Annotated in this window: 195 protein-coding genes, 8 tRNA genes, 3 rRNA genes and 1 riboswitch (1 of these 207 cut by a window edge); of the genes, 83 read left to right on the forward strand and 123 right to left on the reverse strand. The window is 58.3% G+C overall.

Features of this window, described 5'->3' with window-relative positions:
* Window positions 1-145 precede the first annotated feature (145 nt).
* From flgM to PspS49_RS22070, 3 genes are all read left to right on the forward strand, one after another.
* On the forward strand, window positions 146-472 hold the full coding sequence (gene flgM / locus PspS49_RS22060) for a flagellar biosynthesis anti-sigma factor FlgM (protein ID WP_123376398.1): 327 nt from the start codon (window positions 146-148) through the stop codon (window positions 470-472).
* 48 nt (window positions 473-520) lie between these two features.
* Window positions 521-988 carry a flagellar protein FlgN gene (locus PspS49_RS22065; protein ID WP_127929418.1) on the forward strand — a complete coding sequence of 156 codons (468 nt, stop codon included), beginning with the start codon at window positions 521-523 and terminating at the stop codon, window positions 986-988.
* 88 nt (window positions 989-1,076) lie between these two features.
* Window positions 1,077-1,823, forward strand: a complete 747-nt coding sequence (locus tag PspS49_RS22070) for a flagellar brake protein (protein ID WP_150776192.1) — start codon at window positions 1,077-1,079, stop codon at window positions 1,821-1,823.
* Window positions 1,824-1,895: 72 nt separating this feature from the next.
* On the opposite strand, the gene PspS49_RS22075 is transcribed toward PspS49_RS22070, so the two are convergent.
* From PspS49_RS22075 to PspS49_RS22090, 4 genes are all read right to left on the reverse strand, one after another.
* The gene (locus tag PspS49_RS22075; RefSeq protein WP_160041472.1) at window positions 1,896-3,287 is read right to left on the reverse strand and encodes an MFS transporter; all 1,392 of its coding nucleotides are present in this window, start codon (window positions 3,285-3,287) and stop codon (window positions 1,896-1,898) included.
* A gap of 68 nt (window positions 3,288-3,355) precedes the next feature.
* Window positions 3,356-4,597 carry a glutamine synthetase family protein gene (locus PspS49_RS22080; protein WP_174245133.1) on the reverse strand — a complete coding sequence of 414 codons (1,242 nt, stop codon included), beginning with the start codon at window positions 4,595-4,597 and terminating at the stop codon, window positions 3,356-3,358.
* Window positions 4,598-4,797: 200 nt separating this feature from the next.
* Window positions 4,798-5,490, reverse strand: coding sequence for a HAMP domain-containing sensor histidine kinase (locus PspS49_RS22085; protein WP_127929422.1), 693 nt, complete (start codon window positions 5,488-5,490; stop codon window positions 4,798-4,800).
* Window positions 5,487-7,091, reverse strand: a complete 1,605-nt coding sequence (locus tag PspS49_RS22090) for a tetratricopeptide repeat-containing response regulator (protein WP_160041476.1) — start codon at window positions 7,089-7,091, stop codon at window positions 5,487-5,489. Before PspS49_RS22090 ends, PspS49_RS22085 begins: the two co-directional genes overlap by 4 nt.
* A 210-nt stretch (window positions 7,092-7,301) precedes the next feature.
* On the opposite strand from PspS49_RS22090, the gene PspS49_RS22095 reads away from it, so the two are divergent.
* Entirely contained in the window at window positions 7,302-8,681 is a 1,380-nt protein-coding gene (locus tag PspS49_RS22095) for a lysozyme inhibitor LprI family protein (protein WP_160041478.1), read from the forward strand.
* A 140-nt stretch (window positions 8,682-8,821) separates the two neighbouring features.
* On the opposite strand, the gene rrf is transcribed toward PspS49_RS22095, so the two are convergent.
* The 6 genes from rrf to PspS49_RS22125 form a co-directional block, all read right to left on the reverse strand.
* Window positions 8,822-8,937 (reverse strand): 5S ribosomal RNA (gene rrf / locus PspS49_RS22100).
* A gap of 153 nt (window positions 8,938-9,090) precedes the next feature.
* Window positions 9,091-11,984: ribosomal RNA gene (locus PspS49_RS22105) — 23S ribosomal RNA — on the reverse strand.
* Window positions 11,985-12,218: 234 nt separating this feature from the next.
* Window positions 12,219-12,294 (reverse strand) — tRNA-Ala (locus tag PspS49_RS22110).
* A 10-nt stretch (window positions 12,295-12,304) separates the two neighbouring features.
* A tRNA-Ile gene (locus PspS49_RS22115) sits at window positions 12,305-12,381 on the reverse strand.
* A gap of 123 nt (window positions 12,382-12,504) precedes the next feature.
* Window positions 12,505-14,041, reverse strand: a 16S ribosomal RNA gene (locus tag PspS49_RS22120).
* The 16S, 23S and 5S rRNA genes sit together here with 2 tRNA genes alongside, the layout of an rRNA operon.
* A 700-nt stretch (window positions 14,042-14,741) precedes the next feature.
* A tRNA-Arg gene (locus PspS49_RS22125) sits at window positions 14,742-14,818 on the reverse strand.
* Between the two features lie 293 nt (window positions 14,819-15,111).
* Between PspS49_RS22125 and PspS49_RS22130 the strand changes: the two genes are divergently transcribed.
* The gene (locus tag PspS49_RS22130) at window positions 15,112-15,348 is read left to right on the forward strand and encodes a hypothetical protein (protein ID WP_150776406.1); all 237 of its coding nucleotides are present in this window, start codon (window positions 15,112-15,114) and stop codon (window positions 15,346-15,348) included.
* A gap of 20 nt (window positions 15,349-15,368) precedes the next feature.
* Window positions 15,369-15,548 carry a PA3371 family protein gene (locus PspS49_RS22135; protein ID WP_150776407.1) on the forward strand — a complete coding sequence of 60 codons (180 nt, stop codon included), beginning with the start codon at window positions 15,369-15,371 and terminating at the stop codon, window positions 15,546-15,548.
* Here PspS49_RS22135 and phnN read toward each other — a convergent pair.
* On the reverse strand, window positions 15,523-16,092 hold the full coding sequence (gene phnN / locus PspS49_RS22140) for a phosphonate metabolism protein/1,5-bisphosphokinase (PRPP-forming) PhnN (RefSeq protein WP_150776408.1): 570 nt from the start codon (window positions 16,090-16,092) through the stop codon (window positions 15,523-15,525). The genes PspS49_RS22135 and phnN overlap by 26 nt on opposite strands.
* Window positions 16,093-16,482: 390 nt before the next feature.
* Between phnN and PspS49_RS22145 the strand changes: the two genes are divergently transcribed.
* Entirely contained in the window at window positions 16,483-16,809 is a 327-nt protein-coding gene (locus tag PspS49_RS22145; protein WP_003178899.1) for an Arc family DNA-binding protein, read from the forward strand.
* 113 nt (window positions 16,810-16,922) lie between these two features.
* Here PspS49_RS22145 and mgtE read toward each other — a convergent pair whose 3' ends face one another.
* Window positions 16,923-18,365: a magnesium transporter gene (mgtE, locus tag PspS49_RS22150; RefSeq protein ID WP_150776409.1), complete on the reverse strand. Its 1,443-nt coding sequence runs from the start codon at window positions 18,363-18,365 to the stop codon at window positions 16,923-16,925.
* Window positions 18,366-18,686: 321 nt separating this feature from the next.
* Here mgtE and PspS49_RS22155 point away from each other — a divergent pair, with 321 nt between their 5' ends.
* Entirely contained in the window at window positions 18,687-19,205 is a 519-nt protein-coding gene (locus tag PspS49_RS22155; RefSeq protein WP_150776410.1) for a cell envelope protein SmpA, read from the forward strand.
* A gap of 19 nt (window positions 19,206-19,224) precedes the next feature.
* On the opposite strand, the gene PspS49_RS22160 is transcribed toward PspS49_RS22155, so the two are convergent.
* From PspS49_RS22160 to ltaE, 8 genes are all read right to left on the reverse strand, one after another.
* Window positions 19,225-19,301 (reverse strand) — tRNA-Arg (locus PspS49_RS22160).
* Between the two features lie 72 nt (window positions 19,302-19,373).
* A tRNA-Arg gene (locus PspS49_RS22165) sits at window positions 19,374-19,450 on the reverse strand.
* Between the two features lie 72 nt (window positions 19,451-19,522).
* Window positions 19,523-19,599: transfer RNA gene (locus PspS49_RS22170), tRNA-Arg, on the reverse strand.
* A 107-nt stretch (window positions 19,600-19,706) separates the two neighbouring features.
* Window positions 19,707-19,797: transfer RNA gene (locus PspS49_RS22175), tRNA-Ser, on the reverse strand.
* Between the two features lie 62 nt (window positions 19,798-19,859).
* Window positions 19,860-20,048 (reverse strand): carbon storage regulator CsrA, encoded by a 189-nt coding sequence (gene csrA, locus PspS49_RS22180; RefSeq protein WP_002554426.1) that lies wholly within the window; start codon window positions 20,046-20,048, stop codon window positions 19,860-19,862.
* A 187-nt stretch (window positions 20,049-20,235) separates the two neighbouring features.
* On the reverse strand, window positions 20,236-21,477 hold the full coding sequence (locus tag PspS49_RS22185) for an aspartate kinase (RefSeq protein WP_008086083.1): 1,242 nt from the start codon (window positions 21,475-21,477) through the stop codon (window positions 20,236-20,238).
* 90 nt (window positions 21,478-21,567) lie between these two features.
* Entirely contained in the window at window positions 21,568-24,186 is a 2,619-nt protein-coding gene (gene alaS / locus PspS49_RS22190; protein WP_150750296.1) for an alanine--tRNA ligase, read from the reverse strand.
* Window positions 24,187-24,332: 146 nt separating this feature from the next.
* A complete protein-coding gene (gene ltaE, locus PspS49_RS22195) occupies window positions 24,333-25,337 on the reverse strand; it encodes a low-specificity L-threonine aldolase (protein WP_150750297.1) in 1,005 nt (334 codons plus the stop codon).
* Window positions 25,338-25,535: 198 nt separating this feature from the next.
* Window positions 25,536-25,707, forward strand: a riboswitch (FMN riboswitch).
* A 103-nt stretch (window positions 25,708-25,810) separates the two neighbouring features.
* Between ltaE and PspS49_RS22200 the strand changes: the two genes are divergently transcribed.
* Entirely contained in the window at window positions 25,811-26,320 is a 510-nt protein-coding gene (locus PspS49_RS22200; protein ID WP_016983960.1) for a 6,7-dimethyl-8-ribityllumazine synthase, read from the forward strand.
* Window positions 26,321-26,441: 121 nt separating this feature from the next.
* Here PspS49_RS22200 and astE read toward each other — a convergent pair whose 3' ends face one another.
* The 7 genes from astE to PspS49_RS22235 form a co-directional block, all read right to left on the reverse strand.
* A complete protein-coding gene (gene astE, locus PspS49_RS22205) occupies window positions 26,442-27,452 on the reverse strand; it encodes a succinylglutamate desuccinylase (RefSeq protein ID WP_127929429.1) in 1,011 nt (336 codons plus the stop codon).
* A gap of 12 nt (window positions 27,453-27,464) precedes the next feature.
* Complete coding sequence (locus PspS49_RS22210; protein ID WP_007919345.1) at window positions 27,465-27,755, reverse strand: hypothetical protein; 291 nt, start codon at window positions 27,753-27,755, stop codon at window positions 27,465-27,467.
* Window positions 27,756-27,812: 57 nt separating this feature from the next.
* Window positions 27,813-29,159: an N-succinylarginine dihydrolase gene (astB, locus tag PspS49_RS22215; protein ID WP_160041479.1), complete on the reverse strand. Its 1,347-nt coding sequence runs from the start codon at window positions 29,157-29,159 to the stop codon at window positions 27,813-27,815.
* Window positions 29,160-29,321: 162 nt separating this feature from the next.
* Window positions 29,322-30,791 (reverse strand): succinylglutamate-semialdehyde dehydrogenase, encoded by a 1,470-nt coding sequence (gene astD, locus PspS49_RS22220; protein WP_174245134.1) that lies wholly within the window; start codon window positions 30,789-30,791, stop codon window positions 29,322-29,324.
* Entirely contained in the window at window positions 30,788-31,813 is a 1,026-nt protein-coding gene (gene astA / locus PspS49_RS22225) for an arginine N-succinyltransferase (protein WP_160041483.1), read from the reverse strand. The genes astD and astA overlap by 4 nt, the downstream gene beginning before the upstream one ends.
* 51 nt (window positions 31,814-31,864) lie before the next feature.
* Entirely contained in the window at window positions 31,865-32,884 is a 1,020-nt protein-coding gene (gene aruF / locus PspS49_RS22230; RefSeq protein ID WP_007919353.1) for an arginine/ornithine succinyltransferase subunit alpha, read from the reverse strand.
* A 214-nt stretch (window positions 32,885-33,098) separates the two neighbouring features.
* Window positions 33,099-34,319, reverse strand: a complete 1,221-nt coding sequence (locus PspS49_RS22235) for an aspartate aminotransferase family protein (RefSeq protein ID WP_008077923.1) — start codon at window positions 34,317-34,319, stop codon at window positions 33,099-33,101.
* Between the two features lie 305 nt (window positions 34,320-34,624).
* Here PspS49_RS22235 and PspS49_RS22240 point away from each other — a divergent pair, with 305 nt between their 5' ends.
* Window positions 34,625-42,439: a DUF6543 domain-containing protein gene (locus PspS49_RS22240; protein ID WP_160041485.1), complete on the forward strand. Its 7,815-nt coding sequence runs from the start codon at window positions 34,625-34,627 to the stop codon at window positions 42,437-42,439.
* Window positions 42,440-42,476: 37 nt separating this feature from the next.
* On the opposite strand, the gene PspS49_RS22245 is transcribed toward PspS49_RS22240, so the two are convergent.
* From PspS49_RS22245 to acs, 7 genes are all read right to left on the reverse strand, one after another.
* Entirely contained in the window at window positions 42,477-43,469 is a 993-nt protein-coding gene (locus PspS49_RS22245; protein WP_174245078.1) for a GlxA family transcriptional regulator, read from the reverse strand.
* 262 nt (window positions 43,470-43,731) lie between these two features.
* The gene (locus PspS49_RS22250) at window positions 43,732-44,496 is read right to left on the reverse strand and encodes an ATP-binding cassette domain-containing protein (RefSeq protein WP_007912705.1); all 765 of its coding nucleotides are present in this window, start codon (window positions 44,494-44,496) and stop codon (window positions 43,732-43,734) included.
* A gap of 27 nt (window positions 44,497-44,523) precedes the next feature.
* Window positions 44,524-45,636 carry a M14 family metallopeptidase gene (locus PspS49_RS22255; RefSeq protein ID WP_160041489.1) on the reverse strand — a complete coding sequence of 371 codons (1,113 nt, stop codon included), beginning with the start codon at window positions 45,634-45,636 and terminating at the stop codon, window positions 44,524-44,526.
* Window position 45,637: 1 nt separating this feature from the next.
* Window positions 45,638-46,336, reverse strand: a complete 699-nt coding sequence (locus PspS49_RS22260) for an ABC transporter permease (protein WP_007912703.1) — start codon at window positions 46,334-46,336, stop codon at window positions 45,638-45,640.
* Window positions 46,333-47,022 (reverse strand): ABC transporter permease, encoded by a 690-nt coding sequence (locus PspS49_RS22265; protein ID WP_007912702.1) that lies wholly within the window; start codon window positions 47,020-47,022, stop codon window positions 46,333-46,335. The genes PspS49_RS22260 and PspS49_RS22265 overlap by 4 nt, the downstream gene beginning before the upstream one ends.
* A gap of 91 nt (window positions 47,023-47,113) precedes the next feature.
* Window positions 47,114-47,887: an ABC transporter substrate-binding protein gene (locus PspS49_RS22270; RefSeq protein ID WP_038366516.1), complete on the reverse strand. Its 774-nt coding sequence runs from the start codon at window positions 47,885-47,887 to the stop codon at window positions 47,114-47,116.
* A gap of 719 nt (window positions 47,888-48,606) precedes the next feature.
* Window positions 48,607-50,562: an acetate--CoA ligase gene (gene acs, locus PspS49_RS22275; protein WP_007912698.1), complete on the reverse strand. Its 1,956-nt coding sequence runs from the start codon at window positions 50,560-50,562 to the stop codon at window positions 48,607-48,609.
* Between the two features lie 475 nt (window positions 50,563-51,037).
* Between acs and PspS49_RS22280 the strand changes: the two genes are divergently transcribed.
* The 3 genes from PspS49_RS22280 (at window position 51,038) to PspS49_RS22290 (ending at window position 53,999) form a co-directional block, all read left to right on the forward strand.
* Window positions 51,038-51,298: a DUF2790 domain-containing protein gene (locus tag PspS49_RS22280; RefSeq protein ID WP_008084846.1), complete on the forward strand. Its 261-nt coding sequence runs from the start codon at window positions 51,038-51,040 to the stop codon at window positions 51,296-51,298.
* A gap of 542 nt (window positions 51,299-51,840) precedes the next feature.
* Entirely contained in the window at window positions 51,841-53,091 is a 1,251-nt protein-coding gene (locus PspS49_RS22285; RefSeq protein ID WP_150652081.1) for a ribonucleotide-diphosphate reductase subunit beta, read from the forward strand.
* Window positions 53,092-53,438: 347 nt separating this feature from the next.
* Complete coding sequence (locus tag PspS49_RS22290; RefSeq protein WP_160041491.1) at window positions 53,439-53,999, forward strand: Bro-N domain-containing protein; 561 nt, start codon at window positions 53,439-53,441, stop codon at window positions 53,997-53,999.
* On the opposite strand, the gene PspS49_RS22295 is transcribed toward PspS49_RS22290, so the two are convergent.
* A complete protein-coding gene (locus PspS49_RS22295; RefSeq protein WP_160041493.1) occupies window positions 53,965-54,777 on the reverse strand; it encodes an HNH endonuclease in 813 nt (270 codons plus the stop codon). The two genes, PspS49_RS22290 and PspS49_RS22295, sit on opposite strands and share 35 nt — an antisense overlap.
* A 261-nt stretch (window positions 54,778-55,038) precedes the next feature.
* On the opposite strand from PspS49_RS22295, the gene PspS49_RS22300 reads away from it, so the two are divergent.
* Window positions 55,039-56,025 carry a hypothetical protein gene (locus PspS49_RS22300; protein ID WP_160041495.1) on the forward strand — a complete coding sequence of 329 codons (987 nt, stop codon included), beginning with the start codon at window positions 55,039-55,041 and terminating at the stop codon, window positions 56,023-56,025.
* 3 nt (window positions 56,026-56,028) lie between these two features.
* On the opposite strand, the gene PspS49_RS22305 is transcribed toward PspS49_RS22300, so the two are convergent.
* The 3 genes from PspS49_RS22305 to PspS49_RS22315 form a co-directional block, all read right to left on the reverse strand.
* Window positions 56,029-57,219: a hypothetical protein gene (locus PspS49_RS22305; protein ID WP_160041497.1), complete on the reverse strand. Its 1,191-nt coding sequence runs from the start codon at window positions 57,217-57,219 to the stop codon at window positions 56,029-56,031.
* An 86-nt stretch (window positions 57,220-57,305) separates the two neighbouring features.
* On the reverse strand, window positions 57,306-58,025 hold the full coding sequence (locus tag PspS49_RS22310) for a hypothetical protein (protein ID WP_137218980.1): 720 nt from the start codon (window positions 58,023-58,025) through the stop codon (window positions 57,306-57,308).
* A gap of 77 nt (window positions 58,026-58,102) precedes the next feature.
* Window positions 58,103-58,918 carry a sulfite exporter TauE/SafE family protein gene (locus PspS49_RS22315; protein ID WP_150750313.1) on the reverse strand — a complete coding sequence of 272 codons (816 nt, stop codon included), beginning with the start codon at window positions 58,916-58,918 and terminating at the stop codon, window positions 58,103-58,105.
* Window positions 58,919-59,030: 112 nt separating this feature from the next.
* Between PspS49_RS22315 and PspS49_RS22320 the strand changes: the two genes are divergently transcribed.
* The 4 genes from PspS49_RS22320 (at window position 59,031) to PspS49_RS22335 (ending at window position 60,927) form a co-directional block, all read left to right on the forward strand.
* Entirely contained in the window at window positions 59,031-59,798 is a 768-nt protein-coding gene (locus tag PspS49_RS22320; protein WP_160041499.1) for a helix-turn-helix transcriptional regulator, read from the forward strand.
* 93 nt (window positions 59,799-59,891) lie between these two features.
* Complete coding sequence (locus tag PspS49_RS22325) at window positions 59,892-60,209, forward strand: XRE family transcriptional regulator (protein WP_160041501.1); 318 nt, start codon at window positions 59,892-59,894, stop codon at window positions 60,207-60,209.
* 42 nt (window positions 60,210-60,251) lie between these two features.
* Entirely contained in the window at window positions 60,252-60,620 is a 369-nt protein-coding gene (locus PspS49_RS22330; RefSeq protein WP_083368143.1) for a type II toxin-antitoxin system RelE/ParE family toxin, read from the forward strand.
* Window positions 60,607-60,927: a helix-turn-helix transcriptional regulator gene (locus tag PspS49_RS22335; RefSeq protein ID WP_150775215.1), complete on the forward strand. Its 321-nt coding sequence runs from the start codon at window positions 60,607-60,609 to the stop codon at window positions 60,925-60,927. Before PspS49_RS22330 ends, PspS49_RS22335 begins: the two co-directional genes overlap by 14 nt.
* 11 nt (window positions 60,928-60,938) lie before the next feature.
* Here PspS49_RS22335 and PspS49_RS22340 read toward each other — a convergent pair whose 3' ends face one another.
* Window positions 60,939-61,994 (reverse strand): MBL fold metallo-hydrolase, encoded by a 1,056-nt coding sequence (locus tag PspS49_RS22340; RefSeq protein ID WP_160041503.1) that lies wholly within the window; start codon window positions 61,992-61,994, stop codon window positions 60,939-60,941.
* A 215-nt stretch (window positions 61,995-62,209) separates the two neighbouring features.
* Between PspS49_RS22340 and PspS49_RS22345 the strand changes: the two genes are divergently transcribed.
* The 4 genes from PspS49_RS22345 to PspS49_RS22360 all read left to right on the forward strand — a co-directional run bounded on the left by PspS49_RS22345 (window position 62,210) and on the right by PspS49_RS22360 (window position 66,246).
* Entirely contained in the window at window positions 62,210-62,818 is a 609-nt protein-coding gene (locus PspS49_RS22345) for a TetR/AcrR family transcriptional regulator (RefSeq protein ID WP_160041505.1), read from the forward strand.
* A gap of 156 nt (window positions 62,819-62,974) precedes the next feature.
* Window positions 62,975-64,042, forward strand: a complete 1,068-nt coding sequence (locus PspS49_RS22350; RefSeq protein WP_160042572.1) for a diguanylate cyclase — start codon at window positions 62,975-62,977, stop codon at window positions 64,040-64,042.
* A 191-nt stretch (window positions 64,043-64,233) separates the two neighbouring features.
* Window positions 64,234-65,553, forward strand: coding sequence for a PAS domain-containing methyl-accepting chemotaxis protein (locus PspS49_RS22355; RefSeq protein WP_160041507.1), 1,320 nt, complete (start codon window positions 64,234-64,236; stop codon window positions 65,551-65,553).
* Window positions 65,554-65,712: 159 nt separating this feature from the next.
* Complete coding sequence (locus PspS49_RS22360) at window positions 65,713-66,246, forward strand: DUF1003 domain-containing protein (protein WP_150750318.1); 534 nt, start codon at window positions 65,713-65,715, stop codon at window positions 66,244-66,246.
* Here the strand turns inward: PspS49_RS22360 and PspS49_RS22365 are convergent, their stop codons facing one another.
* Entirely contained in the window at window positions 66,247-67,188 is a 942-nt protein-coding gene (locus PspS49_RS22365) for a LysR family transcriptional regulator (protein WP_160041509.1), read from the reverse strand.
* Between the two features lie 15 nt (window positions 67,189-67,203).
* Here PspS49_RS22365 and PspS49_RS22370 point away from each other — a divergent pair, with 15 nt between their 5' ends.
* Together PspS49_RS22370 and PspS49_RS22375 are read left to right on the forward strand one after the other, a co-directional pair.
* Window positions 67,204-67,908, forward strand: coding sequence for a CTP synthase (locus PspS49_RS22370; protein WP_160041511.1), 705 nt, complete (start codon window positions 67,204-67,206; stop codon window positions 67,906-67,908).
* Complete coding sequence (locus PspS49_RS22375; protein ID WP_160041513.1) at window positions 67,908-68,213, forward strand: antibiotic biosynthesis monooxygenase; 306 nt, start codon at window positions 67,908-67,910, stop codon at window positions 68,211-68,213. The genes PspS49_RS22370 and PspS49_RS22375 overlap by 1 nt, the downstream gene beginning before the upstream one ends.
* Window positions 68,214-68,338: 125 nt before the next feature.
* Here PspS49_RS22375 and PspS49_RS22380 read toward each other — a convergent pair whose 3' ends face one another.
* Window positions 68,339-68,665 (reverse strand): DUF2025 family protein, encoded by a 327-nt coding sequence (locus tag PspS49_RS22380; RefSeq protein WP_160041515.1) that lies wholly within the window; start codon window positions 68,663-68,665, stop codon window positions 68,339-68,341.
* Between the two features lie 221 nt (window positions 68,666-68,886).
* Here PspS49_RS22380 and PspS49_RS22385 point away from each other — a divergent pair, with 221 nt between their 5' ends.
* Both PspS49_RS22385 and PspS49_RS22390 read left to right on the forward strand, forming a co-directional pair.
* Window positions 68,887-70,014, forward strand: coding sequence for a glycerophosphodiester phosphodiesterase (locus tag PspS49_RS22385; protein WP_160041517.1), 1,128 nt, complete (start codon window positions 68,887-68,889; stop codon window positions 70,012-70,014).
* A gap of 162 nt (window positions 70,015-70,176) precedes the next feature.
* The gene (locus tag PspS49_RS22390) at window positions 70,177-70,482 is read left to right on the forward strand and encodes a PepSY domain-containing protein (protein WP_007963131.1); all 306 of its coding nucleotides are present in this window, start codon (window positions 70,177-70,179) and stop codon (window positions 70,480-70,482) included.
* A gap of 500 nt (window positions 70,483-70,982) precedes the next feature.
* On the opposite strand, the gene PspS49_RS22395 is transcribed toward PspS49_RS22390, so the two are convergent.
* Together PspS49_RS22395 and PspS49_RS22400 are read right to left on the reverse strand one after the other, a co-directional pair.
* Complete coding sequence (locus PspS49_RS22395; RefSeq protein ID WP_150750322.1) at window positions 70,983-71,429, reverse strand: hypothetical protein; 447 nt, start codon at window positions 71,427-71,429, stop codon at window positions 70,983-70,985.
* Window positions 71,430-71,539: 110 nt separating this feature from the next.
* The gene (locus PspS49_RS22400; RefSeq protein WP_160041519.1) at window positions 71,540-73,162 is read right to left on the reverse strand and encodes a methyl-accepting chemotaxis protein; all 1,623 of its coding nucleotides are present in this window, start codon (window positions 73,160-73,162) and stop codon (window positions 71,540-71,542) included.
* A 277-nt stretch (window positions 73,163-73,439) separates the two neighbouring features.
* On the opposite strand from PspS49_RS22400, the gene PspS49_RS22405 reads away from it, so the two are divergent.
* Together PspS49_RS22405 and PspS49_RS22410 are read left to right on the forward strand one after the other, a co-directional pair.
* The gene (locus PspS49_RS22405) at window positions 73,440-74,462 is read left to right on the forward strand and encodes a transporter (RefSeq protein WP_099756971.1); all 1,023 of its coding nucleotides are present in this window, start codon (window positions 73,440-73,442) and stop codon (window positions 74,460-74,462) included.
* 224 nt (window positions 74,463-74,686) lie between these two features.
* On the forward strand, window positions 74,687-76,300 hold the full coding sequence (locus tag PspS49_RS22410) for an inorganic phosphate transporter (RefSeq protein ID WP_127929460.1): 1,614 nt from the start codon (window positions 74,687-74,689) through the stop codon (window positions 76,298-76,300).
* A 124-nt stretch (window positions 76,301-76,424) separates the two neighbouring features.
* On the opposite strand, the gene PspS49_RS22415 is transcribed toward PspS49_RS22410, so the two are convergent.
* Complete coding sequence (locus PspS49_RS22415) at window positions 76,425-77,321, reverse strand: LysR family transcriptional regulator (RefSeq protein ID WP_127929461.1); 897 nt, start codon at window positions 77,319-77,321, stop codon at window positions 76,425-76,427.
* A 121-nt stretch (window positions 77,322-77,442) separates the two neighbouring features.
* Here PspS49_RS22415 and PspS49_RS22420 point away from each other — a divergent pair, with 121 nt between their 5' ends.
* Window positions 77,443-78,201: an SDR family oxidoreductase gene (locus PspS49_RS22420; RefSeq protein WP_150775225.1), complete on the forward strand. Its 759-nt coding sequence runs from the start codon at window positions 77,443-77,445 to the stop codon at window positions 78,199-78,201.
* Between the two features lie 117 nt (window positions 78,202-78,318).
* Here PspS49_RS22420 and PspS49_RS22425 read toward each other — a convergent pair whose 3' ends face one another.
* A complete protein-coding gene (locus PspS49_RS22425) occupies window positions 78,319-78,756 on the reverse strand; it encodes a multidrug/biocide efflux PACE transporter (RefSeq protein ID WP_160041521.1) in 438 nt (145 codons plus the stop codon).
* A gap of 89 nt (window positions 78,757-78,845) precedes the next feature.
* Between PspS49_RS22425 and PspS49_RS22430 the strand changes: the two genes are divergently transcribed.
* On the forward strand, window positions 78,846-79,700 hold the full coding sequence (locus PspS49_RS22430; protein ID WP_160041523.1) for a LysR family transcriptional regulator: 855 nt from the start codon (window positions 78,846-78,848) through the stop codon (window positions 79,698-79,700).
* A gap of 328 nt (window positions 79,701-80,028) precedes the next feature.
* Here the strand turns inward: PspS49_RS22430 and PspS49_RS22435 are convergent, their stop codons facing one another.
* The 3 genes from PspS49_RS22435 to PspS49_RS22445 are packed head-to-tail and all read right to left on the reverse strand — an operon-like array spanning window position 80,029 to window position 82,073.
* A complete protein-coding gene (locus PspS49_RS22435) occupies window positions 80,029-81,270 on the reverse strand; it encodes an RNA polymerase sigma factor (protein ID WP_160041525.1) in 1,242 nt (413 codons plus the stop codon).
* Entirely contained in the window at window positions 81,263-81,607 is a 345-nt protein-coding gene (locus PspS49_RS22440) for a YciI family protein (RefSeq protein ID WP_077574226.1), read from the reverse strand. The genes PspS49_RS22435 and PspS49_RS22440 overlap by 8 nt, the downstream gene beginning before the upstream one ends.
* Before the next feature lie 40 nt (window positions 81,608-81,647).
* Window positions 81,648-82,073, reverse strand: coding sequence for a nuclear transport factor 2 family protein (locus PspS49_RS22445; RefSeq protein WP_150775230.1), 426 nt, complete (start codon window positions 82,071-82,073; stop codon window positions 81,648-81,650).
* Between the two features lie 140 nt (window positions 82,074-82,213).
* Between PspS49_RS22445 and PspS49_RS22450 the strand changes: the two genes are divergently transcribed.
* Window positions 82,214-82,699, forward strand: a complete 486-nt coding sequence (locus tag PspS49_RS22450) for a GNAT family N-acetyltransferase (protein WP_127929467.1) — start codon at window positions 82,214-82,216, stop codon at window positions 82,697-82,699.
* A gap of 18 nt (window positions 82,700-82,717) precedes the next feature.
* Window positions 82,718-83,323 (forward strand): pyridoxamine 5'-phosphate oxidase family protein, encoded by a 606-nt coding sequence (locus tag PspS49_RS22455; protein WP_160041527.1) that lies wholly within the window; start codon window positions 82,718-82,720, stop codon window positions 83,321-83,323.
* A gap of 59 nt (window positions 83,324-83,382) precedes the next feature.
* Here PspS49_RS22455 and PspS49_RS22460 read toward each other — a convergent pair whose 3' ends face one another.
* The 3 genes from PspS49_RS22460 to PspS49_RS22470 form a co-directional block, all read right to left on the reverse strand.
* Entirely contained in the window at window positions 83,383-83,871 is a 489-nt protein-coding gene (locus tag PspS49_RS22460; RefSeq protein ID WP_150750329.1) for an N-acetyltransferase, read from the reverse strand.
* Between the two features lie 312 nt (window positions 83,872-84,183).
* Window positions 84,184-84,678: a GyrI-like domain-containing protein gene (locus tag PspS49_RS22465; RefSeq protein ID WP_122598741.1), complete on the reverse strand. Its 495-nt coding sequence runs from the start codon at window positions 84,676-84,678 to the stop codon at window positions 84,184-84,186.
* Window positions 84,679-84,745: 67 nt separating this feature from the next.
* Window positions 84,746-85,408: a LysE family transporter gene (locus PspS49_RS22470; protein ID WP_160041529.1), complete on the reverse strand. Its 663-nt coding sequence runs from the start codon at window positions 85,406-85,408 to the stop codon at window positions 84,746-84,748.
* A 139-nt stretch (window positions 85,409-85,547) separates the two neighbouring features.
* On the opposite strand from PspS49_RS22470, the gene alaC reads away from it, so the two are divergent.
* On the forward strand, window positions 85,548-86,765 hold the full coding sequence (gene alaC, locus PspS49_RS22475; RefSeq protein ID WP_160041531.1) for an alanine transaminase: 1,218 nt from the start codon (window positions 85,548-85,550) through the stop codon (window positions 86,763-86,765).
* A 163-nt stretch (window positions 86,766-86,928) separates the two neighbouring features.
* Here alaC and PspS49_RS22480 read toward each other — a convergent pair whose 3' ends face one another.
* Together PspS49_RS22480 and PspS49_RS22485 are read right to left on the reverse strand one after the other, a co-directional pair.
* A complete protein-coding gene (locus PspS49_RS22480) occupies window positions 86,929-88,284 on the reverse strand; it encodes a GntP family permease (RefSeq protein ID WP_038362591.1) in 1,356 nt (451 codons plus the stop codon).
* An 82-nt stretch (window positions 88,285-88,366) separates the two neighbouring features.
* The gene (locus tag PspS49_RS22485; RefSeq protein WP_007917804.1) at window positions 88,367-88,900 is read right to left on the reverse strand and encodes a gluconokinase; all 534 of its coding nucleotides are present in this window, start codon (window positions 88,898-88,900) and stop codon (window positions 88,367-88,369) included.
* 215 nt (window positions 88,901-89,115) lie between these two features.
* On the opposite strand from PspS49_RS22485, the gene PspS49_RS22490 reads away from it, so the two are divergent.
* Window positions 89,116-90,147, forward strand: a complete 1,032-nt coding sequence (locus PspS49_RS22490; protein WP_127929472.1) for a LacI family DNA-binding transcriptional regulator — start codon at window positions 89,116-89,118, stop codon at window positions 90,145-90,147.
* Window positions 90,148-90,208: 61 nt separating this feature from the next.
* Here the strand turns inward: PspS49_RS22490 and PspS49_RS22495 are convergent, their stop codons facing one another.
* Complete coding sequence (locus PspS49_RS22495; protein ID WP_160041532.1) at window positions 90,209-91,081, reverse strand: LysR family transcriptional regulator; 873 nt, start codon at window positions 91,079-91,081, stop codon at window positions 90,209-90,211.
* Window positions 91,082-91,203: 122 nt separating this feature from the next.
* Here PspS49_RS22495 and PspS49_RS22500 point away from each other — a divergent pair, with 122 nt between their 5' ends.
* The 3 genes from PspS49_RS22500 to PspS49_RS22510 all read left to right on the forward strand — a co-directional run bounded on the left by PspS49_RS22500 (window position 91,204) and on the right by PspS49_RS22510 (window position 93,895).
* Window positions 91,204-91,644, forward strand: a complete 441-nt coding sequence (locus PspS49_RS22500; RefSeq protein ID WP_150775237.1) for a PACE efflux transporter — start codon at window positions 91,204-91,206, stop codon at window positions 91,642-91,644.
* A gap of 125 nt (window positions 91,645-91,769) precedes the next feature.
* On the forward strand, window positions 91,770-93,194 hold the full coding sequence (locus tag PspS49_RS22505; protein WP_160041533.1) for an MFS transporter: 1,425 nt from the start codon (window positions 91,770-91,772) through the stop codon (window positions 93,192-93,194).
* A 155-nt stretch (window positions 93,195-93,349) separates the two neighbouring features.
* A complete protein-coding gene (locus tag PspS49_RS22510) occupies window positions 93,350-93,895 on the forward strand; it encodes a hypothetical protein (protein WP_127929476.1) in 546 nt (181 codons plus the stop codon).
* A gap of 136 nt (window positions 93,896-94,031) precedes the next feature.
* Here the strand turns inward: PspS49_RS22510 and PspS49_RS30010 are convergent, their stop codons facing one another.
* The 5 genes from PspS49_RS30010 to PspS49_RS22535 form a co-directional block, all read right to left on the reverse strand.
* Window positions 94,032-95,351, reverse strand: a complete 1,320-nt coding sequence (locus PspS49_RS30010) for a PAS domain-containing methyl-accepting chemotaxis protein (RefSeq protein ID WP_127929477.1) — start codon at window positions 95,349-95,351, stop codon at window positions 94,032-94,034.
* 568 nt (window positions 95,352-95,919) lie between these two features.
* Window positions 95,920-96,933, reverse strand: coding sequence for an ABC transporter substrate-binding protein (locus tag PspS49_RS22520; RefSeq protein ID WP_160041534.1), 1,014 nt, complete (start codon window positions 96,931-96,933; stop codon window positions 95,920-95,922).
* Window positions 96,930-97,457: a sigma-70 family RNA polymerase sigma factor gene (locus tag PspS49_RS22525; protein ID WP_160041535.1), complete on the reverse strand. Its 528-nt coding sequence runs from the start codon at window positions 97,455-97,457 to the stop codon at window positions 96,930-96,932. Before PspS49_RS22525 ends, PspS49_RS22520 begins: the two co-directional genes overlap by 4 nt.
* Before the next feature lie 189 nt (window positions 97,458-97,646).
* The gene (locus PspS49_RS22530; protein ID WP_150750335.1) at window positions 97,647-98,438 is read right to left on the reverse strand and encodes a PhnD/SsuA/transferrin family substrate-binding protein; all 792 of its coding nucleotides are present in this window, start codon (window positions 98,436-98,438) and stop codon (window positions 97,647-97,649) included.
* Between the two features lie 141 nt (window positions 98,439-98,579).
* Window positions 98,580-99,521: a fatty acid desaturase gene (locus tag PspS49_RS22535; protein ID WP_160041536.1), complete on the reverse strand. Its 942-nt coding sequence runs from the start codon at window positions 99,519-99,521 to the stop codon at window positions 98,580-98,582.
* 324 nt (window positions 99,522-99,845) lie between these two features.
* Here PspS49_RS22535 and PspS49_RS22540 point away from each other — a divergent pair, with 324 nt between their 5' ends.
* A complete protein-coding gene (locus tag PspS49_RS22540; RefSeq protein ID WP_127929482.1) occupies window positions 99,846-100,265 on the forward strand; it encodes a GNAT family N-acetyltransferase in 420 nt (139 codons plus the stop codon).
* 128 nt (window positions 100,266-100,393) lie between these two features.
* Here the strand turns inward: PspS49_RS22540 and def are convergent, their stop codons facing one another.
* The 3 genes from def to PspS49_RS22555 all read right to left on the reverse strand — a co-directional run bounded on the left by def (window position 100,394) and on the right by PspS49_RS22555 (window position 102,242).
* A complete protein-coding gene (gene def, locus PspS49_RS22545) occupies window positions 100,394-100,933 on the reverse strand; it encodes a peptide deformylase (RefSeq protein WP_095121269.1) in 540 nt (179 codons plus the stop codon).
* A gap of 2 nt (window positions 100,934-100,935) precedes the next feature.
* Complete coding sequence (locus PspS49_RS22550; protein WP_150750338.1) at window positions 100,936-101,886, reverse strand: YihY/virulence factor BrkB family protein; 951 nt, start codon at window positions 101,884-101,886, stop codon at window positions 100,936-100,938.
* Window positions 101,887-102,050: 164 nt separating this feature from the next.
* A complete protein-coding gene (locus PspS49_RS22555) occupies window positions 102,051-102,242 on the reverse strand; it encodes a CsbD family protein (protein WP_008082339.1) in 192 nt (63 codons plus the stop codon).
* A 198-nt stretch (window positions 102,243-102,440) separates the two neighbouring features.
* Here PspS49_RS22555 and PspS49_RS22560 point away from each other — a divergent pair, with 198 nt between their 5' ends.
* Window positions 102,441-102,818, forward strand: coding sequence for a hypothetical protein (locus PspS49_RS22560; protein WP_007917843.1), 378 nt, complete (start codon window positions 102,441-102,443; stop codon window positions 102,816-102,818).
* A gap of 232 nt (window positions 102,819-103,050) precedes the next feature.
* Here PspS49_RS22560 and fadD1 read toward each other — a convergent pair whose 3' ends face one another.
* Together fadD1 and fadD2 are read right to left on the reverse strand one after the other, a co-directional pair.
* On the reverse strand, window positions 103,051-104,748 hold the full coding sequence (gene fadD1, locus PspS49_RS22565) for a long-chain-fatty-acid--CoA ligase FadD1 (protein WP_160041537.1): 1,698 nt from the start codon (window positions 104,746-104,748) through the stop codon (window positions 103,051-103,053).
* 347 nt (window positions 104,749-105,095) lie between these two features.
* The gene (gene fadD2 / locus PspS49_RS22570; RefSeq protein WP_127929486.1) at window positions 105,096-106,784 is read right to left on the reverse strand and encodes a long-chain-fatty-acid--CoA ligase FadD2; all 1,689 of its coding nucleotides are present in this window, start codon (window positions 106,782-106,784) and stop codon (window positions 105,096-105,098) included.
* Between the two features lie 200 nt (window positions 106,785-106,984).
* Between fadD2 and PspS49_RS22575 the strand changes: the two genes are divergently transcribed.
* Window positions 106,985-107,929 (forward strand): alpha/beta hydrolase, encoded by a 945-nt coding sequence (locus PspS49_RS22575; RefSeq protein ID WP_127929487.1) that lies wholly within the window; start codon window positions 106,985-106,987, stop codon window positions 107,927-107,929.
* Window positions 107,930-107,971: 42 nt separating this feature from the next.
* The gene (locus tag PspS49_RS22580; RefSeq protein ID WP_003227420.1) at window positions 107,972-108,442 is read left to right on the forward strand and encodes a MaoC family dehydratase; all 471 of its coding nucleotides are present in this window, start codon (window positions 107,972-107,974) and stop codon (window positions 108,440-108,442) included.
* 264 nt (window positions 108,443-108,706) lie between these two features.
* Here PspS49_RS22580 and PspS49_RS22585 read toward each other — a convergent pair whose 3' ends face one another.
* Window positions 108,707-109,174 carry a PA2169 family four-helix-bundle protein gene (locus tag PspS49_RS22585; protein WP_016983691.1) on the reverse strand — a complete coding sequence of 156 codons (468 nt, stop codon included), beginning with the start codon at window positions 109,172-109,174 and terminating at the stop codon, window positions 108,707-108,709.
* A gap of 205 nt (window positions 109,175-109,379) precedes the next feature.
* On the opposite strand from PspS49_RS22585, the gene PspS49_RS22590 reads away from it, so the two are divergent.
* Window positions 109,380-109,616, forward strand: a complete 237-nt coding sequence (locus PspS49_RS22590) for a DUF3820 family protein (RefSeq protein WP_003227425.1) — start codon at window positions 109,380-109,382, stop codon at window positions 109,614-109,616.
* 30 nt (window positions 109,617-109,646) lie between these two features.
* Window positions 109,647-110,828, forward strand: a complete 1,182-nt coding sequence (locus tag PspS49_RS22595) for an aminotransferase class V-fold PLP-dependent enzyme (protein ID WP_127929488.1) — start codon at window positions 109,647-109,649, stop codon at window positions 110,826-110,828.
* On the opposite strand, the gene PspS49_RS22600 is transcribed toward PspS49_RS22595, so the two are convergent.
* The 4 genes from PspS49_RS22600 to zwf form a co-directional block, all read right to left on the reverse strand.
* Window positions 110,825-111,403, reverse strand: coding sequence for a hypothetical protein (locus tag PspS49_RS22600; protein ID WP_160041538.1), 579 nt, complete (start codon window positions 111,401-111,403; stop codon window positions 110,825-110,827). The two genes, PspS49_RS22595 and PspS49_RS22600, sit on opposite strands and share 4 nt — an antisense overlap.
* A 172-nt stretch (window positions 111,404-111,575) precedes the next feature.
* Window positions 111,576-112,241, reverse strand: coding sequence for a bifunctional 4-hydroxy-2-oxoglutarate aldolase/2-dehydro-3-deoxy-phosphogluconate aldolase (locus tag PspS49_RS22605; RefSeq protein WP_008082815.1), 666 nt, complete (start codon window positions 112,239-112,241; stop codon window positions 111,576-111,578).
* Between the two features lie 17 nt (window positions 112,242-112,258).
* The gene (gene pgl, locus PspS49_RS22610) at window positions 112,259-112,972 is read right to left on the reverse strand and encodes a 6-phosphogluconolactonase (protein ID WP_127929490.1); all 714 of its coding nucleotides are present in this window, start codon (window positions 112,970-112,972) and stop codon (window positions 112,259-112,261) included.
* Complete coding sequence (gene zwf, locus PspS49_RS22615; protein WP_160041539.1) at window positions 112,959-114,425, reverse strand: glucose-6-phosphate dehydrogenase; 1,467 nt, start codon at window positions 114,423-114,425, stop codon at window positions 112,959-112,961. The genes pgl and zwf overlap by 14 nt, the downstream gene beginning before the upstream one ends.
* Window positions 114,426-114,651: 226 nt before the next feature.
* Between zwf and PspS49_RS22620 the strand changes: the two genes are divergently transcribed.
* The gene (locus PspS49_RS22620; protein WP_171057240.1) at window positions 114,652-115,512 is read left to right on the forward strand and encodes a MurR/RpiR family transcriptional regulator; all 861 of its coding nucleotides are present in this window, start codon (window positions 114,652-114,654) and stop codon (window positions 115,510-115,512) included.
* Window positions 115,513-115,720: 208 nt separating this feature from the next.
* On the opposite strand, the gene PspS49_RS22625 is transcribed toward PspS49_RS22620, so the two are convergent.
* The 11 genes from PspS49_RS22625 to edd all read right to left on the reverse strand — a co-directional run bounded on the left by PspS49_RS22625 (window position 115,721) and on the right by edd (window position 129,422).
* Entirely contained in the window at window positions 115,721-116,575 is an 855-nt protein-coding gene (locus tag PspS49_RS22625; RefSeq protein ID WP_150730543.1) for a D-hexose-6-phosphate mutarotase, read from the reverse strand.
* A 113-nt stretch (window positions 116,576-116,688) separates the two neighbouring features.
* On the reverse strand, window positions 116,689-118,038 hold the full coding sequence (locus PspS49_RS22630) for a carbohydrate porin (RefSeq protein ID WP_122606625.1): 1,350 nt from the start codon (window positions 118,036-118,038) through the stop codon (window positions 116,689-116,691).
* Between the two features lie 191 nt (window positions 118,039-118,229).
* Window positions 118,230-119,390: a sn-glycerol-3-phosphate ABC transporter ATP-binding protein UgpC gene (gene ugpC / locus PspS49_RS22635; RefSeq protein WP_150750344.1), complete on the reverse strand. Its 1,161-nt coding sequence runs from the start codon at window positions 119,388-119,390 to the stop codon at window positions 118,230-118,232.
* 2 nt (window positions 119,391-119,392) lie between these two features.
* Entirely contained in the window at window positions 119,393-120,238 is an 846-nt protein-coding gene (locus tag PspS49_RS22640) for a carbohydrate ABC transporter permease (RefSeq protein ID WP_007917872.1), read from the reverse strand.
* Window positions 120,231-121,139, reverse strand: coding sequence for a sugar ABC transporter permease (locus PspS49_RS22645; RefSeq protein ID WP_007917874.1), 909 nt, complete (start codon window positions 121,137-121,139; stop codon window positions 120,231-120,233). The genes PspS49_RS22640 and PspS49_RS22645 overlap by 8 nt, the downstream gene beginning before the upstream one ends.
* 156 nt (window positions 121,140-121,295) lie before the next feature.
* Entirely contained in the window at window positions 121,296-122,597 is a 1,302-nt protein-coding gene (locus PspS49_RS22650; protein WP_077574253.1) for an ABC transporter substrate-binding protein, read from the reverse strand.
* Window positions 122,598-122,715: 118 nt separating this feature from the next.
* On the reverse strand, window positions 122,716-123,975 hold the full coding sequence (locus PspS49_RS22655; protein ID WP_160041540.1) for an AGE family epimerase/isomerase: 1,260 nt from the start codon (window positions 123,973-123,975) through the stop codon (window positions 122,716-122,718).
* Between the two features lie 294 nt (window positions 123,976-124,269).
* Window positions 124,270-125,739 (reverse strand): ATP-binding protein, encoded by a 1,470-nt coding sequence (locus PspS49_RS22660; RefSeq protein ID WP_095121285.1) that lies wholly within the window; start codon window positions 125,737-125,739, stop codon window positions 124,270-124,272.
* Window positions 125,729-126,460, reverse strand: coding sequence for a response regulator transcription factor (locus PspS49_RS22665; protein WP_102900192.1), 732 nt, complete (start codon window positions 126,458-126,460; stop codon window positions 125,729-125,731). The genes PspS49_RS22660 and PspS49_RS22665 overlap by 11 nt, the downstream gene beginning before the upstream one ends.
* Before the next feature lie 179 nt (window positions 126,461-126,639).
* On the reverse strand, window positions 126,640-127,599 hold the full coding sequence (locus PspS49_RS22670) for a glucokinase (RefSeq protein ID WP_160041541.1): 960 nt from the start codon (window positions 127,597-127,599) through the stop codon (window positions 126,640-126,642).
* Window positions 127,596-129,422 carry a phosphogluconate dehydratase gene (gene edd, locus PspS49_RS22675; protein ID WP_160041542.1) on the reverse strand — a complete coding sequence of 609 codons (1,827 nt, stop codon included), beginning with the start codon at window positions 129,420-129,422 and terminating at the stop codon, window positions 127,596-127,598. Before edd ends, PspS49_RS22670 begins: the two co-directional genes overlap by 4 nt.
* A 220-nt stretch (window positions 129,423-129,642) precedes the next feature.
* Here edd and gap point away from each other — a divergent pair, with 220 nt between their 5' ends.
* The 8 genes from gap to PspS49_RS22715 all read left to right on the forward strand — a co-directional run bounded on the left by gap (window position 129,643) and on the right by PspS49_RS22715 (window position 140,309).
* Complete coding sequence (gene gap / locus PspS49_RS22680) at window positions 129,643-130,644, forward strand: type I glyceraldehyde-3-phosphate dehydrogenase (protein WP_007917884.1); 1,002 nt, start codon at window positions 129,643-129,645, stop codon at window positions 130,642-130,644.
* 199 nt (window positions 130,645-130,843) lie between these two features.
* Complete coding sequence (locus PspS49_RS22685) at window positions 130,844-131,362, forward strand: sigma-70 family RNA polymerase sigma factor (RefSeq protein WP_007917886.1); 519 nt, start codon at window positions 130,844-130,846, stop codon at window positions 131,360-131,362.
* Window positions 131,363-131,487: 125 nt separating this feature from the next.
* Window positions 131,488-132,453, forward strand: coding sequence for a FecR domain-containing protein (locus PspS49_RS22690; protein ID WP_077574259.1), 966 nt, complete (start codon window positions 131,488-131,490; stop codon window positions 132,451-132,453).
* A 122-nt stretch (window positions 132,454-132,575) separates the two neighbouring features.
* Window positions 132,576-135,161 (forward strand): TonB-dependent receptor, encoded by a 2,586-nt coding sequence (locus PspS49_RS22695; RefSeq protein WP_160041543.1) that lies wholly within the window; start codon window positions 132,576-132,578, stop codon window positions 135,159-135,161.
* Window positions 135,162-135,272: 111 nt separating this feature from the next.
* Window positions 135,273-135,869, forward strand: a complete 597-nt coding sequence (locus tag PspS49_RS22700; RefSeq protein WP_127929503.1) for a biliverdin-producing heme oxygenase — start codon at window positions 135,273-135,275, stop codon at window positions 135,867-135,869.
* Between the two features lie 163 nt (window positions 135,870-136,032).
* Entirely contained in the window at window positions 136,033-136,443 is a 411-nt protein-coding gene (locus tag PspS49_RS22705; protein WP_127929504.1) for a YbaN family protein, read from the forward strand.
* 190 nt (window positions 136,444-136,633) lie between these two features.
* Window positions 136,634-138,772, forward strand: coding sequence for a methyl-accepting chemotaxis protein (locus PspS49_RS22710; RefSeq protein ID WP_160041544.1), 2,139 nt, complete (start codon window positions 136,634-136,636; stop codon window positions 138,770-138,772).
* A gap of 190 nt (window positions 138,773-138,962) precedes the next feature.
* Window positions 138,963-140,309, forward strand: coding sequence for a CoA transferase (locus PspS49_RS22715; RefSeq protein WP_160041545.1), 1,347 nt, complete (start codon window positions 138,963-138,965; stop codon window positions 140,307-140,309).
* A 126-nt stretch (window positions 140,310-140,435) separates the two neighbouring features.
* Here PspS49_RS22715 and PspS49_RS22720 read toward each other — a convergent pair whose 3' ends face one another.
* The gene (locus tag PspS49_RS22720; protein WP_160041546.1) at window positions 140,436-141,299 is read right to left on the reverse strand and encodes a DNA-3-methyladenine glycosylase; all 864 of its coding nucleotides are present in this window, start codon (window positions 141,297-141,299) and stop codon (window positions 140,436-140,438) included.
* Window positions 141,296-142,723 carry an arginine-ornithine antiporter gene (gene arcD / locus PspS49_RS22725; RefSeq protein ID WP_160041547.1) on the reverse strand — a complete coding sequence of 476 codons (1,428 nt, stop codon included), beginning with the start codon at window positions 142,721-142,723 and terminating at the stop codon, window positions 141,296-141,298. Before arcD (PspS49_RS22725) ends, PspS49_RS22720 begins: the two co-directional genes overlap by 4 nt.
* A gap of 438 nt (window positions 142,724-143,161) precedes the next feature.
* On the opposite strand from arcD (PspS49_RS22725), the gene arcD (PspS49_RS22730) reads away from it, so the two are divergent.
* From arcD (PspS49_RS22730) to PspS49_RS22790, 12 genes are all read left to right on the forward strand, one after another.
* Window positions 143,162-144,589: an arginine-ornithine antiporter gene (gene arcD / locus PspS49_RS22730; protein WP_007908042.1), complete on the forward strand. Its 1,428-nt coding sequence runs from the start codon at window positions 143,162-143,164 to the stop codon at window positions 144,587-144,589.
* 33 nt (window positions 144,590-144,622) lie between these two features.
* Complete coding sequence (arcA, locus tag PspS49_RS22735; RefSeq protein WP_150774425.1) at window positions 144,623-145,879, forward strand: arginine deiminase; 1,257 nt, start codon at window positions 144,623-144,625, stop codon at window positions 145,877-145,879.
* A gap of 69 nt (window positions 145,880-145,948) precedes the next feature.
* Window positions 145,949-146,959, forward strand: coding sequence for an ornithine carbamoyltransferase (locus tag PspS49_RS22740; protein WP_008086805.1), 1,011 nt, complete (start codon window positions 145,949-145,951; stop codon window positions 146,957-146,959).
* Window positions 146,960-147,100: 141 nt separating this feature from the next.
* A complete protein-coding gene (arcC, locus tag PspS49_RS22750) occupies window positions 147,101-148,030 on the forward strand; it encodes a carbamate kinase (protein ID WP_034153407.1) in 930 nt (309 codons plus the stop codon).
* A 62-nt stretch (window positions 148,031-148,092) separates the two neighbouring features.
* Complete coding sequence (locus PspS49_RS22755; protein ID WP_008086543.1) at window positions 148,093-148,455, forward strand: DUF5064 family protein; 363 nt, start codon at window positions 148,093-148,095, stop codon at window positions 148,453-148,455.
* Window positions 148,456-148,860: 405 nt separating this feature from the next.
* Window positions 148,861-150,369, forward strand: coding sequence for a sigma-54-dependent transcriptional regulator (locus PspS49_RS22760; protein WP_150774428.1), 1,509 nt, complete (start codon window positions 148,861-148,863; stop codon window positions 150,367-150,369).
* Between the two features lie 453 nt (window positions 150,370-150,822).
* On the forward strand, window positions 150,823-151,206 hold the full coding sequence (gcvH, locus tag PspS49_RS22765) for a glycine cleavage system protein GcvH (protein WP_095121307.1): 384 nt from the start codon (window positions 150,823-150,825) through the stop codon (window positions 151,204-151,206).
* Window positions 151,207-151,217: 11 nt separating this feature from the next.
* Window positions 151,218-154,070, forward strand: a complete 2,853-nt coding sequence (gene gcvP / locus PspS49_RS22770; RefSeq protein WP_160041549.1) for an aminomethyl-transferring glycine dehydrogenase — start codon at window positions 151,218-151,220, stop codon at window positions 154,068-154,070.
* A 205-nt stretch (window positions 154,071-154,275) separates the two neighbouring features.
* Window positions 154,276-155,652: an L-serine ammonia-lyase gene (locus PspS49_RS22775; RefSeq protein WP_150774430.1), complete on the forward strand. Its 1,377-nt coding sequence runs from the start codon at window positions 154,276-154,278 to the stop codon at window positions 155,650-155,652.
* 149 nt (window positions 155,653-155,801) lie between these two features.
* Window positions 155,802-156,926, forward strand: a complete 1,125-nt coding sequence (gene gcvT / locus PspS49_RS22780) for a glycine cleavage system aminomethyltransferase GcvT (RefSeq protein WP_160041551.1) — start codon at window positions 155,802-155,804, stop codon at window positions 156,924-156,926.
* Between the two features lie 403 nt (window positions 156,927-157,329).
* Complete coding sequence (locus PspS49_RS22785) at window positions 157,330-157,542, forward strand: cold-shock protein (protein ID WP_003227496.1); 213 nt, start codon at window positions 157,330-157,332, stop codon at window positions 157,540-157,542.
* A 96-nt stretch (window positions 157,543-157,638) separates the two neighbouring features.
* On the forward strand, window positions 157,639-158,127 hold the full coding sequence (locus tag PspS49_RS22790; RefSeq protein ID WP_160041553.1) for an RDD family protein: 489 nt from the start codon (window positions 157,639-157,641) through the stop codon (window positions 158,125-158,127).
* 134 nt (window positions 158,128-158,261) lie between these two features.
* Here PspS49_RS22790 and nadA read toward each other — a convergent pair whose 3' ends face one another.
* The 19 genes from nadA to PspS49_RS22885 all read right to left on the reverse strand — a co-directional run bounded on the left by nadA (window position 158,262) and on the right by PspS49_RS22885 (window position 173,344).
* The gene (gene nadA, locus PspS49_RS22795) at window positions 158,262-159,320 is read right to left on the reverse strand and encodes a quinolinate synthase NadA (RefSeq protein WP_016773509.1); all 1,059 of its coding nucleotides are present in this window, start codon (window positions 159,318-159,320) and stop codon (window positions 158,262-158,264) included.
* Window positions 159,321-159,592: 272 nt separating this feature from the next.
* Window positions 159,593-159,668 (reverse strand) — tRNA-Lys (locus PspS49_RS22800).
* A 62-nt stretch (window positions 159,669-159,730) separates the two neighbouring features.
* Window positions 159,731-160,423 carry a 7-cyano-7-deazaguanine synthase QueC gene (queC, locus tag PspS49_RS22805; protein ID WP_095121314.1) on the reverse strand — a complete coding sequence of 231 codons (693 nt, stop codon included), beginning with the start codon at window positions 160,421-160,423 and terminating at the stop codon, window positions 159,731-159,733.
* Between the two features lies 1 nt (window position 160,424).
* The gene (queE, locus tag PspS49_RS22810; RefSeq protein WP_007912722.1) at window positions 160,425-161,072 is read right to left on the reverse strand and encodes a 7-carboxy-7-deazaguanine synthase QueE; all 648 of its coding nucleotides are present in this window, start codon (window positions 161,070-161,072) and stop codon (window positions 160,425-160,427) included.
* A 166-nt stretch (window positions 161,073-161,238) separates the two neighbouring features.
* Window positions 161,239-162,072 carry a tol-pal system protein YbgF gene (gene ybgF / locus PspS49_RS22815; RefSeq protein ID WP_007912724.1) on the reverse strand — a complete coding sequence of 278 codons (834 nt, stop codon included), beginning with the start codon at window positions 162,070-162,072 and terminating at the stop codon, window positions 161,239-161,241.
* A gap of 6 nt (window positions 162,073-162,078) precedes the next feature.
* Window positions 162,079-162,576 carry a peptidoglycan-associated lipoprotein Pal gene (gene pal / locus PspS49_RS22820; RefSeq protein WP_003178634.1) on the reverse strand — a complete coding sequence of 166 codons (498 nt, stop codon included), beginning with the start codon at window positions 162,574-162,576 and terminating at the stop codon, window positions 162,079-162,081.
* A gap of 52 nt (window positions 162,577-162,628) precedes the next feature.
* Window positions 162,629-163,909 carry a Tol-Pal system beta propeller repeat protein TolB gene (gene tolB, locus PspS49_RS22825; protein ID WP_016983828.1) on the reverse strand — a complete coding sequence of 427 codons (1,281 nt, stop codon included), beginning with the start codon at window positions 163,907-163,909 and terminating at the stop codon, window positions 162,629-162,631.
* Window positions 163,910-163,926: 17 nt separating this feature from the next.
* The gene (gene tolA / locus PspS49_RS22830) at window positions 163,927-165,009 is read right to left on the reverse strand and encodes a cell envelope integrity protein TolA (RefSeq protein ID WP_016983827.1); all 1,083 of its coding nucleotides are present in this window, start codon (window positions 165,007-165,009) and stop codon (window positions 163,927-163,929) included.
* Window positions 165,009-165,461 carry a protein TolR gene (tolR, locus tag PspS49_RS22835; protein ID WP_161806672.1) on the reverse strand — a complete coding sequence of 151 codons (453 nt, stop codon included), beginning with the start codon at window positions 165,459-165,461 and terminating at the stop codon, window positions 165,009-165,011. The genes tolA and tolR overlap by 1 nt, the downstream gene beginning before the upstream one ends.
* 23 nt (window positions 165,462-165,484) lie before the next feature.
* On the reverse strand, window positions 165,485-166,180 hold the full coding sequence (gene tolQ, locus PspS49_RS22840; RefSeq protein WP_008080223.1) for a protein TolQ: 696 nt from the start codon (window positions 166,178-166,180) through the stop codon (window positions 165,485-165,487).
* A complete protein-coding gene (gene ybgC / locus PspS49_RS22845; protein WP_064119107.1) occupies window positions 166,170-166,637 on the reverse strand; it encodes a tol-pal system-associated acyl-CoA thioesterase in 468 nt (155 codons plus the stop codon). The genes tolQ and ybgC overlap by 11 nt, the downstream gene beginning before the upstream one ends.
* Window positions 166,638-166,764: 127 nt before the next feature.
* The gene (gene ruvB / locus PspS49_RS22850) at window positions 166,765-167,826 is read right to left on the reverse strand and encodes a Holliday junction branch migration DNA helicase RuvB (RefSeq protein WP_160041555.1); all 1,062 of its coding nucleotides are present in this window, start codon (window positions 167,824-167,826) and stop codon (window positions 166,765-166,767) included.
* The gene (ruvA, locus tag PspS49_RS22855) at window positions 167,827-168,435 is read right to left on the reverse strand and encodes a Holliday junction branch migration protein RuvA (protein ID WP_034153418.1); all 609 of its coding nucleotides are present in this window, start codon (window positions 168,433-168,435) and stop codon (window positions 167,827-167,829) included.
* A 115-nt stretch (window positions 168,436-168,550) separates the two neighbouring features.
* Window positions 168,551-169,078, reverse strand: a complete 528-nt coding sequence (gene ruvC / locus PspS49_RS22860) for a crossover junction endodeoxyribonuclease RuvC (RefSeq protein WP_007962095.1) — start codon at window positions 169,076-169,078, stop codon at window positions 168,551-168,553.
* A gap of 158 nt (window positions 169,079-169,236) precedes the next feature.
* Window positions 169,237-169,983: a YebC/PmpR family DNA-binding transcriptional regulator gene (locus PspS49_RS22865; RefSeq protein WP_007912738.1), complete on the reverse strand. Its 747-nt coding sequence runs from the start codon at window positions 169,981-169,983 to the stop codon at window positions 169,237-169,239.
* A 128-nt stretch (window positions 169,984-170,111) separates the two neighbouring features.
* Complete coding sequence (gene aspS, locus PspS49_RS22870; RefSeq protein WP_160041557.1) at window positions 170,112-171,887, reverse strand: aspartate--tRNA ligase; 1,776 nt, start codon at window positions 171,885-171,887, stop codon at window positions 170,112-170,114.
* 108 nt (window positions 171,888-171,995) lie between these two features.
* Window positions 171,996-172,217, reverse strand: coding sequence for a zinc ribbon domain-containing protein (locus PspS49_RS22875; RefSeq protein ID WP_085730262.1), 222 nt, complete (start codon window positions 172,215-172,217; stop codon window positions 171,996-171,998).
* Between the two features lie 132 nt (window positions 172,218-172,349).
* A complete protein-coding gene (locus PspS49_RS22880) occupies window positions 172,350-172,688 on the reverse strand; it encodes a ribbon-helix-helix domain-containing protein (protein WP_160041559.1) in 339 nt (112 codons plus the stop codon).
* A gap of 185 nt (window positions 172,689-172,873) precedes the next feature.
* Entirely contained in the window at window positions 172,874-173,344 is a 471-nt protein-coding gene (locus PspS49_RS22885) for a Dps family protein (protein ID WP_034153422.1), read from the reverse strand.
* Window positions 173,345-173,656: 312 nt separating this feature from the next.
* Here PspS49_RS22885 and PspS49_RS30015 point away from each other — a divergent pair, with 312 nt between their 5' ends.
* Window positions 173,657-174,259: a cold-shock protein gene (locus PspS49_RS30015; RefSeq protein WP_007912746.1), complete on the forward strand. Its 603-nt coding sequence runs from the start codon at window positions 173,657-173,659 to the stop codon at window positions 174,257-174,259.
* A 70-nt stretch (window positions 174,260-174,329) separates the two neighbouring features.
* On the opposite strand, the gene PspS49_RS22895 is transcribed toward PspS49_RS30015, so the two are convergent.
* Together PspS49_RS22895 and PspS49_RS22900 are read right to left on the reverse strand one after the other, a co-directional pair.
* On the reverse strand, window positions 174,330-174,536 hold the full coding sequence (locus tag PspS49_RS22895; RefSeq protein ID WP_038366649.1) for a SlyX family protein: 207 nt from the start codon (window positions 174,534-174,536) through the stop codon (window positions 174,330-174,332).
* Window positions 174,537-174,539: 3 nt separating this feature from the next.
* Window positions 174,540-174,965 carry an HIT domain-containing protein gene (locus PspS49_RS22900; RefSeq protein WP_127930443.1) on the reverse strand — a complete coding sequence of 142 codons (426 nt, stop codon included), beginning with the start codon at window positions 174,963-174,965 and terminating at the stop codon, window positions 174,540-174,542.
* 894 nt (window positions 174,966-175,859) lie between these two features.
* Between PspS49_RS22900 and PspS49_RS22905 the strand changes: the two genes are divergently transcribed.
* On the forward strand, window positions 175,860-177,206 hold the full coding sequence (locus PspS49_RS22905; protein ID WP_150774433.1) for an OprD family porin: 1,347 nt from the start codon (window positions 175,860-175,862) through the stop codon (window positions 177,204-177,206).
* A 119-nt stretch (window positions 177,207-177,325) separates the two neighbouring features.
* On the opposite strand, the gene PspS49_RS22910 is transcribed toward PspS49_RS22905, so the two are convergent.
* Both PspS49_RS22910 and PspS49_RS22915 read right to left on the reverse strand, forming a co-directional pair.
* Window positions 177,326-178,168, reverse strand: coding sequence for a mechanosensitive ion channel family protein (locus tag PspS49_RS22910; RefSeq protein WP_127929520.1), 843 nt, complete (start codon window positions 178,166-178,168; stop codon window positions 177,326-177,328).
* A 181-nt stretch (window positions 178,169-178,349) separates the two neighbouring features.
* Window positions 178,350-178,835, reverse strand: a complete 486-nt coding sequence (locus tag PspS49_RS22915) for a YajQ family cyclic di-GMP-binding protein (RefSeq protein WP_007912755.1) — start codon at window positions 178,833-178,835, stop codon at window positions 178,350-178,352.
* 140 nt (window positions 178,836-178,975) lie between these two features.
* Between PspS49_RS22915 and PspS49_RS22920 the strand changes: the two genes are divergently transcribed.
* Genes PspS49_RS22920 through PspS49_RS22930 form a run of 3 tightly spaced genes read left to right on the forward strand, consistent with a single transcriptional unit; the run spans window position 178,976 to window position 182,563 of the window.
* Entirely contained in the window at window positions 178,976-179,893 is a 918-nt protein-coding gene (locus tag PspS49_RS22920; protein ID WP_150750361.1) for a putative 2-dehydropantoate 2-reductase, read from the forward strand.
* Window positions 179,894-179,938: 45 nt separating this feature from the next.
* Complete coding sequence (locus tag PspS49_RS22925; protein WP_160041561.1) at window positions 179,939-181,975, forward strand: HAMP domain-containing sensor histidine kinase; 2,037 nt, start codon at window positions 179,939-179,941, stop codon at window positions 181,973-181,975.
* A 3-nt stretch (window positions 181,976-181,978) separates the two neighbouring features.
* Window positions 181,979-182,563, forward strand: coding sequence for a cob(I)yrinic acid a,c-diamide adenosyltransferase (locus PspS49_RS22930; RefSeq protein WP_160041563.1), 585 nt, complete (start codon window positions 181,979-181,981; stop codon window positions 182,561-182,563).
* Window positions 182,564-182,676: 113 nt separating this feature from the next.
* Here PspS49_RS22930 and PspS49_RS22935 read toward each other — a convergent pair whose 3' ends face one another.
* From PspS49_RS22935 to secA, 4 genes are all read right to left on the reverse strand, one after another.
* Window positions 182,677-183,624 (reverse strand): Nudix family hydrolase, encoded by a 948-nt coding sequence (locus PspS49_RS22935; protein ID WP_127929524.1) that lies wholly within the window; start codon window positions 183,622-183,624, stop codon window positions 182,677-182,679.
* Window positions 183,621-184,253, reverse strand: coding sequence for a glutathione S-transferase family protein (locus tag PspS49_RS22940; RefSeq protein ID WP_160041565.1), 633 nt, complete (start codon window positions 184,251-184,253; stop codon window positions 183,621-183,623). The genes PspS49_RS22935 and PspS49_RS22940 overlap by 4 nt, the downstream gene beginning before the upstream one ends.
* Window positions 184,254-184,406: 153 nt before the next feature.
* Window positions 184,407-185,624 carry a bifunctional glutamate N-acetyltransferase/amino-acid acetyltransferase ArgJ gene (gene argJ, locus PspS49_RS22945; protein WP_160041567.1) on the reverse strand — a complete coding sequence of 406 codons (1,218 nt, stop codon included), beginning with the start codon at window positions 185,622-185,624 and terminating at the stop codon, window positions 184,407-184,409.
* Window positions 185,625-185,746: 122 nt separating this feature from the next.
* Entirely contained in the window at window positions 185,747-188,482 is a 2,736-nt protein-coding gene (gene secA, locus PspS49_RS22950) for a preprotein translocase subunit SecA (RefSeq protein ID WP_160041569.1), read from the reverse strand.
* A gap of 308 nt (window positions 188,483-188,790) precedes the next feature.
* On the opposite strand from secA, the gene PspS49_RS22955 reads away from it, so the two are divergent.
* On the forward strand, window positions 188,791-189,246 hold the full coding sequence (locus PspS49_RS22955) for a DciA family protein (RefSeq protein WP_127929528.1): 456 nt from the start codon (window positions 188,791-188,793) through the stop codon (window positions 189,244-189,246).
* A 108-nt stretch (window positions 189,247-189,354) separates the two neighbouring features.
* Here the strand turns inward: PspS49_RS22955 and PspS49_RS22960 are convergent, their stop codons facing one another.
* Window positions 189,355-190,842 (reverse strand): helicase HerA-like domain-containing protein, encoded by a 1,488-nt coding sequence (locus PspS49_RS22960; RefSeq protein ID WP_127929529.1) that lies wholly within the window; start codon window positions 190,840-190,842, stop codon window positions 189,355-189,357.
* A gap of 189 nt (window positions 190,843-191,031) precedes the next feature.
* On the opposite strand from PspS49_RS22960, the gene PspS49_RS22965 reads away from it, so the two are divergent.
* The 4 genes from PspS49_RS22965 to PspS49_RS22980 all read left to right on the forward strand — a co-directional run bounded on the left by PspS49_RS22965 (window position 191,032) and on the right by PspS49_RS22980 (window position 196,067).
* Window positions 191,032-192,921, forward strand: coding sequence for a methyl-accepting chemotaxis protein (locus PspS49_RS22965; RefSeq protein ID WP_127929530.1), 1,890 nt, complete (start codon window positions 191,032-191,034; stop codon window positions 192,919-192,921).
* A 269-nt stretch (window positions 192,922-193,190) separates the two neighbouring features.
* The gene (locus PspS49_RS22970; protein ID WP_150774453.1) at window positions 193,191-194,303 is read left to right on the forward strand and encodes a glycosyltransferase family 1 protein; all 1,113 of its coding nucleotides are present in this window, start codon (window positions 193,191-193,193) and stop codon (window positions 194,301-194,303) included.
* Window positions 194,296-195,072, forward strand: coding sequence for a polysaccharide deacetylase family protein (locus tag PspS49_RS22975; protein WP_160041571.1), 777 nt, complete (start codon window positions 194,296-194,298; stop codon window positions 195,070-195,072). The genes PspS49_RS22970 and PspS49_RS22975 overlap by 8 nt, the downstream gene beginning before the upstream one ends.
* Window positions 195,069-196,067, forward strand: a complete 999-nt coding sequence (locus PspS49_RS22980; protein WP_160041573.1) for a lysylphosphatidylglycerol synthase transmembrane domain-containing protein — start codon at window positions 195,069-195,071, stop codon at window positions 196,065-196,067. Before PspS49_RS22975 ends, PspS49_RS22980 begins: the two co-directional genes overlap by 4 nt.
* Here PspS49_RS22980 and PspS49_RS29720 read toward each other — a convergent pair.
* Together PspS49_RS29720 and purU are read right to left on the reverse strand one after the other, a co-directional pair.
* The gene (locus PspS49_RS29720) at window positions 196,051-196,227 is read right to left on the reverse strand and encodes a hypothetical protein (protein ID WP_174245079.1); all 177 of its coding nucleotides are present in this window, start codon (window positions 196,225-196,227) and stop codon (window positions 196,051-196,053) included. The two genes, PspS49_RS22980 and PspS49_RS29720, sit on opposite strands and share 17 nt — an antisense overlap.
* 86 nt (window positions 196,228-196,313) lie before the next feature.
* Window positions 196,314-197,162, reverse strand: coding sequence for a formyltetrahydrofolate deformylase (gene purU / locus PspS49_RS22985; RefSeq protein ID WP_007912774.1), 849 nt, complete (start codon window positions 197,160-197,162; stop codon window positions 196,314-196,316).
* A 336-nt stretch (window positions 197,163-197,498) separates the two neighbouring features.
* Between purU and mvaT the strand changes: the two genes are divergently transcribed.
* The gene (mvaT, locus tag PspS49_RS22990; protein ID WP_007912775.1) at window positions 197,499-197,876 is read left to right on the forward strand and encodes a histone-like nucleoid-structuring protein MvaT; all 378 of its coding nucleotides are present in this window, start codon (window positions 197,499-197,501) and stop codon (window positions 197,874-197,876) included.
* 97 nt (window positions 197,877-197,973) lie between these two features.
* Here mvaT and sbcB read toward each other — a convergent pair whose 3' ends face one another.
* Window positions 197,974-199,404: an exodeoxyribonuclease I gene (gene sbcB / locus PspS49_RS22995; protein WP_160041575.1), complete on the reverse strand. Its 1,431-nt coding sequence runs from the start codon at window positions 199,402-199,404 to the stop codon at window positions 197,974-197,976.
* Window positions 199,405-199,585: 181 nt separating this feature from the next.
* Between sbcB and PspS49_RS23000 the strand changes: the two genes are divergently transcribed.
* Genes PspS49_RS23000 through PspS49_RS23025 form a run of 6 tightly spaced genes read left to right on the forward strand, consistent with a single transcriptional unit; the run spans window position 199,586 to window position 206,305 of the window.
* Window positions 199,586-200,311, forward strand: a complete 726-nt coding sequence (locus PspS49_RS23000) for an RDD family protein (RefSeq protein ID WP_160041577.1) — start codon at window positions 199,586-199,588, stop codon at window positions 200,309-200,311.
* The gene (locus tag PspS49_RS23005; RefSeq protein WP_160041579.1) at window positions 200,308-201,285 is read left to right on the forward strand and encodes a stage II sporulation protein M; all 978 of its coding nucleotides are present in this window, start codon (window positions 200,308-200,310) and stop codon (window positions 201,283-201,285) included. The genes PspS49_RS23000 and PspS49_RS23005 overlap by 4 nt, the downstream gene beginning before the upstream one ends.
* Window positions 201,272-202,819 carry a DUF4129 domain-containing protein gene (locus tag PspS49_RS23010; RefSeq protein ID WP_160041581.1) on the forward strand — a complete coding sequence of 516 codons (1,548 nt, stop codon included), beginning with the start codon at window positions 201,272-201,274 and terminating at the stop codon, window positions 202,817-202,819. Before PspS49_RS23005 ends, PspS49_RS23010 begins: the two co-directional genes overlap by 14 nt.
* A complete protein-coding gene (locus PspS49_RS23015; RefSeq protein ID WP_160041583.1) occupies window positions 202,816-203,979 on the forward strand; it encodes a DUF4350 domain-containing protein in 1,164 nt (387 codons plus the stop codon). Before PspS49_RS23010 ends, PspS49_RS23015 begins: the two co-directional genes overlap by 4 nt.
* Window positions 203,976-204,977, forward strand: a complete 1,002-nt coding sequence (locus tag PspS49_RS23020; RefSeq protein ID WP_141126337.1) for a MoxR family ATPase — start codon at window positions 203,976-203,978, stop codon at window positions 204,975-204,977. Before PspS49_RS23015 ends, PspS49_RS23020 begins: the two co-directional genes overlap by 4 nt.
* Complete coding sequence (locus PspS49_RS23025; RefSeq protein WP_160041585.1) at window positions 204,974-206,305, forward strand: DUF58 domain-containing protein; 1,332 nt, start codon at window positions 204,974-204,976, stop codon at window positions 206,303-206,305. The genes PspS49_RS23020 and PspS49_RS23025 overlap by 4 nt, the downstream gene beginning before the upstream one ends.
* A gap of 60 nt (window positions 206,306-206,365) precedes the next feature.
* Here the strand turns inward: PspS49_RS23025 and PspS49_RS23030 are convergent, their stop codons facing one another.
* The 8 genes from PspS49_RS23030 to PspS49_RS23065 form a co-directional block, all read right to left on the reverse strand.
* On the reverse strand, window positions 206,366-208,390 hold the full coding sequence (locus tag PspS49_RS23030; protein ID WP_160041587.1) for a hypothetical protein: 2,025 nt from the start codon (window positions 208,388-208,390) through the stop codon (window positions 206,366-206,368).
* 119 nt (window positions 208,391-208,509) lie between these two features.
* Window positions 208,510-209,850 (reverse strand): hypothetical protein, encoded by a 1,341-nt coding sequence (locus PspS49_RS23035; protein WP_160041589.1) that lies wholly within the window; start codon window positions 209,848-209,850, stop codon window positions 208,510-208,512.
* Window positions 209,843-213,604 (reverse strand): hypothetical protein, encoded by a 3,762-nt coding sequence (locus PspS49_RS23040; RefSeq protein ID WP_160041591.1) that lies wholly within the window; start codon window positions 213,602-213,604, stop codon window positions 209,843-209,845. Before PspS49_RS23040 ends, PspS49_RS23035 begins: the two co-directional genes overlap by 8 nt.
* Window positions 213,597-217,685 (reverse strand): neuraminidase-like domain-containing protein, encoded by a 4,089-nt coding sequence (locus PspS49_RS23045; RefSeq protein WP_160041593.1) that lies wholly within the window; start codon window positions 217,683-217,685, stop codon window positions 213,597-213,599. Before PspS49_RS23045 ends, PspS49_RS23040 begins: the two co-directional genes overlap by 8 nt.
* Window positions 217,686-217,729: 44 nt before the next feature.
* Window positions 217,730-221,395, reverse strand: coding sequence for a Tc toxin subunit A (locus tag PspS49_RS23050; protein WP_160041595.1), 3,666 nt, complete (start codon window positions 221,393-221,395; stop codon window positions 217,730-217,732).
* A 124-nt stretch (window positions 221,396-221,519) separates the two neighbouring features.
* Window positions 221,520-224,783: a hypothetical protein gene (locus PspS49_RS23055; protein ID WP_160041597.1), complete on the reverse strand. Its 3,264-nt coding sequence runs from the start codon at window positions 224,781-224,783 to the stop codon at window positions 221,520-221,522.
* A gap of 190 nt (window positions 224,784-224,973) precedes the next feature.
* Complete coding sequence (locus tag PspS49_RS23060; protein WP_127929544.1) at window positions 224,974-225,330, reverse strand: PilZ domain-containing protein; 357 nt, start codon at window positions 225,328-225,330, stop codon at window positions 224,974-224,976.
* 230 nt (window positions 225,331-225,560) lie between these two features.
* Window positions 225,561-225,947, reverse strand: coding sequence for a hypothetical protein (locus PspS49_RS23065; protein ID WP_007951249.1), 387 nt, complete (start codon window positions 225,945-225,947; stop codon window positions 225,561-225,563).
* Window positions 225,948-226,119: 172 nt separating this feature from the next.
* On the opposite strand from PspS49_RS23065, the gene pyk reads away from it, so the two are divergent.
* Together pyk and PspS49_RS23075 are read left to right on the forward strand one after the other, a co-directional pair.
* On the forward strand, window positions 226,120-227,571 hold the full coding sequence (gene pyk / locus PspS49_RS23070) for a pyruvate kinase (protein ID WP_077574310.1): 1,452 nt from the start codon (window positions 226,120-226,122) through the stop codon (window positions 227,569-227,571).
* Between the two features lie 177 nt (window positions 227,572-227,748).
* Window positions 227,749-229,074: a delta-60 repeat domain-containing protein gene (locus tag PspS49_RS23075; protein ID WP_160041599.1), complete on the forward strand. Its 1,326-nt coding sequence runs from the start codon at window positions 227,749-227,751 to the stop codon at window positions 229,072-229,074.
* Window positions 229,075-229,267: 193 nt separating this feature from the next.
* Here the strand turns inward: PspS49_RS23075 and PspS49_RS23080 are convergent, their stop codons facing one another.
* Together PspS49_RS23080 and PspS49_RS23085 are read right to left on the reverse strand one after the other, a co-directional pair.
* Window positions 229,268-230,017: an enoyl-CoA hydratase-related protein gene (locus tag PspS49_RS23080; RefSeq protein WP_127929548.1), complete on the reverse strand. Its 750-nt coding sequence runs from the start codon at window positions 230,015-230,017 to the stop codon at window positions 229,268-229,270.
* A 28-nt stretch (window positions 230,018-230,045) separates the two neighbouring features.
* Window positions 230,046-230,686, reverse strand: partial view of an iron-sulfur-binding ferredoxin reductase gene (locus PspS49_RS23085; protein WP_127929549.1) — the 3' portion only. Its footprint extends 295 nt past the window's final position; the window shows 641 of its 936 coding nt (coding positions 296-936); its start codon lies beyond the right edge, outside the window; it ends in the stop codon at window positions 230,046-230,048.

The raw sequence follows: 230,686 nt of genomic DNA on the forward strand, positions 1-230,686 counted from the left end.
ACTGGCGCTGACCCCGGCTGTTCCCTAAACTGTGCCGCAGCAGGACACGCGCCGGCGCATGCAAGGCTCATTGTAAATGTGCCTAAAGTTTTCCAGGGGGTGGCCGAAAACATGGCAAGCGTCCAAATTCCCAGAGGTTTTTATCATGGTCATCGATTTCAGCCGTTTGAACAGCTCCTCGTCACTTACGGGCAGTACACGTACCAGCAACGCCAAGGAAACCGCCGAAACCGGTACCTCTGCGCCGCTGAATACCCAGGCCGAAACGGCCAGTACCGCAAAAAGCGGGGAATCGGTACACCTCAGCAATGAGGCTCAACAGTTGCAGAAGGTCACTGACAAGCTGCGCGATCAGCCTGCTGTCGACAAAGCCCGTGTGGCCGAGTTGAAAGCCGCGATTGCCGATGGCAGCTATAAAGTCGACAGCAACCGTGTAGCCAGCAAACTGCTCAACTTCGAAGCCCAGCGCTAGGCCTTTGCCTGCGCCAGGCTTTTGGACGCTTAAAACCCAAGGCCAGCCATGCACGACACTAATTTATTGCAACTGATCAACGACGACTTTGCTCCAGCTCAACAATTGCTGGAGTTGCTGCAAACCGAATCCCTCGCGTTGCACGGTCGCGACATGCCACTGCTCGAAGAAATTCTGGCGCACAAACAGGCATTGATCATTCTGCTTGAACAGCATGGCCGCAAGCGCAGCGAAATCCTTGCCAGCCTCAACCTGCCAACCGATCGTTCAGGTCTTGAGCAACTGGCTGGCCAGTCAAGCATTGGCGATCAGTTGCTGAGCCAGGGCGATGCCCTGACCGATCTGATCGCTCAATGCCAGGCGGCCAACGTCAAAAATGGCCAGTCGATCCAGATCCAGCAGGCCGCCACGGCCAATCAGCTGAAGATCCTTACCGGTGGTGAAGCGCCAGCGCTTTATAACGCCAGCGGTACATTTGCCAAACCCGCCGTACCGCGTCCGCTCAGCCAGGCATGAGCCGTTGATGCGCCAGCTCTATCAACCCGCGGAACATGCTGGCAAAATGCTGGCTAGTCGTCATATTTTGTCTGGAGATTGATAAACCGTGTCCAACGCCCTCAGCGCGGATGATGCTCCGCAGCCCCCTAAGGTGCTTACCACGCCACTGGAAATCTCCAGCAACCTGCGCCAGCTGCAAGAAAGCCACGATCCGCTGATCATCACCTTCCATGAGCGCAGCCAGCGTTTTCAGAGCTACCTGATCAAGGTCGACCGCGACAGCGCTTCGATCGCTCTGGACGAAATGATCCCGCGCGATGGCGAACGCTTTCTGCTGGCCGGTGAGCCGTTCAAGGTCGAAGGTTTTCATGACGGTGTACGCATTGCCTGGGAGTGCACCGGCACGCTGAATATCGAGGAATCCGAGGGTGATCGCTTCTACACCGGCGAGCTACCGACCGAAGTGGTTTACCACCAGCGCCGCAATGCTTTCCGCGCCGCGCTGAAACTGACTGATCTGGTCAGCGTTGAACTGGGCGGCGAAAAGCTCAAGACACCCATCAACGGCAAACTGCTGGATATCTCCGCGACCGGCTGCAAGCTGCGATTCGAAGGCGATATCACTGATCGTCTGCAACTGGGCCAGGTCTATGACCGCCTGATCGCCCCGCCGCTGTTCGGCAACCAGCCGACCTCCGTCGAATTGCGCTATCTGCACTTCGAAGAAAAACTCAACATCACCTTCGCCGGCCTGCGCTTCCACAACATCAGTGGTCAGGCTGCACGCAACGTTGAGCGTTTCGTTTATCAGCTGCAACGTGAAGCACGCCGTTTCGACAAAGACGATATGTGATTTGCAGCGACAATAAAAAGGGCAGTCCCTGGCGGGGCTGCCCTTTTTTATGCGTGGTGTTTTTTGTTCAGCTCAAAGTCTGCCGCCACTGAGATCTGGCGCGGGCTTGTCGTTGCCACTATCCGTTTCAGTTTCTGCCGCAGGCTCTGGTTGTGTATCGGGTTCAGGCGCAGGTTCGGGAGTCGGCGGCGCTTGCACAGGGTCCTGCACCATCTGCTCCTGCACCACCTGCTCGTCTACCCGAGGGTCAAGCGCGGCCACCAGCGGCGAGCTGGACATACTGTCAGGCATGGCCACGTGATGCAGCGGCGCGTCGTCGACCTGATGCAGATTGGTCACCGCTTTCGGCCGGATCCGCCACACCAGCACCAGTGCGAAGAAACTGAAAAACGCATACAGGCTCTGACTGCCAAACAGCTTCATCAGCACACCCGCCAGCAATGGCCCGATGCTCGCGCCGACACCGTAAGTCACCAACAGCATCGCCGTCAGCGATACCCGCCGATCACCTTCGACATGGTCGTTGGAAAACGCCACCGCCAGCGGATACAGACAGAACTGCACCAGCGAACACAAGAAGCCAACGCCGAACAACACCTCCAGCGGCACCTGCGGCAGGATCGCCAGCGGCAACGCAGCCAGTGCGAGAAACCCGGCGAAGCAGCGAATCAACAGCGCCCGATCATAACGGTCGGACAACCAGCCCAGCGGCCACTGCACCAACAGCCCGGCAAAGATGCAGCTACCCATGAACAGACCGACCTGCTCGGTCGACAGCCCCTGCTGCGAGGCATACAACGGCGCCAGACCGTAGAACGAACCGATGATCAAGCCGGCGCCGAGCACTGTACTCAGCGACTGCGGCACCCGCTTGATAAAGAAACGCGGCTCCATCGGTGCCGGATGCAGGGGCGCCGGGTGAATCCTTCGAGTCAATGTCACAGGCACCAGGCACAGCGCGAAGCACAGCGCGACCAGCATCAGCAGCTCCAGACCCAGCCCGGGGTGCATGACCAGAATCAATTGACCCAGCACCAGGCCAAGGTAAGACGCAATCATGTAACCGCTGAATACCAGACCTCGCTGATTGGCATCAGCCTGCTCGTTGAGCCAGCTTTCAATCACCATGTATTGGCACATCATGCCCAGACCGACAATGGTCCGCAGCACCAGCCACGCCGGCAGCCAATCGACCAGACCATGGCCAAGCACCGCCGCCCCGACGATCCCGGCACAGGCAGAATAAGCGCGGATATGCCCGACCCGGGCAATCAGTCGGTGACCGATCTTGCCGCCCAGCACCAGGCCGAAATAGTTGGCCGCCATCAACGCACCGACCCACAACCCGTCGACGTTGTCAGCGGCCAGGCGCAGGGCCAGATAGGTCGATAGCAGGCCCGAGCCGATCAACATCATCAGCGAGGCGAAATACAGCGCTCGAAAGGATTTCCAGATTTGGCGCATCGGCGTTCCGAGCGGCTCCTTGCAGTAAAGACCGGGCTACCAAAACGATAGCCCGATGCGACGGTTCGTCAGGCCTGGGCTGCTAGAACACGCCGTTCCCAGGGAGTGATTTCATCAAAGAAGCTGGTCAACTCCATGGTCTTCGAAGCGATGTAGCCTTCGATGAACTCCTGTCCGAACAGTTCCCTGGCCAATTGACTACGTTTCAGACGTTCGAGGGCGGCGTGCAAAGTACATGGCAACGAAAGATTGTCCGGCACCTCGAACTCGCCCTGAATGGCTTCGCTCGGTTCCAGCTCATGCTCGATCCCATGCAAGCCGGCGGCCAGACTCGCGGCGATCGCCAGATACGGATTGGCATCGGCGCCCGGCAAACGGTTCTCGACCCGACGCGCGACCGGCGAACTCGCCGGAATGCGCAGCCCGGCCGCACGGTTGTCGTGGGACCAGCACGCGTTATTCGGTGATGCGTACGGATGGCACAGACGCTGATAGGAGTTCACATTGGGTGCAAACAGTGCGGTGAAATCAGCCATGCCTGCCTGCTGACCACCGATGAAGTGGCGGAACATCGCTGTCGGTTCACCCTGCTCGTCACTGAAGACATTCTTGCCGCTGTTGCTGTCAACGATGCTCTGGTGAATGTGCATCGAACTGCCCGGCGTGTGCGCCAGTGGCTTGGCCATGCACACCACGGTCAGGCCGTGCTTGAGCGCAACTTCCTTGAGCAGGTGTTTGAACAGAAAGGTCTGGTCGGCCAGCAGCAGCGGATCACCGTGCAGCAGATTGATCTCGAACTGGCTGACGCCCATCTCGTGCATGAAGGTATCGCGCGGCAAACCGAGGGCCGCCATGCATTTATAGACTTCGTTGAAGAACGGCCGCAGACCATTATTGGAACTGACACTGAACGCCGACTGGCCATCCTCGCGACGACCATCAAGGCCCACCGGCGGACGGAACGCTTGGGTCGGATCAGTGTTCGGGGCGAAGACAAAGAATTCCAGTTCGGTCGCCACCACCGGCGCCAGGCCGCGCGCAGCGTAACGGGCAATGACTTTTTTCAACTGGCCACGGGTCGACAGATTGGAGCTTTCGCCAGTCAGTTCATCGGCATCGCAAATGGCCAGGGCTCGGGGGTCGTCGCTCCACGGCAGGCGATGGATCTGGGTCGGCTCGGCAATCAGTGCGAGATCGCCGTCATCGCTGCCATAAAACCGCGCTGCCGGGTAACCGCCCATAATGCATTGCAACAGCACGCCCCGCGCCAGTTGCAAACGCCGCCCTTCGAGGAAACCCTCGGCGGTCATCACTTTGCCCCGGGGTACGCCGTTCAAATCCGGCGTGACACATTCAATCTCATCAATGCCCGTCAATCGCTGCGCGAGTGAACGCTGGCCATCGGTTGTCATGACGCAATCCTTGTTATTGTGCGAGCCGCGAACGGCGACCCGTACAAAATAGGCTTCGGCTGTTCGGAATATCAAGCAGCGTCAAACAAAAAGGCGCGTCACGGCAGATAAAGGCTGAACACCCCGCCACCGAGTGGACCGCCGTTGCGGATTTCGGTGCGACCTTCAACACCGTTGCGCTGATGCAGCGCTGCGATGCGGTTGGCGAAATACAAACCGAGTCCGGTGCTGCCACTGCTGTGATTGATGCCTTGCACGTAATCAGCCTGACGCTCGAGCATCTCGGCCGGGTAACCGTCGCCGTCATCGTTGATGCTCAGCACCAGTTGTCCGGCCTCGTCACTGACGGTGATCAGCAGCGACTCGCGAGCATAACGAATGGCGTTGTTGATGCAGTTACCAAGCACCGAGGCAATCAACTCACGGTCGAAGAACCCCAGCGGACTCAACGGATCGACTTCATACGTGGCGATGATCCCGCGACTGGCAAACACCTCTTGATGCGCCGCCAGTTGCGCCTCGATAAAGTCATCGAGTTCGTGATACGCCGGTTGCAGCGGCAGCTGATTGACGCCGAGCTTGTACAGCCCGAGCAACTGCACCAGCATGCCGTTGAGGTGGGCGAACTCGAAGTCGATCACGCCCTGCTCCGTGCCTTCGCGCAGTTCTTGCGGCAAGCGCCCCAGCCATTGGCTGTGAGCCTGCATCAGCATGGCCAGCGAGTTCTTCATGTCGTGGACAGTGGAGGCGATCACCGTAGAAAAATCCAGAGCCTGCTTGTCGTGGTTCATTCGCCAAACGCCTTGCTTTTCAGCTTCTGATAACGCGCAAAACGCGCGTCGGTGTCGGGCATCAGGCCAACCATTTTCAGGCAGGCCCGACATTCTTCCAGCTCCGCCGACGGCACACTGGTGTCGGTGCCGTGCAGCAGCGACTGGGCCATGTTGAGCGCGATACTGATGTTCTTCGGTTGCATCTTCAGCGCCTTGCGGAACACCTCGCGGGCCTCGACCAGGTTGCCGGTCTTGTACACCCGCACGCCCTGACGGTTGAGGTCGGCAGCGGCATTGCTGGAGCTGAGAATAGTCGGATCATCGGTCAGCTTGGCGATGTCTTTCATTACCGCCGGATCATCACCGTAGATCTCCGCGCAGCTCTTGAGCATCGACGTGCCCGCCTCGGCCTGACCGAGCATCTGCAACTGCTTGGCGACCAACAGCGCCGCTTCCGGACTCATGAACTGCTCCATGCCGTCGAGGCGCATCAGCGCTTGTTCGGTGAGCTTGTCAGCGGTTTCCGCATCGTTGAGCAACAGGCTGGTAGCTTTCATCAGACGCGCGCGAATCTGCAGGCCGGGGTCGGTCGGGTTCTCTTTGGCCACCGCACTGAGTGTGGTGTTGATCTCCAGCCGTGTACGCGTGTCGAGACCGCGTTCACTGCCCTTGCTGATCAGCGCGTGAGCCAGGCCGAGGTTGCTTTCCGGGTCCTTGAAGCGCGACTGCGCGCCCTGCGCCACCGCCTGCCGATAAGCACGCGAGGCGGTGTCAAAATCTTCGTTGGTCATGGCCAGTTTGCCCAGCAGCGCCTGTCGACGCACCGCCAGTGGCGAGAGACGAATAGCCTCTTCCAACACCTGCTGCGCGCCTTTGGTGTCGCCCTCGGAAACCAGCACGTCGGCCATGCCGTCATACAGCGCCGGCATCATCGGGAACACCTTCAGCGCCTTTTCATAGACACCTTTGGCTTGGGCAACTTGCCCACGCTTGAACAGCAACTTGCCCAGTCCGGCAAATGCCCACGGCAACGGCCGATCAGCAATGATGCTGTCGTAAAGACGCTCCAGCGCTTCGTTCTGGTTCATGTCGCGCAGCGCATCAGCGCGGTAGCGCAGGCACAGCGGCGCATAGCGGATGTCCTGCTTGCACAGGGCGATGCAAGCGTTGAGCACCTCGACCGGTTTGCCACGGTCGAGGGCTTGCAGAATCGGTTTGAGCAACGTCTTGCGCTGCTCCAGACGCTCCAGGCGCTGGGCCAGACCGGAACGGTTGAACGGCTTGGTCAGGTACGCATCCGGCTCGTGCTCCAGAGCGCTAAGCACCATCGCCTGACTGGTCTCGGCGGTGACCATGACAAACACCGCTTCATGGCTGATGAGCTTTTCCAGCATCAGGTCTTCGAGTACCTGCTGGCCGTTCTTCTTGCCGTCGCCGAGATGGAAATCCTGCAGGATGAAATCGTAGGATTTCTGTGCGCACATCTTCAGCGCCTGCTCACCGGTGTCGGCCGTGTCGACGTCCTTGACCCCAAGCTCACGCAGCATCGAACGCACGGAACTGCGGAAATCCGAGAAATCATCGACGATCAGAAAACTCTTTTGGTGATACGACAGCATCGAAGATTTCCAGGCAATTGAAGTAAGGGCAATTTCAGGCGCGCAGATGATAGCTGGCGGCCAAATGCCATCAAGCGATTTCGCGCGACTTTTAAGTCACCGAATGGGTTATCGGCCAGAAGTGCTGTTCCCTGAAGCCGGCGCTTCAAGATTCCTCGCCTAGCGATTACCCTGCGCGCTGGTTCAACTTTCCACTACAAGGTTTACATCGTGTACATCAAAGGACGCTGCATCACGTCTGTCTGTGCGCTGCTGTTTATACAGCAGGCAATGGCGGCTGGAATGGATTGCACAAAAGCGGCGAATGCCGTCGAAAACACTGTTTGCGCGAACAAGTCTCTGTATGAACTGGATGCGCAGATGGGCGTGGTTTATCGGGATTTATTCAAAGCCTCTGCTCCTGCACAAGCTGAACTCAAGCGCACTCAACGGTTGTGGCTGAAAATCCGCAATGAGTGCGCGGAAGATGTTTCTTGCCTCGAACAACGTTATCGCGAGCGCCTGCAAGTATTGCAAACGCAGTGGAAGGACGCACTTGTCTACAAGCCGAATGACATCGACAAACAAGTGCTGGACGATCTGCAAAAACTCATTCAGGCAGAGAGTCAAAGTGATCCGGAATTTGCCTTGGAGCGGACACTCGCCGCTCTATCGACCAAAAGTACGCTGACTACGTTTTACGCAGAGTCGGATGAGGATCAATACTCCGAAACAAACCACTTTCCGAAGACCGTCCCCAAGGGCGTTACCCAGGGTGAGTGGAAAGCTTTACAAGCCACGAACCTGGACGCTGATACCGAACTTGGGCAAACCACATTCAACCTGCTTGATCTGGACGAAGATGGGCAGCGTGATCTGATCGTACAGACGTACACCGGCGGCACGGGACTGTTCAGCTTCTTCGAAACCTATCGGCGTAATGGTGACCGCTTCATTCGAAGAACCGCTGCGCTTGACCAGGATTCCGGTGTCGGCAGTTCGCTGTATTCCACCAATGATCGCGGTGCCAATCAGTCAGTGAGCTGGATCAGCATTCGTGGCAAAGTCTACGCCGCCTATAGGGATAGCGCGTACGGCGTGGATATGGTGTATTTGCTCAGTCCGCTGCAAGTCAACGTTGAGGTACCCACGCTTACAGTCAACTACCGTTATCGCCTGAGTATTCCTCGCACTCAGCTTAAAGATGACAGCAAGACCACTTACACGTTGAAACCTGAACTTCAACGCGCGCTAGCAAAAGGTCTGACTACTGTGGGCAAGGATTCAGCGGATACCGGACAAGAAAGAAAACCCATTTGCCCCATTCCTGCGTCAGTAGTGGACGCCGAGGAGTACTACGGTTATGGCGCGGGAAACTACATGATCGAATCTGTCGCCGACTTCCCGGTAGTCATTGGCAGCGAATGCTTTATTGCGAGATTGAACAACCATTTCGGTGCCTACAGCAAGAGAGCGGGTTTATACGCGCATATGACGATGCGTAAACCGGGCTCGATCGAACAGGAGCGCGAGTACGAGGTTGATGGTCGCCGCCGCTTCGCTCAGGTCACTGCTTCGATTGGCAAAACTGGAGGCGGCGCCGCAGATTAGTCTGCGACATACCCACATCGATATGCCCCCGACAGGAAGATCTGTCAGGGGGCTTAAAGGTTGGCACTGCCGCACCTGAAATTTTCCTGCGGGCAAAACAAAACCCCAACTGCTTTCGCAATTGGGGTTTCGGAATTTAATCTTGACGATGACCTACTCTCACATGGGGAAACCCCACACTACCATCGGCGATGCATCGTTTCACTGCTGAGTTCGGGATGGGATCAGGTGGTTCCAACGCTCTATGGTCGTCAAGAAATTCGGGTACTGAGTCGTGGCCTTGTGGCCTCGCTTCAGCAAATTGGGTATGTGACAGCTTTCGGTGTTTTTTGTGAGATTCGAACTTTCGGTTCGTTTCGTCTTCACACACCGCAATCTGGCCTTTCGACGCAAATTGCTTGGGTGTTATATGGTCAAGCCTCACGGGCAATTAGTATTGGTTAGCTCAACGCCTCACAGCGCTTACACACCCAACCTATCAACGTCGTAGTCTTCGACGGCCCTTCAGGGAACTCAAGGTTCCAGTGAGATCTCATCTTGAGGCAAGTTTCCCGCTTAGATGCTTTCAGCGGTTATCTTTCCCGAACATAGCTACCCGGCAATGCCACTGGCGTGACAACCGGAACACCAGAGGTTCGTCCACTCCGGTCCTCTCGTACTAGGAGCAGCCCCTCTCAAATCTCAAACGTCCACGGCAGATAGGGACCGAACTGTCTCACGACGTTCTAAACCCAGCTCGCGTACCACTTTAAATGGCGAACAGCCATACCCTTGGGACCGGCTTCAGCCCCAGGATGTGATGAGCCGACATCGAGGTGCCAAACACCGCCGTCGATATGAACTCTTGGGCGGTATCAGCCTGTTATCCCCGGAGTACCTTTTATCCGTTGAGCGATGGCCCTTCCATACAGAACCACCGGATCACTAAGACCTACTTTCGTACCTGCTCGACGTGTCTGTCTCGCAGTCAAGCGCGCTTTTGCCTTTATACTCTACGACCGATTTCCGACCGGTCTGAGCGCACCTTCGTACTCCTCCGTTACTCTTTAGGAGGAGACCGCCCCAGTCAAACTACCCACCATACACTGTCCTCGATCCGGATAACGGACCTGAGTTAGAACCTCAAAGTTGCCAGGGTGGTATTTCAAGGATGGCTCCACGCGAACTGGCGTCCACGCTTCAAAGCCTCCCACCTATCCTACACAAGCAAATTCAAAGTCCAGTGCAAAGCTATAGTAAAGGTTCACGGGGTCTTTCCGTCTAGCCGCGGATACACTGCATCTTCACAGCGATTTCAATTTCACTGAGTCTCGGGTGGAGACAGCGCCGCCATCGTTACGCCATTCGTGCAGGTCGGAACTTACCCGACAAGGAATTTCGCTACCTTAGGACCGTTATAGTTACGGCCGCCGTTTACCGGGGCTTCGATCAAGAGCTTCGCGTTAGCTAACCCCATCAATTAACCTTCCGGCACCGGGCAGGCGTCACACCCTATACGTCCACTTTCGTGTTTGCAGAGTGCTGTGTTTTTAATAAACAGTCGCAGCGGCCTGGTATCTTCGACCGGCATGAGCTTACGGAGCAAGTCCTTCACCCTCACCGGCGCACCTTCTCCCGAAGTTACGGTGCCATTTTGCCTAGTTCCTTCACCCGAGTTCTCTCAAGCGCCTTGGTATTCTCTACCCAACCACCTGTGTCGGTTTGGGGTACGGTTCCTGGTTACCTGAAGCTTAGAAGCTTTTCTTGGAAGCATGGCATCAACCACTTCGTGTTCTAAAAGAACACTCGTCATCAGCTCTCGGCCTTAAGATCCCGGATTTACCTAAGATCTCAGCCTACCACCTTAAACTTGGACAACCAACGCCAAGCTGGCCTAGCCTTCTCCGTCCCTCCATCGCAATAACCAGAAGTACAGGAATATTAACCTGTTTTCCATCGACTACGCTTTTCAGCCTCGCCTTAGGGACCGACTAACCCTGCGTCGATTAACGTTGCGCAGGAAACCTTGGTCTTTCGGCGTGGGTGTTTTTCACACCCATTGTCGTTACTCATGTCAGCATTCGCACTTCTGATACCTCCAGCAAGCTTCTCAACTCACCTTCACAGGCTTACAGAACGCTCCTCTACCGCATCACCCGAAGGTGATACCCGTAGCTTCGGTGTATGGTTTGAGCCCCGTTACATCTTCCGCGCAGGCCGACTCGACTAGTGAGCTATTACGCTTTCTTTAAAGGGTGGCTGCTTCTAAGCCAACCTCCTAGCTGTCTAAGCCTTCCCACATCGTTTCCCACTTAACCATAACTTTGGGACCTTAGCTGACGGTCTGGGTTGTTTCCCTTTTCACGACGGACGTTAGCACCCGCCGTGTGTCTCCCATGCTCGGCACTTGTAGGTATTCGGAGTTTGCATCGGTTTGGTAAGTCGGGATGACCCCCTAGCCGAAACAGTGCTCTACCCCCTACAGTGATACATGAGGCGCTACCTAAATAGCTTTCGAGGAGAACCAGCTATCTCCGAGCTTGATTAGCCTTTCACTCCGATCCACAGGTCATCCGCTAACTTTTCAACGGTAGTCGGTTCGGTCCTCCAGTTAGTGTTACCCAACCTTCAACCTGCCCATGGATAGATCGCCCGGTTTCGGGTCTATTCCCAGCGACTAGACGCCCTATTAAGACTCGCTTTCGCTACGCCTCCCCTATTCGGTTAAGCTCGCCACTGAAAATAAGTCGCTGACCCATTATACAAAAGGTACGCAGTCACAGAACAAAGTCTGCTCCCACTGCTTGTACGCATACGGTTTCAGGATCTATTTCACTCCCCTCTCCGGGGTTCTTTTCGCCTTTCCCTCACGGTACTAGTTCACTATCGGTCAGTCAGTAGTATTTAGCCTTGGAGGATGGTCCCCCCATATTCAGACAAAGTTTCTCGTGCTCCGTCCTACTCGATTTCATGACTAAGAGATTTTCGCGTACAGGGCTATCACCCACTATGGCCGCACTTTCCAGAGCGTTCCGCTAATCTCAAAGCCACTTAAGGGCTAGTCCCCGTTCGCTCGCCACTACTAAGGGAATCTCGGTTGATTTCTTTTCCTCAGGGTACTTAGATGTTTCAGTTCCCCTGGTTCGCCTCTTGCACCTATGTATTCAGTACAAGATAACCATCTTATGATGGCTGGGTTCCCCCATTCAGACATCTCCGGATCAAAGTCTGTTTGCCGACTCCCCGAAGCTTTTCGCAGGCTACCACGTCTTTCATCGCCTCTGACTGCCAAGGCATCCACCGTATGCGCTTCTTCACTTGACCATATAACCCCAAGCAATCTGGTTATACTGTGAAGACGACATTCGCCGAAAATTCGAATTTCTCAACTAAGAGAACTCACAAATTTTACCTTAGCCTGATCCGTTACCAGTGAAAGTAACGTTCAGTCTATCTTTCTATCACATACCCAAATTTTTAAAGAACGATCTAATCAAAAGACTAGAAATCAATATTCTCAATGGAATACTCATTTCTAAGCTTTCAGAAGCAGTTATATGGTGGAGCCAAACGGGATCGAACCGTTGACCTCCTGCGTGCAAGGCAGGCGCTCTCCCAGCTGAGCTATGGCCCCATAACAAAATTGGTGGGTCTGGGCAGATTCGAACTGCCGACCTCACCCTTATCAGGGGTGCGCTCTAACCAACTGAGCTACAGACCCAATTTCGAGCGCGTAACTGTTAGCTTGGAGCTATCAGCTTGGAGCTTAAAGCTGCTTCTATCGTCTTCTTCAATGAATCAAGCAATTCGTGTGGGAACTTATGGAGCAGCTGATGTCGTCGATTAAGGAGGTGATCCAGCCGCAGGTTCCCCTACGGCTACCTTGTTACGACTTCACCCCAGTCATGAATCACACCGTGGTAACCGTCCTCCCGAAGGTTAGACTAGCTACTTCTGGTGCAACCCACTCCCATGGTGTGACGGGCGGTGTGTACAAGGCCCGGGAACGTATTCACCGTGACATTCTGATTCACGATTACTAGCGATTCCGACTTCACGCAGTCGAGTTGCAGACTGCGATCCGGACTACGATCGGTTTTATGGGATTAGCTCCACCTCGCGGCTTGGCAACCCTTTGTACCGACCATTGTAGCACGTGTGTAGCCCAGGCCGTAAGGGCCATGATGACTTGACGTCATCCCCACCTTCCTCCGGTTTGTCACCGGCAGTCTCCTTAGAGTGCCCACCATAACGTGCTGGTAACTAAGGACAAGGGTTGCGCTCGTTACGGGACTTAACCCAACATCTCACGACACGAGCTGACGACAGCCATGCAGCACCTGTCTCAATGTTCCCGAAGGCACCAATCCATCTCTGGAAAGTTCATTGGATGTCAAGGCCTGGTAAGGTTCTTCGCGTTGCTTCGAATTAAACCACATGCTCCACCGCTTGTGCGGGCCCCCGTCAATTCATTTGAGTTTTAACCTTGCGGCCGTACTCCCCAGGCGGTCAACTTAATGCGTTAGCTGCGCCACTAAGAGCTCAAGGCTCCCAACGGCTAGTTGACATCGTTTACGGCGTGGACTACCAGGGTATCTAATCCTGTTTGCTCCCCACGCTTTCGCACCTCAGTGTCAGTATCAGTCCAGGTGGTCGCCTTCGCCACTGGTGTTCCTTCCTATATCTACGCATTTCACCGCTACACAGGAAATTCCACCACCCTCTACCATACTCTAGCTCGACAGTTTTGAATGCAGTTCCCAGGTTGAGCCCGGGGATTTCACATCCAACTTAACGAACCACCTACGCGCGCTTTACGCCCAGTAATTCCGATTAACGCTTGCACCCTCTGTATTACCGCGGCTGCTGGCACAGAGTTAGCCGGTGCTTATTCTGTCGGTAACGTCAAAATTGCAGAGTATTAATCTACAACCCTTCCTCCCAACTTAAAGTGCTTTACAATCCGAAGACCTTCTTCACACACGCGGCATGGCTGGATCAGGCTTTCGCCCATTGTCCAATATTCCCCACTGCTGCCTCCCGTAGGAGTCTGGACCGTGTCTCAGTTCCAGTGTGACTGATCATCCTCTCAGACCAGTTACGGATCGTCGCCTTGGTGAGCCATTACCTCACCAACTAGCTAATCCGACCTAGGCTCATCTGATAGCGCAAGGCCCGAAGGTCCCCTGCTTTCTCCCGTAGGACGTATGCGGTATTAGCGTTCCTTTCGAAACGTTGTCCCCCACTACCAGGCAGATTCCTAGGCATTACTCACCCGTCCGCCGCTGAATCCAGGAGCAAGCTCCTCTCATCCGCTCGACTTGCATGTGTTAGGCCTGCCGCCAGCGTTCAATCTGAGCCATGATCAAACTCTTCAGTTCAAACATCTTTGGGTTTTTAAGAAACCCTAAACTTGGCTCAGCAATCGTTGGTTACATCTTTGATTTCTCGCGGAGTAACTTGTGATGCTGATAATCTTGTTGACTATCAGTCTGACTCCACAAGCACCCACACGAATTGCTTGATTCAGTTGTTAAAGAGCGGTTGGTTAAGATCTTTCGTCTCAACCGAGGCGCGCATTCTACAGCAGCCTCATTTGCTGTCAAGTGATTATTTTCAGAAGCTTTCGAAGAATTCTTCAACAACTTCAACCACTTGCGCCTCCGATCTCTCGTCAGCGGGAGGCGAATTCTACAGCGTTACACGCTGCTGTCAACACCTCTTTTTCAACTTCCTTCTGGCTTCGATGAACTGAAGCAACCTGCTGCCGAAACCTACATAACTCATTGAATCTCAAGGAATTTTCCGTTTCGACTGCGCCGGAAGTGGGGCGAATTATAGACATCTCAAATCTGCCGTCAACCGTTAATTTCACTTTTCTATCGAAAACACCCGAAAGCCCTTCTATCTATATAGAAGGCGCTACCGCATTGAGAGAAAACAGCTATCAGGTAGCCGAAAACCCTATAGATGAGATCGACCCGTCCACACAACGGAATATCAGGCGGCACAAAATGATCGCGTTATAGAGCGGCTGGAGGCCGGTGAAATCTGGTAACAGAGGGAAGTTCAAACAATAGATGGTGTCCCAGGGCAGGTTCGAACTGCCAACCTTCCCCTTAGGAGGGGGATGCTCTATCCAATTGAGCTACTGAGACACGGGGTTGTCACAAGCAGACGCTGCGTGACGGACGGCCTGCATGTTAACGGCCAAGTCCTGATTTGTCATGTCATCCGTAGCCATATTAAGTGTAGGCATGCACACCGCAATGCTGCGGGAAGTTTTACCGTGCATTTTGCACGCCCTTAAGACGCCACCAATGCAGATTGCAAGCCCTGCAAGCCCAAAAAACCTCTCAAATCCTTGTTTTTAAAGGACTAAACAGCGGTTAGACTGTTGGCACGACGACTGCTTTGCCTGTTCCATAGAAGAACAATCGGAGCGCCGCTCATGAATACCACCCTCTTACTTGCAAACGCCGCTGCATTGGCGATTTTGGCCAGCTTTCACTTTATGCCTGAAAGCGCCACCCAGAAATCGGTAGCCCAACGTATGCCGCATTACCTGCAAGTGCAGAGGCAACCCCAATTGGCAGTTCTAACCGGTAAAGACAGCTTTGCTCCAAGAGCTGTCAGCGCCCGAGAGCAAGCCCTGCCACCCCAAATGATCAACCGTCTGGTTTTTTGAAATATCTTCAGGAGTACAGCATGTCAAAGTCAGCCGCAGGATTTCTGATTCTCGCCGTTATGAGTGGTGTCATGCATTTTTCGCTGTTCGAGGACACCGTTGTCACCCTGCCACTGATTGTTTGCGGCGTGTTTTCGGTATTGTTTGTCCTGGCACTGATCGCCGGTCGAAAAATCAAGTTCGATCCGGTACTGCGTTAAACCGGATCACATCCAGCAATTGACTCACCGCGCCCGCCAAGTCGCCCGAATTGTCGATTACATGTACCGACTCATCGCTTGATCTTCTGTCCTTGAACAGGGTATTGCGGCCAAGTCGAGCCTCTATCTGTTCAAGTGTCTCCCGACCGCGTCGAAGAAGACGCTCTCGCAAAACCTCGTCATCTACCGTCAATAGAACAGGTACCAACGTCGGGTAGCGCTCCAACGCTTGGCGCAGGTTTGCGCGAGAGCCGTTGACCAGCACATGCCGCCCCGCTGCCAACAAATGATTCATTTCAATCGGTATTCCATACGCAAGACCGTTAGCATGCCAAGCCAGCGAAAAATCGCCAGCGAGCTGACGATTCTCGAATTCCTCGGGCGTCACACCCACCGCATCCTCGCCCACCGACTCGGCTGATCGAGTAATAACCCGCCGGATGATCTCGCAGTTCATTGCCTGCAGTGGTTCACGTGCAGCCTCAATCAAACTGTCCTTGCCCGAACCGGACGGCCCCATCAAATAAATAAGCTTGCCATCCATCCTGAAAACGCCCTCCGGCAGGTGTCTGCCACTAGTAAATCGGCAATTTGCCACTATCCTGTACAGATAAGGAGCAAGGATGCAGAACCCGCATAGCATGCACGTTCTGATGCTTGCGGACATCAATTGATGTACCGCCGGAAGCGGCAAAGGATGTGGACAGAGGCGAAGATTTCCAACCAGTCCGCATTTCTGATAATTGGTGCTGGCATTACGCCTTTACCCAGCTCAATATTTGTCACAGAATTGACGCCAATGATCTGGCAATTTTGAGGCATGATGCGGGCCTCTTAACAATTCAGGTTGAACCATTTGGCGCGGATGCTTGTCCTACCACACATCCTGCGGCCAATCCCGAGAACCGCTCCCCTGAACTAACCGGTTAAATATATGCGCCCATTGAAACAGGCAATTTATTCCAGCCGTACGGCTGACAAGTTCGTCGTACGTCTGCCAGACGGAATGCGTGAACGCATTGCCGAGGTGGCTCGCAATCATCATCGCAGCATGAACTCCGAGATCATTGCGCGCCTTGAGCAGAGTCTTATTCAGGAAGGTGCACTGGGCGAAGAGCTGAGCATGCGCCTGGACAGCCCGGAGCTGTCGTTGCACGAGCGCGAGCTGTTGCAACGTTTCCGCCAGCTATCTCATCGTCAGCAAAACGCTTTGGTGTCCTTGATTGCCCATGACGCCGAAATGGCAGCAGACGCGTCCTGAGCCATACCGAACATCTCAAGCCAGCTTAACTGCTGGCTTTTTTTTGCGCGGAATTCGAGATTTCGCAGACAAGAAAAAGCCCGCCAATAGGCGGGCTGTTTCGATGCAACTGATCAGAGCAGGAAGATTGTCGCCAGCCCGAGGAAGATGAAAAAGCCACCACTGTCGGTCATCGCGGTAATCATCACACTTGCACCCATGGCCGGGTCGCGCCCCATTTTTGCCAGGGTCATCGGGATCAATACTCCCATCAACGCCGCCAACAGCAAGTTGAGCGTCATAGCCGCTGTCATTACCACGCCCAACGACCAACTGCCGTAGAGAAGATAAGCAACCACACCAATCACACCGCCCCAGACCAGGCCATTGATCAGGCCTACCGCCAGCTCTTTGCGCATCAGGCGCGAAGTATTGCCGGTGCTTACCTGGTCGAGCGCCATGGCGCGAACGATCATGGTGATCGTCTGGTTACCGGAGTTGCCACCAATACCGGCCACAATCGGCATCAGCGCTGCGAGCGCTACCAGCTTCTCGATCGAGCCTTCGAACAGACCGATCACTCGAGAGGCGACAAACGCAGTGATCAAGTTGATCGCCAGCCATGCCCAACGGTTGCGTAAAGACTTCCAGACCGAAGCGAAAATGTCTTCCTCTTCACGCAGACCGGCCATGTTGAGAACTTCGCTCTCACTTTCTTCACGAATCAGGTCAACCATTTCGTCAATGGTCAGACGACCAATCAGCTTGCCGTTCTTGTCGACCACCGGAGCCGAGATCAAGTCGTAACGTTCGAACGCCTGAGCAGCGTCGTAGGCATCTTCGTCCGGATGGAAACTCACCGGATCGCTGGCCATCACCTCGGCAACCTGCTTGTCCGGATCATTGACCAGCAGGCGCTTGATCGGCAGCACACCTTTGAGCACGCCGTCGTAGTCAACGACGAACAGCTTGTCGGTATGACCCGGCAGCTCTTTGAGGCGACGCAGATAACGCAGAACAACTTCGAGGCTGACATCCTCACGGATGGTTACCATCTCGAAGTCCATCAACGCGCCGACCTGCTCCTCGTCGTAAGACAGGGCCGAACGGACGCGTTCACGTTGCTGGTTATCCAGGCTCTCCATCAACTCATGAACGACGTCTCGCGGCAGCTCGGAAGCCAGGTCAGCAAGTTCGTCGGCGTCCATGTCCTTGGCAGCAGCCAGGAGTTCGTGATCGTCCATGTCGGCGATCAGCGTTTCACGAACGGAGTCGGATACTTCGAGAAGAATGTCGCCGTCGCGATCAGCCTTGACCAATTGCCAGAGCGTCAGACGGTCGTCCAGCGGCAAGGCTTCAAGAATGTAGGCGACGTCGGCGGAGTGCAGATCATCGAGTTTGCGCTGCAGCTCGACGAGATTTTGCCGGTGAACCAGATTTTCGACGCGGTCGTGATGCGCGCCTTCCTGGCGATGAGTCAGGTCTTCGACGACCCGCTGACGCTGCAGCAGCTCGACGACCTGAGCCAGGCGATCCTGCAGGCTTTCTTGTGTTTTCTTTACTTCGATTTCAGACATAGGCGAACTCCACTCCCAGCAGCGGGGCACGCCGGAAGGATCAATCAGTCAATTCATGATTGGTGAAACGGGGTACTGAGTAACTACTGGGTAAGTCCATGGAGGTTTTCCATAAGCCCCGGCGGGGCTGACGGGCGCAATGATACACCGCCTGACGGTTTAAAACGTTAAAAAATCACGGTCGAAACAAGCGCTTGCGAAACAAACCTGAGCACTGTCCTGATCCCTGCACATGCGACGACTCATCCTGAAAAGAAAACACACCAACACTCGAAAATGTAGCGTCTACCCTTGAGCGTAGATCGTCATGGAGGACGCCGAATGCCATTGAAACCATCCCACCTCGTACTCACCAGCCTGCTCTGCCTGCCGCCCACCGGGGCCGCCCTCACCCTCCATCGCTGCGAAGCCGCCGATGGCAGCATCACGTTCACCTCGATGAGCTGTGCACAAGGTGAGCAGCGCTCAGCACAGGAAGTCCACCCCTACTCACCCGGATCAGTTGTGGCAGTGATGCCGGAACACAACCATGAAGAAACATCCGGCATGACAACCAAAGGCCGCGAACCGGGCATCATTGGCCACACCGAAGACAAATGCGGAAATCTGATCGACGCCAGGCAACGGCGCGCAGCGATCATCAATCGACGCGTCATTGCCGGCATGAACCAACAAGACGTCGAAAGCGCGCTAGGCAAACCGGACAAGGTAAATACCCGAACATCGACGACCAGCTATCGATACGACCTCAAGCGAGGCCGTAGTGCTCAAATTGATTTTGATGAGAGGGGGTGCGTGAAGGCAAAAGCCAAATCCCGGACAGCAAAAAGCCCGCGATAAACGCGGGCTTTTCGGTATATGGTGCACTCGACAGGATTCGAACCTGTGACCGCTCGGTTCGTAGCCGAGTACTCTATCCAGCTGAGCTACGAGTGCAATTTGTGTTTTTAGACCAGACCACAACTGGCTGAAACCAAGTTATTCACATTGCTGCAACTAACTCTTAAATGGTGCACTCGACAGGATTCGAACCTGTGACCGCTCGGTTCGTAGCCGAGTACTCTATCCAGCTGAGCTACGAGTGCATTTGTGTTTGTTAGACCAGATCACACCTGGTTGAAGCCAAGTCATTTACATTGCTGTAACTAACTCTTAAATGGTGCACTCGACAGGATTCGAACCTGTGACCGCTCGGTTCGTAGCCGAGTACTCTATCCAGCTGAGCTACGAGTGCATTTGTTGCGCCGCATTATAGCCCGTCTAATCTCTATTCCAACCACTTTTTCTATTAATTTCAACAACTTACAGAAAAAGCCAGATTACGACGTACTAAGCAAATAATGGCGGAGAACGGGGGATTCGAACCCCCGACACCCTTTTGAGGTGTACTCCCTTAGCAGGGGAGCGCCTTCGGCCACTCGGCCAGCTCTCCGCAACACGGGGCGTATCTTAACCAACCTTTTCCCCGTTTGCAAACATAAAAATCGATAAAAATTAATGGCTTGGTTCTTCGTCCTTCTCTTTCTTTATACGCAGGTAAATTTCCTCACGGTGCACAGCAACCTCTTTCGGGGCGTTGACGCCGATACGCACTTGGTTTCCTTTAACGCCGAGCACGGTCACGGTGATTTCGCCATCACCGATAATCAGGCTTTCTGCGCACCGACGAGTCAGAATCAGCATACCTTTCTCCTCACGCAATTCAGTTCAGGGACAACAGTCTGCAAAAAAAAGGCACCCGACCTACAACCGGAGCGATCGTAGCCCTACATGCCTGAGTATTGACCAGCGCGAGCAAAAGAACAGTTCAGGGCTCGCGCCATTCAAAAAATAAAGGGCGCGGTCAGACCGCGCCCTTCAAGAAACGGAATTACTCGCCTTGACGGGCCGGAGCATCCAGTTCGAAAGCCGTGTGCAGGGCGCGCACAGCCAGTTCCAGGTACTTCTCTTCAATCACCACGGAAACCTTGATTTCCGAAGTCGAGATCATCTGGATGTTGATGCTTTCCTTTGCCAGGGATTCGAACATGCGGCTGGCCACGCCTGCGTGAGAACGCATGCCGACGCCGACGATCGAGACCTTGGCAATCTTGGTGTCGCCTACGACTTCACGGGCACCGATCTCGCGAGCGGTGTTTTCCAGCACGGTCTGTGCGGCCTGGTAGTCGTTGCGGTGCACGGTGAAGGTGAAGTCGGTGGTGTTATCGTGCGCGACGTTCTGCACGATCATGTCGACTTCGATGTTCGCGGCACTGATCGGGCCGAGAATCTTGAACGCCACACCCGGGGTGTCTGGCACGCCACGGATGGTCAGCTTGGCTTCATCGCGGTTGAAAGCGATGCCGGAAATGATCGGCTGTTCCATGGTTTCCTCTTCATCAATAGTAATGAGGGTGCCCGGACCCTCCTTGAAGCTGTGCAGTACGCGCAGCGGAACGTTGTACTTGCCGGCGAATTCCACCGCACGGATCTGCAACACCTTGGAACCGAGGCTGGCCATTTCCAGCATCTCTTCGAAGGTGATCTTGTCCAGACGCTGAGCGACCGGCACAACGCGCGGATCGGTGGTGTAAACACCATCAACGTCGGTGTAGATCTGGCACTCGTCAGCCTTCAACGCAGCAGCCAGTGCCACGCCGGTGGTGTCAGAACCGCCACGACCGAGAGTGGTAATGTTGCCGTGCTCGTCGACGCCCTGGAAACCGGCGACAACTACCACGCGACCCGCTTTCAGATCACCACGAATCTTCTGGTCATCAATCTGCAAGATACGCGCTTTATTGTGCGCACTGTCGGTCAGGATCCGCACCTGATTACCGGTGTACGACACCGCCGGCACACCGCGCTTGATCAGCGCCATGGCCAACAGGGCAATCGTCACCTGCTCACCGGTGGAAACGATCACGTCCAGTTCACGCGGAACCGGTTGGCCGTCGCCACTGATTTGCTTGGCCAGATCGATCAGACGGTTGGTTTCGCCGCTCATTGCAGACAGCACAACCACCAGGTCATCGCCGGCATCGCGGAATTTCTTAACCTTGTCGGCGACCTGCTCGATTCTCTCGACAGTACCGACCGAGGTGCCTCCAAATTTCTGTACGATCAAAGCCATTTCAAAGCCGCCTCTGCCCATGAAGGGCGCCCAATAATCACTCGAACAGCCGCCGGGCCCGCCACTAGACTGCGGGCCCGACGGGCCGTCTTATAAACCCTGCTCGACGAATGGAACGGTCAGCGCCAGTGCGCCATCCAGCGCGCCGGCATCAACACCGCCGCCCTGCGCCATGTCCGGACGACCACCGCCCTTCCCGCCCACTGCCGCAGCAGCCTGTTTCATCAAATCACCGGCTTTGAGTTGGCCAGTCAGGTCTTTGGTTACGCCTGCAACCAGAACGACCTTTTCCTCATGGACACTGCCGAGCAGGATCACTGCGCGGCCGAGTTTGTTCTTCAACTGATCAACCAGCGCCAACAGCGCCTTGGCGTCCTGACCATCCAGACGTGCGGCCAGAACCTTCACGCCTTTGACGTCCAGAGCCGAGGACGACAGATCGTCGCCCGCAGCACTGGCCGCCTTGGCTTGCAACTGCTCGAGCTGCTTCTCCAGTTGGCGATTGCGCTCCAGCACAGCCGACAGCTTGTCGATCAGGTTGTCGCGGCTGCCCTTGACCAGGCTGGCCGCTTCCTTGAGTTGTTCTTCTGCAGCATTCAAGTAGGCCAGTGCCGCAGCACCGGTCACTGCTTCGATACGACGCACGCCCGAGGCCACACCGCCTTCGCTGATGATTTTCAGCAGGCCGATGTCGCCGGTACGGTTGGCGTGGATACCGCCGCACAGCTCGACGGAGAAATCGCCGCCCATGCTCAGCACGCGCACGTTGTCGCCGTACTTCTCGCCGAACAGCGCCATCGCGCCTTTGTTCTTGGCGGTTTCGATGTCGGTTTCTTCGGTTTCAACCGCCGAGTTCTTGCGGATCTCGGCGTTGACGATGTCTTCCAGCGCTTTGATCTGCTCAGGCTTGATCGCTTCAAAGTGGCTGAAGTCGAAACGCAGACGCTGGCTATCCACCAACGAACCTTTCTGCTGAACGTGCTCGCCCAGTACCTGACGCAGTGCCGCGTGGAGCAAGTGGGTGGCCGAGTGGTTCAACGAAGTCGCGTGACGCACTTCGGCATCGACGTGGGTTTCCACTGGCGCGCCGATGGTCAGGCTGCCCGAATCCAGCACGCCGTGGTGCAGGAATGCGCCGCCAGTCTTGGTGGTGTCACGTACGTCGAAACGTGCGCTGCCCGCCTGAAGGAAACCGCAGTCGCCGATCTGGCCGCCGGATTCAGCGTAGAACGGCGTCTGGTTCAGAACGATCACCGCCTCTTCGCCTTCATTCAAGACGTCGACCGACTGGCCATCTTTATAGATAGCGACAATTTTTGCCGAACCGCTGGTGTCTTTGTAGCCGGTGAATTCGGTGGCCACATCAACCTTGACCAAGGTGTTGTAGTCCAGACCGAACGAGCTGGCCGAACGCGCGCGAACACGCTGGGCTTCCATCTCACGTTCGAAACCGGCTTCGTCGACCGTCAGGCTGCGCTCGCGGGCGATGTCGGCGGTCAGGTCCATCGGGAAACCGTAGGTGTCGTAGAGTTTGAACACCACGTCGCCCGGCACCACGGTGCCTTTGAGTTCCAGCAGGTCCTGCTCGAGAATTTTCAGGCCGTGCTCCAGGGTTTTGGAGAACTGCTCTTCTTCGGCCTTGAGCACGCGCTCGATGTTGCTTTGCTGCTTTTTCAGTTCCGGGAAGGCTTCGCCCATCTCGGCAACCAGCGCCGCGACGATCTTGTAGAAGAAGCTGCCAGTAGCGCCCAGCTTATTGCCGTGACGGCAGGCGCGACGGATGATCCGGCGCAGCACATAACCGCGACCTTCGTTGGACGGCAACACGCCGTCGGCGATCAGGAAGCCGCACGAACGGATGTGGTCGGACACTACTTTCAGCGAAGACTGATCACCGTTTTCGCAACCGATCGCTTCGGCCGAGGCCTTCAGCAGGTTCTTGAACAGATCGATGTCGTAGTTGGAATTGACATGCTGCATCACCGCACTGATCCGCTCCAGGCCCATACCGGTATCGACCGACGGCGCTGGCAACGGATGCAACACGCCGTCGGCGGTGCGGTTGAACTGCATGAACACGTTGTTCCAGATCTCGATGTAACGATCGCCGTCTTCTTCCGGCGAGCCCGGTGGGCCGCCCCAGATGTGGTCGCCGTGATCGTAGAAAATCTCGGTGCATGGACCGCACGGGCCGGTATCGCCCATGGTCCAGAAATTATCGGAGGCGTACGGCGCGCCTTTGTTGTCGCCGATGCGGATCATGCGCTCGACCGGCACACCGATTTCTTTGGTCCAGATGTCATACGCTTCGTCGTCGGAGGCGTAGACGGTGACCCAGAGTTTTTCCTTCGGCAGTTGCAGAACGCCGGTCAGGAAGGTCCACGCGTAGGTAATCGCGTCCTTCTTGAAATAGTCACCGAAGCTGAAGTTACCGAGCATTTCGAAGAACGTGTGGTGACGAGCGGTATAACCGACGTTTTCCAGGTCGCTGTTCTTGCCACCGGCACGCACGCATTTCTGGCTGCTGGTCGCACGGGTGTACGCACGTTTTTCCTGGCCCAGGAAGCAGTCCTTGAACTGGTTCATCCCCGCGTTAGTGAACAGCAGGGTTGGGTCGTTGCCCGGAATCAAAGAGCTGGAGGCTACACGGGTGTGGCCTTGCTCTTCGAAGAAGCGAAGGAAGGCTTCACGGATTTCTGCGCTTTTCATTAGGTTCTTCCACGGAGGCTGCGGCCAAAGGCCTGTTCGAAACGTCAACAGACGAAGCGACGGCAAAGGGCCGCATTATATCGGCCCTGCGCGCGGGGTACAGCGTGTTTATACGATAGAAACGGTCAATTGGACGGCTAACGCTGTCACTTGCGCGAAAACTCGACGAATGTCGCGATCACTTGCTCGATTTGCGAACGATTGACGTCCATGTGCGTGACCATACGCAGACGCGCAGCAGCGCTCAATTTGATCCCGCGTTCGCCGGCAAACGCCTTGAGTGCTTCGGCTTTGTCGCCCATTTGCACATAAACCATGTTGGTTTGCACGGGTTCGACGATGAAACCTGCTTCACGCAAGCCATCGGCGAGCAATTGCGCGTTGGCGTGGTCGTCGGCCAGACGCTCGACGTTGTGATCCAGCGCATACAGGCCTGCCGCTGCCAGCAGTCCGGCCTGGCGCATGCCGCCGCCGACCATTTTGCGCAAGCGACGAGCTTTGCCGATCAACTGCTCAGAGCCGCACAGCACCGACCCCACCGGGGCACCGAGGCCTTTGGACAGGCACACCGACACCGAATCAAAGTACTGAGTGATTTCCCGTGCATCCACACCAAGTTTCACCGCTGCGTTGTACAGGCGCGCGCCGTCGAGGTGCAGTTGCAAGCCTTTGTCCTGAGTAAAGCGGCGGGCGCGGGCCAGATACTCCAGCGGCAGCACTTTGCCCTGCATGGTGTTTTCCAGCGCCAGTAAACGAGTTCGGGCGAAATGGAAGTCGTCCGGCTTGATCGCTGCCGCGACCTGATCGAGATCCAGCGAACCGTCCGCCTGTACTTCCAGCGGCTGCGGCTGGATCGAGCCGAGCACCGCAGCGCCACCACCTTCGTACTTGTAGGTGTGCGCCTGCTGACCAACGATGTACTCGTCGCCGCGCTCACAGTGCGCCATCAACCCCAGCAGATTACTCATGGTGCCGGTCGGCACGAACAAAGCGGCGGCAAAGCCGAGGCGCTTGGCCAGCTCGGCCTCCAGGCGATTGACCGTTGGATCTTCGCCGTAAACGTCATCACCGGTGTCCGCCGCAGTCATCGCGTCGAGCATGGCCGGAGTCGGTTGGGTGACGGTGTCGCTGCGAAGATCGATAACACTCATGAACCTGGCCTCTAATCAGCAGGGGAAATCCCTTTACGAAGTGGAATTACTGCGGTCATCGCGGGGATTAATCAACCCTTGCGCAAGGAAAAGTCATTTCGAGTCGTCAAAAAATTCGATGGCAATCATCAGAAAGGCGCAATGCACAGACACACAATCTGTGTTAAAAACGCTGCGCCGCCCGAGAAAGGGCGGCAAAAACGTTCTCAGGGCGGGGTGCAATTCCCCACCGGCGGTAATTGCGCGCAATGCGCATAGCCCGCGAGCGCTTGGCGACGAACACGGCAAAGGCTGTGATCGGCGGCAAGGTCAGCAGACCCGGTGTGATTCCGGGGCCGACGGTCATAGTCCGGATGAAGAGAGAACGGGATTAACGCCAAAGGGCCGTCCGCGTGCATTCGTGCGTGCGCTCGTACCCTTGAATCCCTTTCGATTCATAACGCCCTGTTTTTCACACAAACAGGAGTCAGAACATGCAACCCACCGCTATCGACAGCAAAAGCAAACACCCTCATGGCGAGCGCGTCGCGTTCATCCAAGCCTGCTGGCACAAGGAAATCGTCGACCAGAGCCGTAAAGGCTTCGTTGCCGAAATGATTGCCCTGGGTTATCAGGAATCCGACATCGATATCTTCGAAGTCGGCGGCGCTTTTGAAATGCCGCTGCACGCCAAGTTGCTGGCCAAGACCGGTCGTTATGCCGGCATCGTCGCGGCAGCCCTGGTGGTGGACGGCGGCATCTACCGCCACGAATTCGTCGCCCAATCGGTGGTCAGCGGCCTGATGCAGGTGCAACTGGAAACCGAAGTGCCGGTGTTCTCGGTGTCGCTGACGCCGCATCACTTCCATGCCGGTGACGAGCATCAGAAGTTCTTCTTTGAGCACTTTGTACACAAGGGTCAGGAAGCGGCAAGGACTTGCGCGGATACGCTGCAGAAGGTTCGGGCATTGCGTCGTACAGAGCCGCGTGCTGTAGCCGTCTAAGCCTCGAACGATCGTTCCCACGCTCTGCGTGGGAATGCCTCAATGGACGCTCTGCGTCCGCTTTGGGACGCGGAGCGTCCCGGGCTGCATTCCCACGCGGAGCGTGGGAACGATCATCGGGTCAGGCGAGATTTTCGTCGGTGGTCGGGACGATCAGAATGCCCGCGCGCAAGCCGTTCTTGACCTTCGGATTGGGGAAGATGATCCGCGCGCCCTGCTCTTCGATGATCCAGCGGGTATTGGCCAGATCTTCGGCCAGCACATAACCCACGTCCAACTCTGAAAAGTTTTCGATGTCCTGCGGCAGGTTCAAGCGGAACGCATCACTGTGCTTGATGATTTCCCGGGCGACACTGAACAGCTGCAAACCGTCCAGCCCCTGCTCCGCCATCTCCGGCTCGGTACCTTCGATGATCTGCTTCAGACGAGTTTCCAGCAGCGAGACGTTAACCCCGTCGTTCTGCCCGAACGGCCGCGCCTTGCCCAGTTCCAGCGTGAAAGCCTCGGCACCGAGCTTGTCGTAGGTGTACGAGCTGAACACGATCGACGGTTTGTTCTGCAACAGCACCGCTTCCATGCCCGCAGCGCGCAGACGTGCCAGCTCAAGACGCGAATGCTGGCGACCTTCCTTCCACGGATACAAGGCAAACTGCTCGATCTTCGAACCGCGAATAGCGGTGTGCAGGTCGTAATGCAGACGCTGGCGATCCGGCTTGCTGAAAAAGCTTGCCGCCAAACGCTCCAGCTCACAGGCACGCAGTGCTTCGCTGCCACTGCTTTGTTCATGACGGCCGTTGAACAGCCGATTGACGTCCTGCTCGACGAAACGCTCGCCTTTGCGAATCGCTTCCGGGTTGCCAAACAGGAACAGAATGCGTGCGCGCGGCTTCAGATCGCCGCGTGCGATGTCGTGCAGCAGCCGATCAAGCAACTCGATCGGCGCTGTTTCGTTGCCGTGGATGCCTGCCGACAGCAGCAGGTCCAGGCCATTGTCGCGCGCTTCCGGTGGCCGGACTTCCAGCGCACCTTCGCTCAACCAGCGCATACGCACGCCTTCGACAGTCAGTTGAGTCTTCTCCGCCGGTTCGCGGCCGGCGAGGGTCAGTTCAAGCAGTTTGCCGAGGGCGAGCATAGAGCGGTTTCCTTAGTGATCGTGGTTGCAATCCGGGCCGTGCACGTGGTCTTCGTCGTCGCCGACGTCAGCCGGTTCCATTTCCAGTTGCAGACTTACCAGATTAGTCGCCAATGGGCGCAGCAGCAGGTTGGCGTACTCGGCGTCACCTTCTTCAACGTCCACGCCGATCAGCAGTTGGCCACGGCCGTCCTGCTGGATCCACAGCTCTTTGCCTTGCCACATGACCGCGACGCGGGTGCAGGAAGTCTCCAGTTGCGTGCCGTCGGTGTCTTCAAGGATCAGCTGCAGGGAATCGCTCATGTTTTTACTCTCTTGGGGAGACAAGCCGCGCGCCGCGTTCAGGCGACGCGCCGGCCATCAATTGATCTGGAATGGATAAACCGCGCCCAGTTTAAGGATTTGCGTCAGTTCATCCAGTGCCGTCCGGCATTCAAGCAGCAATTGCGGATCCGCCAGATCGGTTTCGCTCAGGCGGTCGCGGTAGTGCTTTTCAACCCATGCGGTCAACGAACCGTACAACGGTGGCGTCATGATAACCCCTGGGTTGACGGCTGCCAGTTCGGTTTCGTTAAGCGCGACGCGCAGTCGCAGGCACGCCGGGCCACCGCCGTTCTGCATGCTTTGCTTGAGATCGAAGACTTTTACTTCGCGGATCAGACCGCCGGAGCTGGTCAGGCTTTGCAGGTAAGCCCAGACGCGCTCGTTGGCCTGGCACTCTTGCGGCACGATCAGCAACATCGAGCCATCAGGGCGCGACAGCAACTGGCTGTTGAACAAGTAGGAGCGCACCGCATCATCCACGGTGACCGCCGAACGCGGCACACACACCGACTGGAAGTTACCGCCGACTTTGGCCAGTTTGCTTTGCAGCTCGGCCAGCATCGAGTCGGTGTCGAGGAAGGCGTCCTCGTGATAGAACAACACCTCGCCATTACCCACAGCGATCACGTCGTTGTGGAACACGCCCTGATCAATCACGTTCGGGTTCTGCTGGGCGTAAACCACGCCTTCATCACGCAGACCGTGCAGACGCGCTACCGCTTGCGACGCTTCGAGGGTCTGCCGCGCCGGGTACTTTTGCGGCGCCGGGAAACGATTGTCGAAAGCACTGCGACCGAACACGAAGAATTCGACGCCCGCCTCGCCATATTCACGGCAGAAACGCGTGTGGTTGGCCGCGCCTTCGTCGCCGAATTGCGCTACCGCTGGCAAAGCCGCGTGATGGGCGAAGTGTTGCTGATTGGCGAACATCGCGCCGAGCACGCGGCTGGTGGTCGGGTGCTCGATGCTGCGGTGGTATTTGCAGTTGAGGTTGGCGGCGGTGAAATGCACGCGACCGTCAGCGGTGTCGGCACTCGGGCTGACCGTGGCGGCGTTGGCCACCCACATGCTCGACGCCGAACAACTGGCGACCAGCAGCGGCATGGCTTCTTTGGCGGCGCGCTCGATGACTTGCGCGTCGGTACCGCTGAAACCCAGGCGGCGCAGAGCGGCCACGTCCGGACGTTCCTGTGGCGCCAGCACACCTTGCTGAAAGCCCATCTCCATCAGCGCTTTCATCTTCGCCAGACCTTGCAGCGCCGCTTCCTTCGGGTTCGAAGATTGCTGGCTGTTGCTCTGGGACGCAACGTTGCCGTAGGACAGACCACCGTAGTTATGGGTCGGCCCCACTAGACCGTCAAAATTGACTTCATAGGATTTCATCAGCGAGGCTCCACGAGAATCTGTTGTTATAGGCATCAGTAACTATTCTTTTAGACCGAGGCGCGGCCTTCGCGAGCAGGCTCGCTCCCACAGGATTTATGTTGGACACAACATGTGTGAACACCACTGAACCTGTAGGAGTGAGCCTGCTCGCGATGGCCGTTACGCCATTTTCACGCCTGGCGTGAGGGCCGATGGCAACACCAGGCTCGGCGTTTCCAGCGACGCCACCGGGTACGCGCAGTAATCCGCTGCGTAATAGGCACTGGCGCGATGGTTGCCCGAAGCACCGACACCGCCGAACGGCGCGCTGCTCGCAGCACCGGTCAGTTGTTTGTTCCAGTTGACGATCCCGGCACGACTTTCCAGCCAGAACTGCTGATAGCGCGCTTCGGAATCCGACAACAAACCAGCGGCCAGACCATAAGCCGTGTCATTCGCCTCAGCGATCGCTGCTTCGAAATCGGTGTAGCGGATTACTTGCAGCAACGGGCCGAACAGTTCTTCGTCCGGACGATCGGCCACCGCCGTCACGTCAACAATGCCCGGCGTCAGCAACGCAGCTTGTGCCTGTGGCTGAGTCATCTCCAGCAATGACACTGCGCCATTGGCCAGCAGATGCTCTTGAGCGTCCATCAGCGCTTTCGCTGCGCCGAGGGAAATCACCGAGCCCATGAACGGCGCCGGTTGCTGATCGAACGCTCCGACTTCAATGGTCGCGCTGACCTCAACCAGGCGCTTGAGCAGGCCGTCGCCCCACGCGCCTTGCGGCACCAGCAGACGGCGTGCACAGGTGCAACGCTGGCCGGCAGAGATGAACGCCGACTGAATGATCGTGTAGACCGCCGCATCCAGATCCGCGACCTCATCAACCACCAGCGGGTTGTTGCCGCCCATTTCCAACGCGAGAATCTTGTCCGGACGCCCGGCGAATTGCTGGTGCAGATGATTGCCGGTGCGGCTGGAACCGGTGAAGAACAGGCCATCGATGCCCGGGTTCGCCGCCAGTGCGATGCCGGTTTCGCGAGCGCCTTGCAGCAGGTTCAAAACGCCTGCCGGCAGACCCGCTTCGATCCAGCACTTGACCGTCAGCTCGGCGACTTTCGGCGTCAGCTCGCTTGGCTTGAACAGCACGCTGTTACCGGCCAGCAATGCCGGAACAATGTGACCGTTCGGCAAGTGGCCGGGGAAGTTGTAAGGACCGAACACCGCAACCACACCGTGCGGCTTGTGACGCAGTACGGCGGTGGCGTCGCCCAACGGGCCGCTCTTCTCGCCGGTACGCTCGCGGTAGCTCTGCACCGAGATGGCAATCTTGTTGACCATGCTGGTCACTTCGGTCGCGGATTCCCACAGCGGCTTGCCGGTCTCTTCACCAATGGTGCGAGCCAGTTCGTCAGCGTGGTTTTTCAGCGACGCGGCGAAGGCCTCAAGCACAGTGATGCGCTCTTCCAGCGTACGACGCGCCCAGCCCGGAAAGGCCTGACGTGCAGCCTGCACGGCCGATTCAACCTGAGCAGCCGTGGCGCCCTCCCCCGACCACAGCACTTGCTGGGTCACCGGGTTCAGCGATTGAAAGGCCTCGCCCTGACCGGCCAGCCACTCACCTGCGATGTATAGCGAATTCATTATTTCGACTCCCGTGCAGCGGACAACGCCACGGCGCGCACTTGATCACCAGCGTTGAGTTGAAGACGTTTGGCGGTCTGCGGATCGACCACCAGCGTGCCGGCAGCGAGACGCGCCGGCGCAGCGGTGATGCGGCAGTCTTCGCGCTTGCGGTTATGGATGATGAACGGCGTGGCGTCGTCGCCCGGAGTACCGACGGCGAGCACCAGCGCTTCGCTGTCACGCACTGCGCGGATCTTGCCGGTTTCGCATTCGATGGCCGGGCCGGCGTCGAAGATGTCGACGTAACCCTGATAGCTGAACCCTTCGCCCTTGAGCATCGCCAGGGCCGGCTCGGTGTCCGGATGCACCTGACCGATGACGTTACGTGCGCCTTCGGAGAGGAAGCAGGTGTACAGCGGGAATTTCGGCATCAGTTCAGCGATGAACGCCTTGTTGCCGACACCGGTGAGGTAATCGGCCTGGCTGAATTCCATTTTGAAGAAGTGCCGACCCAGACTTTCCCAGAACGGCGAACGGCCGGCGTCATCGGAGACACCGCGCATCTCGGCGATGATCTTGTTGCCGAACAATTCCGGGAACTCAGCGATGAACAGCATCCGCGCCTTCGACAGCATGCGACCGTTCAACCCGCTGCGGTAATCGGCGTGCAGGAACAGCGAGCACAGCTCGGAATTACCGGTCAGGTCGTTGGCCAGAAACAGCGTCGGAATCTCGCGATAGATGTTCAGCTCTTGCGAAGCGCTGACAGTGAGGCCGACACGGAAGTTGTACCAAGGCTCACGCATGCCGACAGCGCCAGCAATGGCGGAAATCCCCACCACGCGACCGTCGTCGTCTTCGAGCACGAACAGGTAGTCCGCATCGCCACGGCCAGCTTCACCGCGAAAGGTCTTCTCGGCCCAGCCGACCCGGTGGGCCAGACGTTCTTCGTTGGCCGGCAAAGTGGTCAGACCGGTGCCGGTGCTGCGGGCCAGGTCGATCAGAGCGGCTAAATCGCTGCTGCGTACGGGACGAACAATCATGCTATCTCCTCAAACGGGCCGCTTTCGCCACCCGTGAAACTCGCTAAGGCGTTAAACCGCCACCAGGCGCACGCTGGCACCTTCACCGACGCCCAGGGCTTCGGCCGCTTCCAGATCCAGAGTCACTGGTTTGCCCGGCGCGTAATCCAGTTCCAGCAACACCGCGCGGTAATCCTGCAACTGCGCGTTGGCCACCAGATACTGGCGCCCGGCACCTTTCACCGGCTCGCCGATCTTCACCGGCACCACGCGGCTCTGGGCGATCGAACGGATCCCCGAAACGCGCGCATGCAGGGTCGGGCCACCGTCGAAAATGTCGATGTAGTGATCAGTCTCGAAGCCTTCGCGCATCAGGATGTCGAAGGTGATCTGCGCACGTGGATGCACCTGGCCCATCGCCTCTTGGGCGGAATCCGGCAGCAGCGGCACGTAGATCGGATAATGCGGCATCAGCTCGGCGAGGAATGTACGGCTTTTCAGCCCGCACAGACGCTCGGCTTCGGCGTAGTTGAGGTCAAAGAAGTTGCGCCCGATTGCATCCCAGAATGGCGAGTCGCCGTTCTCGTCGCTGTAACCGACGATCTCGGTGACCACCGAATCAGCGAAACGCTCCGGGTGGCTGGCAACGAACAGCAGACGGCCACGGGAGTTGAGCTCGGACCACGGCGAACCGACCAGCTCGCGCTGCACGTAGAAACTGGTCAGCAAGCTGTTGCCGGTCAGGTCATGGCACTGCGAAAGCACGTGGATCTTGTTGTGGATCTTCAGCTCGCGCGAAGCGTGGACGAAGGTCTCGTTGCGGAAGCTGTAGAACGGCTCCGAATAACCGGCCGAGGCGACAATCGCCGAGCAACCGACCAGCTTGCCGGTGGTGGAATCTTCGAGGACGAAGAAGTAGCTCTCTTCACCGTTGAAGCTCACTTCGGCGGCGAACGAGGCTTCGCTCGCAGCGATCTTGTCGCTCAGACGTTCCACGTCATCCGGCAAGGAAGTGACACCAATCGGGCTGTCCGCAGCCAGACGCTGTACCTCGCCCAGATCAGCCATTTGCGCAGGGCGCATCACCAGCATGGTGTCACTCCTTTCTCTTATCAATTCACAGAAAAAATAACCGGGCCTACATGGAGATCAATGTAGGAGTGAGCCTGCTCGCGATTGCGGTCTGTCAGAAACCAATGAGTCGACTGACATACCGCAATCGCGAGCAGGCTCACTCCTACAGTTGATCTGGTCCGGCATAAAATTTTGATCGACGCCTGAAAAACTCCAGGCGCCGAAAGGTCTATCAGGCTTGCGTCAGTGCTGCAGCCGCGCGTTCAAAGCGATCCAGACCGGCATCGATATCAGCGTCTTCCACCACCAGGCTCGGGGCGAAACGGATCACGTCCGGGCCGGCCTGCAGAATCATCAGGCCTTCTTTTTCAGCGGCGTTGAAGATGTCTTTGGCTTTGCCTTTCCAGGCATCGCTGAGCACGCAACCGATCAGCAGACCGAGGCCACGTACCTGTGTGAACAGGCCGTATTTCTCGCCGATCTGCTCAAGGCGTGCCTTGAACTTGTCGTGCTTGGCGTTCACACCGTTCAGCACTTCCGGGGTATTGATCACGTCGATCACCGCTTCAGCGACCGCGCACGCCAGCGGGTTGCCGCCGTAGGTGGTGCCGTGAGTGCCGACAACCAGATGTTTGGCCAGCGCTTCGGTGGTCAGCATCGCCGCGATCGGGAAACCGCCGCCCAGGCTCTTGGCGCTGGTGAGGATGTCCGGGGTCACGCCGTAATGCTGGTAGGCGAACAACTTGCCGCTGCGGCCCATGCCGGTCTGCACTTCGTCGAACACCAGCAGCGCGTTGTTCGCGTCGCACAGTTCGCGGGCACCTTGCAGGTAAGCCAGTTCGGCCGGCAGTACGCCGCCTTCGCCCTGGATCGGTTCCAGCACGACCGCACAGGTCTTGTCGGAAACCGCTGCCTTCAATGCTGCAAGGTCGTTGTAAGGGACGTGGGTGATGCCGGTGATTTTCGGGCCGAAACCGTCGGAGTACTTCGACTGGCCACCGACGTTGACGGTGAACAAAGTACGGCCGTGGAAGCTGTTCAGCGCGGCGATGATTTCGTACTTCTCAGTGCCGAAACGGTCGAACGCCACACGACGGGCCAGCTTGAACGCGGCCTCGTTGGCTTCGGCGCCGGAGTTGCAGAAGAACACGCGCTCGGCGAACGTGGCGTCGATCAGCTTGTGCGCCAGGCGCAGGGCCGGTTCGTTGGTGAACACGTTGGACACGTGCCACAGCTTGTTCGCTTGCTCGGTCAGTGCACCGACCAGCGCCGGGTGCGCGTGGCCCAATACGTTAACGGCAATCCCGCCGGCGAAGTCGATCAGCTCGCGGCCGGCCTGATCCCAGACACGGGAACCGGCGCCACGCACCGGAATAAAAGCGGCAGGCGCGTAGTTGGGAACCATTACCTGGTCGAAATCGGCGCGTTGTACCGCAGCGTGCTCAACGGACATCGGAGTCTCCTGATGAGGGCCACCCGCCTGAAACTGGCGAGCGATGGGGGGATTGTAAGGACAGTTTTCTGCCCGGCCTTGTCGCCAAGCGACAACTTCTTATAGCGCAAACCCCGGATTTTCACGGGTTTACGGCAATGCGACAAATAGCGTCGCAAAGGCGCAGTTTAACTGGCCCTGCCGATTTGCGGCAGGCTGCAGAGAATAGCAACTCAACCTCGCAGCAAAGCTATAAATATGTACCGCACCTCGATCGCCATTTGCTGATTTGCTGAGCATTCCTTTCAACGCCCAAGGAATGGCCAATGAACTTGCCCGAAGGACAACAACCGGCATCCCCGCCCGACACCAACGATGCCCAACACCCTGACGATCATTACCTGCCGCTGAAGAACGCTATCCCCGATTGGCTGGGCAGGGCCTCAGTCGCTCGCCGCGAGGCACTCAAGCGTATTTCGCCGCAACGCTCGTCCCCCGTGCAATCTGCGCCCGCCACGCAACACACACAGATGAAAAGCCTCAATGCCGCCCACATGGCCGCTCAAAGTGAGGTCGATAAAAGCCTTGAACACCTGCAAGACGCCAGCGCCTTTGCCGAACCGTTGCTCCAGGCAGAGCTGAAAAAGTGTTTCGATCTGGATCTGGATGTCAGAACCACATTTGTACGCCTGTACATTCCCGCCACCACGCCGTGGTTTCCGATAAGCACAGGCGCGCGCGTCTGGTCCGTCTCGCTGCTGGATGCCGCGCTGCATAACTTCGAGGAAAAGGAAAGCTACGCGGCAGCCTTCGAAGCCGCGTCGACCTACACCACCCGCCCCTCCCCCACAGGCCAGTTCGAAGCCCTGCCGTCGATCAAAGCCAAACTGAGCATTTCGGCGTTCGTCCAGTTGTGCCGACGGCTGGATATCGGCGCGCAGTACAAGAAAAAACTCGAAGACACGCTGGGTTTTACCGATTCGACGGTGAAGTCAGCACTGCGAAAGAAAATAGACGCCAGTGCCAAAGCCTCCATGAAAGCCGCTCTGCAATGGGCGCTAATGAACCGGGACATATCGCAAAGTTACTCTCGTCTGGTTGAAGCGATGCTTGACGGGTTGGGCGGCCTCTATGTCAAAGACGCGCCGGTACGCAGCCATGACATAACCCTGCTGGGCGCGTCGCTCACCGGTATTGTCGTGTTTGCCCCGGATCTGTACGTGTCTCGCAGCGCCGCACGGGTGGTGGCCTACGTTCCGGATGATCCCGAGCATCCCTTCAAGGAATATGCCTCAGCGGCCGAAATGGTGGTTGAACTGACACGACAACTGCGTTCGAAGGATTACCAGCAATTCTTCAGCCGATTCGTCAACCACGATCAACGGGGGGCTTTCTTCAGCACGCTGAACAGTCGACTCACGCAGATCAAGTGGCACCCCCACGAGCCAGGCAACGCGCTGCCTACATGGCGTGAAGCGCCGGTCGAGCGCCCCGATCTGCAGTCGGGGCTCGAGCCGTTCGCCGACGATCTGTGGCAGCACCTCTACCAGACCCGACTGAACAAGATCCTCAATGACGCTCAGGTCATTGCCGTTCCCACCGCAGCGGTGGACCAGAAGGCACGCTGGGCCTTCTGGGATTCGGTGGTCAACATCATCACCACGATTGCGCAGACCGCCGCACTGGTCGTCGCGCCATTCGTGCCGGTTCTGGGCGAAGCGATGATGGCGTACATGGCCTATCAGTTTCTCGACGAAGCGTTCGAAGGCATCATCGAATGGGCGCAAGGGCGTAAAACCGAAGCGTTCGAACACCTGATGGGCACAGTCGAGTCGCTAGTCCAGCTCGGCACTTTCGCCGTTGGTGGTGCGATTGGCGCTGCCGAGTTTCGCAAGATATTGCCCAAGGAGATTGTCGCGTTCATCGACCGCTTCAAACCTGTGCGACTGGCCAACGAACAAACCCGCTATTGGGACCCGAACCTCGTCCGCTATCAACACGCAAGCCTTCCTGATACAGGCTCAAAGGCCAGTGAGCTTGGCCTGCATCAACATCAGGGCAAGCAACTGCTGCCTCTCGACGACGCACACTTCGCCGTCAACGAAAGCCCGATCCCTGGCCAATACCGTATCGAACACCCGACCCGCGCCGACGCCTATCAACCCATTGTGCGACACAACGGTGCCGGCGCCTGGCACACCGAACTCGAGCAACCACTGGAGTGGGGCGGCGCCACTGCGCTGCAACGCATCGGGCCTTGCGCAGAGTCGTTTTCCCCCGCCGAGCGCGAGACGATTCTGCAAGTCAGCGGCGTCAACGAAGATGCCTTGCGCAAAATGCATGCTGATCAGCAAACCTTGCCGCCACTTCTGGCCGACAGCATCCAGCGCTTCAAGATCGATCAGGAACTGCAACGGCTGAGCGACCAACTCGATAGCAGCGATGCGCAAGAATACCTGCGCGTCGCCCCCGTGACGCAGCTGCAATTATTGACGGACCATGGTCGCTGGCCACGCAGCCAGCGCCTGCGTTTCATCGATCAACAGGGCGAGCTGATCTGGCAGTCCTCCGCTGACGAAACCCTGCCACTGACCGAGTTTCACCAAGAGCCCGACGGCGATGTGCTGAAGACACTGCTTGGCGCCCTGGACGAGCAGCAAACCAAAAACCTGCTCGCAGAACCCTTCAGCGGGCCAACGCATTCCGTGCAAGTGCGCAGCCAAACGCTGCGCAAGCAATTGGCCCAGCTCAGCAGACGCCACCGCACCACGCTGTTCGAATCGCGTTATCAGGCACTGCAGCGCATTGACGATCCACTGGCACAACAACTGGATCGACATCAGCCCGGCTTGCCGGCCAGCGTCACCCGCGAACTTCTCGACACGGCCACCGGCGGTGAACTGCGTCAGATCAATGATGGGCAACTGCCGGCGCGCCAGCAGGAGCTCATGCAACTGGCCAGCCAGGAAGTGCGCGTCACCCGGGCGTACGAAGGCCTGCAATTGAAAGCCACCAACAACCCCGATTCCGACTCCCTGGCGTTGCACAGCCTCAAGCTATTGCCTGGCTGGAGCGGCGATGTGCGTATCGAGATCCGCGACGCACATTACGAAGGGACGGTGCTCGACAGCATCGGACGCGACGCTGCCCCCGCACACAAAGTGCTGGTTCGTCAGCGCGACGGCCGCTATCAACCTTACGACGATCGCGGTCAGGAACTGCATTCGGCCACTGACTTCTACTCCAGCCTGTTGTACGCCTTACCGGACGGTGAACGCCAAAACCTGAACCTGCAGATCGGCCAGGCTGATGCGCTGAAAGCGGCGATCCGCGAGCGCACACTGGAGCGCAATGAGTTGCGCAGCGTGCTGTTCGATGCACCGATTCGCCAGCCTGGCGTGGACACACTGCGACTGGCCGGCTTCGCGGATCAACGGCCGACACTGCCACGGAGCCGTGACGATGCCGGCTTTTTTGAAGCCGGCGAACTCGGTGTGATCGGCATAGAAAATCAGGACAATCTGGTCACGGCAGGCCAACGAATCATCCGTCCCGAGGAGCGTGTACAGGCACTCTATCGAGGCTTCTCCAACGAAGAAGCGCGAAATTTCGTCGCTGCCTTTCAGAATGATACTGCGGCACTGAACGCGGATCTGGCCCGGCGCCACATCGAGTACAGCAAGCTCAGTGATGACCTGCGCCGATGGGAAATCGACGTACCCGCCAACCATCCGCAAAACGGTCAGCCGCTGACCTACATCGAGCGTCGGGAAGCCCTGCAGAATCGCGCCTTGCTCAGGGATGCACTGCTACGTTGCTGGCGCCGGCAAACCCGCGGCCCCGCCGGAAACATGCTGCAGATTGCGCAACCGATACTGGGCGAGTTGCCCGCACTGGAAGCGGATTTCAGTCACGTCGCCATGCTGTCGATCAATGGCAGCGTGCAAACCGGAGCAGTGGACGCGTTCCTGCAAAGTTTCCCGTCGCTGCTGTACCTGGATGCGCAAAACCTCAACCTGCCGAGCCTGCCCCAGGCTTTCACGGCCATGCCGCAATTGCGCCAGTTGATCTTGCGCAACTGCGGCATCAGCCACTCGACGGCCAACCAGGCAGTGCTTGCATCATTGTCCAACCTTTCATTGCTGGATCTGCGTGGCAATGCACTGGGGACACCTCCCGACGTCAGCGCAATACCGACGCTGCGCTACCTCAATCTATCAAACACGGGTATCGAAACCGTGCCCGCCAATCTGCTTGATCACCCGCAATTGATCACCGGCAGTTTCGATGGCAACCGGATCACGGAAATACCGGATGCCTTTTTCGACCTGGCCAGCTCCCTCAGTGACGGTTACGGTTTTGCCGACAACCCGCTGTCGGCCGCCACGCGGGAGAAAGTAAAAACATTCTATAACCACACGGGCAAGCAGTTCGGGGTACGCCAGGAGCCTGCGGATGTCTTGCGCACCACCACGTTGTTTCCTGAACTGAATGCCGACCAGGCCAGTGAGGTCCTGTACCGGCTCCCCGGCACCTGGGTTGAAGGCCGGGCCCAGCTCGCTCGCTGGGAAACCGAGCTCACCACACTGCAGACCGAACTCAGCGAATGGGTCACTCAAATACCTGCGCTCGACCCTGTGTTCAAACGGCCATTGACGCTGGAAGAACAGCTACTGGAACGCAATGCCAGAGACGCGTTCCGGCAGAGACTTGAACGGTTCTGGCGTTCCAGATCGACGACCGCCAGAGACAGCGAGCTGAGCGCAACACTGGAGTTCATTGGCGATCTGCCGGTGCTCAGCACCAACTTCGACCACGCCACCCGACTGACACTGGTGGGTAATAAAAACATCACTGCCACCCTGCCATTCATCCAGCGCTTTGATCATCTGACCACGCTGGAACTGCACGCCTTCGACCTCGAACCGATCGCGCTTGCACAGATCAGGATGCCTCACCTCAGCACACTGGAGCTCAACGATTGCGGCGTGGTGTTGACCCCGGAAAACCAGGCAACCCTGCTTTCACTCAACCACCTGCGTACGCTGGATTTGAGCAACAACCCCTTGGGCACCTTCCCCGACCTCAACCTCCTCCCGGAGCTGACTTATCTCGATCTGTCCAACTGCGGCATCAATGCAGTGCCCGACGGGGTGGCCAGCCATCTGAATCTGCGTACCGCGATTTTCAGCGATAACCGCATTAGCGAAATCCCCGATGCAGTGTTTGAGCATTCCGCCGATCAGAGTGACGGCTTCGATTTTTCCGGCAATCCCCTGTCGCTCGCCACACGCAACAAGGTCAAAAGCTATTACCGACGCATGGGCCACGACTTCAACGTACGAGCCGACGATGCTGATATTGCCCTGATGCGCCAACTGTTCCCGTCCCTGGACGAGCAAGCGGCCAGCGACGTGATCTACGATTTGCCCGGCACCCTGGCCGACAGCCGCAATCAACTGGTCGCGTGGCGGGCCGAACTCAATCAGTTGAAATCCGACCTGACCTTGTGGGCGCCACAGGTTCCGAGTGTTCACCCCGTCACAGGGCAGATCCTTACGGCGATCGAGCTGTTCGACCAGTACGCAGCCCGATCCGAGTTCGGCCAACAGCTGGAACGGTTCTGGCGCCACAGGTCAGTCGAGTCAGGCATGCGCGCGGACTATTTCGAATCCGACCTGCGATTCTTCGGTGACTTTCCCCGACTGACAGTCGATTTCACTCACGTCTCAGGCTTGAAGCTCAAAGGCAACGCCGCCATTGGTGCGCCGGAAGGGTTCTTCAATTTGTTCCTCAACACCCGTGAACTGGACCTGCAACAGTTTCCCCTGGGCGAAATCCCCCAGGCAGTGGCTCAACTGCCAGCGCTGACAGAACTGTCGCTGAGGGACTGCGGCGTGACGCTCACCCCGGCTGACGAGCATCTGCTCGCTACGTTGAGTGACCTTGAGCTTCTCGACCTGAGCAATAACCCGCTGGCGGTGATACCCGACCTTGAGCCCCTGCCGGCCCTGCGTGACATTCTGTTGTCCAATAGCGGTATCACGGCAGTGCCCAATGGCGTTGCCAATCACCCGAGCCTGAAAAACGCCTTGTTCAACGATAACCGCATCACCGATCTGCCCGAAGCGTTTTTCAACCTCGACCTGGATCTGGCCGACGGCCTCAACCTGACCAATAACCCACTGTCTCTGGCAGCCCGCGAGCGTATCAAAACCTACTACGTCGAACATGGGCGCAACTTTGACGTTATGCCGGACACCAGCGATCTGGACTGCGCGCAAAGACTGTACCCGTGGATGGACAAGGACGATGCCAGCCACATGATCTACCACCTGCCGGGCACACTGCAGGCTGGCACTGCACAACTGCTGCGCTGGGAAGTGGAGATCAGTCAGATGATCAGCGATTTGAGTGCGTGGTCCGAACGCGCACTGACCCGTAACCCCGCGACCGGCGAGTATTGGGGCGCATCTGAACGAGCCACAGAACTGTTCAAGAAGAGACAGTTCAGTCAGCAACTGGAAGGATTCTGGCGCAGCAGGAACGTCGACAAGACAGAGCTGAGGCTGAACGCGCTTGATATCGAGGCACCTTTTGCCGATGACTTGCCAGCGCTGACGGCCGACTTCAGCCATGTTGCCCGCCTGTCCATCCAGGGCAGTAACGCCTTGAATGCTCCGGACGCGTTCCTCACCTGCTTCAGCGGATTGCAAGCGCTGGAACTGCGCAATTTCGCGCTGGGTCGCCTTCCTCGTGCGCTGACACTTATGCCGAGCCTCGAAACGCTGACACTGAGCAGTTGCGGGGTTGTATTCGACGCGGCGGGGCAAGCCACGCTGACCGCAATCAGCCGACTGAAGCGCCTGGACCTCTACAACAACCCTTTGGCTACAACGCCGGACGTCAGCTCTTTGCTGGCGTTGACGGAGCTGGAACTCAGCCGGACCGGCATCACCGAGGTGCCTGCCGGTGTCGGCCAATTGCCTCAGCTGCGCGGCGTCTTTCTCAACGAAAACGCCATTGTTGAGCTGCCACAAGACATGAGCGGGTTTGCCGCAAACGGCGTCGTCCTCAGGGCCAATCCGCTATCCGCTGGCGCTCGAGAACGGATAAAAACCTATTACCAGTCCAGCTATCAGAACCTTGGGGTGGCGCCGGACCAGGCGGACATCGAGCTGACTCAGAGCCTGTATCCCGGCATCAGCGAAACGGATGCCGGTCATCTGATCTATGGTCTGCCGGGGACACTGGTCGAAGGACGGACTGAATTGCTGCGTCGCCAGAGCGACCTCGCCACGCTACATGACCAACTCGATGTGTGGGCGAAGGAGGTTCCACGCGATCCGGTGACCGGTGTGAGGCTTGCGGACGAAGTGTTACGCCAGGAAATTACCCGGCGCACGGATTTCATGAAGCAACTGGAACAACGCTTGCGCCTGGCGCCGACGCGCATGGCCCCCATAGACGTCACACTCGAAATATCGTTTACCGGCGAGCTGCCAGCCTTAAGCGGTCGCTTCGAACAGGTCAGCAAACTGAAACTGACCAGCACAGCCCAGGTACACCCACGGGTTGAGCGTCTGCTTGAGTTGTTTCCAAACCTGAGCGAACTGGCCGTCAGCGACTATCAGCTCAACGAAATTCCCCTGCCGGTGTTGCGCATGAACAACCTTACAAGCCTGACACTGCGTCGTTGCCGTATCGCTCTGACGGAGCAAGGCGCGAATGCGCTGGCCGCCATGACCAACCTTCGCGTCCTGGATTTGAAGCACAACCCGCTGGGGCGTGCGCCGGATCTGAGAAACCTGCAGGCGTGTCATTCACTGCATCTAAGCGACACCGGACTGACTGAACTGCCCACCGGCCTTTTTGATCTGCCGCAGTTGACGTACGCAGACCTTTCCGCAAACGCCATTACCGAACTGCCCGTCCCACTGCCCTTTTCCGCAGAGGGCAGAGCAGTCACCTATGACTTCAGTAACAATCCATTAAGCCCGCAAAGCCAGCAGAGTCTGACAACCTACAACGCGGCCAATGAATTGCGACTGCTCAAGGAGCGAGAAGCGCGGACCCGATTCCACCAGGAACTCGACGACTTTGAGGGTTCAAGCTTTTCCGATGGCGAAGAACAACCCTAAGCACAGTGAGCACTGGCGAGCGTTGGCTAACCAGTACTCAGCCGCGCTCGGGCGGCACTGACGACAATTCGAACGGGCTGCTGCTGCGCCGCTGGTTGCGATCTTCCCGCGGCGTGGCACCGAAGAAATTGCGGTAGGCGCTGGAGAAATGCGGCCCCGAAGAGAAGCCACACGACAGGCCGATCTGGATGATCGACTTGCTGGTCTGCATCAACATCTGCCGGGCCTTGTTCAGGCGCAGTTCCAGGTAGTACTGGCTCGGCACACGGTTGAGGTATTGCTTGAAGATGCGCTCCAGCTGACGACGGGACACGCACACGTGCTGGGCGATTTCGTCGGTGGTCAGTGGCTCTTCGATATTGGCTTCCATCAGCAACACCGCCTGGGTAAGCTTCGGATGACTGGAGCCGAGACGGTTCTGCAAGGGGATGCGCTGACGCTCACCACCCTCGCGGATGCGTTCAACCACCAGTTCTTCCGAGACGGCGCCGGCCAGTTCTGCACCGTGATCACGAGCCAGCACCGCCAGCAACAGATCGAGCACGGACATGCCGCCACACGCGGTCAGGCGATCGCGATCCCAGTCGAACAGATGACTGGTGGCGATGACTTTCGGGAAACGCTCGGCGAAATCATCCTGCCAGCGCCAGTGCACGGCAGCGCGATAACCATCGAGCAAACCGAGTTGCGCCAACGGATAAACGCCAGCGGACAAACCGCCGATGACGGTACCCGCACGCACCAGTTGCTTGAGCGCACTGCTGAGTGCCGGGGCCAACGTGGTCGGCGGCTCGTCGGCGAGGAGGAACAGTTTCTGGAAGTTTTCGAGCTTGCCGGTCCAGGGCTCACCGGGCAATTGCCAGGCGCCTTCGGCCCCGGCTCCTGTAACGGCTTCGGCCTGCAAGAATGACAGTTCGTAAACCACGTCCGGGTGCACACGCTGAGCAACACGCAAGGCTTCCTCCGCCAGCGCCAGCGTCAACGCTTTAGTGCTGGGCCAAATCAGGAAACCAATTCGATGGGCAGTCATGGGCGGGCAATCCGAAGCGAAGAACAGTGATGAAGGCATGGGCCAATGCTAGCCCGTAAATGAACACAAATCTTGAAACCAACCGAGATCCAGGCAGAGATCCAACTGTGGGAGCGAGCCTGCTCGCGAAAGCGGTGGATCAGTCGATATCTATGTCGGATGTCACACCGCATTCGCGAGCAGGCTCGCTCCCACAGAGATCGCAGGCCAGCCTTCTGGCTGCGAAGCATGCACTATCACGGTGCACAACGGCAGCCCTGATTTATTTCAAACTGCCCGAGAGGAATTGTTGCAAACGTTCCGATTGCGGATTAACCAGCACTTCACGCGGGTTGCCGCTTTCTTCAACAACACCTTTGTGCAGGAACACCAACTGGTTCGACACTTCACGGGCAAAGCCCATTTCGTGTGTCACCACAACCATGGTGCGACCTTCCTGTGCCAGCGCTTGCATCACCTTCAGCACATCGCCGACCAGTTCCGGGTCGAGCGCCGAAGTCGGTTCGTCGAACAGCATCACTTCCGGTTCCATCGCCAGCGCACGGGCAATCGCCACACGTTGCTGCTCGCCACCGGACATGTGCCCCGGGAACGCGTCTTTACGATGGGCCACACCGACCTTGTTCAGGTAGTACTCGGCTTTTTCGCGGGCTTCGTACTTGGGTACGCCCAGTACGTGAACCGGCGCTTCCATGATGTTTTCAATAGCAGTCATGTGCGACCACAGGTTGAAATGCTGGAACACCATCGACAGGCGCGAACGCATGCGCTGCAGCTGTTTCGGATCAGCGGCTTTCAGCGCGCCGTCCTTGTTCGCCACCAGTTTCAGCTCTTCGTTGTTGAGCAGAATCTTGCCCGCGTGCGGCTGCTCGAGCAGGTTGATGCAGCGCAGGAAAGTACTTTTGCCGGAGCCACTGGAGCCGATGATGCTGATCACATCGCCGGCTGCCGCTTTCAGGGACACGCCCTTGAGCACTTCGTGACTGCCATAGCGTTTATGCAGGTCTTGGACTTCAAGTTTGTACATGCGGTCGGTTCTCACAAAAACAGTCAGTCAGTCGTTGAGCAAGCGCCCGTGACGCAGCGCTTCGCGCCCCGCCACCTTGGCCAGCCAGAAACCGGGTTGGGCATAACGCAGCCGTTCAATGGCAAACAGCACCCCGGAGGTACCAGCACACACCGTGCTGACCCGATCGGACAGAGGATCAATCACTTCAAAAATCTCGTCGCCGGCCTCGACCCATTCGCCGGGCTTGCGCAGAAAACTTACGACGCCCGGATGCGGCGCGAACAGCAACTCGGTGCCTTCGAACGGCATGCCTTCACACGCTTCGTGCGCCGGGCTCGGCCACTCAACGGTAATCAAACCTTGCTCGGCGAGGAACGCCAGAATGCCTTCAGCATACGCGCAGGCTTCGGTGCGACCGGTATCGGCCTGACCGCCCAGCTCAATGGTCGTCGCCAGACACGCCAGCGGAATCTGCGCATCAGGGAACTGCCGCGACAGTCGCAGCCACGGCAACGAGCACGCCTCGTCAAACGAGCTGCCGCCGGAATCTTCCGCGAGCAATCCGACCTTCACATTCAGGTGCGCCGCCAACGAACGCCACTGCGGCCAGTGCTGCGGCAATGCGTACATGTGCAACGCGGCTTCGGCATCGCAATGCAGATCGAGCACTACATCGGCGGTGCAGGCATGGCTGAGCAACACGCGCTGCATGCCTTGCAACTGACTGCTCGCTTCCGGCAATGCCGCCAAGTGATCAGCCATCGCCTGACGGATCAGGCGCACATTGGCGTGCGGATCATCACCGAGGCTCTCAGCCAATGCCGCCGCAACCGGCGCACTCAGCTCGACGAAATCACGGTTGAAATTCTTGCCGCTGCCCGCTTCGAAACGGCCCTGGTGATTGCCTTGCAGCAACTGCCCGAGACCCAACGGGTTGGCGACTGGCACCAGTTCGACGACACCGTTGAGCAAGCCTTTGCCTTCGAGTTCGCCGAGGCGCTTTTTCAGCTCCCAGGCGGTGCGCATGCCCGGCAATTCGTCAGCATGGAGGCTGGCCTGAATGTAGGCCTTGCGCTCGCCATGGCCGAAGCGAAAGACCGAAATCTTGCGCTCGCTGCCCAGGTGGCTCCACGGCAATACGTGGTCGATGCGTTCCATATCAATGCTTCCGCGGGGCCAGATAGCTCAACCAGCGACGCTCGGCCAGTTTGAACAGCTTGACCAGAATGAACGTCAGGCACAGGTAGAACACGCCAGCGGTGATGTACGCCTCGAACGGCAGATAGAACTGCGCGTTGACCGTGCGCGCCGCGCCAGTGATGTCGATCAAGGTGACGATGGAGGCCAGACTGGTGGTCTGCAGCATCATGATCACTTCGTTGCTGTACTGCGGCAGTGCCCGGCGCAGGGCCGATGGCAGCAGGATGCGTTTGTACAGTTTGAAGCGCGACATGCCCATGGCCTTGGCCGCTTCGATCTCACCGTTCGGCGTGGCCTTGAGGCTGCCGGCGATGATCTCGGCGGTGTAAGCGCTCGTGTTGACCGCAAAGGCCAGGCACGCGCAGAACGTTGCGCTGGACAGCCATGGCCACAAGAAGCTTTCGCGGACCGCTTCAAACTGCGCCAGACCGTAGTAGATCAGGAACAGTTGCACCAGCATCGGCGTGCCACGGATCACGTAGGTGTAAAGCCACGCGGCGCCGTTGACGACCGGGTTCTTCGAGACGCGCATCAGCCCCAGCGGCAGGGCCGCGAGCAGACCGAAAAACAGCGACAGCGCGAGCAGTTTGAGGGTGGTCAGCAGGCCGCCGAGGTACAGCGGCATGGCCTCCCAAATGACGTTGTAGTCGAAGATCATAGATCAGCCGCCCTTACGCCTACCGAGTAGCGCTTCTCAAGTTGACGCAGGATCAGCAACGAAACACTGGTGATCACCAGGTACATCGCCGCCACTGCGAGGAAGAAGGTGAAAGGCTCGCGGGTGGCATCTGCCGCCTGCTTGGCCTTGAACATCATGTCTTGCAGACCGACCACGGAAATCAGTGCGGTCGCCTTGGTGAGTACCAGCCAGTTGTTGGTGAAGCCCGGAATCGCCAGGCGAATCATCTGCGGCACCATCACCCGGAAGAACACCTGAAAACTGCTCATGCCGTACGCCATGCCGGCTTCGGCCTGACCTTTGGGAATGGCCATGAACGCGCCACGGAAGGTTTCCGACAGGTACGCACCGAAGATGAAACCGAGGGTGCCGATACCGGCGGCCAGCGGATTCAAATCGATGTAGTCGTCATAACCGAGCATCGGTGCGACACGGTTGAGCAAGTCCTGACCGCCGTAGAAGATCAGCAGGATCAGCACCAGATCGGGAATCCCGCGGATCACCGTGGAATACAGATCGCCCAGCCAGGCCAGCCAGCGCACCGGCGACAGGCGCAACGCGACACCGATCAGCCCGAGAACGATGGCCAGAGCCATGGACGACAAGGCGAGCTGAAGCGTCAGCCATGCGCCATCGAGGATGACAGCCCCGTAGCCTTTCAACATGATTCAGGTCCTCGAAAGTTGGGATGAAAAAATGGCGCAAACCGCAGAGATCCTGTTGCTTGCGCCATTTCGGACTTGTCGCAGAGACGTGTTACTTGCCGTAGATATCGAAGGCGAAGTACTTGTCCTGGATTGCTTTGTATTTGCCGTTTTCGCGGATGGCCGCGATGGCAGCGTTGATCTTGTCTTTCAGGGCGTCGCCCTTGCGCACTGCAATGCCTACGCCGTCGCCGAAGTATTTGACGTCGGTGAACGCCGGGCCTGCAAACGCGAAGCCTTTGCCGGCGTCGGTGTTGAGGAAGCCATCTTGCAGCAGGGTGGCGTCAGCCACGGTACCGTCGAGACGACCGGCGGCCACGTCGAGGTAGATTTCGTTCTGCGAGCCGTACGGCTTGATCTCGGCACCCAGTGGCGCGAGGACTTCGCGGGCGAAACGCTCGTGGATCGAACCACGTTGCACGCCGATGTTCTTGCCCTTCAGCTCAGCCAGACCTTCGCTGACCTGAGTACCGGCCTTCATGACCAGACGTGCCGGGGTGTTGTAGTACTTGTTGGTGAAGTCGACCGACTTCTTGCGGTCTTCAGTGATCGACATCGACGACAGGATCGCGTCGATCTTGCGCACTTTCAGCGCCGGGATCAGACCGTCGAACTCTTGCTCGACCCACACACACTTGACCTGCATCTGCTCGCACAGAGCGTTGCCGATGTCGTAGTCGAAACCGACGATGCTGCCATCCGGCGCTTTCGAAGCGAACGGAGGGTAAGCCGCTTCGATACCGATCTTCAGAGGTTTTTCGTCAGCGAAGGCGTTCATCGACAGCACGGACAGTGCCAGGGCGCCAAGCAGCACAAGTTTCTTCATCTTGGGACTCCATCGGTAAAGGGCAAAAACGGCAGAGTGAGCGACAGCCCAATATGCGAATGGGTGAATCGGGAAATCGGTTGCTGCATCGGTGGGAAATTTCCGATTGAAACCGTCAGAGATTTCAACCTCGGCCACGATGAGCGAGTGATCGGCATTCTAACGACAGGCCGGAAGCCGATATTTCTTCAATGCGACAACTAATTACAGATGCACAGAGAAAGCGACTTTGGCACATTGACAGCCCTGCAATTTCATGCAAGAGCGAGAGACAGTGAACCGATCTATGCTGCAAATTGCGGGCCTATTATTCGCAAACCCTTCTAATCCGGCAAGCGCAGCGTTGTGTCTTATTTTTCACCGGGGGTTTAGAGGCTCTAAAACGGGGCAATGCGTTTCCCTTCGCCCCGCTCCGGGGCGGGCGGTTACACATTCGGTTACGTGAAAGGCGGCGGGTAACAGCGGGAAATGTCTTACGGGGGAGATCGATAATTATTGGTTGGGTGCGTTGGTGGTCTGACAATGGACTGCGATGGCGTCTGACAGATTGCTATCGCGAGCAGGCTCACTCCTACAGTTGATCGCGTTTCTTCAGGTGGAATGCGATCCCTGTAGGAGTGAGCCTGCTCGCGATGAGGCCAGCCCAACCACCACAAAACCTCCAGACACAAAAAAGCCCCGCCCGGCAAAACCGGACAGGGCTTCTACGCTTCTAACGCTTAAGCCACATTCATCGTCTTGTGCGTATCAATCAAATGCTGCACCACACCCGGATCTGCCAGGGTCGAGATATCCCCCAACCCGTCATATTCCGCCGTGGCAATCTTGCGCAGAATCCGGCGCATGATCTTGCCCGACCGCGTCTTCGGCAGCCCCGGCGCCCACTGGATCACGTCTGGCGATGCAATCGGCCCGATCTCCTTGCGCACCCAGTTCTTCAGCTCCAGACGCAGTTGCTCAGTCGGCTCCTCGCCATTCTTCAAGGTGACATAGACATAAATGCCCTGCCCCTTGATGTCATGCGGCACACCCACCACCGCCGCTTCGGCAACTTTAGGATGCGCAACCATCGCACTCTCGATCTCGGCCGTACCCATACGGTGGCCGGACACGTTGAGCACGTCATCGACACGCCCGGTGATCCAGTAGTAACCATCGGCATCACGACGCGCGCCGTCACCGGTGAAATACATGCCCCGGAAAGTCTTGAAGTAGGTATCAACGAAACGATCGTGATCGCCGTACAGCGTGCGCGCCTGACCTGGCCACGAATCGAGAATCACCAGATTGCCTTCAGCCTCGCCCTCGATAATGTTACCGAGGTTGTCGACCAGCGCCGGCACCACACCGAAGAACGGACGTGCCGCCGAACCCGGCTTCAGCGCGTGCGCACCCGGCAACGGGCTCATCATGTTGCCGCCGGTTTCGGTCTGCCACCAGGTATCGACGATCGGGCAACGCGACTTGCCGACATTCTTGTAATACCAGTCCCAGGCTTCCGGGTTGATCGGCTCGCCCACGGAACCGAGCAGGCGCAGGCTACTGCCATCCGCGCCTTCAACCGCAGCCTGACCCGAAGCCATCATCGCGCGGATCGCGGTCGGTGCGGTGTAGAGGATGTTGACCTTGTGCTTGTCGACGATTTTCGCCACCCGGGTGATGTCCGGATAGTTCGGCACGCCTTCGAACAGCAGCGTGGTCGCGCCATTGGCCAGCGGGCCGTAGACAATGTAGCTGTGGCCGGTGACCCAGCCGACGTCGGCGGTGCACCAGTAGACTTCGCCCGGACGGTAGTCGAACACGCGCTCGTGGGTCATCGCCGCGTACAGCAGATAACCGCCAGTGGTGTGTTGCACGCCCTTCGGCTTGCCGGTCGAACCGGAGGTATAAAGGATGAACAGCGCTTCTTCCGCGCCCATCTCTTTCGGCGCGCAAACGGTGCCCGCCACTTTCATCAGGTCTTCGTACCAGATGTCGCGATGCTGGTTCCACTTGATGTCGCCACCGGTGCGCTTGCACACGATGACTTTCTGGATGCTGCTGGTTTCCGGATTGGTCAGTGCGTCGTCGACGTTGGCCTTGAGGGAAATCTTCTTGCCGGCGCGAATGCCTTCGTCAGCGGTGATCACCACTTTCGATTTGCAGTCGATGATGCGACCGGCCAGGGCTTCCGGCGAGAAACCGCCGAACACCACCGAGTGAATCGCGCCGATCCGGGTGCAGGCCAGCATGGCGACCACGGCTTCGGGAATCATCGGCATATAAATGGTCACCACGTCGCCGCGGTGCACGTCCTGACCACGCAGGGCGTTGGCCAGTTTGCAGACTTGTTCGTGCAGTTCGCGGTAGGTGATGTTGCGGCTCTCGGAAGGATCGTCACCTTCCCAGATGATCGCGACTTGATCGCCGCGCTCGGCCAGATGACGGTCGAGGCAGTTGTAGGAAACGTTCAGGGTGCCGTCGGCAAACCACTTGATGTCGACATGGTGATCGTCGAACGACGTCTGTTTCACCGTGGTGAAAGGCTTGATCCAGTCGAGACGCTTGGCTTGCTCGCGCCAGAAGCCGTCAGGGTTGACGACCGACTGCTGGTACATGGCTTTGTAGGTCGCCTCGTCAGTCAGCGTGTTAGCCAGAACCTCGGGACGAACGGGATACAGAGAAGCCGCACTCATCTTTCCTACCTCGGTGTAATAGTTGTTTTTGTATGACCCTGTTGTAACGGGGCGGGGGCCATAGAACCATTCGACGATGGTAGTAACAAGCCCCTACAAAACATCCAGATACCCGTAACGCGGCCCTTACACCGTTCCTCCAAACATCCCCAATCCCCTGTGGGAGCTTGCCTGCAAGCGAATCAGGCACCTCGGTATCCCAGACAAATCCCCCACTCACCAATCCAGTCACCACCCCATTTCAAGGGATTGTTACCAAATCTGCCAAAGGTGTTTATCAAAACCCGCTCTGTTTACCCCCACCCCATCCCCCTAAAATTCACCTCGCCAACAAGGCAAACGCGATTAACAACGATACAGCCCCCACGAAGGCCGTTAATCCAGCTCTCAAGTAATAACCGCAAACGATGAAGTTACACACGCAACCCCATAAAGGTTGCGTGACCCCACTCGACCTCAAAAAGGTAAATTTGAAATGAAAGCTTTATTGGTTCTGGCCCTCAGCAGTCTGTGCGCAACCGCCATGGCAGATGAGGTCCCGACTGATGTCGCGCAGCAACAACCGGTGATCGAGGAATACACTTACTCCACTCACCTGGACATCGCCAACGTCGTATCGATGAGTGAAATTCCCAACGTCTGCGAAGTAGTACCGGCAAAAATGGAGTACGACGACTCCAAAGGCCAGCGCCACATCCTGCGTTACAGCGTCATGGGCAACGGCTGCACCAATTGATGATTCGAGACTGCACCGAATTGGATCTCTCAGCGCTTCATTGAGGGTCGATTCCAGCCCGACTTCGGTCGGGCTCAGTTGTGTTTGAAGTCATCAAAAATGCTTGCAAACCACTAGATGTAGTGAAAAACCGGTTTTTTTGTTCGTTTTTTGAGCAAATCGACAATTGCGAGATTTTTGCGAAAAAAAATCTATCCCCGGCAAAGCCCTGTAAACCCTCACTCTCGTCGAAAAACCACCCTCCTCGACCGCTCCATGCGCGGATTCGCCTCAGCACAGCCGTGTTTTTTTCCCTATAATGCCGCCCCATACGGGTCAGCAATATTCCCTTACAGGGAGCAAAAGCCATTCTGAAGCCCCGCAGCAGCGTTCAACGCTGATTGCGCCCATCAGAGGCTCTCGGAACCCGTCAAAATTTCTGTTTATTTGCCTGCGTGCATCGCTGCAAAAAACGACATCCAACGCGGTCTGTACGACCGTGTGAAAAACCAACCAATCAGGTTTCACACGGGCACAGGCCCTCACGCAGGAGACGACACGTCATGCTGAGCTGGGACGAATTCGACAAAGAAGACAGTGAAGTAGCAACCGTGAAAGGCGCCAACGCCGGCCACGCTACTGAAGCCAACATGGACCGCCTCGACAACGCCGGCGGCGCCGCAGCGCTGGAAGCCCGCGCCGTGACCGCCGACGACTCCGCCGCTGTCGCCCGCGCCAAGGCTGCACTGAACTCCCTCGACGTCGCCGAAGGCCTCGCCGAACTCGAAGGCGCCTCCGCCCGTGTCGCCGTTGACGAAAAGCGCATGATCAACTGCCGCGCCGACCTCAACCAACTCGTGCCATTCAAGTACGACTGGGCCTGGCAGAAGTATCTGGACGGTTGCGCAAACCACTGGATGCCGCAAGAAGTCAACATGACCGCCGACATCGCCCTCTGGAAAAACCCGGAAGGCCTGACCGACGACGAGCGCCGCATCGTCATGCGCAACCTCGGCTTCTTCTCCACCGCCGACTCCCTGGTTGCCAACAACCTGGTACTGGCCGTGTACCGCCTGATCACCAACCCGGAATGCCGCCAGTACATCCTGCGCCAGGCTTTCGAAGAAGCGATCCACACCCACGCCTACCAGTACTGCATCGAATCGCTGGCCATGGATGAAGGCGAAATCTTCAACATGTACCACGAGATCCCATCGGTCGCCAAAAAGGCAGCCTGGGGCCTGAAATACACCCGTTCGATCTCCGATCCGAAGTTCGAAACCGGCACCCCGGACACCGACAAAGAGTTGCTGCGCAACCTGATCGCCTACTACTGCGTTCTGGAAGGCATCTTCTTCTACTGCGGCTTCACCCAAATCCTCTCTATGGGCCGCCGCAACAAAATGACCGGCGTCGCCGAGCAGTTCCAATACATCCTGCGCGACGAATCCATGCACCTGAACTTCGGCATCGACGTGATCAACCAGATCAAAATCGAAAACCCGCATTTGTGGGATGCTGAGATGAAGGAAGAAGCGACCCAGATGATTCTGCAGGGTACGCAGCTGGAGATCGAATACGCACGTGACACCATGCCTCGCGGGGTGTTGGGTATGAACGCGGCGATGATGGAGGACTACCTGAAGTTCATCGCTAACCGTCGTTTGAGCCAGATTGGTTTGAAGGAAGAGTACCCAGGGACGACTAACCCGTTCCCTTGGATGAGCGAGATTATGGACTTGAAGAAAGAGAAGAATTTCTTTGAAACTCGTGTGATTGAGTACCAAACTGGTGGTGCGTTGAGCTGGGATTAATAGTCTCGCTTGGCACGATTTGACGATTGCGGTTTGAGTCGGTGAGTCGAGAAAGCAAAAAGCCCCGATCTGATCGGGGCTTTTTTATGGGCGATAGGTAAACCTTTTTACGCCTACGCCACAGCGCTCAATCTCCTACAGCACTTACAGTCGCTTCCCATTGAAGCGTGCTGCGAGCGCTACTAAGCTCTATCGCAGGTGCCTAAGAAACGCCCAACGTAGAAAGCTTGGTCAGTGACACAGACGTGTAATTCGTCGGTGGCAACTGCTCTGCTCGTTGGGATTTCTTAAGTCCGCTCTACGTTGGGGTCAGGCCCTCCCAAAATCCAAAACGTAGAGGTCTAGATATGTCTGATCCATGCTCGGTAACCGTCTTCTCTCGCCACAACCTTTCTTTACATGCCCTTCTACTCGAAAACCAGCCATGGTTTTCCGCCCGCGATGTTGGCCGTTTGATGGGTTTCCATCTGAATGATCGGGTGGTCAACAAGCTAGATAGCGATCAACGCCGCGTCATGTGGATTGAGTACTTTCGAGAACCAGAACAGCATCTGATGCTTAGTGAATCCGGGGTTTATGCACTGTTGGTGTATCACTACGTTCCGGGGAATCGGTTGTTGCGTGAGTGGCTGACCAATGAGGTAGTGCCGACCTTGCGCGATGCGCAGGATTCGGGAAATTCAAATCGGCCAATGTTGAGTTTGTTGGATTGGCCGGAGATGTCTTTGAGTTTGTTGCATTGGCAGGATGAAGGCTGGATTCGGCTGCGGGATATGCCGCACCTATTAAATGATCAGCCGCGACGACGAACGATCGAAGCTAATCCTTGGTGGCGGCGGGTCGTAAATACGTTGCAGTTATCTACGCATTCATTTAGGTCAAATCATCGAAAACCCAGCGACCGTTGAGAAGCCCTTTCAATTGCTCAACACTCAGTAATTGCTGAGGCTTTCTATGAACAATTGCGTGGCAATTTGCACAGAGAGGAATAAGGTCAGTCAGTGGATCGACAACCTGTTCCTCTTCAAATTCTGAAATGGGCTTCACGTGATGTACATGAATAAAGCCCTTCGCGTGCGCCCCATAGGCTTTCTCAAAGTCAAAATCACATGCTTTACATAGAAGGCCATGAATAGCGATAGCCTGACGTCTAAGCTTGGGACAGCGCTCGTATCTCACACCGTAATAAGTGGATTTTTTACCTTCAGTACCAACGATTACAGTTTCAAAATCCTCCGTACCGTCAACCTGGCTGAAGTCATTTGCCTGCGATGGCGTCAGCACAGCATTGGATGAGATCCGGTCGAACACAGTTTGATCAATGGACCGAACACCGTTACGCCAGTAATTGTTCTTTAGATTTGAGGGAATTTGCTCAAGGTACTCCCCCTCAAGCTTTATCGGGATTGCCGACTCAAACTGACGAAAATCCTCAATAGAGGCAAACAGGTCTCCTCGCTTACTGTTCTTGTCTGCATACACCCTTCCTATCCGGGCCAAGCCAAAATAATGAGGCGCAGAACTCAAACGTAACGCTGAAAAAGCCTTATTTTTCAGTTTCCCTTTGTAGTAGATAACCTCTGTTCCCTGGATAAGGATTTCCTTGTACCGCTTCGGGAAGTGGTAGAGAACCCCAGTTTGATCGGCCCATTTTGACAAATCATTCTCGGCAATTACGGCTGGCATCCACTCATCCTCTTATCAGAGGCTAGAGATTATCAAATCTAGAGAAAAGTCCTACACGACTTACGGAAGGCTCTCACAACTGACTCAAGCCAACGTTTCAGCCTTTCGGTGAGACATGTGTTCCACCTCTCGCTCTTAAAATGCTTTGACGGAGCCTAGAAAATGACCACATCACTGCACAAAAAAAAGAATTAGTAGGTGCACCACCACGCACCTCCCGCTATTAATACCCCTCCCCCACTCAAGGATCCGAGCCCCACCATGAAATTCAATCTCGCCTACTGCCTCAGCCTCGACGACAAGTTGTCGATCTATGACGTTCGCGATCTCAATTTCGATGAGACGGTGGCGTTTGATTCCGCGAAGGAACACTTCCAGTGCCCCAACGATGCCTGTCGTTCGGCGTTCGAGGCTTCCAACGAGTTGGGTACGTTCAACGCCAAGAACGTGAATTACGTGCGTACGCCGCACTTCAAGAATCTGCCCACCACGCAGCATGTGGCGGGTTGTCCGTATGTGAGTTTGAAGGCTTCGGCATCTGGCGTTGAGACGGCGGATGGTGAGGTGGATGATGGGCGTGAGGAACACTTCCCATCAGAGTTGTTGCTGACCCGCCGTGAGTATGTGCGCAAGCCTGTCGCGCCAGCGGGGGCGGCGGATGTGTTGCGCGATGATCCGGTGCGGGCGGCGGCGGAGAGTGGTAAAGAGTCGGCGGGTCGTGAATCGGCGCCGGACAAGACCAGTGTGTTTGCGCATCCGGTGGAGTGTTTTGTTTCCAACTTCGCGGACAAGGAGTTGCTCAAGCGGATGCCGTTGAAGGTCGGCGAGCATTCGGCGCCGTACAGTTCGTTCTTCAAGAAGATTGAGTATCTGACGGACAACAAGGGGCTGATTTACTGGGGGCGGATCAAGAAGATCGAGGACTTCCACAGTGCCAGTTTTCGTATCGATTTCGAGGACAAGGTCTGGTTCAAGAAGCCCGAGGACAGTAAGAAGAAGCCGTATCCGGTCAGCGTTTATCTGAACAAGAAGCTGATCGACAACTACCGCAAGCGCAAGGCGTTTCTGGAGGAGATCAAGCACGCGGTGGATAGCGACAAGGCGTTGTTCTGTTTCTTCTATGGGGTGACGCCGGAGTTGAAGCAGGTGCCCGGCAAGAAGAACCCCGAAAAGCCTTTCGAGGTCTTCAATGCCAATATCGAGAACCTGGATCACTTCATTATTCGTGAAGCGCCGGGGCTGGAGTGACGGTTAGCCTTGGGGTAGTTGCAGGTTGACGGCGCCGGGGTGTTGTTTGACAAGTGAGTACGGCAGGATCGACCAGTCGGGTCTATCGCAAGAGCGTTGCACGCGAGCGAAGTAGGCGCCGAGGTACAAGCCCTTCTCGGTGAAGTACCAAGGTGAAGTGCCCCAGATGCTCTCATCCTGGAAGTTGCAGTCGTCATCTCCCGTCGGTTTCTTCATTTCTGTGGGGTACAGCGCGGTGAATTGCTTGATTACCCAAGGTACCAACTCTTTGCTTATGTACTGATAGCGCGCGTTACTTTCGGCCTCGCTCAGCGGTTTGTCGCCCAGGCTGTCGCGCTCGGCATGCAAAATCGGCGTGCCCTTACCTACCCAAAAGACATCTTCGAGTGACAATGGGTGACCGGTTTTTACATCAATGTTGAGGGGTGAATCGCCGAAGTCGGGATGCGCGCCGCCGCAGTAATAGCTGGTCGAGATGTTCAGGCTGACCACGGCAGGCGAGATCATTTTCGGTTCTGCCTGCTGCATGAACTCCACGTTCTCCCCGCCCTGTAATTGGCAGCCGTGATAGCTGATGACTTCATTCCAGAGGCGCCCGAGCAACTGCTGGTTAACCCGTTGCTGATCATCTTTCGACAATCCGGACTCCACGCTGAACAGCGAAATCTTTGTCTCAGGCTCCGTCCACCATTGCAGGTCATAGCCCATGAAGTTTTCTTTCTTCGCCGGTTTGAGCTTCAGCCCCTGCAGGCGCAAATACTCGTAAGGCTCGCCGTATGGCAGTGCGGCAATGAAAGGTAAAGTTGCTGAGGTGGGCGCGGGAAGTCTGGCCTCGGTGAGTTTCACCGGCAGCTTTTTGCCCTGCGGACTTTGCCATTCGCCCTGCCAGCCGCTGCCGGTTTCTTCCAGCTTCAAGGTTGGCAGCGGCTTGTCGTCACCGTAGCGGTTATTGCCTTCGACGAGGTTCAACGTGCTGTCCTGTAGCGAGCCGCTGAGGGCTAGGTCACGGTGATATTTCTCGTAGAAATAGCGGCCGGTGACTTCGTCCTGCTGTGTGGTGTTGAGTTCAACAACAATCGCCGTCTTGCCCAATGTGCCGGTAAATACGCGCCGGCCATCTTCGGCATGGGCAGTGGAAATCAGTGTGAACAGCGCCGCGGCATATGGCGCCAGGCGCATCAGTCCCTTGAGCATGAATCAATCCTTGAAGGAGTCGGAGAACGCGTCGGCACACAGGCGCCAGCGCTGAAAAATACGCTGCGGATTATGGCGGGGGCCGCTTAACTATTCGAGTTTTCTTGCTCGTACTTTTTAAGCCAGGCTTCGTGCTCAAGGGCCGCAATTTCTCGAGCCATTTGTTGGCGACGTTCCTTGGCAGTATGAAGCTGGACGTCATCGAGAAAGCAGTAGTGACGCAGCCAGTGAAGCGCCATTTCCTCATCCGGAAAGTAGTAAGACTTGGCGCCCTTGCTGTTCCTGGGCGTGTCATTCATTTGCTCGTCAAAAACCATCGCAGTGATTTCATCCGGCGGCAAAGATCCCGTATGGGCGACCTTGTCCTGAAACATCCATGCAATCTCATCAATGTGTTTTTGCGCGCTGCGATGGCTACGTCGATAGAACCGTTGATGCTCACAAGTCTGTTTCAGCCGCGCCAACATCAACTCAGGGTTAAGCCACTGCCCGAGGTCATGATGATGTGCGTTGATCACTATCCCCTTGACCCAACGATCCACAAATCGATCAACAAAGTCTTCTGTGTCAGCCTTTTTCGCATCAGCGAAAATCAGGCAATAGCGGGTCTGGACGTGAATGACCAGCAACACATGCTTGCGTTGTACCGTTATCGCGTGCACCAGCCACTGCTCGTCAGCGCCGCTCAGCTCATCATCTTCAATGATTGCGGACGGCGGTTTAGCATCCACCGGCGTGATCTTTTTGCCCTTGTGGACACGGCTGAAGAATTTGCTGGCGGCTTCGGTGCAATTGAAGATCAACATCCTGGTTCTCTGGTCATTGCTGGAGGACAGTACTCGGTTGTCGATTTTGATTTCTTCTGCTCTGACATGGCAATGGTTCATTTAAGCGAAATGCACAGCAACACAGTGATCAGCAACCCGATATAGACCCAGGCATGCACCCGATCCGGTATCCGCCCGATCCACGGCGTGGCCAATCTGATCCCCAACAGCGAACCAACCGTCAGCACCGCAAACGCCAGCAAATCCACATACCCGACAAACCAAGTCCCCAATTCGGCCTGGCTGAACCCGGCTAACGCCATGTACGTCAGCGTCCCCGCTAATGCCACCGGCACGCTCAACGGGTTAGCCATGGACGTCGCTTGCGACATGCTCAGTCCACAGCGGCGCAACAACGGCACGGTCATGACGCTGCCTCCTACACCGAGAAACGTCGCAATGGCGCCGATGCCTACACCGCCTGCGGAAGTTTCCATAGCGCCAAGTCGGCGTGGGATGACGTCTGCGTTCTGAGTGAGAAACCCGCGCCTGAGCAAGCAATCGACAATGGTTACACCGAGGTAGCCGATGAACGCGTAGCGAATCACGTCGCCGCTGACCCACACCGCCGCTATTGCACCCACGATTGCGCCCACTCCGATAAACCCACCCAACGGCCACAGGTAATGACGGATGAGATTGCCGGCGCGGCGGTGTTTGTCGGTGGCGATCAGGGCGTTGACGATCATCACGCAGGTAGAAGTGGCGACGGCGATGTGCATCGCTGACTGGCCGATCGGGTCGTCGGCGCCGTGGCTCGCGGTGAGAAGGCGATACAGCAGCGGCACCACGACGAAGCCGCCGCCGAAGCCGAACAGGACCGCGGTGATGCCGGTCAGGCAGCCGAAGAGGGTTAGCAGTAAATAGAACATGTCGAGGCGTCCGTGGTGGGAGAGCGGTCGACGATAGAGCGTCAGCGCTTGGCCTGCTTCAGCAAGTCAGCCAATAATGTTTGCGTTTACGCCAATCACCGGAAAACGCCTGATGCGCAATGTTTCGATCAATCTGCTGGATGACACGCCGCGCGCGGTGGTGGCGATCGGTACGGATTATTCCCACGGTCACTTGCTGCCTTTTCACACGCATCGGCGGGCGCAGTTGTTGTACGGCGCGACCGGGGTGATGCAGGTCAGCACCCATGACGGCAACTGGGTGGTGCCGCCGCAGCGAGCGGTGTGGATTCCGCCGGGGGTGGCGCACGAGGTGTTGATGCTTGGGGTCAGCACGCGCAGCTTGTACATCGAACCGGGGGCAGTGGACTTGGGGGAGCGCTGTCAGGTGATCAGCGTGTCGCCGTTGATGCGGCATTTGCTGATGGAGGCGGTGGAAGTACCGCTGACGTATGACCTCGGCGAGCGCGATGGTGTGTTGATTGATCTGTTGCTGCATGAATTGACGCGCAGTGCGCCGCTGCCGTTGCACATTCCGCTGCCGACTGACGGAAAGCTCCTGTCTCTGTGTCAGAACTTTCTGCATCAGCCGTACGCCCACCAATCACCACAGCAGTGGGCTGACCAATTACACATAAGCTTGCGCACCTTCAACAGACTGTTTCGCCAACAAACCGGGCTGAGCTTCAGACAATGGCGGCAGCAGGCTTGCGTGGTCCTGGCGCTGGCACGTTTGGCCTCGGGTGAAGCGGTGACACGAATCGCGCTGGACTTCGGTTATGAAAGCCCGGCGGCGTTCTCGACGATGTTCCGGCGGATCCTCGGGCAGGCACCGTCCGTCTGGTTGGAGGCGGCGAATTAGCGCAAATCAAAAAATGCGTTTGATCCCGGCCGAAAACAACTGTACAAAAACACAGTACATTTTCAATCAGCACTCTTGAGCCCGGAGCACACCATGGCCTCTCTTGCGATGAACCACATCCTCGAACGCATTGCCCTTTTCCAGTTCACCCCGACGCACTGCGTCCAGGCCCGAGCGATGCTGGGCTGGAGCGCGGAACAGCTATCGCGGGAGGCTGAGGTTTCGGTTGAAGACATTCAACGGTTTGAAGCGCAGCAGGACGTAGCGGATGCGGCGCGACTGGCGCTGGCTTACCGGTTCGAGGCGCAGGGGCTGGTGTTCTTTCCCGGGTTTGCACCGGGGCGTAGTGCGAGTGTTCAGGGCGTGTCGTCGGAAGCGATGGGGCGTGGGGATTTTGCGATGGCTGATTGAGAGAACGAGTTGATCTTTATTCCTAAATAGGTATATTTTCGCATGAGTGCAAGGAAGCCGCTCTTGTGGGTCTGCAGTAGCAAGAAAGATCTCAAGCAGATGCCCACAGACGTACAGGATGTTTTTGGTTATGCACTGGATTTGGCCCAGAGTGGCTTGAAGCATCCGGATGCAAAACCCCTGAAAGGGTTTGGAGGCGCAGGTGTGCTAGAGCTGATCGAAGACTTCGATACCAACACCTACCGCGCCATTTACACGGTTCGTTTCGGCAGTGCCATTTATGTATTGCACTGCTTTCAAAAGAAGTCGACTACCGGAATCAAAACGGCTCAGTCCGACATTGATCTGATACGAAACCGTCTTCGAGCCGCTCAGGATCACGCGAAAGGATCAGAAAATGATAGAAATTGAAAAAGGTAGCGGGAACGTCTACGAAGACCTCGAACTGCCCAATGCTAGTGAAATGCAGGTTAAGTCGCAGCTCGCGGCGAAGATCGGCGAGATCATCAAGGCTCGCCATCTCACTCAGATTCAGGCGTCTGAAATCCTTGGATTATCCCAGCCGAAACTTTCCGAAATGCTGCGGGGAAAATTTCGAGGAATCAGTGAAGCCAAAATGATGGAATGTCTTTCACATCTTGGGCGAGACGTGCAGATCGTAGTGAAATCGGCCCCCCGATCACGGAAAGAAGGCCGAATTGAAGTGGTGTTTGCTTAACCTGAAACTCATTAAGCGCTCTGCACCACCGCCTCACTCTCCCCTTCAACCGCCAACCACCACGCCTCCCCGCGTTGCGGTTGAGCGATGTTAAACGCCTGCCCCATCTGCGGCGTGGTAATGGAAATACTGCGTTCCCACGCCAATGCCAGGATCCGGTCGAACGGTTCGTGCCAGGCGTGCATCGCCAGGTCGAAGGTGCCGTTGTGGATCGGGAAGAGCCAGCGGCCTTTGAGGTCAATGTGCGCTTGCAGGGTTTCTTCGGGCTGCATGTGTACGTGTGGCCATTCGACGTTGTAGGCGCCGGTTTCCATCAGGGTCAGGTCGAACGGGCCGTATTGTTCGCCGATGCGTTTGAAGCCGTCGAAGTAGCCGCTGTCGCCGCTGAAGAAGATTCGGGTGTCGCCGTCGATCATCACCCAGGACGCCCACAGGGAGCTGTTGCCATCGAACAGGCCGCGGCCGGAAAAGTGCTGAGACGGTGTGGCGACGAAACGGATGCCGGCAATCTCTGCGCCCTGCCACCAGTCGTACTGGCGGACTTTGCTGGCTTCGATGCCCCATTTGATCAGGGTATCGCCGACGCCCAGCGGGGTCAGGAACAGGTTGGTCTTGGCAGCCAGTCTGAGCACGGCCTGATAATCGAGGTGGTCATAATGGTTGTGCGACAGGATCACCGCTTCGATCGGCGGCAACTGGTCGATGCTGATCGGCGGCTGGTGGAAGCGTTTCGGCCCGGCCCACTGCACCGGCGAGGCGCGCTCGGCGAAGACCGGGTCGGTGATGAAGAATTTGTCGCGCAGCTTCAGCAGCAAGGTCGAGTGACCGAGGCGATAGACGCTGTGATTGGGCGCTGCCAGCAGTTCTTCCCGGGTCAACGCTTGCACCGGGATCGGCGCTGCGGGCCGGGTGTTGCGCGGTTTGTGGAAAATCATGTTCCACATGATCCGCAGCATTTTGCGCACACCTTCGCGTTGCACGGGTGCGTGATTGCGAAACAGCCCCTGATGCTGCCGCGAGGCTTCAGGCGTGGATGTGTGATCCGGGATCGAAACTGGATTGGCCATGACTGAGTGACTCCAGAAAAACCGCGCAATTCGCGGTTTTTCCACGGTGGGACGATAAATGGCCAAAGCTGCACGCATAGGCCGAACTTCTGTTTTTTAGATTGCGAGGATTAACGCAACATTACACTGCTCGGTGTAGTTTCTAGGTTGCATCAAAGCGGATGACAAGTAAACTGCCAAGTGTAATTTCATCTTTTCTCTGCCGAAGCGTACTTATGACAGCTCCACAGCGCCTCACCGACCGTAAACGCGAAGCCATTATTCAGGCGGCGATTGCCGAATTCCGTGCCCACGGTTTCGAGATCACCAGCATGGACAAAATCGCGGCCACCGCCGGTGTGTCGAAGCGCACGGTGTACAACCATTTCCCCAGCAAAGAGGAGTTGTTCGCGGAAATACTCAACCAGTTGTGGGCACGAATCAGCGCCGAGCAGTCGGTGACCTACAACCGCGATCAGCCGTTGCGCGAGCAATTACGGCAGATGCTGCAGGCCAAAGTGCAGTTGATGGCCGATGAGAATTTTCTGACCCTGGCACGGGTGGCGATTGCCGCCACCATCCACTCGCCGGAGCGCGCGCAGAACATGATCGAACGCATGGGCGAGCGCGAAGAAGGTCTGACCGTGTGGATTCGCGCCGCGCAGGCCGACGGCCGATTGAAAACGGTCGACCCGGAATTCGCCGCCCATCAAGTACAAGGCTTGCTCAAGACCTTTGGCTTCTGGCCACAGATGTCGATGGGCCGTGCCGCTCTCGATGCCGACATGCAGAACACCGTCGCCGAATCGGCGCTGGAGATGTTTCTGGCCTGCTATCAGCTCTAAATAGCCGTTCTCCTGCGCGAGCCAGCGATTAAATGGCTCGGAAGGACACTGATTATTCCCGTTGGAATAAATGACAATGTCCGACAATCGACCGACGAACGGTTAGCCTGAGAAAATACTGCAAAGTATTTCAGGATGAATTTCGCGCAGGGCATCATGGAAAACCAACGCGGCAAAGGCTTGTCATTCGCCCGGCGCATTTACCTGCCCAGGGCCATTGGTCTGGGGATCGGTTTCTTCAGTGTCGGTGCGGCGTTGTATCCGCTGAACATGCCCGGCTGGCTGTGGGCGCTGTTGTTGTTCAACGGCTTCGCCTGGCCGCATCTGGCTTATCAGATTTCCATGCGCTCGGCCTTCCCGTATCAGGCTGAACGCCGCAACCTGTTGTATGACTCGCTGTGCGGGGGATTCTGGGCGGCGAGTTTTCAGTTCAGTCCGCTGACCACCGTGACCATCCTGTCGATGATGACCATGAACAACGTCGCCGCCGGTGGCTATCGGTTGTTCGTGTTCGGCGCCCTCGCCCAACTCGCCGGCGTATTGCTGGGCTGGATGATCTTTGGCGTCCAATTCAGCCTGACGATGAGACAGGAGCAAGTCTGGGCCTGCCTGCCGATGCTCACACTCTATCCGCTGGCACTGGGCCTGGTCTGTTATCGCCTGGCGATCAAACTCTCCCAACACAAACGCGCGCTGAGCGCCCTCAGCCGTACCGACAGCCTGACCGGCCTGCTCAACCACGGTGCCTGGAAAGACCTTCTGCACCTGAAATTTCAGCAGTGCCGCCAACACAACAGCCAAGCCACGCTGGCGTTGATCGACATCGACCATTTCAAGGAGATCAACGATAGCTTCGGGCACATCGTCGGCGATGCGGTGCTGCGGCAATTGAGTCACGACCTTAAACGCCTGCTTGATCAATACGAGTTGGCCGGGCGTTACGGCGGTGACGAGTTCTGCGTGATCCTGCCGACACGGCCGCTGAACAAGGCCGAAGCGCTGATGGAGCAGTTGCGCGAGGCATTGCAGCAGTACCGTCATCCGCAGGTGCCAGACTTGCGAGTGGGTCTGAGTATCGGTCTGGCGCGGTATCAGCCCTTGTACAAGGATGCCCTCGACTGGCTGGACGATGCCGACAAAGCGCTCTACACCGCCAAACACACGGGCCGCAACACTATCAGCGTGGCCTTGAGCCGTGCCGCTACAGACAACGCCAGCGCCTGAAAAGTTATACAAAATTACAAATAATTAGTTTCTTGTACAACTTTATGAAGTTTTGTATAAGTAGCCATCTGCCAGTTAAGGAATGCTGGCATTGAGCAGTCACCGCCGAATGCCGTCCGCGCATTCGGTCTGCCAGCGCGGAAATAGGGACTGAATCCTCGATCTTCCCCTTCTTCCAGAGTACTGCGAGCATGTTCTTCAATCGCCACAAAGCCGTCGTCGATGACCTTCAGCGCACCCTCACCGAACAAGCCGGCCTGCTCGACGCGATCAATCGCTCGATGGCGGTGATCGAATTTGACCTCGATGGTGTGGTGCTGCGCGCCAATGACAACTTTCTCAAGACCATGGGTTACACCGCCGAACAAGCGATCGGCCAACCGCATCGGCGTTTTTGCACACCGGAATTCGGCCGCAGTGCTCAATACACGGATTTGTGGTCACGCCTGAAAAACGGCCATTTTCAGTCCGGGACATTTGAACGGGTCGACAGCAAGGGCCAGCCGATCTGGCTGGAAGCCAGTTACAACCCGATCAAGGATGCCTCGGGGCGCGTGGTAAAAGTGGTCAAGTACGCCATGGACGTGACCGCCAAGGTGCAGCAGGAAAGTGAGGCCAATGCCAAGTTGCAAGCGATTGACCGGGCAATGGCGGTCATCGAATTCAACCTCGACGGCAGCATTCTTACGGCCAATCAGAATTTTCTGACGCGCATGGGTTACACCCTCGCCGAGCTGAAAGGCAAACATCACCGTTTGTTCTGCACGCCTGCACTGGTCAACAGCAGCGCCTATGAGGATTTCTGGCGGCGCTTGAACCAGGGCGAGCTTTTCCAGGGGCAGTTCGAACGCGTGGATAAACGTGGGCAAACGGTGTGGCTCGAAGCCAACTACAACCCGGTTTACGACGCCGCCGGGCGCTTGTGCAAAGTGGTGAAGTTCGCTTCTGATGTGACTGCCCGAGTCGAACAACACGAGCAGGACGCACGCAGTGCCAGCGCGGCGTATCACATCTCGGTAGCGACGCGAAAAGTCGCCGAGCAAGGCACTCAGGTGATCCAGCAAGCCGCCAGTGAAATGCGCGAAATCGCCGAGGACATTGCCCAATCTTCAACGTTGATTGCGCAACTGGGTGAACGCTCCGAGCAGATCACCGCCATCGTCAACACCATCCGCGCGATTGCCGACCAGACTAATTTGTTGGCGCTGAATGCCGCGATTGAGGCAGCGCGCGCCGGTGAACAGGGTCGCGGTTTTGCCGTGGTCGCTGACGAAGTGCGGCAATTGGCGGCTCGAACCAGTGGCTCGACCGCAGAGATTTCCAACATGATCGGTTTGATCCAGAGCGAGACCCGGCAAGCCATCAAGAGCATGGAAGGCACCCGGGGTCGCGCGGCTGAAGGGGTCGAGTTGGCGAATCAGGCGGGGACGGTGATCTTGCAGATTCGCGATGGTGCCAGTGAGGCAGTGGATGCGGTGAGCATGTTTGCCAATGAGCGGGTGCCGGGGTAATTGATGCAGAGTCAGTAGACCGCGGCGCGGCCTTCGCGAGCAGGCTCGCTCCCACAGGGAAATGCATTCCAATGTGGGAGCGAGCCTGCTCGCGAAGGGGCCGGTCGCCACCACGCAGGGCTATAGTGACTACACGTCCCACGCCCTGCCGAGTGCACCATGACCACTGAAAAAACCGCAACAACGGAATCAGCTCCCGTCGATCACCTGCGCTTCCACCGCCCCCACGCCCACCTCAACACCACCTTCGGCAACGACACGTTCGCCCTGCGCGCCGAGGCGTTTGCGCGGTTCTTCGGCACGCCGATGTTTCTCGGCGCACAAACCCTGATTGTGCTGTTGTGGGTCTGCCTCAATGTGTTTGGCGTGACCACCTTCGACGTTTACCCGTTCATCCTGTTGAACCTCGCTTTCAGCCTGCAATCGGCCTACGCCGCACCGCTGATTCTGCTCGCACAAACCCGTCAGGCCGCCCGCGACAAGGCGCAAGCCGATGCCGACGCGCAACATCGTGAAGCGTTGGCACAGGCCAATACCGAGCGTCAGGCCCAAGCCGCGAAAAACACCGCGCAGTTGCTTGAGCTGCTGGAGCAGAACACCCGCCTCACCGAGATGACCAAAAACCTCACCGAACGCATCGCCAGCCTGACCAGCGAGTTGCACGATCACATGCGCCAGAATCCGCAGCGCTGATCACGGCAAACGTAGCGCCCGCCCCAATTCATCGAACAGTGTCACCACCGAGCGCAAGGCCCGGCAATCCGGGCGGGTCAGCAGCCACAGCGCGGTGTCGTAACCGTGCAGCGGCTCGCTTAACGCCTGCAAACCGTCGGTGATCAGAAAGTCCGGCAACGCCGCCACGCCGAGGCCTGCGCGGACCAGTTCGGTGACCGACAACATGCTGTTGCAGCGATAGCGCGGGGTGACGCCGGGTAGATGCTGACGACGCCAGGCGATGGTTGGGTGATCGGGTAGAAAGTCGTCCGGGGCGATCCAGGTCAGCGCTGCCAGATCCGAAGCATCGACGTTTTGCAGATAGCGCGAACTGGCGCAGACCCGGTAGGAAATCTTCGCCAGTTGCCGTCCGACCAGATGCTCCGGCGGTGTACGCGTCAGGCGCAGGGCAATGTCGGCATCGCGCCGACTGAGGTTGGCGAAATCGTTGGAGGTGCTGAGCTCAATGGTCAGTGCCGGGTAATTGGGCATGAACTGCGCCAGCGCCGGCAGCAGCAAACCCTGCAACACCGAATCGGTACAGGTCAGGCGCACCGTACCGCTGACCACTTCGCCGCCCTGCTCCACGCCAATGCGCGCAGCTTCCAGTGCCTGTTCGGCGCGTTCGGCTTGCTCGGCCAGTGTCTGCGCGAGGGTTGTCGGTAAATAGCCGGCGCGGCTTTTTTCGAACAGTTGCAGACCGAGTGCGGCTTCGAGACGGCGCACGGCGCGAAACACCGTCGACACGTCGACCTTCAACAGCTGCGAAGCGCGGGCCAGAGAGCCGCCTCGTACCAAGGCCAGAATCAGGGCGAGATCGGGGTAATCGAGCTGATAGTGCGTCGCTGCATTGATCACTTGGGGAAACGCCCATATTGAGTGCGTGAACGCCAATCTATAGTGAGGGCCATCAATCAACAAGCGCAGGGAACTTCCATGGAAAACAGCGCCATCCGTATCGCCCTGATTGGCGATTACGACCCGCAGGTCACCGCTCACCAAGCCATTCCCGTCGCCCTCGGGCTGGTCGCCGAACACCTCAACCGCAACGTGCAATTCGAATGGTTGCCCACCGAGCAGATCCACGCCGATACGCCGCTCGAGCGGTTCGACGGTTTCTGGTGCGTCCCCGCCAGTCCTTACAAAAGTGAAGCCGGCGCATTGCGGGCGATCCGTTTTGCCCGCAAACAGCAGCGCCCTTTCCTCGGCACCTGCGGCGGTTTTCAGCATGCGGTGCTGGAATTCTCCCGCAACGTGCTGGGCTGGGAGGATGCGGAACACGGTGAAACATCGCCCGACGCTGAACGCGCGGTACTCACGCCGTTGACCTGTTCGCTGGTGGAAGCGGTAGACAGCATTCATCTAGTGCCCGACTCGTTGATCGCCAAGGCGTACGAAACGTCGCAAATTCGTGAAGGCTATCGCTGCCGCTTCGGTGTGAATCCGCTGTTCGAACAGCAACTGTTGAACGATCGGCTACATGCTGTCGGTCATGATTCGTCAGGGGATTTACGCGCGATCGAACTCAAGGATCACCGGTTCTTTGTCGCGACGTTGTTTCAACCGGAACGTGCGGCGCTCAAAGGGTTGATGCCGCCGCTGGTGCGCGCGTTTGTTGAAGCTTGTGGGGAGGCACGTTGATGACTGCCTGCTTTGCGGTGATTTTTACGTCGACTCGCACCGAGGGTGACAATGGGTATGCCGAGGCGGCTGAGCGCATGGCTGCGTTGGTCAGTGAGCAGCCGGGGTTTCTTGGGGTGGAGTCGGTTCGAGGAGCGGATGGCGTTGGGATTACGGTGTCGTATTGGCAGAGCGAAGCGGCGATTCTGGCGTGGCGGCAGCATCCTGAGCATCGGGTGATTCAAGCGCGTGGGCGCTCGGAATGGTATTCGGCGTTTCATACGCGGGTGTGCCGGGTTGAGCGTGAGTATCGGTTCGGGCAATAAAATGGCGGCGTATTGACGGCCGCTTTCGCGAGCAGGCTCGCTCCCACAGGGGATTTGTGAACACCACGGTTCCCATGTGGGAGCGAGCCTGCTCGCGAAGAGGCCCTTACCCTCACAGAAAAACTTCAGCCCCGTACCAGACTACGCACCGCGACGATCTCCGGCACTTCAACCTTGCTCATATACACCCGCAACGGCTCGGTGATGTTGATCCGGTCATCGATATTCTGATCCAGCAACAACTGAATCAACTCGCGTTTAAGCGTCATGGCCTGCGCTGTCGCCGGTGCCCAGACGAATTCGTTCACAGGAATAATGCCGTCATCGGCCACGTCCATACCGAACGAATCTTCGCTGAAGCGCACGATGTACTGACCGGTTTTACGGTTGAGGCCGACAAATCCCTTGAGATCGTCGGCGGCCTGGCAGATGAGTTGGGAGGTGATGCGCATGGTAAACCTCACGAAAGATGATCGATGGTTTACACGCAGGGCAACTGAGCGGCGCGCCCTCTGCCGGAGCGTCTGCCGTGGGCAAGCGTACTGCAAACAGCGCCACAAAAGTGCAGGAAAAATCGCTTTTAATACGTTTATGTCGGTCCTGCGATAGCACGCAATCGATTCAGTTGCTAAAAGATACGTCTTTGAAAATGCCCTGCGAAAGGAACTCGAACATGCCCGCTACTTTCACCAAAAGCGCCCTGGTCCTGAGCCTCCTGCTCGGCCTCGGTCAGGCGCACGCCGCCAGCCACAGCGATCCCGATGCGGTCGCTGCCGCCAACGGCATCCCGCACCCGGCGGTGATCGCTCACCGTGGCGCGTCCTTCGATGCGCCGGAATCCACGGCGGCGTCCTACAAACTGGCGCGTGATCTGGGCGCCGATTACCTGGAAATGGACTTGCAGCGCAGCAAGGACGGCGTGCTGTTCGCCCTGCACGACGACAACCTGCAACGCACCACCGACGTCGCCAGCAAGTTTCCGGAGCGCAAGGACGCCTCGGCCACCGCGTTCACCATGGCCGAACTGAAAACCCTCGACGCCGGCAGCTGGTTCAACGCCAAGTACCCGGATCGCGCCCGCCCGTCCTACGCCGGGCTGAAAATTCTGACCCTCGATGAAATCATCGACATCGCCCAGGCCAACCCGCAACACAAGCCGGGCCTGTACATCGAGACCAAAGAACCGCAACTGTTTCCGGGGATCGAGAAAGACCTGAAAGAGAAACTGCAGGATCGCGGCTGGCTGAGCCCGGCCGGTTCGAAACTGGCGAAAAGTGCGCTGGGTGTGGGTCAGGGCAAGGGCAAAGTGATCCTGCAAACGTTCGAGAAAAACAGCCTCGAACTGCTGCAAAAAGAAATGCCGCAAGTGCCGAAAATCCTCCTGCTGTGGGTCGGCGAAGGCAGCATCGAGCCGAAATCCAAGATGACGTTTGCCGAATCCGGCGAGAAAGACAAAAACGTTTTCTACGGCAAACAAGAGCCGAAGTCTGAAGCCCAATTCAAACAATGGGTGGATTACGCCAAGGCCCAGGGTGCCATCGGCACCGGCCCTTCGGCGAAGCTGACCAAGGGCGGCGACCAGAGCTATTCGGATCTGGTGCAACCGTGGATGAACCAGTACACCCACGATCAGGGCCTGCTGGTGCACGTCTACACCGTCGACGAGCCGGTGGACTTCGAGAAAGTCATGGCGGCAGGTGTCGACGGCATCTTCACCAACCGCGCCAGCGAACTGTTGAAGTTCTACAAACGCCCGGCGGCTGGCACCGTTGATCAGGTGTTGAAGAACAACGGCTTCTGATCTGAAATCGAGGCGCCTTCATCGCGGGCAAGCCACGCTCCCACAGGTTCTGTGCAGGTGCATGGCTTGCCCGTTTTGTTTGGGTGCGGGGTTTTAAGGGTGAGTTAAGTTGCGCTGGTTAACCTGAGGCCACTTAAACGAATCACCCCAAGGAATGAACCGATGAAAACTTTGACTGCCCTGTTTACTGCCGCTGCCCTGACTCTTACCGCTGGCCTGGCCCAGGCTGATGTTCGCGTTGACCAGATTCCGCAACTGGTCAAGGAAGGCAAGATCAAGTCGCTGGAGTCGATGAACGCCGAAGCGCTGAAACTGCATCCGGGTGCGACTATTACTGACACGGATCTGGATAACCACTTCAATGGTTATGAGTATGAAGTTGAGCTGAAGACGGCTGATGGTAAAGAGTTTGATGTGGACTTTGATGCGACCACTGGCAAGGTGCTGAGCAACAAGCAAGACACTTGATACCTCGTATAAAGCAAGCCGCACGATTGAGAGATCGTGCGGCTTTTTTCATGTCTGGTGTTTGGCTTTGTTGATGGGTTGTCAGTGAGATTTTCTCCCCCTCACCCCAGCCCTCTCCCCCAAGGGGGCGAGGGGGAAAGGGAGCCGATCGGGGGCTATTTCAAGACCTGAGTTCGACTCGATATTTCAGGTCGGCGCAACTCAAATAATCACTCCGGTCAGCCCCCTCTCCCTCTGGGAGAGGGCTAGGGGGGAAAGGGAGCCGATCGGGGGCTATTCAAGACCTGAGTTCGACTCGATATTTCAGGTCGGCGCAACTCAAATAATCACCCCGGTCAGTCCCCTCTCCCTCTGGGAGAGGGCTAGGGGGGAAAGGGAGCCGATCGGGGGCTATTCAAGACCTGAGTTCGACTCGATATTTCAGGTCGGCGTACCTCGAATAGTCACCACGGTCAGTCCCCTCTCCCTCCGGGAGAGGGCTAGGGTGAGGGGAAAGGGCATCACGCCGAGGTGCTGACCAGCGAACCCGAGGTGCTCGAGTCGGAATCCTGCAACGCCTGCAACAATGAGGCTGTGGCGGTGGACAGGGAGGCCGAAGTGGCGGTGATCTGCGCTTGGGCGGCAGCCACCTCGGCGACCTTCGCATCAGAATTTTCCTGCTTCGCCTGGGCCGCTTGCAACGCCTGTTGCTCTTCCTGCAATTGCTTCTGCAGTTCGGCAATCTGCTTGCGCAGTTCCTTCACCGAATCCGATTCTTCGCTGCTGCTGGAGCTGCTGTCACCCGCCGGAGCGGCCCCACCACCGGTGGCGACTTTACCGGTATCGGCCGTAGCGCCAGTGCTGGCGGCTGCCGTGGTCGAGGTATCGTCACCGACGTCGCTGATTGCGGTTTTGCTCGAAGGTGTGGTGACGGTCTGATTGATCGAGACAGAAGTGATGCTGACCATGGAAAGGCTCCAATGCCGGTTATAGATAACCGGTCATCGACCACGGCCGCAGGTAATTGAGATCGACAGTGTACCGACTCGGTATCCGAACCGGTACACAGTCGATGGCGTCAGGCGCTCAGGCGCGCGGTGACTTCGTTCAGTTGCCCGGACAGACCATGCAGGTTCTGGCTGGCGCTTTCGGTGCGCTGGACGTTGTCGAGGTTGGTGCTGGCGATCGAAGTGATCTCGGTGAGGTTGCGCGAGATGTCTTCGGCCACCGAGGTCTGCTCTTCCGCAGCAGTAGCGATCTGACGGTTCATGTCGCGGATCGCTTCCACGGCGTGGGTGATGCGCTCCAGCATCGCGCCCGCCTGGGTCACCTGCTCGACACTTTCTTCGCTACGCGTCTGGCCGCTGTCGATGGCTTGTGCGGCGTCCACCGCACCGGTCTGCACGCTCTGAATGATCTGGTTGATCTCGATGATCGACTCGGCAGTGCGCTGTGCGAGATTGCGCACTTCATCGGCAACCACCGCAAAACCACGCCCGGCTTCACCGGCGCGCGCCGCTTCAATCGCAGCGTTGAGCGCCAGCAGGTTGGTCTGTTCGGCGATGCCGCGAATCACTTCCAGCACTTTGCCGATGCGGCCGCTGTCGGCTTCCAGACGACGAATCACCGTGGCGGTGTTGGCGATTTCACCGCGCATCTGGGTGATCGAGTGAATAGTGCTCTGCATGACCTTTTCACCCTGTTGGGCGGACTGGTCGGCATCGTCGGCAGCACGCGCGGCATCGGCGGCGTGACGCGCCACTTCCTGCGCGGTGGCGGACATTTCGTTCATCGCCGTGGCCACCTGATCGGTGCGGTTGAACTGCTCGTTGGTGCCACCGGCCATGGTCGTGGCGATCGCGTTCAACTCGCCGCTGGCGCTGTCCAGATCACTGGCGCTGCGCTGCAGACGAGTGAAGGTTTCGGCGAGGAAGTCGCGCAAGGTGTTGGCGGCTGCGGCGAGGTTGCCCAGTTCATCCTGACGGTCGCTGACCACGCGTTCGGCGAGTTTGCCGCGGCTCAACTGCGTGACGTAATCAATGAGTTTGCGAATCGGCTCGACCAGGTTGCGGTTGACCAGCCACAGGCTCAACAAACCGATCAGCAGACCCGACGCGAGCATCACCAGCAGCCCCAGCCACACGGTGCGATCAGCCTCGGCACTGATCAGCGCCGACTGCGCGGTGCCTTGCTTGCGCAACTCGGCGACCAGTTCGCTCATCTGATCACTGGCGGCACGGTCAACGCCTTTGACCGCCGCGTCACCCAGCGTCGGATCACCACCAGCAGCCACGTAGGCATCACGTCCCTTCTGATAAGCGCTACCCAACTGGCGGTGTTCTTCACGCAAACGTTCAATGCGCGATTTCAGGCTGGGCTCTATGCCTTTCTGGCTGGCCAGTTCACCAAGGATCTTCTGCACATCGCGCTGACGATCTTCGAACTGACCCCAATACTTGGCCAGATCCGCCGGTTGCTTGCCGCGCAGCAGGACGTTTTTCCACTCCTGCACCTGCACCTTGAATTGCAGGTTGGCTTCGTCGATCAGCTGCGAGGTGTGCAGGGGACCGGCGATCAATTGGCTGTAGCTTTGCACGCCGTTGGACAGGAAATGAAAACAGGCCAGCGCAATCAACAGCACCGCCAGCAGGCTGCCGCTCAGCAAGGCGAGAATTTGCGCTCTCAGGGATTTTTGCAGCATCGCAAGATACTCAAGACAGGGATGAGGTACGCCCGGTAAGGCGTGAAATTTTGCCGGACATCCATGTCGGCGAGCCTTGGCTCATGGCAAATGGCGCGCAACCTAACGCACCTGTGATCGGCGCGCCAGAGGGCTTCTTGAAGAAAATCCGACCGTCGGTAAGTCGCTGATTTGACGTCACCTTGCTGTCATATAAATGTCATGTGACATTGCGATGATGCGGCTCAGTGAACCTGCCATTTGCGCGACCGACGCACCCTCCTCGCAGCGAGCCTTCATGAACCACAGCCTCGATATCAGCCATCGCGATCCTGATCTGTTTGGCCTGCTCTACGGCTTTCGTTTCCTGCCCGGCGAACGTGGCCGCGAAGTCGATTCGGCGACAGCGTTGCGCTGTTTGCAGGACGACAACGACACGGGCGAATTCCTCTGGCTGCACCTCAATCTTGCGCATGCGGCGTGCGAACGCTGGATGAAAAGTCATCTGCAATTGCCCGAAGAGTTTTTCGAGGCGCTGCACGAAGGCTCGCGTTCGACGCGTATCGAGCATGTCGATTCGGCGTTGCTGGCGGTGGTCAACGATGTGGTGTTCAACCTCAGCAGCATGGTCTCTTCGGATGTGTCGACGCTGTGGGTTTGTGTGCGCAGCAAACTGATCGTCAGCGCGCGCTTGCAACCGCTGCACTCGGTGGACAAATTGCGCTCATCGGTGAAGGCCGGCGAACGCTTTCGTTCGCCCTCGGAATTGCTCGTGCACCTGCTACGCGATCAGGGTGAGGTGCTGACGCAGATCGTGCGCAAGACCAGCATGAGTGTTGATCAGGTCGAGGACGAATTACTCTCCTCGCGGCTGTCGACCAACCGCGCCGAACTCGGTGCCAACCGGCGCGTGCTGGTGCGTTTGCAACGGCTGCTGGCGCTGGAACCGGGCTCGTTGTTACGCCTGCTTAATCGGCCGCCGCCATGGTTGCAGAAGGAGGACGTCAAGGAGCTGCGCAAATCCACCGAGGAGTTTGCGTTGATCATCAACGACCTCACGGCCCTCGGCGAGCGGATCAAACTGCTCCAGGAAGAGATCGCCGCCAACCTCAACGAGCAGAGCAACCGTACGCTGTTTACTCTGACGGTGGTGACTGTGCTGGCGCTGCCGATCAACATCATTGCCGGTTTTTTCGGGATGAATGTGGGCGGGGTGCCGTTGTCGCAGGATCCGGAGGGGTTCTGGATATTGGTCGCACTGGTGGCGACGTTTACCGTGATTGCCGGGCGTTGGGCGTTTCGCAAGCGCGGAGACTACTGACGCCTGAACGCTCGTTCCCACGCTCTGCGTGGGAATGCATCAAGTGACGCTCTGCGTCACAGGGACGCGGAGCGTCCCGGGCGTCATTCCCACGCAGAGCGTGGGAACGAGCAGAAGACCGACGGTTGGGTTAATCAGCCAAACACTGACATGGCGCAGTCTCTCTGTAACATTCTGCAACGATCATGGGCGACATTCCTTCCCTCGCTCAGGATTGTCCTGCCATGGCTACTCCCTCCCTGACCGCCAGCCCCGCGTCCGCCGCCAGCGGCAGGCCAGCCCTCGACAAGAAAACCAGCCCGTTTACCTACGTGATCTTTTTCGCCGTGCTGGCGATGGGGATGCTGTTCACCGCCTACAGCCTGATGCACGACATGCACGAACTCGGCACGGTGGTCACCACCTGGACGCCGTTTCTGCTGCTCGGTGTGGCGTTGCTGATTGCCCTGGGTTTCGAGTTCGTCAACGGTTTCCACGACACCGCCAACGCCGTCGCGACGGTGATTTACACCCACTCGTTGCCGCCGAACGTGGCGGTGGTCTGGTCGGGGTTCTTCAACTTTCTCGGCGTGCTGCTTTCGAGCGGCGCAGTGGCGTTCGGCATCATCGCCTTGCTGCCGGTGGAGTTGATTCTGCAGGTCGGTTCGTCAGCCGGTTTTTCGATGATCTTTGCTCTGCTGATTGCGGCGATCCTGTGGAACCTCGGCACCTGGTGGCTGGGTTTGCCGGCGTCGTCATCGCACACGCTGATCGGCTCGATCATCGGTGTCGGCGTGGCCAATGCCTTGATGCACGGCCGCGACGGCACCAGCGGTGTCGATTGGGCGCAGGCGACCAAGATCGGTTATGCGTTGCTGCTCTCGCCGTTGGTGGGTTTCGGTTGTGCGGCACTGTTGCTGCTGGCGCTGCGCGCCTTCGTGAAGAATCGTTCGCTGTACAAGGCACCTGAAGGCAACACGCCGCCACCGTGGTGGATTCGCGGTTTGCTGATTCTGACCTGCACCGGCGTGTCCTTCGCCCACGGCTCCAACGACGGCCAGAAAGGCATGGGCCTGATCATGTTGATTCTGGTCGGTACGCTGCCAATGGCCTATGCCTTGAACCGCACGATGCCAGAAGAACAATCGTTGCAGTTCGCCGCTGTGGCACAAGTCACCCAGCAAGCGCTGGTGAAAAGTGCGCCGCTGCCGACGCCGGCCGATCCGCGTGCAGTCCTTTCCGATTACGTGCGCAGCAAAGACGCCACGCCGCAACTGATCCCCGCCCTCGCCGCCCTCACCGGGCACATTGGTGAAGAAGTCAAAGGCTACGGTTCGCTGGCGAAAGTCCCGGCCGAAGCCATGGGCAACGTGCGTAACGACATGTACCTGGCCAGCGAAAGCATTCGCCTGATGGACAAGAACAAGGTCGGCAATTTCGACGCTGATACCAGCAGCAAACTGCAACTGTTCAAACAACAGATCGACAACGCCACGCGATTTATTCCGCTGTGGGTGAAGATCGCCGTGGCCATCGCGCTCGGGTTGGGCACCATGGTTGGCTGGAAGCGGATTGTGGTGACGGTCGGCGAGAAGATCGGCAAGACCCACCTGACCTATGCGCAAGGTGCCTCGGCGGAAACCGTGGCGATGTTGACCATTGGCGCGGCGGACATGTTTGGTTTGCCCGTTTCGACGACGCATGTGTTGTCATCCGGTGTAGCCGGAACCATGGTTGCCAACGGTGGCGGGTTGCAGATGAAGACCATCCGCAATCTGTTGATGGCGTGGGTGCTGACCCTACCGGCGGCGATCCTGCTGTCAGGCAGCCTCTATTGGCTGTTCACCCAGATCTTCTGACCGAAGAAAGTCCCCTGTAGGAGTGAGCCTGCTCGCGATAGCGGTGTATCAGTCAACATTGATTAAACTGACACACCGCTATCGCGAGCAGGCTCACTCCTACAGTTTTGACCGGTGTTCAGGTTTAGAGCGCGGAGCGAATCAGATCGCCCAGCCAATCCATAAACACTCGCACCCGCAACGGCAAATGCCGCTGCCGCGCATACAACAATGAAATCCCCATCGCCGGCGCCGTGAACTGCGGCAACACGGTCACCAGTTCGCCGTTTTCCAGATGCGGCTGCATGCCGGTTCGCGGTACCTGCGTCAGACCAAAACCGCCGAGGCACGCCGCCTCGTAAGCGTCAGTGCTGTTGACCGTAATGCTGCCAGCCATCGGCAAGCGTTTAACCTGACCGCCCTCCTCGTACACGAACCCTTCCGAACGCGAACCCAATACGCCGACGTAATGCACCAGTCGATGCTGCGCGAGATCTTCCAGCGACTCCGGCACGCCGTAGCGCTCGAGGTACGCGGGGCTGGCGCAATTGACCATGGGGAAGTCACCGAGGTGCCGCGCGACCACCGATTGATCCGGCTGCGCGCCAATCCGCACCACGCAATCGAACCCTTCGCTGAGCAAGTCGACGCGGCGGTCGGTGCTGCTGATTTCCAGTTCCAGATTCGGGTGGCGATCCATGAACTGCGGCAAGCGCGGCATGATCAGGCGCCGCGCGAGAATGTTCGGCAGGTCGACACGAATGCGCCCGGTCAGCGACGCCTCGTCCTGGCGGAACAAGCCTTCGATCTCATCCATGTGCGAGAGCAGATCCTTGCTGCGTTCGTACAGCACCAGACCGTCCTGCGTCGCCTGTACTTTGCGTGTGGTGCGTTGCAGCAGGCGCGTGCCGAGTAACGCTTCCAGCGCCTGCACATGTTCCGACACGGTGGAGCGTGGCAGGCCGAGATTTTCCCCGGCGAGGGTAAAACTCGACAGTTCGCTGACCCGCACGAAGGTGCGCAGCAGTTCCAACTTGTTCATGAGGCACCTGTCGATTGTTCGGCTAATCCGATCAGTGATTCCGGCTTAGTTCTGTTTATCACCTTAGGGCGGATAAATAAACTGAGTCCCATCACCACTCACCGCAATCGAGGAAGCTTCCATGAACCGCAAAATCGCATTGATCACTGGCGCCAGTCGTGGCCTGGGCAAAAACGCAGCGCTGCACCTCGCTGCTCAAGGCATCGACATCATCGGCACCTACAACAGCCGCGCCGATGAAGCCCAGGCGCTGGTGCTTGAACTGGAAAAATTCGGCGGCAAAGCCGTGATGCTGCAACTGGATGTCAGCCGCAGCGAGAGTTTTGCCGGTTTCGGTGTGCAGGTTGAGCACGCGTTGCAGGAAACCTTCAAACGTCAGCGCTTTGATTTCCTGATCAACAATGCCGGCATTGGCGTGCACGCGCTGTTCGCCGAAACCACGCCGGAGCAGTTCGATCTGCTGATGAACATCCAGTTGAAAGGGCCGTTCTTTCTGACCCAGCAGTTGCTGCCACTGATTAACGACGGCGGACGCATCATCAATATTTCCAGCGGCCTGACCCGTTTCAGCCTGCCGGGTTACGGCGCTTATGCGGCGATGAAAGGCGCGATGGAAGTGCTGACCCGTTATCAGGCCAAGGAGCTGGGTGCGCGGCAGATTGGCGTAAACATTCTTGCTCCGGGCGCCATCGAAACTGACTTCGGTGGTGGCGCAGTACGCGACAACTCGGCGCTGAATGCGATGGTCGCCAGCAACACCGCGCTGGGCCGAGCCGGTCAGCCGGATGATATTGGCGGAGCGTTGGCGCTGCTGCTGTCGCCGGGTGGACAGTGGATCAATGGCCAGCGTGTTGAGGCATCCGGCGGTATGTTCCTCTAACTAACGCTGAAATACTTTCCCTTGTGGGAGCTGCCGAAGGCTGCGATCTTTTGATCTTGCGCTTAAAAATCAAGAGCAAAAGATCGCAGCCTTCGGCAGCTCCTACACGGGGTGGTGTTAGCCTTGGCAGGCGTTGCGGGTCATGAAGCGCTCGCGCACTACGTCATAGCCCCAGTGATACACATAGGTGTACGGCAGGAAAAACAGCAACACGCCGATGTCGAGCAAAAACGCCTGCCACAGGCTGACCGACAGCCACCAGGCAATCAACGGCACGCCCATCACGATCAAACCACCCTCGAACAGCAGCGCGTGCACCACCCGTACCCAGGCGTTATGCGCGACGTTCATGCGCGCCAGCATACGGTCGAAGAAGCGGTTGAACACCACGTTCCAACCCAGCGCCAGCAAGGCGATCAACACGGTCACCGCGCCCATTTCAAGCATCGGTTTTTGCATGATCCACGCCAGCAACGGGGTGCAGATCAGAATCGCCAGCAGTTCGAAACCGATGGCCTGAAAAATACGTTCAGTGATGGATTTATTGGCAGTCATAGCCCGAGTCCTTGAGTGAAGATGGTTGCCATGATCCATCCTAAAACCGATACTTCATAATCAATAACCATCGATCAAGGCGATAGTTGATGATCTCGCAAGAAGTGCTGTTGGCGTTTGTCCAGGCTGCCACGCAAGGTTCGTTTTCGGCAGCGGCGCGCAAGCTCGGGCGCAGTCAGTCGACTATTAGCACGGCGGTGGCCAGCCTGGAGATTGATCTGGATCTGCTGTTGTTCGATCGCAGCAGCCGCAAACCGACGCTGACTCCCGCCGGGCATGTGATGCTGCAACGCGCCGAGGCGATTCTGGCGGCCAGCAGTCGCATGGAAATGACTGCGCGGCAGTTGTCCCAAGGCGTCGAACCGAAGCTGACGGTGGCGATTTCCGATACCTATCAGTCGGACCGTTTTGAAGCGGCGTTGGTCGGGTTTGAGCAGCGTTATCCGGATCTGGAGCTGGAATGTTTGATTGCCGAATGTGATGACTTGATCGAATTGGTCCAGCGTGGTCGTGCGCATCTGGCGTTCGCCGAAATGCAAGAGAGCTACCCGCCGGATCTGGTCACCTCGACCGTGGCCGAGCGCACGGAAATTGCCTTGTTCGTCAGTCGTGAGCATCCGCTGGCGAAGCTTGATCACATTGATCAGCATGTGCTGGAGCAGCACCGCGAATTGCGTCTGGCGACCATCGTCAATCCGTATGACAGTCGCGGCAAAGGTCGGGGGTGGTCGGCACCGAGTTATCTGATGCTGCTGGAAATGGCCGAAAAAGGTTTTGGCTGGGCGCCGTTGCCGCGCTGGCTGGCGCAGCGCTTCGGCAATGATCTGCTGGTGGAGTTGAAAGTGCGCGGCTGGCCTAAGCCGGTGTTTGTTGATGCCTTGTGGTCGCGGCTGTATCCGCCGGGGCCGGCGGGGAGTTGGTTGTTGAGCAAGATGCTGGAATAAGGGTTGAAGATCGAGCCACCCTCACCCCAGCCCTCTCCCGGAGGGAGAGGGGGTCGACCGAGGTGTCTTGCGTCAGACATCGACCTGAGAGACCGAGTCGATTGTGGATTCATTGGATATGAGCTCAAAAGCCCCTCACCCCAGCCCTCTCCCGGAGGGAGAGGGAGCCGACCGAGGTGTCTTGCGTCAGACATCGACCTGAGAGACCGAGTCGATTATGGATGTATAGCTACGGTATACACCTCGATTATGGATTCAAAGCCGATCGTTCAAGTCGGTGAACCTCTTTAATATCCCCCAATCAGTCCCCTCTCCCCCTGGGAGAGGGCTAGGGTGAGGGCAATTCCAGCACCATGAGCCGCCCTTGAATAAACCGCCGCTCCGGCTCTTGTCGAGTCAGCTCCAACGCCCGCAAATACGCCGTCCTCGCCTCTTCCACCCTGCCCAACTGCCGACAAAACTCCGCCCGCGCCGAATGCGCCAAGTGGTAATCCTGCAGCTCTCCTCGCGCCAAAATCCCTTCAATCAGATTCAACCCTGCCAACGCCCCGTCGCGCTTGGCCACCGCCACCGCCCGATTCAACTCAATCACCGGCGAAGGCACCGCCCGCAACAGCACGTCATACAAACCAACGATCTGCTCCCAATCCGTCTCCCCAGCCGTCGGCGCCTCGGCATGCACCGCCGCAATCGACGCCTGCAAACAATAGGGCCCAAACCGCCGCGTGGTCAGCGCACGCTCAACCAGCGCACAACCTTCAGCAATCAGCCCGGCATCCCACTGAGATCGATCCTGATCATCCAGCAGCACCAACTCACCACTCGGCGAAGTGCGCGCCGCCCGTCGCGATTCGTGCAACAGCATCATCGCCAGCAACCCCATCACCTCCGGCTCCGGCAGCAACTCCATCAACAACCGCCCCAGCCTGATCGCCTCACGGGTCAGATCCTCACGGATCAGCTCAGCCCCACCCGACGCCGAATACCCCTCGTTGAACACCAGATAAATCACCCGCAACACACTGTCGAGGCGCTCGGGCAATTCGCTCAGGCTCGGTACTTGATAAGGGATTTTCGCATCACGGATCTTGGCTTTGGCGCGCACGATGCGCTGGGCAATTGCCGCCGGCGCGGAGAGAAAGGCGCGGGCGATTTCCTCGGTGGTCAGGTCGCAGACTTCACGCAAGGTCAGCGGCACCTGCGCATCCGCCGCCAGTGCCGGGTGGCAGCAGGTGAAGATCAGCCGCAGGCGATCGTCTTCCACGTCTTCACCGCTCCAGTCGGCCTGTTCAAGTTCTTCCAACTGCGCCAACAACAATGGTTGCGAGGCCTTGAACCGTGCGCGGCGGCGTAACACATCAATCGCCTTGAAGCGCCCGGTAGACACCAGCCAGGTGCGCGGATTATCCGGCACGCCGTCGCGCTGCCAGCGCTCGACCGCGACGAAGAACGCCTCGTGCAAGGCTTCTTCGGCGAGGTCAAAATCACCCAGCAGACGAATCAGCGTCGCCAGAATCCGCCGCGAGTCTTCGCGATAGACCTGCTCGACCCGCGCCCGAACCTCAGACATTCAACTGCCGCACCGGCCGCACTTCAACGCTGCCAACCCGCGCGGCCGGAATGTTGCCGGCGACCTGAAGCGCTTCGTTGAGATCTTTGGCGTCGATCAGGTAGAAGCCGGCCAGTTGCTCCTTGGTTTCGGCAAACGGGCCATCGGTAATCGACAGTTTGCCGTTGCGCATACGCACCGTGGTGGCGGTCTGCACCGACTCCAGCGCTTCGGCGGCAACCATCCGCCCGCTGCCCTGAATCGACTCGGCATAAGCCCAGCACTCGGCGTCTTCCGGGCTGTCGGGCGATGAATGCAGCAGGCGCTCATCGCTGTAGACCAGGCATAAATACTTCATGGCGTTCTCCTGAATCGGACGGTTCAACTATGGCTGAAGATCAGGGAGTCACATCGAACAGCGTCGCGCCGCTCATCGGATCGAACGGCGCCGACCAGTGTTCGTGGACGATTTTCCACGCCCCGCCAATCTGCCGATAGCAGGCGGTGACGCGCATCCAGCAGCTCTGGGTTTCGCCCTTGTCATTGGTGCCGCCGCAGTTGGCTACCCAGTGGGCGAAGGCGATGTTGTCGGCGGTTTCGATGGCGATTTCGTGGAACTCGAAGATGTGCGGGCCGGGGCACATTTCCATGCACTCGACCCAGTGCGCGCGGTAGGCGGGCTTGCCCTTGAATTGCAGGGCCTTGATCGCGTCGAAGGAGACGATGTCATCGGCATACAACGCCATGACTTTCTCCACGTCCTTGGTCATGACGGCTTCGCGGTAGGTGTTGATCAGGGTCTGGATTTCAGATTGTGCGCTCATGGTGTTCTCCGTGGTTTTTGTTGTGAAGACACCCTTAGTCGTTCGGCGATTGGGCAGATCGACAGAGCAAACAAAAAAATTCTACAGAAGACAAAATCGCTAGAATCCGCGACTTACCTTGTAGGAAAAAGGAAATTCCCGTGTCAGCCCAACTCGTGCCGTACGACAGCCTGAACGCCTTGCAGCGTCAGCAAGTCGAGGCGATTGAAATCCATGCCGAGCAGATCAAGTTCTCCGGTGATATCCACGGCGCACTGCACACGCTGCTGTCGAAACCCGGCCCCGGCGTGAAAGGTTTCGCGCTGTTGGCGGATGACGTGCCGGTGGCGTTTCTGCTGCTCAAGCGCCCGCCGGTGTTGCCCGCCTGGGCCAATGAGCACAGCGCCACCTTGCATGCGTTGCAGGTCGATCGCCGCGCGCAGGGCAAGGGTTTCGGCAAGGCCTGTCTGCAAGCGCTGCCCGAGGTTGCGCGTCAGGCTTGGCCGGAGATCAAGGGGCTGGAATTGTCAGTAGATGCGGATAACGACGCGGCCATCGCCCTGTACGCCAAACACGGCTACGTCGACAGCGGTGAAGCGTACAAGGGCCGGATCGGTTACGAACGGCGCATGGGCCTGGTTTTCTAAGTCATCGAGGGATGCACGATGATCGATTCAATCGAAGCGCTGGAAGCGATTTACGGACTGCCCCACGAGCGGGCGGTGCGCAAGCAGATCGGTTTTCTCAACGAGGATTATCAGGCGATGGTGCGGGTTTCGCCGCTGGTGATTGTCAGCTCGGTGGGCGCCGATGGCCTCGATAATTCGCCGCGCGGGGACAAGCCCGGGTTTGTGCGGATCATCGATGAGCGCACCCTGGCCCTGCCGGATCGCCCGGGCAACAACCGCATCGATACCCTGCGCAATGTGCTGCAGGATTCGCGGGTGTCGTTGTTGTTCATCATTCCGGGCATTGGCGAGACATTGCGGGTCAACGGCACGGCGACGATCAGCGCAGATCCGCAACTGCTGGAAAGCTTTGCGGTGAATGGCAAACCGGCGAAAACGGTGTTGCTGGTGACGGTGGAAGCGGCGTTTTTTCACTGCTCGAAAGCCTTCGTCCGCTCCGACGCATGGAACCCGGAAACCCACCTGCCGCGCTCCGCCCTGCCCTCTGCGGGCGCCTTCCACAAGCGCCTGAACGATGGCGAATTCGACGCCGAAACCTACGACCGAGAAGCCCCGAAAAGAGTAAGTGACACCCTCTACTGATACTCCCGTAAATGATCGTTCCCACGCTCCGCGTGGGAACGATCAGTATCGGGCTGGCTTTAGAGGGTAAGGATCATCTCGTGCCACGCCATGCCGCCGTGGTCCGACTCCGACGGCTTGATGTAGGCAAAGCCAAACCCGGCATACAGCGGAATATGTTTTTCCTTACACATCAAATGAATCGTCGCTTTATCCATCCCGCGCATGCGCTCGATGAACTCGCCCATCAAACGCTTGGCCAATCCCAGCCCCTGATAATCCGGGTGCACCACCACCGACATGATCACCACGTTCGGGCCTTTCGGGTCGTGGCCGATCAACTCTTTGAACGCCTCGTCCGACATCTGCACATCAAACGCCGCGCCGGAGTTGACGAAACCCGCCACCACGCCATCTACCTCGGCAACGATAAAGCCCTCTGGCCAAGTGGCAATGCGCGTAGCGATCTTCTCGAGGGTGGCCGCTTCGTCACCTTCGTAGGCAACGGTTTCGATGGCGTAGCAGCGGTCCAGATCGGTGGCGGTGACGTTGCGGATAACGGTGTTCATAGCGGCTCGGAAATCAGCAGAAGAAAGTGCCGAAAGCATAAAGGAATAAGGCCTGCATATCGATCCGCACGGACGGCGTAAAGCTTGCGTATAAGCGCTTTTCTTCGTGGTCGGGGCGGGCTATTTCTCAGGTGTGTCTCTAGTCACCCTTGGGGGGAAACAACTTATGAGCAGCGTGCAGATCGGTCTGTTGATGGTGTTGGGCATCAGTACCTTCGGCTTTATCACGCTGGCAGTCGACCTGCTGCGTACGCGGCGTAAACAGCGTTGAAAGCCTGAGGCGGATCATTGATCCGCCTCACTGCTGCGGGTTCAGGCCTTGGTATCGACCGGCACGCAGATTTCCAGCTTGCCGGTGTGCAGCTTCGGATTGAAATCGGCGCTGTAGCGCTCCAGCTCCGGGGCATTGAGCTCCACGTAATGAGAGCTCGGCAGCCAGGTCTTGTAGATGTATTGCAGGGTTTGCGGCAACTGATCGAGCGGTCCCTTGTGCTCGAACACCGCGTATTGCCGGGGCAGCACTTCCACCCACTGGTAGACCTTCTGGTCGAGGTCATCGAGCTTGCTGATTTCCACCCCGGCGATGTAATCGAAGCCGCCCTTGCCATCGAAGTTGCTGCAGACACCGTAGGTCACTTCGTTCTTTTGCCCCTGGATCTTTCCCAGGTGCGGCAAGAACTTTTCCCACAGCGCCGGAATGTCTTTGGCTGTGTCTTGGGTAAATCGACCGCGAAAGCCTGCAATCAGCAGGAAGTGTCCATGTTCGAAGCGAGGTTCAGCCACTTCGACGCGTGTTTGCTCATCCATGACTCGACTCCTGGAACAAAAAAGGGGTTCGGCTGGGAGTATAGAAAGCCAAACCCAATTCGCACGCTTACAGCGAATGCAACTGCTCGACGGCGCCCGAACCGACAAACTCGTTATAGCCGGATACGATCACGTAGACCGCGAAATAGCAGAAGATTGCTGCAGATGCCAGGTAGGAATAGCGCAACAGCTTGTCGCCCAGCAGTTTGCCGCCGTGGCTCGCCGCGAAGCACAAACCCGCCGACCACAGCAGTCCGGCGCAAAGGAAACCGCCAAGGAACAGCGCCGAACTCAAAGGGCCGCCGCCACCGGAACGGGCAATCAAGGTGCCGCCGACCGCTGCAAACCAGAGAATCGCGCTTGGCGATGACATGGCGAGAAAAATCCCCCGGAAGAACTCCTTGCGATGGGAGTTCTGCCCCACCTCAGCGGTCGCGGCCAGTTGCGCTTCGTGATGAATCGCCGAGTAAATCATCTTCGCCGCGAAGTAGATCAGCAGTGCCGAACCACCGATCCACAACACCCAACGCACGCTTTCGTACTGCAGCAAAACCGTCATGCCGGCCAGCGCCAGCACCGCGTAAACCAGGTCACCGACGCAAGTGCCGAGGCCCAGCGCAAAGCCCTGAAAGTAACCGCGCTGCATCGCCAGCGTGATCATGGCGATGTTGGCCACGCCGATATCCAGGCACAGCGAAAGGCTCAGCAAGAAGCCGCTGGTGAATTCCATCTACCGATTTCCTTGGGACAAAATTGTTTACAAACGGGCTGGACAGTATGCCATCACTGACCTTATCTTCCGCCACAGGTCACCGCAGTGACCAGCGTCGCTCGGACGGTTCCGGGCGCTTACGTTATCCGAGGCAACAATGGCTGAACAAGGTTCGCCGCGCCGCTTTGCGCGCATAGATCGACTCCCCCCTTACGTTTTCAACATCACCGCCGAGCTGAAGATGGCCGCGCGGCGTCGTGGTGAAGACATCATCGACTTGAGCATGGGCAACCCCGACGGCGCCACGCCGCCGCACATTGTCGAAAAACTCGTCCAGGTTGCCCAACGCGAAGACACCCACGGTTACTCGACGTCCAAGGGCATTCCGCGCCTGCGCCGGGCGATTTCCAACTGGTACAAGCAACGCTACGAAGTCGACATCGACCCGGAAAGCGAAGCCATTGTCACCATCGGTTCCAAGGAAGGCCTGGCGCATCTGATGCTGGCGACCCTGGATCAGGGCGACACTGTTTTGGTGCCCAACCCGAGCTATCCGATTCACATCTACGGTGCGGTGATTGCCGGCGCCCAGGTGCGTTCGGTGCCGCTGGTGCCGGGCGTGGACTTCTTCGATGAGCTGGAACGGGCCATTCGCGGTTCGATTCCGAAGCCGAAAATGATGATCCTCGGCTTCCCGTCGAACCCGACTGCGCAGTGTGTGGAGCTGGATTTCTTCGAACGGGTGATCGCCCTCGCCAAGCAGTATGACGTGCTGGTGATTCACGATCTGGCTTACGCCGACATCGTCTACGACGGCTGGAAAGCCCCGTCGATCATGCAGGTGGCGGGTGCCAAGGACATCGCGGTGGAGTTTTTCACCCTGTCCAAGAGCTACAACATGGCCGGCTGGCGCATCGGCTTCATGGTCGGTAACCCGGAACTGGTCAACGCCTTGGCGCGGATCAAGAGCTACCACGACTACGGCACCTTCACCCCGCTGCAAGTCGCGGCGATTGCTGCGCTGGAAGGTGATCAGCAGTGCGTGCGCGACATTGCCGAGCAGTATCGCCAGCGCCGCAACGTGCTGGTCAAAGGTCTGCATGAACTGGGCTGGATGGTCGAGAATCCGAAGGCGTCGATGTATGTCTGGGCGAAGATTCCTGAGCAGTACGCACATCTGGGTTCGCTGGAATTCGCCAAAAAACTGCTGGCCGAGGCCAAGGTGTGCGTCTCGCCGGGGGTGGGGTTTGGCGAGTATGGCGATGACCATGTGCGCTTTGCGCTGATCGAAAACCAGGACCGGATTCGTCAGGCGGTACGCGGGATTCGCGGGATGTTCCGGGCGGATGGCCTGGCCCCGAAAACCACTGCCTGACGCACTGATCGTTCCCACGCTCCGCGTGGGAATGCCTCAATGGACGCTCTGCGTCCGCTTTGGGACGCAGAGCGTCCCGGGCTGCATTCCCACGCAGAGCGTGGGAACGATCACCCACAAAAAAACCGCATCGCTGCGGTTTTTTTGTGTCTGCAAGAAGCGCTTACACGAACAGCGACAACAGCAGGATAAAGCCCAACGCGACGATGGAGAGGATGGTTTCCATCGCTGTCCAGGTCTTGAACGTCTCGGCCACGGTCATGTTGAAGTATTGCTTCACCAGCCAGAAACCGGCGTCGTTCACGTGGGACAGGATCAACGAACCGGCACCGGTAGCCAGCACCAGCAGCTCACGATTCACACCCGGAATCATCCCCACCACCGGCACCACAATGCCCGCGCCGGTAATGGTTGCCACAGTCGCCGAACCGGTTGCGATACGAATCACCGCCGCCACCAGCCACGCCAGCAGGATCGGCGAGATCTGTGCGCTGACCGCCATGTGGCCGATCACGTCGCCCACACCGCTGGTCACCAGCATTTGTTTGAAGCCACCGCCGGCACCGATGATCAGGATGATCGCCGCGGTTGGCGCCAGGCTCGCGTCGAGCCACTTGAGCATCTGTTGCGAACCGATGCCCTGCTTGTGCCCGAAGGTGTACAGCGACAGCAGCAACGCCAGCAGCAACGCGGAGATCGGGTGACCGATCATGTCCATCCAGGTGCGGAAGAAATGACCGTCCGGCAGCGCCACGTCAGCGAAGGTTTTCAGCAGCATCAGGAACACCGGCAACAGCACAGTGATCAGGGTGATGCTGAAGCTCGGCAGCGTGGTCGAATCGTCATTTTCGCGGGCCAGTTGATCGACCAGTTCCTGATTCGGGTGACCCGGAATGTGCTTGGCGATGAACGTACCGAAAATCGGGCCGGCGATGATCGCGGTCGGCAGCGCAACGATCAGACCATAAAGAATGGTCTTGCCGATGTCAGCGCCGAACACACCGATGGCCAGCAGCGGACCCGGGTGCGGTGGCACCAGACCGTGCACCGCGGACAGGCCGGCGAGCAGCGGGATACCGATCTTGATGATCGACACGCCAGTGCGGCGCGCAACGATGAACACCAGCGGAATCAGCAATACGAAGCCGATTTCGAAGAACAGCGGAATGCCCACCAGGAACGCGGCGAACATCATCGCCCACTGGACTTTGTCTTTACCGAACGCCCGGATCAGGGTCTGGGCGATCTGATCCGCCCCGCCCGATTCGGCCATCATTTTGCCGAGCATGGTGCCCAGCGCAAGGATGATGCCGACGAAACCGAGCACGCCACCGAAGCCGTCCTGGAACGCCTTGATGATGGTGCCGATCGGCATGCCCGACGTCAGGCCGAGGAACGCGGCGGCGATGGTCAGGGAAATGAACGGGTGAATCTTGAATTTGGTGATCAGGATAATCAGGCCGATTACCGTGACCACTGCATCGAGCAGCAGGAACGTCTCATGGGACATGCCAAACATTGGGGGTGTCTCCTGGATTGTTGTTGTTATTAAAGCGGGTTAAACAGAAGTCGGGAGGACAGCGCTATCTCTTTCAACACACTCATACCGCCTGCTTCAGACCGTGGGCCTGCCACCAGACATGAGCCTGGGACGCCAGTTCTTCAACGCTGTGGATCGAAGCATTCAGGGCCAAGGTCAACGGCTCGCCCTTGGGCGATTCGAGGGTGGCGAACTGGCTTTCGATCAGCGTGGCCGGCATGAAGTGGCCCGGACGATGGGACACACGCTCAGCGGCAACTTCAGGGGTCAATTCAAGAAACACGAAGCCCAGGCCCGGCAAGGCACTGCGCAACACTTCGCGATAACTGTGTTTAAGGGCCGAGCAGGTCAGCACCGGACGTTTGCCCGATGCATCAACGCGACGCAGTTCATCGCACAGGCTGTCGAGCCAGCCGGCACGGTCGTCGTCGTTCAGGGGGATCCCCGCGCTCATCTTTTCGATGTTCGCGGCCGGATGGAAAGTATCGCCTTCAATGGCAGTGGCGCCGCTCAATTGGCACAAGGCCTCGCTGACGCACGTCTTGCCGCAACCGGCAACGCCCATGATGACCAGGGCGGTGATGGGATGACTCATATAACACCTCAGCGCGCAGACAGCGCTACCTTTGCTAGCTATGACTCTAGTGCACAGGCAGAAGTTGCCGACGCCTTCTTGTCGTTTTTTTGGGTTGCAGCAGGTTTGTTCCCAACACCAAAAAGCGAAGATCAGGCAGGACCTCGCTTACGCATTTACAGCTGCATCAGGACAGCGCTACCTTAGTGCCTTGATTTTTGTTTGGCAAGCCGTCGATGACCACCCCTAAAAACGATAAAAATACCCGCACCACCGGCCGTCCTACCCTGAATGAAGTTGCCCGCCTGGCCGGTGTCAGCCCGATTACCGCTTCTCGCGCCTTGCGTGGGGTCAGCACGGTCGCCACCGAACTGGTGGAAAAAGTGCAGAAAGCCGCCCTCGAGCTCAACTATGTCGTGAACCCCGCTGCCCGCGCGTTGGCCTCGGCGCAGAGCCATTCGGTGGTGGTTCTGGTGCCCTCGTTATCCAACTTGCTGTTCATCGATACGCTGGAAGCCATTCATCGGGTGCTCACGCCCAAAGGCTTCGAAGTGCTGATCGGCAACTTCCACTACTCGCGCGATGAAGAAGAAAACCTGCTGCGCAACTACATGGCCTATCAGCCGCGTGGATTTTTGCTGACCGGGTTTGACCGCACGGAAAGTTCGCGGCGGATGATCGAGGCGAGCAACATTCCCTGCGTGTACATGATGGAACTGGACAGCGCCGCCGGGGTGAATTGCGTCGGCTTCTCGCAGCTCAGTGCCGGTGAAACGGCGGCTGAGCATTTGCTCTCACGTGGACGCAAGCGTCTGGCTTACATTGGCGCACAGCTCGATCAGCGCACCTTGTTGCGTGGTGAAGGTTTTCGCAAAGCGCTGCAGAAGGCCGGGCGTTATGACCCGGATCTGGAAGTGCTGACGCCGCGCTCTTCATCGGTGGGCTTGGGCGGGGAACTGTTTATGCAATTGCTCGCGGCGCATCCGGATGTTGATGCGATCTTCTTTGGTAACGACGATTTGGCGCAGGGAGCGTTGCTGGAAGCACTGCGCCACGGCATCAAGATTCCCGAGCAGGTGGCGATTCTCGGTTTTAACGACTTGCCGATGTCCGAGCACATGGTGCCGCGCCTGAGCAGCATCAACACCCCGCGTGAAGCAATTGGCCGGCGGGCGGCGGAGCAGATGTTGACGTTGATGGCCGGTAACAGCGTGGCGCGCCCGGTGGAAGACATGGGCTTCGAACTGAAGATTCGTGAAAGCACATAACCCCTGAAATCCCTGTGGGAGCTGGCTTCACTGATCGTTCCCACGCTCTGCGTGGGAACGATCAACCGCCCAACAATTCGACGAGGGCATGCGCGCCCTTCTGCAATGGCTGGCTCTTGAGCCACACCGCGTGCACCGGCATCACCAAACCATTTTCGATGTTGCGGAAATTCAGCCGTTTCAGCCGTCCGCTGTCCAGCCGCGACTGCACCACCGACAGCGGAAAATTGCCCCAGCCCAACCCTGCCTCGACCATTTCCATTGCCGTTTCAAGGCTGTCGGTGCGCCAATACGACTCTGCCACCAACGGCCGCGTTTCACTGATCGGCAAGTCGCGGCTGGCGACGATGATCTGCCGCACATGCACCAGATCCTCGAGAAACACATCCTGCCCCTGTAACAGCGGACTGTCCGCCGCCAGCGTGGCGATCATCCGTTCGCTGCCGACGAACTGAAAACGCTCCAGCACATTCATGCTCAGCCCGGCGAACGCCAGGCACACGCTGACCCGGCCACTGTGCAGCATCGCCAGCACGTCATCTTGCGGCGCGGTGAGCACTTCGATATCGAGCAGCGGATGACGCTCGGCGATCACCTTGATCGCCGCCAGCAAACGCCGCCGGTCGATGTCCGCGACCACGCCGATCGACAACTTGCTCTCCAGTCCCAACGACAGTTCCACCGCATGCACTTGCAACTGCTTGAGCTGCTCGGCAATAAGCCGCGCGTGGGGGACCAGCGACAGCGCCATCGGCGTCGGTTGCGGTTCGCGATGGCTGCGGTCGAACAGCAGATAACCCAGCTCCGCTTCAAGATTGCCAATACTCATGCTGACGGCGGAAGGCACCCGACCTAACGCTCGAGCCGCCGCCGAAAACGAGCCGCGCTCGATCACGGCAAGAAACAGCTCGATGCTGTCGCTGTTGAAATTCACCCTGAACACCTATCAATAGAACTGAAAGTAGCTGACTTTTTCTGTCAGCCCCATTGAAGCTATCTTTCGCCGTCTTCGCCAGTCCCACTGGCCAACAAACGGCAAGAAAGAGGCAAACCCCCATGCAAGGCGTCAAACGCAAACTGGTCTATGTATCGCTCTACGAAGTGATCGGCATGACCTTCTCCGCCCTCGGTCTGGCGCTGTTGTCCGGCACCTCCCCGGGCAGCACCGGGCCGCTGGCAGTGATCATCACCACCATCGCCGTGACCTGGAACTTCATTTACACCTCGTTGTTCGAGCACTGGGAAAGCCGCCAGATTTCACGTAATCGCACAGTTAAACGACGCATCGCCCACGCCGTCGGCTTTCAACTGACGCTGATCGTGTTCCTGATTCCGTTGATCGCGTGGTGGATGAACATCAGTCTGGTACAAGCCTTCCTCCTGGATCTGGCGCTGATCATTTTCATCCCGTGCTACACGTTTGCCTTCAACTGGCTGTTCGACCGGATCTTCGGACTGCCGGCCTCGGCGTTGCCAGATTCGGCGGCTGCGGCATAAATCGTTAATTCGTAAACAGATATTGCGAGAAATCAGCGGTTTATCCGCGTAAACCGCCGATATTCACAATCCGTTAACTCCGATAGCAGGCTAAGCTTTTCCATCAATAAAAAATGGATCAGCCCATGACTGCTCACGTCTCCGCCGCCGCGCAAAGCGACGGCATCGACCCGATACGCGCCGCTCAGGTGTCCGCCCGCATTGATCGTCTTCCGGCGGTCGCGACGATCTGGCGGCTGGTGGCGCTGCTGTCGATCGGTGGTTTTTTCGAACTCTACGATCTGTTCCAGACCGCCTACATCAGCCCCGGGTTGATCCGCGATGGCATCTTTGCCACTGGCAATCAAGGTGTGTTCGGTTTCTCCGATCAGGCAGCGTTTGCTTCGGCGACATTCCTCGGCCTGTTCCTCGGCGCCAGCCTGCTCAGCCCGTTGGCCGATCGCTTCGGCCGCCGCGCGATCTTCACCTTCGCGCTGGTCTGGTACACGGTGGCAACGGTGTTGATGGGCATTCAGAGCTCGGCGCTGGGCATCATCTGCATGCGCTTTCTGGTCGGCATCGGCTTGGGTATCGAACTGGTGACCATCGACGCCTACCTCTCGGAACTGGTGCCCAAACGCATGCGCAGTTCGGCGTTCGCCTTTGCGTTTTTCGTGCAGTTCCTGTCGGTGCCGGCGGTGGCGTTGATGTCGTGGTGGCTGGTGCCGCAAGCGCCATTCGGCGTGTCCGGCTGGCGTTGGGTGGTGTTGGCCAGCGCGGTGTTTGCGCTGTTTATCTGGTGGTTGCGCAAACGCCTGCCGGAATCGCCGCGCTGGCTGGCGCAGCATGGCCGCTTTGATGAAGCCAACCGGATTCTCGATGGCATCGAAGCGCGCTGCGAGAAGGATCACGGTAAACCGTTGGATACGCCGGAAACTGTACCCGTCGACGTCGAAGGCAAGGGCCGTTTTGCTGATATCTGGCAGCCGCCGTACCGTCGTCGTGCGTTGATGCTGATTGTCTTCCACATCTTCCAGGCCATCGGTTTTTTCGGTTTCGGCAACTGGTTGCCGGCGTTACTCTCCGGCCAGGGCGTCAGCGTCACCCACAGTTTGATGTATGCGTTCATCATCACCCTCGCCTACCCGCTCGGGCCGTTGCTGTTCGTCAAGTTCGCCAACCGTTTCGAGAACAAATGGCAGATCGTCGGCTCGGCCCTCGGCGCGATGACCTTCGGCACGTTGTTCGCCCTGCAAACCAGTGCGTTCGGGCTGATCTTCTGCGGAGTGATGATCACTTTCTGCAACGCCTGGCTGAGCTTCAGTTATCACTCGTACCAGAGCGAACTGTTCCCGACCAACATCCGCGCCCGGGCGGTGGGTTTCTGCTATTCGTTCAGTCGTTTGTCGACGGTATTCAGCAGCCTGTTGATCGGTCTGTTTCTCGACAACTTCGGCACACCGGGCGTACTGGCGTTTATCGTCAGCAGCATGCTGATCGTGATGATGACCATCGGCTGGTTCGGCCCACGCACGCGCAATCTGGCGCTGGAAAACATCGCTCATCGCTGAGGGTGGCAACGGTCATCCTCTGCCGCTTATCGGCAAGGGATGACCGCTGCGAACACCTGACTAATGATCAACTTGTTGAAATAAAAGAATTTATTCAGAAGGCACGGTAATTGCTCTGGTACGCGAGTCAGCAATTACCTACAGGTCCACTCATCATGTTGATCAGTGCCAAACAACAGCAAATCATTCACCTGCCCAAAGCGCTGAATGACGATGCGACATCCACCGCCGCCGCCGGTCTGCAAGGTGGCCTGCACGGCGCCATGCTGCAGACCCTGCAAAACCAGACCCAGGCGCAAACCGCCGAAGCCACCGCCAAGGTGCAGGACTCGGCCACGCAGATCGCCACCCAGCAAGTCAGCGAAGCCACACGCATCAGCGATAACGTCGACGAAGCGTTCGCCAAGACCCGCGTGAATCTGCAATCGACCGACGCCACCAGCGCCTCGGCAAAAACTGCCACCGACGAGTTCAAGGACTACATGAGCAAGACGCCGGAACAGCGTCTGCGCGACAGTATCCTGCAGTCCATGGGGCTGACCGAAGACGACATCAAAGCCATGCCGCCGGAGAAACAACTGGCCATCGGCAAAGAGATCGCCGAACGCTTGCAGGACAAGATGAAGTTGGCGCAGGCAGAAAAAGACAACGATGTGAAGGACAGCGACAAGCAGGCGGACAAGTTTCTCGCAGCGCTGTGATCTCCAGGTCGCCTGAAATCAAATGTGGGAGCGAGCTTGCTCGCGAAGGCGGTGAACCAATCAACTTAGATGTTGAATGTTGCGCCGCCTTCGCGAGCAGGCTCGCTCCCACAGTTTTTTGTGTGTTCAGGAAAGATCAGTTCAGTTGCAGGGTCTCATTGAACTGACTGATCGCGTCCACCACATGCCGCGATCCCTGCTGAATCTCCAGAATCACCTCCCCCGCCTCGTTCGCCAGCTCCACGCCAAGCCCGGTACGACTTAGGCTCGACTGCATACTCGACACCGCACTCAGCGACAGGTCATGGTTCTTGCGCACCACGTCGACAATTTCCAGGGTCGCCTGACTGGTCCGCGCCGCGAGGCTACGCACCTCATCCGCCACTACCGCAAATCCGCGCCCGTGCTCCCCGGCCCGCGCCGCTTCAATCGCAGCGTTGAGCGCCAGCAGGTTGGTCTGGTCGGCAATCCCGCGAATGGTCTGAACGATGGTGCCGATGATGTCCGATTGCTTGCTCACCGCATCGATGCTGACGGCAGCTTCGTTGAGGTCGCGGGAGATGTCCTGAATGATCTGCACGGTTTGCTGCACGACTTGTGAGCCTTTTTGCGCGCAGGCATCGTTTTGTACCGAGGTGCTGTGGGCCGACTCGGCAGCGTTCTGCAAAGTGGTCATCTGATGGGTGATGTCGCTGGCGAACTTGACCACTTTGTACAGGCGGCCCTTGGCGTCGAACAATGGGTTATACGAGGCTTCCAGATAGACCATGTGCCCGGACTTGTTCTTGCGCTCGAAACGATGTGAGTGATATTCGCCGCGGTTGAGCGAAGCCCAGAATGCCTTGTACTGCGAGGATTCCGCTTCACTGCGATGACAGAACATGCTGTGGTGATGGCCGATGATTTCGTTGAGCGAGTACTGCATGGTCTTGAGGAAGTTGTCGTTGGCGGTGATGACATTGCCTTCCGGAGTGAACTCGATCACCGCCATGGAGCGACCAATCGCCGCCAGCATGCTTTCTTCTTCGTGTTCCTTGTTGATCCGCGCGGTGATGTCCGCCGCCACTTTGATCACACTTCTGACTTGCTTGTCCGGGCCATACACCGGCATGTAACTGGCTTCGAGCCAGACTTCCCTGCCGGCCTTGTTCAAACGCAGAAAAGTCCCGCTGATCGGTTCACCACGGGCCAGGTCACGCCACAGCTTTGCGTATTCCTCACTGCGGTAGAACACCTCTTCACAGAACACCCGGTGATGTTTGCCACGCACTTCATCGGCGCTGTAGCCCATGGTCTTGCAGAAGTTTTCATTGGCATCGATAACGATGCCGTCAGGGCTGAACTCGATCATGGCCATCGAACGGCTGATCGCTTCCAGCTTGGCGTTGGCCTCGGTCAGGGCGCAGCTGAAGCGCTCGATTTCCTGCAGGTCAGCCTTGTGATGTAGGTTGAACATGGTTGTATCACCTTCCGCGCGGACTTTTGATTTGATGAAAGTTCAGTTCTTTCACGATCCACCACTACGTTCCACAGAACAGGCACACGCATTCCTCCACGGGAGGAAGTTGTCAGGTGATAAATGATGATCAATCGGAGCGTCCATGCAGCGACGCTCTAATCAAGACATCCTTCTCTTGATAGCCCGCACGCGGGCCAGCCCTAACGCGTTGAAGAACTTCCATGTAAGCGACGCTCCTTGTTGGTTCAGTGTCGGTGCCTCGGGTTGCGCACTCTGGCAGCATGAGTTCACGGACCAACGATGTGTTTGAGCCATGTTTTGACATGACGGTCGACATAGTTAGTTACGAGAAGCATAGCCAGCGGCAAGCCTTGCGCAAGGCCACTAGTCGGCCAGTATCTGGCACTTTTTGCACAAGAAACGGTTCAGCGCGAAGAGAATTGTTGGCGGGGCAGACGCTTTCGCGAGCAAGCTCGCTCCCACAGGAGCAACGCATTCCAAAATGTGGGAGCGAGCCTGCTCGCGAAGGCGCCATAAGAAGCACTACAAAAACAACAGAAACGACTTACAGACTTCCGCTCACCTTGGTCGCCACCTCAACAGGCACCCAAGGCTTCCAGACCTGCGGCTGATCACGCAAAAACGCTTCCGCCACCAACCTCGGCTGCAAACGTTTTTCACTCATCCCCGCCAAAGTCTGGTTCAACAGATCAATCGGCAAATCGACTTTCTCGAAGAACGCCACCAACTCCGGATACTGCGCCTTGAACGGCGCCGACACGCCAATCGCCAGGCTTGCCGGCATCGAACGGGTGCCCTTGGGGTTGGGATTGTTGGCATCGGCCAGGGTCTTCCAGGCTTCGGCATCGAACGGCGGTTCTTCCAGTTTTACCAGTTTGAACCGACCGAGCAGCGGTGTCGGTGACCAGTAGTAGAACAGCACCGGTTTGCCCCGCTTGATCGACGACGCCACCTCGGCATCCAGTGCCGCGCCGGAACCGGTGCGGAAATTCACGAAGCTGTCGTTCAGCGCATACGCCTTGAGCTTCTGACTGTTGACGATCTCCGAAGTCCAACCGGTCGGGCTGTTGAGGAAACGCCCGCGAGTCGGATCTTCCGGGTCGCGGAACACGTCTTTGTAGCGCGGCAGATCGGCCACCGATTTCAACTCGGGTGCCAACGCTTTGATGCCGCGTTCAGGGTCGCCCTTGATCACATACTCCGGCACCCACCAGCCTTCGGTGGCACCTTTGACGGTATCGCCCAAACCGAACACCTTACCTTCGGCGGCCGCTTTGACCCAGGCCGGACTGCGCCCGGCCCATTCTTCGCCGATCACCTGAATATCGTTTTTCGCCAGCGCCGCTTCCAGGCTGACGGTGCTGCCGGGCAAGGTGTCGGTCGGGTAACCGTAGCCTTTCTCAACGATCAGGCGCAGCACTTCGGTGATGAAACTGCCGCTTTCCCAAGTGATGTCGCCGAAGTGGATCGGCGCGGTTTTTTCCGTCGCCGAAACAGCGCCGACACTCAGGCTCAACGCCAGCAGCGAAGTGCCGAGCAGGGTTTTGATCGATCTCATGCGGACCTCTTGTCTTGCAGGGTTTGGTTGGCGCTGTGGCGATCGCACAGCGCTTGGGAACGGTTCATGTACTCGCTGACCGAGCGCTGGGAGATGCCCAGTTCGGCAGCGATTTGCGGGTAGGTCAGGCCGTCGATGCGGGCGAGCAGAAACGTCGTGCGGACCTTGTCGGGCAAGCGTTGCAAGCTGTGATCGAGGCGGTTGAGGGTTTGCGATAGCTGGACGATTTCTTCAGCCGATGCGGCGTAATCGACATCGATCTGCTGGCGATATCCGCGCTCCAGATCTGCGCGTCGCCAGCGCTGATAAAGCAGGCGTTGGGCGACGGTCGTCAGCAACGCGCGGGGTTCGCGAATGGCCCGCAGCGTCGGTGCTTCAAGTAACTGCACGAAGGTCTCGGAAGCAATATCTTCAATACTGGCGGCGTCATGCAGATGACGGCGCAGATAGGCACAGAGCCAGCGATAGTGAGCGCGGAACAGGTCGTCCACGGTGTGACGATGGGAAATGGCGGCGCCGGACATAGGGGCTCCTGGGTTAGGGGTCGCTGAATGTCCGGTGTTCCGGTGGCGCGATCGTAGCAAGGCGCCTTATTCGTTTAAAATACTTAAAACGAATCTTTATATTCCATTTAAAACTAAAAAATCAAAAGATCGCAGCCTTCGGCAGCTCCTGCACCGATCTCCTGTAGCAGTTGCCGAAGGCTGCGATCTTTAGCGCAAGCGGCCATAGCCAAGTCCTTCAGCCTCACGCTGATAGTCGAGCAGGATTTGATAATCGCGCTCACTGGCCGCAACCACCTCAGGCAATCCCAAGGTCTGTGCGACATCAGGGAGTTCGCGCAAGGTTTCATTCATTACCTGTCGGAGCTGCTCGATCTGCTCATCCGTAGCGCTACCTACCGTAATGAACGGCAAGGTCGGACTCCACGCACTGCGCGCAATCACCTGCAAGGCACTGACTTCTTGCGGCGCATGTTGCGCCAGATAGGCGTAGGTGACGCTGTCGATGGCGGCCAGATCGGCACGGTGTTCGCGCAACCAGCGCAGGCTCTCTCGATGGCCGCCGCTGATGCCGACCGAGGCGAAAAATTGTCCGTCCTGATTCAGCGGCGCCAAGCGCTGACGCAACAGGTTCATGCCGCTGTTGGAGTCCTCACTATTGATCACCCCCCGACTGTTGTGAAAATCCGTCAGGGTTTTGCGTGGGTCATCAGCGCGGCCGAGGATCAGGCTGCAATGATTGCCGGCGCTGGCGTCAGGCAGTTCGTAGCGAGGACGTCCGACGATCCGCACTTGTCCGCGCAAAGCGGTCATCAGCGGGTAGCCGCAGGTTTGTGTGAGCAGCAGATCGGGGGATAACCAGAGTTCGGGCAATGACAGGCCTTCAGCACTCAGGCGGGTGTGGCCAAGTTGCTCGAGAATGCGCGCAATCCAGCGCTCATTCGCCGCGCGGATTGGCTCGGGGGCGACGTACATCAGGAGTTCGGTGTGGTGTTGGGTCATGCACATTTTCCCCGAGTTACAAATATCCAATGTGGGAGCGAGCCTGCTCGCGAAAGCGCTGGGTCAGACAACAGATTCATCAACTGACACTACGCCTTCGCGAGCAGGCTCGCTCCCACAGGGTTTTGTGGTGTTCTTGGGTCAGTGGAACGGATGCTCGGGACTGTCGATCGGCCTAAAGACATTGCGCCGCCAGAACTCGCCATACCCGCGCACCAGAAACCCGCCACTGCGCGCGATCCACTGCTCGCGATGCATCCGGTAAACCGTCGGCAAGTCGTACCACGCAAGCTTCGGCAAGTCGTGATGCACCAGATGAAAATTCAGATTCAGGAAAAACCAGCGCCACGGCCAACCGGCCTCATTGAGCACCGTGCGCTGTTCCGGTTGCGCATGCGGGCGGTGTTCATAGTAGGAGCGGATCATCGCGATCGACAGCGCCGGCACGCTGATCAGCAACAGGTAATGCCAGACCGGCAGCACGCTGTATCGAGCGACGAACCCCAGCATCAGCAGGGTAAACGCGCCGTGGGTCAGCCACATCAGCCACGCCTGGCGTTCGCCATTCTTCAGCCGCCGCAGTTCTTCGCCAGCGAGCGCCAACAACGCCAGGGGGGCGCCCGTTGCGAAACGGCCGAGTACGGTTTTGTTCAGCCAGTGCAGGCTGCGCTCGAACAGCGAACTGCCCTGCCAGCCAGCGCGGGTCAGGTAACGGCTCTCCGGATCGACGCCGGGCACAGTCAGATCCTCATCGCGGTGATGCAACAAATGGCTGTCGCGATACAGCGTGTACGGATACCACACCGCGAATGGCGCGTAGCCGAGGATTTTGTTGAGCAAGGTCCAGCGGGTCGGATGCCCGTGGAGCAATTCGTGCTGCACTGACAGCCACAGCACCAGTAGCGGAACCAGCAGCAACGTGCTCAAACCACGACCGAGCCACTGACTATTGAGCACAATGGCAAACCAACCGCCATAGACGCCGATCAGCAACAGCCAGGTCGGCCATTCGGTGCGGGCGGTGAAGCGTTGGCGCAGGGTTTCGATCTGCTGGCGATGGGCGGCGTCGAAGTAATGGGACATGGCGTTGCTCAAAACGGGATTCTTTCCCTTCTGTGCAACGACGCGGCGCAATCTTGCAGATTATTTTCGGGTTAGGCAGGAGCCCGAGAACCGGGCTCCGGAAAGACGTGATCAATGGCCGAATATGTCGACTTTCTTGGCTTTCTTCTCCGCGCGTTTTTCAATCGCGGTCTTGGCCGGTTTCTTCTTCGCGGCTTTCTTTGAATCCATACCTTTGGACATGATGCGTACTCCACTCACAGGGGATGTGAGGTCAGGTATACACCTATCCAGAGCCGTGCGTTCTTTTATAATCGCCGCTTTGCCCACCGACAGTCCGATCCCATGCCCGACACCCGATACAGCCTGCTCGACGAGTCGTTATGGCCGTTGATGAACAAGTTTTACCGCAGCCATCAATCATCGATGAAAGCTGTTCGCGACGCGCAATTGTGGGTCGCGCGACGGGGAGAGATTGTTGCCGCGTTGTGCTTGCGGCCGGTGGCGGGCGGGCATTGGTTGACCGGGTTGTTCGTTGATCCGGGCTGTCGCGAACAAGGGCTTGCCGCGCAGTTGATCGCAGCAGCGGTGCAGGATGTGAGCGAGCCGGTGTGGCTGTTCTGTCATCCTGATTTGCGTGAGTTTTATGAGCGACGCGGGTTCACGTTCGATCCGGCGCTGCCGCAAGCGATGGCAGAGCGATTGAGCCGGTATGCGCGGAGCAAGCCGATGATTGCTATGGAAAGGGTTCCCGCTCAATCCTGAAGGACATGCAAAAACCAATGTGGGAGCGAGCCTGCTCGCGAAAGCGGTGTGTCAGTCACAGAATCTGTCACTGATATTGCGCATTCGCGAGCAGGCTCGCTCCCACAGGGGATGTGTTGAGTCTTGAATTAATCGTCAGCTGTGGGATCGAGATCCGGGAACATCACTTCGGTAAAACCGAATTTGCTGAAATCGGTGATCCGCGACGGGTACAAGCGGCCGATCAGGTGATCGCACTCGTGCTGCACAACGCGCGCGTGGAAGCCCGAAGCAGTGCGCACAATCGGCTCACCCTTTGGATCAAACCCTTCGTAACGAATCTGCTGATAACGCTCCACCGCACCACGCAAACCGGGCACCGACAGACAACCTTCAAAGCCCTCTTCCGTCAACGGACTCAGCGGCGTGATCAGCGGATTGATCAGGATTGTCTGCGGCACGGCTTCAGCGTCCGGGTAACGTTCGCTGTGTTCGAAACCAAAGATCACCAGTTGCAGATCGACACCGATCTGCGGCGCGGCCAGGCCAACGCCGCCGACGCTTTCCATGGTCTGGAACATATCGTCGATCAGTTGCCACAGCTCAGGGCTGTCGAACATCTCGGCCGGCACTGGCGGGGCGATGCGCAGCAGGCGCTCGTCGCCCATTTTCAGAATTTCACGGATCATGATCAGACTTCGTCAGTGTCCGGCTTGAGCGAATGATCGCGGCCCAGGCCCGAGACGTGTTGTTTGGGATGCTCATCGAGTTCGCCGGGGACTTTTTCACCCGAGTCCTTGCCCTCGCTGGACATGTGTTCGATCACCGCATTCATCTCCGCGCCGAGCAACAGCACCGCAGCGGAAATGTAGAAGTACAGCAACAGCACGATGATCGCCCCGATGCTGCCATACATCGCGTTGTAGTTGGCGAAGGTTTTTACGTAGAAGGCGAACCCCAACGAAGCGATGATCCACACCACCACGGCCAACACAGAACCGGGTGTGATGAAACGGAATTCCTGTTTGACGTCCGGCATGACGTAGTAGATCAGTGCCACGGCGACCATCATCAGAATCACGATCACCGGCCAGCGCGCGATGGTCCACACGGTGACGATGAAGTCTTCCAGTCCCACCTGCGCGGCGATCCAGCCCATCACCTGCGGCCCGAGCACCATCAGCGCGGCGGCCACCAGCAGCATGCCGGCGATGCCGACGGTGTAGAAAATCGACAGTGGGAAACGCTTCCAGATCGGCCGGCCTTCAACCACGTCGTACGCGGCGTTCATCGCGCTCATCATCAAGCGCACACCGGCGGAGGCGGTGTACAAGGCGATCACGATACCGACGGAAAGCAGGCCACCCTTTGACTGCTGTAACTGGTCAATCACCGGATTGACCTGCTCCAGCGCCTGCGGCGGCAGGACCAGTTCTGATTGCAGGCGCAGCCAGGAGAAGAAGTCCGGCAGGTGCAGGAAACCGATCAGGGCGATCAGAAACAGAATGAACGGGAACAGCGAGAACAGCATCTGGTAAGCCAGTGCCGAGGCGTAGGTCGACATTTCGTCGTCGACGAATTCAGTGACCGTGCGCATCATCACCCGATGCAGGGGCAGACCTTTCATGTCTGGAAATATCATTCGCGTCTCCTTTCGCCGCAATACAGGTTGAAGTCGTGGCGACTCAGGGGCCGTTTTTTACATCACGGTAGCCTGTTTGGCTAACCTAGTGAGGTTGCCGCAGGTTTTTGACACAAAAACGGCCATCCTTGGATGGCCGTTCATGTATTTCGTTCAAGGCTGGATTACGCCTTGTCGACGCCTTTTTTGACCGCGTCCTTGGCTTTGCCGACAGCTTGCTGGGCTTCGCCTTTCTTCTCTTGAATCTTGCCTTCGGCTTGCAGCTTGGTGTTGTCGGTGGCTTTACCGACGCCTTGCTTGACGTTGCCGACCGCTTCGTTGGCCATGCCTTTTACTTTATCGCCTGTGCTACTCATGGTGTTTCTCCTTGGTGCAATTAGGGGGAAAAGTCAGTACGTAATGATTGACTGGCCGGGTTTGCGCCAAGTTTCATTTATTTTCGGGGGTTCATTTCGTCGTGGCGTGCAGGTTGGGCTTTATGTTTGCGTGCGAAGCCCCGAGAATGCGCAACATATGGGCGCCGTGCGCCAATGAACCGATCCCGCAGGAATGTTATGAAACTCGATAAAACGCAGGCCATCGCCCGACGCAACAAGGAACTGGGCGGTGCCGTGCTCGGCACCAACAACTGCCACTTCGCCGAACTGAACCGTAACCGCAACATCTGGTGGTTCGACCTGCCGGTGTCGCGCCTGGCCATCGGTCAGTACGAGTGGATTCACTTGCTGATGCACACCCCGGCCACCGACGAACTGCTGCACCTGAAAGTGCCAACGGTGTTCCTGCGTGAAAAGCTTGAAGGGCTGGTGATTCGCAACGAAGGCAAGCGTAAAGCGGCATTGAGCCTGGAATTGAGTGCGGACAAGGATTCGTATCTGCAGGACATGCGTCCGGCGGGGACCAACGTGAATTTCGCGCCGTTCCGTCAATAGCCCTCACCCTAGCCCTCTCCCAGAGGGAGAGGGGACTGACCGAGGTATTCGGGCGAGATTCACCGACCTGAGATTCCTGAGTTGAACTCAGGTTCTGAAAGGCCCCCGATCGGCTCCCTTCCCCCTCGCCCCCTTGGGGGAGAGGGCTGGGGTGAGGGGGTAGATTTACCAATCACTGCAAATCTACAGCCTTCCACCAACAAAAAGCCCCGCATCTGCGGGGCTTCGTGTTTTAAGCGGCGGACTTGGCCTTGATCTTCTTCAGCTCTTCATCACGCAACTCGCGACGCAGAATCTTGCCGACGTTGGTGGTCGGCAGCGCATCGCGAAACTCCACCGAACGCGGCACCTTGTAGCCCGTGACGTTGGCACGCATGTGATCCATCACCTGCTCTTTGGTCAGGGTCACACCTGGTTTGGCGACGATGAAAATCTTGATCGCCTCACCCGACTTCTCGTCCGGCACACCAATGGCCGCGCACTGCAACACGCCCGGCAGGGTCGCCAGTACGTCTTCCAGTTCGTTCGGGTAAACGTTGAAACCGGAGACCAGGATCATGTCTTTCTTGCGGTCGACAATGCGCATGTAGCCGTCCGGCTGGATCAGCGCGATATCACCGGTCTTCAGCCAGCCTTCGCTGTCGAGCATTTCATCGGTGGCTTCCTGACGCTGCCAGTAGCCCTTCATCACTTGCGGGCCCTTGACGCACAGTTCGCCGATTTCACCCAGCGGCTGCTCGACACCGTTATCGTCGATGACTTTGCACAGCGTCGACGGTACGGGAATACCGATGGTGCCGATCTGGATGTGCTGGATCGGGTTGACCGTGGCCACCGGGCTGGTTTCGGTCATGCCGTAACCTTCGCAGATGGCGCAACCGGTGACCGCTTTCCAGCGCTCGGCAGCGGCCAGTTGCAGGGCCATGCCGCCGGACAAGGTGACTTTCAGCGCCGAGAAATCCAGCTTGCGGAAACCTTCGTTGTTGCACAGCGCCACGAACAGCGTGTTGAGACCAACAAAACCGCTGAACTTCCACTTCGACAGTTCCTTGACCATCGCCGGCAGGTCGCGCGGGTTGCTGATCAGGATGTTGTGGTTACCGATCAGCATCATCGCCATGCAATGAAAGGTGAACGCATAGATGTGGTACAGCGGCAGCGGCGTGATCAGGATCTCGCAACCTTCGTTGAGGTTGGAACCCATCAGCGCTTTGCACTGCAGCATGTTGGCGACGAGGTTGCGATGGGTCAGCATCGCGCCCTTGGCCACGCCCGTGGTCCCGCCGGTGTATTGCAGCACCGCCACGTCGCCGCTGTGCGGATTGGCTTCGGCCACCGGCTGGCCCTGGCCCTTGCTCAGCACCTCGTTGAACTTGACGGCTTTGGGCAGGTGATAGGCCGGGACCATTTTCTTCACGTACTTGATGACGCTGTTGATCAGCAGGCGCTTGATCGGCGGCAGCAGGTCGGCGACTTCGGTGACGATAACGTGTTTGACGCCGGTTTTCGGCACTACGGCTTCGGCCAGATGCGCCATGTTCGCCAGGCAAACCAGGGCTTTGGCACCGGAGTCATTGAATTGGTGTTCCATTTCCCGCGCGGTGTACAGCGGGTTGGTGTTGACCACGATCAGCCCGGCGCGAATCGCACCGAAGACGGCCACCGGGTACTGCAGAACGTTGGGCAGTTGCACGGCGATTCGATCACCGGGCTGCAAATCGGTATGCTGTTGCAGATACGCGGCAAACGCACCGGACAATTCGTACAATTCACCGTAGGTGATTGTCTTGCCCAGGTTGCTGAAAGCCGGTTTGTTGGCGAAGCGTTGGCAGGATTGCTTCAACACTGCCTGAATGTTCGGATACTCGTCCGGATTGATGTCGGCAGCAATTCCAGCCGGGTATTTATCCTTCCAAAAGTCTTCGATCATGGAAGCCCACTCCTCAGCAACGCGAATTCTTCACCGCATTTGATGCGATTATTATTGGTGTGTGTTTGGTATTGGTGAATCTGGCTTTTATATAGGCCGAGAAGTCACAAAGCGCGCCGAGAGTAGCAGCTTTGCCAAGGGTCGACTAGAGCCAAAAGCGGCCCCTACAGTCACTATGATGACTCAAGACTACCTGGCAGTCATTTTAGAGCAAAAATCCTAGAACACCTTTGAAGCCCCGGTTTTTGGGGACTTAAAGCAAAAGATCGCAGCCTTCGGCAGCTCCTGCAGGAAATGCATTCCAAGGTAGGAGCTGCCGAAGGCTGCGATCTTTGTGTTTTTGACTTTTACGCGATATCGCGCAACTCACGCCGCAGAATTTTCCCGACGGGCGTCATCGGCAATGACTCACGCAATACGATGTGTTTCGGCACCTTATACGCGGTGAAATTCTCTTTGCAGTAGGCCTTGAGCTCTTCGAGGCTGACCCCGGTTTCCCGCGCCACCACGAACAGCTTCACCGCCTCGCCCGAACGCTCATCCGGCACGCCGATCACCGCGCAGTTGGCGACTTTCGGATGGGCCATCACCACGTCTTCGATTTCATTCGGATAAACGTTGAAACCGGAGACGATGATCATGTCCTTCTTGCGATCGACAATGCGCACAAAACCGTCCGGATCAATCACCGCAATATCGCCGGACTTGAACCAGCCCTCGGCATCCAGCACTTCGGCCGTGGCTTCCGGTTTGTGCCAGTAGCCCTTCATGATCTGCGGGCCCTTGATGCACAACTCGCCACGCTCGCCCATCGGCTGTTCGACACCGTCATCGTTGATGATTTTCAGCAACGTGCCCGGCACCGGCAAGCCGACCGTGCCCAGACGCGATTGATCGCCGTACGGGTTGGTGCAGGCCACCGGCGAGGTTTCGGTGAGACCGTAACCTTCAGTGATGCGGCACCCGGTCATCTGCTCCCAACGCTCGGCGGTGGCCTTGACCAGCGCGGTGCCGCCAGAGTTGGTGAGCTTCAGGCTGGAGAAATCGAGGGTCTTGAAATCCGCGTGATCCATCAGCGCCACGAACAACGTGTTCAAGCCCAGCAGCGCCGAGAAGCGCCAGTTTTTGAGCTCCTTGATGAAGCCGGCAATGTCGCGCGGGTTGGTGATCAGCACGTTGTGGTTGCCGGAAACCATCATGCACATGCAGTTCGCGGTGAAGGCATAGATGTGGTACAGCGGCAACGGCGCGATCATCACTTCCTGGCCTTCGCGCAGCAGCGGCTGGCCGTCCGGGCCGAGTTGGGCGAGACAGGCGCGCACTTGTTGCATGTTCGCCACCAGATTGCCGTGAGTGAGCATCGCACCTTTGGCCAGGCCGGTGGTGCCACCGGTGTATTGCAGCACGGCGATGTCGTCGAGGCTGGCTTTCAGCGGCTTGATGCCCAGACCTCGGCCCATGCGCAGTGCGCTTTTGAAGGAGATCGCCTGCGGCAGCGAATACGCCGGGACCATTTTCTTTACTTTGCTGACCACGGTATTCACCAGCCAGCCCTTGGCGGTGGGCATCAGGTCGCCCATCTTCGCTTCGATCAGGTATTGAATGTCGGTGTCGGGCAGCACTTCCTGGACTTTCTGGCCGAACATGTTCAGGTACACCAGCGCCCGCGCGCCGGAATCCTTGAACTGGTGGCGCATCTCCCGCGCGGTGTACAAAGGGTTGGTGTTGACCACGATCAACCCGGCGCGCAAGGCACCGAACACGGCTATCGGATAGTGCAGGACATTGGGCATCTGCACCGCGATGCGATCACCCGGCACCAGATCGGTATGCGCTTGCAGGTAACCGGCGAACGCAGCGCTCTGGCGTTCGAGTTCGGCGTAAGTCAGGGTGATGCCCATGTTGCTGAATGCCGGGCGGTCGGCGAACTTCTTGCAGGAACGCTCGAATACCTCGATCACCGACTTGAACTCACCCATGTCGATGTCCAGCGGTACGCCGGCCGGGCGTTTGTCGTTCCAGAAATCAGGTTGCATTGTTCTTGTCCTCTTTACCTGAGCCGATCCGGGGCCGCTTTCTGTCATTTCTGAAAAAGCGGAGCTTCACGGACACTAGCAGTTATGGCCATTGAGGCAAATATGGACAAAGCCGTCATTGATCGTGTGAATCTTCCTGCCGTGGCGTGGGCTGATCAGACGCGCTATACAATGTTCCGACTCTGAGCAAAGGAAGCGCCATGATCCACGACACCCTATGGCTGGATGCGAGTGACCGCAGCCGCCTCTTCGTCAATCAATGGCTGCCGGCGGCGCCGTTGAAAGCGGTGATCCTGCTGGCCCATGGCATGGCCGAACACAGCGGCCGCTATGCGCGACTGGCCGAAACGTTTTGCGACAAAGGATATGGCGTGTATGCCCCGGATTTGCGCGGACATGGCAAAACCGCCAATTACGGCACCCTTGGCCACTTCGCCGATGACGATGGCTGGTGCAAAGTGCTCGGCGATCTGGCCAGCCTCAATCAACACATCGGCCAGCAACACCCCGGTGTACCGATCATCCTGTTAGGGCACAGCATGGGCAGCTACCTCGCCCAAGGTTATCTGCTGCACCACAGCGCCAGCCTGAACGGGGCGATTCTCAGTGGTTCAAACTTTCAGCCCGTTGCGCTGTACGGCGCCGCGCGGCAGATCGCCCGTCTGGAAAAACTGCGTCAGGGTGGCAAGGGCCGTAGCGCGCTGATCGAATGGCTGTCGTTCGGCTCGTTCAACAACAAATTCAAACCGGCGCGCACAGCGTTCGACTGGCTGAGTCGCGACCCGGCCGAGGTTGACCTGTACGCCAACGACCCGCTGTGTGGCTTTCGCTGCACCAATCAACTGTGGATCGACCTGCTCGGCGGCTTGCAGCAGATCAGCAAAGCGTCCAATCTCGCGCAGATCGATCCGGGCCTGCCGCTGCTGGTAATCGGCGGCGAATGTGATCCGGTGAGTGAAGGCAAGCGTCTGACAGATCTGGCCAATGCCTTGCGCACGGCCGGCAGCCAGAACCTGCAACTGCAGATCTACCCGCAGGCGCGGCACGAATTGTTCAACGAAACCAACCGCGATGAAGTGATCGCTGATGTGCTGGCCTGGATCGATCAGGCCTTGAGCCATCCGCGCCCTCATCGCAGCGAGTAATTTTTTGTGGATTCATTGAATCCGTTACAGGAATCGAGACCGATGACCCAGGTTACCAACATCCCTTACGAAGCCCTCGAAGTCGGCCAGACTGCCAGCTACAGCAAGACCGTCGAAGAGCGCGACATCCAACTGTTTGCCGCGATGTCGGGCGACCACAACCCGGTGCACCTGGACGCCGAGTTTGCCGCCGCGAGCATGTTCAAGGAGCGTATCGCTCACGGCATGTTCAGCGGTGCTTTGATCAGTGCAGCGGTGGCCTGTGAACTGCCTGGGCCGGGCACTATTTATATTGGCCAGCAGATGAGTTTTCAGAAACCGGTGAAGATCGGTGACACGCTGACCGTGCGTCTGGAAATTCTCGAGAAACTGCCGAAGTTTCGTGTGCGCATTGCCACTCGTGTGTTCAACCAGCGTGATGAGTTGGTGGTGGATGGCGAGGCGGAGATTCTGGCGCCGCGTAAGCAGCAGACGGTGACGTTGCCGACTTTGCCGGCGATCAGCATTGGCTGATTGATTTGTGGTGTGTCAGTGAGAGCTTTTCCCCCTCACCCCAGCCCTCTCCCCCAAGGGGGCGAGGGGGAAAGGGAGCCGATCTATGTGGATTTCAAATCCCTAGTTCGACTCGGTACCCCAGGTCGGCGTACCTCGAAAGAACACCCCGATCAGTCCCCTCTCCCTCCGGGAGAGGGCTAGGGTGAGGGGCTCTTGCTTTGGCTTTCCCCCAGACATAAAAAAACGCCAGACTAGCTGGCGTTTTTTATAACCGGCAAGCGCTTAAGAGCGAGCGCGAGCCTGGTTACGCAGGGCTTTCACCTGATCGTGGTTACGTTGTACGCCGTGATACTGGCGTTCAACCAGATCACGAATACCGACCAGGTTGTGCTTGCTGATTTTCTCGAGGGCTTCTTTGTAAGCCTTCAATGCGTGGTCTTCACCGCGCTCGGCTTCGTTCAGCACGGCCTCTTCGTCTTTGCCGGTGAACATGGCTTTGACGTCGACCCAACGACGGTGCAGGTCACCGCTGACGCTGGTGGAAGTTTCCGGATCGCCGCCCAGCTTGCGAACTTCAGCTTGCAGCTCAGCTGCAGCAGTGGCGCAATCGGCAGAACGAGTGACGAACAGGGTTTTCAGTTCTGGATGCTTGATGTCTTCAGCGCAAGTCTTGAACCCTTCCTGACCGTCCTTGCTGGTTTCAATCAGGTCATTGAGTACAGAGATGGCTTCTTTATTCATATCGGTCATTTTTCAATTCCTTGCGATTGGTTGAAGATGCAAGGGATATTGCAGTGTGCGTGCCAGCTTTTTTATTGATAAAAAATCGTTATTTATCAATAAGTTAAATATAAGTGAACTATCTGTATCACGGTTATTTGCATGATCTGTCATTTGGCCTGCATGCAGAATGCCTGTATTTTCCAAGCTGATTTGAAGCCAGACGATCTCACTGATGAATCCCGAAAAACTCGAACTGCTGATAACCCGCGAAATGCCCTTCGGCAAGTACAAGGGCCGGATCATTGCCGACCTGCCGGGGCCGTACCTGAACTGGTTTGCCCGCGAAGGTTTTCCGCACGGCGAACTCGGTGGCTTGCTCGCGCTGATGCAGGAGATCGACCATAACGGCCTCTCGGACCTGCTCGAACCACTGCGCGCCAAACACGGCAAACCTGCCCCGCGCCACTGAAGCGCCCTCCTCTCTCAGAGTCAGCCGACCATGCCCGATAACACCCGCCGCGCCCGTGACGAAGCCTTTTGGCAAACGTTCGCCGACCGTTACGACGTTCAACCCGGCCCCGTGAACCTGGAAAACGGTTACTTCGGGCGCATGTCGCGCACGGTGATCGAGGAGTACCAGCGCAATATCGAGCTGATCAACACCAGCAATTCGGTATACGTGCGCCAGCGTTTCGAGCAGCACGATAACCTCGATATCCGTGCGCAACTGGCCGAGCTGATCGGCGTGCGCGCGCAGAGCGTAGCCTTCACCCGTAACGCCACCGAAGGCCTGCAATCGCTGATCCGCAACTACAACCGCCTGCAACCGGGCGATCAGGTGCTGATCAGTGATCTGGAATACGACACGGTCAAAGGCGCCATGCGCTGGCTGGCCAGACATCGCGGTGCTGAGGTGATCGAGATTGCCCATACGCACCCGGCAAGTTACGACAGTCTGCTGGAGACTTACCGCGAAACGTTCATCGGCCAACCGAAGATCAAGCTGATGGCCCTGACTCACGTCACTCACCGCACCGGCCTGGTCATGCCCGTGCAGGCCATCGCTGCGCTCGCCAAGGAACACGGGGTCGATGTCATCCTCGACGGCGCCCACGCGCTCGGTCAGATCGACTTCAATCTTGAAGCGCTGGGCATTGCCTTCGCCGGCTACAACCTGCACAAGTGGATCGGCGCACCGCTCACCCTCGGCTTCCTGTATATCTCGCCGCAACGCTTGGCCGACATCGATCCGGACATGGGGGAAATGCATTACCCGGTAAATGACATCCGTGCGCGCACCTCCTACAGCACGCCCAACATTCCGGCGCTGATGACCTTGCCGCTGGTGTTCGAAGAGCATCGCTCCCTCGGCGGCGCAGCGGCCAAAGGCGCTCGCGTCAATTATCTGCGCAATCTGTGGGTCAGCTCGGTGCGACACTTGCCGGGTATCGAGGTGATGACGCCAGACGATCCACGGCTGTATTGCGGCATCACATCGCTGCGCTTCACCCGGCACGACGATCAACAGGCGATGGCTGAGCGTCTGCTCAACGACTACAACCTGTTCACCGTGGTGCGCAACGGTGCCGCCAGCGGGCCGAGCATCCGTATCACTCCGGGGCTGACCACCACCGCTGCCGACATGCAGTTGCTGGTGCGCGCGCTGAACGAACTGCGCTAAAACACTGTGATCAGGTATTTGTCGTAGCCCGCCACGCCGATCTGCGATGACACCGCAAAGGTGTCGACGCCGATCGTCAGGCTACCGAAGTAGCCGTCCTCCAGACCTTCCCCGCCAATCGGTCGCAACACCAGCCGCGAGGCATCATCCCCTGCGGCTTCACAGTTACAGGCATTGGGAAGATGCAGCCGTCCTGCCCAGGCCTCCTGATGTGACTGCGGACGTTGATCATCACTGGCGATGCACACGGTCATGGCGATGCATGACGCACCAGCAGACTGCTGATCCGGGTAAATACTGGTAAACCGCACGATGCCTTGGCTGTCGGTCGACTGGGTGCCGCAGAGGCTGTCGGCGCCAATGTTCTGTTCGATCCGAACCTGGGCGTCAACCACTGGCTCACCGGTCATGGCGTCGACCAGGGCCAGACGCAATACCAGTGGCAGGCCTTCGATGCCGCCACTGATGTTGCGCACCTTGCCTTCGGTTTTGCGCCAATCGATGCTACCAACGATTGGCGGTTGCCGTTGATGCAAAGGTGGGTGTTTGAAGGCTACAGATTGATGGTCGTCCATGAGGCGTTCTCTCTTCCGTAAGATGAACGCAGATTAGCGCCACGCAAACGCAGTTGTGCGGTAACTATGTATCGCGTGATGTCCTGACACTTTCTTCGAGGCAAAAAAAAACGGTGCACCGACCAAGCGCACCGTAAAGCCGTAGAACACACAACGAAGTGTCTGGTAACAATCAGTCCAGCAGCGCCAACGCCTCGGCGGTGCATTCCTGAATGCGCGCCCAGTCGCCGTTCTTGATCCACTCCGGATCAAGCATCCAGCTACCGCCCACGCACATGACGTTTTTCAGCGCCATGTAGCTCTTGATGTTGGCCGGGCCGACGCCGCCAGTCGGGCAGAATTTCACTTCGCCGAACGGGCCGCCAAGGGCCTTGATTGCCGCCACGCCACCGCTGACTTCAGCCGGGAACAGCTTGAAGCGGCGATAACCCAGACCGTAGCCTTCCATGATGCCGGAAGCGTTGCTGATGCCCGGCAACAGCGGAATCGGGCTGTCGACGCTGGCTTCCAGCAAATCACGGGTGATGCCCGGGGTGACGATGAACTGCGAACCGGCAGCTTCGGCAGCCGCGAGCATGTTGCGATCGAGCACGGTGCCGGCACCGGTCATCAGCTCCGGACGCTGGTCGCGCAGGATCTGAATGGCCTTGAGGCCGAACTGCGAACGCAGGGTCACTTCCAGCGCGGTCAGACCACCGGCGGCCAGAGCGTCGGCCAGCGGCAGCACGTCCTGTTCGCGAGCGATGGTGATCACCGGCAGGATTCGCGCCTTGGCGCAGAGGCTGTCGATCAGGGCAACTTTGTCCGCCATGGAAACGGTCGGGGATGGGGTTGTCATAGCGGCTGTTCCTTGGCTCATGGGCACCAGTAAATCTCTAACGTAGGTTGCAGAAACGCGCGCACCGGCATGGCGGCGACGTCATCGGATGCCAGTGCGGCATTCAGGGTGGTCAGTTTCGACTGACCGGAAATCGACAGAATCTTGTGACGGGCCGAGGCCAGCAGCGCACGGCTCATGGTCAGACGCTGACGCGGCACGCTTGGCGCCAGCATCGGCCAGCAACGGCGTGTGCCATCAGCTTGCAGAGCTTCGGCAAGGTTCGGGCTGTCGGGGAACAGCGACGCGGTGTGGCCGTCATCGCCCATGCCCAGCACCAGCACGTCAATCGGCGGCAATTCGGCGAGCAAGCGGTCAGCCTGTTCAGCAGCCTGCTCTACGTTGGCCGCCGCGCTATACAGGCTGAGGAACTGCGCCTTGGCCGCCGGGCCTTTGAGCAAGTATTGCTTGAGCAAACCGGCATTGCTGTCAGCGTGTTCAACCGGTACCCAGCGCTCGTCGGCGAGGGTCACGACGACCTTCGACCAGTCCAGATCCTGCTTCGCCAGGTGCTGGAAAAACGCCACCGGGCTACGACCGCCCGACACCACCAGCACCGCGTTGCCGCGCGCCGCAATGGCCTCGCTCAATTGCTTCGCGACGTTCAGCGCCAGACCTTCGGCCAACAGCACCGGGCTCTTGAATTCGTGAGCGTTCACGCCCGCAGGCAGTTGCACATCAGATATCGCCATACCACGACCTCCCGTCCCGCGTGATCAATGCAATGGAGCTCATCGGCCCCCACGACCCGGCCGCATACGGCTTGGGCGCGTCACCGGATTTTTTCCACCCGGCGATCAGCTGGTCACACCACTTCCACGCGGCTTCAATTTCATCTTTACGGACAAACAGGTTCTGATTGCCGTTCATCACTTCCAGCAACAACCGCTCGTAGGCATCGGGGATCCGCGCGCTACGCCAGGTGTCGGAGAAATTCAGTTGCAGCGGGCCGCTGCGCAGTTGCATGCCTTTGTCCAGGCCCTGCTCTTTGGTCATCACGCGCAAGGAAATGCCTTCGTCCGGTTGCAGGCGGATGATCAGTTTGTTGCTGATCTGCAAGCGCTGCTCCGGGGCGAAGATGTAGTGCGACGGTTCCTTGAAGTGGATGACGATCTGCGACAGCTTCTGCGGCATGCGCTTGCCGGTACGCAGGTAGAACGGCACGCCGGCCCAGCGCCAGTTGCGGATGTCGGCACGCAGGGCGACGAAGGTTTCGGTGTCGCTCTGGGTATTGGAATTCGGTTCTTCGAGGTAACCCGGTACGGATTTGCCTTCGCTGTGACCGGCGATGTACTGGCCGCGCACCACTTGGGTGGTCAGGCCTTCCGGGCTGATCGGCGCCAGCGCCTTGAGTACTTTTACCTTTTCGTCGCGGATGCTGTCGGCGGACAGATCAGCCGGCGGGTCCATGGCGATCAGGCAGAGCAGCTGCAACAGGTGATTCTGGATCATGTCGCGCAGTTGGCCGGCCTTGTCGAAGTAACCCCAACGGCCTTCGATGCCGACCTTTTCGGCCACGGTGATTTCCACGTGGGAGATGTAATTCTGGTTCCACTGGGTTTCGAACAGGCTGTTGGCGAAACGCAGGGCGATCAGGTTCTGAACGGTTTCTTTGCCCAGGTAATGGTCGATGCGGTAGGTGCGGTTCTCCGGGAAGAACTGCGCTACCGCGTCGTTCACCTTGCGCGACGATTCGAGGTCGGAGCCGATCGGTTTTTCCAGTACCACACGGGTGTTTTCTGCCAGACCGACTTTCGCCAGGTTCTCGCAGATCGCGCCGTACACTGCTGCCGGCGTGGCGAAGTAGGCAATCATGCGCTGCGTGCTGCCGGCCAGTTCGGCCAGCGCCACATAGTCTTCAGCCTTGAGGAAGTCGACGTGCAGGTAGGTCAGGCGTGCGAGAAAACGCTCGGCGACGGCCTCGTCCAGCTCTTTGCCGACGTAGCGGCGCAGTTCGGCGGCGATGAACGCCATGTGCTGCTGCTGGGAACCTTCTTCACGGGCCAGCGCGATGATCCGCGTGTCCTCATGCAGCAGGTCGGCGCCATCGAGGTGATAAAGGGCAGGAAACAGCTTGCGCAGGGCCAGATCGCCAAGCGCGCCGAACAAGGCAAAGGTGCACGGTTCAACCGTAATCGAAGGCATGATGTTTGTTCTTTTATCAAGTTAAGCTACAAATACCTTTTTTCAAGGCATCACTCAAGGGAAAATGTAGTAATAACCACAACATTTTCGCAAAATACAGATTCCGTGTGGTGGTCGGTCGGAGCCATCAGTAGGATAGGCCACCGTTACGGGCCATATCAAAGGCCCAATTTGCATAGCCCGGCGCACCTTTGCGCAGGTGAATTAGGAATTCCATATGGACCGCGTGCGAAATTTACTGGAACAGATCCAGAGTCGCCTTGAAGACCTGAACAAGGCCGAACGCAAAGTCGCCGAGGTGATCCTGCTCAACCCGCAGCAGGCCACCCGCTTCAGCATCGCCGCCCTCGCCCAGGCAGCCTCGGTGAGCGAACCGACGGTGAACCGTTTCTGCCGTTCGTTCGGTGTCAGCGGCTACCCCGAGCTCAAGCTGCAACTGGCGCAGAGCCTGGCCAGTGGCGCGGCGTATGTCAGCCGCGCGGTCGAGGCCGACGACAATCCCGAGGCCTACACGCAGAAGATTTTCGGCAGTGCGATCGCCTCGCTGGACAGTGCTTGCCAGGCGCTCGATCCGAACCTGATCAGCCGCGCCGTCGACCTGTTGATTCAGGCGCGGCAGATCCACTTCTTCGGGCTTGGCGCTTCGGCACCGGTGGCGCTCGATGCGCAGCACAAGTTCTTCCGCTTCAACCTCGCCGTTACCGCGCACGCCGATGTGCTGATGCAGCGGATGATTGCCTCGGTGGCGCACACCGGCGAGTTGTTCGTGATCATTTCCTACACCGGCCGTACCCGTGAGCTGGTGGAAGTGGCGCGTATTGCTCGCGAGAACGGCGCTTCGGTGTTGGGTTTGACAGCGGAGAATTCGCCGCTGGCCAAGGCCAGTACCTTGAGCCTGAACATTCCGCTGCCGGAAGACACCGACATTTATATGCCGATGACTTCTCGGATCATTCAGTTGACCGTGCTGGATGTGTTGGCGACGGGGATGACGCTGCGTCGTGGCGTGGATTTCCAGCCGCATTTGCGCAAGATCAAAGAGAGCTTGAATGCGAGCCGGTATCCGGTTGGGGATGAATTCAACTAAAGATCAAAAGCCCCTCACCCCAGCCCTCTCCCGGAGGGAGAGGGGGCCGACCGAGGTGTCTTGCGCGGTACATCGACCTGAAATATCCAGTCGATTATGGATTCAGAACTGCACTTTCACGTCGGCGTAATTCTTGAGCATCCCCCATTCGGTCCCCTCTCCCTCCGGGAGAGGGCTAGGGTGAGGAGCTACGATGTGACTGACACACTCAAGCCGCCGCCCACGCCTGCAAACTCAAATGCGCCTTCTCCCCCGGCGCCAGATGCAGACTGTCCGTCCCGCCCGCCGCCGCTTCCACACAGACAAACTCGGAAATCTCATCCCACGTCACGCCCAACAACGGCCGCGCGCCCGGATGCCAGACCACCGTGTCGGCACTGTCACCGGTATCAATACACAACTCACGCTGCCAGGCGTGATCTTTCAGCTGCAATTCGCCGTCATGCTGGAACACCCGCTGACACCCGCCATCCACCCGCAACTCGCCTTCCTGCTGGCAAGACTGGCGACTCAACTGGTCATAACCCTGCGCCCCTTCGAGCCCAGACAGCGCTATCTCGCCGACATCGCCAATACGCCAGTAAGCGTGCAAAGCCTGGCTCAACTGGCACGGCATGTCGTCCTGATGCTCGGTGCTCAGGCGTAATTCCATGCGTTCACCCAGATGTGCGTGCAGGTCAACCTGCCAGTCGCACAGCTGCAATTGCCAGTGCAGGCGCACGCCATCTTCGGCGCTGCTGCTGTCGAGCAACTTCCAGTCGAGCAAACGCGCCCAACCATGCGATGGCCAGGCGTTTTCGCTCGGATGACGGCCATACCACGGCCAACACACCGGCACACCACCGCGAATGGCACCGACATGCGGCCACTTCGCCGCACACCACAACCACGGCTTTTGCCCGCGCGGCTGAAAGTGCAGCAACTGCGCACCCTGACGACTGAACACCGCCTGACACAGCGGATGATCGATCACCAACACGTCGCGCATCTGATAGCGCTCCCAGGCGAACACCGGTTGTTCACGCAGGGATTTGAAGAAGCGTTGTAGCGGATGCTCATGCATTGGCCACGGTTCCGAATTCATCTGTGACGGGCTGCGCCTGCCCCCAAAAAAAAGCGGACAGCCTTGGCTGTCCGCAAATATGCGCACATAGAGAGGAGCTTATCGCAGACGCGTTAGAACGTAGACTGAATTTTCAGGCCAGCGACCAATGCGTTATCGACTTCATCCACACCACCCGGGTGAGTGATGTACTGCAGGTTAGGACGTACGGTCAGCCAGTTGGTGACGTGGAAGCCGTAGTTGATCTCGTAGTTGTATTCGGTTTCACGAATCGGCGAGAACACCGGATTGTCGTAGTCCGACACACCGTTGGAAACGTTCAGCAGCTCGGCGTTTTTCTTCACGTCGTCGTTGACGTGGATACGCGCCGCGCCGATACCGACGTCATCCTTCGGACGCGCGTCAAACGGGCCTTTGTAGACAAACATCACCGACTGGTAGTTGTCGATGAAGTTGGTGTCCTTGTCGTGGAACGTGGCGTTGGCGGCGATGTTCAGACCGCGAGTCGCATCACCGTTATGGCTGGTGAGTTGCTGTTGCGCGACGAACCAGTAACCGCTTTTGCTGTTGTGAGACTTGTAGGCGTCGCCAGTGGTAGCCGCGTCGAAACCGTTGACGTCTTCACGTACGTCATCGGCATCGGCCGTGCTCTTGTAGTAACCGACGCGGTATTCGCCCGGCAGGCTGTTGACCTTCGGCGACCAGACCAGCTCGACCGGCAACACAGTACCTTTGGTGCCGCTGCCGCTGAGCTTGAAGCCGTTGCCGTGTTCCAGCTGCGACGGGTTCTGGTTGTACGCACCGATTTGCGCGTAGAGCTCGTCGTTGATGTTGTACTTCACACGGATCGCGGCCTGGCTGACGGGCCAGTTGTACCAGATGTTGGTCGCCCAGTTACCCACTTGGGAGCCGCAGAACGCGAGGTTCTGGAAGTCGCACGGGAAGGTGTTGAAGTCTTCGCCTTCACCGAAGTAACCGGCCTTGACGTCGAGCTTGTTGTCGAAGAACTGGTGCTGAATCCACAACTGGGTCAGACGCACCATGTGGCCACGACCGTAAACTTCTTGCGAGGAGCTCAAGGTGCCGGCACGCGGATCGCCAACGCGGTCGTTGGAGATGTTGTAGCCGTTACGGTTGGTCAGCTGGATCTTCGCCTGGGTGTTATCCCAGCCCCAGAGCTTTTGCAGATCGAGTGCCACGCCCAGACCGAACTGGTCGCTGTAACGTCCGGTCTTGTCATCGTTGTAGCCGCCGTGCAGGTTGGCGCCCATTTCCCCAACGTAGTCAGCCTTGATGTCGATACCCTGCTCGATCAGCTTGGTCCGCTCGCCACCCCAGTCGCCGGTCATCCATTTCGAGTCGGAGCTGAAGGCATCCGCCGCCATGGCGTTACCGGCCAGCACCAATGCCGCCGCAGCTGACACTTGGCAGATCAACCGGGCATTGACGTGTTTCTTTTTCATCCCTACATCCTCGTCTTTATTGTTATTAACTGTTTTTCTAACGCGGTTTACATAAATTGCGATGGATTACAGGCAATCCACCGCGTGCTCCTTTGTGGGAGCGAGCCTGCTCGCGAATGCGGTGTATCAGGCGACATCAATGCTGGATGTCAGACCGCTTTCGCGAGCAGGCTCGCTCCCACATTTGTTCCTCAGCGGCCTTTGAATTGCGCCACGTTCGCAGACCGCGCATCGGTCTGTGGTTGCCCGGCAGTGCCGAGGCGTTCGCCAGTCTTGGCATCGAACAACAACACTTTCGACGGATCGAATTGCAGCGTCAGGTTCTCGCCCACTTGCGGCGCCACGTCCGGCGCCAGACGGCAGCAGACTTTGGTGTCATTCAGATTGACGAACACCAGGGTGTCCGGGCCAGTCGGCTCGGTGACTTGCACTTCGGCGCGAATGCTCGGCAGGCCATTGCCCTCGCCGTTCGCCAGCACGATTTGCTCTGGGCGCAGGCCGAGGATCACTTCGCGATCTTCAAGGCCGGCGTCCTGCATGCTCATCGGCAACTCGCAACGCGCCTGACCGCTGTCGAGCAGCGCCAGCAGACGACCGTCCTTGCGTTGCAGACGCAGCGGGATGAAGTTCATCGGCGGCGAACCGATGAAGCTCGCCACAAACAGGTTGGCCGGGTCGTTGTAGATCTCTTTTGGCGTGCCGAACTGCTGAATGATGCCGTCCTTCATCACCGCAACCTTGTCGCCCAGGGTCATCGCTTCGATCTGGTCGTGGGTCACGTAGACCGTGGTGGTTTTCAGGCGCTGGTGCATCAGTTTCATTTCGGTGCGCATCTCGACGCGCAGCTTGGCATCGAGGTTGGACAGCGGTTCGTCGAACAGATAAATCTTCGGTCGACGCGCCAGTGCACGGCCCATCGCCACACGCTGTTGCTGACCACCGGAGAGCTGCCCCGGCTTGCGATTCAGCAGATGTTCGATCTGCAACAGCTTGGCCACGCGCGCGACTTCTTCGTCGATCGCCGACTGCGGCATCTTGCGGATCTTCAAGCCGAACTCGATGTTCTCGCGCACGCTCATAGTCGGGTACAGCGCGTAGGACTGGAACACCATGGCGATGTCGCGATCCTTCGGGCTCATGCCGCTGACGTCCTGATCACCGATCATGATCGCGCCGCCGGTGATGGTTTCCAGACCGGCGATGCAGTTCATCAGGGTCGACTTGCCGCAGCCCGACGGGCCAACGAGGATCAGGAACTCACCGTCCTTGATCGACAGTTCGATGTTTTTCAGGGTGTCCGGCAGGCCGGCACCGTAAGTCTTGTTGACGTTGCGAAGTTCGAGCGTTGCCATGATTACCCCTTGACTGCGCCGGCCGTCAGCCCGCGCACGAAATACTTGCCTGCGACCACATAGACCAGCAGGGTCGGCAGGCCGGCGATCATCGCCGCTGCCATATCAACGTTGTATTCCTTGGCGCCGGTGCTGGTGTTGACCAGGTTGTTCAACGCCACCGTGATCGGTTGCGAATCACCGCTGGAGAACACCACACCGAACAGGAAGTCGTTCCATATCTGAGTGAACTGCCAGATCAGGCAGACCATGATGATCGGCGTCGACATCGGCAGAATGATGCGGCGGAAAATCGTAAAGAAACCCGCGCCGTCGAGGCGTGCGGCTTTCACCAGCGCATCCGGAATGCTCACGTAGTAGTTACGGAAGAACAGCGTTGTGAACGCCAGGCCGTAAACCACGTGGATAAACACCAGACCGGTGGTGGTGCTCGCCAGGCCCATCTTGCCGAGGGTGAACGAGGCCGGCAGCAGCACGGTCTGGAACGGCAGGAAGCAGCCGAACAACAGCAGGCCGAAGAACAACTGCGAACCGCGGAAGCGCCAGAACGACAGCACATAACCGTTCAACGCGCCGATGGCGGTGGAAATAATTACCGCCGGAACGGTGATCTTGATCGAGTTCCAGAAGTAACCGTCAACCGTGGCCCAGGCCTTGACCCAGCCGATGCCGCTGACCACGGTCGGCCAGCTCAGCAGGTTGCCGGTGCTGATGTCTTCCGGGGTCTTGAAGCTGGTCAGCAACATGACCACCAGCGGCACCAGATAAAGCAGTACGGCGAGGATCAGCACCGCGTAGATCGCGATACGACTCAGGCTGATAGCAGGTTTGGCAGCGAGACTAGTCATTGCGCTTGGTCCTCAGCTCGGAATACAGGTAAGGCACGATGATCGCGAGGATCGCACCGAGCATCAGAATCGCACTGGCCGAGCCCATGCCCATCTGGCCGCGACTGAAGGTGAAGGAATACATGAACATCGCGGGCAGGTCGGAGGAATAACCCGGGCCACCGGCAGTCATCGCCGCGACCAGGTCGAAGCTCTTGATCGCGATGTGCGCCAGAATCATCACCGCACTGAAGAACACCGGACGCAGGCTTGGCAGCACCACTTTCCAGTAGATCGTCGGCATGCTTGCGCCATCGATCTGCGCGGCACGGATGATCGATTGATCAACGCCACGCAGGCCAGCGAGGAACATCGCCATGATGAAGCCCGAGGCTTGCCAGACAGCGGCGATCACCAGGCAGTAAACCACGCGATCCGGGTCGATCAGCCAGTCGAGACGGAAGCCTTCCCAGCCCCAGTCACGCAACAATTTGTCCAGGCCCATGCCCGGGTTGAGCAGCCATTTCCACGCGGTACCGGTGACGATCATCGAGAGCGCCATCGGGTACAGGTAAATGGTGCGGATAAAGCCTTCGCGACGGATGCGCTGGTCGAGGAACACCGCCAGCAACACGCCAATCACCAGGGTGATGCCGATGAACATGCCGCCGAACACCGCGAGGTTTTTGCTCGCGACCCACCAGCGATCGTTGTCGAACAACCGCGCGTATTGCGCCAGACCGGCCCACTTGTAGTTGGGCAGGAACGTCGAGGTGGTGAACGACAGCACGAACGTCCACAGGATGTAGCCATAGAAGCCCACCAGCACGATGAACATGCTCGGCGCCAGCACCAGTTTGGGTAGCCAGCGTTGCAATGCATCGAACGGCGAGGCCTTGCTGAACACAGCAACAGAACTCATGGGGAAATCCAGTACAGGGAATAAAAACTACAGTGAGATCCCTTGTGGGAGCGAGCCTGCTCGCGAATACGGTGCGTCAGTCGACGGATGGAGCAACTGACACAACGCCTTCGCGAGCAGGCTCGCTCCCACAGGAGAAGCCTGTGCTACCGACGCTTATTTGGACGACTTGATCGCAGCACCAAGTTTCTTGGCGGTGTCGGCCGGGTCGGCTTTCGGGTCGTTGATGTAGTTGGTCACGACATCAAAGAACGCGCCTTGCACCGCCAGCGTGGTCGCCATGTTGTGCGCCATGCTTGGTTGCAGGCCACCGGATTTGGCGTCCGCCAGGAAGTCCTTGGCAGCAGTCTGGGCGCAGGAGTCGAAGCCGAGTTTCTCCATGTCGTTCAACATGTCGTTGCGCACCGGGATCGAGCCTTTGTTGATGCTGAAAACTTTCTGGAAGTTTTCACCCAGCACGACTTTGGCGATGTCCTGTTGACCGGCCGCAGTGCCTGCGTCCTTCTGCTTGAACACGGCCAGCGAGTCGATGTTGTAGGTGAACGCTTTGTCGGTGCCCGGGAAGGCTACGCACTCGTAGTCCTTGCCAGCGACTTTCTTGGCCGCGGTCCATTCGGACTTGGCCCAGTCACCCATGATCTGCATGCCGGCCTTGCCGTTGATGACTTTGGCCGCTTCCAGGTTCCAGTCCTGACCCTTGCCGTCGGCGTCCATGTAGGTCGCGACTTTCTTCAGCTCGGTCAGCGCCTTGACCATTTCCGGACCGGTCAGCGCGGCGTTGTCCAGATCAACCAGGGCTTTCTTGTAACCATCGACACCCATGACCGAGAGGACCACGGCTTCGAACACGGTGCTGTCCTGCCAAGGCTGACCGCCGTGGGCCAGCGGGATGAAGCCCGCAGCTTTCAGCTTGTCGCCAGCGGCATAGAACTCTTCGAGGGTGGTCGGGTTCTTGGTGATACCGGCTTTCTTGAACACTTCCGGGTTGATCCACAGCCAGTTCACGCGGTGAATGTTCACCGGCACGGCCACGTAATCACCGTCGTACTTCACGGTATCGGAGACTTTCTTGTCGAGCAGGCTGTCCCACTTTTCCGACTTGGCGACGTCTTTCAACACGTCGGTATCGAGCAGGCCGGTCGACGCCCATTCCTGGATGTCCGGGCCTTTGATCTGGGCGACGCCAGGCGGGTTGCCGGCGACTGCACGGCTTTTCAGCACGGTCATGGCCGTTGCACCGCCACCACCGGCGACAGCGCCGTCTTTCCAGGTGAAACCGTCTTTTTCGACTTGCGCCTTGAGCACATCAACAGCGGCTTTTTCGCCACCGGACGTCCACCAGTGCACGACTTCGACCGAACCTTTGGATTCGGCAGCGGAAACACTGAGAGGCAGAATTGCGAGCGGGAACAGGGAGGCGACAGAAATGACAGTAGCGAGGCGAGAAATCGCATTCATCTGAGATGTACCTTTCTTGTTGTTATGCATGCAAGTCTGGTGCTTGCGCTGCACAGGAGTTTAAACAGGACGTTTCCCTTCGCAGGTAACGAAGGGACGCGCGAATGTCACCACATGGTTACACAGGACTGCTCTGAGATAACTGTGCCAGCGCAGTCGCCATACTGGGTGACAAGGGTAGACGCGGGATCAGCACGGCTTGCCAGGCGTGATACAGATCGGGTTTGCCCGGCCAGATATCGGCGCTTGGGGTGTTTTGCGGATTGAGTTCGTGGTGCCAGCTGCCGTCGCAACGGTCGATGAAATTCACTTCGCAGAATTCCCAGAACAGCCGGTACCAGCTTTCGTATTGCGCATCGCCTGTGCGTTTAAGCAGGGCACTGGCGGCGGCGCTGGCTTCGGCGTGGGTCCAGTGCAAACGATGGCGGACCACGGCTTTGTTGTCCCAGTCGAGGGTGTAGACGATGCCCGGCAAACCATCGACGTTCCAACCGTTACGGCAATTGTTCTCGAAGAGTTTCTGCGCATCGGTCGCGAGCCAACCGGGGGTGAGCATGCCGGCCTGAACCCGCGCCGCTTCGAGGTGCAGCAACAGCCGCGCCCACTCGAAACCGTGGCCCGGTGTGGTGCCGTAAGGGCGGAAACCATCGGCGGGATTGTCGTGGTTGTATTCGCGCAGCGGTTGCCAGTCGCGGTCGAAATGTTCGATGACCATGTAACCGTTGCCGGCGGCATGACCGTGGATCACCCGCTCGACGATGCGTTGCGCACGCACCAGCCAGCGCGGATCTTCGGTGACATCAGCAAGAGCGAGGAACGCTTCAGTGGCGTGCATGTTGCTGTTGGCGCCGCGATAGGCTTCTTCTTCGCTCCAGTCGCGGTTGAAGAATTCGCGCATGGCGCCCTCTTCTTCGCTCCAGAAATTGGTGTCGATGATGTCGATGGCATCATCCAGCAACGCCTGCGCACCGGGGCGTTGCGCGACCACCGCAGAGCTGGCGGCCAGCGCAACAAAAGCATGCAGATAGGCGTTTTTGCCGGTGTTGTCGTCGCGGTGTTCGGCAACGGCAAACCAGCCGCCGTGCAACGCATCACGCAACGGCCCGCGCAAGGCGGCGATGCCGTGATCGACCAGTTCGGCGAAACCCGGCAGGCCCTGAATATGGGCCATGGCGAAGCTGTGGGTCATGCGCGCGGTGTTCATGGTTTCGGCTTGCGCGTTCGCTGGCAGACGGCCGCGTTCGTCGAGGTTGCCGAAGCCTTGTGGGAGTTTTGCTGCCTTGGCGAAATCCAGCAGGCGCAGGCCTTCGGCGGCGAGCCATTGCTGGTGGGCAGGGGCGTTCAGCCAACTGCTGAAGCCGGGTTGGAAGAGATCCATGGGTGGCCTTTTTTGTTGTTATGACTGCGGGGAGTCTAAACAACGGGCCGGGGTGGGCTTGTAACGAAGGGGGCGGGGTTTGTCACCAGGTCGTGACAAAGAGCAGCCCTCACCCCAGCCCTCTCCCGGAGGGAGAGGGGGCCGACCGAGTGGTGCTGAGTTATCCGCCGACCTGACACATCGAGTCGATTATGGATTCGCTACCGGACTTCCAGGTCGGCGTATCTCTGCAGCATCCCCCGATCAGTCCCCTCTCCCCCCGGGAGAGGGCTAGGGTGAGGGAAAGCTTTTGACTCAATCCGCCGAACGCGGCAATTGCAGGGTCACCCGCAACCCACCCTCACGCAGATTCTGCAACGTCACTTCCCCACCATGGCTGTGGGCAATATTGCGCGCGATGCCCAACCCCAAGCCATACCCCTGCTGCTGCCCCGCCAGCCTGAAGTGCGGCTCGAACACCTGCTCCAAGCGCTGCTCCGGCACGCCCGGCCCTTCATCATCAACGTGCAACACAAACGCGCTGTCATCGTCATCAATGTGCAGATGCGCGTTCTGCCCATACTTCAAGGCGTTGTCGATCAGATTGCCGATGCAGCGTTTCAACGCCAAAGGCTTACCCGGATACGCCGCCAGCGCGCGACCGTGTTGAGTCACGCGACCATTGCCGTTCGGCGCCAGATAGGGCTCGACCAGACAATCAAGCACGTGATTGAGATCCACCGGCTCGATGTTCTCGTGGATGTCAGTGTCTTTCACACACTGCAGCGCACCTTTGACCAGCAGTTCCAGCTCATCCAGATCACGGCCGAACTTGGCTTGCAGCTTTTCGTCTTCGAGCAATTCGACACGCAAACGCAAACGGGTAATAGGCGTGCGCAGGTCATGGGAGATCGCGCTGAACAACTGGCTGCGTTCAGTCAGGTAACGGCTGATGCGTTCGCGCATGGTGTTGAACGCACGCCCCACTTCGACCACCTCACTGCCGCCGCCCTCGGCCACCGGCTCGACGTCGGCGCCCAGCGACAAATCCCGCGCAGCCCGTGCCAGACGCTTGAGCGGCCGGCTCTGCCAGTGCACCAGCAGACCGATGAACAGCAGCAGGAATCCGCTAGTGAGAACGATGAACCACACCTGTTGCGAGGGCAGGCCTTGCTCTTCAAGACTGGTGTACGGCTCCGGCAACAGTGAGGCGATGTACAGCCATTCGCCCGGGGCCATTTGAATCTGCGTGACCAGCACGGGTGGATTGACCGGCTCCAGGGTCAGCGCGTAATGCGCCCACGAGCGCGGCAGCTCATCGAGTTTCAGCCCGGCGTTGAAGATCCGCAGGTCTTCGGGGCTGACAAAGGTCACCGAGATATCGGTGTCATGGCCCAACGTCTGCCGCAGCACTTCGTCGACCGCTTTCATCACCGCCGCTTTACGCGGCGTGACCGGCAGCACGTCCATACCCAATGGTTTGTCGTTCAGGGTCACCACGAAGCGGGTACCACCCATGCTGCGCAATTGATCGAGCACCAACGGCCGATAAGCCACCGGCAGAGAGCGGAAGTAACTGACGCTGGCGGTCATCGAATGGGCGAGACTGCGGGCGCTGGTGACCAGACCTTCGAGCTGGGTTGCGCGCAGTTGCGAGACCCAGATCACGCTCGACAGCGTCTGTGCGAACAACACCGCCAACAGCGTCAGCAGCAACATGCGCCCGAGCAACGAGCGCGGCACCGGCACCTTGGCGGCGAGTTTACGCAGCGAATCAGTGACCATTGCTGGCAACCACATTGGCTGCCAGTTGGTAGCCGCTGCCGCGTACAGTGCGGATCAGTCGTGGCGGTTTCTCGGTGTCGCGCAGGCGCTGACGCAAACGGCTGACGGCCATGTCGACGATGCGATCGAGCGGCATCAGGTCGCGGCCCCGGGTGGCGTTGCCGATGGTGTCGCGGTCGAGGATTTCCTGCGGATGATCGAGGAACAGTTTCAGCAGGGCGAAGTCGGCACCGGAGAGAATCACTTCCTCGCCGTCGGTGTGAAACAACCGATGGCTGACCATGTCCAGCCGCCACTCGTCGAAGGCCAGCACGTCACTGCCGCTGCGCTCCTGACCGAATTGCGCACGCCGCAGCAGGGCTTTGATGCGCGCTTGCAGTTCGCGGGGGCTGAAGGGTTTGCCGAGGTAATCGTCGGCACCGAGTTCGAGACCGATCACGCGGTCAGCTTCGTCGGAACTGGCGGTGAGCATGATGATCGGCACCTGCGCCTGACGCGGATGCTGACGCACCCAACGGCACAGGCTGAAGCCGTCTTCGTCGGGCAGCATGACATCGAGGATCACCAGATCGCTCGGCGCCTCGTTGAGGGCCTGACGGAAACTGGCACCGTCGGCGGTGGCCCGTACCTGAAACCCGGCGCGGGTCAGGTAGGTTTCCAGCAACTCGCGTATTTCCTGGTCGTCATCGACCAACAATATCGACTTGTTGACTGAGCTCACTTCGAAGGCATCCTTGTTGTTGGAATTGGGGCGGATTATGCCTTAAGCACTGATTTTACAAACACCACAAAACAACTGTAGGAGTGAGCCTGCTCGCGATAACGGTTTGTCAGTCAACGAATGTGTTGAATCCAAGACAGCTATCGCGAGCAGGCTCACTCCTACAGTTTGATTGCATTTCAGGTCGGGATTGATTGGTCCAGGGCTACGCCAGCGCCGACAAGGCCGGAATACGGCGCTGTCACCAGCCAAACTGGAATGCCTTTGAAGTAATCGCTCATGCACCCCTTGTCAGCAAAGCTGCGGGCGAAACCGCTTTCGAGGAAGAAATCGGCAAACCGTGGAATCACACCGCCGACGATGTAAACCCCACCCCGTCCGCCCGTAGTCAGCACGTTATTGCCGGCCACACGGCCGAGCCAGCAGCAGAACTGCTCGAGCACTTCCAGCGCGATCGGATCGCCCGCCAGACCAGCCGCCGTAATCGCTTCCGGCGTATCGAGTGTCGGCTCATGCCCATCGACTGCGCAGATCGCCCGGTAAACCCGTGGCAAGCCACCACCGCTCAACGCGGTTTCCGCGCTGACATGGCCAATCTCGTTGTGGATGTGCTGCCACAACTGGGTTTCACGCGGGCTGCTCAGCGGCAGATCAACGTGACCGCCCTCGCCCGGCAACGCCGCGAAACGGCCTGCACCGAGGTCGAGCAAGGTGCCGACGCCCAGGCCAGTGCCCGGGCCGATCACCACCGCCGGACGCAACGGCTCCGGCGTGCCTTCGCAGACCACGCGAAATTCGCCCGGCTGCAAACGGGTCATGCCCAGCGCCATCGCCGAGAAGTCGTTGACCAGCAACAACTGCTCGACCTGCAAGGTTTTGCAGAACGCGGTGCGACTCAGGCGCCAGTGGTTGTTGGTGAATTTGAACTCATCACCACTGACCGGGCCGGCCACCGACAGGCACACCGAACCGATCGAACCCGGCGCCAGACCGAGCCCGCTCAGGTACAGGCTGATCGCCTCTTCCGGGCTGGCGTGGTCGGCCGTGGCCAGCACCTGAACCGATTCCAGTTGCTGGTTTTTCCACAACGCAAACCGCGCGTTGGTGCCTCCGATGTCACCGACCAAAGCCAGTTTCAATTAAGCGTCTCCAGGGCAGAAGTGAAGGCGCTGGCGCCCTGCTCCGCCGAGCTGAAGGCCATGCGCATGAAGCCGAACAGTTCGCGACCGCTGCCGATGTTGTTGCCCAACAGGCCTTTGGCGGGTTCGCGCGCTGCAAATTCTGCGGCGTCGACTTTAAGTTCCAAAGTGCCTTTGACGCCATCGACGCGGATGATATCGCCCTCTTGCACGCGTGCCAAAGCGCCACCGACATAAGCCTCGGGGCTGACGTGAATCGCTGCGGGGATTTTCCCCGAGGCGCCGGACATCCGCCCGTCAGTCACCAATGCCACTTTGAAGCCGCGATCCTGTAGCACGCCGAGGAACGGCGTCATTTTGTGCAGCTCCGGCATGCCGTTGGAGCGCGGGCCCTGGAAACGCATTACCGCGACGAAATCTTTTTCCAGCAGACCGGCCTTGAACGCATCGGCCAGATCCTGCTGATCCTGGAACACCATCGCCGGCGCTTCGACGATCTGGTTCTCCAGGGCGACGGCGGACACCTTCATCACACCGCGACCGAGGTTGCCTTCCATCACGCGCAAACCACCCTCCGCCGAGAACGCACGAGCGACCGGGCGCAGGATGTTTTCGTCGAGGCTGTCGACCGGGCCTTCACGCCAGACCAGTTCACCGTTATCAAGGAACGGCTCTTTGGTGTACTGGCTCAAACCGTGGCCGAGCACAGTGTTGACGTCTTCGTGCAGCAGGCCGGCGCCAAGCAGCTCACGGATCAGGAACGACATGCCGCCCGCTGCCTGGAAGTGGTTGATGTCGGCTTTGCCGTTCGGGTAGACGTGGCTCAGGGTCGGCACCACTTCGGAGAGGTCGGCCATGTCTTGCCAGGTCAGTTGAATGCCCGCCGCCATGGCGATCGCCGGCATATGCAGGGTGTGGTTGGTCGAACCGCCGGTGGCGTGCAACGCGACAATCGAGTTGACCAGCGACTTCTCGTCGACGATTTCGCCGATCGGCATGAAGTTGCCGTTCTGTTTGGTCAGGCGCGTGACCTGGTGCGCGGCTTCGCGGGTCAGCGCGTCACGCAGCGGCGTGTTCGGGTTGACGAACGAGGCGCCCGGCAAGTGCAGGCCCATGACTTCCATCAGCAACTGGTTGGTGTTGGCGGTGCCGTAGAAGGTGCAGGTGCCCGGGCTGTGGTAGGACTTCATCTCCGATTCCAGCAGCTCTTCGCGGGTGGCTTTGCCTTCGGCGTACTTCTGGCGCACGTCGGCTTTTTCCTTGTTGGAAATCCCCGAGACCATCGGCCCGCCCGGGACGAAAATCGTCGGTAGGTGACCAAAGCGCAGCGAGCCCATCATCAGGCCCGGGACGATCTTGTCGCAGATACCCAGCATCAGCGCGCCGTCGAACATGTTGTGCGACAGAGCCACCGCCGTCGACATGGCAATCACTTCGCGGCTCGGCAGGCTCAGTTCCATGCCTGGCTCACCTTGGGTGACGCCGTCGCACATCGCTGGCGTACCGCCGGCGAACTGGCCGACCGAGCCGATTTCGCGCAGGGCGTTCTTGATCTGTTCCGGGAACACTTCATACGGCTGATGCGCCGAGAGCATGTCGTTATACGAAGAAACAATGGCGATGTTCGCCGAGTTCATCATCCGCAGGCTGTGCTTGTCTTCGCTGCCGCACCCGGCCACGCCATGGGCGAAGTTGGCGCATTGCAGCTTGCCGCGCATCGGCCCGTCGGTGGCGGCGCCGCGAATCAGTGCAAGGTAAGCCTGACGCGTGGCGCGGCTGCGGGCGATAAGCCGTTCGGTGACCTCAAGAACGCGGGGATGCATGTGTAGAACTCCAGGCTAACGGATGTGGCGACCTGATTGTCTATGCTGATCAAACGCCGTTGTTGTTGGAATGACAGACGGCTTTTTTGACCATTCGGACCAGTTGATTCAGGTCACTCGTTGTAGATAAAACAAAATATTGCCACTAAAAAGGCTTGTTTTCTATTTTTATGCGAATAATCTTGTAATTCCAACAACAAAACGACGGCGGCGCTGTTCCATGACTCTTCGAATCGCAATCAATGGTTTTGGCCGCATCGGCCGTAATGTCCTGCGCGCACTGTATACCCAAGGCTATCGACAGGATTTGCAGATCGTCGCCATCAACGATCTCGGCGACAGCTCGATCAATGCCCATCTGCTCAAATACGACACCGTTCACGGCACGTTCGACGCGCAAGTCGAGCATGACAACGAAAGTCTGACCGTCAACGGCGACCGCATTGCGGTCAGCGCGATTCGCAACCCGGCCGAACTGCCATGGGCGGCGGAAAAGATTGATGTGGTGTTCGAATGCACCGGTCTCTTCACCGACCGCGCCAAAGCCGCCGCGCATATTACTGCCGGCGCGCGCAAAGTGATCATCTCCGCCCCGGCCAAAGGTGCCGACGCCACCGTTGTTTACGGTGTGAACCACGACATTCTGCGCCAGTCGCACCAGATCATCTCCAACGCTTCGTGCACCACCAACTGTCTGGCGCCGGTGGCGCAGGTGCTGCACCGCGAGCTGGGGATCGAAAGCGGCCTGATGACTACGATCCATGCCTACACCAACGATCAGAACCTCACCGACGTCTATCACACCGACCCGTACCGCGCGCGTTCGGCCACGCAGAACATGATCCCGAGCAAGACCGGCGCCGCTGAAGCGGTGGGCCTGGTGCTGCCGGAACTGGCGGGTAAGCTGACCGGCATGGCCGTGCGCGTGCCGGTGATCAATGTGTCGCTGGTGGATTTGACCGTACAGCTGAAAAAAGAAGCCAGCGCCGAAGAAGTCAACGCGCTGATGAAATCCGCGAGCCAGCACTCGAAGATTCTCGGCTTCAACACCCTGCCGCTGGTATCCAGCGACTTCAACCATAACCCGCTATCGTCGATCTTCGACGCCAACCACACCAAATCCAGCGGCAAGCTGCTGAAAGTGCTGGCCTGGTATGACAACGAGTGGGGCTTCTCCAACCGTATGCTGGATAACTGCCTGGCGTTGTGTAACGCGGAGTAATCTCAGGTTATCCCCTGCCCCTGTGGGAGCGAGCCTGCTCGCGAATACGATGTGTCATTCAATATTTATGTTGGCTGGTACACCGCTTTCGCGAGCAGGCTCGCTCCCACAGTTTTTTGCGCAGCTTTCAAAATCAGGGCTTGACCATTCGACTAGATGATAAGCATTATCATTCGCTTGAAATCGATCAGGTCCTCCCGTGAGTCAATCGCGCTTCAACCACGTCTTCCTCACCCAGCGCACGTCCTTGCTGCGCACGCTGGAACGGATGGTCAACAACCACAGCACCGCAGAAGACCTGTTGCAGGAGACCTACCTGCGCGTGACGCGGGCGTTGAGCGAGCGGGCCATCGATCACCTCGAACCTTTTGTCTTCCAGACCGCGCGCAATCTGGCGCTGGATCATCTGCGCGCGCGCAAGATCCACTCGCGAACCATGGTCGATGATGTGCCGCAGGATGTCGTGCACAGCGTCGCCGCCCCCGCCAGCAGCGCCGAAGATGCCGCCCACGCCGAACAGATGCTGGAGCGCCTGAACGTGAGCCTCAGTCAACTCAGCCCCCGCCAGCAGCAGATTTTCATTCTCAGCCGTTTGCACGGGAACAGTTATCAGGAAATCGCTGATGAACTGAATGTTTCCCTCAGCACCGTGCAGAAAGAACTGAAGCTGATCATGACCATCTGCATCGGCGTCGCCGAACGTCTGAATGGCGACTGAGACTGTAGGGCTTTTCTGTAAGTGCCAGGATCGACTGCACGGATCATCGGGCTTTGTTACCCTTGCCCGACTTTTACGCTTCACTTGAAAAAACAGCCGTGCGCAGACACTGCCGAGGAAACACCGTGACGGACACCCACCGCTCGCCTTCGCCGGATTCGGTGCAGGACGCTGCAAACGCAATGGACCAGGCACTGGACTGGCTCATCGTGCTCGGCAGCCCGGACGAGGAGCAGACCCGGCAATTTCACGCCTGGCTGGCGGCCGATCCGTTGAATGCCGAGGCGTTTGCCAAGGCTCAGGCGATCTGGGACGGTCCGCAAGTCGCCCAGTGCGCACAAAGCCTGGCGGCCAAACCTGCAAAAGTCACCGTCCTCAAGCGTCTGCGTCCGCACTGGAAACCGCTGGCCACTGCTGCGGTGCTGATCCTCGGTTTGTTCAGTTTCAGTAATTTGCCGATGCGCCTTCAGGCCGATCACCTCACGGTGGTTGGCGAGCGCCAGCGTCTGCAACTGGAGGACGGCTCGAAAGTCCTGCTCAATACCAATTCGGCATTCTCCAGCACCATCAACGATCAGCAGCGCGTTGCCCGGTTGTTTCAGGGCGAAGCGTTTTTCGAGATTGCCAGCGGTCGCAGTCAACCGCTGGAAATCGATGCCGGGCCAGTCACTGCCAGCGTGCGCGATACCGCGTTCGCCGTGCGTTATCTCGATGGCGTCGCGCAAGTCAATGTGCAGCGTGGCGACGTCGATCTGCGCGCCACGCATAACGATGCTCGTGTGCGTCTGACTGCCGGTGAGAGCATCCGCATCGGCCCCAACGGTTTCGACCGCCCGGCCAAACTCGACGCCAACACGGATCTGGCGTGGGTTCAGGGCCGACTGGTGTTCGAGAACTGCCCGCTGAATCAGGTACTGGCCGAATTGCGCCGCTACTACCCGGGCTGGATCATCAACACCAACGAGCAACTGGCCGACGTCGCCGTGACCGGCAATTACCGTCTCGATCAGCCGCTCGACGTGGTTCGTTCCCTCGCTCAGATCACCTCGGCGCAACTGAAAGAATTCCCCGCCGTGGTCATCCTGAACTAAATGAGAATTATTTTTACTCGATAGCCAACGTCAGTACGTCTCGTTATAGCCAATGCAATTGATTCGCATCACGCGAAGCCAATCAGCCCCTATAAAGATTCGTGCGACACGGAGCGCTATCGATGTCCTCACGCCTTACCCGCCAGACTTCCTCCCCTTCCCGCGTCTTGTCGCTGCTGACCGCTGCCATCCTGATGGCCGGTACTGCGCCGCTGATGGCGGCCACTGAGCAACCAACGCGCAACATGGGCGATTACTCGTTCGCCATCGGCCAGCAGCCGCTGGTGTCGGCGCTCAATGCCTTCACCGCCGTGACCGGTTGGCAGGTCGGCTTGCCGGCAGAATTGGGTCAGGGAGTGTCGTCGCCGGGCGTGCGTGGCTCGTTGCCACCGGAAAAAGCCCTGGAGCGTCTGTTGGTGGGGACCAACCTGAGCTTCCGCAAAATCAGCAACAACAACGTCGTGCTGGAAAAGCGCAACAACAGCGGCACACTCAACCTCGATCAGGTGACCATCAGCGCCACCCGTCAGGAGCAGTCGGTCAACAGCGTGCCGGCCACCGTCACCGTGCAGACCCGTCAGGATCTGGACCGCAACAACGTCAACACCATCAAGGATCTGGTGCGTTATGAGCCGGGTGTTTCCGTGGGCGGCGCCGGTCAGCGTGGCGGTATCAGCGGCTACAACATTCGCGGCATCGACGGCGACCGCATCCTGACTCAGGTTGACGGCGTCGAAGTGCCGGACGGTTTCTTCAACGGCCCGTATGCCAAGACCCAGCGCAATTACGTTGACCCGGAAATCGTCAAACGCGTGGAAATCCTCCGTGGCCCGGCCTCGGTGCTGTACGGCAGCAACGCCATCGGCGGCGCCGTCAGCTATTACACCCTCGATGCCGACGACATCATCAAGCCGGGCAAAGACGTCGGTGCGCGTCTGAAAACCGGTTACAGCTCCGCCGATGACAGCTGGTTGAAGTCCGCCACCGTTGCCGGCCGCGCCGACCAGTTCGACGGCCTGCTGCACTACAGTCAGCGCGACGGTCACGAAACCGATTCCTATGGCAGCAACAATGGCACTGGCCTTGAGCGCACCGCCGCCAACCCGGAAGACGTCAACGCCTACAACGTGCTGGCCAAGATCGGCTGGAACTACAACGAAGATTCGCGCCTGGGCCTGACCTACGAAAAGTACAAGGACGATCGCGACACCGATCAGAAAAGTGCTTACGGCGGCCCGTACTTCAACGGCGCCCCGACCATCCCCAACAGCGTACTGCCCGGCGGCATGTACCAGTGGCGCACCGGTAACGACACCATCACCCGTGAACGTATCGGCATCGAACACTCCTTCGCCCTCGACAGCCTGCTGGTCGACAACGTGAAGTGGAGCCTCAACCACCAGATCGCCAAGACTGACCAGAGCACCACCGAGTTCTACTACCCGATCACCCGTAAAGTGCTGCGTACTCGCGACACCATTTACGAAGAAAAGCAGTGGGTCTTCGATGCGCAACTGGACAAGGCGTTCGCCCTCGGCGCCACCGATCACGTGCTGACTTACGGCACCACCATCAAGCAGCAGAAAGTCACCGGCTCGCGCAGCGGCGACGGCACCTGCCTGGCCGTCGGTCGTGGCTGCACCGCCATTGGTGCGACCAGCACCGCTGACGTGCTGGCCAAGGCCACCGACTTCCCGGACCCGACCATCAACACCTACAGCGTGTTTGCTCAGGATCAGATCAGCTGGAACAACTGGACCTTCCTGCCGGGCCTGCGCTACGACTACACCCAGCTCAAGCCGCACATCACTCAGGAATTCCTCAACACCGTGGCAGCTGACGGCCAAGGCACGGTCAGCGACAAGAACAAGACCTGGCACAAAGTCTCGCCGAAATTCGGCCTGACCTATGCCCTGACCGAGAACTACACCTGGTACGGTCAGTACGCCGAAGGCTTCCGCACCCCGACCGCGAAAGCCCTGTACGGCCGCTTCGAAAACACCACCACCGGCTACAGCGTGGCGCCCAACCCGGACCTGGAACCGGAAAAAAGCAAAAGCTATGAAACCGGTCTGCGCGGCAACTTCGAACACGGTTCGTTCGACGTGGCAGTGTTCTACAACAAGTACCGCGACTTCATCAACGAAGACGCTGTGACCCCGGGCCGCAACGAGCTGACCTTCCAGTCGGCCAACATCAAGCACGCCACCATCAAAGGTGCGGAAGTCAAAGGTCGTCTGAATCTGGATGCGTTCGGCGCCCCGCAAGGCCTCTACACCCAGGGCTCGATCGCCTACGCCTACGGTCGCAACAACGACAACGGCGAGCCGATCAACAGCGTCAACCCGCTGACCGGCGTGTTCGGTCTGGGTTACGACCAGGACAACTACGGCGGTCTGCTCAGCTGGACCTTGGTGAAGAAAAAGGATCGCGTCGACGACAGCAACTTCAAGTCGCCGGATGGCGTCAGCAGCCAGTTCAAAACCCCGGGCTTCGGCATTCTTGATCTGGCCGGTTATTACAAAGTCACCGACGACGTCACCCTCAGCGGCGGCATCTACAACCTGACCGACAAGAAATACTGGCTGTGGGATGACGTGCGCGGTTACGACAGCGTCGGCGAAGCATCGGTGACGCAACCGGCCAACCTTGATCGCCTGACCCAACCGGGCCGCAACTTCGCGATCAATCTGATCTGGGACATCTGATCCGGCCAACCTCACTGCGCGTGTTCAGGCACCGCGCCGTGAGGTTTTTTTACGCTTGCACGTCGCCTTGTTCGTCTCGTTATCAAGCGCCTCTTTTATCAAGGACATGTCATGACCACTTCGGAAAAAGCCCTGCGTTCACAACGCCTGAACCAGATCACCCATGAGCCGCACAGCAAACTCGATGCACTGGTGAAGGCGCACGCGCCGTTCGAGACCCGCGCCAATTTCGCCCGTTTCGTCGTCGCGCAGTACCTGTTCCAGTCGGAACTGGTCGACCTGTACAACGATGCAGAATTGACTGCGATCGTGCCTGATCTGCCGGCCCGTTGCCGCGCCGAAGCGGCCAAGGCTGACCTTGCCGACCTCGACACTGAAGTGCCGGCACCGATCGCAGGCGCGGTGAAAAATCCGAGCAAGGCTCGCGCACTGGGTTGGATTTTTGTCTCCGAAGGTTCGAAGCTCGGTGCGGCGTTCCTGATCAAACGCGCCGTGGCGCTGGAGCTGAGCGAAACCTTTGGTGCCCGTCACTTGGGTGAGCCTGAAGGTGGCCGTGCCGAAGGCTGGAAGAGCTTCGTGCGTACCCTCGACTCGCTGCAGTTCACTGCCGAGGAAGAAGCCGAAGTCGAGCAAGGCGCGATCGATGCGTTCAACCGCTTCACCGTGCTGCTGGAACAGGCTTACGCCACTGAAGCCGAACCGGCCTGAAGCAACACCTATTCATTGTGGGAGCGAGCCTGCTCGCGAAGACGGCAGCACATTCAACATTAATGTGACTGATCCACCGCATTCGCGAGCAGGCTCGCTCCCACATGGGAACTGCAACAACCTGTAAGATCTCCATTCCGCTTCAGAAGCCACCGCTGAGCCCATGCCGCAACCCGCCTCCTCGAAACTCGCCCGCGTGCTGTTCGGCCTCTTGGCCTACGTCAGCCTTGGCATCGGCCTGATCGCCATTGTCGTGCCCGGCCTGCCGACCACCGAGTTCATCCTTCTCGCCGCCTGGGCCGCGACTCGCAGTTCGCCGCGCCTGAGTGCCTGGCTGGAAAACCATCGGCTGTTCGGGCCGATCCTGAGCAACTGGCGCAACGGCAAGATCATCGCGCGCAAGGCCAAAGTCAGCGCGACGGTGAGCATGTTGCTCTGCGCGGCTTTAATGCTGGTGATGCTCGACCATGGCTGGCCGGTCTATCTGGCAATTGCCGGGATGAGCCTGGGCAATCTGTGGATCTGGTCGCGCCCGGAATCCATCCGGGTCTGCACTGACCCGTCTTCACACTGAAACATCCCTGTAATTATTCGCTTTTTCAGCACTTTCCCCTGCGCAAACGTTTAGCGCTGACCGTTCGTCGGCAGCCGCCTCATGCCCTCTGCTTCCACGCCGATGAGCATTGAATGGCGCTGAATGGATTTGGCGAACCGGACAGCTCTTGTCCGCAAGCCACCCGTTTATTCATTCGCGAGATCGCCCCATGTTCGACTCTCTGTCCATTCGCCTGAAAATCGTTCTGCTCTCCGGTCTGTGCCTGCTCGGTGTGGTCGCGCTGATCGTCGGCATGAACATCTACCAGACCAACCAGAACGACGAACTGGTCAGCAACTCCAGCAACCAGTTGCTCACCGCCAGTGTGCAGAACCTGCTGCAAGCCAAAGCCGCCGAACAAGCGGTGCGGGTGCAGAAAACCTTCGGCGAAAGCCTGACGGTGATCACTGCCGTAGCGGATCAGATCAAGGACCTGCGGGTAATGGCCGCCAAGCGTTCGCTGGACGCCGGCGCCTTGCGCGAAGAGTTGAACCTGAGCCTGAAAACCGCTTTTGAGCGCAACGATAAAGTGCTGGGCATCTGGCTCGCTTTCGATCCGAACGCTCTCGACGGCAAGGACAGCGAATTCGCCAACGATGCCGCGCGCCAGTCCAACGAAGCCGGACGTTTTGCCACGTACTGGAGCCGCGCCGCCGGCGCCTCGCTGAACACCATCATGGTCGAAGAAGACCTGACCAAAACCACCCTCAGCGTCAGCGGCACGCCCTACAACAGCTGGTACACCTGCCCTCGCGACAACAAGCGCACCTGCCTGCTCGATCCGTATGCCGACACCGTCGGTGGCAAGGAAATGCTCATGACGACCATTTCCGTGCCGTTGATTGTCGACGGTAAAGCCATCGGCGTGGTCGGCGTCGACATCGCCCTCGACGCCCTGCAAGCGGCGGCCGTGGATTCCCAGCGCAGCCTGTTCAACAACGCCGGGCATATGCTGATCGTCTCTGGCAGCGGCGTGCTCGGCGCCGACAGCTCCGACGCGAGCAAGGTCGGCAAAAAGATCAGCGACACCCTCGGCGCCGATGGCAAGGATGTGCTGCAACTGCTGAGCTCCGGCACCCCGAAGATTCTCGAACAGGGCGACCTGATTCGTGCGGTGTACCCGGTCGACCCGATCGGCAACTCGCGCGCCTGGGGCGTAGTCATCGACCTGCCGAAACAAGTGCTGCTGGCCGATTCGGTCAAGCTGCAAGCGGTACTCGACGACGCGCAGGAAACCGGCGTGATCACTGCGCTGCTGGTCGCTGTGATCGCCGGTCTGGTCGGCCTGTTGCTGATCTGGCTGACCGCGTCCGGGGTGACTCGTCCAATCAACAGCGTTGCCGAGATGCTGAAGAACATTGCCAGTGGCGAAGGCGATCTGACCCAACGCCTGAACTACAGCAAGCAGGATGAACTGGGCGAACTGGTGAACTGGTTCAACCGTTTCCTCGACAAGCTGCAACCGACCATCGCGCAGATCAAACAGAGCATCACCGAAGCCCGTGGCACCGCCGACCAGTCTTCGGAAATCGCCCGCCAGACCAGTGAAGGCATGCAGGTGCAGTTCCGCGAGATCGATCAGGTCGCCACCGCCTCCAACGAAATGAGCGCCACCGCCCACGACGTCGCCAACAGCGCATCGAACGCGGCCAATGCCGCCAAAGGCGCCGACCAGTCGGCCAAGGACGGCATGTCGATCATCGAACGCAGCACCCGCGACATCAATCAACTGGCCGATGAAGTCAGCAAGGCCGTGACCGAGGTTGAAGCACTGGCAGTCAACAGCGAGCAGATCGGCTCGGTACTGGAGGTGATCCGCAGCATCGCCGAACAGACCAACCTGCTCGCCCTCAACGCCGCTATCGAAGCCGCCCGCGCCGGTGAGAGTGGCCGTGGTTTTGCCGTAGTCGCCGATGAAGTACGCAACCTCGCCAAGCGCACGCAGGATTCGGTGGAAGAGATACGCATCGTCATCGAGCGCATTCAGACCGGCACCCGTGGCGTGGTCGCGACCATGCATTCGAGCCAGACCCAGGCGCACAACAACGCCGGGCAGATTCGTCAGGCGGTGGATGCGCTGGGCAAGATCAGCGATGCGGTGACGGTGATCAGCGACATGAACCTGCAGATTGCCAGCGCGGCCGAACAACAGAGTGCTGTGGCTGAAGAAGTGAATCGCAATGTCTCGGCCATCCGCACCGTGACCGAAACATTGACTGAACAAGCCACTGAGTCAGCAGCAATCAGCAGCCAGCTCAATGCCTTGGCCAGTCAGCAGATGAAATTGATGGATCAGTTTCGCGTCTAGCAAACCTGCAAAAATCCCTGTGGGAGCGAGCCTGCTCGCGAAGACGGCAGCACATTCAACATTAATGTGACTGATCCACCGCTTTCGCGAGCAGGCTCGCTCCCACAGGGGTAAGTGTTCACCTGCGGGATTTCATCTGACCCGACATTCTTTTGCACTATCATCGCCCTCTCGCTCCGGAGGGCCTTCGATGACTGATGTACTCACGTCCATTCAAGCCGCACTCGGCTTGCCGCATACGCCGATCCCGTTCACCGACCGAGGCGCCCTGCCCTCGGCGTTCGCCGTCACCGAGCTTGCCTGCGCCAGCATGGCCGCTGCCGGTCAGGCCGTCAGCGAATTGATCCGGCAACAGACCGGTCACCTGCCAGCCGTTGCAGTCGACCGACGTCTGGCCTCGTTCTGGTTCTCGACCTCGATCCGCCCCCTCGGCTGGCAAGTGCCACCACTGTGGGACCCGATCGCAGGCGACTACGCCACCCAGGACGGCTGGATCCGCCTGCACACCAACGCCCCGCATCACCGTGCTGCCGCTGAACGCGTGCTGGGTGCCAGCGCCGATCGTGCCGCGATGGCGGCGAAAGTGGCGCAATGGACGAGTACGGATCTGGAGCAAGCGGTGGTCGACGCCAAGGGCTGCGCCGCAGAGATGCGCAGTTGGGCGCAGTGGCAAAAACATCCGCAGGGGTTGGCGGTAAATGCCGAGCCACTGGTGCATTTCATCGATTCGCCGGATGAACATACCCCAGCGTGGCAAGGCTCGGTGGCGCAACCGTTGGCCAGGCTCAAGGTGCTGGACCTGACGCGCGTGCTCGCCGGCCCCACCGCCAGCCGTTTTCTCGCCGGGCTTGGCGCCGATGTATTACGCATCGACTCACCGACCTGGAACGAGCCCGGTGTCGTCCCGGAAATGACCCTCGGCAAACGCTGCGCGCGGCTGGATCTGCATGACTCGGCGGATCGTGCGGTATTCGAAAGTCTGTTGAAGGACGCCGATATTCTGCTGCACGGTTACCGCGCCGATGCGCTGGAGAAACTTGGTTTCGGCGTTGAGCGCCGTCGCCAAATCGCACCGGCCCTGATTGATGTCGGCCTCAACGCTTATGGCTGGAGTGGCCCGTGGCAGAACCGTCGCGGCTTCGACAGTCTGGTGCAGATGAGCAGCGGCATCGCCGAGGCCGGGCAGCAATGGATGCAGGCCGACAAACCGACGCCGTTGCCGGTGCAGGCGCTGGATCATGCGACGGGGTATTTGATGGCGGCGAGTGCGCTCCGACTGTTGACCGAGCGTTTGAACACGCGTCGCGGTGGCTCGGCGCGGTTATCGCTGGCGCGCACGGCGAAACTGTTGATCGAGCATGGGTCTGGGATAACTGAAGCGCTGCGCGCCGAGGATGAACAGGATCAAGGTTTGCTGGTGGAGCAGACCCCGTGGGGACCGGCGCATCGGTTGCAGGTGCCGGTGAAGATCAGCGGCACACCGATTCAGTGGGCGTTGCCGGCCACAGAACTGGGTTCGCACCGACCACAGTGGTGAATCTGAAACCGCTATCGCGAGCAGGCTCACTCCTACAGTTGACCGCGTTTCTACTGATGGAACGCGGTCAACTGTAGGAGTGAGCCTGCTCGCGATGAGGCCTGAATTGACCAAGCGACATTCGGATCAGTCCGAGCGGCTCAAAGATGTCCACAAAAGCTGCGCCGCATACCCCCGATACGGCCGCCACGCCTCAGCGCGCAACGACAATTCCCGCGCTGTCGGCCGCTCGCCTTCCAGCACTTCCAGCGCTTTCAGTAACCCGACATCGCCATGGGGAAACCCATCCAGGTCGCGCAACTGTCGCAACGCAATGTACTGCGCCGTCCACTCGCCAATCCCGAGCAACGCCAACAACCGCGCCACGCCGCCCTCGCGATTCGGTTCAAACAAAGAAGGCTCATCCAGCAACGCCTGCGCCACACCCGACAGCGTCCGCCCGCGACTCTTCGGCATACCCAGCGCCGCCAGATCTGCGCCTGCCAATACCCGCGTTTCGGGAAACACATGCGTCAATCCAGGCACTGTCGAAGCCAACGGCGCGCCATATTGCGCAACCAGTTTCCCCGCCAGACGAATCGCCGCGACCACCGTAATCTGCTGCCCTAGCACCGCGCGATACGCCAATTCCAACCCGTCCCACGCTCCGGGAATCCGCAACCCCGTGCGCTCGGCAATCAATCGCGCCAGCAACGGATCATTTGCCAGATGTCCGTGCATCACCGCCAGATCCGCGTCCAGATCAAACATCCGCCGCAACCTGACAACGATCTCGGGCACCGCCGCCAGGTCAGGAAAACTCAACTCAACCTGCAGCGCATCTACCGTTTCCTGCCAAATCGAGACTGTCCCGTGGACACCGTTCAATCCAATGCTGCGCGAATACACACCTTCAACGACGGTCTCCATCCCTGACACCGCCCGCGCCGCCAGAAACGCCAACATCGCCGCCCAGTCATAGGGCGGCCGATACTCAAGCAGCAACCTCACAACGACAGCACACCGCTGTACAAACCATAAGCCGCCAGCCCCGCACCGATGACCACGCAGGTAAAAATGCCCTTCTCGACATGGGTGAACAACGGCTCGCCCGCCTCATGTTTGGCCTTGGCAAACAAAATCACCCCTGGCGCATACAACAGCGCCGAGAGCAGCAAATACTTCACCCCGCCGGCATACAACAACCACACCGCATAACCGAGGGCAATGCCGCCGATCAGCAGATCCTTGGTGCGCTCAGCCGAGGCATGTTCGTAGGTTTCGCCGCGCCCGCTGAGCAACACCGCGTACGCCGCCGACCACAGGTACGGCACCAGAATCATCGACGACGCCAGATAAATCAGGCTGGTGTAAGTGCCCGCCGAAAACAGCGTGATCAACAGGAAAATCTGGATCATCGCGTTGGTCAGCCACAGCGCGTTGACCGGCACGTGGTTCTTGTTTTCCTTTTTCAGGAACGCCGGCATGGTCTTGTCCTTGGCCGTGGCGAAGAGGATTTCCGCACACAGCAGCGCCCACGACAACAGCGCACCGAGCAGGGAAATCGCCAGACCGATGCTGATCAACAACGCGCCCCACGGCCCGACGATGTGTTCGAGTACCGCCGCCAGCGACGGATTCTGCAGATTCGCCAGCTCCGGCTGGCTCATGATCCCCAGCGACAGCACGTTGACCAGCACCAGCAACGCCAGCACGCCGACAAAACCGATGACCGTGGCGCGGCCGACGTCGCTGCGTTTTTCCGCCCGCGCCGAGTACACGCTGGCACCTTCGATGCCGATGAACACGAACACCGTGACCAGCATCATGTTGCGCACCTGATCCATCACCCCGCCGAAATTCGGGTTGCTGGTGCCCCAGATATCACGAGTGAAAATGTCAGCCTTGAATGCCACCGCCGCGATGACGATGAACATGATCAGCGGCACGACTTTGGCCACCGTGGTCAGCTGGTTGATCAGCGCCGCCTCCTTGATCCCGCGCATCACCAGAAAATGCACGGCCCACAGCAGCACCGAGGCGCAGCCGATGGCGATCGGCGTATTGCCCTGGCCAAACACCGGAAAAAAGTAGCCGAGGGTGCTGAACAGCAGGACGAAATAACCGACGTTGCCCAGCCACGCACTGATCCAGTAACCCCACGCCGACGAGAACCCCATGTAGTCGCCAAATCCGGCCTTGGCGTAGGCATACACGCCGGAATCCAGTTCGGGTTTGCGATTGGCCAGGGTCTGAAAGACGAACGCCAGAGTCAGCATGCCGATCGCGGTAATCCCCCAACCGATCAGGATCGCCCCGGCATCGGCGCGTGCCGCCATGTTCTGCGGCAGCGAGAAAATCCCCCCGCCAATCATCGAACCCACCACCAGGGCGATCAACGCGCCTAATCGCAGCTTTTGCGTCGGTTGCGACATTTCAGTTTCCCTTTGAAGTGTGGTGAGCGTGCATTTGTAACAACTATTAACTAAACGGATAAAGGTAGATGACGTTTATCAGGTAACGCCAGTTAACGCCTGTTTATATATAGCGGATGACGCTAACGCCTAGCACGTTAAGACAGTTTTGTGCGCTGATCCTGATAAATCAATTCTGTACTGAAAACAGAGGCTGAAAATTTGCCAAAAGCTGAAAAAGAACTAGCGTCATAATTCGAAAGTAATAATAGCCATTCCCAACAATGTAGCCACAACGCCTCTAGGACGGGCCTTGCGGGCAGGATATTTATGCCTTCAGTCGAAGCCTAAGTCATTCATTAACAATGGAATGTGACCATGCACTGATCTAAGTCAGCTGTTTGAACAGACAACAGAACTACGCTGTGATCTCTTCTCTCCTGCAATGGAGTCATGCAAATGTCTGAAGCTCCCGGAAAACTACGACTAGGTGCACTGGTTGCATTGGTAGTCGGCTCGATGATCGGTGGCGGGATATTCTCCTTGCCACAAAACATGGCCGCCAGCGCCGATGTCGGTGCAGTACTGATCGGCTGGGCCATCACCGCTGTCGGCATGCTCACCCTCGCTTTTGTTTTCCAAACCCTCGCCAATCGCAAGCCTGATCTGGACGGCGGCGTCTACGCCTACGCCAAGGCCGGATTTGGCGATTACATGGGTTTCTCGTCCGCGTGGGGTTACTGGATCAGTGCCTGGCTGGGTAACGTCGGTTACTTCGTTCTGCTCTTCAGCACCCTTGGCTATTTCTTCCCGATTTTCGGTGAGGGCAACACCGTTGCTGCGGTGATTGGCGCCTCGGTGCTGCTGTGGGCCGTGCACTTTCTGGTGCTGCGCGGGATCAAGGAAGCGGCGTTCATCAACCTGGTGACCACGGTCGCCAAGGTCGTGCCGCTGCTGCTGTTCGTGTTGATCGCGGTGTTCGCTTTCAAACTGGACATCTTCACCGCCGACATCTGGGGCATCAAAAATCCGGATCTGGGCAGTGTGATGAACCAGGTGCGCAACATGATGCTGGTCACCGTGTGGGTGTTCATCGGTATCGAGGGCGCGAGCATCTTCTCGGCCCGCGCCGAAAAACGCTCGGACGTTGGTAAAGCCACCGTGATCGGTTTCATCACCGTGCTGTTGTTCCTGGTGCTGGTGAACGTGCTGTCGCTGGGCATCATGACCCAACCGGAACTGGCGAAACTGCAGAACCCGTCGATGGCCGCCGTGCTTGAGCATGTGGTCGGTCACTGGGGTGCGGTGCTGATCAGCGTCGGTCTGATCATCTCCTTGCTGGGGGCGCTGCTGTCGTGGGTGCTGCTGTGTGCGGAGATCATGTTCGCCGCCGCCAAAGACCACACCATGCCGGAGTTCCTGCGCAAGGAAAATGCCAACCACGTACCGGTCAACGCCCTGTGGCTGACCAACGCGATGGTGCAGATTTTCCTGATCATCACGCTGTTCTCGGCGAGTACTTACCTGTCGCTGATCTACCTCGCCACTTCAATGATTCTGGTGCCGTACCTGTGGTCGGCGGCCTATGCCCTGCTGCTGGCGGTGCGCGGTGAAAGTTACGAAGGTTTTGCGGCCGAACGGCGCAAGGATCTGATTATCGGCGGCATCGCGCTGATCTATGCGGTGTGGCTGCTGTATGCCGGCGGGGTCAAGTACTTGCTGCTCTCGGCCCTGCTCTACGCACCTGGCGCGATCCTGTTCGCCAAGGCCAAGCTGGAACTCAAACAACCGATTTTCACTAACGTCGAGAAGCTGATTTTCGCCGCAGTGGTCGTGGGTGCCCTGGTGGCTGCCTACGGTCTCTACGACGGCTTCCTGACTCTGTAATCCCTGATTGTTTTGTTATCTGGAGGATCTGAAATGACCACGGAAAAAGTTAAGTACGGCGTCCATTCCGAAGCCGGCAAACTGCGCAAAGTCATGGTGTGCTCCCCAGGTCTGGCCCATCAGCGGCTGACCCCGAACAACTGCGATGAACTGCTGTTCGACGACGTGCTCTGGGTGGCTCAGGCCAAGCGCGACCACTTCGACTTCGTCACCAAAATGCGTGAGCGCGGCATCGACGTGCTGGAAATGCACAACCTGCTGACCGACATCGTCGCTAACCCTGAGGCACTGGACTGGATTCTCGAGCGCAAGGTCACCGCCGACTCGGTGGGCCTGGGCCTGATCAACGAAGTCAAATCCTGGCTGAAGAGTCTGGAGCCACGGCACATCGCCGAGTTCCTGATTGGTGGCGTGTCTGCCGATGATCTGCCGGACAGCTTCGGTGGCAAGACCATCCAGATGTTCCGCGACTTCCTCGGCCACTCCAGCTTCATTCTGCCGCCGCTGCCGAACACTCAGTTCACCCGCGACACCACCTGCTGGATCTACGGTGGCGTGACGCTGAACCCGATGTACTGGCCAGCGCGCCGTCAGGAAACCCTGCTGGCCACCGCCATCTACAAATTCCATCCACAGTTCACCAACGCCGAATTCGAAATCTGGTACGGCGACCCGGACAAGGAACACGGCAGCTCCACCCTAGAGGGCGGCGACGTCATGCCAATCGGCAACGGCGTGGTGTTGATCGGTATGGGCGAGCGCTCATCACGTCAGGCCATCGGCCAACTGGCGCTGAACCTGTTCAAGAACAAAGCCGTGGAAAAAGTCATCGTCGCCGGCCTGCCGAAATCCCGCGCGGCGATGCACCTCGACACCGTGTTCAGCTTCTGCGACCGCGACCTCGTAACGATTTTCCCTGAGGTGGTGAATCAGATCGTCGCCTTCACCCTGCGACCAGACGAAAGCAAACAGGGCGGCATCGACATCCGCCGCGAAGAAGGCACCTTCCTCGACACCGTGGCCAAAGCCCTCAACCTGCCGAAGCTGCGCGTGGTGGAAACCGGCGGCAACAGCTTCGCCGCTGAACGCGAGCAATGGGACGACGGCAACAACGTGGTGGCCGTGGAGCCGGGCGTGGTCATCGGCTACGACCGCAACACCTACACCAACACCCTGCTGCGCAAGGCCGGCGTGGAAGTCATCACCATCAGCGCCGGTGAATTGGGCCGAGGCCGTGGCGGCGGCCACTGCATGACCTGCCCGATCATCCGCGACCCGATCGATTACTAAACCTCTGAGCCCTGGCCGACACTTACAACGTGCGGCCAGGGGGATAACCGACACCGAAGGAGATCCATCATGGCTTTTAACATTCACAACCGTAACCTGCTCAGCCTGGAACACCACACCCCACGTGAGCTGCGTTACCTGCTCGACCTGTCCCGCGACCTCAAACGCGCCAAATACACCGGCACCGAGCAGCAACACCTGAAGGGCAACAACATCGCCCTGATCTTCGAAAAAACCTCGACCCGCACCCGCTGCGCGTTCGAAGTGGCGGCCTATGACCAAGGCGCCAACGTCACCTACATCGACCCGAACTCATCGCAGATCGGCCACAAAGAAAGCATGAAAGACACCGCCCGTGTGCTGGGTCGCATGTACGACGCTATCGAGTACCGTGGCTTCAAACAGGAAATTGTCGAAGAGCTGGCCAAGTTCGCCGGCGTACCAGTGTTCAACGGTCTGACCGATGAATATCACCCGACGCAAATGATCGCCGACGTGCTGACCATGCGTGAACACGCCGACAAGCCGATCCACGAAATCAGCTACGCCTACCTCGGCGATGCGCGCAACAACATGGGCAACTCGCTGCTGCTGGTCGGCGCCAAGCTCGGCATGGACGTGCGCATCTGCGCGCCAAAAGCGCTGTGGCCACTGGATGATCTGGTCGAGCGTTGCCACAAATATGCCGAAGAAAGTGGCGCACGTATCACCCTGACTGAAGACCCGAAAGCAGCCGTTAAAGGCGTCGACTTCATTCACACCGACGTCTGGGTATCGATGGGCGAACCGGTGGAAGCCTGGGCCGAGCGTATCCAGCAACTGCTGCCGTACCAGGTCAACGCCGAGCTGATGAAAGCCTCCGGCAACCCGCGCACCAAGTTCATGCACTGCCTGCCGGCGTTCCACAACAGTGATACCAAAGTCGGCAAGCAAATCGCCGAACAGTATCCGCACCTGAAAAACGGCATCGAAGTGACCGACGACGTGTTCGAGTCCCCAGCCTGCATCGCCTTCGAGCAAGCGGAAAACCGCATGCACACGATCAAGGCGATTCTAGTTTCGACCCTGGCTGATCTGTAACCACTGCTGATCCATGATCGTTCCCACGCTCCCGCGTGGGAATGCATCCCGTGACGCTCTGCGTCACAGCGGACGCGGAGCGTCCGTGGCGGCATTCCCACGCAGAGCGTGGGAACGATCAACACGAAAAGGACATGCATTATGCGTATCGTCGTAGCTCTGGGCGGTAACGCCCTGCTCCGCCGTGGTGAACCGATGACCGCTGACAATCAGCGCGCCAACATCCGCATCGCCACCGAGCAAATCGCCAAGATCCATCCCGGCAACCAACTGGTCATCGCCCACGGCAATGGCCCGCAAGTGGGCCTGTTGTCGCTGCAAGCGGCGGCCTACACCTCCGTCACCCCTTACCCGCTGGACGTGCTCGGTGCCGAAACCGAAGGCATGATCGGCTACATCATCGAACAGGAACTGGGCAACCTGCTCGACTTCGAAGTGCCGTTCGCCACCCTGCTCACTCAGGTCGAAGTCGACGCCAAAGATCCGGCCTTCCAGAACCCGACCAAACCCATCGGCCCGGTCTACGACAAGGCCGAAGCAGAAAAACTCGCCGCTGAAAAAGGCTGGGCGATTGCCCCGGATGGCGACAAGTTCCGCCGTGTGGTCGCCAGTCCACGGCCAAAACGCATCTTCGAAATCCGCCCGATCAAATGGCTGCTCGACAAGGGCAGCATCGTGATCTGCGCCGGTGGCGGCGGGATTCCGACCATGTACGACGAGAACCGTAATCTCAAGGGTATCGAGGCGGTGATCGACAAGGACCTGTGCTCGTCGCTGCTCGCCGAGCAACTGGAAGCCGACCTGCTGGTGATCGCCACGGACGTCAACGCGGCGTTCATCGACTACGGCAAACCAACGCAGAAAGCCATTGCCGAAGCGCACCCGGATGAACTCGAACGCCTCGGTTTCGCCGCTGGCTCCATGGGGCCGAAGGTGCAGGCAGCCTGCGAATTTGCGCGCCATACTGGCAAGGTCGCGGTGATCGGTTCGCTGGCGGATATCGAAGCGATTGTCCAGGGTACTGCCGGTACTCGCGTGACTACTGCGAAGCCTGGCATCACTTATCGATAACTAGAAACGGCGGGGGCAGGCCCGGGGTCTGCCCTTCTCCCATGCCTTGAAAGGAGTAAACCATGGCCCAATTCGAACCTGGTCATTTGCATATCGAGCGGCACGCGTTGACCGACGATGACGTCAATTACAACGTACACCTCGACTATGAAGTGTTTACCGATCCTTCGAAAGGCAAAGGAATACAGTTCACCCTGCATGGCAGCATGCAGGGCAAGGACATGAAGGAAACGTTTTTCCTGCCCAAGGAAGAGGCTTACAACTTCGCCCGTGACGTGACCCGCATCGCCGAAAAGTACGGGATTCCCAAGGCTCACAGCCAGATCGGTTCTGTGCACAAGCATTACGACCTGATGTTTGAAGACATTCGGCAGAAGTTGAATATGCAATCCGGCGACCCGGTCAATCTTGAGCATTTCGAATAACCCGCAAAAGCCCCTCACCCTAGCCCTCTCCCAAAGGGAGAGGGGACTGATTGGGGGATGCTCTAGAGTTACACCGACCTGATCCTGCATCACTGAATCCATAATCGACTCGATTTTTCAGGTCGACGTGTAGCGCCAGACACCTCGGTCAGCTCCCTCTCCCTCCGGGAGAGGGCTGGGGTGAGGGGACTGATTGAGGGATGCTCGATAGTTTTGCCGGCCCGACTCTGCTTTACCGAATCCATAATCGACCGGCTCTTTCAAGTCGATGTCAAACCTCAGACACCTCGGTCGGCCCCCTCTCCCTCCGGGAGAGGGCTGGGGTGAGGGTGCTTTTGCTTTCACCTCTCTCCAAGCCCAAGGCATACTTGCCACCCTCCGCTCTGCAGATCACTGAACCGCCCCATGCGTATCCACGTCAGCTTCATCGACCGCGTCGGCATCACCCAGGAAGTCCTGGCTATCCTCGGTGGGCGCAATCTCAATCTGGATGCGGTGGAGATGATCCCGCCCAACGTCTACATCGACGCGCCGACCTTGAGCCCGCAAGTGCTCGAAGAGTTGAAGGATGCCCTGTTCCGCGTGCTCGGCGTGGAGGCGGTGACCGTGGTCGACATCCTCCCCGGCCAGCGTCGGCACTTGCAGCTCGATGCGTTGCTGGCGGCGATGACCGACCCGGTACTGGCGCTCGACAGCGCCGGCAAGGTGCTGCTGGCCAACCCGGCGTTGATCGCCTTGTACGGTCGTGAACCGGCGGGGGAAAGTGTCGCTGAACTGTTCAACGATCCCGGCCTGCTCGACACGTTGCTTGAGCAAGGCTTCCGCCTGCCATTGCGCGAAATCACCGTCAACGGTCAGACCTTACTGCTCGATGCCACGCCGATCACCGACGCCGGCGCGCTGCTGACGCTCTACCAACCAAACCGCATCGGCGAACAACTCTCGGCATTGCACCACGACCATGCCGAAGGTTTCGATGCGCTGCTCGGCGAGTCCCCAGCAATCCGCACCCTCAAGGCACGCGCGCAAAGAGTCGCCGCCCTCGACGCCCCCCTGCTGATCCAAGGCGAAACCGGCACCGGTAAAGAACTGGTTGCCCGTGCCTGCCACGCCATCAGCACTCGGCACAGTGCACCGTTTCTCGCTCTCAACTGCGCAGCGTTGCCAGAGAACCTCGCCGAAAGCGAACTGTTCGGCTACGCCCCCGGTGCTTTCACAGGAGCAGCGCGCGGCGGCAAACCGGGGCTGATGGAACTGGCCAACCAGGGCACAGTGTTTCTTGATGAGATCGGCGAGATGTCGCCGTATTTGCAGGCCAAGCTGCTGCGTTTCTTGAACGATGGCAGCTTCCGCCGCGTCGGCGGTGATCGTGAAGTGAAGGTCAACGTGCGCATCCTCAGCGCGACCCATCGCGATCTGGAAAAAATGGTCAGCGAAGGCTTGTTCCGCGAAGACCTGTTCTATCGCCTCAACGTGCTCAACGTCGAAGTGCCGCCGCTGCGTGAGCGCGGGCAGGACATTCTGTTGCTGGCACGCTATTTCATGCAGCAGGCTTGTGCGCAAATTCAGCGCCCGGTCTGCCGCCTCGCCCCGGGGACTTACCCGGCGCTGCTCGGTAATCGCTGGCCGGGCAACGTACGACAATTGCAGAACGTGATCTTCCGCGCGGCAGCGATTTGCGAGAGCAGCCTGGTCGATATTGGCGATCTCGACATTGCCGGTACCTCGGTGGCGCGGCAGACCGACAGCGACGTCGACAGCCTCGAACAAGCGGTCGAAGCGTTCGAGCGATCGCTGCTGGAAAAACTCTACGTCAGCTACCCCTCGACCCGCCAACTGGCCAGCCGCCTGCAAACTTCGCACACCGCCATCGCCCATCGCCTGCGCAAATACGGCATCCCCAACAAACCCTGAACCCACCACGAATCCTCCTGTGGGAAATACCCCCACTGTGGGAGCGAGCCTGCTCGCGAAAGCGGTATATCAGCAAAATCATTGGTGACTGACACACCCTCTTCGCGAGCAGGCTCGCTCCCACAGGGGTTAGAGGGTGGATTCGAAATCCGTTCAAAAACGACCTCCACCTGTACTGAAAGCGCTACAGCGGAACGATATCGCTACACCCGCCTCCGATCACCGCTGTGCAAGGCTTTGATCCCGTTCAGCTTTTCTCCTCGCCCCAGCCTGTAGCGATTTCGCTACACGCTCCCGCTCAAACCATCTCACCAAAACATATAACTTATTGATTTATATGAATAATTCAACATTGGCCGCGTTCTTGCTAATCAACCCCTCATAAATAAGGGCCTTCGCGCCCGACTATTCCACCGCGTCCACCAGACGAGTCTGGCCCCCTGAGGAGTTTCCATGAGCGAGTTGCGTTTTACTGAAGATCACGAATGGCTGCGCACCGAAGCTGACGGCAGCGTTACTGTCGGCATCACCGCTTTCGCGCAGAACGCCCTGGGCGACGTGGTGTTCGTGCAACTGCCTGAGCTGCAGGCCTACGAAAAAGGCGCCGAAGCCGCCACCGTGGAATCGGTAAAAGCCGCCAGCGGCGTGTACATGCCCCTCGACGGCGAAGTACTGGCAGTCAACCCGGCGCTGGAAGACGCCCCGGAACTGGTCAACGAAGATCCGCTGGGCGAAGGCTGGTTCTTCCGCTTCCAACCTAGCGACGCATCGGCCGTGGCCAAACTGCTCGACCAGGACGCCTACGACCGTCTGATCAAAGCCCAAGCCGAAGCCTGAGGAACACCGACATGACTCAAGTAAACCTTGGCACCGCCAACGAATTCATTGCCCGTCACATCGGCCCGCGCGCCGGCGACGAGCAAGCCATGCTCAACAGCCTCGGTTTCGATTCGCTCGAAGCCCTGAGCGCCAGCGTCATCCCGGAAAGCATCAAGGGCACCAGCGTGCTCGGCATGGACGACGGTTTGAGCGAAGCCGATGCACTAGCAATGATCAAATCAATCGCCGGCAAAAATCAGCTGTTCAAGACTTACATCGGCCAGGGCTACTACAACTGCCACACGCCGTCGCCGATCCTGCGTAACCTGCTGGAAAACCCGGCCTGGTACACCGCTTACACGCCGTACCAGCCAGAAATTTCCCAGGGCCGTCTCGAAGCGCTGCTGAACTTCCAGACCATGATCAGCGACCTCACCGGCCTGCCGATCGCTAACGCCTCGCTGCTCGACGAAGCTACCGCCGCTGCCGAAGCCATGACCTTCTGCAAACGCCTGAGCAAGAACAAGGGCAGCCACCAATTCTTCGCCTCGATCCACAGCCACCCGCAAACCCTCGACGTGCTGCGCACCCGTGCCGAGCCGCTGGGCATTGACGTGGTCGTCGGCGACGAGCGTGAACTGACTGACGTGACGCCGTTCTTCGGCGCGCTGCTGCAATACCCGGCGAGCAACGGTGATGTGTTCGACTACCGCGAACTGACCGAACGCTTCCACGCCGCCAACGCTTTGGTCGCCGTCGCCGCTGACCTGCTGGCCCTGACCTTGCTGACCGCCCCGGGCGAGTTCGGCGCGGACGTCGCCATCGGTTCGGCACAACGCTTCGGCGTGCCGCTGGGTTTCGGTGGCCCACACGCGGCTTACTTCTCCACCAAAGATGCGTTCAAACGTGACATGCCTGGCCGTCTGGTCGGCGTGTCGGTTGACCGTTTCGGCAAGCCGGCGCTGCGTCTGGCGATGCAGACCCGCGAGCAACACATCCGCCGCGAGAAGGCCACCTCGAACATCTGCACCGCGCAAGTGCTGCTGGCCAACATCGCCAGCATGTACGCCGTCTACCACGGCCCGAAAGGCCTGACCCAGATCGCCAACCGCGTGCATCACCTGACCGCGATTCTGGCCAAGGGCCTGACCGCGCTCGGCGCGAAAGTCGAACAAGCCAGCTTCTTCGACACCCTGACCGTCGCCGCCGGCGCAAACACCGCCGCACTGCACGACAAGGCACACGCTGCACAGATCAACCTACGCGTGATCGACGCTCAGCGTCTGGGCCTGTCGGTCGACGAAACCACCACGCAGGCTGACATCGAAACCCTGTGGGGCCTGTTCGCCGACGGCAAAACCCTGCCGGACTTCGCCGCCCTCGCCGCTTCGGTTCAAAGCACTATCCCTGCTTCGCTGGTACGCCAGTCGCCAATCCTCAGCCACCCGGTGTTCAACCGTTATCACTCGGAAACCGAGCTGATGCGCTACCTGCGCAAACTGGCCGACAAGGATCTGGCACTGGATCGCACCATGATCCCGCTGGGCTCGTGCACCATGAAACTCAACGCTGCCAGCGAAATGATCCCGGTGACCTGGGCTGAATTCGGTGCGCTGCATCCGTTCGCACCGGCCGCGCAAAGTGCCGGTTACCAGCAACTGACCGATGAGCTGGAAGCGATGCTCTGCGCCGCCACCGGTTACGACGCGATCTCGCTGCAACCGAACGCCGGTTCGCAAGGTGAATACGCTGGCCTGCTGGCGATCCGCGCCTATCACCAGAGCCGTGGCGACGAACGCCGCGACATCTGCCTGATCCCGTCGTCCGCCCACGGCACCAACCCGGCCACCGCCAACATGGCTGGCATGCGCGTGGTCGTGACCGCGTGCGATGCGCGCGGCAACGTCGATATCGAAGACCTGCGCGCCAAAGCCATCGAACACCGCGAGCACCTCGCCGCGCTGATGATCACTTACCCGTCGACCCACGGCGTGTTCGAAGAAGGCATCCGCGAAATCTGCGGGATCATTCATGACAACGGCGGCCAGGTGTACATCGACGGCGCCAACATGAACGCAATGGTTGGCCTGTGCGCACCGGGCAAGTTCGGCGGCGATGTTTCGCACCTGAACCTGCACAAAACCTTCTGCATCCCCCACGGCGGTGGCGGCCCGGGCGTAGGCCCGATTGGCGTCAAGTCGCACCTGACGCCGTTCCTGCCGGGCCACGGCCAGATGGAACGCAAGGAAGGTGCGGTCTGCGCAGCACCGTTCGGCAGCGCGAGCATTCTGCCGATCACCTGGATGTACATTCGCATGATGGGCGGCGCCGGTCTGAAGCGCGCTTCGCAGCTGGCGATCCTCAATGCCAACTACATTTCCCGTCGCCTGGAAGAGCACTATCCAGTGCTGTATACCGGCAGCAACGGCCTGGTGGCGCACGAATGCATTCTGGATCTGCGTCCATTGAAAGACAGCAGCGGCATCAGCGTTGATGACGTCGCCAAGCGCTTGATCGACTTCGGTTTCCACGCGCCGACCATGTCGTTCCCGGTTGCGGGCACGCTGATGATCGAGCCGACCGAAAGTGAATCCAAAGAAGAGCTGGATCGCTTCTGCGACGCCATGATCCGTATCCGCGAAGAAATCCGCGCGGTGGAAAACGGCACGCTGGACAAGGACGACAACCCGCTGAAGAACGCGCCGCACACCGCTGCGGAACTGGTTGGCGAGTGGACCCACCCGTACAGCCGCGAGCAGGCCGTTTATCCGGTTGCGTCGTTGATTGAAGGCAAATACTGGCCACCGGTCGGTCGCGTCGACAACGTGTTCGGCGATCGCAACCTGGTGTGCGCCTGCCCGTCGATCGAAAGCTACGCTTAATTGAATGAGGGGCGTTTTAATCGCCCCGATTTCTGCAACACCACAGATCCCCCTGTGGGAGCGAGCCTGCTCGCGAAAGCGTAGTGTCAGTTAATGAAAGGTTGGCTGACACAGCGCTTTCGCGAGCAGGCTCGCTCCCACAAGGGATCTGCAACCGATTTCGGACTTTCGCCAATTCCTATAACAAGAAACCGGAGAACCACTCATGTCGTTAAGCGTGTTCGACCTGTTCAAGATTGGCATCGGCCCCTCCAGTTCCCACACCGTCGGCCCGATGCGTGCTGCTGCGCGTTTCGCCGAAGGTCTGCGCCGTGAAAACCTGCTGACCACCACCGCCAGCGTTCGCGTCGAGTTGTACGGTTCCCTCGGCGCTACTGGTAAAGGTCACGGCAGCGACAAAGCCGTGCTGCTCGGCCTCGAAGGCGAACACCCGGACACCGTCGATACCGAAACCGTCGCCGCACGCCTGCAAGAGATTCGCGGCAACGGCCGGCTGAATCTGCTCGGTGAACACAGCATTGCGTTCAACGAGAAAGAACACCTGGCGATGATCCGCAAGCCGCTGGCCTATCACCCCAACGGCATGATCTTCCGCGCCTTCGACGCTGCGGGTCTGCAGATTCGCAGCCGCGAGTACTATTCGGTCGGTGGTGGATTTGTCGTCGACGAGGATGCCGCCGGCGCCGATCGCATCGTCGAAGACGCCACACCGCTGACCTTCCCGTTCAAAAGTGCCAAGGACTTGCTCGGTCATTGCGCCACCTATGGTCTGCCGATCAGTCAGGTGATGCTGACCAATGAAAGCGCCTGGCGCCCCGAAGCGGAGACCCGTGCCGGCCTGCTGAAAATCTGGCAAGTGATGCAGGACTGCGTTGCCGCCGGTTGTCGTAACGAAGGCATTCTGCCGGGCGGCTTGAAGGTCAAACGTCGTGCGGCAGCGCTGCATCGGCAACTGTGCAAAAACCCGGAATCAGCGTTGCGCGATCCGTTGTCGGTGCTCGACTGGGTCAACCTCTACGCCTTGGCGGTCAACGAAGAAAACGCCAATGGCGGCCGCGTGGTCACCGCACCCACCAACGGTGCAGCGGGGATCATTCCGGCGGTACTGCATTACTACATGCGCTTTATCCCCGGTGCGAATGACGACGGCGTCGTGCGCTTTCTGCTGACCGCGGCGGCCATCGGCATTCTCTACAAGGAAAACGCCTCGATCTCCGGCGCCGAAGTCGGTTGTCAGGGTGAAGTCGGGGTTGCCTGCTCAATGGCGGCTGGCGCGTTGTGTGAAGTGCTCGGCGGCAGTGTTCAGCAAGTCGAGAACGCCGCAGAAATCGGCATGGAGCACAACCTCGGCCTCACCTGCGACCCGATTGGCGGACTGGTGCAAGTGCCGTGCATCGAGCGCAACGCGATGGGATCGGTGAAAGCCATCAACGCGGTACGCATGGCCATGAGAGGCGACGGCCAGCATTTCGTCTCCCTCGACAAAGTCATCCGCACCATGCGCCAGACCGGCGCCGACATGAAAAGCAAATACAAAGAGACCGCCCGCGGCGGTCTGGCGGTCAACATTATCGAATGCTGACCACGAAACGTAACTAGCCCCCCTCTCCCTCCGGGAGATAAACGTACCTAACGCCCTCTCCCTCTGGGAGAGGGCTGGGGTGAGGGGCTTTTGATCTTGATCTTAATCTAGCCCCATACCCCCAAACTCAAATTTTCAAGGAGCCACGCATGTCCACCGAACAACTGTCGAAAACCCCGCTGCACGCTCTGCACATCGAACTCGGCGCCCGCATGGTGCCGTTCGCCGGCTACGACATGCCGGTGCAATACCCGCTCGGCGTAATGAAAGAACACCAACACACCCGTGAACACGCCGGGCTGTTCGACGTCTCGCACATGGGCCAGATCCGCCTGACCGGTGCCAACGCCGCCAAAGCCCTGGAAAGCCTGGTGCCAGTGGACATCATCGACCTGCCGGTGGGCATGCAGCGTTACGCGATGTTTACCAACGACAACGGCGGCATTCTCGATGACCTGATGGTTGCCAACCTCGGCAACGACGAACTGTTCCTGGTGGTCAACGCCGCGTGCAAGGATCAGGATCTGGCTCACCTGCAAAAACACATTGGCGCTCAGTGCACCATTACGGCGCTGTTCAAAGAGCGCGCACTGCTCGCACTGCAAGGTCCGGCAGCGGTCACTGTGCTGGCGCGCCTGGCTCCTGACGTGGCGAAGATGACCTTCATGCAATTCAACCGCGTGTCGTTGCTGGGCGTGGATTGCTTCGTCAGCCGCTCGGGCTACACCGGTGAAGACGGTTTCGAAATCTCGGTACCGGCTGCAGATGCGGAAAAACTCGCGCGCGCCCTGCTCGCCGAACCGGAAGTTCAGGCTATCGGCCTCGGTGCTCGCGACTCGCTGCGCCTGGAAGCCGGCCTGTGCCTGTATGGCCACGACATGAACACCGAGACCACGCCAATCGAAGCCAGCCTGCTCTGGGCGGTCTCCAGGCCACGTCGCGCTGATGGCGCGCGGGCCGGCGGTTTCCCCGGTGCGGAAAACGTTTTCGCCCAGCAACAGAATGGCGTCGCACGCAAACGCGTCGGCTTGCTGCCACAGGAACGCACGCCAGTGCGTGAAGGCGCAGAAATCGTCAACGAAGCCGGCGAGATCATCGGCAGCGTGTGCAGCGGTGGCTTTGGTCCGACCTTGGGCGGGCCGTTGGCGATGGGTTACCTCGATAGCGCTTATGTCACCCTCGACACACCGGTTTGGGCCATCGTGCGTGGGAAAAAGGTGCAAATGCTTGTAAGCAAAATGCCATTTGTTCCACAACGCTACTATCGTGGTTGATTGACTGTTTCTATAAGTAACGCGATTGCGTAATGCGTGCACTAATGTGTAACGCAATCGCCACAAAAAAGTGCATTTTCTAACAATCGATTCGAATATGAACTTTGCTTATAACGTTCGAAAACAATTGAACAAGCGAATCGTCTAAGCCCGCACTAGTGAAAGGATTAACTTGCTCAAGCTCAGTAAAACCGGGGGCTTCGCAGGGCTTGTTTTTTCTCCCGTAGTTGGCGTAGAGTTTGTCCACTGTGTTTGCATGGGTCAGCTTTGAATCGTGACCTGGGCAGTAGCCTACAAGTTAGCTACATCCCGTTCGACGTCTTCTTACTCTCCTGCAACCAGCCCCAGTACTCTTTCATGTGGAAGAGACTGTCATCAATTTTTGCGTCAAAGGAAATAAGAAATGTCCACACGTCAGAGCGGTACCGTCAAGTGGTTTAACGACGAGAAAGGTTTTGGTTTTATCACTCCAGAAAGCGGTCCGGATCTGTTCGTGCATTTCCGCGCCATTCAGGGCAACGGCTTCAAAAGCCTGAAAGAAGGCCAGAAAGTGACCTTCGTTGCTGTGCAAGGCCAAAAAGGCATGCAGGCTGACGAAGTACAAGCAGAAGCCTGATTTCTGTTACGAAAAAGCCCCTGATATTGATATCAGGGGCTTTTTTGTGCGCGCGAATCCGTAAAATGGCGCTTCAATTTGCGTCCAGAGGCTGCCATGTCGAAAAACCTGCTCACCCCACAGGGCGATTTTCCTGCCGTTGGCCTTGGCCGGCGTCTGGCTGCGATGTTCTATGACTTTCTGCTGTGCACCGCTCTGCTGATCGTCACCGGATTCGTTTACAAGTTGATCCAGGCAGCGATCATCGGCGAAGAACGTCTGCGGGTGATGACCGACGCAGGGCAACTGGACGGTGATCCGCTCTACTCGACGGTGCTGGTGTTGGTGCTGTTCGCATTCTTTGCAAAATTCTGGACCCATGGCGGGCAGACACTGGGCATGCAGGTGTGGGGCATTCGCGTACAGAACGCCAATGGCACCGCGATCAGTCTGTGGCAGGCGCTGTTGCGGTTTATGGTGTCGATTGCGTCGTGGCTGTGCGTAGGGCTGGGATTTTTCTGGTCGCTGTATGACAAGCAGAAGCGCACGTGGCATGACATCTACTCCGATACCCGCCTCGTCCGGGTCCCGAAGAAGACCAAATAATTTCCAGACTCTGAAAACCACTGTGGGAGCGAGCCTGCTCGCGAAGGCGGCGTATCAGTCGATTTCAATGGTGACTGATACACCGCTTTCGCGAGCAGGCTCGCTCCCACAGGTTTTGTGGCGCTTTTCAGAATTCAGGCGTTACCGGCCAGCTTCATCCGCGCTGCCTGGGTAAAGTCGAGCATCCGCTTCAACGGCCGAATCGCCTGCGGAATCAACGCCGGATCGACAAAGATCTCGTTCGTGCCTTCCTTCAGGCTCTTGAGCGTGCGCTCAAGGGTGTTCATGGCCATCCACGGGCAATGTGCGCAACTGCGGCACGCGGCACCGTTACCGGCGGTTGGCGCCTCGATGAAGACCTTGTCCGGGCACAACTGCTGCATCTTGTAGAAGATGCCCCGGTCGGTGGCCACGATCAGGGTCTTGTTCGGCAGGCTCTGCGCGGCAGCGATCAACTGGCTGGTGGAACCGACGGCATCCGCCAGTTCAATCACCGAAGTCGGCGATTCCGGGTGCACGAGGATCGCAGCATCCGGGTACAGCGCCTTCATGTCCTCAAGCTGCTTGGACTTGAACTCCTCGTGGACGATGCAGGCACCGTCCCACAACAGCATGTCTGCGCCGGTCTTGCGCTGAATGTAGGTACCCAGGTGCTTGTCCGGCCCCCAGATGATCGTCTCACCGTTATCCATCAGGCTTTCGACGATCTCCAGCGCGCAACTCGATGTCACCACCCAGTCAGCCCGCGCTTTCACAGCAGCGGAAGTGTTGGCATAGACCACCACCGTGCGCTCCGGGTGCTGATCACAGAACGCTGAGAACTCGTCGACCGGGCAACCCAGATCCAGCGAGCAGGTCGCTTCGAGGGTTGGCATCAGCACGCGTTTTTCCGGGTTGAGAATCTTCGCGGTCTCGCCCATGAACTTCACGCCAGCAACCACCACAGTCTTCGCCGGGTGAGCGTTGCCGAAGCGGGCCATTTCCAGGGAGTCAGAGACACAGCCACCGGTTTCTTCGGCCAGAGCCTGAATCACCGGGTCGCAATAAAAGTGGGCCACCAGCACCGCGTCCTGAGCCTTGAGCTCGGCGGCGATAGCGGAACGGTAATAAGCCTCTTCCTCAGCCGTCAGCGGTTTGGGCTGTTTGGCATCGAGGTGGGCTTGAACCAGAAGGCGTTCGGAAATCTGCGTCATGTTCGCAAGACCTGCAGGCGCGTTCGCGCGAAAGTCGAGTATACACCCGGCTCCGGACCGCTTGAGGGTACCGCCGGGAGAGTGAGTATTATCAGGCACGGACAGCGTTGAAGCTGCGCAAGGCTACAGAATATCCCGTTGATACAAAAGATGATTCTGACCTGCGTCAGCGCTGCGGGTATTGAAATAACGCATAGCGAAATTACAGGCAAAAAAAAAACCCGGAAATCCTCACTTTCGTGGGCCTTCCGGATTTTCTAAACCGCCAAATATGGTGGGTCGTGTGGGATTCGAACCTACGACCAATTGGTTAAAAGCCAACTGCTCTACCAACTGAGCTAACGACCCGCTGTGTGGTGGCGCGTATAATACTGATTTTTAAGGACTATTCAACACCTTTTTGAAAATAATCAAAAATAAGGTGTTGGATCGTCCACACCAGCGGCCGCAAAGCCTTCTGCGCGCAGGCGGCAGCTGTCGCATTTACCGCACGCGCGGCCGTCATCGTCGGCCTGATAGCAGGAAACGGTGAGGCCATAATCAACGCCGAGCTTAACGCCCGCCTGAACGATCTGTGCCTTGCTCAGGTTCTGCAACGGCGCCTGGATGCGGAAACCGTTGCCTTCAACGCCAGCCTTGGTCGCCAGATTGGCCATGCGCTCGAACGACTCGATGAACTCGGGGCGGCAATCCGGGTAACCGGAATAGTCCACGGCGTTGACACCAATAAAGATGTCGCGTGCACCCAGTACTTCTGCCCAGCCCAACGCCAGCGACAGGAACACCGTGTTACGCGCCGGCACGTACGTCACCGGAATGCCTTCGCCCAACTCTTCGGGGATGTCGATGCTGGTGTCGGTCAGTGCCGAGCCGCCCATACCATTCAGGTTGAGGCCAATCACCTTGTGCTCGACCACGCCCAAGTCGCGGGCGACGCGGGCAGCGGCGTGTAGTTCGGCGTGGGAGCGCTGGCCGTAGTCGAAGCTCATGGTATAGCAGCGGTAGCCTTCGGCGCGTGCCATGGCCACGACGGTCGCCGAATCGAGGCCGCCGGACAGCAGGATGACGGCGCGCTTTTCATTAGTCTTCAGTTGTTCAGTCATCTCAGCGCCCCGGCTCGTCGTTCCACAGATATTTATGCAACTGCAATTGCAAGCGTACCGGCAGGTTGTCCGCCACCACCCAATCCGCCAGATCGCGGGCATTGAGGTCATGGTGACTTGGGGAAAACAGCACTTCACCGGCACGCCGATCGAGACCGTACTGAATCAGTTTGGAGACGGCCCAGTCATAGTCGTCCCGCGAGCAGATAACAAACTTCACCTGATCGTTGGGCGTCAGCAGTTCGATGTTCTCGTAACGGTTGCGATGGGCTTCTTTCGAATCCGGTGTCTTCAGGTCGACAACGCGACTGACGCGCGGATCGACAGCCGAGACGTCGAGGGCGCCGCTGGTTTCCAGCGAGACCTCGTAACCGGCATCACACAGCTGTTTGAGCAAAGGAATGGCGTTCGGCTGTGCCAGCGGCTCACCGCCGGTGACGCAGACGTAGCGCGGACGAAATCCGGCCACTTGCTCGAGGATATCGTCGAGGGTGCGCACAGTGCCGCCACTGAACGCGTAGGCGCTGTCGCAGTATTGGCAACGCAAAGGGCAACCGGTCAGGCGCACAAAAACCGTGGGCAGCCCGGCAGTCCGCGTTTCCCCCTGCAACGAGTAGAAAACTTCGGTGATTCTCAATGTGTCTTGCATAGTCGCCACGGGCGTAACAGCTAAACAGGCTGTCCGCCTCCGTCAGGCACTTCAGGCAATCCCGCCAACGCGTAGACCGCAAGAAGCGTGTTTCAGAAAAAGGGCGTGAATTCTAACGAAAAAACCCGCGACAAGCGCGGGTTTCTTCCAAACGGGTCAAGCGTGCTTACATGCGTTGCAGATCGCGTTGAGCCAACTGAGCGGCGGACGTGCCCGGGTATTGGGCCACCACCTGCTGCAGAATGCCTTTGACCTTGTCGGTATGACCGAGGCGGCGCTCTACATCAGCCAGCTTGTACAGCGAATCCGGCACTTTGGCGTGCTTGGGATACAGCTGCGAAACCTTGGCGAAAGCCTGACCTGCGCCTTGCAGATCGCCTTTGGCCAGATTGACTTCGCCCAACCAGTACTGGGCGTTGCCCGCGTACTGGCTGTTCGGGTATTTGCGCAGGAAAGCGGCAAAAGCCTGGCTGGCCTTGTCGAAATCCTTGGCTTTGATCAGGTCGAAAGCGGCATCGTAATACAGCTTTTCCTTGGCCGGATCACCCGGTTCGCTGCTTGCAGCAGGTGCCTGGGCAGCAGCCCCGGCGCCAGCGGCAGCACCGGCAGCAGCACTTGCATCGCCACCGGCAGAAGAATTCTCAGGAGTCGCGGCAGGTGCAACGCCGGATCCTATGCGCCGATCAAGATCCTGGTATCGCTCCAGGGATTCCTGCTTCATGCGCGCAACCTGATTCTGCAGTTCTTCAATCACACCTTGCTGACGCGATATCTGATCCTGCATTTGTTGCAGTTGGTTGAACAGCATGCCTTGTGCCGAGGCAGGGGCCGAAGCCGCTCCCCCGGCATAGGCGCCGTTCGTACCGTAACCTGCAGGCGGATAACTGCTCCCGCTATTGTTATAACCGGAGTTGTCATCGACCACAGGAACCGCAGCCCACGCCGCAAGCGGCGCGAGGCTGAGAGCCAGAACAGTTACAGCACGACGGCACGTTCGCATATCGAATTACTTACGCAGTTCGACGCGACGGTTTTGAGCCCAGGACTGCTCGTCGTTGCCGGTAGCAACTGGACGCTCTTCGCCGTAGGAAACCAGTTCCAGCTGAGCTGGGGAAACACCTTGCAGTACCAGGTAGCGCTGAACGGCTTTCGCACGACGCTCGCCCAGTGCCATGTTGTACTCACGAGTACCACGTTCGTCGGTGTTGCCTTCCAGAACAACGCGAGCGCCGTTTGCTTTCAGGTCTTTGGCGTGAACGTCCAGAGCGCGCATGGCTTCTGGCTTCAGGTCCGAGCTGTCGTATTCGAAGTAGAAGGTGGTGATTGCGCGCAGAGCAGCTTCTTCGCTCAGGGAACCGTCAACGGCACCAGTGTTTGCGCCGTAACCAGCGTTTGGATCAACAGCGCCTTCACCGGCGTTGTCGCCGCCTTTGGACGAGCAACCTACAGCTACAGCCATGGCCAGAGCCAGCGCAGCAAATTTACCAAACTTCAGCATTTCCATCGTGAAACTCCTAATGAACCCCAGTGTGTTAAGTAAAACGTGTAGCGCCCGCTCACTTCAGGTAAGGGGACCAGGACGGTTCTCTGACTTCGCCTTGAGCGGTAGGAAGCGGGAGCCTAACGCGTCCATTAATGGACACGAGCATCAAGACTCCCCGGCCCTGTTGGCGGGTGGCGTAGATTACCATGGTGCCGTTGGGCGCAACAGTAGGTGACTCGTCCAGAGTGCTATCAGTGAGGATCTTTACACTCCCTCGCTGCAGATCCTGAGCTGCCACCTTGAAATTGGTGAAGCCATCCTGACGGTGGATCATCACCAAAGTCTTTTCATCTGCCGAAAGTTTCGGGTTGGCGTTGTAGTTACCTACAAACGTCACACGCTCGGCACCACCGCCACTGGCGCTGGTTTTGTAGATCTGAGGCTTGCCGCCGCGGTCCGAGGTGAAGTAGATGGTCGAACCATCCTTGCCCCAGTACGGTTCGGTGTTGATGCCAGGACCTGCGGTCACACGGGTGATCTGGCGCGAAGCCAGGTTCATCACGTAAATGTCCGGGTTACCGTCCTTCGACAGTACGAACGCCAGGCGATCACCGTTCGGCGACCAGGCTGGTGCACCGTTCAGGCCTTCGAAGTTGGTGATCTGTTCACGGCGACCGGTGTCGATGTTCTGCATGAAGATACGCGGACGCTTCTGCTCGAACGACACGTAGGCAATGCGCTTGCCATCCGGTGCGAAACGCGGCGACAGGATCGGCTCACGCGATTGCAGCAGAGTTACAGCACGAGCACCGTCATAGTCCGAACGCTGCAGGGTGTAACGGGTGTTCTTCTCGGAGAAGCGTTCAGCCGTCACATACAGCAGGCGAGTCGAAAACGCACCTTCGATACCGGTCAGCTTCTGGAACGACTGGTCGGAGATGAAGTGCGCCATGTCACGCAGTTGCTCGGTAGTACCGGACACACTGCCGTCGGCCACTTTCTGTTCGGTGGCCACGTTGAACAGTGCCCACTGCACTTGCAGGCGACCGCCGGCTGGCGCAATGCTGCCGACCATCATGTATTGAGCACCCACCGCCTTCCAGTCACGGAAGATGATTTCGCTCGGCTGGCTTGGCTGGCTGATCATGTTTTGCTTTGGAATCGGCGAGTAGTAGCCCGAGTTGCGCAAATCGTTACCGATGATTTCAGCCATGTCATCCGGCAGCACGGCACCGCCCTGCATGCCGAACGGTACGACGGCGATCGGTGTAGCCCGATCGCTGCCGCTGGTAACCAGAATGTTTTTCTCATCTGCCATCGCGATCCCTGCCATGCAGCAGATCACGACCAGCATTCCTCGAAGAAGGTTTCTCACAAGGCTAGATCCTCAGGTGTGAATGTCATCTTGAATGAACGATACGGAGCGAAATCGCTCGGCTTCATTCCCTGCATTTCTGTCAAACGTCCAATATTCTTCACTGCCGCGACTGCCGAAGCATCGAACGGACCGTCGCCACTGGACTTGGCCACGCTGACCGAAGTCACCGTACCGTCCGGCAACATGCCGATCTGCAGCACAACGGTCATGCCTTTGCGTGCCGAAGGTGGACGGGCCCACCCCTCTGCTGCTCGCGCACGAATCAGGTCATCGAAACTGCCCGCGACTTCGTCACCCTGCTCATCGGCCAAGGCCTGCTGGCGCTGCGGCGTGTCGGAAAGCAGATCGGCCAAGGCCTGAGCCTTTTTGTCTTCGGTCGATTTACGTGCCGCATCCTGCGCTTTCTTCTTCGCAGCATCGGCAGCAGCTTTCTTCTTCGCTTCGTCGGCGATTTTCTTCTTCGCCTCTTCAGCTTCAGCTTTCTTCTTGGCGTCTTCGGCGGCTTTCTTCTTCGCGTCTTCGACGATCTTCTTCTTGGCTTCTTCAGCAGCGGCTTTCTTGGCCTCTTCTTCAGCAGCCTTTTTCGCTTCTTCTTCAGATTTCTTCTTGGCTATATCAGCCAATTGTTTCTCTTCGGCCTTCTTGGCTTCGGCGGTCTTCTTGGCTTCGTCGGCTTTTTTGGCTTCGTCAGCCTTTTTCGCCTCGTCTGCTTTTTTCGACTCATCGGCCTTCTTGGCTTCCTCGGCTTTTTGAGCCGCTTCTTCTTTCTTTTGTTCCGCAGCGGCCTTGATCTCTTCCTGCTCGACCTTCTTCTGCTCCATCTGCTCGACTTCGGTCTGGCGCGCGGCGGATTTCTTCGCCTCACCCGCAATCTTCTGATTGGTCTGGGTGGTTGCCTGACTTTTCGATTTCAGCTGGTAGAGGGTCGCCTGGACAATCGGTTTGGCCGGCGGCAGCTCTGGAGTAAAGGCAAAACTGACGAACAGCATGCCGAACACCAGCACGTGCAGGACAATTGCCAGAACGCTAGGCCAGAAGTAGCTTTCCGAGGCGGACGGCTCTCGCTGTTGCTGCATCAGGGGGCCTCGGTAATCAAACCAACATTACCGACCCCGGCTTTCTGCAACCCGCCCATGGCGCCCATGACGGAACCGTAGTCGACGGTTTTGTCACCGCGGATGAAGACCTGGGTACGCTTGCCGCCTTCAGTGCCGGCACGAATGATCTTGGTCACCGCGTCGGTCATTTGCGGCAGGGTCATGGCCCTGTCCTGTTGCTTCTCGGTATCGACTTCGCTGCCAAGGTTCCAGTAATAGGTCTTGTCAGCCTTGATCGAAATGGTCAGGACCTGTGTGTTGTTGTCCTGCGGCAAGGCTTCGCTGGAAACCTTGGGCAGATCAACTTTCACGCCCTGATTGAGCATCGGCGCGGTCACCATGAAGATGACCAGCAGCACCAACATCACGTCGATGTAGGGCACCACGTTCATCTCGGCGACCGGCTTGCGCTTTTTGCGAGCTCGAGCGATTAAAGCCATTGGAAATTACCTGCTTATTCTTCGCTGGTGTGCACTTTGCGGTGCAGGATCGCCTGGAATTCATCGGCGAAGGTGTAGTAGCGGCCCAACAAGGTTTCGCTGCGAGCGGCGAAACGGTTGTAAGCGATTACCGCAGGGATCGCGGCAAACAGACCGATCGCTGTGGCGATCAGGGCTTCAGCGATACCCGGAGCCACAGTGGCCAGGGTTGCTTGCTGGGCGCTGGCCAGACCGCGGAAGGAGTTCATGATGCCCCACACGGTACCGAACAGACCGATGTACGGGCTGACCGAACCGACCGTGGCGAGAAACGGCAGGCTCTGCTCCAGTTTCTCTTCTTCGCGGGAGATGGCGACGCGCATGGCACGGGCCACGCCTTCCATGACTGCTTCAGGGTCGACACCTGGCTGCTGACGCAGACGCGAGAACTCTTTGAAGCCAGCGCGGAAGATCTGCTCCACGCCCGAATCCGGGTCCGGGTTGCTGCCCGCCTGACGGTACAGCTTGGACAGATCGATACCCGACCAGAAGCGCTCTTCGAAGCTCTCCAGGGCGCGTCGACCGGCGCGCAGCAGATTGCTGCGCTGAAAGATCATGATCCATGAGGTCACCGATGCGGCTACCAGGGTCAACATTACCAACTGCACCACGATGCTGGCATTGCTGACCAGGCTCCACATGGAGGAATGGTCGACGACGTTAGCTTCCACGCTTTATCTCCTGCTTTGAGTGTGTACCCGGGCCGACCGCGTCGGCAAAGGCCGCACGCAAGTCTTCGGGAAGGGCCCGGGGTTTCAAACTGTTAGTGCGCACACAGGCCACCAAAAACTGCCCCTCGCAGAGCAGCACATTATCCGTAGCCCGCCTGACCTGCTGTTTGAAGCGCAGGCTGGCACGGTTCAATTCGATTACTTCAGCGCTTACCAGCAGTTCGTCGTCCAGTCGCGCCGGCGCGTGATAGCGCGCTTCGCTGGAGTGCACGACAAACAACAGGTCCTCCCCTGCCAGCTGCGATTGGGCAAAGCCCAGCTCGCGAAGCCGCTCGGTTCGAGCCCGTTCCATAAACTTGAGGTAATTAACGTAATACACGATGCCGCCCGCATCGGTGTCCTCGTAATAAACGCGACAACGATGTGCGAACGGCTCAAGCCCGTTTTGCGCGCGCATACTCTAGTGCTTACTCCTCAGGTTGCCAATCCGGCCAGGCAACTGTTTTTCATGGTTTCAGAGCTTTACCGTAAAAGTACCGTCCTCTGACAGTACAAACCCTGAATAAATCGACAACAAATGTGTATTAGTCGTCCAAGGCATCGAGAAACTCGTCTGCCACGGGCATTTCACCCATTCGTGACGGAATGTTTAAACCGAAGTGCAGGTACGCATGCCGCGTCACCACCCTGCCCCGCGGTGTGCGCATGATGTAGCCCTGCTGAATCAGATACGGTTCCAGCACATCTTCAATGGTGTGACGTTCTTCACTAATCGCAGCGGCGAGGCTGTCGATACCGACCGGGCCGCCATCGAACTTCTCGATCATGGTCAGCAGCAGACGCCGGTCCTGATGATCGAAACCGTGTTCGTCGACATCCAGCAGGTTCAGCGCCAGATCCGCCACCGCTTTGGTGATATGGCCCTTGGCACGCACTTCGGCGAAGTCGCGCACCCGGCGCAGCAGGCGGTTGGCAATACGAGGCGTGCCACGGGCGCGACGAGCGATTTCGAAAGAACCTTCCGGATCCAGTGGCAAACCGAGGATGGCCGCCGAACGGCTGACAATCGTCGCCAGATCGGCCGTGCTGTAGAACTCGAGACGCTGGACGATACCGAAGCGATCACGCAACGGGTTGGTCAGCATGCCGGCGCGAGTGGTCGCCCCCACCAGAGTGAACGGCGGCAGATCAAGCTTGATCGAACGCGCGGCCGGCCCTTCACCGATCATGATGTCGAGCTGAAAATCCTCCATCGCTGGATAGAGCACTTCCTCAACGATCGGCGACAGACGATGGATTTCGTCGATGAACAGCACGTCATGCGGCTCAAGATTGGTCAACAACGCCGCCAGATCACCCGGACGCTCAAGCACCGGCCCGGATGTGCTCTTGATCGACACGCCCATTTCCTGGGCGATGATGTTGGCCAGCGTGGTCTTGCCCAGACCCGGCGGGCCGAAGATCAGCGTGTGGTCGAGGGATTCGCTACGGCCGCGAGCAGCCTGGATGAACAGCTCCATCTGCTCGCGCACGGTCGGCTGGCCAATATAGTCGGCCAGACTGACCGGGCGAATGGCCCGGTCCTGGACTTCTTCGCGCTCGCGCGGGCTGTGCGCGGCGGTGATCAGACGATCAGCTTCAATCACTTAAATCATTCCCTTCAGGGCGCGGCGGATCAGGTCTTCACTGCTCAAATTCTTGTCCTTGATGGCGGTAATCGCCTTGCTCGCTTCCTGCGGCTTGTAGCCCAGGGAAATCAGCGCGCTGACCGCATCGTTCTCGGCGGTATTGACCGGCGCGGGGCCGTCCGGCTGATTCGGTACCAGCGCGAACATGGCCGGCGTAGTTTCCCAAGCCTTGAAGCGGTCTTTCAGCTCGACCAGCAGACGCTCGGCAGTTTTCTTGCCGACACCCGGCACCTTGGTCAGGGCCGAGGTGTCCTGAGACTGCACGCAGCGGATCAGTTCGTCGACTTCCAGACTCGACATCAAGGCCAGCGCCAATTTCGGCCCGACACCATTGAGACGGATCAACTCGCGAAAAAAGTCTCGCTCACGCTTGCCGGCGAAACCATAGAGTAATTGCGCGTCTTCGCGTACGACCAAATGGGTGTGCAAGGTCAGCGGTTCACCGACCGACGGCAGACGATAAAGGGTGGTCATGGGCACTTCCAGCTCATACCCGAGGCCGTTTACATCCAGAATCAGGTGCGGCGGCTGTTTCTCAGCCAGGGTGCCGCGCAAGCGTCCAATCACGTTTCAGATCCTTGAGCGTTGGCCAGCCGTGGGCTGGCGACTGTCGAAAGGCGGATTCCGGGCCGACGACCCAGGCGCAGGAAATCCGCTTTCAGGAAAATTGATGCTGATGCTATCAGAGACGCAGGCGCCCGCCACGACTGCGTGCCGTTCCCAAACCGTGCGGCAGCAGACTGGAGCGGGTGTGCGCATGGCAAATGGCAATGGCGAGGGCGTCCGAGGCATCGATTTGCGGTTTGCTGGTCAGCTTGAGCATGTGCATGACCATCATCTGCACTTGTTCTTTATTGGCGGCGCCGGTGCCGACCACGGCCTGTTTGACCTGAGTGGCGGTGTACTCGGCAATCTCCAGGCATTCTTCAGCGCCGGCGACAATCGCTGCGCCACGGGCCTGCCCCAGCTTCAGCGCCGAATCGGCGTTTTTCGCCATGAACACTTTTTCGATGCCCATGGTCACCGGGCCGTAGGTCTGGATGATCTCGCGTACGCCGCGATAGACGATTTGCAGGCGCTCGTGCAGCTCACCGGCGCCGGTGCGGATACAGCCAGAGGCCACATAGATGCAGCCACCTCGCCCGGTATCGCGAACAATCCCGTAACCGGTAATGCGCGAACCGGGGTCGATACCAAGAATTAAAGTCATAACGCCTGCAGATTCGGTAAAAGCACGATTTTCAAATCAACCCATAACAAATGTGGGAGCGAGCCTGCTCGCGAAAGCGGTTTCATCATCAGCAACGATGTTGACTGAAAATCCGCCTTCGCGAGCAGGCTCGCTCCCACATTGAATCGTAGTCGCTCTTAACCGAGCTGAGCGGCCACGTCTTCCGGAATATCAGCGTTGGAATAGACGTTCTGCACGTCATCCAGATCTTCAAGCATGTCGATCAGCTTGAGCACCTTTTCCGCACCTTCCAGATCCAGCTCGGCGCTGGTGGTTGGCTGCATGACGATTTCCGCATCATCGCCCTTGAACCCTGCGGCTTCCAGCGCGTTTCGCACCGCATAGAAACTGGTGAACGAGGTGAACACATCGATCGAGCCGTCTTCGTGGCTGACCACGTCATCGGCATCGGCTTCCAGCGCCGCTTCGGTCAGTGCGTCTTCATCAACGCCCGGCGCGAAGCTGATCTGGCCTTTGCGCTCGAACAAGTAAGCCACCGAACCGTCGGTGCCGAGGTTGCCACCACACTTGCTGAACGCATGGCGAACGGCTGCCGCAGTACGGTTGCGGTTGTCGGTCATGCACTCGACCATCACCGCTACACCGCCCGGGCCGTAACCTTCGTAGGTCAGCTCTTCAACGTTGTCGGCTTCGGTGGCACCGGCGCCACGCGCGACGGCGCGGTCAATGATGTCGCGGCTCATGTTCGCGCTCAGCGCTTTATCCAGCGCCAGACGCAGACGCGGGTTGGAGCCCGGATCACCGCCGCCCTGACGGGCCGCAACGGTCAGCTCGCGGATCCACTTGGTGAAGATCTTGCCTCTCTTGGCATCCTGACGTTCTTTGCGGTGCTTGATGTTCGCCCACTTGGAATGACCTGCCATAACTCGCTCCGAATTCTCTTTGAAACGTTGCCCGCCCTGCACATGCAGCGGCCAGCAAACAAAAAATCTCGACCTGCTCTCTATAGATAGAAAAAAGGCGCATCCGAAGATGCGCCTTCAGGCCCGTCTTACTCAGCCTTTGGCGTTTCGCGCAAACGAATGTGCAGTTCGCGCAGTGCCTTGGCATCCACCACACCCGGCGCTTGCGTCATCACGTCGGCAGCACTCTGGGTTTTCGGGAAGGCGATCACTTCACGGATCGACTGGGCGCCGGTCATCAGCATTACCAGACGGTCCAGACCGAAGGCCAGACCACCGTGCGGCGGTGCACCGTACTTCAGCGCGTCGAGCAGGAAGCCGAACTTCTCTTCCTGTTCCGCTTCATCGATACCCAACAGACGGAAGACCGACTGTTGCATCTCTTTGCGGTGGATACGGATCGAACCGCCACCCAGCTCAGTGCCGTTCAGCACCATGTCGTACGCGCGGGACAGAGCGCCAGCCGGGTTGGCTTCGAGCTCTTGCGGCGTGCACTTTGGCGCGGTGAACGGGTGGTGCAGCGCCGAGAAGCTGCCGTCGTCGTTCTCTTCGAACATCGGGAAGTCGACGACCCACATTGGCGCCCACTCGCAGGTCAGCAGCTTGAGGTCGTGACCGAGCTTGATGCGCAGTGCGCCCAATGCTTCGCTGACGATCTTGGCCTTGTCGGCGCCGAAGAACACGATGTCGCCGTCAACAGCACCCACGCGATCGAGGATGGCGTTGAGGTTTTCCAGCGGGATGTTTTTCACGATCGGCGATTGCAGACCGTCAACACCGGCAGCGCGCTCGTTGACCTTGATGTACGCCAGCCCCTTGGCACCGTAGATGCCGACGAACTTGGTGTAGTCGTCGATCTGCTTGCGCGGCATGCTCGCCCCGCCTGGAACGCGCAGTGCGGCGATACGGCATTTCGGATCGTTGGCCGGGCCGCTGAACACTTTGAAATCGACTTCTTTGAGTTGATCGGCAACGTCGACCAGTTCCAGCGGGTTGCGCAGGTCTGGCTTGTCGGAACCGTAACGGCGCATGGCTTCTTCGAAGGTCATGTGCGGGAAATCGCCGAATTCCAGACCCAGCACTTCCTTGAACAGGTTGCGGATCATTTCTTCGGTCAGGCCCATGATCTCTTTTTCATCGAGGAAGCTGGTCTCGATGTCGATCTGGGTGAATTCCGGCTGGCGGTCAGCGCGCAGGTCTTCGTCGCGGAAGCACTTGGCGATCTGGTAGTAACGGTCGAAACCGGCAACCATCAGCAGTTGCTTGAACAGCTGCGGCGATTGCGGCAGGGCGAAGAACGAACCAGCGTGAGTGCGGCTTGGCACCAGATAGTCACGTGCACCTTCAGGGGTGGCACGGGTCAGGATCGGCGTTTCGACGTCGAGGAAGCCGTTCTCGTCGAGGAAGCGACGGATGCTGGTGGTCATGCGCGAACGCAGACGCAGCTTCTCGGCCATTTCCGGACGACGCAGGTCGAGGAAGCGATAGCGCAGGCGGGTTTCTTCGCCAACGTCGGAGAACTCGTTCAGCGGGAACGGCGGGGTTTCCGACTCGTTCAGCACTTCCAGTTCGTAGCCCAGCACTTCGATCATGCCCGACGCCATGTTGGCGTTGGTGGCACCGGCCGGGCGCAGACGCACCTTACCGGTGATCTTCACAACGTATTCGCTGCGCACGCGATCGGCAGCGGCGAAGCTCTCGGCGCGATCCGGATCGAATACCACCTGGGCCAGACCGTCACGATCACGGATATCGAGGAAAATCACCCCGCCGTGGTCGCGACGACGGTGAACCCATCCGCAAAGGGTAATTTCCTGGCCTTCCAGGCTTTCGTTCAGTTGGCCGCAATAGTGGCTGCGCATCATGGTAGTGGTTCGCTTCTCGTAATTCGAAATTCGGTAGAGATCCCGTCGCACACAAGCTGGGTGCGGCATCGGAAAACTCACGCGTGTCGTTCGACCTGGGCCTGAACCCTAGTCAGATTTGTCGCCACCGGCCAGATTCTTCTTGGCGCCGGTCTTGAAGTCGGTTTCGTACCAGCCGCCGCCGCTCAGGCGAAAACCCGGCATGGACAGCTGTTTCTTGAGCTCTGGTGCCTGGCAGGCAGGGCAGTCGACCAGCGGTGCATCGCTGATCTTTTGAATGGCTTCCAACTGATGACCACAGGAAGCACATTGGTAATCGTACATCGGCATGGGGGGTGTCTCGGCGATCAGATTGCCACCGCGCGCAGGGCTTTGCGGCGAAAGAGCGGGATTATATCGATTAAATGCGGCCTGTGCAGCCGTAAGACTGCACAGGCCGCGACCTCGTTTGCAATCGCCGTTTCAGAGCGATTTGGTCGATGCAGCTTCCTTGATGCCGTTCATGACGCACACCACCCGTACAAGCGCGCTGAAATTCTTCACCCCGCCATGCCGCAGATGCACTTCACGGTCGACATGGGACAACAGCGAACTGACCGAACAACAATTTTGCGCGGCCATCGTGCCGAGGATGTTCCAGTAAACCTGCTCAAGCCGCAGGCAGGTTGCATAACCGTTCAGACGTACGGATCGTGACGATGGCTGAACCAGTGCCATGTCGAATTCGTTGACGAACGGATCGACTTTCAATTCATGTGGCAAGCCGACAATCCTGTCGCCTCGCCTGTCTCCCTCTACCATATCGGTGACACTCCTTTGCCATCTCTGCTTGTTTGAAAAGTCACATCCTGTGGCTTTCATAAAAGCGCAGACACAAAGTTATATCCAGACGACTTATTGACCATCTCCGTAGGATAAGCCAACGATACAAGTAAGATTCCGGACAGCGCACGACCCTCGACCGACTGGCTCGTGCGCCCGGATGATTATGCTTCCAGCAACGCGCGCAGCATCCACGCGGTTTTCTCGTGCACCTGCATGCGCTGGGTCAGCAGGTCTGCGGTCGGCTCATCGCTGACCTTGTCGAGCAGCGGAAAAATGCCGCGCGCCGTGCGCGTAACGGCTTCCTGGCCATCAACCAATTGTTTGATCATGTCTTCGGCACTCGGCACACCCACTTCTTCCTTGATCGAAGAAAGGCGTGCGTACGTGGCATAGGCGCCCGGCGCCGGAAAACCCAAGGCGCGAATGCGCTCGGCGATCGAATCCACGGCCAGCGCCAGCTCGTTGTATTGCTCTTCGAACATCAAGTGCAGCGTGCGAAACATCGGGCCGGTGACGTTCCAGTGGAAGTTGTGGGTTTTCAGATACAGCACGTAGGTGTCCGACAACAGACGGGATAGTCCTTCGACGATGGACTTGCGATCTTCTTCACTGATACCGATATCGATTGCCATGTTTACCCCCTAACGGCGATTGAATTCATCCAACAGGTGCAGACCCACTCTAGCAAGGCAACCGACACCCCGCAGCCCTGATTGGCTGCAAACGCTGCGACAAATCGACCGACGCCATGCCGCTGGCCGGGCTGATTTGAGTAGCCGCAGGCTTTGCTGTTAAATAGGCAGTGTGTCGCCATGCCCCATTTTTCGGGGCGTTGCGCATAGGCTGATGCCGTGAACGTGTCCACCGCCTCTTATTTTGTTCCGAAGCGAACCGTGCGCCTTCAGCTCTTCCTTGTGAGCCGTCATAAACGTGAGCCAATCAAAATGTTGAAAATCGTCCACCTGCTAATGGGCGCAGCGGCCTTGCTGCTGTCGTTCATACCCAGCTTGAAATCCGAAGCCGTTCCCTACCTGCAACAACCCGATGCACTTTACCTGGCCTTTTTCGGCCTGCTGAACCTGGTGATTGCCCCAGTGATTCCTTTCTGGAACAAAGGCCCTCGTCAGCATCTGCAAAATCTGGTCAGCGCTCTTCTGGTGCTGACTGTCGTCCTGCAAACCTTGACCCTGATCGCCCCGATGCCCGTCATCGCCGGCCAGCCAGCCGTGCTGTTCACCCTGGTGATCGCGCTGGTTGCCGTGGTCTTGCATCTGGCTGTGAGCTTCTATCGTTCTTCACCGGCTGCCGCTCCAACCAGCTATGACATGACCAATCGCGATACCGGTACCGTCAAGTGGTTCAACACCTCCAAAGGCTTCGGCTTTATCTCCCGGGATTCCGGCGATGATATTTTCGTGCACTTTCGCGCGATCCGTGGTGAAGGTCACCGCGTACTGGTCGAAGGCCAGCGCGTGGAATTCTCGGTGATGAACCGGGACAAGGGCCTGCAAGCCGAGGACGTGATCGCCGCTCTGCCGCGACGCTGATCCAGGCATAAAAAAACCGCGAGCAGCCTGCTGTTCGCGGTTTTTTTACGCCGGGTGAAAAGTACCCGCGTCAGTAGTGCGGCGGCGGCGCCTCGTCTTCGAAGGACTCGAACTGGCCGACCATCTCTTCCTGGCGCTTGAGCAGGGCTGCCATCTGCAATTGCAGGCGCTCAACCACGCGCTGTTGGGCTACCAGCACGTCGTTCAATGCCTGAATGGTGTCATCCTGAAACGCCAGACGGCTTTCCAGATCGGTAACGCGTTCTTCCAGGCTCATGACTCAGCCCTCCACAAAGGTGAAATGCTCGGTCAGGACCAGTCGCAACCGCTCGCGAATGGCGGCGACCTGCTCGACACTGTAAGGCTTGGCCGGGTGCTTGCCCCAGACCGGCGCTGGCCAGGCCGCGTCATCGCGTTTACGCACAATCACATGCATATGTAACTGGCTGACGACATTACCCAGGGTTGCGACGTTCAGCTTGTCGGCGTCGAACAGATCCTTGAGCAACTCAGCCAGTGCGGTGGTTTCCTGCCATAACTGCTGTTGATCGGCGACATCCAACTGAAACAACTCACTGATATCGTCGCGACGAGGCACCAGGATAAACCAAGGGTAATTTGCGTCATTGGACAACAGCAGTCGGCAAAGAGGGAAATCACCGATCGTCAGCGTGTCCTGTTGAAGTCGTGAATCTAAAGCAAACACTGCGCGCACTCCCGGCTGATCTTCATTATTCAGCTTAGCGGCCCTCCTCGCGAACGGCGCGACCAAGCGACAGGACGGCAGCATACCTGCGAATGCGCCAGCCTTCACGAAGGCTTGATGACGAACCGCTGCAAACGCCCCGGGATGGGACATTTACTCGCGCCATGCACCAGCACAGCACCAAGACACACTTCAAGCGTGGAGAAATGACCGAGAAAGACTGACTCGTTCAGCATCCAGCCAGCTCTCAACTGTATGAATACCGAACAGCTGTAAAATTTTTTGCACCAAAAACGCACAGTGCGTCTACGCTCACTGCGTCAGGCATCCGCCAAATACTCACTGGCGGGGTGAACCGGTAACGTTTTTGGTTGTCACGCTCGATCCTGCGTGTGGCAACACCATAGAAGGAATGGCGTCAAGCCCTGATAAAAAGGGGCTTGGCATCCAGCATTTATGAGGTTTTTACAGTGACAGGCGGGCGTTCAGAAAAATAACCGCAACGAAATTGCGGTTTGTGCACGCTTGTTGCATTCGTACCCATATGGACTATAAGCGCACCACGGGAAGTGGATGCCTTAAGCCCCATAAGAACAGTGGCAGGGTTGCCCGATGGAGATTCAAGTGTTTTGCCAGGGACTCTTTTTTACCGATGCAAAAAGGCCCAGAAACAGCGATAAAGTTGTCAGTCCGGCTGCATTGGTACTGTGAATTTGCGACATCCACCACGCCATTTGCGACAACGTCGTAAAGATGCTGAAAGGTTGGATCAGCAAGTATCGCCAACATTGTCGGCGTGATATAAGTTTGCGCCGACACAAAAAGAAAGAGCCGCCCAGATAATAAAACAGGTGGGACGGCAGTACTCTTCTAAAACCAAAGGAGCAAATCACGATGCGCGTGATGAAGTGGAGCATGATCGCACTGGCAGTTGCTGCAGCCGCCAGTACTCAAGTGGCTACGGCCGCACCGTTTGTAAGTGACCAGGCTGAAGCCAAAGGTTTTGTTGAAGACGCGAAGTTTGATGTGTTGCTGCGCAACTATTACTTCAACCGAGACAGAAAAGCCGGATCAAACGATCAGCGAGACTGGACTCAAGGTTTCCTGAGCAACTTCAGCTCCGGTTACACCCAAGGTACCGTCGGCGTGGGTGTTGATGCGTTCGGCTACCTGGGCATCAAACTGGATGGTGGCGATGGCACCACAGGTTCGGGCAACACCAGCCTCGACTCCCAAGGTCATGCCAACGACTCCCTCGGTAAAGCAGGCGCAGCGATCAAGGCCCGCATCTCCAAGACCGAGCTGAAATTCGGCGAGTTCCAGCCAAGCACCGCTCCAGTCTTCGCCGTTGGCGGCTCCCGTCTGATTCCTCAAACCGCAACCGGTTTCCAACTGCAAAGCAGCGAAATCGACAACCTGGATCTGGAAGCAGGCCACTTCTACTCGGCCTCCAGCCAGGACGAGATGAACAGCGATGGTGAGTTGCACTCGCAGTACTCCAGCACCGGTGAAAACCCTGTCACAGGCAAAACCATGGACTTTGCCGGTGGTAAATACGGCATCACCGAGAACCTGAGCGTCTCGCTCTACGGTTCGAAGTTCAAGGATATCTGGAACCAGTACTACAGCAACGTGAACCTCACCACCCCGATCAGTGGTGACACTTCGCTGAACACCGACTTCAATATCTACCGCACCACTGACAGTGGCGATTCCAAAGCCGGTGACATCAGCAACACCACGTTCTCTCTGGCAACTGCGCTCTCGTTCCTGAAAGCACACACCGTGACTCTGGCCTTCCAGAAGGTCAATGGTGATACGCCGTTCGACTACGTCGGCGTGGGTGACAACAACCGTGGTGGCGACTCGATCTTCCTGGCTAACTCCATCCAGTACTCCGACTTCAACGGCCCTAACGAAAAATCTGCACAGATTCGTTACGACCTGAAAATGGCCGAGTACGGCGTTCCGGGCCTGAGCTTCATGACCCGTTACGTAAAAGGTTGGGACATCGACGGCACCAAAATGGACGCCAGCAGCCCATACAACTCTTACGGTTACGGCGAAGATGGCAAGCATCACGAAACCAACCTTGAAGCCAAATACGTAGTTCAGGCCGGCCCTGCCAAAGACCTGTCCTTCCGTATTCGTCAAGCATGGCACCGTGGCAACGCCGACCAGGCTGAAGGCGATATCAACGAGTTCCGCCTGATCGTCGACTACCCACTGTCGATCTTGTAATCGCCAAACACTAGTTTGCGGTAACAACAAAAAGGCCCATCTTACGATGGGCCTTTTTTATTGCCTGTCACTTGCAATAGTTGCCTGACCGACAAGTCAGGCAATTAATTAGCAACCTATCATTGTGTTACCGATTCCTGCACCACACGAATCACGCGTTGCGGAAAAGGAATATCAATGCCGGCAGTCTTTAAACGATCACGCGACTGTTCGTTAAACATGAACATCACGTCCCAGTAGTCTGCAGTTTTAACCCACACACGCAGCGAAACAGTGATCGAACTGTCGCCCAGCGTCGAAATCACGGCCTGTGGCGCAGGATCCTGCAAGACACGCTCATCCTTGGCCAGATCCAGCAGCACTTGACGGGCTTTTTGCAGATCGGCTTCGTAATCAACGCCTACATCAAACACGACTTTACGAGTCGGCTGACGGTTGGTGTTGGTGATGATGCCGTTCGACAGGTTGCCGTTCGGTACGATGATGGTCTTGTTGTCGCCGGTACGCAGTACCGTGTGGAAAATCTGGATGCTGTCGACAGTACCCGCCACACCTTGCGCTTCGATCCAGTCACCGATACGGAACGGGCGGAACAACAGAATCAGCACGCCACCGGCGAAGTTCGCCAGGCTGCCTTGCAAGGCCAGACCGATGGCCAGACCGGCAGCACCGATCGCTGCAACGAACGAGGTGGTTTCAACACCGATCATCGACGCGACGCTGACAATCAGCAGCACTTTGAGAATGATGTTCGCCAGGCTGCTGATAAAGCCTTGCAGGGCCAGATCGGCATTGCGCAGGGCCAGCAGACCGCCGAGCTTTTGCGTGACCTTGTTGATCAGCCACCAGCCAATGGCCAGGGTAATCACTGCCAGCAGCACGCGGCTGCCGTATTCCATGATCATTGGAATCCACGCCTGGGATGCCTTGACCAGGTTGTCCACCTCAGCATTCAAATCCATGTTCTATCTCCTGATTTCCGGCCATTCGGCACGCGAAAAATAAGCGGCAGAAACCCGCCGGGTGTACACAAAACAATGTGGGAGCGAGCCTGCTCGCGAAGGCGGTGTGTCAGTCAACTCATTGCTGAATGACACGGCGCCTTCGCGAGCAGGCTCGCTCCCACAGGTCATCTGACCGAGCTTAGTCGCGGAAGTTGTTGAACTGCAGTGGCATGCCGAATTCCTTGGCACGCAGCGCCGCGATGGCCTCTTGCAGATCATCACGCTTCTTGCCAGTCACACGCACTTGCTCGCCCTGAATGGCCGCCTGCACTTTGAGCTTGGCGTCCTTGATGTGGCCGACGATCTTCTTCGCCAGCTCCTTGTCGATGCCTTCCTTGAGCACGGCGTCCTGCTTCATCAGCTTGCCCGATGCGTAGGCGTCTTTGACTTCAAGGCACTGCACGTCGATCTTGCGCTTGACCAGCGCCAGCTTGAGGATTTCGATCATCGCTTCGAGCTGGAACCCGGCTTCAGCGGTCAGGCTCACGGTGAGGTCCTTTTCCTTGAACTCGAAGCTGCCTTTGCCTTTCAGGTCATAACGACGATCGAGTTCCTTCACGGCGTTCTCGACCGCGTTGGTGAGTTCGTGTTTGTCCAGTTCGGATACCACGTCGAACGACGGCATGTAATCTCTCCAATAAAAAGGCGCGCTCGATGTGGATGGAGCGCGCTTGGCTTGCGGTTAAAATCGGGCTCATTATAACGGGTCTTTTCCCACCGACACGGCGAGCCGCACATGCCTGTACGCAATCGAGCAAAAAACTGATGGCCACCCCCTGGCATATTCTCGGCGCTGGCAGTCTCGGCACACTGTGGGCCACACGTCTGGCTCGCGCCGGCCTGCCGGTCAGACTGATCGTGCGCGATGCCGAACGCTTGCAAAGCTATCAGGCTGCGGGCGGCTTGACGCTGGTGGAGCAAGGTGTGGCGAGCAGCTATGCGGTTCCCGGCGAAACACCCGACAGTCCCGAGCCGATCCGCCGTTTGCTGGTGGCCTGCAAAGCCTACGACGCCGAAAACGCCGTCGCCCGCCTCGCCCCACGACTGACAGCGGACGCCGAACTGATCCTTCTGCAAAACGGCCTCGGCAGTCAGGACGCCGTCGCCAACCGTGTGCCAATGGCACGTTGCATCAGCGCTTCAAGCACCGAGGGTGCATTTCGCGATGGCGACTGGCGCGTAGTGTTTGCCGGCCACGGCTTCACTTGGCTGGGCGACGCTGGCCATCCGGTTGCACCGATCTGGCTGGACGATCTCGACGCCGCGAAAATCCCCCACGAATGGAGCACCGATATCCTCACGCGCTTGTGGCGCAAACTGGCACTCAACTGTGCGATCAATCCGTTGACCGTGCTGCACAATTGCCGCAACGGGGGTTTGCAGGAACACCATTGCGAAGTCGCCACCCTGTGCGCCGAACTCGCGGAGTTACTGGAGCGTTGCGGCCAGCCGGCCGCCGCCGACAATCTGCAACAGGAAGTCGAGAGGGTCATCCACGCCACCGCCGCCAATTACTCATCGATGTTTCAGGACGTCGCCAACCAGCGCCGCACCGAAATCAGCTATCTATTGGGCCACGCCTGCAAAGTCGCCGCCCGCCACCAGTTGAACCTGCCGCACCTCAATCAATTGCAACAGCGGCTGATCGCGCATCTCAACAGCCGTGGATTGCCCAGCGACTGAGCAGCGGCTACGCTGGCCACTTGTTCCTTTGCTGCGATAAACCTGATGCCATTGCGCCAGCGTCTCGAAAACCTGCCGGTCGGCCAGAAACTGCTGGCCGCCCTGCTGGTGCTGTTGACCACTGTTCTGCTGGTCGCCAACCTGACCTTTATCAGCGCCGCCTATTACATCTCTCAGGAAAGCATGGCGCCGCAGGCCTTGCAGACCATCGGCCGACTGATTGCCAACCCGAGTCTGGTCAGCGAAGCCCTGCAATCGCCGCAGAGCGCCGAACGCCTGCTCAAGGAACTCGACAGCTATTCGCCACTGCGCGCTGCCGCGTTGTATGACGGCAAGGGCGAACGCCTTGCACAAGTCCAGCGCGGCGACAAACTCAACCTGCCGGAACGCTATCGGCATGTCGAAGCGTGGCAACTGACCGAGTTTCGCAGCAACCAGTTGATCACCCTGCCCCGCCCCGGCACCGCACCGGGCCACTTGTTGCTGGTGGCCAGCAGCGAACTGCCGATGGCCTTCTACACCGGCACGCTGACCGCCAGCCTCGGCATTCTGATTTTCAGTGTGTTGCTGTGGCTGGTGATTGCCCGGCAGATCAAACGTCTGATTACCCGCCCGATTCATCAGTTGGAAGAGCTCTCGCGCCAGGTCACCCGCGAAGAAAACTACGCTCTGCGCGCCTCACGCGGCAACCACGACGAAATCGGCAGCCTCGCCGAGGCCTTCAATACCATGCTGTCGCGCATCGAAGCCCGCGAGCAGCAACTCAAGCGCGCCCGCGATGACTCGCAAGCCGCCTACGATCAGGCGCAGGGGCTGGCCGAGGAAACCCGCCACACCAACCGCAAACTGGAACTCGAAGTCCAGGTGCGCAGCAAGATCGAGAAGAAGCTCACCGGTTTCCAGAACTACCTCAACAGCATCATCGACTCGATGCCCTCGGCGCTGATCGCCCTCGACGAGCAACTTTACGTCACCCAATGGAATCAGGAGGCCAGCGCCCTCTCCGGCACGCGACTGGACGAAGCGCTGAACCAGCCGATCTTTCTCGCCTTCGAACCGCTCAAGCCGTTTCTGCCGCAACTCAAGCAGACCGTCGAGCAACACACGGTGGCGAAGATCGAACGGGTGACGTGGTTCAAGGACGATGAACCCAAGCATTACGCGCTGACCTTCTATCCGCTGATGGGCGGCGCCGGGCGCGGCGTGGTGATCCGTATCGATGACATCACCCAGCGTCTGTCGCTGGAAGAAATGATGGTGCAGTCGGAAAAAATGCTCTCGGTCGGTGGCCTCGCCGCCGGCATGGCCCACGAAATCAACAATCCGTTGGGCGCGATCCTGCACAACGTGCAGAACATCCGGCGACGCCTGTCCGCGGATCTGCCGAAGAACCTCGAAACCGCCGAGCAACTGGGCATCGAACTGGACACGGTGAACCGCTACCTGCAGGGCCGCGAAGTGCCGCAATTGCTCGATGGCATTCAACAGGCCGGCGCTCGGGCAGCGAAAATCGTCACGCACATGCTCAGCTTCAGCCGTCGCAGTACCCGGCAAATGGCGCCGTGCGATCTGCCGGCACTGATCGATCAAGCCGTGGAAATCGCCGGTAACGACTTCGACCTGGCCATCGGCTTCGACTTCAAGGGGCAGGCGATCATCCGCCAGTTCGACCCGGCGCTCGGCCCGGTGCCGGGCACCGCCAACGAACTCGAGCAAGTACTGCTCAACCTGTTGAAAAATGCCGCGCAAGCCATTCACCAGCGTGAAGACGATAGCGAGCCGGGACGAATCATCCTGCGCACCAAACTCAATCCGCCATGGGCTGAAATCCAGGTCGAAGACAACGGCATCGGCATGAGCGAGAACGTGCGCAAACGCACCTTCGAGCCGTTCTTCACCACCAAGGAAATCGGCCAGGGCACCGGGCTTGGCTTGTCGGTGTCGTACTTCATCATCACCAATAATCACAAAGGGCAGATGGAGGTGCAGTCAGCACCGGGCCAGGGCACGTGTTTCACCTTGCGCCTGCCGTTGACGCCACCGCTGCCCATCGCTGCCGAAACCAATCAATTATCGAGGTAACCCATGGGCTTTCGCCTGTCGAAAATCTACACCCGCACCGGCGACAAAGGTGAAACCGGCCTGGGCGATGGCCGCCGTGTAACCAAGGATCATCCACGCATCGAGGCGATTGGCGAAGTCGACACGCTGAACAGTCAGGTCGGCGTGTTGCTGGCCGGGTTGCATGCCGAACGCGAGACGTTTCCGGGGCTGAATGAAGTGATTGACGTGTTGGCGCCTTGTCAGCATCGCTTGTTTGATCTGGGTGGCGAGTTGGCGATGCCGGCGTATCAGGCGTTGAATGCGGCGGAAATCGAGCGGCTGGAAGCAGCGATTGATGTGTGGAATGAGGAGCTGGGGCCGCTGGAGAATTTCATCTTGCCGGGCGGTTCGATGCTGATTGCGCAGGCGCATGTGTGCCGGAGCCTGGCGCGGAGTGCCGAACGGCGTTGTCAGCATTTGAATGCGATCGAGCCGTTGGCCGGGGTTGGGCTGGCTTATATCAATCGGTTGTCGGATTTGCTGTTTGTGGCGGCGCGGTTGATTGCGCGGCGGCAGGGGATTGCGGAGATTTTGTGGCAGCCAGCGGTAAAACCTGCAGAAATCTAGCGCCTGAAAGATCGCCTTCGCGAGCAGGCTCGCTCCCACATTTGATTGCATTCCAACTGAAGAAATCCGATCAACTGTGGGAGCGAGCCTGCTCGCGAAGAGGTCGGCAGCCTTTACAGAGAGTCAGGCCAGAACGCGCGAATCCCCGCCACACCTTGAGCGCCGTGGCCCCAGGCTTTTTCGCGCTCCGCCGGGCCAACCCCACCCAACAGAAAAACCGGCTTACTAAAGCCTTCGATCAACGTCGAAGCCTGCTCCCAGCCCAGCGGCTGCGCATCCGGGTGAGTCAGCGTCGGTTGCACCGGCGACAGCGTGACGAAATCCACACCCATCTGCTCGGCGAGGGCCAACTCTTCAGCGTTGTGGCACGACGCCGCCAACCAACGCTCCGCCGGTAACGGACGCCCCGCCGCGGCGTATTTGCGCAGCTGCGCAGAGGTGATGTGCCAGCCAGCAGAGGGGAAATCACCGAGCCATTCGAACGGCCCCTTGATCATCAGTTGCGCCTTGCCCGCACACAGCCCGGCCGCATCGACCGCCAGATCGCGATACTTGGGGTCATAGCCGTTCGGTGCGCGCAGCTGGATCAGTTTGATCCCGCCGGCAATCGCCTTCTGGATACCGCGCAGCAGAGCCGGGGTTTCCAGATCCTCAGGGGTAATCAGGTACTCCGCCGGCAAACGCGCCGCCGCAACGATCGGCTGGTTGGCGGCCGGGAACTCGTAGTTCGCCAGTTCCTTCGCAGTCACCCAGGCCAATGGCTGGCCTTCGGCACCGTGCGGCTCGCCGGTGAATGCCGAGACTTCCCAGACATCCAGCAATACCTGTTTGTCCGGGTAATCGTGACGCACTTTGATCAACGGCCGTGCAGCGCCAACGACGATGCCCAGCTCTTCGTGCAGCTCACGGGCGAGCGCGCTTTCGACCGACTCGTCGGCCTCGACCTTACCGCCGGGAAACTCCCACAAGCCGCCTTGATGCTGGGTGTCGGCACGGCGGGCGATGAGGATCTTGCCGCTGTCGTCACGGATGACAGCAGCGGCGACGTGTACGCGTTTCACGGAATCAACTCCTCCAGTCCAGCCTTTTGCCACGCTTTGAAGGCGGGCCATTGGTAGACGGTTTCAACATAGGCTTGGTCGGCGGCCGGCAGCTGCACTTGGTAGGTGCGCAGACGCACGGCAATCGGTGCGAAAAAGGCGTCGGCCAGACTCACACGACCGAACAGGTACGGCCCGCTCTCGGTCGCGGCGGCGCGGCATTCGGCCCACAGCGCGAGCATGCGCTCGATGTCGACCTTCACTTCTGGCGGCACCGGGTTCAGCGGCGCGTCATGGTTGAGGTTGAACGGCATGTGATTGCGCATGGCGAAGAAGCCGCTATGCATTTGGGCGCAGGCGGATCGGGCCTGGGCGCGGGCGAAAATATCGCTCGGCCAGAGCTGTTCGGACGGGAACTGTTCAGCGAGGTATTCGGCGATTGCCAGTGAGTCGGCAATGGTGCCGCGCGCCGTTTGCAGCAGCGGGACTTTAGCGGTCGGCGAATGCTTGAGCAGCAGCGCGCGGGTGTCGGGCTTGCCGAGTTTGATCAGTTCTTCGCTGTAGGGTGCGCCGGTCAGCTCGAGTGCCAGTGCGGCACGCAGGGACCAGGAGGAAAGCAGTTTGTCGCCGATGATCAGGTGCAGGGACATGGTGTGGCGCCTTTTCGTCAGAGGAGAATCCTGGAGACTTGCATTCTTTGAGCTGCCGTCTTCGCGAGCAGGCTCGCTCCCACATTGGATCGTGTTGCCACAAATCCTCTGTGGGAGCGAGCCTGCTCGCGAAAGAAGCGACCCGGTCTTGGATCAGGTGCGGTATTCAGCGTTGATCTTCACATACTCATGCGACAGGTCGGTGGTCCAGATGGTTTCGCTGCAATCGCCGCGACCCAACTCGATGCGAATGGTGATTTCTTCCTGCTGCATCACCGCCGAACCCTGGGCTTCAGTGTAGGTCGCCGCACGGGCGCCACGGCTGGCGATGCACACCTCGCCAAGGAACACGTCGATTTTGCTCACGTCCAGATCCGGCACGCCGGCACGACCAACGGCAGCCAGAATGCGGCCCCAGTTCGGGTCGGAGGCGAACAGCGCGGTCTTGATCAGCGGCGAGTGCGCCACGGTGTAGCCGACGTCGAGGCATTCCTGATGGTTGCCGCCGCCATTCACTTCAACGGTGACGAACTTGGTCGCACCTTCGCCGTCACGCACGATGGCCTGGGCCACGTCCATGCACACTTCGAACACTGCTTGCTTCAACTTGGCGAACAGCTCGCCTTCAGCGCGGGTGATTTCCGGCAGTGCGGCCTTGCCGGTTGCGATCAGCATGCAGCAGTCGTTGGTCGAGGTGTCGCCGTCGATGGTGATGCGGTTGAACGACTTGTTCGCGCCATCGAGCATCAAGTTGTGCAGGACGTCACGGGAGACTTTGGCGTCAGTGGCGATGTAGCCGAGCATGGTCGCCATGTTCGGACGGATCATGCCCGCGCCTTTGCTGATGCCGGTGACGGTGATGGTCACGCCGTCATGCTCGAACTGGCGGCTGGCACCCTTCGGCAGGGTGTCGGTGGTCATGATCCCGGTAGCAGCGGCTTCCCAGTTGTTTTCCGAGAGGTCGTCCAGCGCGGCTTGCAGCGCGCCTTCGATCTTCTCGACCGGCAGTGGCTCGCCGATCACGCCGGTGGAGTACGGCAAAATCTGCTCGGCAGCAACGCCGGTCAGCTCGGCCAGTCTGGCGGTGGTACGTTCGGCAGCGGCCAGACCCGGCTCGCCGGTGCCAGCGTTGGCGTTGCCAGTATTGGTCAGCAGGTAACGCACGGCATTTTGTACGCGTTTCTTCGCCAGGATCACCGGTGCGGCACAAAAGGCGTTCAACGTGAACACACCCGCCACGGTCGAGCCTTCGGCGCAGCGCATTACGACAACATCTTTGCGCCCGGGGCGCTTGATGCCGGCCGAGGCGATACCGAGTTCAAAACCGGCAACCGGGTGCAACGTTGGCAAAGGACCAAGACCAACAGCCATGAATGCGCTCCTTACTCAATGATGTCAGCACCGCCACGCGCAGTGACGGTGGTTTAAATGGCAAAACGCCGCGACGGCAGGAGCCGGTCGCGGCGCGGGTATTTCAGCGATTGAAACGGGTTTTACTGGATCTGCCCGTGGCAATGCTTGAATTTCTTGCCCGAACCGCAGTAGCACAGTTCGTTGCGGCCCAGCTTCTGCTCGTTGCGAACCGGGGCGGTGGCGAGGGCCACATCGACCTCTTCACCCAATACTTCCGGTTGCTCCAGACCTGGCGCTTCGGCGTGTTCGAACTGCATGCGGGCGGCCAGTGCTTCGGCTTCCTGACGCAGGCGTTGCTCTTCGGCTTCCGGATCTTCGCGGCGAACCTGAACGTGCGACAGCACACGGATCGAGTCGCGCTTGATCGAATCGAGCAGTTCGGAGAACAGCGTGAACGACTCGCGCTTGTATTCCTGCTTCGGGTTCTTCTGAGCGTAGCCACGCAAGTGGATACCGTGACGCAGGTGATCCATGGTCGACAGGTGGTCTTTCCACAGGTCGTCCAGCACGCGCAGTACGATTTGCTTCTCGAACGAGCGCAGTGCGTCGGCACCGGCCTGGTCTTCTTTCTCGTTGTACGCCGCCATCAGCTCGGTCATGAGCTTCTCGCGCAGGGTTTCTTCGTACAGGTGATCGTCTTCGTCGAGCCATTGCTGGATCGGCAGCTTCACGCCGAAGTCGCTGGCAATCGTCGCTTCCAGACCGGCCACGTCCCACTGCTCTGGCAGCGATTGCGGTGGAATGTGTGCGCTGACGGTGGCGTTGAGCACGTCCTGACGGAAATCGGCAATGGTCTCACCGATGTTTTCAGCGGCCAGCAACGTGTTACGCATGTGATAGATCACTTTACGCTGTTCGTTGTTGACGTCGTCGAACTCGAGCAGTTGCTTACGGATGTCGAAGTTGCGGCCTTCAACCTTGCGCTGCGCCTTCTCGATCGCGTTGGTCACCATGCGGTGTTCGATCGCTTCGCCCGGCTGCATGCCCAAGGCTTTCATGAAGTTCTTCACCCGATCAGAGGCGAAGATACGCATCAGGCTGTCTTCCAGCGACAGGTAGAAGCGGCTCGAACCGGCATCACCCTGACGACCGGCACGGCCACGCAGCTGGTTGTCGATACGACGGGATTCGTGACGCTCGGACGCGATCACCTGCAAACCGCCGGATTCCAGCACTTGCTGGTGACGCTTCTGCCAGTCGGCCTTGATCTGGGCAATCTGCTCAGGGGTCGGGTTTTCCAGCGACGCAACTTCAACTTCCCAGTTACCGCCCAACAGGATGTCGGTACCACGACCGGCCATGTTGGTGGCGATGGTCAGTGCGCCCGGACGACCGGCCTGCGCGATGATCTCGGCTTCCTTTTCGTGGAACTTGGCGTTGAGAACCTTGTGTTCGATGCCTTCCTTCACGAGCAATGCGGACATGTGCTCGGAGGTTTCGATGGTCGCAGTACCCACCAGCACCGGACGACCGGCAGCCATGCTTTCCTTGATGTCCGTAACGATCGCCGCGTATTTCTCTTCGGCGGTGAGGAACACCAGGTCGTTGAAGTCTTTACGCGCCAATGGTTTGTTCGGCGGAATGACCATGACTTCCAGACCATAGATCTGGTGGAATTCGAACGCTTCTGTATCGGCCGTACCAGTCATGCCGGACAGCTTGGTGTACAGACGGAAGTAGTTCTGGAACGTGGTCGAAGCCAGGGTCTGGCTCTCGGCCTGGATGTTCAGGCCTTCTTTGGCTTCGATGGCCTGGTGCAGGCCTTCGGACAGACGACGCCCCGGCATGGTACGACCGGTGTGTTCGTCGACCAGTACGACCTGGCCGTCCTGCACGATGTATTCGATGTTGCGATTGAACAGTTTGTGCGCACGCAGACCGGCATACACGTGGGTCAACAGGCCCAGGTTATGCGCCGAGTACAGGCTCTCGCCTTCAGCCAGGAGGCCGACGCGGGTGAGCATGTCTTCGATGAACTGGTGACCGGCTTCGTTGAGTTCGACCTGACGGGTCTTCTCGTCAACGGTGTAGTGGCCAGCCTTGGTGACTTCGCCTTCGACTTCTTCAACGTGCAGTTCCAGCTGCGGGATCAGTTTATTGATCTCCATGTACAGCTTGGAGCTGTCCTCGGCCTGACCGGAAATGATCAGCGGAGTACGCGCTTCGTCGATGAGGATGGAGTCGACTTCGTCGATCACGGCAAAGTTGAGTTCGCGCTGGAATTTTTCTTCCATGCTGAACGCCATGTTGTCGCGCAGGTAGTCGAAACCGAATTCGTTGTTGGTGCCGTAGGTGATGTCGGCGGCGTACGCCAGACGTTTCTCTTCCGGGGGCTGGAACGGCGTCACGACGCCGACGGTCAGGCCGAGGAATTCATACAGCGGACGCATCCAGTTGGCGTCACGACGCGCCAGGTAGTCGTTCACCGTCACAACGTGCACTCCCTTGCCGGACAGTGCGTTGAGGTAAACGCCCAGCGTTGCCACGAGGGTTTTACCCTCACCGGTGCGCATTTCGGCGATCTTGCCTTCGTGCAAGGTCATGCCACCGACGAGTTGCACGTCGAAGTGGCGCATACCCATGATGCGCTTGCCGGCTTCGCGGGCGACCGCAAAGGCTTCTGGCAACAGCTTGTCGAGGGTTTCCCCTTTGGCGATGCGGGCCTTGAACTCATCGGTCTTGGCGCGCAATTGATCGTCCGAAAGGGCCACCATTTGCTCTTCGAAGGCATTGACGAGCTGCACCGTCTTGAGCATGCGTTTGACTTCACGCTCGTTCTTGCTTCCAAAAAGTTTCTTTAACAAAGGCGCAAACATATCGGCAGGATCTTCCACACTAAAGGGATGGAGGGCGGCCCCGTGAGCGTCGCCCGTGCAGCCCTCATGGCCGCATGCGAACGAGCATTCTACCCGGAAACGGAAGTGAGGAAAGTGGCGATGTTCCACGATGCTGGCACTGCGCTTTGACGGGGCTCACTTAAAATAGGGGCGTTTTGCTCAACTTCAAGTCATACAAGGCAGAAGTTAGTCGTTGATTTAATGGGTAAAGCGGGGGCAAAAGCAATGGGCGAGTGATTTCGGCCTTTCTGCTACCATGGCGTTTCTGTTACTTCAGGTGTTCGATCATGGCATTTCGCCCTCTTACGGCCAGAGCACCCGCCGTTCTCCTGCGCGAAGCCAAGCCGCTCAAAGCCATCCTCGGCCACGCCCAGCGACTGGGTCATTTGCAACGCCTGCTCGAAAGCCAATTGCAACCTGCAGCCCGCGAACACTGCCATGTAGCGTCGTGGCGCGAAGGCAGTCTGTTGCTGATCGTCACTGATGGCCACTGGGCCACACGCCTGCGTTACCAGCAAAAACGCTTGCAGCGGCAATTGCAGATGTTTGATGAGTTCGCCAGTCTGACGCGGATTCTGTTCAAGGTGCAGCCGCCTACAGTGCAGCGCGGGGCGGCCGGGCACACGATGGATTTGTCCACGGATGCGGCGGCTACGATTCAGGCCACGGCGGACGGGATCAGTGATCCGGGATTGCGCGCGGCGTTGGAGCGCCTGGCGGCGCACGCCAAAAACAAATCCTGACAGCTATCAATAATTGTAGGAGTGAGCCTGCTCGCGATAGCGGTGAAACAGTCGACATTGTCGTGACTGGCATACCGCAATCGCGAGCAGGCTCACTCCTACATTAGATCAGCGGCGTTTGCTGCCACCGAGCAATGAGCCCATCAAGCCGCGCACCAATTGCTTACCGAGGTTATTGGCAGCCTGACGCATGGCCGACTTCAACGCCTGCCCTGCCGCCGTACCGAGAAACTCCCCTGCCCTGTCGGCAAGGCTTGGCTCTTCAACCGCTGGCTTGCCGGCGGGTGCCTCGGCCTCAGGCGCCAGGCCTTTACGGCCCATGAGAATTTCATACGCCGATTCACGATCAATCGGCTTGTCATAGCGCCCCTTGAACGGCGAGCCGGCGATCAATACCGTGCGCTCGGTTTCCGTCAGCGGCCCGATCCGCGATTGCGGTGGCGCCACCAGCCCGCGCTGAACCATTTCCGGCGTGCCTTTCTCGGTCAGCGTGCCGACCAGCGCTTCGCCAATCCCCAACTCGGTCAGCACCGACAAACTGTCAAACGCCGGATTCGGCCGGAAGCCGTCCGCCACCGCGCGCAGGGATTTCTGCTCTTTGGCGGTAAAGGCGCGCAAGCCATGCTGGATGCGCAGGCCAAGCTGCGCGAGCACGTCATCAGGCAAGTCCGCCGGCGACTGGGTGACGAAATACACGCCAACACCTTTGGAACGAATCAAGCGCACCACTTGCTCCAGCCTTTCCTGCAAGGCCTTCGGCGTATCGCCAAAAAGCAAATGCGCTTCATCGAAAAACAGCGCCAGCAGCGGTTTATCGGCATCGCCGCGCTCCGGCAACTGCTCGAACAACTCAGCCAGCAGCCACAACAGGAACGTCGCGTAGACCTTCGGCGCCTCGTGTACCAGACGACTGGCGTCGAGCAAGTGAATGCGCCCACGGCCATCGGCGGTCGGCTGCAAAATGTCTTCAAGTTGCAGTGCCGGCTCGCCAAACAATGCTTCGGCGCCCTGCTGCTCAAGAATCGCCAGGCGGCGCAACAGCGCCTGACTGGAACCGGTGGTCATCAGCGCCGCGTCTTCGCCCAACAGTTGCGGGTTGTCCTTGAGGTGATTAAGCAGCGCCTTCAGATCTTTCAGATCGAGCAACAACAGGCCTTCGCGGTCGGCAACTTTGAACGCTGCGTAGAGCGCTGACTGCTGGCTGTCGGTCAGCTCCAGCAGACTGCCGATCAGCAGCGGGCCCATTTCGCTCAACGTGGTGCGCAACGGATGACCGGACTCGCCGTGGATATCCCACAAGGTCACCGGATACGCCTGCGCTTTGTAATTGAGCCACGGCATCCCGGCAATGCGCTCGGCAACCTTGCCCTGCGGGTTGCCGGCCGCACCGAGGCCGCACAGATCACCCTTGATATCAGCGGCAAACACCGCGACGCCGGCGTCGCTGAACGCCTCGGCCAAACGTTGCAAGGTGACGGTTTTACCGGTACCGGTGGCGCCGGCGACCAGTCCGTGGCGGTTCGCCAGGCGCATGGCCTGACCAATCTGTTGCCCCGCGAGGTCGGCGCCGATTACGAGTTGCGATGAGTCAGGCATTTTGTCACCCAATGGTTAATCTTTGATTCTGCATGGCCGATAAAGAAGAGTGAGAGACCCGACCACAAGTCAGGCCGGACATTTCCCTAAGGAGAGACGGAAATATCAGCTTGTTTTCACCCTTGCCCATTTCGCGCGCCTCTATAAAAGCACGCCCTGGACATTAAGACCTTAGCGGAACCCCAAGCCATGAACAAAAATCTGCGCTTCAGCCATAAAATTTTGCTTGCCGCCGCCCTTATCGTCATTGCCGCCTTCGCCTCGTTTACCTTGTACAACGACTGGCTACAGCGCAACGCGATCCGCGATGACCTGAACAACTATCTCAACGAGATGGGTGAAGTCACCGCCGGCAATATCCAGACCTGGCTCACCGGTCGCATTCTGCTGATCGAGAACGCCGCCCAGAACATCGCCATCAACCCGGAACCGGCCAATGTCGCCAGCCTGCTGGAACAGAAAGCCCTGACGTCGACGTTCATGGCTTCCTACCTCGGCGATGCCACTGGCCACTTCACCATCCGTCCTGATGCGAAGATGCCCGACGGTTTCGATCCACGCGTGCGCCCTTGGTATAAAGGTGCCGAGAGCAGCAGCACCTCGACTTTGACCGAACCGTACATCGACGCTGCCACCGGCCAGTTGATCATTTCCATCGCCACTGCCTCGAAGAAGGCCGGTCAGAGCGTCGGTGTGGTTGGCGGTGACCTGAGTCTGCAATCGCTGGTCGACACCCTCGCCGCGCGGGATTTCGACGGCATGGGTTATGTGTTCCTGATCAGCGCCGATGGCAAGATCCTCGTGCACCCGGACAAGGCTTTGGTGATGAAATCACTCAAGGAAGCCTATCCGCAGGATACCCCGCGCATCAGCAGCGACTTCAGCGAAGTCACCGTTGACGGCAAAACCCGCATCGTCACCTTCGCGCCGATCAAAGGCCTGCCGTCGGTGAACTGGTACATCGGTCTGTCGGTGGACAAGGATCAGGCGTTCGCAATGCTCAGCGAATTCCGCACCTCCGCAGTGATCGCGACAGTCATCGCTGTAGCGATCATCCTCGCGCTGCTCGGTATGCTGATCCGCATTCTGATCCAGCCGCTGCACGTCATGACCCGCGCCATGGAAGACATTGCCGATGGCGAAGGCGACCTGACCAAACGCCTGACCATCGTTAACAACGATGAGTTCGGCGTGCTGGGCACCGCATTCAACCGCTTCGTCGAACGTATTCACGGCTCGATCCGCGAAGTGTCGTCGGCCACCGGGCAAGTCAACGAAGTAGCGCTGCGTGTGGTCGCTGCGTCGAACTCGTCGATGTACAACTCCGATCAGCAAGCTTCGCGCACCAGCAGCGTTGCCGCCGCGATCAACCAGCTCGGCGCCGCCGCGCAGGAAATCGCCCGCAATGCAGCACAAGCGTCGAATCAGGCCAGTGATGCACGCGGCCTCGCCGAAGACGGCCAGCAAGTGGTGGATCGCAGCATCAAAGCGATGAATCAGCTGTCGAGCATGCTCAGCGCGTCGAGCAGCAACATCGAATCGCTGAACAGCAAAACCGTGAACATCGGCCAGATTCTCGAAGTGATCACCAGCATTTCCCAACAGACCAACCTGCTGGCGCTCAACGCGGCGATTGAAGCGGCGCGTGCCGGTGAGGCCGGTCGTGGCTTCGCGGTGGTGGCCGATGAAGTGCGCAACCTGGCGCACCGCACCCAGGAATCGGCGCAGCAAGTGCAAACCATGATCGAGGAGCTGCAAGTCGGCGCCCGTGAATCGGTAAGCACCATGAGCGACAGCCAGCGCCACAGTCAGGACAGCGTCGAGATTGCCAACCTCGCCGGGGAGCGCTTGAACAGCGTGACGCAGCGCATTGGCGAGATCGACGGGATGAACCAGTCGGTGGCCACCGCGACCGAGGAGCAGACCGCCGTGGTTGAGTCGATCAACGTCGATATCACCGAGATCAACACGCTGAACCAGGAAGGCGTGGAGAACTTGCAGGCGACACTGCGCGCGTGTTCGGATCTGGAGCAGCAGGCTTCGCGGTTGAAGCAACTGGTTGGCAGCTTCCGTATCTGAAGATCAAGAGCCTTACCCCCTCACCCCAGCCCTCTCCCCCAGGGGGGCGAGGGGGAAAGGGAGCCGATCGGGGGGGGGGTCCAGACTTGAGTTCGAATCAGGTCTCTCAAGTCGGCGTACCCCCAACATCCACCTCGGTCAGTCCCCTCTCCCTCCGGGAGAGGGTTAGGGTGAGGGTGCTCTTCAGCTCTACCGCGCAATCCCGACCGAACATCTATTCTTGATAAAGGTCAACCAAGGGAGAACCACGCAGCGGAGGGATGATCACCGTGCATATCGCCGACATCACCATGTTCTACGCCCCGGCCAGCGGTGGCGTGCGCACTTATCTGGATGCCAAGCATCGCCGGCTGGGAGTCAAACCCGGCATTCGTCACAGCCTGCTGATTCCCGGCGCGCACTTCGGTGAACACGATGGCGTTTATACGGTTCCCGCCCCCGCCCTGCCCTTCGGCAAAGGGTATCGCTTCCCGCTGCGCCTCGCGCCTTGGCGAAATGTCCTGCAGGATTTGCAGCCCGACCTGATCGAAGTCGGCGACCCATACCTGACGGCCTGGGCCGCACTGGATGCGCGGCGACAACTGGATGTGCCGGTGATCGGTTTTTATCATTCGGATCTGCCGCTGCTGATCGGCAATCGTATGGGGCATTGGGTCACGCCGAATATCGAGGCGTATGTCACCCGGCTCTACGGCAACTTCGACCGGGTACTGGCACCCAGCCAGGTGATGGCTGACAAACTCAGCGGACTTGGCGTGCGCAATGTCTTCGTGCAGCCCTTGGGCGTGGACCTGCAAACCTTTCATCCTGAAGCGCAGGACCGCAATCTGCGCGCAGAACTGGGCATCGTCGAGGACACACGCCTGCTGATTTTCGCCGGACGCGGCTCGAAAGAGAAAAACCTGCCAGTGCTGCTCAACTGCATGAGACGCCTCGGCCCGCGTTATCACCTGCTGCTGGTCGGCTCATCGATGCCCGCGGTGGTGCCGGAAAACGTCAGTGTGATCGACGAATTCTGCCCTGCCTGGCGAGTCGCGCAGTTGATGGCCAGTGCCGACGCACTGGTGCATGCCGGTGATCAGGAAACTTTCGGGCTGGTGATTCTTGAAGCCATGGCCTGCGGCATTCCCGTGGTCGCCGTGGCCGCGGGAGCCTTTGAAGAAATCGTTACTGAGTCATGCGGCCTGCTCTGTGCGCCGAACAACCCGCAGGCGATGGCCAATGCCGTGCGCGAGCTGTTCAGTCGTGGCTGCGTGAGACTTGGCCAACAGGCGCGCGAACATGTAGAGCAGCATTACGCGTGGGATGCGGTGGTCGACAGCCTGCTCAGTCACTATCACGCCGTCCTTGGCCACGCACTGCCACGGGTGGCCAATGGCTGAGTCGATGAATCACCCTGCCGTGTTGCTGGTGCTGCACGATGTGGCGCCCTCGACACGGGCGGATTACCAGCCGTTTGTCGCGGCCGTCGACGCAATGGGCCATGTGCCGATGACCTGGCTGGTGGTGCCGGACTTCCATCGACGCAACGCCCTTCAGGCTCACCCGTCGTTTCGTCGAATGCTCGATGAGCGCGTCGCCCGTGGCGATGAACTGGCCCTGCACGGCTATTTCCATGACGACCTGGAGCCCGGGCCGACGACCCCACGTGACTGGTTCATGCGCCGGATCTACACCCATGAAGGCGAGTTCTACGGTTTGCCCCCTGAAACCGCCCTCGCCCGTCTGCGCGCTGGCATCGAGTTGTTTCAGCGCTACGACTGGCCACTGCACGGCTTCGTCGCCCCGGCGTGGCTGATGAGCGACGGCACACGCCAGGCACTGCGCCAATTGCCGCTGAGCTACACCAGTGATCCGCAGTATCTCTATCGCTTGCCGGACTTCACCGCCATCAATGCCCCGGGCCTGGTCTGGAGTGCCCGCAGCGCCTGGCGCCGTGGCTTGTCAAAAATAGTCAGCGAGCAGCGGCAGCAGCGCTGGCGTCAGGCGCCGGTAATTCGGCTAGGCTTGCACCCGGTGGACATGCGCCATCGTTTCTCTCGTGATTACTGGTTGCACACCCTTGAACGATTGCTGGCGGAAGGACGCGTACCGATGACCAAAATGCACTGGCTCGCTCAACAGCGCGGTCTATTGGAACGCGCCGCATGAGTCGCGGCATCCTGTTATTGATCGGCCTGCTCGCGGCAGTGCTGATTCCGGTTGTGCTCGGCGGCAGCGAAACCTGGGTGCGCCTGCAAAGCTTTCCGTTGCAATGGTTGCTGGTGATGTTCGGCATGATCCTGCTGTGCTGGGGCATCAATACCTTGCGTTTGCGTTTGTTGCTCGGCGATCAACGCGACCGCGTCACGCCGCTGAAAAGTCTTGGCGTGGTCATGGCCGCCGAATTCGCTTATTGCGCGACACCCGGTGGCAGTGGCGGGCCGCTGACGATCATGGCCCTGCTGGCCCGATCGGGCGTGCGCCCGGCGCGGGGCAGCGCGGTGTTTGCCATGGATCAGCTCAGCGACTTGCTGTTCTTTCTCTGCGCCCTGAGCGGGATTCTGATTTATGCGCTGTTTCAGCATCTGAGCGATCGACTGGAGTGGCTGCTGACCGTCAGCGCCGTGTCGTTGTTTGGCGGCCTGTTCAGTTGCGTGTTGGTCGCGCGCTACCACCGCGCGTTGATTCGACTGAGCGGGCGTCTGTTGGCAAGGGCCAACGTCAAGGTCAGCACCCGGCGGCGCTGGGCGCGCAAGTTGCTGCACTTTCTCGCGGCTTTTACCGACACGCTGAAGTTGCCCTGGCAGACACTGATCAAGGTCTTTGCGCTGACGTGCGTGCATTGGCTGCTGCGCTACAGCGTGTTGTATCTGGCGGTACGCGGTCTGGGCGCAGACTTGCAGTGGGCCTGGAGTTTTCTGGTGCAGATGCTGTCGCTGGGCGCCGGACAATTCAGCCTGCTGCCGGGCGGCGCGGGGGCGGCGGAACTGACATCGGCGGCACTGTTGGCGCCGATGATCGGGAAATCCACCGCAGCGGCGGCGATTCTGATCTGGCGGGTGGTGACTTACTACTTCTATCTATTGGTGGGTGGCCCGGTGTTTCTGTTGATGTTGGGGCGCCCGTTGCTGAAGAAACTGATGAATGTCAGGCAGGCTTCTTAGCTTCGTCCTGATCCTCTTTGAGTTGTTCCCACAACTCGGCGGCGCCGGGAAACTCGGTGCCATCTTCCGGGCTCATGTCTTCCGGATCGTAGCGGCTCAGGCAACCTTCACCAAGGGTTGCCGGGGCTTTGGATGTGGCTTTGTCCAATGGATCGCTCATGAGCTTTTCCTCGGTTCAGAAACGGCGAAGGGCCTGGAACGATTGAACGCCCAGACCCTTCGTTTTTCAAGCCTGTGTGATTTGAATCAGAACACCACAGTCTTGTTGCCATGCACCAGCACGCGGTCTTCGAGGTGATAGCGCAGGCCACGAGCAAGCACCATCTTCTCGACGTCACGGCCGAAACGCACCATGTCTTCGATGCTGTCACTGTGGCTGACACGGACCACGTCCTGCTCGATGATCGGGCCGGCGTCCAGCTCTTCGGTCACGTAGTGGCAGGTCGCACCGATCAGCTTCACGCCACGCAGCGACGCCTGGTGATACGGCTTGGCGCCGACGAACGACGGCAGGAAGCTGTGGTGAATGTTGATGACTTTATGTGCGTATTCACGGCACATGTCCGGCGGCAGGATTTGCATGTAGCGCGCCAGCACCACCACTTCAGCATCGTGCTGTTTGACCAGCCGCGACACTTCATCGAAGGCCGGTTGCTTGTCCTGCGGATTGACCGGGACGTGGTAATAAGGAATGCCGTGCCACTCGACCATGCTGCGCAGGTCATCGTGGTTGGAAATCACGCAAGAGATTTCGCAGTCCAGTTCATCGCTGTGCCAGCGATGCAGCAAGTCAGCGAGGCAGTGGGATTCGCGGCTGGCCATCAGCACAACGCGCTTTTTCTGCTCGGTGTCGGTGATGCGCCAGTCCATCGAGAACTCTTCGGCGATCGGCGCAAACTTCTCGCGCAACACTTCAATACCGAAAGGCAGCGAATCGGCACGAATCTCGTGACGCATGAAGAACCAGCCCACTTGATTGTCCGAGTGGTGGCTCGCTTCGGTGATCCAGCCGTTGTGGGCTGCCAGAAAATTACTGACTTTGGCAACAATGCCAACGCGGTCCGGGCAAGAAATCACCAGGCGGAAAGTGCGCATGAGGGGGAAACTCCAGAACTTCGCAAAGGCCGCCATTCTAGCGGCTGCGCGGGAAAACTGCAGTATTGATCAGCACGGCCCCGCTCAGGCTCGGCGCTACGGATGCTTGACGGGGTGATCGTCCACCTGACAGTGATCCCGTGGTATCGCTTGATCAGACAACTGTGAATATCTGTGATGACTGGGTCACACTATTTAACTGAATATTCAATAGATGGCAGTTTCTCGTAACTAATTTAAATAAAAACTCCGGTTAAATGTTTACTTGATGAAACAGCCTGACTATTATTGCGGCACTGTCCCCCTGCCATTCAGCACTCTACTAAGGTAGTAATCATGTCCTTGATCAACGAATACCGCGCCACCGAAGAAGCTATCAAAGAGCTGCAAGCCCGTTTGAAGAACCTGTCGCAAGACGACAAACTGCAAGCCGAGCTGGAATTCGAAGGCAAACTGCGCACCCTGATGGGCGAATACTCCAAGTCCCTGCGTGACATCATCGCGCTGCTGGACCCGGAAGCAAAAACCAAAGCAGTACGTGGCGGCGCAGTAAAAACTACCGGCACCAAGCGTGCCCGCAAAGTTAAACAATACAAAAACCCGCACAACGGCGAAGTCATCGAAACCAAAGGTGGCAACCACAAAACTCTGAAAGAGTGGAAAGCCAAGTGGGGCGGTGACGTGGTTGAAGGCTGGGCTACCCTGCTGGGCTAAGCCGCAACGCTTTCGCAGAGCGATCCGCGAAAAAACAAACGCCAGCGAATGCTGGCGTTTTTTTATGCACGGCATTTAAGCCCGGTCATGTTCGATTTCAAAGATTCAAACGTTTGCGCAATGCCTGGACATAATTCTGCCATTCATTGAGCACCTCACTCTGCAGCTGCGTGGCATTAAGTGACCATTGCTCTGCTGCCTCGCTAAAAGACTTCAAGGTATTCGGCGCGCCGTATTCAGGTGCGGACAACCGCTGCTGACAAAATATTCTCCAGCGTTCTTGCTCTTCGAAATTCAACGTCTCGGGAAAGTTACGCGCGCGATATCGAAAGAGTAATTCGGGCAAACGTTCGTCATCGAAAGGCCATTGCTCTTGCGCTAGTTGTGCCGGGTCGGCGCTCCTCACTTGCTCACATAGACGGCGGTCGCGATCACCGATAAATCCGTCGTACAACTGTTGTTCGGGATCCTCGCTCGGCGTGAAATCTTCGCTGGCATAAATTGCCGCAACTTTATCTTTCCAAACTTGTTGTGCGTCAGTTAGCCGCAACGCTCGCTGTTGATACAGCGCCATGTCCAGCCCCAGACGCTGCTGATCCTGCGCGCGCAAAACCGCAAGCGGCGCCACCACCGGGCAACGGTTGATGTGAATCAGCTTGAGCGGTACCGGCAACTCGCCTTCCAGCAAGTCATCGCGACGCGTGTACAAACGCTGGCGCAGGGTTTGCGCGTCGAGATCCAGCAAACCCTGCGGGTCGAGGTGCAGGTCACAGACGATCAGTGCATTACGGTTTTTCGGGTGCCAGGCCAGTGGCAGCACCACGCCGACATAACTGCGTGCCGCCGAGAAACGCCCTGAAATATGCACCAGTGGCTGCAACAGGCGAATCTGGTCCATGACTTTCTGCTTGCTGCGCAACTGAAACAGCCAGTCATACAGCTTCGGCTGTTTTTCGCGGATCAACCGCGCCAGTGCGATGGTGGCGCGCACGTCTGACAAGGCTTCGTGGGCGTGACCATGATCGATATTGTTCGCCGCCGTCAGGCGTTCGAGCTTGAGCGTCACCCGGCCTTCGTCATCGGTCGGCCAGACCAGACCGTCAGGACGCAACGCGTAAGCAGCGCGCACCACATCGATCAGATCCCAGCGACTGTTGCCGCCCTGCCACTCCCGCGCGTAGGGGTCGAAGAAGTTGCGATACAGGCTGTAGCGGGTCATCTCGTCGTCGAAACGCAGCGTGTTGTATCCCGCCCCGCAGGTGCCGGGGGCGGCCAGCTGAGCGTGAACCCGCGTCATGAAATCCGCCTCGCTCAAACCCTTTTCGGCAAGCTGACCCGGGGTGATACCGGTGATCGCGCAGGCCGCCGGATGCGGCAGGATGTCTTCGCTGGGCTGGCAGTAGAGATTCACCGGCTCGTCGATTTCGTTGAGCGCATGGTCGGTGCGAATCCCGGCCACCTGCAACGGGCGATCGTTGCGCGGATTGATGCCAGTGGTTTCGTAGTCGTACCAGAAGATTGAAGTCACGGGCGGTTCCTGAACTGAAGATCGGCGAAGTCTAGGCGCTCGACCGCCGTCGCGGCCAGCCTTGAAACATTCAAACACCTTGCGGCAATCACTGTGCAATACATAGTTATGTCGTTTCCCCCCGAGAGGCTGCTAGCATCGGCCTCACTTGTACCCCGAACAGGCGAACATCAGGTAGCCCATGCTCGAACCCACAGCACCGCCAAGGAAAGCACCGCTGGCCCCGCCGCTGGATACGCGGCATCAGGTCGAAACGCCGGAAGGCATCGATCTGCCGTTGCGTCCCGCCGGGTTGATGGTGCGTGCCGTGGCCTTTGCCATCGATCTGGGTATTCGCGGCCTGATCATGGGCGCGCTGTTCATCGCGCTGGCGTTTCTCGGCAAGCTCGGTATGGGTCTTGGTTCGCTGCTGCTGTTTGCGATCAGCTGGTGGTACATGGTGCTGTTCGAAGTGCTGCGTCAAGGCCGCTCGCCGGGTAAACAGTGGATGGGCCTGCGCGTGGTGCACGACGACGGCACACCGATTGGCTGGTCGGCCTCGCTGCTGCGCAACGTGCTGCGCTTTGTCGATCTGCTGCCCTTCGGCTACTTCCTCGGCGCGCTCAGTTGCCTGCAACACCCGACCTTCAAACGCCTCGGCGACATCGCGGCCGGCACACTGGTGGTCTACAGCGAACGCCCGTTGACCCGACCGCAACTGCCTGATGCCGAACCCCGGCGATCGCCGGTCACCCTGACTCTCGCGGAACAACGCGCCGTGCTTGGCTTTGCCGAGCGCCAAGGTGAATTATCGCCAGCGCGGGTCAATGAGCTGGCTGCCTTGCTCGCCCAGCCACTGCATATTTCCGCACCCAAAGCAGTCGTTGAGCTCAACGGCATTGCTCGCGGTTTGTTGGGCCCGACATGAAACAAAGCCTTTTCGAGACGCGTCACAAGGCCGAATGGGAGCGTTTTGCGCTGGCCCTCGAACGCCTCGAACGTGGCAAGGACACCTCGCAAGTCGGCGGTTTTCCCAAGGCCTATCGCAGGCTTTGCCAACATCTGGCATTGGCTCAGGAACGTGGCTACAGCAGTTTCCTCATTGATTCGCTGCAACAACAAGTACTGCGCGGACATCAACAGCTGTACCGTCATCGCAGCCGGCTCGGCGCCAACCTGCTGAGTTTCATCCTCGCCGACTTTCCGCGTCTGGTACGTGCCGAATGGCCTTTTGTGCTGGCCGCGGTTTTGCTGTTCTTCGGTAGCCTGATCAGCGTCGGCGTGTTGGTGTATGTGTTTCCCGAACTGGTCTACAACCTGATCCCCGCCGATCAGGTGCGTGAGATGCAAGGCATGTATGACCCGGTCGCCGGCCACCTCGGGCGCCCCGCCGAACGCGCGGCCAGCGAAGACTGGGTGATGTTCGGTTACTACGTGATGCACAACATCGGCATCGCCTTTCAGACCTTCGCCAGCGGTTTGCTGATGGGCGTGGGCAGTGCGTTCTTTCTGTTCTACAACGGCATGGTCATCGGTGCGGTCGCCGGGCATCTGAGCGAGATCGGTTTTGGCCAGACCTTCTGGTCATTCGTCATCGCCCATGGCGCCTTTGAACTCACCGCCATTGCCCTCGCCGGGGCGGCCGGCCTGGAACTCGGCTGGGCCTTGATCGCACCCGCACGGCTGAGCCGCAGCGAAGCGCTGAAACGGGCGGCGCGCAAGAGCGTGTTGCTGGTCTGCGGGGTGATGTTGTTCCTGTTGATTGCCGCGTTTATCGAAGCCTATTGGTCATCGAAAACCAGTGTCACGCCACTGACCAAGTATCTGGTTGGCGCCGGGCTGTGGGCATTGGTCGCGCTCTATCTGTTGTTCGCCGGAAGGACACGCCATGCGCCTGAGTGACGCCACCGTGGTGATCCGTCCGCGCACGACCTGGGAAGCCATGGACCTCGGCGTGCTGATGAGCCAGCAACATCGCCGTCTGCTGATGACCAGTTGGGCGATCGTCACCTTGCCGCTGTTCGCTTTGCTCAGCCTGTTGTTCTGGGATTCGCCGTCACTGGCGGTGTTTATCTTCTGGTGGCTGAAACCGGCGTACGAACGCCTGCCGCTGTACATCCTGTCGAAAGCGCTGTTCGGCGAAACGCCGACACTCAAACAAGCCTTGCGCCAATGGCCACGCCTGCTCAAACCGCAACTGCTGGCCAGCCTGACCTGGCGCCGCCTGAGTTTGAGCCGCAGCTTTCTGCTGCCGGTGGTGCAACTCGAAGGCCTCGACGGCAATGCCCGGCAACAACGCCTGCAGGTGCTGCTGCAACGCAACGCCGGCGCCGCGCAATGGCTGACCCTCATCGGCGTGCATCTGGAGACCGCGTTGTGGATCGGCCTGATGGTGCTGTTCTACATGTTGCTGCCACAGCAGATCGAAACGGATTGGGACTGGCAATCGCTGATATTCGCGGCGGATCACGATTGGCGCTGGCTCGAACACCTGACCAATGTTTTCTATGCGCTGGTGCTGGTGGTGTGGGAACCGATCTACGTCGCCTGTGGCTTCAGCCTTTATCTGAACCGCCGCACACAGCTGGAAGCATGGGATATCGAACTGGTGTTCCGCCGCTTGCGACAACGCCTGAACAACGGTGTATTGGGGGTGCTGCTGGCAGTCTGTCTGCTGCTGCCGAATGTGCCTTCGGCGTGGGCAGCCGAGCCTGATGACAGTCCACAGGCACCGCGACTGTTGAATCAGCCGCTCACCAGTCAGGCCTCCCGAGACAGCATCAAGGCGTTGCTCGAACAACCGCCGTTCAAGAACAAGGAATCCGTCACCCGCTATCGCTTTGGCGACGACCCGGCGAAACCTGCCGAAGCGCAAACACCGGGTGAAGCGCCGCAGTGGTTGAAAACCCTGCTGGGCTGGCTCGACGGGCAACACCTCAATCTGCTGGCGAAGATCATTGAAGTGTTATTGTGGGGCGCGCTCCTGGCGGCAATCGGCTGGCTGCTCTGGCGTTATCGCGAGTTCCTGCAAGCTTTCGTCAGTCGCCGCCCGAGACTGCCTGCCAAACCGAAACGCGCGTTGCCGCAGCAAGCCTTCGGTCTGGACTTGAACCGCGACACCCTGCCTGACGACATCGCAGCCAGCGCCGAGCAACTCTGGCAAAGCCAACCCCGTGCAGCGTTGGGCCTGCTCTATCGAGGGCTGCTCAGCCATCTGCTCCACGATTTCGATCTGACCCTGAAGCCCGCCGACACCGAACTCCAGGTGCTCGTGCAAATCGAGCATTTACAACGTCCCGAACTGCTCGCCTTCAGCCGCAGCCTGACCGTCCACTGGCAGAACATGGCCTACGGGCATCGCGTGCCAGCGGCGCCTCTGCAGCAGGAATTGTGCGATGGCTGGCGCGCCTTGTTCGGCCCCGGAGCCGTCCGATGAGTCGCCGCACGGGATGGTGGGTCGCTGCGTTGGTCGCCCTGCTGCTGGGCGCGTTGAGCGTTTTCCTCTACCTCAAGGCCAAGCCTTATCAGGAAGAAATAGATCACGGCCCCTCACCCGCCGCGCAAGCCAATCCTTATCTGGCAGCCGAGCTGTTTTTGCGCGAGCGCGGCCTGAATGTCGGCCATGCCGAAAGCCTCGCGGTGCTCCCCGATATCGACCCACGCCGTCATACATTGCTGTTGTTCAACGACCGCTCGCAAATGACCCCGCGTCAGGTCGATCAGGTATTGAACTGGGCACGCGCCGGCGGGCGCCTGGTATTCGTCGCCGAATCACTGTGGGATGAGCAGACCAGACAGAGCAACGACCTGTTGCTCGACCGGGTGCAACTGCATCAATCCCTGAGCAAGGATCTGAAAGACTTACCTGCGGACGTCGAACCAGAGCGCTTCCCGAAACTGACCAAACTCTATCTGGAAGACGAAGACGCACCGGCCTACGCCGGTTTCGACACCGACTTCCACCTCGACGACCCGAAGAACCTCGCACAAGCCTGGGCCAACAGTGCCAAGGCCACGCACATGATGCAGCTGCCCTACAGCCTTGGCACGATCACCGTGGTCACCGACGCCGAATTGTGGAAGAACAAAAGCATCAGCCAATACGACAATGCCTGGCTGCTCTGGTATTTGAGCGCCGACACCGACGTCACCTTGATCTACAACACCGCGCACGATGGCCTGCTGACCTTGCTCTGGCGCTACTTCCCGCAAGCCATCGTTGCCCTGCTGGCGTTGATCGCTCTTTGGCTGTGGCATGTCGGTGTGCGCCATGGACCACTTCAGACGCCGGCCCCGAGCGGGCGGCGACAGTTGCAGGAACACCTGCGTGCCAGCGCCGATTTCCTGTTGCGTCACAACGGCCAACAGGCACTCCTGCAAGCCCTGCAACAGGATGTGCTGCGCCGCGCCCGCCGTCGCCATCCCGGCTTTGACCAATTGAACGTTGCCGAACAATGGCTGGCGTTGTCGCGCCTGACCCGGCAACCCACCCGCGCTATCAGCCAGGCCCTGAGCCCGGTGCCGAACCGGCGGATCTCCAGCGCCGATTTTTGCCGCCAGGTCGCCCACCTGCAAACCTTGAGGAACACGCTATGACCGAACAGATCGAGCCCGGCAGCGCCAGCCACGCCGCCCAGCAACGTCAGCGTGCCAGCCAGTTGGCGCAAGCGGTGCGCGGCGAATTGCAGAAGGCCTTGATCGGCCAGAATCAGGTGATCGACGACGTGCTGACAGCACTTATCGCCGGTGGCCACGTGCTGCTCGAAGGCGTGCCGGGGCTGGGCAAGACCTTGTTGGTACGTGCACTGGCCCGCTGCTTCGGTGGCGAGTTCGCGCGGATTCAATTCACTCCGGATCTGATGCCCAGCGACGTCACCGGCCACGCGGTGTACGACTTGCAAACCGAGCAGTTCAAACTGCGCAAAGGCCCGTTGTTCACCAATCTGTTACTGGCCGACGAGATCAACCGCGCACCGGCGAAAACCCAGGCCGCCTTGCTCGAAGCGATGCAGGAGCGTCAGGTCACGCTCGAAGGTCGCGCCCTGCCCATCGCGCAACCGTTCATGGTCCTGGCCACGCAAAACCCGATCGAACAGGAAGGCACCTATCCCCTGCCGGAAGCCGAGCTCGACCGGTTCATGCTCAAGGTCCGCATGGACTACCCCGACGCCGATCAGGAGCTGAACATGGTGCGTCAGGTCTGTCGCTCGACCCGTGCCGACATGCTCGATGTGCAACCGCTGCGCACCGTGTTGCAAGCCAAGGACGTGCAAGCCTTGCAACGCATCGCCAGTGATTTGCCGCTGGACGACCAGGTCCTCGACTACGCCGTGCGCCTGGCGCGCAGCACGCGCACCTGGCCGGGGCTGACCCTTGGCGCCGGACCACGCGCCTCGATTGCCTTGGTGCGTTGCGCCCGTGCCCGCGCATTGTTGCGTGGCGGCGAATTTGTGATTCCCGATGACATCAAGGGCTGCGCGCTGGCCGTGCTGCGCCATCGCGTGCGCATCGCCCCGGAGCTGGACATCGAAGGTTTGCAGGTCGATCAGGTGCTCCAGCAACTGCTCGACCAGATTGCGGCGCCGCGTCTGTGAAACCCTCACGCCTGCTGTTGATCTGGCTGGCTGTGCTGCTGGTCATCGGCATTGTGCTGGGGACATTGCGGGCACTGGAGACCGATATCCCGGCCAGTCTGATCTCGATCAACTGGGGTTTGCTGCTGGCACTGTTGGCCCTGGCGGTGCTGGATGCGCTGCGCCTCAAACGTCTGCCGACGCCGCGCATCACACGTCAGATGCCCGGTAGTCTCGCCCTCGGACGTTGGGGCGAGGTGCACCTGGAAGTCGAACATGACTTTACTGCGCCGACGAACATTGAACTGTTCGACCACCCACCGGAAGGCTTGAGCTTCGAACACCTGCCGCTCTCCATTGAATTGCAACCGGGCCAGCGCAGCCTGCTCGGCTATCGCCTGCGCCCGCTCAAACGCGGTCATTTCAGCTTCGTCCACTGCGAAATCAACCTGCCCAGCCCCTTGGGATTATGGTCAGGCAAACGCCTGCTCAGCGTCAGCGACCAGACCCGCGTCTATCCCGACTTCGCCCGGCTCTACGGCGGTGAACTGCTGGCTGTGGACAACTGGCTCAGCCAGCTCGGCGTACGCCAGCGGCAACGTCGCGGTCAGGGTCTGGAATTCCATCAACTGCGCGAATTCCGCGAAGGCGACAGCCTGCGCCAGATCGACTGGAAAGCCACCGCGCGCCAGCGCACGCCGATTGCCCGCGAGTATCAGGACGAGCGCGATCAGCAGATCATTTTCATGCTCGACTGCGGCCTGCGCATGCGCAGCCAGGAAGATGAACTGTCGCACTTCGATCACGCACTCAATGCCTGTTTGCTGCTCAGTTATGTGGCCTTGCGTCAGGGCGATGCGGTGGGTTTGAGCACATTTGCCGGCGAGCAGCCGCGCTATCTGGCGCCGGTCAAAGGTAGCGGCCAACTGAACGTGCTGCTCAATGCGGTTTATGACCTTGAGAGCACTCAGCGTCCCGCCGATTATCAGGCTGCCGTCAATCAACTGCTGGCCCGACAAAAGCGCCGGGCACTGGTGGTGCTGGTGACCAATTTGCGTGATGAAGATGACGATGAACTGTTGAGCGCGGTTAGACGCCTGAGTGCGCAACATCGGGTGCTGGTGGCAAGCCTGCGCGAGGAGGCGCTGGATTCGATACGCCAAAGAGCGGTGCAAAACTTGCCCGAAGCGCTAGCTTATTGCGGGACGGTGAATTACCTGAACGAACGGGCAGAACTCCATGAGCGGTTGAGTGCTCATGGGGTTCCGGTGGTGGATGTTCGGCCTTTGGAGCTAGGGGCTGAAATGGTAACGCGATATCTAACCTGGAAAACAGCTGGCACTTTATGACGCAGAGCGTGACGAACTCCATGCTCAGAGGGGGCGCACACGTCAACTTCCAACAACCCGCTACAAGTCTATAAAAGTACCATCATAACTATTTACAACCCTAAAGTTTAAAGTCTGCGTCCCAAGCGGCCAGGTCGCAGTACCATCTGCCTGGGTATGCGTAAAATCAGCCCCCTCCGGCCAAGTGATGGCGATAAATACGCCGGGGGCGGGCTGATCCAGGAAAACCGAAGTAGCGCTAATAACATACTTGGAACCATGACCATCCTGAATTAGTTTTTTAGTTGCAGTGACCAGATTATGGCCCAACGACATCCGCAAATCCGATGAAACCCAATCAAAATCCTGAATCTCCAGTTTCAAAAAAAACTCCGTATTTTTAGAGGTCTTATTGAAGTCCAACTTCCAGGACAACCCTCGCTGGTCAAGTTGATGTATTACCTCCAGACCAGGTGTAACCTCAACACCTAGAATGTCAGGAGGCTCGCCTTCCCATATGAGTTTTACACGGCGACCAACCAAGGGAGAGTCAGGTTCCAACGATAGATACAGAGTATGCGTGGCGCCGTGACAGGGATTGGCACCTTCGGGAAATTTAAAGGGAAACGTATCGAACACAAAAACAAGCTCATCGTGACTTATCACTTTGACTGGAAACGATGGCGAACTCGAAAACTCTGGAAATTTCGGCAAGGAAAATTGCAATTCAAAAGTACCGCTGTCGGCCTGATCACTCGTGATAACCCAACTCAACGAGGTCGTCCCATCCGCCATCGCACACGGTTGACCCAATGGCGGATCAAAAACCAACCCTTGCCCCTCTGCACCAGGCGTGTATTCCAGAGCAAGAAAGCCACCCGGATCACCAATTAAAATGCTGTCCTCATAACTCAGGGTCAATGTACAGGTCTGCCCGACCATCAAGTCCGGTTTCACATCGGGCCATTCCATCCGCTGTCCATTAACGAGTGGGACGAAAGCATCTGACCAGTGTTCAATCAAACGCCCCTGCAATGACGGCGACGCCTCTAGTTCGGGAATTTTGGGAAGAGCAAACTGCAACGCGAAATGCCCGGCATCCGCTTGTTCGCTAGTGACTAGCCAGTTTAATGACGTTGTCCCCACAGCCATCGCACGCGGCAGCCCCAAGGGTGGATCAAATACCAGCCCCCGTTCCTCTGAGCCCGGTGCGTATTGCAGAGCAAGAAAGGCATCGGGCTCACCAATCAGTCCACTGTTTTTATACTCAAGGGTCAGCGTGCAGGTGTCTCCCACCATTAAATCCAGTTTGAGTGCAGACCAACTGACCGGCTGGCCATTGATCAGAGGTGTGAAACCGTCTGACCAATCTCTGATTAAACGCCCAGGTATGACCGGTGATTTCGATACGTCGGGTAACTTGGGAAGGGAAAACTGCAAAGCGAAAAGACTGATATCAGTGGGGCTGATCGTGATTTGCCAGCTCAATGAAGTAGTTCCCTCCTCCATCGCGCACAACTGCCGCAACGGCGGATCGAAAACCAGATCCCTGCCCTCTGCGCCTGGTACGTAATCCAGAGCAACAAAGCCGGAAGGATCACCAATGAGAAGATTATTTTCGTAACTCAGCGTCAGTGTGTATATCCGCCTCATCATTGAAATGAGTCTGGCTTCGGGCCATTCTACTTGCCGGTCGTTGAGGAGCGGAATGAAGCCGTCTGACCAGTTGCTGATCAATCGCCCCGGTATTAACGGTGACTTCGATAACTCAGGATACTTTGGAAGCGCGAACTGCAATTCAAAAAGACCGATGTCAGATGAGTCGCTCGTGATACGCCAATTCAATGAGGTAGTGCCCTCAGCCATCTCACATTCCTGTCCCAACGGCGGATCAAAAATCAAACCCCGCTCCGTGCCCGACTTGCACTCCAAAGCAAGAAAGCCTTCGTCCGTGCCAATCAACCAACTGTATTTATAGTCCAGCCCCACTGTGCAGGTTTCACCCTTCATCAGATTCAGTTTCACCTCATCCCAGTCGACTTTCTGGCCATTAACGAGAGGGGTGAATTCTTGCAGCCAAGTATTGGAATCAATAGATTTAGACATTTGATGGCACCAATTCAAATTCGAGAGTTTTTAATTCCCACCCGCTACATCCATAGTAACCGCCGTTAATTGCATGCGACGAAATGGAGCTAACCGGTTTCGAAAACTACTGACTTACGCTACACATTCACATAAGTAGAGTTATATCTATTCCAGACTCTGAATCTCAGATCCGTGAAGAAATGCTCCCAAATTACATTACCATCCACTCCGGTAACAATATATTGCTCGCCGCTCGACCATGTTACCCAGATAACTACACCGGGGGCCGGCTTGTTTAGATGGACCGAAGTAGCGGATATAGCATAGGCAAAGCTGCCATCAGCTTGTTTCTTTGTTGCAGTCGCCAAATTATGACCCAAATCCAAAGGCAATCTTTCCGAGACCCATTCAAGATCCAGAACTTGCAATTGGAGGTAGATCAGTGCTTGCTTGGTAGCTTTGCTAAAATCCAGCTTCCAGGACACCCCCGTTTGATCAAGTTCAATTACATCCTGAAGACCCGGTGTAATCTCGACGCCCAGAACATCATGGGGCTCACCGCTCCATATCAGCTTCGCACGGCGCCCGATCAATGGAGAGTCAGGCTTCAAAGACAGCTGCAGATTATGTACGGCGCCGAGACATGGATAAGAAACCTCGTAAGAGGAAAGGGGCTCTGTACGCAAACTGCTCTGGCGAGGCTTGATGAGGAACGTATCGAACATAAATATGAGTTCGTCGTGGCCTATCACTCTTGATGGCAATGACGGCGACTCCGAAGCCATAGAAAATTTCGGCAGGACAAACTGCAACTCAAAACCACCGATATCAGCATGGTCACTCGAAATAACCCAACTTAAAGACTGCGTGCCCTCTGCCATCTCGCACGGTTGGCCCAATGGCGGATCAAAAACCAGCCCTCGCCCCTCTGCACCTTGCTTGTATTCCAAAGCAAGGAAGCCATCGGGCTTCCCTACCAAATCGCTATTTTCATAGTTCAGCCTCAACGTGCGGGTCTGTCCTACCAACAAGTCCAGCTTCACATCTGGCCAATCGACGGGCTGCCCATTGATGTACGGAATGAAGCCGTCTGACCAGTTACTGATCAATCGCCCCGGTATTAACGGTGACTTCGATAGCTCAGAATACTTTGGAAGCGCGAACTGCAATTCAAAAAGACCGATGTCAGATGAGTCGCTCGTGATACGCCAATTCAATGAGGTAGTGCCCTCAGCCATCTCACATTCCTGTCCCAACGGCGGATCAAAAATCAAACCCCGCTCCGTGCCCGACTTGCACTCCAAAGCAAGAAAGCCTTCGTCCGTGCCAATCAACCAACTGTATTTATAGTGCAGCCCCACTGTGCAGGTTTCACCCTTCATCAGATTCAGTTTCACCTCATCCCATTCGACTGTTTGGCCATTAACGAGAGGGATGAATTCTTGCAGCCAAGTATTGGAATCAATAGATTTAGACATTTGTTGGCACCAATTCAAATTCGAGCGTTTTGAATTCCCAGCCGCTGTATCCGCCCGGGACATAAGCATCCAGCCAGCCACGTCTAAGGCCAGGCATCCTGAACTCTATCCGTGCGTTCCCGTCGACATCTGTAGTAGTGGGAGCAAGATTCAATGTCGGGTATTCCCATTGCACCTCGACCCCCTCCAAAGGCTCAGAGGTCAAGGCCGACACTACGTTGACGGTCGCTGAAACCCGCTCGCCCAGGTGACCACCGGGCTTGGGGCTGGTGAGCGAGAGGATTTGCCGAGGTTGATTGAGGTAAAGCGGTATGGCGATGGACTCCGAATGCAGTGCCTCGCCCACCGTTGCGGTCAGCTCAAATGCACCAGGTGTCGTCGGTACAAACCGCACGCGCGCCACACCGTAGTAATTGGTGGTGGTTGTCACTTCACCAAGATCCGGGCTGAACCATGTCACGATCACCCCGGCCATCGGTCTGCCGCTGATGACTGAAACAATGGTGATCTGTTCCGAAACCGCCTCGCCCCACAACAAGGTCTGGCTGATTCGCGAACGCTCGGCAATTTTCACTACCTGCGCGCCCTCTCCCAAAGACATCGCATTAACGGGAGACAGGCTCGCCAGCCGTTCGGACGCAAAGCACAACCCGAAGCTGCCGTTCTTCGCGTTACCGACCGAGTAATAGTTGAAGGTTAATTTCTCTTCTTCGTTGAAACGCCTGAATTCGCCGAGCTTGGGTTCATCGAAGCGCATTCCCAGCTCCCCTGGCCCGGCTCCCGTCATTCCCAACGCCAGACCGTAATTCAGCAAATCGCTGTCGGACGGGACTTTCAGGTCAATCCGGTGCTGCCCGTTATGACGCGGGAAGTAGGTTCTTTCACCCCATGGCTGTTCCCGTTTGCCGTCAAAACTGACCATCAAACCCGCCCACGGGTCTGTTTCCAGCGCATTGACGGTTACCATGCGACTGTCTTCGTTGCCGTCAAAGTAGCTGTCTACCAGCGCAATAACCGAATGCGTGCCGCCGGCAAGCGGCCGAAAACCAAAACCGCTCCAGCCCTCTGAATCGGTCCACGTGGTCGGGCTATTCACGCCGTCCCACCAATTCACCGGAACCTGTTCCACCGGGCGCTGGGTAAAATGCGAATACACCTGAACCCAAAGCCAGGCAGGAGCCGTGGATCCGGCCGTAGCGACGACCGGATCCACGGCTGCTTCGCGCACAGCGTGAATCCTTACTTTGTTATGAGCCAACACCATGGGCTTGGCAGGAGCGACAAAATCCAGTTCGGGCAAGGCAACGACCAGCTCGAAGCGAGCCGGTTGCTCGCTTGCAGAAAAGTCCAGCGTCCAGATAGCGCCGCCGTCGGTCAACGTTTCTGAAGTATCCAGCGTCGATACAACGGGAGCGCCCAAGGCATCAATCGGGGCGTCGGAGCGGGTCAGCACGGCCTGCAAACCCACCAGCGGGCTCAATGCGCCAGGCATTACATTGAAGCTGTGGGTGGCCCCCAGACACGGATACAGCGCTTGTTCGTCCGGCTCAGCCCGAATCTGATCCAGCAGAAAGCTGAATTCCGTACTCAACTGAGCAGAAAGCAAGCGCCCGGACAACTCCCGGACAACCTCGACACTTTCCAGATGCAGTTCCAGCTCAAACAGACTGCTGATGCTGCTGACCGCCGCTGAACTCAGCGTCCATTGCACGCCTTCTTTCGACAAGGGTTTGCCTACTCCCGGCTCCGAGAGCTGCAGACCGATACCGGGATCATCGCCCCGCCAGTGCAAGCTGATGTTTTTATCAAGCCAGGAACTTTCCTCGACGGGTTTGACGATCAGGGTATGCGAATGTCCTCTTCGGCAGACCACTCCGAGCGTATTACGCTTGACAATCTCCCCGTCCAGCAGGATCTCGACCTCGGTTTTCCAGGGACTGGAAGCGAGCGCCCGGACGTCGAACGGCCGGGTGATCGGCACGGATTCCGAGTGCGCCTTGACGTGAGCCGTGACCTTCAGATTGCCGGCTTCAATCGGCGTATAGAGCACGCTCGCCCAACCACCATCGCCGCTCCAGGCAGTAATGACGCCTTGCGGCGTGTGCCATTCGACCGACGCGTTGCGAACCGGATCACCGTCACCGAATGCCGTCTCATGCAACACTTGCAAGCGCAACAACACACTTTCCTGCTCATCGACCACGGGGCATTTGTTGGCTTCGTGCACTTCACCGATCCTGACCCGGTTGCGCGCCAGCGACATCGGTCTGCCCGGGGACGGCAGCAGCAAGTCCGAGCAGACCAGTGATAGTGTGAATTTACCGTCAAGGTCCCCCCCGCTAGCCAGCGTCCAGACCATATCCCGCTCTGTGACGGGCACTGCGCTTTCAAGCTCCGGGCTGATGTCCACACCGAGCTGTCCGTGATCATCGCCACTCCAGTGCAATGACAGCCGGGTACCGAGTAAAGAACCATCGGCAGGCAGTCGTACCTGAACGTCATGGCGGCTGTCACGGTTCGGATAGCCTTGCGAATCCCAAGCGGTCTCTTGCCCATCGACAACGGCAAGCAGTTCGTCCCACGGATCAGTTTCCAGTACCCGTACTGTGAACGATTCCGTGTAAACGCCACTGGCATAATATCGACTCGTGACCGAGGCCACGATGTGCGCGTCTCCCGCCGTCTCCGGCTGAAAGTCGCAGTAGGCCCAGCCATGTTCATCCGAAACACTGGCAGAAAACACGTGCTCTGCCGTCGACCAGTTCACCGTCAGGCCTGCGAAGCTCTGATTGGTGTAATAAGACGCCACTTGCACCCCCAGACGCACGCTCTGCCCGTGTTTCAGTATCGGGTAATACGCAGCGTCCAGCCTCTCGCGAAACTTCAGACGGTGGTGGCCCAGCGATGCGTCGATCGTAAAAGGTTCGGCGTTGTAGCGGCTGTGCAGGTTCACCGTTAACGGATAACAGTCCTTGCCAGGCACCACTGGAGCGTGGAGCAACCAGTGCTCTGTCAGCAACTGGTCTATCTCCGGGCCCGGCATGACACCAATCGCTTTCTGTGGATTATCGACAAGCATCAACGAGGCCTCGGTATTCTCCCAGGCGTTGCCCGGCTCTGGCTCGAAGGTCAAATCATGTGAGTCGCTGTCTGTTGCTCCCATGCAAAGGTAAAGCGTGCCACCTTCGCCCAGCACTTGTTTATCGAGTTTCACTGTTTTCAGCTTCAACTTATCCAAATACAACTGGAGGTCGATACGGGCAATCCGGACTTTCGAATAATTGTCGTTTTCTTCGTTCGGCGGGCTTCTGATCTCGATGCGAAGCTTATCGCCAGCCTCGAACAATGCACTCAGCGTTTGTACGTATGGATCCGGATCAAAAATCAAAGGTTGTCCGGCTGCCAACCGGGCCAGATCCTGCTCAAGGTTGCGGTCAGGTTTGGGTATCAGCTCTATTTCGTCAATCAACTGCTTACCGTTGAAAATCCGTAGCCAGCCCGACTGCTCGTGGATCGTCTCGCACTCGAAGCTCAGTCGATATTGCGCTTGATCGGCGGGTTTCTTGGGGACATCAAATTCCTGACTGACCCAGCTTTCTTCAGCAAGATGCAAAAGTGTGATCCGCTCGCCAGTGACATACTCATCTTCCACCGTGCCGACTGCAGAACCGATCTTTGTCCAGCCCCTTGTCCCTTCGAGGAAATCACCATTGAGTATCAGACTCTGGTCCGCTTGAATGATCAGTTCACTCATGATTACCCGCTCCTTTGACTTGCCGGTTGCGCCAGGCAGTTTCAGCTTCGTTGACCAGGTCTTTGACTTTGCTGGCGAAGGTCGTCTCGCCGATCTTTGCGCTGTAGCGGACACGCACGATGACGTTGGTCATGGAGCGCAGCATGTCTGCCTGCGGCCGCTTCCCATGCCAGGGAAAAGACAGTTGCCACTTCGACACGGCACCCGTGTATTCGAATGGATTGAGCAAGCCATCATCGGGCTTCATGGCCGTCAGACCGTTGTCGGCAATCCCTGCCGAGAGGACGATCTGCTGGCCGCTGCGCAAGTTGATCAACACATCGCTCGGCGCCACTTTCCCGGGGTTGTGCAAGTACTGCACCGACTGCGTGGTAGCACGGGTCGCCGTCTTGCTTTCGATCTGCAGCAAGACGGCCCGCACATCCTCGAACGGTCCGGTCAGCACCGGCAGGTCGATTTCCACCGACTGGATCTGCCGGCAGAAGAGTCCCGGATGATCACGATCGAACAGCAACTGAGTCAGCTGGAACTCCAGCGTGCCGTCTCTCTGTAGCAGACCCAGCGCAGTCTCCCAACTGTCGACACCTGGCTGCGGGTCGAACTCGTCGTTGAACAACTCGCGCAGGGAAATGGTTTTCACCAATTCCGGTCGCCGCTCGTAGCGTTGTAAATATTCGCGCTCCATACGCAGCAAGTGCGCACGCAAATGCTCGCCTGCCGTCAAACCATGACGCTGATCCAGCCACACCTGTGGCAACGGAATCTGCGTGTCGTAATCACCGGTTTCGGCATTCATCGATGCCTGGGCGCTGAGACACAAACTGATGACGGCATCGTATGCCTGATAATGCAAAGCCTTGAGCTGGCCAAGCATCCAGCCGAACAGTTCGGCATTACCCGCGCGATTTTTCAGATAGCTGTAAATCGTCAGCGCCTGAGCGTTGGCCCGCAGGGTTTGGGCAAGGTTTGAGCGAGCGGCGCTGACCGCATGGCGCTGCGCCTCGATCTGCGCGTTGAGGGCGTCCACCTCGGCCAAGGCCTGATCACGCTGCAGTCCCCATTCGTTACGACGGCGACGGTAGCCTTCAGTAGTGGCCTGATCGTCGGCGTCGATTTGCAGCATCGACGAAGCGATTTCCAGTCCGAAGCACACGGCATCGATTGCATTTTCAGGCTTCATACCGCCATTGGACATGCCAAAAATCTTCGGCAGCGCCGCGATAACCGCCCCGGTGGGTTTGAGGACTTTGGCGGTCAAGGCAAGTGTTTTCGACCCTTTCAGGCTCGCCATCACCTGATACTCTACCGCCGACACGTTCTCGTCATAGCGCTGCGCGTACGCATCCGCGCGCTGTAGCGCCACGACCCGGCTCTGCTCAAGCGCCGTGACGCCAGCCTCGAGTTGAGCGATGGACTGCTCCTGCACGGTTTGCGCGTAATTGCCCAGTTCGACCAAATGCGTTTGCTGCAATTCTTCCTGCTCGGCACGATCACGTCGTTCGAGCAGATTGAGCACTTGAGTGCCGAAATCCTGGAGCACCTGCACCGCACGCAATGCAATTTCGTGAACGGCACGCCAGCGGAACGCGCCGACGACCAGCCGGCCGCCCATCGGCCGTGGCCCACCGACACCACACGACGCCAGGAAGCGCAGCAACTCGTTCGGGTCGGAGGGCGGGCTGAATAGCGGGATATCCAGCGGCTTGCCATCGAGGGTGAGGTTGTTGCGCAAGTTGTGCAAACGCCGGCCGGGGGCCGCAAACAAATCCACCAGCGACGAATCGATCGGAATCCTGAACGGCCCGGAAGACAACAGACCAAGGCTCGCCGCAATATCGGACCCGGCGGGGACATCCGCCAGACTGAAGACATGCGTCTGTTCAAACGCCTCCAGCGCCGGACGGCGGCGGCTTGCATCCACAAGGCTTCCCACCGTGGCGGTCTGCCAACGGTTCACCGCACGGGCCAAAGGCGCCGGGCCCATCAGGAACTCGGCTTGCACGTAACACAAGCGGGCCGCCACCAGGCTGTCGCGGGTCAGTTGCCGGTAATACCAGTTGCCCCAGATCATCAGATTTTTTACGTAGTCGCAGAACATCAAAATCTTGAAGTGCTTGGGTGTCGAATAGCCAATCGCATCCGGATCGGCGGGGGCCAGCGCCTCACAGCCGGGATTGCCGGCTTCGTTTGCCAATGGCCGGCAGCGCCAGTACGACACTTTGGGAACGGCTCTGGCGGTGTCTGCAATGGCTTGCGGGTCGAACACGAAATGCAACCATTTCTGCGCTTCGACAAAACGTTCTTCATCGCGCATGCGGGTGTACACCAGGTGCGGCAAATGGAAAAACAACTCCCAGTAGAACAGACCGTTGGCGCCATCGAAGGCGCCGTTGGGTTCGTGAATCTGAGCGCCGGTCGGCGGTGGTTCCGGAAGGAACTGCGTGTCCCAGTCGAGTACGGCCTCCACGGAGCGATTGGAGCGCAGCACCAGTTCAGGACCGAACTGTGAGTTCAGGCGGCTGTAATTGAGGTACGGTTCCGGCAACTCATAAGACAGAAACTGCGCCGCATTGGTGATGTTTTTTACCAGCTTTGGCGGAGTGAAGTTCGTCAGGTTGCCGATCTGGAGTTTGAACTCCTTGCCGCCATACCCGGTCGTTTCTGCGGTTAACGCTAACGTGGTGTCTGGCGGCCATGAACCTTTGTCACGTTCGAACCTCAACGAGGCCGTGGTCCAGCCTCCGGCTTGCGAATGCGTTTCTTCTAAAGAGGGATCCGCCACCGTGCCGTTCAGCAGCTTCAATTCGAACACTTCAGAAACGCCAGGGGGCAGCGCCGTAGGTCTGCAAAGCCCATTGACGATCAGTACATCCTTTTCGCCTACACGTTGGGCTGTAGCCTGAAGATCGAGAAAATACGACATTGTGCCTTCAGGCTTTTCAACGCTGGTCATCGGGACCTGGTAATTGAAGGAATGCTGCACCGTTTCCGGAGTTTTGAAGCGTTCCCTGGCGCTATCCAGCCAGCCACCTGCGTCAGTGAGGTCGGGGCGTAGCAGTACGTCGTAAATCCTGCGTGTCACGTCTGATGCATCCGATGCTTGTTCCGCGTCCTTTACCGGGATCGACACCCCCAGCTTCCCCTTGGGAGACATCCCATCGATCCACACCGAAGCAATCAGGTGAAAATCCTGGTCATCGCCTTCCGCGGCTTGCGCGCCGTATAGACTCAGCGGCGCCGACCATTGACCGTTCTGCTTCATGAAGGACAGGTTGACGTCGAGTCTTTCGGGGATGCTTTCGCGGATGCTTTCGTCTTCTGTTTTGCCTTCTACTTTGTCTCTCCATTCGGCCCAGACCAGGCACAACCGTCCGTTCCAGAACACCGGGCGTATATCCAGCACCCGATGCGCCGGCTGAATTTCCACTGCCTGCCATTCACCCCAGGCAGCCGGATTGACCGCGACGCAGGTCGGCGTGAGCTCGATCTCGGCTTTGCGCCAGAAGTACTGGAAAGGCGGCACCCGCTCACGGCCGACAAAGTAGTAGTCGGCGCGGTCAGGCGTGGGACCGTCCATGTAGCAACTCAGCACATCCAGATCACAGGTCTGCTCAAACCTTTGCAAGTAATTATGCAAGGCAGCCAGCACGGAGTCGTCATTCAAGCGGGTGTGGTTCAGGTCATTTTCGAGGGCCTTGAACAGGCTGGTCTTGCGTTGGCGAACAAACGGGTTGATGTAGTTTTCCGGGTAGAGCCTGATCAACTGCACCGCAGCCCAATCGGAATAGTTGCTGCACAATTCCCACTCGCTCAGATCGCTGGCGGAAAACTGATGCTTGTCGTAGCCGCGCTCAAGATTGCGGTATATCCGATGAATGTACTGCTGGGCGCAACTGGTCGCTTCGGCCACCCAAGAGCTTTTCACTGCGAAAGTTTCCAGCGGGTCCATACACAGCAGTTCGAACAAGCCTGCCGGCGTTTCCACAAAGGAGTATTTCTCCCGGCTGGCGTGCCCGATGCAGTATTCAAGCAAAGCGGAACGCCGTTTTTCCTGCAGATCGCCAATATGATTCAGTGCCATGATCCTTGCTCCTCGATGGGAATAGACGGTGGATGGAGGTCATCTCACGTTGGTCGCCCCCCCCCCTCGAACGTAATCTCATCGAAGATCGCTTTTTGCTTGCTACGCTGGCTAAGCACACTCAGCGCGAATGTGCCCCCTGTGTCGCTGGAAACGAACACCCGCGTGAGCCCTTCCTGATTGGTAAGGTCCTGTTGTCCCCTGAGAATCACCCTGGCTGTTTCTCCTGCCCCCCTTTCGACAAACCAGTTCACCAGCTCGTTTGCACCAAGGTTGTTAAAACGATCCATCAACGTGGCGTAGAGCTCGACTTCCTGGCCCCGTGCGACGACGCCCGATGGCACCGGCGACTTCAGTTTCAGTACAAATTCCAGAGTCTTCTCGTCGGAGGTGAGGATGATCTTCGAGGCATTTTCAGGTTCGAACAGGTCCAGCCAGAAAACAGGTACGTCCTCCCCCATTCTGGTGCCAGGCGTGTAGATGGCCTCGAGCACTCCGTCGGGATTGGTATGGCCGGTTCGGATATCGCCCAGGCTGGCGCGAAAATGCACCCGGATGCCACTCAAGGGTTTTGGTTCGGGACCTGTCGGATCTGTGAGCTTGACCGTGTAAGTAGCGGTTTCGCCGGAACCGGCGACAATCTCGGTGGGGCTCACAGCGACACTCATCGTCACAAGTTGCCGCAGATCCCCCGGCACTTGAGCAAGCGGCGCACGCGCTTCGGATTGGCTGAGCAAGGCCAACTCGGCGGCATCGGCATAGGCCTTCGTGTCGACCTCTTCAGACAAATCGCCCATCAGGAAAATTGTCAGCGCGTCCATCCCGGTTTTCGCCGACATCTCACGAACGCGGATAAGCAGAGCCAGTTGGCTGAGATTGCTCAGAATCGGTCGCTCTGAATCCATGCGATTGATGCATTCACGCACCTCCTGCACGCTCCAGTCGAAAAACTCGGCCAATCGGATAGTAGAAGCCTGATGCGCCAGCCGCTGCGCATGCTCGCCGAGGAAGGTTTCCAGCGAGTTGACTTCGCGCAGGTAGTCGAGCAGCTTTTGCGCCGGCAGCGAGCTCATACTGAATGCCCGGGTAAGCGTGGTCAGGTGGTAAAGCGTATTGATCGTGAGTGCATATTGGCTGGTCTGCCCCATCCAGGCGCGGTAACCGTAATCCAGATAATCCTGCAGCAGGACTGCACTCAGACCCAGCGTTGCAACCACCTCGCTGCGACGCCGAACGTCGGCCAACAGCAAAAGCAACACATCGGAATCCGGGGTGCGGCTGGATTGCTCGGTGCTCGAATCGATACGTGTTTTCACCTCGCGCAAAAACTGGTAAACCGTTTTGTTGGCCCAGTTCAGCACCGGTATTGCCTGATCCGGTCCGATTCCGGCATAAACCGCCAGGGTTTCCTTGACCAATGACACCTGGGCATCCCTGGCATCCAGCAGCACTTTCAACAGGGTGTTGGCCAGACTTGTGCGCAACTCTGGTTCCAGGGAACCGAGCGCTTGATCAATGGCCCACTCCACCCTTTTCTGCGCATCAATCAGGTACTGTTCGAGCGTCCCTTTCGGCGCCAGCACTAACCCATCGACATCGACAACATCCTTCAACCCATCGGGATTCGCCACCAGAAAGTCCAGCCAGCTGGCGGCACCGGCAGGCGGCAAACCGGCCATCAGAACGGCCGCATTGGAAAACTGCGCCGTCGGCAGCAGATTGCGTATCTGCTCAAACAGTTGCCGGTCTTGCTCGGACGCCTCGCGGGCAGGTTGAGGGGCTGCCGCGTGTTGCAACACCCACAGCACCGGCAAGTTACTTTGCTCGCACCACCGCACACACGATTGCAGGGCGTCGATAATGTTCAGAACGTCCGCTGTCTTGCTGTCGGTCGAGTCGATTTTCGGAATACCGGCCAGACCATTGAGCCAGTCTTCTCCACCCGTCAGCAGCAGCATCAGCACGCCTTCGACCGGGGTGATGCTCAGCAATCGGGACAAGCGCACCAGTCGATAAAAGCTGGAAAGAATCGGCAGGCTGCGCTTGAACTTGTTGTCACTGATGTTGTGAGCCTTGGCCACTTGCGAAGCCAGATACTGGTAAGTCTGCGTATCAATCCCCAGGCCACTGCACAATTGGCTGATAGTCAGATTGACCTCGCCCGGTGCGGGTATCACCGGAAACTCACCATTATCCAGCAACAAAGGTTCGCCATAGCTGGCTTGACGGTTGAACACCTGATCGAATTGCGATAACGCTTCGCCGCGCCCGTAGATGCCCAACTGGTCGATGAACACCGCGAAGTCCGCCGCCGTGCAGTTGTAGCGTTCGCGCAACGTCTGGAACAGCCCGAGGGCGTGTACGACATTGTCAGTTATCCACCATTGCGTGTTATCCGCACCGCCGCGTCCTTCCGCCCTGATCGCTGCAGCCAGCAAGGCGTCTACCTGATCACTGGGCAGTTCCATCCAGTTGCACAGGCGCACCATGCGGTTCATTCGGTCGAAGGCGGCAAGCCCCGCCTCATCGCTGGCGACAATGGACAACCGATGGATTGCCGCTGGAACGTCATCATCCGCAAGGGTGATACTTACGCCTGGGTAAGTATTGGCATTGATGTAAATCGACCCCGATCGTCCGCTTTCCGGCTGCGTGGACGTATCTTCAACGTACTTGAAATTGGGCGAAAGCTGCGGTGCAAAATCGCGAACGGAAAGCAAACGTTCAATCGCCAGTGTGTCTAGCTTTGTGCGTTCAGCGAAGTGCGGGATCTGACTCAGATTCTGATACGCCCCCGGCCCCTCCTCTATGTCTTCACCGTAGTTATCCCGATAAAACGCGCTAAGGTCCGCAAACTTGACAGCAGGTTCCGTTAACACGGTGCGTTGATACGGTCCAAATCGCGAGGAATGCGCCAGCGCACGTTCGGCATCATCGAACCAGGTCTCGGTTTTCAAAAAATAGGGGTAGGCCAACTGAACCGTGTGCGCAAAATCACCCACTGACAAGTTGTTGAGTTGCGCAACTCCGTCAAGGGTGACCCAGTGTTGATAGTAAGGCAGACCATTGGGGTAACGTGCGTCAATCAAAACCTCTTCGATTGTCTTTCTCGGCGGTTCTCCTATCGGATGTTCCGTAATGAAACGCTCAAGCACCGAGACAATGATGTCCACCGCGGACACCGACCGGAACACTGCATTGAAATCCACGGACAGGTCCATCAGATCAGCACGACGCCCTTTAAGCGGGAAGCTCGACTCGTCCGCTGCAGGCTCGATGCGGTCTTGAATCCAGAGCAATAAAAAGATCAGGTAGGCCACCGGGGATATGAGGGACTCCAAAGAGTCCGGTGGTGCCAATTTGTTGAAGCCGGTCTGAAACAGCCGCTCATATTGCGGACCAACTCCCATTGACAACAATCCACTCGAGGGCCCGGACACGCCATCGCCATCGCGCAGTTGCTCCTCGATATACTCACGGCTCAGGTACGTGGCCATGCTGTTGGCACGCCGCAAAAACTGCTGGGCGTCCGTCTGGGTCAGTTGATATTTGCTACTCAGGTGCGCCACGCCTTTTTCCACCAACGGCAAAATTGAACCGCCATCTTTCAGGTAGGTTTTGAGCTGTTGCAAACCAGCGTCTTGAGCGTATGTCTCATCGGGAAACAACTGTTCGTAGAGTTGCAGACCGGGACGGCGCGGATCAGCCATGATCAGATTCCTTGAGGCGAGAGCTGGCCTGAACTGCCCGACATAGTGGTCAGGCAGCCCATTTGTTCAGATCGATTTGGCGCTGAATTGCCTTAGACGTCTACTGTCAGAAATGACAGGTTTATTAACCGCTCGTCGGATCTTTTCGACTGGATATCGCGCCGGGAATCGGCATGACTTCGAAGCGTGCACTGTTCGCCCAATCAGACAACCTTGTGCCCAGTGTGAGAGTTTGCCGGAACCGGCACCAATTACCGCCGGGTCGCAGAACTTCCCCGGATGCGCCACGCCACTGCTTTGCTTCAACGGTCAGCAACGGCGTCCATTTCAACTCCGTGTTGAACCAGCTCGTGACTTGCCCGATGCCTTCCTCGCCCGTGCCGGCAAAGACCACCGGATCATGCACCCAACGCCCTTCTGCCGGCTCCGTGATGATGGGCAAGTACACGCCCGCCACGACACTGCTCGTGGCAGGTTCCGACTCGAAGCCATCAAGCATTGCTCTCACCTCCAGAACCAGGTTGCCGTCAGCCTGAGCCTCCACTGCGACCGACCAGGTTCGATCCTCCTGCACGAGCGCGCTATTCGAGGCGATCCCCAACATCGCCGTAACGGTGTCACCCGGAATACCGAAACCTGACACGACCACCTTCCGGCCGACGTGTTCGCCTTCGATCGGGGTCTCGATAGTAGGCGCTGCCGGGGTCACGTCGTAGGTCAGACTTTCCGTGAAGTTGGACTTGTGTGTAACGTTACCGTCTGTAAAAAGTTGCCGGGCGCGGATCGTGTAGGTGCCCACAGGCTGCGTCACTGTTCCTTGCCAAAGACGACCTGCGCTCACTGGAATATCGCTCAACCACGGTTCGTCAGCCCCCTCGAACCAGATCTCGACCCGCGCGGAAGGCAGACCAGTGCCTCGAAGTATCTCCGTGCGAGTTAGCTTGCCGTCTGCACCTGGCGTAGTGATTTTCGGCGTCGGCACCATCACGTTGAAGCTACGACGTTCACTTTCTTCGGACGAACGCCCATTGCGCTCCTGTTTCGCGTAGATCGTGAACGGGCCGAATTTCAAACCGGTCAGTCGAATTTCCCATTCACCGTCCTCGCCCAAGAGCAGCGGATCTCCCACTTTTTGTTGAAACTGCGCCTCGTACAACTGCATCGTGGCCCCGCTCACGCCGTCGTTGCCTTTGATATCCACATCCGCCCCTACATCACTCTCGGCCGGGTGGGTGATGACCGGTTTGAGCATGACCGGATAAACCGTGAAATCTCTGGACTGCGGATCCGAGGGCTGCTCGACAAATTTCTGGGTGACGAGGATCGTTTGGGCAATATCAGCGGGGAACGCCACAGGACGCTGGAACGTCCATGTGCCTTTGACCACAATCCCGGAATAGAAAGTGTTGTTACCGCTAAAGGTGATGCTCACCGTGGCGCCCTCTATACAAGTGCCACGAAACATTGGTTTCAAGCCTTCCTCAGGTGGTTTCTCCACCGTTGGTGGCAGGGGCGGTATCGACACGAGCAATTCACAGGGTGGTTTTGATGAATGGTCCCCCAGACTCTGGGTAATGTGAACTTTCCGCTGGTTGGTTGGCCCCCATGGCTCCAGTGCCCGGCTCGACCATTGGCCATTGCGGACCTCCACGCTTGGTGCAATTTCGTTTGCGCCCGAGTCTTTGAGCGAGACGGTAGCCCCGTTGTAACCTTTGCCGCTGAAAGTTGGCTGGTAGTCCTTGGTGTAATCCACATCGGTGACAGGCGGCATGTCGTTGTTGATCCTGAATTCACGGGGCTGCGACTCGATCCAGCCACTGTCGTTGTCCGCGATCTCCTGCACAACCTGGACTGTATACTTGCCCAGCCCCCAGCCTGTTGCTGTTACGTCCCAAGAACCATCGTTTCGCACGGTGACGATGGAAGGCGTATCCGGTGGCGTGACGTCTGGGTAACTTTTGACGATGAACCGGATCCGCGTGGCGAGTCTCGAGTCGTAGTGGCCGGTGCCGGAGAACTGCACTGTTTCTGCGACAGGAAATTCGACCTTTGGCGTTTCAAGTTCGGGAGGACGAATGCGGAAAGCATGGGCCTTGATTGACTCGGAATAGAGACCTACGAGCGTCTGTTCAGCAACAAGAGAGAGCGGACCCGGTTTCAAGCCTTTCAACTTGACGAGCCAATTACTGTTTGCCAGCACGTCACTTACACCTAATGGGATGCGGGTTAGATCCTCAAAAACTTCGACCTTGGCACCAGGCAATCCATTATCGCCTTCAAGGTCAAAAGTCGCCTCTTGCACAAGTTCGGAATCGCCGATGGCGGGAAAACCCAACATCGTCAAGGCCACCTCGTTTGAATAAGAGTATTGACCGTCCGAAACGTTTTGCGCTCTAACTAAAAAGTTACCGGAGGGGAGAAACTTCCCTGACTTAAGGGGAAGCACCCAAGTGAGGGTGTTGAAATTATCGCTTGCGGTCAACGTTTCATTATTATTGCGCGCGTCCTGTACCGAAATTTTTGCTTTCGTGTTACGGATTCCCTTGAAAATCAACTGAGAGTGATTCACCAATGTATTTGCCAAGGGTGACGTTATCGCAGTCTGCGATTTTCGTATCGTGACGACATTGGAAGCAACCGATATCTCAGTGCCAACAACCTGCTTGGCATAAAAAGACATGTCCTCCAGTGGCAAATAAATGGAAGCTTCCCAATTACCATCACCTTTCAGGGCGGCGATACCAATGATATTTTCACGCGGACCAAGTATACGGATCGCCCCCTTCTGCCAATGGCCATTACCCTTAACCAGGAAAGGCATTGTCACAAGCGTATTTGGTAACGGAGATTGTATGACAGGCGTCCGTGCAGGAATAATTTTATCACTCCAACCCTCCCAATCTTCGACATCATTATCAGGTCCGTCATATTGAATACGCATCTGCAGATAAACTTCTACGTCATACGTACCAAGTGGCACGCTCAGGGTAACTACGTAGTTATGCCACTGTGCGTCTTGCCTCATCGTGTCCGGTGAGTTTTTTCGCTCATATCCACCAGCCTTAAGAACCACATCAATATTAGCGCGATCCCGGTTCCCACCGCGGGTAGTCATCTTGTACTTTACGGTCCTCACATGAATATGCTCACTGTCAAACTTGTATTGACATTCCAGTAAGGTTGTCAGGGACGGCACGCGTGGGTGAATCTGATAAAGGGTCGTGGTGACAGCGTTGTCCCAAAACACTTCGGAATATTGTTCGCCCTCGCCCACACCGACGAAGGAGGCCTTATCAGCGAGAGACTTGTCCGGTAAGCGGTTGGTCTGAGCTTTATTCTCGCTCTCCTGCTCATCCCCACTCTCGGATTCTCCAATCTCGTCGTCCATTTCAGTGCTCCTGCGCAATTAGGCAAACTTGCACCGAAACTACGGGATGGCGGGATGAGCGACCACTGTCAGATCTGACAGTCAACAAGAACTTATTGACATTAAAATCGCGGTATCAATAGCGAAAACAATTACTCAAGCGGAGAACGCACGCTTGATACATACCCACACAGCACTTGGCGCTATCGAATCAAGCCGAAGCCGGCAACGGCTGAAAACTGAAATACTGCCGCAGCGCCTGCACCAACTGGCCAAACTCCACCGGCGGTTGCAGCAGAACGAACCCGGCGTCGTAATGCAGTGGTGTGGCGTCTTCATGGCACCACACGCAACACGCGGTGAAGTCGATGACTTGCTGGCAGCCATCGCTGGCGGGGATTTTCAGGCGTAGCTGGAAGTCCACGCCCACCATCATCGGCAACTGGCTGATCAGCATCAGCCCGTCTTCGGAGACGTTACCCAGAAAGCCGATCGGTTTGTCGGTGACGGTATTGAACACTCTGAGGAAGTACGGCAGCTGATGCCGTTCGATCCGTTCGGTAAACATGCGCAGTTCGCCATGCAAGGCTCCATCACAGAGCCGCACCTTAGCTTCGGAACGTACCGGTATCGCCGGCCCGCTCTCCCCGCTTCCGGTGTGACGGTCGCTACGTCGCCGTCACCTTACAACTGCCAGTCGCAGGTGTTGCTCCGGATTCAGCAACGTGGCGCTGAATCCGGGTTCTTCGACTATAGCTCAGCTTGTACACACGGCCAGATTTTGTATGACAACTGTCATCAGAAACGGGTTGGACGCACCACGGCAGCGGCGCTGCGGGTCGGGTAGTGGCCCAGGCTCTGCAAGGTTTCCAGACGGGCGCGGGCGCGGTAGGCGTATTCGCTGTTGGGGTACGAGGCAATGATGAACTGGTAGGTCTGCGCCGCGTCGACAAACATTTTCTGCCGCTCAAGGCACTGGCCGCGCATCATCGACACTTCCGGCCACACATACGGGCGGGCGCGGCTGGCGCGTTCGACCTTGGACAGCTCGAGCATGACCTGCTCGCAATTGCCGCGATCATAGGCGCTGTAGGCGTTGTTCAAATGATGGTTCATCGACCAACGGGTGCAGCCCGTGACGGCGAGGACGCTGAGGGCAAGGGCGGCAATGGGTACGAATCGCATGAGGGTTCTCCTGTCTTGAGCAATGTATCGACCCATGGTCGGAAATCTTCAGGCGCGTTTGTCCCAAAGTTGTCGTGTTCAATAAAGAAACCATTAAGTAGTGCAAACGAACAATGACTACACCCTCCGAGCATAGTAGCCTTCGCTAGCGCTTGAACTCAGGAGTCTTTGCATGTCCGTCCGTCGTACCAAAATCGTCGCTACCCTTGGCCCGGCCAGTAACTCGCCGGAAGTTCTCGAACAGCTGATTCTGGCTGGTCTGGACGTTGCCCGTCTGAACTTCTCCCACGGCACCCCCGACGAGCACAAGGCTCGCGCGAAGCTGGTGCGTGACCTGGCTGCCAAGCACGGTCGCTTCGTCGCCCTGCTGGGTGACCTGCAAGGCCCGAAAATCCGTATCGCCAAATTCGCCAACAAGAAGATCGAGCTGAAGATCGGTGACCAGTTCACCTTCTCCACCAGCCATCCGTTGACCGAAGGCAACCAGCAAGTGGTCGGCATCGACTACCCGGATCTGGTCAAGGACTGCGGCGTGGGCGACGAGCTGCTGCTCGACGACGGCCGTGTGGTGATGCGCGTTGATACCGCCACCGCAACAGAATTGCATTGCACCGTGACCATCGGCGGCCCGCTGTCCGACCACAAAGGCATCAACCGTCGCGGTGGCGGCCTGACCGCACCGGCCCTGACTGAAAAAGACAAGGCCGACATCAAGCTCGCCGCCGAAATGGAAGTCGACTACCTCGCGGTGTCCTTCCCGCGTGACGCTGCCGACATGGAATACGCCCGTCAACTGCGCGACGAAGCCGGCGGTACTGCCTGGCTGGTAGCGAAGATCGAACGCGCTGAAGCCGTGGCCGACGACGAAACCCTCGACGGCCTGATCAAGGCATCCGACGCGGTGATGGTTGCCCGTGGTGACTTGGGTGTGGAAATCGGCGACGCCGAGCTGGTGGGCATTCAGAAGAAAATCATTCTGCACGCACGCCGCCACAACAAGGCGGTGATCGTCGCGACCCAGATGATGGAGTCGATGATCCAGAACCCGATGCCGACCCGCGCCGAAGTGTCCGACGTGGCCAACGCCGTGCTCGACTACACCGACGCCGTGATGTTGTCCGCCGAGTCCGCTGCAGGTCTGTACCCGCTGGAAGCTGTTCAGGCCATGGCGCGCATCTGCGTCGGCGCTGAAAAGCACCCGACCGGCAAGACGTCCAGCCACCGTATCGGCAAGGAATTCACCCGCTGCGACGAAAGCATCGCACTGGCGACCATGTACACCGCCAACCACTTCCCGGGCGTCAAAGCGATCATCGCCCTGACCGAAAGTGGCTACACCCCGCTGATCATGTCGCGTATCCGTTCCTCGGTGCCGATCTACGCGTTCTCGCCGCACCGTGAAACCCAGGCGCGCGCAGCCATGTTCCGCGGCGTGTACACCGTACCGTTCGACCCGGCTTCGCTGGAACCGCACGAAGTCAGCCAAAAGGCGATCGACGAGCTGGTCAAGCGCGGCGTTGTGGAAAAAGGCGACTGGGTCATTCTGACCAAGGGCGACAGCTACCACACCACCGGCGGCACCAACGGCATGAAGATCCTGCACGTGGGCGATCCGCAGGTCTGAGTGACACGCTGAAAAACAAAGCCCCGCTGTTATAACAGCGGGGCTTTTTTATGCCTATTGGATTGGTTTGACTGTCAGTTGTGTCAGTAGGCCGTTGATTTTTTCCTCGTTAACGTTGAGGTGCGTAACCCACTCACGAAGAACTGGACACATTGCGTGGTCAGGGAGGATGCATAAATGAACTTACAGCAGACACAGACAAGCATTTCACAAGGCGAACTGGATCCCGCATTCGGCGACAATGGCAAGGTCTTTTTGAAAACACCTGATCCACAAGATCAGGAATTCAGCATGCGGGGACTATTCGTCGATGAACTGGGCACCACTTACATCACCGGAGATGTTCTTCGCTCGACCCGACGTTCTGACTATTGCTGCGTAAAACTGGACGCCCGAGGCAACCTCGATGAATCATTCGGCGCTGCGGGTTACGTCACCGGCCGGTTTGATGATGACACGGGCGGAATGACGCATTCGCACGCTCACGAAATAGTGACACTGGACGATGGAAAGCTGCTCCTGATTGGCATTTTCTTTGACGGTAGCTTGAAAAAGTCCAAGGCACTTGTACGCCTGAATGCCGACGGCAGCCTGGATCCGGAATTTGGCAAACAAGGCAAAGTCATCATTGACCTTGAGGACGAGAGCAAGCTACTGCGCAAGTCACGCGAGCCTTCCAGGTTTGCTGCGCAAACACAGGGTGAAAATCCCCGTTCGACTGTGTTGCAAGATGGCCGGATACTTCTACATGAACCGGTGGGTTGGGGCTTCGAAAAAACGACTACCGCAGTTATTCGCCTATCGGCCACTGGGGTTCTGGATGACAGTTTCGGCAAGAAGGGAGTCGTGCACATTTCCCACCCGGATTTTGCCCACACAGCGTTGAATTATTTGTTAGCCAAACAGGACGGCTCTTATGTACTGGCAGGTCACGTTCACAATGATGACCTGAACTCTGTCTCGGCCTTACTGACTCGCTTGACTCACGCGGGGGAGATCGCCACCTCATTCGCCGACCATGGTTATCGACTAGTAACGCCAGACCAAAATCACTTGGATTTCCTCATCGAAAAACTTGTCGCGCAAACCAACCGGCGCCTTCTTGCCGTGGGGAGGACTTATGGTGTCGACGTGGCGGGTTTGCTGATCAGCCGAGAAGCAGACGGCAGCAAAAATATCCAGTTCAACGGTGGCGAGCCGTCGCAGACCAAACTGGACGGATACCAAACCATCTGGCATTGCGCGTCAATCAAGCCCGATGGAAAAATTCTGGTTTTCGGGCTAGTACGGACATCCGATACACCCAGCTATGTTGTCGCCAGATTCATCGATGACGGCACTCTCGACACTTCATACGCGAACGGCAAGGGTTGGCGGATGTTCCCCATTGGCCAAGCGTTTCGGGATGCAGCCAGTTTCACCGAGGACAAAGTGACGTTTCTCGGCCACGTCATTGTTGCAGGAAGGCGTGAGTATTGCGTTGCCCGTGGACTGATCGGGTGACAGCAACCCCATGACTGATCGCTAAAAAACCGAAGCCCCGATACGTGAGTACCGGGGCTTTTTTGTTTTCTGATCCAGGAGATGTGTCGACTGATCCGACGCCATCGCGAGCAGGCTCACTCCTACAGTTGAAATGCGTTCCCCTGTAGGAGTGAGCCTGCTCGCGATGGCGTCAATCCAGTCAGCGAACCTATCAATGCCGTTTGATAAACCCGGTCAACGCCGCCAACGCTTCCGGCGAGCGCAGTCTTTGAGTGAACAATGCGCCCTCCTCCTCGATTACCTTACGAATCAACTCGCGATCCGGCGCCTTCATCAATTGCTTGCTGATACGCACTGCCTCAGCCGGCAGTTCGTCGAAACGCAACGCCACTTCCCGTGCCTTGCGCAACGCCGCATCGCCGCTGCCCAACGCCTCCGTAGCAATGCCCCAGGCCGCGGCTTGTTCACCGGTAAAGCCTTCGCCCAGTAACAGAAGCTCCGCCGCTTTGGCCTGCCCGAGCAAACGCGGGAGGATCAGGCTCGAACCGAACTCCGGGCACAAACCAAGATTGACGAACGGCATGCGCAATCGCGAATCGCGGGCCACGTAGACGAGATCGCAATGCAGCAACAACGTGGTGCCAATGCCCACCGCCGCGCCGGCCACAGCGGCGATCACCGGTTTGCGGCATTCGAGCAGATTGAGCATGAAGTGAAAGACCGGGCTGTCGAGGTCGCTCGGCGGTTGCTGGACGAAGTCGGCAATGTCGTTGCCGGCGGTGAAGCATTCGGCGCTGCCGGTGATCAGTACGGCGTTGATATCAGGATCGCCATCGGCTTGCTTCAGCGCCTCGGCGAGGCGGCTGTACATGGCGCGGGTCAGGGCGTTTTTCTTGTCCGGGCGATTAAGCCGCAGGGTCAGTAAACCGCGTTCGCGTTCCAGCAGGATGGCTTCGGTCATGGCGTGTCTCGCGTCGGAAATTCAGCGCTCAACCACGGCTCAAAAATACGTCGGCCAGCAGTTGATTGCGCGGCAGTCCGGCCAGGTAGAGACGCCTTGCGAAGGCGTCGACACTGGCCGTCGAGCCGCAGACTAAGGCCAGGGTTTGCCGGGAAACAAGGCGCAGTTGCGCCAAAGCGGCGGCTGACTCGGCCGCCGTCCACAACTCGACGCTGAGGTTTTCGCGCTGCGCGGCCAGTGCGGCAAGGGGTTTGGCCAGATAGTGCTCGTGATCGTCATGGGCGACGTGAATGACGCGGATCGCGCCTTGGTGATCCTGGCGCAAGGCTTCGCGCAGCACGCCGAACAACGGGCCTAAACCGGTACCGGCGGCCAGTAGCCATAGTGGGCGACTGTGCCAGTCCGGGTCGTAGTGCAAGGCGCCGCCGCGCAGTTCGCCAAGCCGGATCGGGTCGCCGATCTGCAAACGCCGCGCAGCATCGCTGAACTCGCCGGGCTGGCGGCAATCGAGGTGGAATTCGAGAAAACGGTCTTCTTCCGGCAGGCTTGCCAGCGAATACGGCCGGGCAATGTGATTGATCCACAACACCAGATGTTGCCCGGCGCTGTAGCGCAACGGCCGCTGCGGAGTCAGACGCAGGCGCAGGACGTTGTCGCTGAGCCAGTCCA

It is taken from the genome of Pseudomonas sp. S49 (assembly GCF_009866785.1).
Lineage (GTDB): Bacteria > Pseudomonadota > Gammaproteobacteria > Pseudomonadales > Pseudomonadaceae > Aquipseudomonas.

Excerpts from the sequence above, each read along its gene's own strand:
- flgM (WP_123376398.1), top strand. The coding sequence starts at position 146 with ATGGTCATCGATTTCAGCCGTTTGAACAGCTCCTCGTCACTTACGGGC.
- PspS49_RS22065 (WP_127929418.1), top strand. The coding sequence starts at position 521 with ATGCACGACACTAATTTATTGCAACTGATCAACGACGACTTTGCTCCA.
- PspS49_RS22075 (WP_160041472.1), bottom strand. The coding sequence starts at position 3,287 with ATGCGCCAAATCTGGAAATCCTTTCGAGCGCTGTATTTCGCCTCGCTG.
- PspS49_RS22080 (WP_174245133.1), bottom strand. The coding sequence starts at position 4,597 with ATGACCGCCGAGGGTTTCCTCGAAGGGCGGCGTTTGCAACTGGCGCGG.
- PspS49_RS22085 (WP_127929422.1), bottom strand. The coding sequence starts at position 5,490 with ATGAACCACGACAAGCAGGCTCTGGATTTTTCTACGGTGATCGCCTCC.
- PspS49_RS22090 (WP_160041476.1), bottom strand. The coding sequence starts at position 7,091 with ATGCTGTCGTATCACCAAAAGAGTTTTCTGATCGTCGATGATTTCTCG.
- PspS49_RS22130 (WP_150776406.1), top strand. The coding sequence starts at position 15,112 with ATGAATACCACCCTCTTACTTGCAAACGCCGCTGCATTGGCGATTTTG.
- PspS49_RS22135 (WP_150776407.1), top strand. The coding sequence starts at position 15,369 with ATGTCAAAGTCAGCCGCAGGATTTCTGATTCTCGCCGTTATGAGTGGT.
- phnN (WP_150776408.1), bottom strand. The coding sequence starts at position 16,092 with ATGGATGGCAAGCTTATTTATTTGATGGGGCCGTCCGGTTCGGGCAAG.
- PspS49_RS22145 (WP_003178899.1), top strand. The coding sequence starts at position 16,483 with ATGCGCCCATTGAAACAGGCAATTTATTCCAGCCGTACGGCTGACAAG.
- mgtE (WP_150776409.1), bottom strand. The coding sequence starts at position 18,365 with ATGTCTGAAATCGAAGTAAAGAAAACACAAGAAAGCCTGCAGGATCGC.
- PspS49_RS22155 (WP_150776410.1), top strand. The coding sequence starts at position 18,687 with ATGCCATTGAAACCATCCCACCTCGTACTCACCAGCCTGCTCTGCCTG.
- csrA (WP_002554426.1), bottom strand. The coding sequence starts at position 20,048 with ATGCTGATTCTGACTCGTCGGTGCGCAGAAAGCCTGATTATCGGTGAT.
- PspS49_RS22185 (WP_008086083.1), bottom strand. The coding sequence starts at position 21,477 with ATGGCTTTGATCGTACAGAAATTTGGAGGCACCTCGGTCGGTACTGTC.
- alaS (WP_150750296.1), bottom strand. The coding sequence starts at position 24,186 with ATGAAAAGCGCAGAAATCCGTGAAGCCTTCCTTCGCTTCTTCGAAGAG.
- ltaE (WP_150750297.1), bottom strand. The coding sequence starts at position 25,337 with ATGAGTGTTATCGATCTTCGCAGCGACACCGTCACCCAACCGACTCCG.
- PspS49_RS22200 (WP_016983960.1), top strand. The coding sequence starts at position 25,811 with ATGCAACCCACCGCTATCGACAGCAAAAGCAAACACCCTCATGGCGAG.
- astE (WP_127929429.1), bottom strand. The coding sequence starts at position 27,452 with ATGCTCGCCCTCGGCAAACTGCTTGAACTGACCCTCGCCGGCCGCGAA.
- PspS49_RS22210 (WP_007919345.1), bottom strand. The coding sequence starts at position 27,755 with ATGAGCGATTCCCTGCAGCTGATCCTTGAAGACACCGACGGCACGCAA.
- astB (WP_160041479.1), bottom strand. The coding sequence starts at position 29,159 with ATGAAATCCTATGAAGTCAATTTTGACGGTCTAGTGGGGCCGACCCAT.
- astA (WP_160041483.1), bottom strand. The coding sequence starts at position 31,813 with ATGATTGTTCGTCCCGTACGCAGCAGCGATTTAGCCGCTCTGATCGAC.
- aruF (WP_007919353.1), bottom strand. The coding sequence starts at position 32,884 with ATGCTGGTGATGCGCCCTGCGCAAATGGCTGATCTGGGCGAGGTACAG.
- PspS49_RS22235 (WP_008077923.1), bottom strand. The coding sequence starts at position 34,319 with ATGTCCGTTGAGCACGCTGCGGTACAACGCGCCGATTTCGACCAGGTA.
- PspS49_RS22240 (WP_160041485.1), top strand. The coding sequence starts at position 34,625 with ATGAACTTGCCCGAAGGACAACAACCGGCATCCCCGCCCGACACCAAC.
- PspS49_RS22245 (WP_174245078.1), bottom strand. The coding sequence starts at position 43,469 with ATGACTGCCCATCGAATTGGTTTCCTGATTTGGCCCAGCACTAAAGCG.
- PspS49_RS22250 (WP_007912705.1), bottom strand. The coding sequence starts at position 44,496 with ATGTACAAACTTGAAGTCCAAGACCTGCATAAACGCTATGGCAGTCAC.
- PspS49_RS22255 (WP_160041489.1), bottom strand. The coding sequence starts at position 45,636 with ATGGAACGCATCGACCACGTATTGCCGTGGAGCCACCTGGGCAGCGAG.
- PspS49_RS22260 (WP_007912703.1), bottom strand. The coding sequence starts at position 46,336 with ATGATCTTCGACTACAACGTCATTTGGGAGGCCATGCCGCTGTACCTC.
- PspS49_RS22265 (WP_007912702.1), bottom strand. The coding sequence starts at position 47,022 with ATGTTGAAAGGCTACGGGGCTGTCATCCTCGATGGCGCATGGCTGACG.
- PspS49_RS22270 (WP_038366516.1), bottom strand. The coding sequence starts at position 47,887 with ATGAAGAAACTTGTGCTGCTTGGCGCCCTGGCACTGTCCGTGCTGTCG.
- acs (WP_007912698.1), bottom strand. The coding sequence starts at position 50,562 with ATGAGTGCGGCTTCTCTGTATCCCGTTCGTCCCGAGGTTCTGGCTAAC.
- PspS49_RS22280 (WP_008084846.1), top strand. The coding sequence starts at position 51,038 with ATGAAAGCTTTATTGGTTCTGGCCCTCAGCAGTCTGTGCGCAACCGCC.
- PspS49_RS22285 (WP_150652081.1), top strand. The coding sequence starts at position 51,841 with ATGCTGAGCTGGGACGAATTCGACAAAGAAGACAGTGAAGTAGCAACC.
- PspS49_RS22290 (WP_160041491.1), top strand. The coding sequence starts at position 53,439 with ATGTCTGATCCATGCTCGGTAACCGTCTTCTCTCGCCACAACCTTTCT.
- PspS49_RS22295 (WP_160041493.1), bottom strand. The coding sequence starts at position 54,777 with ATGCCAGCCGTAATTGCCGAGAATGATTTGTCAAAATGGGCCGATCAA.
- PspS49_RS22300 (WP_160041495.1), top strand. The coding sequence starts at position 55,039 with ATGAAATTCAATCTCGCCTACTGCCTCAGCCTCGACGACAAGTTGTCG.
- PspS49_RS22305 (WP_160041497.1), bottom strand. The coding sequence starts at position 57,219 with ATGCTCAAGGGACTGATGCGCCTGGCGCCATATGCCGCGGCGCTGTTC.
- PspS49_RS22310 (WP_137218980.1), bottom strand. The coding sequence starts at position 58,025 with ATGTTGATCTTCAATTGCACCGAAGCCGCCAGCAAATTCTTCAGCCGT.
- PspS49_RS22315 (WP_150750313.1), bottom strand. The coding sequence starts at position 58,918 with ATGTTCTATTTACTGCTAACCCTCTTCGGCTGCCTGACCGGCATCACC.
- PspS49_RS22320 (WP_160041499.1), top strand. The coding sequence starts at position 59,031 with ATGCGCAATGTTTCGATCAATCTGCTGGATGACACGCCGCGCGCGGTG.
- PspS49_RS22325 (WP_160041501.1), top strand. The coding sequence starts at position 59,892 with ATGGCCTCTCTTGCGATGAACCACATCCTCGAACGCATTGCCCTTTTC.
- PspS49_RS22330 (WP_083368143.1), top strand. The coding sequence starts at position 60,252 with ATGAGTGCAAGGAAGCCGCTCTTGTGGGTCTGCAGTAGCAAGAAAGAT.
- PspS49_RS22335 (WP_150775215.1), top strand. The coding sequence starts at position 60,607 with ATGATAGAAATTGAAAAAGGTAGCGGGAACGTCTACGAAGACCTCGAA.
- PspS49_RS22340 (WP_160041503.1), bottom strand. The coding sequence starts at position 61,994 with ATGGCCAATCCAGTTTCGATCCCGGATCACACATCCACGCCTGAAGCC.
- PspS49_RS22345 (WP_160041505.1), top strand. The coding sequence starts at position 62,210 with ATGACAGCTCCACAGCGCCTCACCGACCGTAAACGCGAAGCCATTATT.
- PspS49_RS22350 (WP_160042572.1), top strand. The coding sequence starts at position 62,975 with ATGGAAAACCAACGCGGCAAAGGCTTGTCATTCGCCCGGCGCATTTAC.
- PspS49_RS22355 (WP_160041507.1), top strand. The coding sequence starts at position 64,234 with ATGTTCTTCAATCGCCACAAAGCCGTCGTCGATGACCTTCAGCGCACC.
- PspS49_RS22360 (WP_150750318.1), top strand. The coding sequence starts at position 65,713 with ATGACCACTGAAAAAACCGCAACAACGGAATCAGCTCCCGTCGATCAC.
- PspS49_RS22370 (WP_160041511.1), top strand. The coding sequence starts at position 67,204 with ATGGAAAACAGCGCCATCCGTATCGCCCTGATTGGCGATTACGACCCG.
- PspS49_RS22375 (WP_160041513.1), top strand. The coding sequence starts at position 67,908 with ATGACTGCCTGCTTTGCGGTGATTTTTACGTCGACTCGCACCGAGGGT.
- PspS49_RS22380 (WP_160041515.1), bottom strand. The coding sequence starts at position 68,665 with ATGCGCATCACCTCCCAACTCATCTGCCAGGCCGCCGACGATCTCAAG.
- PspS49_RS22385 (WP_160041517.1), top strand. The coding sequence starts at position 68,887 with ATGCCCGCTACTTTCACCAAAAGCGCCCTGGTCCTGAGCCTCCTGCTC.
- PspS49_RS22390 (WP_007963131.1), top strand. The coding sequence starts at position 70,177 with ATGAAAACTTTGACTGCCCTGTTTACTGCCGCTGCCCTGACTCTTACC.
- PspS49_RS22395 (WP_150750322.1), bottom strand. The coding sequence starts at position 71,429 with ATGGTCAGCATCACTTCTGTCTCGATCAATCAGACCGTCACCACACCT.
- PspS49_RS22400 (WP_160041519.1), bottom strand. The coding sequence starts at position 73,162 with ATGCTGCAAAAATCCCTGAGAGCGCAAATTCTCGCCTTGCTGAGCGGC.
- PspS49_RS22405 (WP_099756971.1), top strand. The coding sequence starts at position 73,440 with ATGAACCACAGCCTCGATATCAGCCATCGCGATCCTGATCTGTTTGGC.
- PspS49_RS22410 (WP_127929460.1), top strand. The coding sequence starts at position 74,687 with ATGGCTACTCCCTCCCTGACCGCCAGCCCCGCGTCCGCCGCCAGCGGC.
- PspS49_RS22415 (WP_127929461.1), bottom strand. The coding sequence starts at position 77,321 with ATGAACAAGTTGGAACTGCTGCGCACCTTCGTGCGGGTCAGCGAACTG.
- PspS49_RS22420 (WP_150775225.1), top strand. The coding sequence starts at position 77,443 with ATGAACCGCAAAATCGCATTGATCACTGGCGCCAGTCGTGGCCTGGGC.
- PspS49_RS22425 (WP_160041521.1), bottom strand. The coding sequence starts at position 78,756 with ATGACTGCCAATAAATCCATCACTGAACGTATTTTTCAGGCCATCGGT.
- PspS49_RS22430 (WP_160041523.1), top strand. The coding sequence starts at position 78,846 with ATGATCTCGCAAGAAGTGCTGTTGGCGTTTGTCCAGGCTGCCACGCAA.
- PspS49_RS22435 (WP_160041525.1), bottom strand. The coding sequence starts at position 81,270 with ATGTCTGAGGTTCGGGCGCGGGTCGAGCAGGTCTATCGCGAAGACTCG.
- PspS49_RS22440 (WP_077574226.1), bottom strand. The coding sequence starts at position 81,607 with ATGAAGTATTTATGCCTGGTCTACAGCGATGAGCGCCTGCTGCATTCA.
- PspS49_RS22445 (WP_150775230.1), bottom strand. The coding sequence starts at position 82,073 with ATGAGCGCACAATCTGAAATCCAGACCCTGATCAACACCTACCGCGAA.
- PspS49_RS22455 (WP_160041527.1), top strand. The coding sequence starts at position 82,718 with ATGATCGATTCAATCGAAGCGCTGGAAGCGATTTACGGACTGCCCCAC.
- PspS49_RS22460 (WP_150750329.1), bottom strand. The coding sequence starts at position 83,871 with ATGAACACCGTTATCCGCAACGTCACCGCCACCGATCTGGACCGCTGC.
- PspS49_RS22465 (WP_122598741.1), bottom strand. The coding sequence starts at position 84,678 with ATGGATGAGCAAACACGCGTCGAAGTGGCTGAACCTCGCTTCGAACAT.
- PspS49_RS22470 (WP_160041529.1), bottom strand. The coding sequence starts at position 85,408 with ATGGAATTCACCAGCGGCTTCTTGCTGAGCCTTTCGCTGTGCCTGGAT.
- alaC (WP_160041531.1), top strand. The coding sequence starts at position 85,548 with ATGGCTGAACAAGGTTCGCCGCGCCGCTTTGCGCGCATAGATCGACTC.
- PspS49_RS22480 (WP_038362591.1), bottom strand. The coding sequence starts at position 88,284 with ATGTTTGGCATGTCCCATGAGACGTTCCTGCTGCTCGATGCAGTGGTC.
- PspS49_RS22485 (WP_007917804.1), bottom strand. The coding sequence starts at position 88,900 with ATGAGTCATCCCATCACCGCCCTGGTCATCATGGGCGTTGCCGGTTGC.
- PspS49_RS22490 (WP_127929472.1), top strand. The coding sequence starts at position 89,116 with ATGACCACCCCTAAAAACGATAAAAATACCCGCACCACCGGCCGTCCT.
- PspS49_RS22500 (WP_150775237.1), top strand. The coding sequence starts at position 91,204 with ATGCAAGGCGTCAAACGCAAACTGGTCTATGTATCGCTCTACGAAGTG.
- PspS49_RS22505 (WP_160041533.1), top strand. The coding sequence starts at position 91,770 with ATGACTGCTCACGTCTCCGCCGCCGCGCAAAGCGACGGCATCGACCCG.
- PspS49_RS22510 (WP_127929476.1), top strand. The coding sequence starts at position 93,350 with ATGTTGATCAGTGCCAAACAACAGCAAATCATTCACCTGCCCAAAGCG.
- PspS49_RS30010 (WP_127929477.1), bottom strand. The coding sequence starts at position 95,351 with ATGTTCAACCTACATCACAAGGCTGACCTGCAGGAAATCGAGCGCTTC.
- PspS49_RS22520 (WP_160041534.1), bottom strand. The coding sequence starts at position 96,933 with ATGAGATCGATCAAAACCCTGCTCGGCACTTCGCTGCTGGCGTTGAGC.
- PspS49_RS22525 (WP_160041535.1), bottom strand. The coding sequence starts at position 97,457 with ATGTCCGGCGCCGCCATTTCCCATCGTCACACCGTGGACGACCTGTTC.
- PspS49_RS22530 (WP_150750335.1), bottom strand. The coding sequence starts at position 98,438 with ATGACCCAACACCACACCGAACTCCTGATGTACGTCGCCCCCGAGCCA.
- PspS49_RS22535 (WP_160041536.1), bottom strand. The coding sequence starts at position 99,521 with ATGTCCCATTACTTCGACGCCGCCCATCGCCAGCAGATCGAAACCCTG.
- PspS49_RS22540 (WP_127929482.1), top strand. The coding sequence starts at position 99,846 with ATGCCCGACACCCGATACAGCCTGCTCGACGAGTCGTTATGGCCGTTG.
- def (WP_095121269.1), bottom strand. The coding sequence starts at position 100,933 with ATGATCCGTGAAATTCTGAAAATGGGCGACGAGCGCCTGCTGCGCATC.
- PspS49_RS22550 (WP_150750338.1), bottom strand. The coding sequence starts at position 101,886 with ATGATATTTCCAGACATGAAAGGTCTGCCCCTGCATCGGGTGATGATG.
- PspS49_RS22555 (WP_008082339.1), bottom strand. The coding sequence starts at position 102,242 with ATGAGTAGCACAGGCGATAAAGTAAAAGGCATGGCCAACGAAGCGGTC.
- PspS49_RS22560 (WP_007917843.1), top strand. The coding sequence starts at position 102,441 with ATGAAACTCGATAAAACGCAGGCCATCGCCCGACGCAACAAGGAACTG.
- fadD1 (WP_160041537.1), bottom strand. The coding sequence starts at position 104,748 with ATGATCGAAGACTTTTGGAAGGATAAATACCCGGCTGGAATTGCTGCC.
- fadD2 (WP_127929486.1), bottom strand. The coding sequence starts at position 106,784 with ATGCAACCTGATTTCTGGAACGACAAACGCCCGGCCGGCGTACCGCTG.
- PspS49_RS22575 (WP_127929487.1), top strand. The coding sequence starts at position 106,985 with ATGATCCACGACACCCTATGGCTGGATGCGAGTGACCGCAGCCGCCTC.
- PspS49_RS22580 (WP_003227420.1), top strand. The coding sequence starts at position 107,972 with ATGACCCAGGTTACCAACATCCCTTACGAAGCCCTCGAAGTCGGCCAG.
- PspS49_RS22585 (WP_016983691.1), bottom strand. The coding sequence starts at position 109,174 with ATGACCGATATGAATAAAGAAGCCATCTCTGTACTCAATGACCTGATT.
- PspS49_RS22590 (WP_003227425.1), top strand. The coding sequence starts at position 109,380 with ATGAATCCCGAAAAACTCGAACTGCTGATAACCCGCGAAATGCCCTTC.
- PspS49_RS22595 (WP_127929488.1), top strand. The coding sequence starts at position 109,647 with ATGCCCGATAACACCCGCCGCGCCCGTGACGAAGCCTTTTGGCAAACG.
- PspS49_RS22600 (WP_160041538.1), bottom strand. The coding sequence starts at position 111,403 with ATGGACGACCATCAATCTGTAGCCTTCAAACACCCACCTTTGCATCAA.
- PspS49_RS22605 (WP_008082815.1), bottom strand. The coding sequence starts at position 112,241 with ATGACAACCCCATCCCCGACCGTTTCCATGGCGGACAAAGTTGCCCTG.
- pgl (WP_127929490.1), bottom strand. The coding sequence starts at position 112,972 with ATGGCGATATCTGATGTGCAACTGCCTGCGGGCGTGAACGCTCACGAA.
- zwf (WP_160041539.1), bottom strand. The coding sequence starts at position 114,425 with ATGCCTTCGATTACGGTTGAACCGTGCACCTTTGCCTTGTTCGGCGCG.
- PspS49_RS22625 (WP_150730543.1), bottom strand. The coding sequence starts at position 116,575 with ATGCATGAGCATCCGCTACAACGCTTCTTCAAATCCCTGCGTGAACAA.
- PspS49_RS22630 (WP_122606625.1), bottom strand. The coding sequence starts at position 118,038 with ATGAAAAAGAAACACGTCAATGCCCGGTTGATCTGCCAAGTGTCAGCT.
- ugpC (WP_150750344.1), bottom strand. The coding sequence starts at position 119,390 with ATGGCAACGCTCGAACTTCGCAACGTCAACAAGACTTACGGTGCCGGC.
- PspS49_RS22640 (WP_007917872.1), bottom strand. The coding sequence starts at position 120,238 with ATGACTAGTCTCGCTGCCAAACCTGCTATCAGCCTGAGTCGTATCGCG.
- PspS49_RS22645 (WP_007917874.1), bottom strand. The coding sequence starts at position 121,139 with ATGAGTTCTGTTGCTGTGTTCAGCAAGGCCTCGCCGTTCGATGCATTG.
- PspS49_RS22650 (WP_077574253.1), bottom strand. The coding sequence starts at position 122,597 with ATGAATGCGATTTCTCGCCTCGCTACTGTCATTTCTGTCGCCTCCCTG.
- PspS49_RS22655 (WP_160041540.1), bottom strand. The coding sequence starts at position 123,975 with ATGGATCTCTTCCAACCCGGCTTCAGCAGTTGGCTGAACGCCCCTGCC.
- PspS49_RS22660 (WP_095121285.1), bottom strand. The coding sequence starts at position 125,739 with ATGGTCACTGATTCGCTGCGTAAACTCGCCGCCAAGGTGCCGGTGCCG.
- edd (WP_160041542.1), bottom strand. The coding sequence starts at position 129,422 with ATGCATCCCCGCGTTCTTGAGGTCACCGAACGGCTTATCGCCCGCAGC.
- gap (WP_007917884.1), top strand. The coding sequence starts at position 129,643 with ATGACTCTTCGAATCGCAATCAATGGTTTTGGCCGCATCGGCCGTAAT.
- PspS49_RS22695 (WP_160041543.1), top strand. The coding sequence starts at position 132,576 with ATGTCCTCACGCCTTACCCGCCAGACTTCCTCCCCTTCCCGCGTCTTG.
- PspS49_RS22700 (WP_127929503.1), top strand. The coding sequence starts at position 135,273 with ATGACCACTTCGGAAAAAGCCCTGCGTTCACAACGCCTGAACCAGATC.
- PspS49_RS22705 (WP_127929504.1), top strand. The coding sequence starts at position 136,033 with ATGCCGCAACCCGCCTCCTCGAAACTCGCCCGCGTGCTGTTCGGCCTC.
- PspS49_RS22710 (WP_160041544.1), top strand. The coding sequence starts at position 136,634 with ATGTTCGACTCTCTGTCCATTCGCCTGAAAATCGTTCTGCTCTCCGGT.
- PspS49_RS22715 (WP_160041545.1), top strand. The coding sequence starts at position 138,963 with ATGACTGATGTACTCACGTCCATTCAAGCCGCACTCGGCTTGCCGCAT.
- arcD (WP_160041547.1), bottom strand. The coding sequence starts at position 142,723 with ATGTCGCAACCGACGCAAAAGCTGCGATTAGGCGCGTTGATCGCCCTG.
- arcD (WP_007908042.1), top strand. The coding sequence starts at position 143,162 with ATGTCTGAAGCTCCCGGAAAACTACGACTAGGTGCACTGGTTGCATTG.
- arcA (WP_150774425.1), top strand. The coding sequence starts at position 144,623 with ATGACCACGGAAAAAGTTAAGTACGGCGTCCATTCCGAAGCCGGCAAA.
- PspS49_RS22740 (WP_008086805.1), top strand. The coding sequence starts at position 145,949 with ATGGCTTTTAACATTCACAACCGTAACCTGCTCAGCCTGGAACACCAC.
- arcC (WP_034153407.1), top strand. The coding sequence starts at position 147,101 with ATGCGTATCGTCGTAGCTCTGGGCGGTAACGCCCTGCTCCGCCGTGGT.
- PspS49_RS22755 (WP_008086543.1), top strand. The coding sequence starts at position 148,093 with ATGGCCCAATTCGAACCTGGTCATTTGCATATCGAGCGGCACGCGTTG.
- PspS49_RS22760 (WP_150774428.1), top strand. The coding sequence starts at position 148,861 with ATGCGTATCCACGTCAGCTTCATCGACCGCGTCGGCATCACCCAGGAA.
- gcvH (WP_095121307.1), top strand. The coding sequence starts at position 150,823 with ATGAGCGAGTTGCGTTTTACTGAAGATCACGAATGGCTGCGCACCGAA.
- gcvP (WP_160041549.1), top strand. The coding sequence starts at position 151,218 with ATGACTCAAGTAAACCTTGGCACCGCCAACGAATTCATTGCCCGTCAC.
- PspS49_RS22775 (WP_150774430.1), top strand. The coding sequence starts at position 154,276 with ATGTCGTTAAGCGTGTTCGACCTGTTCAAGATTGGCATCGGCCCCTCC.
- gcvT (WP_160041551.1), top strand. The coding sequence starts at position 155,802 with ATGTCCACCGAACAACTGTCGAAAACCCCGCTGCACGCTCTGCACATC.
- PspS49_RS22785 (WP_003227496.1), top strand. The coding sequence starts at position 157,330 with ATGTCCACACGTCAGAGCGGTACCGTCAAGTGGTTTAACGACGAGAAA.
- PspS49_RS22790 (WP_160041553.1), top strand. The coding sequence starts at position 157,639 with ATGTCGAAAAACCTGCTCACCCCACAGGGCGATTTTCCTGCCGTTGGC.
- nadA (WP_016773509.1), bottom strand. The coding sequence starts at position 159,320 with ATGACGCAGATTTCCGAACGCCTTCTGGTTCAAGCCCACCTCGATGCC.
- queC (WP_095121314.1), bottom strand. The coding sequence starts at position 160,423 with ATGACTGAACAACTGAAGACTAATGAAAAGCGCGCCGTCATCCTGCTG.
- queE (WP_007912722.1), bottom strand. The coding sequence starts at position 161,072 with ATGCAAGACACATTGAGAATCACCGAAGTTTTCTACTCGTTGCAGGGG.
- ybgF (WP_007912724.1), bottom strand. The coding sequence starts at position 162,072 with ATGCGAACGTGCCGTCGTGCTGTAACTGTTCTGGCTCTCAGCCTCGCG.
- pal (WP_003178634.1), bottom strand. The coding sequence starts at position 162,576 with ATGGAAATGCTGAAGTTTGGTAAATTTGCTGCGCTGGCTCTGGCCATG.
- tolB (WP_016983828.1), bottom strand. The coding sequence starts at position 163,909 with ATGCTGGTCGTGATCTGCTGCATGGCAGGGATCGCGATGGCAGATGAG.
- tolA (WP_016983827.1), bottom strand. The coding sequence starts at position 165,009 with ATGCAGCAACAGCGAGAGCCGTCCGCCTCGGAAAGCTACTTCTGGCCT.
- ybgC (WP_064119107.1), bottom strand. The coding sequence starts at position 166,637 with ATGCGCGCGCAAAACGGGCTTGAGCCGTTCGCACATCGTTGTCGCGTT.
- ruvC (WP_007962095.1), bottom strand. The coding sequence starts at position 169,078 with ATGACTTTAATTCTTGGTATCGACCCCGGTTCGCGCATTACCGGTTAC.
- PspS49_RS22865 (WP_007912738.1), bottom strand. The coding sequence starts at position 169,983 with ATGGCAGGTCATTCCAAGTGGGCGAACATCAAGCACCGCAAAGAACGT.
- aspS (WP_160041557.1), bottom strand. The coding sequence starts at position 171,887 with ATGATGCGCAGCCACTATTGCGGCCAACTGAACGAAAGCCTGGAAGGC.
- PspS49_RS22875 (WP_085730262.1), bottom strand. The coding sequence starts at position 172,217 with ATGCCGATGTACGATTACCAATGTGCTTCCTGTGGTCATCAGTTGGAA.
- PspS49_RS22880 (WP_160041559.1), bottom strand. The coding sequence starts at position 172,688 with ATGGTAGAGGGAGACAGGCGAGGCGACAGGATTGTCGGCTTGCCACAT.
- PspS49_RS22885 (WP_034153422.1), bottom strand. The coding sequence starts at position 173,344 with ATGGCAATCGATATCGGTATCAGTGAAGAAGATCGCAAGTCCATCGTC.
- PspS49_RS30015 (WP_007912746.1), top strand. The coding sequence starts at position 173,657 with ATGTTGAAAATCGTCCACCTGCTAATGGGCGCAGCGGCCTTGCTGCTG.
- PspS49_RS22895 (WP_038366649.1), bottom strand. The coding sequence starts at position 174,536 with ATGAGCCTGGAAGAACGCGTTACCGATCTGGAAAGCCGTCTGGCGTTT.
- PspS49_RS22905 (WP_150774433.1), top strand. The coding sequence starts at position 175,860 with ATGCGCGTGATGAAGTGGAGCATGATCGCACTGGCAGTTGCTGCAGCC.
- PspS49_RS22910 (WP_127929520.1), bottom strand. The coding sequence starts at position 178,168 with ATGGATTTGAATGCTGAGGTGGACAACCTGGTCAAGGCATCCCAGGCG.
- PspS49_RS22915 (WP_007912755.1), bottom strand. The coding sequence starts at position 178,835 with ATGCCGTCGTTCGACGTGGTATCCGAACTGGACAAACACGAACTCACC.
- PspS49_RS22920 (WP_150750361.1), top strand. The coding sequence starts at position 178,976 with ATGGCCACCCCCTGGCATATTCTCGGCGCTGGCAGTCTCGGCACACTG.
- PspS49_RS22925 (WP_160041561.1), top strand. The coding sequence starts at position 179,939 with ATGCCATTGCGCCAGCGTCTCGAAAACCTGCCGGTCGGCCAGAAACTG.
- PspS49_RS22930 (WP_160041563.1), top strand. The coding sequence starts at position 181,979 with ATGGGCTTTCGCCTGTCGAAAATCTACACCCGCACCGGCGACAAAGGT.
- PspS49_RS22940 (WP_160041565.1), bottom strand. The coding sequence starts at position 184,253 with ATGTCCCTGCACCTGATCATCGGCGACAAACTGCTTTCCTCCTGGTCC.
- argJ (WP_160041567.1), bottom strand. The coding sequence starts at position 185,624 with ATGGCTGTTGGTCTTGGTCCTTTGCCAACGTTGCACCCGGTTGCCGGT.
- secA (WP_160041569.1), bottom strand. The coding sequence starts at position 188,482 with ATGTTTGCGCCTTTGTTAAAGAAACTTTTTGGAAGCAAGAACGAGCGT.
- PspS49_RS22955 (WP_127929528.1), top strand. The coding sequence starts at position 188,791 with ATGGCATTTCGCCCTCTTACGGCCAGAGCACCCGCCGTTCTCCTGCGC.
- PspS49_RS22960 (WP_127929529.1), bottom strand. The coding sequence starts at position 190,842 with ATGCCTGACTCATCGCAACTCGTAATCGGCGCCGACCTCGCGGGGCAA.
- PspS49_RS22965 (WP_127929530.1), top strand. The coding sequence starts at position 191,032 with ATGAACAAAAATCTGCGCTTCAGCCATAAAATTTTGCTTGCCGCCGCC.
- PspS49_RS22975 (WP_160041571.1), top strand. The coding sequence starts at position 194,296 with ATGGCTGAGTCGATGAATCACCCTGCCGTGTTGCTGGTGCTGCACGAT.
- PspS49_RS22980 (WP_160041573.1), top strand. The coding sequence starts at position 195,069 with ATGAGTCGCGGCATCCTGTTATTGATCGGCCTGCTCGCGGCAGTGCTG.
- PspS49_RS29720 (WP_174245079.1), bottom strand. The coding sequence starts at position 196,227 with ATGAGCGATCCATTGGACAAAGCCACATCCAAAGCCCCGGCAACCCTT.
- purU (WP_007912774.1), bottom strand. The coding sequence starts at position 197,162 with ATGCGCACTTTCCGCCTGGTGATTTCTTGCCCGGACCGCGTTGGCATT.
- mvaT (WP_007912775.1), top strand. The coding sequence starts at position 197,499 with ATGTCCTTGATCAACGAATACCGCGCCACCGAAGAAGCTATCAAAGAG.
- PspS49_RS23000 (WP_160041577.1), top strand. The coding sequence starts at position 199,586 with ATGCTCGAACCCACAGCACCGCCAAGGAAAGCACCGCTGGCCCCGCCG.
- PspS49_RS23005 (WP_160041579.1), top strand. The coding sequence starts at position 200,308 with ATGAAACAAAGCCTTTTCGAGACGCGTCACAAGGCCGAATGGGAGCGT.
- PspS49_RS23010 (WP_160041581.1), top strand. The coding sequence starts at position 201,272 with ATGCGCCTGAGTGACGCCACCGTGGTGATCCGTCCGCGCACGACCTGG.
- PspS49_RS23015 (WP_160041583.1), top strand. The coding sequence starts at position 202,816 with ATGAGTCGCCGCACGGGATGGTGGGTCGCTGCGTTGGTCGCCCTGCTG.
- PspS49_RS23020 (WP_141126337.1), top strand. The coding sequence starts at position 203,976 with ATGACCGAACAGATCGAGCCCGGCAGCGCCAGCCACGCCGCCCAGCAA.
- PspS49_RS23030 (WP_160041587.1), bottom strand. The coding sequence starts at position 208,390 with ATGTCTAAATCTATTGATTCCAATACTTGGCTGCAAGAATTCACCCCT.
- PspS49_RS23035 (WP_160041589.1), bottom strand. The coding sequence starts at position 209,850 with ATGTCTAAATCTATTGATTCCAATACTTGGCTGCAAGAATTCATCCCT.
- PspS49_RS23040 (WP_160041591.1), bottom strand. The coding sequence starts at position 213,604 with ATGAGTGAACTGATCATTCAAGCGGACCAGAGTCTGATACTCAATGGT.
- PspS49_RS23045 (WP_160041593.1), bottom strand. The coding sequence starts at position 217,685 with ATGGCACTGAATCATATTGGCGATCTGCAGGAAAAACGGCGTTCCGCT.
- PspS49_RS23050 (WP_160041595.1), bottom strand. The coding sequence starts at position 221,395 with ATGGCTGATCCGCGCCGTCCCGGTCTGCAACTCTACGAACAGTTGTTT.
- PspS49_RS23055 (WP_160041597.1), bottom strand. The coding sequence starts at position 224,783 with ATGGACGACGAGATTGGAGAATCCGAGAGTGGGGATGAGCAGGAGAGC.
- PspS49_RS23060 (WP_127929544.1), bottom strand. The coding sequence starts at position 225,330 with ATGTTTACCGAACGGATCGAACGGCATCAGCTGCCGTACTTCCTCAGA.
- PspS49_RS23065 (WP_007951249.1), bottom strand. The coding sequence starts at position 225,947 with ATGCGATTCGTACCCATTGCCGCCCTTGCCCTCAGCGTCCTCGCCGTC.
- pyk (WP_077574310.1), top strand. The coding sequence starts at position 226,120 with ATGTCCGTCCGTCGTACCAAAATCGTCGCTACCCTTGGCCCGGCCAGT.
- PspS49_RS23075 (WP_160041599.1), top strand. The coding sequence starts at position 227,749 with ATGAACTTACAGCAGACACAGACAAGCATTTCACAAGGCGAACTGGAT.
- PspS49_RS23080 (WP_127929548.1), bottom strand. The coding sequence starts at position 230,017 with ATGACCGAAGCCATCCTGCTGGAACGCGAACGCGGTTTACTGACCCTG.